The organism is Catenuloplanes indicus, assembly GCF_030813715.1.
Lineage (GTDB): Bacteria > Actinomycetota > Actinomycetes > Mycobacteriales > Micromonosporaceae > Catenuloplanes > Catenuloplanes indicus.
On record NZ_JAUSUZ010000001.1, the window covers coordinates 2,505,899 to 2,736,584 of the forward strand.

Sequence of the window (230,686 nt, forward strand, 5' to 3'; positions counted from 1 at the left end):
AGTTCGTGGACGTGACCGCCGGTCCGCTGGAGCGCTCGTTCGACCTGGCCACGGTGCAGCTGCACACGGCCGCGGCGGCCAGCGACGCGAAGGTGCCGGGTCTGCGGCCGGCCGAGGCGTCCCGGCTGCGCGACCGGCTGACCGCGCTGGGCGCGGACCGCGCCGAAGGCCTGTAGAGATGAGGGAGACGGACCGCACGCCTCCGTGGGACCGGCCGGCGGAGGACCAGCCCGAGACGGACCGCACGTCACTCGCCGAAGACGGGTCCGCCGAAGAACCGGAACGGCCCGCGGAGGAGCCGGCGACGCCGCCGCGCAAGCGTCTGCACCCGCTGAGCCCGCTGCTGAACGGCGCCCGTACGTTCGTGGTGATCGTCGGCGCGATCTCGCTGTCCCAGGCGTCCGAGTTCGGCTGGCAGCGGTTCGGCATCATGCTGGCGGTGATCTCGGTCGGCGCCGTGGTCTTCTCGCTGATCAACTGGGCGAACACCGGCTATCACGTGGTCGGCCGCGAGCTGCGCATCCACGAGGGCCTGTTCTGGCGGCGCACCCGGGCGATCCCGCTGGAGCGGCTGCAGACCGTGGAGGTGCGGCGCCCGCTGCTGGCCCAGCTGACCGGCCTGGCCGAGCTGCGGCTGGAGGTGGTCGGCGGCGGCAAGACCGAGGCGCCGCTGGCGTTCCTCACGGTCGCGGACGCGGAGGCGCTGCGCGAACGCCTGGTGCGCCTGTCCGGCCACGCCCACGATCAAGATCTCTTCCCGGGTACGGGTACCGGCGCGGCTCTTGAGGCGGAGCACCCGGGGTCGCCGTCACCCGATGCGCCTCCCGCCGCGTACCCCCGGACGGATCTTGATTTTCCGCTGCACGCGGTGCGGAACGCGGATCTCGTGCTGAGCCAGGTGCTCACGCCACAGACGTTCTTCCTGCCGCTCGGCGTGGCGTCGGTGCTGGTCCAGTTCAGCTTCGCCGGTGACTTCAACCCGGTGGCGATCTTCTCCACGCTCGCGGCGGTCGGCGGTGTCATGCTGGCCCCGGCACGCCGGGTGCTCAACGACTGGAGCTTCCGGCTGTGGGACACCCCGCTGCACGGTGAGGGCCGCGGCCTGCGAATGGCGTACGGCCTGCTGGAGACGCGCAACCAGACCGTACCGCTGCACCGGCTTCAGGCCGTGACCGTCACCTGGCCGCTGCTCTGGCGGGCCAAGTCGTGGCTGCGCGTGCGCTTCTCGGTGGCCGGTGTCGCGGGCCCGAGCGACGGCAACGAGCAGCAGTCCGACCGGCTGCTCCCGGTCGGCGACCCGGAGACCGGGCGGCGGCTGGTCGCGCTGGCCATGCCCGGGCTCGACCTGGCCACGGTACGGGTGCAACCGCCGCCGGACCGGGTGCGCTGGCTGCACCCGTTCGCCTGGTCACGGATGGGCGTCGGGCTGAACGCGCGGGTGTTCACGGTGACCAGGGGCGTGGTCACGCGCGAGCTGGTAGCCGTGCCGTACACCCGGATCCAGAGCGTCCGGGTGGTGCAGGGCCCGGTGCAGCGGCGCCTGCGGCTGGCCACCGTGCACGTCGACACCGCGGGCGGCGCCGGTGCGGAGGCGCCGGACCGGGACATCCACGAGGCGTGGGCACTGGCCGCCGCGCTGACCGCCCGCGCACACGCGGCCCAGGCTGCGACGATGAGACCTTGACGGATCCTGCACGGTACATCGGTGTGCGTTGCGCATAGGCTGTGGCCATGGAAGAGCAGCCGGCCCTCACCCCCGGCCTGACCGCGCGCGTCGAGCTGACGGTCAGTGACTCCGACACCGCCCAGGCGGTCGGCTCCGGCGACGTGCCGGTGCTGGCCACGCCCCGGGTGCTGGCGCTGGCCGAGACCGCCACGGTGGCCGCGACCGCCCGGCAGATGCCGAGCGGCACGACCACGGTCGGCGTCCGGGTGGAGCTGACGCACCTGGCGCCCACGCCGATCGGCCGGGCGGTGGCCGCGCAGGCCACGCTGGCCTCGGTCGACGGCCGCCGGCTGATGTTCGACGTGCACGTCACCGAGGTCGCCGACGTGCCGTACGAGGAGCGCCGGGTGATCGCCGAGGGCCGCGTCGAGCGGATGCTGGTCGACCGGCAGCGCTTCCTGTCCAGAGCGTTCGACTGAAGGGTCATCCGTGAGGTTCGTCGAGGTCGCCGATCGTGTCTACGTGCTCCGCTACCCCGTGCTGGACGTCAACTCGACGCTGATCGTCGGGGACGGCGAGGCGCTGCTCGTCGACACGCTCGCCACCGGCCGGCAGGCCGCCGACCTGGGCGAGGCGGCGCGCGCGATCACCAGCTTCCCGTGGGCGGTGGTGAACACGCACCACCACTTCGACCACGCGTTCGGCAACGCCGCGCTGGCCGACGCGATCCGACCGGTGTGGGCGCACGAGGAGGCGAACCGGCTGCTCCTGGCGACCGCGGAGGAGCAACGCGCCACCTGGATCGCGCGCTGGTCCGAGTCCGACCCGGTGCACGCGGCGGACCTGGCCCGGGTGGAGGTGCGCGGCGCGACCGACACGTTCGCCCAGGAGATCCCGCTCGACCTCGGCGGCCGGCTGGTGCACCTCAAGCACCTCGGCCACGGGCACACCGCCGGCGACATCGTGGTGTACGTGCCGGACGCGGGCGTGGTGGTCGCGGGCGACCTGGTCGAGGAGTCGGCGCCGCCGTCCTACGGCGACGACTCCTACCCGTTGCAGTGGCCGGAGACGGTCGCGGCGCTGCTCCGGCTGGAGCCGCTGACCACGATCGTGCCCGGCCACGGCGCCCCGGTCACGCCGGACTTCGTCAAGGCGCAGCACGAGGAGCTGGCCACGGTCGAGTGGACGCTCCGCGAGGCGTACGGCGACGGCGCCCCGGTCGAGGACGCGGCGCACGCGGTCCTGGCGAAGACCACGCTCGGCCTTACCGAGGAGTCCGCGCTGGCGGCGGCCCGGCGGGCGTACGCGGCGCTGTCCTGACCGTCACTCCGGCAGCGTGATGCAGGCCAGGCGGGTGCCGGCGGTGCCCGCCTTGCCCGGCGCGGTCTTGGTGTGCTCCGCGTGGATGACCAGCGAACGCGGCGGTTTCACCTGGTCGAAGCGCCAGGCGACGGTGGTGGAGACGGACGCGGTGCCGGCCACGTCCGTGGTGAAGTCGAGCCAGACCTCGTTGCTGGGGTTGGCGAACGACGGGTCCACGGACGGCGGCGACGCGGCGGCCTTCGGGTCCGGGTGGTGCTGGTAGTGCGGGCCGGCGTCGTCGCCCTTCGCGCCGCAGACGTCGGTGTGCAGGTGCGCGCCGTACGCGCGGGACGGCAGCAGGCCCTCCACGTCAAGCTGCACCATGGTGTCGACCACCGCGGGTGAGACCGTGACCAGCGCGCTGGCGCCGATCGGCACGAGCGCGGGGTCGTACGTGATCGCGGTCTGATCCGCCGCCCAGGCCGCGAACGTGCCACCCTCGGCGTAGGCGCGCAGCACCGACGCGGTGGACGGCGCCGACGGAAGCGCGGTGTCCCGGTCCTCCGACCCGCAGCCGGTGGCCGCCGTGAGCAGCCCCGCCAGCCCGAGCCCGGCCATCAGTGCTCGTCGCATCCCGCCCACTCCCTCTGAATCCGACAACCTCGAATCCGACAAATCATGATATTTCAGTGCCCATTGTTCCAGGGTTCCACTCGCCGATGGTGCGGATGGCCTGGGAGGATCGGGAGAAAATTGATCCGGGAGGCACTTGATGACCTATGCGGTGGTACTGGGCGAGGCACTGATCGACCTGCTGGAGACCGAGCACGAGGGCTTGCCCGTCTACCGTCAGGTGATCGGCGGCGCACCGCTCAACGTGGCGACCGGCATCGCCCGGCTGGCCGGCCCGGGCCGGTCCGAGTTCGGCGGCGCGCTCGGCGACGACGTGCTCGCCACGCGCATCGAGGCGTTCCTCACCGGCGCGGGCGTCGGCACCCGCGCGGTCGCCCGGGTGGCCGCGCCGACCGCGCTCGCGGTGGCCACGTTCGACGGCGCCGACCCGGACTTCCGGTTCTACGGCGAGCCACCGTCGTACGCGCTCTACACGCCCGCCGACGTTCCCGCCGAGCTGACCGCGCGCGCGGCCGTGCTCTACTGCGGCTCGATCAGCCTGCTGCGCGAGCCGTTCGCGGACGCGGCGCGCGCGGCCTGGGCCACGGACGGCCCGCTGCGGATCTTCGACCCGAACGTACGGCCGCGGCTGCTGCCGGACGACGCCGCCTGGAACCGCCAGCGCGCGCTGGTCACCGAGTTCGCCGCGCGCGCCGGCCTGGTCAAGCTCAGCTCGGTGGACGCCGAAGGGCTCTACGGCGCCACCCCGGCCGAGGCCGCGCGCCGGCTGCACGCGCTCGGCGCACCGGTCGTGGTGGTGACCGCGGGCGCCCGCGGCGCGCTCGTCTCCACCGGGGACGAGGAGTCGTTCGTACCCGCGCCGGCCGTCCAGGCGGTGGACGCGACCGGCGCCGGCGACTCCGTGATGGCCGCGCTCGCGTACCGGCTGCTGAACGACGGCCGGCCCACCGGCCACGCCGTCTGGCAGCAGCACGTCGAGTTCGCACTCTCGGTCGCCGCGCTGGTCTGCGAACGGGTCGGCGGCGCCGTCGCGATGCCCACGCCGGAGGACCTGCGCCGCCGCTGGGAGCCCACCACAAAGATCAATTAGCCCCGGGCGGTACGCCAGGGGGCGTGACGACGCGGTAACGTCGGGAGGATAATCCTCGGCGCGGCAGAACACCCCCTCCTGCGCGCCGTCGCCGGCACTCATCCCCCGGGAGGCAGGTCCCATGGCCGAGAAAGAGGCCCCGAAGACGGAGTCGCACGACCCCGACTTCCCCGAGACGCTGCTGCAGTTCATGCGCTCCGGCTGGCGGGACGACTCGCTCACGGTCGCGACCCGGCCGGAGGCCGAGCGCTACGCGGCCCGCCGCGCCCGGCTGTCCGCCGCGTTCCCGGGCGAGACGCTGGTCATCCCGACCGGGCCGGAGAAGGTCCGGGCGAACGACACCGACCACCCGTTCCGGCCGGGCAGCGACTTCGCGTACCTGACCGGCGACCACGACCCGGACGGCGTCCTCGTCATGACGCCGTCCGGCGACGGTCACGACGCCGTGCTCTACACCCGGCCGCGCTCGTCCCGGGAGACCGACGAGTTCTTCCGCAGCCGCGACGGCGAGCTGTGGGTCGGCCGTCGGCACACGCTCGCGGAGAAGTCCACGCTGCTCGGCATCGAGACCGCCGCGCTGCGCGACTCCGAGGCCGCGCTGGCCGGCTGCGCGCCCGCCCGCGCCCGGGTGCTGCGCCGCCTCGACCCGCGCGTGGACGCCGCGATCCGGCCGTTCGACACGGAGAAGGCAGGTGCCCGCGACCGCGAGCTCGCCTGGACGATCTCCGAGCTGAAGCTCCGCAAGGACGAGTGGGAGGTCGCGCAGCTCCAGGCCGCGATCGACGCCACCGTGCGCGGCTTCGAGGACGCGGTCCGGGTCATCCCGGCCGACCGCGGCGTCTCCGAGCGCCTGATCGAGGGCGTCTTCGGCCTGCGCGCCCGGCACGACGGCAACGACGTCGGCTACGGCTCCATCGTGGGCGCCGGCTCGCACGCCACGATCCTGCACTGGGTCCGCAACAACGGCGTCACCACGCCCGGCGAGCTGCTGCTGATGGACATGGGCGTCGAGGGCGAACACCTCTACACCGCGGACGTCACCCGCACCATCCCGGTGAACGGCACGTTCTCCCCGCTGCAGCGCCAGGTCTACGACATCGTGTACGCGTCCCAGCAGGCCGGCATCGACCTGATCAAGCCGGGCGTCAAGTTCAAGGACGTGCACGAGACCTGCATGCGCGTGCTCGCCGAGGGCCTCTCCGACCTCGGCGTGCTCCCGGTCAGCGCGGACGAGGCGATGGACCCGAAGTCCACCGTCTACCGCCGCTGGACGCTGCACGGCTTCGGCCACATGCTCGGCATCGACGTCCACGACTGCGCCCACGCCCGCAAGGAGCACTACCGCGACGGCGAACTCGGCGAGAACTTCGTCCTCACCGTCGAGCCCGGCCTCTACTTCCAGCCCGAGGACGACCTGGTCCCGGCCGAGCTGCGCGGCATCGGCATCCGCATCGAGGACGACGTCCTGGTCACCGCGGAGGGCGCGGTCAACCTCTCGGCCGGCCTGCCCCGCACGTCCGCCGAGGTCGAGACGTGGCTCGCCGCCCAGCGCGCGGAAGGTCCCCGCTTCCCGGGCGCCTGACGTCCCCCGGAACGGGCGGCCGGCCTCACGGACGCCCGTTCCGGCCCGGTCGTGTCACCGCTGCGCTGGTGCCACTCGCTCCGGTAACACGGCCATCGCGCGCCCGATATTTCAGTATTCAGCGGGCCGCGAGCTCGCGGTGGCAGCTCAAGCGGTGGCCGCGACGCGGGCGGTGGGTGCTCAGCGGGAAGCGGTGGCGAGCAGGGCATGGGCCAGAGGCGTCGGGGCGTGATGAGCGGCATTGCCATGGCGGGCGGTGACGAGCAGTCCGGCCGCGCGCAGGACGGACAGGTGCTGGGAGGCCGAGGGGAGACTGATGCCGACCCGGCGGGCCAGGTCGGACGTGGTACCACCGGGCAGGCCGTTGACGGCACGCAGCAGGGCGGCGCGCGAGCGTCCGAGAAGCGCGGCCAGCGGGTCCTCCAGGGCGGCCCGGGAAGCCGGCCCGGCCGGTGAGGCGCGGGCACCCGGCAACAGCGGCTCCGGCGGGAAAGCCGGAGGGGCCGGGGCCGCCGGGGACTCCGGTCCCGCCGGACAGGTCAGGGCCGCCGGGGGCCCCGATCCCGCCGGGCAAGCCGAGGACCCCGGCGCCGCCGGGAAAGCCGGGGCGGGCCGGGACGCGGCAGACGCCGGGCCGCGGGAGGGCCGGCGAGCCGCGGAGGCGGTGGGTGCGCCGGGGCGGCCGGCCGGGGTGATCGGGTAGGCGATGAAGACGGCGCGGGGGTCGGTGCCGACCCAGGGGCGGGTGGCGGCGACCGACGGGATGAAGGTGACGCCCGCGCCGTTGGGACGTAGGTCGAGGTCGTGGGCGGTGTCGACGATCAGGACCGGGTTGTGCCAGCGGACCCGGGGGTGGATGGTGGCGAACAGGCCCTCGACGCCGGTTGCGGCCAGGTCGCGTGTCTTGGCCCGGATGTCGCGGTGGATCTCGACGGCGGCGCCGGCGGTGGCCGGCGCGGTGTGCCGGTCGTGGTGGCGGCGGACGGCGTCGGCCAAGCGGTCGAACGCGGGCCGGTCGCCGGTGGCGAGGCGATGGTGCCAGGCGTTGAGTACGCCGCCGGTGAATCCGAGGAGTTCGCGGCGGACGCGCGGGCGACCGGTGCTGATCATGCGGTGCAGGGAGTCGTCCAGTGTCTCCGGTGCGGGCGTGTCCGGCAGTGGCGCGAGGAAGTCCGGGAACGCGGCCGGGTGGGCCAGGTCGCGCAGCTCCCGGCCGGGGTGGGCGGTGCGGGCCGCGACGGCGATGAAGACCTCGTGCAGCGGGAGCGGCGCCGGGAGGAGCCGGGTGCGCGCGAGGTCGTCGGGGCCGAGCCAGATGCGGATCATCGGCGTGCCGAGGTCGCCATGCCGACCAGACGCGGCGGCGGGCCGGAAACGTTGTCATGCCTGGCGAGCGCGCGCGACATATAGCATTCTCGATGCGCATTGCCGGGATCGTATTGCGGTCGACGCGCGGCCCGGACGGCGCAGTACGATCAGCGGCGCCGCGGGACAAGGGAGAACTCAAGCCGATGCCGAGTCGCGATTCGGGCCGGGACACCGAGCCCGACATACCTGGTGGACGGCGTACGAACGGTGACGCATCCGAGCCGGTGCGCACCCCTCGTCCCCCGGCTGCGGGCCGGATCGATCACGATTCCACGATAGTGATGCCTCTGATCAAGCCGCGCACCGCCGCACCGGAGGCCGGCACCACCGGGCAGGCCAGCACCACCGGGCAGGCCGGAGCGAACAGCGACGCCGCGCAACAGGCCGATGCATCGGGCGACGCGGCGCAGAAGGGCGACAGCGCGGCCACGCAAGCGCTCCCGGCGATCACACCGAAACCCGGTAACCCGGCGGCGAGCGGAACGGACGCGGCGACGCAGGCGCTTCCGGCGATCACATCGACACCCGGTAACCCCGCAGCGGTGGCCGCCAGCGGAAGTGAGGCGGCGACGCGGACGCTTCCGACGATCACGCGGGGACAGGGCACCGAGGCAGCCACCGCATCGGCACCGAGCGCGGCTCCGAACCCGGAGACCGGGCGAGCGCGGGAGAACCAGCCGGCGCGGGAGGCCGGCGCGGCGGCGCCGGGCAGTGATGACACCGTCATCCTGCCCGCGTTGCGGGGGCGCACCACCGAGCAGGAGCGAGAACGCCCACCCACCGGCCTCCCCCGGCCGGCCGCGGCCCGGCCCGCCGCGGACGCCGCGCCCGGTTCCCCCGCGTCCGACGAGTCACACGCGGCGAACGCGACGGACACCACGAGAGCGCCGAGAACGCCGGCGGTCGCGAGCGTGACGGAGACGCCGCGGCGGCGCGGGCCGTCGCGGGCGATGATCGGGGTCGGGCTCGCCGTGGTGCTGATCGTCGCGGCCGCCTGGTTGCTGGTCAGCCTGCCCGGCGTGCCCGGTGGCGCGGACTGGGCCGGCGGCGGTGACCGCAACTGGCCGCCGGGCGCGCCCGGCGGTACACCGACCAGTGAGCAGCCGCTCAGCGCGCCACCGGCCAGCGCGCCGTTCGCATCCCCGGAGCCCGGCCGGCCCACCGACAACGGCCTGGTGGCGACGCCCCGAAGCCCGGCCGCGGCCGCGGCGGCCAAGCCGGCCGGGACCACACCGGCCGCCGGTACGTCGCCGAGCGACGCGGCCCCGACCACCGGTGCGCCGGTCGCGCCGACGCCGACCGGAAGCCCGCTGAACGGCGGTAACGGCATCGCTCCCGGCCAGGTCGAGGCGGAGTCGTTCGCCTGGCAGTGGGGCGTGACCGCGGCCGCGCTGGACGGCGCCTCCGGCGGCCGCGGCGTCTCCGCGGTGAGCAACGGCGACTGGCTGCGGTTCGACGCGCTGGATCTGGGCGGAGCGCGGACCTTCAAGGTACGCATCGCGAACGGGTCGGGCAGCAGCGGGCGCATCGAGATCCGGTACGACAGCCCGTGGTCGGCGCCGATGGCGTCCGTCTCGGTGGACAACACCGGTGGTTGGTCGCAGTGGCGTACCCGGAGCGTGTCCTGCACGTCCGCCACCGGCAGCCGCACGGTGTACGTCTCGTTCGTCAGCCGCTCCCCCGGCGACTTCGTCTACCTGGACTGGATCTCGTTCTCGTAGCCGGTGGACCGCTGGTGACCGGCGACGGAACCGGCAGGGAGGAGCGCCGGCGACGACCGGGGCCCGCGGGAGCATGCGGCACTCAGCCACGCCGGATGTGGGAATATCTAGGTCTGAAGGGTTTCGAGAAATAGGCCCCAGAAGCTCATAAACGCCCCGCACCGGCCGATGGGACACCGCAGACCCATTCGAGCGGATCGGACCCAGGCGGCGGCGATGGCAGCGCGTGAGGCGAAGGACAGGCACACGGGCACCCGGCGACGGGACGCGGCGCCGGGTGAGGGGCGCTCGGCGGGGCGGCAGCTGACGTTCTACTTCTCGGTGCTGGTGCTGCTGCTGGCGCTGACCGCGGTGGCGCGGGCCGTGGTGATGGAGTACGCGACGCGGCAGATGACCGAGGTCGCGAACCGGTGGGCGCCGGCCGGGGTGACGAATGCGCGGGTGTTGCAGTCGCTGACCGACGTGCAGTCCGGGATCCGCGGCTACCAGCTGACCGGCGACGCCGCGTTCATGGACACCTACTCGTCCGGCACGGCCGGGTTCCTCGCCGCCGTGGACGAGCTGCGCGGCCTGCGCACGTCCGACCCGGATCTCGGCACGCTGCTGGACCGGCAGGAGACGCTCGGCAAGCGGTGGTGGCAGACGTACGCGGAGCCGGTCGCGAACGGCCAGCGGGTCGACCCGGAGGAGGCGGCCACGGCGTTCGCCGCGATCCCGGCCGCGAACGGGGAGACCGGGGCGCGGATCGACATGAACATGACCGCGTCGATGGCGGCCGCGAAGGACCTGATCCAGCTGGTGAACGCGGTCTCCGCGCTGATCACGCTGGTCACCGTCGCGGTCACGGTGTACCTGGCCTATCGCGCGGTCGGCGACATCATCCGGCCGCTGCGCGCGCTCAGCATCACGCTGCGCCGGCTGGAGCGCGGCGACCATCACGAGCGCGCGCCGGTGTTCGGCCCGGCCGAGGTGCAGAACGCGGCGAACGGCGTGAACAAGCTCGCGGTCGAGAACCAGCGGCTGCGGGTACGCCAGGAGCACGAGGGCCACATGCGCGAGGTGGCCCGGACGATCGGCGTGGCGGTCCGTGCGCACCTGGACATCGACACCGTGCTTCAGGAACTGGTCGACAAGCTCGGCCCGGTGATCGGCGCCGACCGGGTGTACGTACAGCTCAGCGGCCTGGCCGGTGGCCTGCGCCTGAAGCAGTGGCACGCGCCCGGCCTGGTGCCGCTGCCGCCGAGCCTGCTCACCCAGGCGCCGGGCCGGATCGACGCGGCCATGTCGGAGCAGGATCCGGACGCGCCGCCCGGCATCCACTTCCGCCAGGGCCGGATCCTGATGGAGATCGGCGGCGACGACGGCGCGAACGGCACGGTCACCATCGCGTTCCCGCGGGAGTACGAGGTACCGGACGGCGAACTGGGCCTGCTCGCGCTGGTCCGCGAGGACATCGACCGGGCGCTGCACCACTCGTCGGTCTACGCGGAGCAGAACCGGCTGCTGGCCGAGGTGAAGGCGCTGGACGAGCACAAGGAGCGGTTCCTGGCCGACGTGACCCGGGAGATCCGCAACCCGCTGAGCAGCATCCAGGGCTACCTGGAACTGATCGACGAGTCACCGGTGGCGCTGCCCGCACCGGCGCAGAAGATGATCGGCGTGATCGACCGCAACGCGCACCGGTTGCGTGCGCTCGTCGACGACATGGTCACGCTCTCCTCGATCCGCCCGCGGATGGCGAAGGCGAACGGCCGCCCGGTCCCGATCGCGGACGTGGTGAACGCGGTCGCGGACGAGTTCCGCCCCCGGTTCGAGTCGCAGGAGGTCACGTTCACGGTCGACTGCCGCGCGGACGAGGCCGAGGTCGGCGGCGACGCGGAACTGCTCGCCCACGCGCTGCGCAACCTGCTCGACAACGCCGCGAAGTTCACCGCCAAGTCCGGCACCGCCACGCTCCGCTGCACGATCCCGCCCCGCAAGGTCGGCGACGCCGGCACGTCCGTACTCACGGTCAGCGACACCGGCATCGGCATCCCGCCGGAGGAGGTCGACCGCGTCTTCGGCGAGTTCTACCGCGCCTCGAACGCGGTCCGCGCGGCCGTCGAGGGCCCCGGCCTGGGCCTGAGCCTGGTCAAGGAGATCATCGAAGCACACACCGGCCGCATCAAGATCACCTCCGACCTCAGCCGGGGCACCCAGGTCACCGCCGAACTCCCCTTGCTCAAAGCCGCGCCGATGACTGCCTGAGGGCAGTCGGTCATCGCTTGAGAACCAACGATTCGGTGGCGATATCGATCGGGAACGGCTCAGCGGACACTAGTGCGTGGATCGGTGACGCTCGGGCGAATGATTCGGCCGGCGCCGATCCGTGACCGGCGCCGGCCCTGTCTGACATCAGGATCCGACGAAGACCGTCACGCTGCGGGGTGGGACCGTGAAGGTACCGGTGGTGGTGTCGAAAGCGGCGGTGCGCACGGACTCGTCGGCGGAGTTCCGCAGCACGGGGTGCAGCGCGGTGGACGTGCCGGCCAGCGTCGCGACCGTCTGGGTGGCCGCGGCCGGGGTGGCGTTGAAGATGACCGTGACGGACTCGCCGGCCGAGGCCAGCAGCATGGTGAGCACGCCGGGGGTCTCGGCCGGGCCGGAGAGCGGGAAGGACAGGTGTTCCTGCACCGCCTCCGCCGTGCCGAGCGAGAACAGCTCGGACGACCGGCGGATCTCCAGCAGCTCGCGGTAGCGCGCGCCGGCCAGGTCGATCGCGTCGCAGCCGGGCACCAGCGCCGGGTCGGCCAGCAACGGGCGCGCATAATCCCACTTGTCCCGGTTGTCCGGCGCGGGTGGCAGGCCGCGGCCGAAGCCGTTGCCGGCCGTGCAGTCCCAGGAGATCGCGTTGAACCAGTCGCCGGAGTTGAACGAGTTCCGGTCCAGCGACTTCGACCGCAACCGTTCCGAACCGGCGGTCACGAAGCCGGCGCCCTGGCCGAGCACCACCGTGGCCAGCCCGAGCGTCTGCATCCGGGCGCGGTCGAGCGCGGACGTGGACTGCGGCAGCTTGAACGCGAGCGCGTCGTAGAGGATCTCGTTGTCGTGCGCGTCCACGTACGTGATCGCCTCGCCCGGCGCCGCGGTATAGCCGGTCGGCGAACCGTTGTACGGGATCTCCGCGCCGGTCTGCGACGCACCGGTCGACGACGCGACGAACCGGTACGACGCCAGATTCCCGGACAGACCGACCTTGATCTGGTCCTGGCGCAACAGCAGCGCGGCCCGCTGCTCGTCCGGCGTTCCGTTCACCGGGTCGCCGTTGGGGTCGGTGAACAGGCCGGACGCGAAGCCCTGCACCCGCGGGTTCGCGTCGAACGGACCGCCGCCGCGCACCGCGTCGCGCAACCGGTCGTTGAACGTGCCGACCCCGGTCCCGGCCATGTTCGCCTGGGTGGCCTGCACGAACCGCGCGTCGCCGGCCACCTCGCCGAAGTTCCAGCCCTCGCCGTACAGATGGATCCCGGATCCGTCGACGCCGTCGCGCTCGAGCGTCAACGCGTCCAGCGCCGACCGTACCGCCATGATGTTGGCCTTGGGGTGGTGGCCCATCAGGTCGAAGCGGAAACCGTCCACCTTGTACTGCCGGGCCCAGGTGACCATGGAGTCGACGACCAGCTTGCCCATCATCGCGTGCTCCGGCGCGGTGTTCGCGCAGCAGGTCGAGTCGGCCACGGTGCCGTCCGCGTGCAGCCGGTGGTAGTAGCCGGGCACGATCTGGTCGAGCACCGAGTGCGGGTGCACACCGTACGCGGCCGTGTGGTTGTAGACCACGTCCAGCACCACGCGCAGCCCGTCCCGGTTCAGCGCGGCCACCATCGACCGGAACTCACGCGTCCGCGCCGCGCCCTCCGGCTCGACCGCGTAGCCGCCCTCCGGCACCGTGTAGTGCAGCGGGTCGTACCCCCAGTTGTAGCCATCGGTGTCCGCCACCTCCGCGACGCAGGCCTGCTGCCGGTCCGAGTCCGGCGGCAGCGACGCCAGGTCGCACGCGGGCTGCGCCTGGTCGGCACGCCGCTCCGGGATCGTGGCGAAATCAAAGGCCGGCAACAGGTGTACGTGCGTCACGCCGGCCGCGGCCAGCTCCCGCAGATGCGTCGCGCCCGCGGAGTCGCGCACGCCGAACGCCCGGTACGTCCCGCGCTCCACGGCCGGCACGGTCCGGTCCGCGATGCTGAAGTCCCGTACCGACAGCTCCTGGATCTGGATCTTCGTCGCGGGCACCGCGGCGGGTTTCGCCAGTTCCGCCCACCCTGCGGGGGCGAGCGCCGGATCGTCGAGGTCGGCGAGCTGGCTGTGCGTGGAGTCGGCCGCGAGCGCGACCGAGTACGGATCCGTCACGGACGCGGTCACCACCTTCCCCGCGGCCGGCTGCCACGCGGTCACCTCGAACCGGTAATACTTCCCGGCCCACTCCCGGCCGGGCGACGCCGACCACACGCCGGTCGCGTCGTCCCGCCGCATGTCCACCGTGGACGCCGGTGCGCCGGACGGCGAGGAGAAGAGCTGCAGCCGCACGGTACGGGCGGTCGGCGCCCAGACCGACACGGACGGCCCGGCCGGCCCGAACACCGGGCCCAGCACGGCCTTGACCGCTTCCGGGTAGACGTCGTCGAGCACGCCCGGGATCTGCACCGCGGTGGCCGCCAGGAGCCGGCCGGTGTGGTCGCGTTCGGTGACGACGACCTGCCCGCGCAGGACGTCCGCGATCCGCGCGCCGCCCGGCACCTCCAGCGCGCCGTACGCCCACAGGTGCGGGAACCGCTGCCGCTGCGCCTCGCTGAGCCCGTTGCGCCGCGCGGTCAGCGGCACGCTGTCGTAGTCGCCGGTCAGCTCGCCGTCCGCCACGCCGATGCCGCCGTCCGGCGACCAGGCCAGCGCGTACGCCTTGCCGTCGGCCGGCCGGCCCTCGCCGGAGGCAGGTGTGGCGAGCCGCTGCCAGGCGACCGTGGACCGGTCCAGCCACTGCGCCTCGGCCGTGCTGAGGTCCACGTCCGGGCTGAGCGTGGTGGTGCCGCCGGGCAGCAGCCGGCCCGGCACACCGGCCTGGAGCCACACCTCCCGCCCGGCCGCGGCGAACTCCAGGCGCTGGTCCTCCGGCAGATCCTTCACGTCCCCACGATGCAGGATGTAGTGGAGCGCGGTGGCGTTTTCGGCCAGCGGCACCTCGAACACCACCCCGTAGGCGTCCCGCCGCACCGGCGTCAGCGGCGCGTCCCAGGCGGTCGGCGTGGCCGCGCCGTCCCAGACGTGCAGCCCCCAGCCGTCGTAATCACCGGCCGGCCGTCGATAGTGGATGATCGCGGTGCCCGGGTCCGGCACCGGGTCGGGTTCCCCGGTCGCGGCCTGCCTGGTCGGATACAGCGTGGCGTCGCCGGATCTCACCCACACCTCGCCGGTCGCGGTCACGTCCACGGTCCGGTCCACGGCCGGGTCCTTGGTCCCGGACGCGTCCACGACCAGGAATCCGGCGCTCTGCGCGCCCGGCTTGAGCTTCACCCAGGCGAACCGGCCGTACGAGTCCTCGCCCGCGAACGGCTGCCCGGCCGGGAACGTGGTGGCCCACGCCGGATCGATGTCCCCCCAGGGGTACAGATGCCAGCCGTCGTAGTCGCCGGCCGGGCGTTGATAGTGCACGACGAGCCAGTCCCGGCCCGGCGTCTGCGGCGGTGTCTCGACGGTCGCGGTCGCGGTGGCGGAGGCGGTACGCCCGTTGCTGTCTTCCACCACTGCCTTGTATGTGATCGGTGCACCTGCGGGCAACCCCTGCGGGTCGTGATGCACCCGGTACGGCGCCCGCGTCGCGGTGCCGAGCAACTCCCACCGCCCGCCCGGCCGCTTCGCCGCGACCGTGACCGTCGCGGCCGGGTCACCGCCGGCCACGGTCGCCTCCACGACCCGGTCGGTGGCGGTCAGGCTGATCCTGGGCTTGGCCGACGGCCCCGGCACCGCCGCCACCGCGCGCCACGCGACCGCGGACATCGGCGGCACCGTGATCGTCACCCGCCGGTCCGCGCCGGACCGGACCGCCGCTCCCCCGCCGTAGACCGGCGCGAACCGGGTGGACGGCGAGAACGTGTCGATCGTGACGGTCTGCGCGGTGGCCGCGTTGTTGACCGCGATCAGGTGCTCGACCCGCTCGTCCGCGAGCAGCCGGGACGCGGCGAACACGCCGGCCGTGCCGGGCGCGTGCCGGGTGGTCTGGGTGCCGTCGGCCAGCGCGGGGTAGCGCTCGCGCAGCGCGCCGAGCGCCGCGATGGTCCGGTAGACCGGGTGCCGGGTGTCGTAGTTGTCGGTCGCGTGCGTGCGGGGGGTGCCGATCAGGTCGTCGTCCAGGTAGTCCGGCGTGCGGCTGGCGAACATGTCCTGCCGCGCGTCCTTGTCCCCGCCCGGGCCGGTGAAGCCCTGCTCGTCCCCGGAGTAGATCACCGGCTGGCCGCGGGTGAGGAACATCAGTTCGTGCGCGAGCTGCGCCTTCCGCAGCTTCTCCTGTTCGGTACCACCGGCCGTCGCGATGAACGACCCGATCCGGCCCATGTCGTGGTTGCCGAGGAACGTCGGCATGCGGCCCGCGTCCGTGTCCCGCGCGGTGTAGAGGTCGTCGGCCGCGTAGACGTCCGCGAGCGCGGCCGGCGTTCCGGTGCCGGTGACGAAGCCCTGCGCCGCGGCCTGGAACGGGAAGTCGAGCGCGGCCGGCAGGCCGCCGCGTCGCACGTACCCGGAGGTGATCTCCGGATCCGCGCTGTAGACCTCGCCGAACATGAAGAAGTCCGGTTTTCCGGACTTCTCGGCCGCGGCGGCGATCCCCCGGCTGAAGCGCGGCCAGAAGTCCATGTTGACGTGCTTGACCGTGTCCATCCGGTAGCCGTCGATGCCCAGCTCGCGGATCCAGTCCGCGTAGATCCTGGTCATGCCGTCGACCACCTCGGGCCGCTCGGTCCACAGGTCGTCCAGCCCGAAGAAGTCTCCGTACTCGCTGTTCTCGCCGGTGAACGTGGAGTCGCCGCGGTGGTGGTACATCGCCGGGTCGTTCAGCCAGCCCGGCACCTTCACGGTCGCGTCGGACGGCTTGCGGAACACCGGCGTGTACGGCCCGGCGTCCCTGGTGACCGTCGGGAACGGCCGCGTCCCGTCCGCGTAGTTGCGGTCCTCGAACGGCCGCCCGGCCGCATCGATGTACGGCGAGGTCTCCTTCGGGACGTAGCCGTACCGGTTCTCCGCATACGCGATCACGTCCGCCGTATGGTTCGTGATGATGTCCAGGTAGATCTTGATGCCCCGCTTGTGCGCGGCCCTGACCAGCCGCTTCAGGTCGTCGTTCGAGCCGAAGTGCGGGTCCAGCCGGGTGAAGTCGGTGATCCAGTAGCCGTGGTAGCCGGCGCTGACGTCCGCACCCGCACCCTGCACCGGCTGGTTCTTGAACACCGGCGCCAGCCAGATCGCGGTCGTCCCCAGCCCTTCGATGTAGTCCAGCCGGTCGATCACGCCCTGCACGTCACCGCCGTGGTAGAACCCCTTGTCCGCCGGGTCGTGCCCGGTGCTCAGCCGGTCCCCGCCGAGCCCGCCCCGGTCGTTGCGCCGATCCCCGTTCGCGAACCGGTCGGGCAGCACGAAGTAGAACTGCTCCGCCTCACGCTCCGGTGCCCGTTGCCCGGCCAGCACCGCGGCCGACGGCTCCGCACCCCACGTCATGGCGCCGGTGGCCGTGCGTTCCGGCGGCGGCGCGGACGGACCGGGCGCACCGGCGACCGCGCCGATCGGCAGCACCACGGTCGCGGCCAGCGCCGTGACCAGCTTTCTCCAGACGGCGTCCATCGACAACCTTCCTCGCCAGCGGTGTCGTCGCACGCTATCCCGTGATGAAAGTCGATGCAAGGTCTTGCAAAAGATCCGCAACTCTTGCGCAAGCCGGTACGCGGTTGCGCGCGGCTGTCACGATCGAGTCACCCTCGGCACAGGAGTTGGTGCATGCCCCGGAGCACGACCGCGCGGCGGATCTCGTTGACCGCCGCGTTTCTCGGCCTCGCGGCGGGTGGCACGGCCGCCTGCGACGCCGACCCACCCCCACGCCGCCCGGCGGTCCCGTACCTCCCCGCGCCGGCCCCGACCGGTCCGCCCCTGGGCGATCCGACCGCCGCGGCGCCGCTCGGCACCAGGAACGCGACGGTGCCGGACGGCGTGGTGCGGACCGGCATCGTCGGCCAGGGCGGCAGGGACGCCGGGTCGAGTGGCGGCTGAGTGCGGCGCGAGAACATGCCGCCCCGCCCGGGCTGGCGGGCGGAGAACACGCGGCTCGGCCTGGTCTACGACGACAGCACGTACTGGCGCGAAGGTGCCCGGTACGTCTTCACCGCGGCCGAGATCGCCGAGCTGGAACACGCGGCCGCGACGCTGCACGAGATGTGCGTGGCGGCCGGCGACCACATCGTCGCCACCTGCCCGCGGCGGGACCGCACGGTGCGCTCGCGGGCCTACCTCGACCCGGTCTGCACGCCGGACGTGTGCCTGCTGGCCCGGTTCGGCGTGCCGGAGTTCGCGCACGCGCAGGTGATCCGCACCTGGCAGGACGGCAGCGCGGAGACCTGGACGCACGCGGACAAGGACCTGGACGGCGGGTACCCGCCGCAGGCCCCGGACTTCTCGCCCAGCGTGTACGGCCGCTTCGACCTGCGCTACGACGGGCAGAGCCCGCCCACGCTGCTGGAGTTCAACGCGCAGACGCCGACCAGCCTGCTGGAGGCCGCGGTGGTGCAGTGGCGCTGGCTCGAACAGACCGGCGGGCCGGACCAGTGGAACGGCATGCACGAGATGCTGGTCGGCGCGTGGCGGCGGAATCTCGCCGCGCTGCGCGAGGCCCGCCCGTGGCTGCCCGAGAAACTGACCGTGCATTTCGCGTACGAGACCGGCGAGACGTCCGGCGAGGACCGGATGAACACCGCGTACCTCCAGGAGACCTGCCGGCAGGCCGGCTACGACACCGAGCTGATCGCGATGTCCCAGATCGGCTGGGACACCCGGGCGGACCGGATGGTGTTCGGCGACCGGCAGCTCGACGTGGTGTTCGCGCTCTATCCGTGGGAGTGGATGTGGCACGAGGAGGGCGGCCGGCCGATCCTGCGCGACCTGGCCGACCCGGCGAAGCGCGGCACGGTCTGGATCGAGCCGCCGTGGCGGGCCGCGCTGTGGGGCAACAAGGGACTGCTGCCGGTGCTCTGGCGACTCTTCGGCGACGACCCGGAGCGCGGCCGGTACCTGCTGCCCGCGTGGTTCGCGGAGGAACGGCCGGCACACGTCACGTCGTACGCGCTGAAGCCGCTGTGGGGTCGCGAGGGCGCGTCCACCAGCCTGGTCCGCGACGGTGTGCCGCTGGCGGAGACCCCGGGGCCGTACGGCGCGGAGGGCTACGTGGTGCAGGCGCTCGCGCCGCTGCCCGCGTTCGGCTCGCCGGACGGCGCGATGCACCCGGTGCTGGGCGTCTGGATGGTCGACGGCGAGCCGGCCGGGATGGGCATCCGCGAGTCCGCCGGGCTGATCACCCGCAACGACGCACACTTCATCCCGCACGTGATCAACGATGGGTGATCGGTGTGTCGGCGCGGTTTGCGGACCTTGCTGGCAGGAAACTCTGCAGAGGTGAGCGCCACGACTGATCTGGACACGCTGAGTGACTTCTTCGACCGCTATGGCGCCGCGCTGACCGCCGGTGACCTCACCGGGATCGCCGGATGCTACGCCCTGCCGGGCATGGTGGTCTCCGGCTCGTACAGCTTCACGTTCACCTCGCCGACCGCGGTCGCGCTGAGCTTCCTCGGCGCCGCGCCGGAGTACCTGGAGCGCGAATTGGTTGCCGCGCACGCGCAGATCCGCGACGTGCAGCGCCTCGCCGAAGGGCTGTCGATGGTGGCGGTGGACTGGGAGTTCCTGGACAGCCACGGCGCGGCCGTGCCGGGTCAGAGTTTTCGCTATCTGCTCCGGGCGACCGCGCACGGCCCGGAGATCTGCACCGTCATCTCGACCGGCTGAGGCCCGCCCCGCCGCTTGCGGCATCCCCCTGTATGCTTCTAGCAAGACGGACGTACGGTTTGGTGGCTAGGACTTAGGCGGGCCTAACCGACACGAACGGGTAACACGTAGGAAAGACTGTTTGAGGACTACTCACGGTCAGCCCGTTTTCCGGGAGCCAGCACGCCGAGCGGCGAGGGCCCCGGGGGCCGAGGGACCGCAGGGACAGCGGGAAGGAGTACGACGTGGCGAGCCTCGACACCTTCGGTGCGAAGAGCGAGCTGCGCGTCGGTGACGCGAGCTACGAGATTTTCAAGATCAACAAGGTGGAAGGTCACGACCGCCTGCCGTACAGCCTGAAGATCCTGCTGGAGAACCTGCTCCGCACGGAGGACGGCGCGAACATCACCGCCGACCACATCCGCGCGCTGGGCGGGTGGGACCAGAACGCCGATCCGAGCGTGGAGATCCAGTTCACGCCGGCCCGCGTGCTGATGCAGGACTTCACCGGCGTGCCCTGCGTCGTCGACCTGGCCACCATGCGCGAGGCGGTCCGCGACCTGGGCGGCGACCCGACCAAGGTCAACCCGCTCGCACCGGCCGAGATGGTCATCGACCACTCGGTCATCGCCGACCTGTTCGGCCGCGAGGACGCGTTCCAGCGCAACGTCGACCTGGAGTACCAGCGCAACCGCGAGCGCTACCAGTTCCTGCGCTGGGGCCAGACCGCGTTCAACGAGTTCAAGGTCGTCCCGCCGGGCACCGGCATCGTGCACCAGGTCAACATCGAATACCTGGCCCGCACGATCATGGAGCGCAACGGCCAGGCGTACCCGGACACGGTCGTCGGCACCGACTCGCACACCACCATGGTCAACGGCCTGGGCGTGCTGGGCTGGGGCGTCGGCGGCATCGAGGCCGAGGCCGCGATGCTGGGCCAGCCGGTCTCCATGCTCATCCCGCGCGTGGTCGGCTTCAAGCTCTCCGGTGAGCTGCCGGCCGGCACCACCGCGACCGACCTGGTGCTGACCATCACCGAGATGCTGCGCAAGCACGGCGTGGTCGGCAAGTTCGTCGAGTTCTACGGCCCGGGCGTCTCCACCGTGCCACTGGCGAACCGCGCCACGATCGGCAACATGTCGCCGGAGTACGGCTCGACCGTGGCGATCTTCCCGATCGACGAGCAGACGATCGACTACCTGCGGCTGACCGGCCGCACCGACGCGCAGGTCGCGCTGGTCGAGGCGTACGCCAAGGAGCAGGGCCTCTGGCTCGACGTGAACGCGGAGCCGGACTACAGCGAGAAGCTGGAGCTGGACCTCTCCACGATCGTCCCGTCGCTGGCCGGCCCGAAGCGCCCGCAGGACCGCGTCGTGCTGAACGCGGCGAAGTCCTCGTTCCGCGAGGCGCTGGGCAACTACGTGCAGGCCGAGGGCCACGCGGACGAAGCCAGCATCGAGTCGTTCCCGGCCAGCGACCCGCCGGCCAACGGCGTGCAGGACGAGGCCGACAAGCCGCACGTGTTCAGCGCGGCCAACGGCTCCACCGGCCGGGTCTCCAAGCCGACCCGGGTGGTCGGCGAGGACGGCACCGAGTTCGAGCTGGACCACGGCGCGGTCGTGATCGCCGCGATCACGTCCTGCACGAACACCTCGAACCCGCAGGTCATGATCGGTGCGGCGCTGCTGGCCAAGAAGGCGGTCGAGCGCGGCCTGACCCGTAAGCCGTGGGTCAAGACCACGCTGGCGCCGGGCTCCAAGGTGGTCATGGACTACTACGAGCGGTCCGGGCTCACGCCGTACCTGGAGAAGGTCGGCTTCCACCTGGTCGGCTACGGCTGCACCACCTGCATCGGCAACTCCGGCCCGCTGCCCGAGGCGATCTCCGCCGCGATCAACGAGGCGGACCTGACCGCGGTCAGCGTGCTCTCCGGCAACCGCAACTTCGAGGGCCGGATCAACCCGGACGTCAAGATGAACTACCTGGCGTCCCCGCCGCTGGTCGTGGCGTACGCCCTCGCGGGCTCGATGGACATCGACATCACCACCGAGCCGCTCGGCACCGGCTCGGACGGCAGCCCGGTCTACCTGAACGACATCTGGCCGTCCGCGCAGGAGATCGACGACGTCATCGCGCAGGCGATCGGCGCGGAGGGCTTCTCCGCCGCGTACTCCGACGTCTTCGCGGGCGACGAGCAGTGGCAGTCGCTGCCCACACCGACCGGCAAGACGTTCGAGTGGTCCGAGGACTCCACGTACGTGCGGAAGCCCCCGTACTTCGAGGGCATGGCCGCGGAGCCGGCCCCGGTCGGCGACATCTCCGGCGCGCGCGTGCTGGCCAAGCTGGGCGACTCGGTCACCACCGACCACATCTCCCCGGCCAGCTCGATCAAGCCGGACTCCCCCGCGGGCAAGTACCTGGCGGAGCACGGCGTGGCCCGGCACGAGTTCAACTCGTACGGCTCCCGGCGCGGCAACCACGAGGTCATGATCCGCGGCACGTTCGCCAACATCCGCCTTCGCAACCAGCTGGTGCCGGGCGTCGAAGGCGGCTTCACGGTCAACCACCTGACCGGCGAGCAGACCACGATCTACGACGCCTCCGTGGCCTACGCCGCCGAGAACGTCCCGCTGGTCATCCTGGCCGGCAAGGAGTACGGTTCCGGCTCCTCCCGGGACTGGGCCGCCAAGGGCACCATGCTCCTCGGCGTCCGCGCCGTCATCGCCGAGTCCTACGAGCGCATCCACCGCTCGAACCTGATCGGCATGGGCGTGCTCCCGCTCCAGTTCCCGCAGGGCGAGAACGCGGAGTCGCTCAAGCTCACCGGCACCGAGACGTTCACCGTCACCGGCGTCACCGAGCTCAACAACGGCACCACGCCCCGCACGGTCAAGGTCACCACCGACACCGGCATCGAGTTCGACGCGGTCGTCCGCATCGACACCCCCGGCGAGGCCGACTACTACCGCCACGGCGGCATCCTGCAGTACGTCCTCCGCAAGATGATCGCCGGTTAACCCTCACTTCACCGCCATCGGGCGGCCGCCCCACCCCGGGACGGCCGCCCGACGCCATTCCGAGAACCCCACAACCTCCTCCCCCGCTTGCGTCACCCATCCCTGCCGCGCCACCCATCCCTGCCGCGCCACCCGACGCAGCTGCACCACCCGACGCAGTGCGGCAACCGACGCCGCTGCGGCAACCGCGCGCTTGGCGCCCGAAATATCGCGATATCTCACCCCGCAAGCTGGCGCCGCCCGCCAGCGAACGACGCCACTCAGCCCTGTGTGATCAATCAGTGGAGCAAAAGCGATATCAACTTCGCTAAATGACCTCCGTTTCGCTCCACTGATTGATCACACAGGCTTCAGACCCACGGCGGACGCGGTCACCAGGCGCAGCGACCGAGGCTTTATCCGGAAATATCGGGCGGCCAGCGCACCTGACCGTGACGCAGGCCGATCCGGCACCGGTGACGTGCGAACCACGGCCCACGCTGGCGGCCATACGCGACCAGCGCCCCGGCGGAAACGGGCAACAGAATCGGCCACGCAAGCGAAAATCAAACCCGGAAGCAGATTTTCCCGCTTCCGGCGTGGTGGCGTTCCCAGTGCTCCCGCGGGCACCGGTCCCGTCGTGGCCAGGACAACCCACGCGGCTCATGCCGCCGCGCCCGTGCGACGGAGACCCCGGCCTACCGCGACCGACCAAGAGCGCACGACGCGCGGCGCTGCGGGTTCTCGGTCGCGTCCCGGCCTCATGCCGCGCTGCGCACAGCGATGCAACGCGGATCCTCCGCCGCACCGCGGACCTGGCGTTGCGAACTTCGCGCTACCCCCGCGCGGATCCTCCGCCGCACCGCCATTTCGACTGGGGAGCAGTGTCCGCACCGCAGACCCACCGATGCGCTGCGGAGCCTGGTCTATGGATCTCGTGTTGATCTTCTGAATTCGCGAAGCGTGAGGTCACGCGCTGCGGGCGGGCGAGGCAAATTCCGTGGATATCCGGCCGGGCATCGGTCGTCGCCGGCGATTTTCGCTGGTCAACCGCCCGGCTGCGCTGCCCAAGGCACGGGGGTGGTGATCCGGTGCCACCACCAGCCGGTGCCGAACGTGGCCGGGCGGGCCCAGGCGAGGCTGGTGATCGGCGAATTCGTGAGGCGGGACCGCAGTGCCGCGCCGCCGTCGTCGACGGTCAGGGATCGGAAGCGGGCGTCCAGCGCCGCCAGCGCGTCGCGGGTCGTGGTGTCGAGCGCGGCGGGGGTGATCGTGTCGCGGGAGGCGAGGAAGGAGGCGTAGAACTCGGCCGGGTACCAGCCGTCGGGGGGCCAGCCGGATTCGATGCGGAGCAGCAGGTGGTCCCAGCTCGTCAGCTCCGGGATGTCGCAGCGGGACGGCAGCGGGTGGGCGTGGATCACCTCGGGCTGGGGCCGGACCGGTACGTGCGGCAGCGCCGGGATCGGGTGTTCGGTGGCGTCGACGGTCAGGTGCGGGGGCTCGTCGTCGGGGCGGAGGTCGTCCGGTTCGGACAGGCGGATCCGGGTGTGGCGGCCGTCCGGCAGCGCCATCCAGTATGCGTCCGGGACGTGTTCGACGGCCGAGTAGGCGACCGGGACGTTGAGTGCCCGGGCCAGCGTCGCGGCGGTGTCCGGCTCGGTGGGCAGGCGGGTGGACGCGGCGAACCAGGCCTCCACGCGCAGCCGCAGGTCGCCGGTGACCGGAGCGAGCGTGCCGAGCACGGGGGCCTGCCAGTTCCGCTCGATGACGCCGTCGTCGGCGAGGTCGACCGCGCGCGCCGGGACGCCGCCCGCATCGGCGAGCGCGGCCGCGATCCGGTCGCGCGGCGGAACGGCCGGCAGATAGAGGTAGTACGGCAGCACGCCGTCATTGTGCGGGCGGGAGGCCACCGGCGAATCGGTGGCCTCCCGGGCACGTCACTGCAGGTAGTTCTCGACCTCCTGCTTGGAGTGGGCCTCCTGCGAGTCCGGGTCCTGCCCGAACTCGCGGGCGGCCCGGCGGCGGCGCAGCAGGTCCCAGCACTGGTCCAGGGACTCCTCGACCGCGCGCAGGCGGTCGTGCTCCTCGCCGGCGGTGATCTCACCGGCGGCGAGCTGCTGGCGGAGCTTGTGCTCCTCGTCGACCAGGCTGTTGATCTGGCTCAGGATCGTCGTGTCTTCCATGTGTCGTTTCTACCGCAGGTTCGCCTCGGCGAGCAGCGTGGTGATCAACGGCTCCGGATCGGCCAGCTCGGCGGGCAGGCCGCGGGACGCGAACCAGGCCGCGACCACCCGGACGTCGCGGGCGAGGAAGTCACGGCCCTGCGGGTTCGCGATCACGTCCACGATCTGCGGCAGGTCGATCAGGACGAGCCGGCCGTCGTGCACCAGGATGTTGTAGGGCGACAGGTCGCCGTGCGCGAGCCCGCACCGGGCCAGCACGGTCAGCGCCTCGACCGCCTGCCGCCACAGGTCCAGCAGCTGGTCCGGGTCCGGGCGGGCCTGGGCCAGGCGCGGTGCGGCCCGGCCGTCGTCGTCGCCGAGGAACTCCAGCATCAGCTCGGTGCCGTACAGCTGCACCGGGTACGGCACGTGGATACCGCCCATGGTCCGGCCGATGTGCCAGAGCCGGGACAGCGCGGCGAACTCCGCGGCCGCCCACTGCCCGGCGATCACCTGCCGGCCGAACGAGGTGCGGTTCTCCATCGCGCGCATCTCGCGGGACCGGCGCACCCGGCGTCCCTCCAGGTAGCCGGCGTCGCGGTGGAACAGGCGGTGGTCGGCGTCCCGGTACCGCTTGACGGCGAGCAGCACCGAGCGGTCCGTGCCGGGTACGCCGCGGCGGACCAGATGGACGTCGGCTTCTTTTCCGGTTTTCAGAATGCCGAGCTCGTCGTCGACGGCCGCGTGCTCGGTGACCACCCACTCGGGGATCGGGTCGGGGCCGTGCTCGGCCGCCTCCCAGGTGGACCAGCGGTCGCCGGTGTCGGGGGTGTCGGCCTCGGCGACCGCTTTCCGGCGGGCGCCGCGGAACTTCAGATCGCGGGGCTCGTCGTCGTCGAACGTGCGACGGCCGCGCGGACGGGAACTATCGAACACTTCAGCGTCTCCTCGGACGAGAAAAGGAAGAAAGGCATGGCGAAGCTCGTGACCATGACAGCCATCACTCGCACCTCCTCCTTCTCTCGCCGAGCGCTGATGTGCGCCCGCTGGACGCCATCGGCGTCCGCGCGACCACTATCGCGGAGCCGGCCGGCCCGCGCAACCTGTTTACGGATGCACCATCCGCCCGCCCGCGAGGACCGCGGACAGGCCCTGGATCAATGACCCGGCCGAGGTGGTCGGCTCGAACCGCGACTCCATCCACCGCCGCCCGCGGTGCAGCCACACGCTGGGCAGGCCCATCGCCGCGGCGGCGCCGATGTCCGCCTCCGGGCTGTCGCCGACGATCCAGGCGCCGTGCAGGTGCATGCGCACCCGCTCGGCCGCGAGCGTGAAGATCCGGGGGTTCGGCTTGCTGACCCCGGCGGCCTCGGAGATCACCCAGTCCGCCACGTAGTGGTCCAGGCCGGTGCGGCGGATGATGCTCTCCTGCCGGTACGCCGGCCCGTTGCTCACCACCACCGGCATCCAGCCCGCGTCGTCCGCGATCCGCAGCGCGCACGCCACCAGCGGGTCAAGCCGGGTGTGTTCCACCAGTCCGAGGTCCAGCTCGTCGACCAGGTCCACGGCGGAGGCCCGCAGGTGGTAGCGCGCCTTGATCGCGTCGGCCAGGTCCCACCGGGAGGTCAGCCCGTCCGCGTCGATGGAGACCAGCCACTCCAGATCGTCCCCGGGTGCGCCGATCTCGGCGAGGAACTTCGCACCCCAGGCACGGAACGCCGCCTCCCGGTCCAGGAGGGTGTTGTCGAGCGCCAGCAACATGAGGGGCACTCGCGCACACTAGTTGAGCAGCCCGGGAACCGACCAGTCCCACCATGTAAACAAGACGTTTAAAGCTACCGGCGACGGCTGAAGGTCCGCCCACCGACCTGGACGAACACCATCCCGGGGGTACGCCGGACCGTCGGGATCCGGCGCGGCCGGGGCTCGTGCACGCCGTCGTAGCGCCACGCCGCCTCACGCCGGGCCAGTTCCTCCTCGGCCGCGGCGCCGCGCACGCCGCGGTCCCGGGCGAAGTCCCAGCCGTCCCGCAGCGCGCCGGTGGTCGGCCGGCCGTCCGCCCACTCCGCGAACGCGGTGGTCCACCCGGGGCCGTAGCCGGCGGCCAGCATCGGCCACGCCCGGGCGACCACACCGGCGCGCTTGCGCAGCAGCGCCGCGCGCGCCACGCCGACCAGCCGGGCGTCGAAGCCGGCCGGGACCGGTGCGCCGGCGGTCAGCGCGGCCACCAGCGCCTCCTGGCCGGCCGCGAGGTCTGGCCGGTCGCTCATCGGGTCGGGTCCGGGTATCCGGCAGCGGCCGCGATCGCGGACAGTTCCGCGGTCAGCTCGGCCGCCGGTGGGTAGTGGCCGTCCCGTTCCAGCATCAGTGCCGGTGGGCGGCAGCGCGCGGTCAGCTCGGTGATCAGGTCCAGCACCGGCTGCGGTGTCGCGGCCGTGTGCGTGTCGTGGTAGATGCCGTCCACGTCGTCGCCGCCGGCCACGTGGCAGTACGCGATCCGCTCCAGTGGCAGCCCGTCCAGCACCGCGACCGGGTCGGTGCCGCGGTTGCGCGCGTTCGCGTAGACGTTCGCGACGTCCAGCAGCAGCATCGCGTCCGACCGCTCGACGATCTCGGTGATGAACTGCGCCTCGGTCAGCTCCTCGTCCGGCCAGTCGAAGATCGCCGCGATCGGTTCCAGCGCGATCGGCACGGCGACGGCCGCGCGCACCCGCCGCACGTTCGCCACCACAGCGTCCACCGCCTCCCGGGTACGCGGCAGCGGCAGCAGGTGACCGGCCTCCACGCCACCGGCCCGGACGAACGCGATGTGCTCGCTGACCAGCGGCGCGTCCAGCGCCTCGGCCGCGGCCGCGAACTGCGCCACCCGCTCCGGTTCGACCGGCGTGGCACCGCCCAGCGACAGCCGCACGCCGTGCGGGATAACGGTCACGCCGCGCTCGCGCAGCGTGGCGAGGCCCGGCGGGAGCGGGCCGGTGGCCGGCACGGTCTCCGCGATCACCTCGGTGAAGCGGAGACCGGGCAGCTCACCGACGAATCCGGAGATCTCCGGGCGCCACCCGATACCCACGCCGTAGAACGTCATCCGCCGCAGCCTCCGCCGCCGCAGCCGCCACCGCCGCAGGAGCTGCCGCCGCCGTCCGAGCCGCCGCCGCTGTCCGAGCCGGACCAGGACGAGCCGGAGTCGCCGGACCAGCCGCTGCTGCCGGCCCCGGAGGCGGCGGCCTGCCGCTGGATCTCCGCCTCGGCGGCGAACGCGGCGTCGTACGTGTAGAGCGACGCGGTGCCCCAGAGCGCCACACCCATCGCGAGGCCGCTCATGCCGTACGTGCCCCAGGCCGGCGACTGCGCCGGCGACAGGTACTGGTACCGCGTGCGCATCCCGGCCAGCGCGTTCTTGCCGGCCCGGCTCATCCACGGCGTGCGCGAGCGGAGCATCAGCGTCGTGATGCCGAGCGCCAGCACGATGATCATGAGGTACCAGACCGCGGCGCCGTTGATCAGGCCGGCCACGAGGCGCACCACGCCCAGCGCGACCAGCGCGGCGAGCAGCAGCGTGGTGTTGCGGTACGCCCGGCGGTCCTCCTCGGCGAGCGCGAGCCCGTACCGTTCCAGGTCGTCGCGCAGCCGGTCCAGCTCGCTCTTGACCTCCGATTTGTTCCGCACGCCGTACACCGTCGACGGGCCGCGCTGCAGCACCCGGTGGATCGCCGCGTCGAGCGGCGGCGCACCGTCCGGGAGCGGGGCGACCGGCACGAGCGTCTTGCCCGGCGCGGTGGCGATCAGGCCACCGGCGCGCAGCGCCGCGATCGAGGAGTAGACGGCGAGGTCCGACCCCCCGGTCAGGTACGCCGCCTGCGCGGCCGTCAGGTGATCCGTGCCGGGCACCTGCTTGCCGGCCGCGATGGTGTGCCGGCGGACCAGAACTGTCACGAGGGCGACGGCGATGGCACCCAGATACAGCGCGAGGAAGGTCGGGCCGGGGATTCCCCAGGTGTAGCCCGATGCCGCAAGCGTGTCCATGCGGTCATTGTGCGCCACGCCCGCCAATGTCGATCTCCCCGGAACGGGCCAGGATTCAGCTGCGCCGGACCGCTTCCTCCACCACGTCCAGCACGCGGCTCAGCGACCCGGCCGGGCGGCCCATCGCCAGGTGCAGCACCAGCCCGTCGTACGCCAGCTCCAGGAACTCGGCCAGCACGTCCAGCGGCACGTCGTCGCGCAGCTTGCCGGCGTCGCGCAGCCGGCCGAGCCGGGTGCGGGTGGCCTCCTCGATCGCGGCCTGCCGCTGCGCCCACCGGGACGCGAAGTCGGGGTCGGTGCGCAGCCGGCGGGAGACCTCCAGCTGGCTGCCCAGCCAGCCGGCCGTGTCCGGCGAGCCCGCGCGGGCCAGCAGATCACGCATCACCTGGACCAGGCCGTTCTCCGCGACCGTGGTGACCATGGCGGCCGCGTCGTCCTCCGCCACCGCGAGGAACAGCGAGTCCTTGTCCCGGAAGTGGTGGAAGATCGCGCCCCGGGACAGCCCGGTGGCCTCCTCCAGGCGACGCACGGTGGCGCCCTCGTAACCGTGCCGGGCGAAGCAGGCCCGCGCGGCCGAGAGAATCTCCTGGCGGCGCGCGTCGAGCTGATCCTGGCTTACCCTTGGCACGCCGTCGATCGTGTCACGCTGCGCAGTAATTCTGCAATCCGTACGTACGGCTTGTAACTCGCCCGGGCGTAGGATCCTCCGCATGGATCTGGGTCTGGACGGACGCGTGTACGTGCTCACCGGTGCCTCCCGCGGTCTCGGCTTCGCCACCGCCGAGGCACTCGTCGCGGACGGCGCACACGTGGTGATCTCCGCCCGTTCCGCGGACGCGGTCACGGACGCGGTGTCCCGGTTGGGCGACCGCGCGCACGGCGTGGTCGCCGACCTCGGCGACCCGGCCGCCGCGCGCCGCCTGGCCGACGCCGCGCGGGACCGGTTCGGCCGGATCGACGGGGCGCTGATCTCGGTCGGCGGCCCACCGCCCGGCTCCTCGCTCGAGGTCATGGACGAGCAGTGGCGGTCCGCGTTCGAGACCGTGTTCCTGGGCGCGGTGCGCACGGCGCGCACGATCGCCGGTGAGCTCGGCGACGGCGGCGCGATCGCGTTCGTGGCGTCCAACTCGGCGAAGTCGCCGATCAGCGGCCTGGGCATCTCCAACGGGCTGCGGCCCGGCCTGGCCATGGTCGCCAAGGAGCTGGCCGACGAGCTGGGCCCGCGCGGCATCCGGGTGCTGAGCCTGCTGCCCGGCCGCTTCCTCACCGACCGGCTGCGCGAGCTGATGGAGGACACCGGCGACGCCGAGGCGGCCGCCGCGGGTTACCGGAAGGCCATTCCGCTGCGCCGCATCGGCGACCCGGCGGAGTTCGGGCGGGTCGCCGCGTTCGCGCTGTCGCCGGCCGCGAGCTTCCTGAGCGGCGTCGCGCTGCCGGTCGACGGCGGCGCGATCCGTACCCTCTGATGGGCTTCACCAGGGCCGAGCTGGCGGCCGCAGCCGACCGGGTGATCCCGGACGTGATCGCGCCCGGCCTGCGCGTGCTGTTCTGCGGCATCAACCCCGGGCTGTACTCGGCCGCGACCGGCCACCATTTCGCGCGGCCCGGCAACCGTTTCTGGCCCGCGCTGCACGGCGCCGGCTTCACGCCCCGGCTGCTCGCCCCCGCGGAGCAGGACGAGCTTCCCGGGTACGGCCTGGGGATCACGAACATCGTGCCGCGCGCGTCGGCCCGCGCCGACGAGCTGTCCCCGGCCGAGCTGACCGCCGGCGGCGCGGCGCTGACCGCGAAGGTCGCCGAGTTCCGCCCCGCCTGGCTGGCCGTGCTCGGCATCGGCGCCTACCGCGCCGCGTTCGCCCGCCCCGGGGCCACCGTCGGCCCCCAGCCCGACCGCCTCGGCGGCACCGGCATCTGGATCCTCCCCAACCCCAGCGGCCTCAACGCCTCCTACCAACTCCCCCGCCTGACCGCCGAGTTCACCCGCCTCCGCACCGAGGCGCCGCCCACGCCCGGCGCCTGACGTCCGGGGCGCCCCCGAGCCGCAGGCGGACCGCCGGCGGAGACGTGCCGGGCGGGGCCGGCCCGCGGGAGCATGCGGGCCGCACCGCGCCGGAAGCGGGGAGATGAACCTATCGAGCGGTAGTGAATTGGGTCTTGTAGAGGTCCGCGTAGAGGCCGCCGGCCGCGAGCAGTGACTCGTGGGTGCCGCGTTCGGTGATACGGCCGTGGTTCATGACCAGGATCTGGTCGGCCGCGCGGATGGTGGAGAGCCGGTGCGCGATGACCAGCGCGGTGCGGCCGGTCAGCGCGGCCGTGAGCGCGGACTGCACCGCGGCCTCGCTCTCCGAGTCCAGGTGGGCGGTGGCCTCGTCCAGGATCACCACGGACGGGGCCTTGAGCAGCAAGCGGGCGATCGCGATCCGCTGCTTCTCGCCGCCGGAGAAGCGGTAGCCGCGCTCGCCGACGACCGTCTCCAGGCCGTCGGGCAGTTCCCGGACCACGTCGGCGACCTGGGCGGCGGTCAGCGCGGCCCACAGCTCGTCGTCGGTGGCGCCGGGCCGTGCGTAGCGGAGGTTCTCCGCGATCGTCTCGTGGAACAGGTGGGCGTCCTGGGTGACCACGCCGACCGTGTCGCGCAGCGAGGCCAGGCGGGCGTCGCGGACGTCGGTGCCGCCGATCGTGATCGCGCCGGACGTGACGTCGTAGACCCGGGAGAGCAGCATCGCGGTGGTGGACTTGCCGGCGCCGGACGGGCCGACCAGCGCGACCATGGTGCCCGGTTCGACGGTGAACGAGAGCCCGTGCAGGACCGGTTCGGTGGCGGCCCGGTCGAGCACCGCGACGTCCTCCAGCGAGGCCAGCGACGTCTCGGCCGCGGTCGGGTAGCGGAACGTGACGTCGTCGAAGACCACCCGGGCGCCGGTGACGTCGGCCGCGCCGGGGCGTTCCTCGATCGCCGGGCGCAGGTCGAGCACCTCGAAGACGCGTTCGAACGAGACCAGCGCGCTCATCACGTCGACGCGCACGTTGGAGAGCGCGGTCAGCGGGCCGTAGAGGCGGGTGAGCAGCAGCGCGAGCGTGACGACCGTGCCCGCGCTGACCGCGCCGGTGACCGCGAGCCAGCCGCCGAGGCCGTAGGTGAGCGCCTGGGCCAGCGACGCGACCAGCAGCATCGCGACGAAGAACGTGCGCGAGTAGATCGCCTGGCGGACGCCGATGTCGCGCACCCGGCGGGCCCGGACCTCGAACTTGCGCGCCTCCTCGGCCGGCGAGCCGAACAGCTTGACCAGCAGCGCACCGGCGACGCCGAACCGTTCGACCATGGTCGCCTGCATGGACGCGCTCAGCTCGTACGACTCCCGGGTGATCTCGGCGAGCCGGCGGCCGACCCGGCGGGCGGGCAGGATGAACAGCGGCAGCATGACCAGCGACAGCAGCGTGATCTGCCAGGAGAGCGTGAACATCACGCCCGCGGTGAGCGCGAGCTGGATCGCGTTGCTGACCACGCCGGAGAGCGTGGACGTGAACGCCTGCTGCGCGCCGATCACGTCGTTGTTGAGCCGGCTGACCAGCGCACCGGTCTGGGTGCGGGTGAAGAACGCCAGCGGCTGCCGCTGCACGTGGTCGAAGACGCGGGTGCGCAGGTCGAGGATGATGCTCTCGCCGACACGCGCGGAGTACCACCGCTGGCCGAGCGAGAGCAGCGCGTCCGCGAGCGCGATGCCGGCGATCGCCACCGCGATCCAGACGATGGTCCGGGCCGCCTCCGGACCGCCCCGGGTGATCTCGTTGACCACGTCGCCGGCCAGCACCGGCGTGGCCACGCCGAGTACCGCGGAGATCACCACGGCGACAAGAAAGATCAAGATATCCCGGCGGTACGGGTACGCGAAGCGCACCACCCGGCCGGTGATCCTCCAGTCGACCTTGCGGCCTTCGAGCTTCTTCTCGTTGTTCAGCGCCCGCAGCGTGGACCAGCCGCCCATGCTCCCGGGCCCGCCCGGCATTCCCCGCATGTTGTTCATCTCGGAGGCAAATCTAGACCGCGGGGCGGGCAACCGCTCGGTCAGCCGCCGGTGCCTCCGAACAGGTCCTTGGCGCGGCGGACCTGGGCCTCGCGTTCGGCACGGTCGGCGTCGGCGTCGGAACGGTCCGCGGCGGCGGAGAGCAACGCCTTGATCTCGATGACCGCGTCCCGGTTGCCCGCCAGCACGGCGGCGGTCAGATCCCGGGTGGCCCGCTCCAGCTCGGCGACCGGCACGACGAGGTTGCCGAGGCCCATCGCGGCGGCCTCGTCCGCGGCGACGCGGCGGCCGGTCACGCAGACCTCCAGCGCGCGGGCGTAACCGATCAGCTCGACCAGGCGCTTCGTGCCGCCCAGGTCGGGGACCAGGCCGAGCGTCACCTCGGCCATCGACAGCTTCGCGTCGTCGGCGAGCAGCCGGAGGTCGCAGGCGAGCGCGAGCTGGAACCCGGCGCCGATCGCGTGGCCCTGCACGGCCGCGATCGTCACCAAATCGGGCCGGCGCAGCCAGGTGAACGCCTCCTGGAACCCGGCGATCCGCTCCGCGGCCTCGTCGTCCGGCAGCGCGGCCAGCTCGGTGAAGTCGCCACCGCCGAACACCGCGCGGTCCAGGCCCGCGGAAAACGCGCGCCCCTCGCCGCGCACCACAACGACCCGGACGTCACCGGTCAGTTCTCGGGAGAAATTGCGCAGAGCGCGCCACATATCCGGCGTCTGCGCATTGAGGACGTCGGGCCGGCACAACGTCACCGTCGCGACCGGCCCGTCGCATTCAAGCCGCACGCCACTATCTGAATTCATCGGGGGGATCCCGGACGCGCGTACTGTTTGCCGGCGATTACCGGGCTCACGCCTTCTTGCGACGGCGGGCGCCGCCGCGCTGGCGCAGTTGAACGCCGCTTTCGGTCAGAACTCGGTGCACGAAACCGTAGGAACGGCCTGTCGAGGCGGCCAAGGCGCGGATACTTTCCCCAGAGGTATACCGCTTTACGAGGTCCTTGGCGAGCGTCTGACGCTCCTGCCCGACAATTCGGCGACCTTTCTCAGTGCTGGTGGCTGTGCCAGTGGCTGCCATGTTGAATCCTCACGTCCCAGACTGTGCGGTTCGATGCGGTCCCACCTATTAGACCGCCTCGAACGATCATGCGCCAGATACCATTCGTTCGCCAACCGACACGCATGCCACTGTCGGGCCACGCGCACGGCGGCCGAGTCGCTTCGCCGGCTGGCTCGTTACCCGCCTATCGGCTCGTACCTGCGCATTCTTGGCGCCGCCCGCACGGTGCGGCATCGTCGGCCGTACATCGGGGGCGGTACGGAGTGTGCCAAGATTTTCACACTCCCGTGTCGCCGCCGACAGGAGAAGCCGTCAATACCTACCGTCACTGAAATTTTCGGCGCCAATTCCACTCACGGGAACTGCAAAACATGGGATTAGCTGCGGCTCAGGCGAGTTCGACGAGCTCGAGCAGGTCGTCGCTCCACGCGTCCTCGTCACCGTCCGGAAGAAGGATGGCGCGGTCCGGCTTCAGCGCCAGCACGCAGCCCGGGTCGTGGGTGACGAGCACGATCGCGCCGGGGTAGTTCGCGATCGCGTCCAGCACCTGCTCGCGGCTGGCCGGGTCGAGGTTGTTCGTCGGCTCGTCGAGGAGCAGCACGTTCGCCCCGGAACAGACCAGCGTGGCGAGCGCGAGCCGGGTCTTCTCCCCGCCGGAGAGCACACCGGCCGGCTTGTTCACGTCGTCGCCGCTGAACAGGAACGCGCCCAGGATCTTCCGCAGGTCGGTGTCCGACTGGTCCGGCGCGGCGCTGCGCATGTGCTCCAGGATCGTGCGGTCCACGTCCAGCGTCTCGTGCTCCTGCGCGTAGTAGCCGAGGCGCAGCCCGTGCCCGGGGTTCACCGACCCGGTGTCCGACTCCAGCAGCCCGCCCAGCATGCGCAGCAGCGTGGTCTTTCCGGCGCCGTTCAGGCCCAGGATCGCCACCCGGGAGCCACGGTCCACCGCCACGCTCACGTCCGTGAAGATCTCCAGCGAGCCGTACGACTTGGAGAGGTTCGACGCGGTCAGCGGCGTCTTGCCGCACGGCGCCGGTGCGGGGAAGCGCACCTTCGCCACCCGGTCCGCGGTGCGCTCCTCCTCCAGGCCGGAGAGCAGCTTCTCGGCGCGCTTCGCCATGTTCTGCGCGGCGACGGTCTTGGTGGCCTTGGCGCGCATCTTGTCGGCCTGCGCCATCAGCGCACCGGCCTTCTTCTCCGCGTTGGCCCGCTCGCGCCGGCGGCGGCGCTCGTCCGTCTCGCGCTGCTCGAGGTACGCCTTCCAGCCCAGGTTGTACTGGTCGACCACGGACCGGGTGGCGTCCAGGTACCACACCTTGTTGACCACGGCCTCCAGCATCGCGCCGTCGTGGGAGATCACCACGAGCCCGCCCTTGTGCGCGGCGAGAAAGCTCTTCAGCCAGTTGATCGAGTCTGCGTCCAAGTGGTTCGTGGGCTCGTCGAGCAACAGGATGCCGCTGTCACCGGCGTCCCGGAACAGGATCCGGGCCAGCTCGATCCGGCGGCGCTGACCACCGGAGAGCGTGCCGATCGTCTGCGCCAGGATGCGGTCCTCGAGACCGAGGTTCGCGCAGATCCGGGCGGCCTCGGCCTCGGCCGCGTAACCGCCGAGCGCGGCGAACCGGTCCTCCAGCGCGCCGTACTTGCGGACCAGGCGGTCGTCCGCGTCGTTCGCCAGTTTGTCCTGCAACTCGTTCATCTCGCGGAGGATCGCGTCCAGCCCGCGGGCGGAGAGCACCCGGTCGCGCGCGGTGACGCCCAGGTCGCCGGTGCGCGGGTCCTGCGGGAGATAACCGGCCTCGCCGCGGCGTTCGACCTTCCCCGCGTACGGCTGGCCCTCGCCGGCGAGCACCTTCAGCGTCGTGGTCTTGCCCGCGCCGTTGCGGCCGACCAGGCCGATCCGGTCGCCCGGCTGGATCCGCAGGTTGGCCTCGGACAGCAGGATGCGGGCTCCGGCGCGAAGCTCCAGGCCGGTGACGGTGATCATTGGGTGACTCGCTCTCAAGAGATCCCGGGCCGGAATCGTCCCGGCACAGAGAAGCTCCGCGCGAGGCGGAGCACCAACCTTCAGTGTACCGATGCGCCAACACGCCTTCTTCCGGATTGATTTCCAAGATCAACGGGTACGTCGGTGGCACCCTTCGTGAACGACTGGAGCCGGACGATGGAGCTCAACGAGAACGCACGGATCGACACCGACCAGATCACCGACCGGCGCGGCAGCGGTGGCGGCGGCGGGCTGTCCGGCATCCCGATCCCGATCGGCGGCGGCAAGGGCGCCTGGATCGGCCTCGCGATCTTCCTGCTGGTCTCGCTGGTCGGCGGCGGCCTCGGGCTGAACGCGATGGGCGGCGACGGGTCCGGCACCGGGTCCGGCTCCGGCGAGTCGCTGGCCCAGGAGTGCGCCGCGGACGACCGGCTGCAGCAGCTGGAGTGCCGGAACGCGCTCTACGTGAACTCGATCCAGGACTACTGGAAGGACGCGCTGCCGCAGCACTTCGGCGAGCAGTACGCCGAGTCCGACACGGTCTTCTTCCAACAGGCGGTCAGCACCGGGTGCGGCAACGCGGACTCCGGCGTAGGCCCGTTCTACTGCCCGGCCGACGACCTGGTGTACATCGACCTCACGTTCTACCGCCAGCTCGCCGACCAGCTCGGCGCGCCCGGCGAGTTCGCCCAGCCGTACGTGCTGGCCCACGAGTACGGCCACCACGTGCAGGACCTGCTCGGCACGGAGGCGGAGATGCGCCGCGCCCAGCAGCGTGACCCGAACGGCGCAAACCAGCTCTCCGTGATGCTGGAGCTGCAGGCCGACTGCTACGCCGGCGCCTGGGCGAAGAACGCGACCGGCACCGACGACGCGAGCGGCCAGAAGATCTTCAAGAGCATCACCGACCGGGACATCCAGGAGGGCCTGGACACCGCGGCCGCGATCGGCGACGACACGCTCCAGCAGAAGTCCGGCAACCCGGTCGACGAGGAGGCGTTCACCCACGGCTCGTCCGCGGACCGGCAGAAGTGGTTCCGCACCGGCTACGACAGCGGCGACCCGAAGTCCTGCGACACGTTCGGCAGCGCGATCTAGAACTGGTCGGGTTGCCGACAGAACGAGATCATCAAAGCTCGCATCACACAGCAGGACGAACCTCCTGTGAAAGGAAGACCGTGATGCGAGCTCTCCCTCTGGTGACCACCGCACTGACCCTCGCGCTCCTGACCGGCTGCGCCGCCTCCCCGGAGGAGGTGGCGGGTCAGGCGGCCCCGGCCGGCGCCCCCAGCGCGGTGCCGGTCACCACTGCACCGGCCACCCCGTCCCGGCCGGCCGCGTCGGTCACTCCGCCGGCCACCGCCTCGGCCGTCCCGCCACCCGCCGCCGCGAAGCCTCCGTCGTCGATCCCCGCTCCGGCCAAGAACACCCCGGCGCCGGTGGCCAGCCCGTTCTTCCCCCAGCCGATCGAATACACCGACTGGCGGAACGCGACGATCCACGGCATGCGGGACGCCGGGGACGCGACCTTCCGCAACGGCACGGCGACGTCCGGCTCGACCACCTGCACCATCAATCCCGGCGGGGTACAGCCCGGCTACGGTCACTTCATCGTCGAGGAGCCGGCCAGCGCCGCGGCAACCGGTGACGCGGCCGTCCTCGTCGAGTGCGGCAGCGACCGGCGGCAGGCGATCGTCCCGGTACAGTTCGGCTACGACCAGACGACGCTGCACGCGCGGGGGTTCATCCAGGCCGACGCGCCCGCCGGATCGAGCCGGATGACCTTCACCCGCCTGCTGATCGACGGCGTCGACATCGTGGCCACGGTCGCACTGCCCGGCGGCGGCACGGAGGAGCGCCGGTACCACCACTGGGGCATGGGCAGCGAATGGCGGCAGGTCTAGGCGGCGGGTGCGAGCGAGTCGCTGGTGCGTACCCCGCGCAGGATTCTCTCGGTGTGGTCGGCGGCGTCGACCTGGCGGATCTGGACGTAGACGCCGTAGTCGCCGGCCGCCGGCGTGATCAGTGCCTCGGTGAAGGAGATCGTGGTGCCACCGCAGCCGGTCCAGCGCTTCACGGTGACGGATCCGTCGCCCAGGCGGCGGATCCGGGCCGGTTCCGCCGCGCAGCCGGAGTGGTCCGGCAGCGCCGGGCGGCCCTCGCGCAACGCCCGGCTCGCACCGGCGAACACGCCGGGGACCGCACTCGCCGGGTCGGACCACGCGGTCAGGTCCGCGCCGACGACCAGGCCGGGCGCGCGGCCGGGCGGCAGGTTGATCGTGGCCGGGTTCCAGCCGGTGGTGCGCACCTGCGTGGCCCAGGCGGCCGGCACCGTGACCGAGACGCCGCCGGAGGCGTCGGTGACCGTGACCCACCGGGGCCGCGGCGGCGACCCGGTGTCCGCGACGGCACCGGTGGCCAGCGCCGCAGCGGCCAGCACGAACCCGGTCGCGACCCGCAGCGCCCGCACCACGGGCCGCACCGGGCGTGGCGCCGCGGCCGTGACCAGCGCGTCGGCGAACGCGGCCGCGGACGGCCACCGCCGCGCCGGATCGGTCTGCACCGCCCGCAGCACCACACCGTCCACCGCGGACGGAACACCCGGCCGGAGCTTCGACGGCCGCACCACCGGCGTCGCGGCAGCGGCCGCGACCGCCTGGACCGACTCGGGAAGACTCGGAGGACGCCCGGTGAGCATGTGGTAGGCCAGCGCGCCGAGCGCGTAGACGTCCGCGCGCGCGTCCAGCCCGGCACCGAGCCGGGCCTGCTCCGGAGCCATGTAGCCGGGCGACCCGGCGATCACGGTGAACGCGGAGCCGTGCGCCAGCGCCTTCGCCAGGCCCAGGTCGCCGACCACCACCCGCTCCGCGCCGGGCTCGCCGGTGAAGAGCACGTTGGACGGTTTCAGGTCCCGGTGCAGGACGCCCAGGTCGTGCAGCACGGCCACCCCCCGGGCGAGGTCGGACGCGACGCGCAGCGCGTCGCGCACCGGCATCGGGCCGCGCTCGAGCCGTTCCGCGAGCGTGCCGCCGGTCGCGTAGGTCATCACCAGGTAAGGGCGGCCGTCGTCCAACTCGCCCACGTCCAGCACGCGGATCAGCCGGTCCGACTCGGCACGGCGCATGATCCGCGCTTCCTCGGTGAACCGGGCCCGCACGTCCGCGTGGTGGGTCCAGTTCTCCGCCAGCACCTTCACCGCGACCGACGACCGCAGGCTCTCGTCGTCGGCGAGCCACACCGTGGCGAACGCACCCGATCCGAGTAAGCGGCGAACGTGGTAACGACCTATCCGGTCGGGCACTGGCACAGCCGTACTATAAGCCTCCTTTCGAGAAATGGATCTCCCCCACATGACACCCGGCCCGGACCTCGACACCCTCGCCCGGAACGCGTCGGCCGGCGACGCCGCGGCGCTGCATGAACTGCTGACCCGCATCCGGCCCGACGTGATCCGCCACTGTGCACGGTTCCTGCCGTGCGCGCAGGACGCGGAGGAGGCGGCGCAGGACGCGCTGCTGCAGGTGACCCGGCACATCAACCGGTTCGAGGGCCGGGCGAAGTTCTCCACCTGGCTGCACACGGTGGTGGCGAACTGCGCGCGGCAGACGTACCGCACGCTGAAACGGCGGGCGGCCGAGCGCGCGGACGCGGACCTGCCGGTGCACCTGCCGGACCCGCGCACCACCAGCGTGATCGCCGGTTCCCGGCTGGACCTGCTGGACGCGCTGGAACGGCTGGAGGCGGACCGGCCGAACCTGGTGGCGGCGCTGGTGCTCCGCGATCTGTCCCAGCTGGACTACGAGGAGATCGCGGAGCAGCTGGCGCTCCCGGTCGGCACCGTCAAGTCCCAGGTGCACCGCGCCCGGCAGCACGTCCGCGCCTCACTGGCCGGAGAGCGTTGAGAGACACTGGCCGGGGCGGCAGCGGGGCGCCCGGTCAGCCGGGTGGGTGGCCACCTTCCAGAATCAGGATCGAGACCGCGCGGGCCTCGGGAAGCGCGGCCTCCAGGACGGCCTGACGGGGCTCGGGCACGTCCAGGAAGCGCTCGGCCCGCAGCTCCAGCAGCGGGGCCAGGCGGCGGTCGGCGAGGATCGCGTCGACCGCGGCCCGGTCGCCGCCCGTCACCAGCGTGGTCAGCTCCGTCGCGCGGGGCAGCAGCAGGCGGACCGCGATGTCGGCGGCGCCACCGGCCGCGGCCTTGGCCTGGTTGTCCCGGCGCCGGGCGAAGCGCTGCTGGGACCAGCCACCGGCCGCGGTCCGGGACTGCACGTAGCTGCGGTCCACCTTCGACTCGCGCAACTCGGCGCCGGCCGCCCAGCCGACCGCGACCGCGGACTTGCGTGCCAGCAGCAGCCCGAGTGGGCGGGGCGCGACCGCGGCGGCCAGGAACGACTCCGGGTCGCCGGTCAACGGCGCACCGGGCGGCGCGTGCAGTTCCGCGATCGCGCCGTCCGGTGCCTCCAGGCGCATCGCGTACCCCCGCATGGTGGTCCGGGGTTGTCCGTGCCGGGCCGTGAAGTTGTCGAGCCAGCGGGTCAGGCGGCCGGGGACGACCTCGACCCGGCGGCCGCCGCCCGCGGCCGGTCGCGCGCGCATGCCCACAGCGTAATGGGCTAGTCGGCCTCCTCCAGCAGCAGCGCGCGGTGGTCGCCGAGGAGCCGGCGCAGGCGTTGCAGGCAGCGCTTGCTCTGCGACTTCACGACCGTGGTGGAGACGCCCATCACCTCGGCGACGGTCTCCACGCTGTGGTCCTCCCAGTAGCGGAGCACGACGATCGCGCGGTCCCGCTCCGGCAGCGTGCCGAGCGCCTCCAGCAGCGTCATCCGCAGCTCCGGGCCGGCGTCCGGGGCCGGTGAGTCGAGGTGGTCGCCGGTCGCGATGCCGACGAACTCGCGGCCGCCCCTGCGCCGGTGGTCGAAGAGCGCGTTCATCAGCACCTTGTGGCTGTACGCCTCGACGTTGACGGTGCCGTGTATCCGGTTCCACGACACGTACATCTTGGTGAGCGTGATCTGCGTCAGGTCCTGGGCGAGGTGCCAGTCGCGGCACATCAGGAACGCGGTACGCCGCAGCCGCTCCGCCATCGCCTGGGCGAACTCGACGTACTCGTCCTCCTGGTCCTGGCGCGCGGCCCGGGCTCGCCCGGTGCGCAGCAGACGCCGCGTGCCGGACTCGGACGACGGCTGGGGCGGAGCGGAGGGGGCCACGGCCGGCGCCGCCAGGGCGTAGTTGCCGGGAACGCTGGTCACTCAGCCTCCAACAATCGTGTCGAGCTTGTTCAGATCGACTTTGCTCGACTTGACCAGTTCGATCGGCATCTCCGGTCCCCACTGCGGGTTCAGCACCACGGTGACCGCCTCCTGCAACGTCAGCGCGACCTGGCCGGGCGGGTTCTGCCGGCCGTCCCACATCAGGCAGTCGCCGAGCATCAGGGACACCACCACGCCGTCCGCGCGGTACAGCGAGACGGTCTGGTAGAGCGTGCACTCGTCCGGGTTGTTCTCCACCACCAGCAGCCCGGTGCCGGGGATGTTGACGCAGGACCGCATGGCCACGCACATCCGCGACGCCAGCCCGGACGTCGTCTTCTCCGGCCCGGCGACGTAGAGACGGATCATGCCGAAGCCGTCGCCGCGGTCCAGGTACATCTGCACGTAGGTGGACCCGGCCGGATCGTCGGGGGTCTCCCGGTAGGCCAGCCCGCCGATCGCGCCCTTCGGGATCAGCGAGGCGAGCAGTTCCAGCGCGGCCGTCGGCGTGGTGCGGACGAGCCCCTGCTCGGTGACGGGCACCCCGGCCGGCGCGGTCAGGTCGATGCCGCGCAGCGCGCCGGTGCAGTCGACCATCCAGAGGCCGCCGCTGCCCCACCCGTCGTCCGCCTGCCCCTGGCCGGTGCCGCCGGTCTGGGCGACGCCGGTGCCGGGGAGCGGGCCGGGGTCGCCGTCCGGCGTGACGGCGCTCGCGGTCGGTGTGGTGCACCGCGCCGGTGCCGCCTGCTCGGGCTCGGCCGCCGGAATCGCCTGCGCCGACGCGGCGGCCCCGGTCAGCGCCGGCGAGGACCCCGCGGAGGGTGGCCGGGTGGAGCCGGTCGGTGTGCCCAGCGCGACGAGTCCCGCGACGGCGAGCACGGCGGCCGCGGTACCGCCGCCGGCACCGGCGAACCACCGGCGCCGGCGGCGGACGCGTCGCCCCGAGTCGACGGACACCCGCACCACGTCGCCGAGCGGTGGTGGCGTCTCGCCGGCGAGCTCCTCCTCGAGGAGCCGGCGTAGTTCATGAGTCACAGCGGTGTTTCCCTCTTCCGGCCGACGCCATGAAGACTCCGCGGACGCCGGTTCGGTGACACAATGCCGCATGGACGTCGTCGATCGGTTGACGATCACCTACCGTGCGGCCGCGGACCCGGTGCGTGCGGAGGCGATGAGCGCGTACATGCGCGGCCGCTTCCCGTTCCTCGGCATTTCCACGCCGCGCCGGCGGGCGCTGGACCGTTCGGTGCTGCCCTCGGTCTCCGCGGCCGACGCGCCGCTGGTCGCCGAGCGGGTCTGGGAGCTGCCGGAGCGGGAGTACCAGCACTTCGGGGCGGACCTGCTGCGCCGGCACGCGCCGCGGTCACCGGTCACGCTGCTGCCGGTGGTGCGGCACCTGATCACCACGAAGTCCTGGTGGGACACGGTCGACACGCTGGCCACCCGGGTCGTCGGCCCGCTCGGCGCCACGCACGCGACGGTCCGCGACGAGATGGACGAGTGGATCACCGACCCGGACGTGTGGGTGATCCGGACCGCGCTGCTGCACCAGCTGCACTACGGCGCGGACACGGTGACCGAGCGGCTGTTCGCGTACTGCCTGCGCCAGGCCGGGCACCCGGACTTCTTCGTCCGCAAGGCGATCGGCTGGGCGCTGCGGCACTACGCCCGGACCGCGCCGGAGGAGGTGCGTGCGTTCGTCACCGCTCACGCGGACGTGCTGTCGCCGCTCTCCGCCCGGGAGGCGCTCAAGAACCTGTGACCCGCCCGCAGGATCAGACGATCAGGACGCACCACGAGGGTACGTCCGGGGCGTACCCATGCGGTCAAGGTCTTCGTCTCGTCCGTGACGTCGGTCGTCAGGTCGATCACCGGCGCGTCCAGCGCCGCCCCGAGCTCCGCCGTGCGCCGCCCCGGTGCCGTGGTGAGGATCGCGAAGCCCGGGCCGAGCACGTCGTCGAGCAGCACGTCGCGGCCCCGGTGACGGACCCGCGGCTGCGGCAGGACACGGCCGGTCGGCGGGCGGCTCCACCACGGGCGCAGCTCGCTCGGCCCGACCAGCGGCGCGATGCCGCGCAGACCGGCCGCGGTGAACCCGGGCACCCGCACGGCCGCGGCCAGCACGGCCCGGCGTACCGCCGCGGCGCCGTCCTGTCCCCCGGTCATCGCGGCGCCGAGCAGCCGGGCCACCTGGATCAGGCGCAGCGCGGGCCGGCGGCGCTCCCGCTGGTACGTGTCGAGCAGCGCCTCACCGGCCCGCCCGGACAAGACCATCTCCAGCTTCCACGCCAGGTTCGCCGCGTCGCGCAGTCCCGCGCCCAGCCCCTGCCCGATGAACGGCGGCGTCTCGTGCGCGGCGTCGCCGAGCAGGAAGACACGGCCGTGCCGCCATCGATCCGCGATCCGCGCCCGGAACGTGTACCCGGTCCGCCGCCGGATCTCCACGGCCGCGCCACCGGTCCACGGCGCGAGCAGCGCGCCGAGATCCGGCCCGTCCGCCGTCTCGCCCGGCAGCAGCCGGAACTCCCATCGGTAGCGGTCCGCGCCGATCTGCATGAACGTGGCCGCGCGACGCGGGTCGCTGACCTGGTGCACGCCGGCCCAATGCCCGAGATCGCGCTCGCTGACCGCGTCCACGACCAGCCAGTCCTCGCTGTAACCGAGATCGGTGCTGCGGGTGCCGAGCAGCGTGCGGACCGTGGAGTTCGCGCCGTCGCAGGCGAGGATGGCGTCCGTTTCGAGGCGGTAAGTGCCTGTGGGCGTGCGGAGGGTGGCGTGCCGGCCCGCCGGGTCGAGCGCGATCAGCTCGGTTCCGGTGCGCAGCTCCGCGTGCGGCAGCGCGGACAGGCGGTCCCGCAGCAGGGCGTCCAGCGCGGGCTGGTCGAACATGTTGGCCTGCGGCCAGCCGTGCAGACCGACCGGCCTGTCCCGCCGGAACTCGGCCAGCGTACGCAGCCGCCCGTCCACGATCCGCAGGCCGAGCGCGGGGCGGCTGATCCCACTGAAGGCGTCGGCGACGCCCGCCCACTGCAGGATCCGGTGCCCCTCGTCGTCGAGGTGGACCGCGCGGGGCAGTGGGTACGGCTCGCGGTGCCGCTCGGCGACGATCACCGGCACGCCGCGCTGGGCGAGCAGAATCGCCGCCGTCAGCCCGGTGGGGCCCGCGCCTACTACCAGCACCGTCACGCTCATATCCAACCGCAGACTCGCCGGGTGCGCTCGCCGCGCGACCTGCGGAACAGTTCGCGGGTCGCGCGGGCGACGATGACGCGGCCGGGAAGCCGGGAGCCGGCGGGAAGCCGCGCCCCGGAGGCAAGCGCGACCCGCCAGCAAGCGCGGCCCTGCGGCAAGCCGCGACCCGCCAGCGAGCCGCGACCCGCCAGCGAGCCGGGAGCCGGCGCGCAACCAAGCGCCGCCGCGGTGCGGCAGTGCGGCGGTGGTCAGGAGGTGACGGTATGGGCGGCCAAGGCCATGATCAGGACGGCGGAGGTCAGCGCGGTCAGCAGGCGGCCACGGCGGCCGGTCAGCACGCGGCCGACCATGGAGCCGCCGGCCGCGATCAGCAGTTGCCAGCTCGCCGACGCCAGGAACGCACCGACCACGAACGCGGCCGCCGCGGCCGGCGGCAGGTCGCCGGAGGCCTGCCGGGCCAGGACGAGCGCGCCGAAGTAGACGACGGTCATCGGGTTCAGCAGGGTCAGCGCGAGAATCCCGCCGTACGCACGGATTGGTGTGGTCATCCCGGTGCCGGCCGCCGCGCGGGCCGGACGGCGGTACCGGCGGATCGCGGCGAACGCGGTTTGCCCGGCGAGCGCGATCAGAACGGTCGCGGCGATCCAGCGCATCGGCGCGGCGACCGGTGCGATGACTCCCGCCAGCGCGGCTCCGCCGGTGACCGCGACCGCCGCGTAGAGACCGTCCGCGGTGGCGACGCCGAGCGCGGCTCCGGCGCCGACCCGCAACGACGTGCGGGCGGTCAGGCCGGCGATGAGGATCGCGATCGCCCCGACCGGTACGGCTACGCCGTAACCGGCGACCACCCCGGCCAGGAAGGCCGCCCTCACGATCGGAGGCGGTACGCCGGGGCGGCCGGGGAGCCGCGCCGCTGTCGCACGGCCCGGTCGGCCGTCGGGACAGTGTGCCGGCTCCGCTTCGCCTCGGTCATGCGCTCCATCGTGGCCGTCGGTACCGTCACCGGGCCACCGGTTTTCCGGCCGCGTGGCCGGCGACATCAATCGTGATCAGGGCTTCCCTCGTGCCGCCGGAACAGCAGAAAGCCCTCATCACCAGAACGCCGGCACGGCCCCGGACGATGACCGTCCACCGCCGCGAAGCCACGCCGGGCGCCTGCCACCGCCCAGCAGCCGCGCCCGCGCCCAGCAGCCGCGCAGGTGAGCCAGATCTGGAACCGTCAGGTCAGGTACGCCTGGAGCAGGGTACGGAGGGCCTCCGCGTCCGCGACGTTCGTGTGGGGCGTGATGGACGGGTGCGGGATCGGCTCCGGGGACATCAGGATGGTGGCACCGACGCCCGCGCGCCGGCCGCAGAGAACGTCGCGGTCCAGTTTGTCGCCGGCGAACCAGGCGTGGGCCAGGTCGACGCCGAGCCGGTCGGCCGCGTGCTTGAGGATGGCCGGGTTGGGTTTACGGACGCCGACCTCGTCGCTGTAGATCTCCGCACCGAACGCCCCGTCCAGCGGGGATGCCGCGATGATCTCGCGGAAGGCGGCGCCGCACAGCGTGTTGCTGACCACCGCCACCGGCAGGCCCGCGTCGACCGCGGTCCGGACCAGGTCGACGACGCCGGGCAGCAGCGTCCAGTCGTTATTGTCGATCAGCCAGAGGCGGCTGAGCACCTCGGCGCTGTCCCGGACCGCGGTGCGCGCGGCGGACGGCCAGTCCGCGGCCACGTACTCGCCCCAGAACTCCTGCTGGGACAGCTCCGGCGGCGCGGACGGGCGGGACATGGCGTCGCGCCACGCGCGGTACGCCGCGCGCGCGGCCGTGTGGTCGGCGCGGACCCGCTCGACGGGCACGGACGGCCCGGCGATGCGCGCGAGGACCTCGATGAACGCGTCCTCGCGGCCGGGGCGGGCCTCCGCGTGGCCGATCACCCCGTGAAAGTCGAGCAGCAGCGCCCGTGGCCTGATCAACACGGCATTGATCCTGACATGTTCGCACCGGGCGGCCGTATCGGGGGATCCCCCGATACGGCCGGTGTCCTGAGCGGCCGGTGGGTCAGACGTTGAAGCCGAGCGAGCGGAGCTGGTCCCGGCCCTCGTCGGTGATCTTGTCGGGGCCCCACGGCGGCAGCCAGACCCAGTTGATCCGCACGTCGTTGACCAGGCCGCCGTCCGGGCCGCTGAGCAGCGCGGTACGCGTCTGGTCCTCGATCACGTCGGTCAGCGGGCAGGCCGCGGACGTCAGCGTCATGTCGAGCGTGGCGACCTTCTCCGCATCCACGTAGACGCCGTAGATCAGGCCGAGGTCGACGACGTTGATGCCGAGTTCGGGGTCGACGACGTCCTTCATCGCCTCCTCGATGTCCGCGACCAGCTTCGGGTCGACGGCCGCCGGGGCGACCGCGACCTCCGAGGCCGGCACGTCCGACGTGGTGGACGCGGGAACGGTCGCGTCGTAGATCGACGCGGGGGTGTCAGGAGAGGTCATTGCAGTGAACCTTTCAGGCAGCGGGTGTGGTCACGGCCACGCCGGCACGCGCCGCCGCGTCCTTGAACGCCATCCAGGGCAGCAGCGCGCACTTCACGCGCGCCGGGTACTTCGCGACGCCGGCGAACGCGACGCCGTCACCGAGCAGTTCCTCGTCCGGCTCGACCGTGCCGCGCCCGCCCATCAGGTGCGCGAACGCCGCGTGCACGCGCGCGGCCTCGTCCGGCCGGCGGCCCTGCAGCAGCTCGTGCAGCACGCTGGCGGACGCCTGGCTGATCGAGCAACCCTGCCCGTCGTACGAGATGTCGGTGAGCACGCCGTCCGGGTCCACCGCGACGCGCATGGTGACCTCGTCGCCGCACGTGGGATTCACGTGGTGCGCCTCCCCGGCGAAGGGGTCACGCAGCCCGCGCCCGTGCGGGTGCTTGTAGTGGTCCAGGATGATCTCCTGGTAGAGCCCGTCAAGCATCGCTCGCGCCCCTCAGCCGAATATCTTCCGCACCTGATCGAGGCCGCGCACGAGCGCATCGACCTCCTCGGTGGTCGTGTACAGGTAGAACGACGCTCGGGTCATCGCCGGAACGCCGTACCGGGCGCAGACCGGGCGCGCACAGTGGTGGCCGACGCGCACCTCCACGCCGAGCGAGTCGAGCACCTGGCCGACGTCGTGCGGGTGCACGCCGTCGAGCGCGAAGGAGAGCGTGCCGCCGCGGCCGACCGGCGTCTCCGGCCCGAAGATCCGAAGACCCGGAACGGCCAGAAGAGCGTCCAGCGCGTACGCGGTCAGCTCCTTCTCGTGCCAGGCGATGGCCTCCATGCCGATGCCGGTGAGGTAGTCCACGGCCGCGCCGAGGCCTACCACCTCCACGATCGGCGGCGTGCCGGCCTCGAACCGCGCCGGCGGTGCCGCGAACGTGGACCCGCCCATGGACACGGTCTCGATCATCGAGCCGCCACCGAGGAACGGCGGCATCGCGCTGAGCAGCTCGTACCTGCCCCACAGCACGCCCACGCCGGTCGGGCCGCACATCTTGTGCCCGGTGAACGCGATGAAGTCCACGTTCAGGTCCTGCACGTCGACCGGGATGTGCGGCGCGGCCTGGGATGCGTCCAGCATCACCAGCGCGCCGACCTCGCGGGCCCGCGCGGTGATCGCGGACGTCGGGTTGATCGTGCCGAGCGTGTTGGAGACCAGCGCGTACGACACGATCTTGGTGCGCTCGTTGACCAGCTCATCGAGCGTGTCCAGCTGCAGCCGGCCCTGGTCGGTGATGGAGAACCAGCGCAGCGTCGCGCCGGTGCGCTCGCAGAGCAGCTGCCACGGCACGATGTTGCTGTGGTGCTCCATCTCGGAGATGACGATCTCGTCGCCCGGACCGATCCGGAAGCGCGGGTCGTCGGCGCGCTCGGAGAACGAGTACGCCACCAGGTTGATCGACTCGGTGGCGTTCTTGGTGAACACCACCTCGTCGACGCTCGGCGCGTTGATGAAGCCCGCGACCTTCGCGCGGGCCCCCTCGTACGCCTCGGTCGCCTCGGTGCCGACCGTGTGGACGGAACGGGACACGTTGCCGTTGTGCCGCTCCAGGTGCGCCTGCATGACCTCGAGCACCTGGCGGGGTTTCTGCGACGTGTTGCCGCTGTCCAGGTAGACCATGCGGTGACCGTTGACCTCACGGTCGAGGATCGGGAAGTCGGCGCGGACCTTCTCCACGTCGAACCGGGGCTTGTCCTCGTACTGGGGCATGCCCTGCGGAATCGCGGCGGTCGACATCAGGCTCCTCCGGCGATCAGATCGCGGCCGCGCCGGCGCCGGCGACGTACCGCTCGTAGCCCTCGGACTCCAGCTTCTCGGCCAGCTCCGGGCCGCCCTCCTCAACGATCTTGCCGTTGACGAAGACGTGCACGAAGTCCGGCTTGATGTAGCGCAGGATCCGGGTGTAGTGCGTGATCAGCAGCAGGCCGGTGTCGCCGTTCTCGCGGACCCGGTTGACGCCCTCGGAGACCACCCGCAGCGCGTCCACGTCGAGGCCGGAGTCGGTCTCGTCGAGGATGGCGATCTTCGGCTTGAGCAGCTCCAGCTGGACGATCTCGTGGCGCTTCTTCTCACCGCCGGAGAAGCCCTCGTTCACGTTGCGCTGGGCGAACGCCGGGTCCATCTGCAGCCGCTCCATCGCGCCGCGCAGCTCGCCGGCCCAGGTGCGCAGCTTCGGCGCCTCGCCGTCGATCGCGGTCTTCGCGGTGCGCAGGAAGTTCGCCACGGACACGCCGGGGACCTCGACCGGGTACTGCATGGCGAGGAACAGGCCGGCGCGAGCCCGCTCGTCCACGGTCATCTCCAGCACGTCGACGCCGTCCAGCGTGACCGTGCCACCGGTGATCTCGTACCGCGGGTGGCCGGCCAGCGAGTAGGCCAGCGTGGACTTGCCGGAGCCGTTGGGGCCCATGATGGCGTGCGTCTCGCCCGACTTCACGGTCAGGTCGACGCCGCGCAGGATCGGCTTGAGCTCGCCCTCGGGCAGCTTGACCGACACCTGGAGGTCGCGGATCTCGAGGGTGCTCACGGCTTCTTTACTCCATTGCTCGGATTCAGGTCGACGTAGATGTCCCCGTCCCGGATCTCGACGGGGAAGACGGCCACCGGCTCGGTGGCGGGCAGGCCGGTGGGCTCGCCGGTCCGCAGGTCGAAGCGCGAGCCGTGCAGCCAGCACTCGAGCGTGCAGCCGTCGACCTCGCCCTCGGAGAGCGGGATGGTGGCGTGCGAGCACTCGTCGTGGACGGCGTGGAACTCGTCGTCGTCGGTGTGCACGACCGCGAGCGGGACGCCGTCCACCTCCACCGAGATCGCCGTTCCCTTGGCGACCTCGGTGGCGGCTGCCACCCGTACCGTTGCAGGCATTTATGCCCCTGTCTTGGCGAGCCGGGCCTCGATGGCGTCGCCGAGCCGCTCCCGCAGGTCCTCCACCGGGATCTTGTGCAGGATCTCGGCGAAGAAGCCGCGGACCACCAGACGGCGGGCCTCGGCCTCGGGGATGCCCCGGGCCATCAGGTAGAACAGCTGCTCGTCGTCGAAGCGGCCGGTGGTGCTGGCGTGCCCGGCGCCGGCGATCTCACCCGTCTCGATCTCCAGGTTCGGCACCGAGTCGGCGCGGGCGCCGTCCGTGAGCACCAGGTTCCGGTTGATCTCGTACGTGTCGGTGCCGGTCGCCTCGGTCTGGATCAGCACGTCGCCGACCCAGACCGTGTGCGACTCCGCACCCTGCAGCGCGCCGCGGTAGCCGACGTAGCTGCGGCAGTCCGGCACGCTGTGGTCGACGAGCTGGCGGTGCTCCTGGTGCTGGCCGTTGTCCGCGAAGTACAGGCCGTACAGCTCGGCGTCGCCGCCCCGGTCGGTGTACTCCACGCTGGTGAACTGCCGGACCAGGTCGCCGCCGAGCGTGACCTGGGTGTGCACGACGCGCGCGTCCCGGCCGAGGCGGATCTTGAGATGCTGCGCCTGGACCGCGTCGGACGCCCAGTCGGCGACCGTGACGAGGTTGAGCCGGGCGCCGTCCGCGATCACGACCTCGACGTTGTCGGTCAGCGTGACCGAACCCGCCTGCCAGACCACCAGCGAGGCCTCGGCGAACCGGCCGACCGTGATCTGGGTACGTGCCGCGTGCAGCCCCTCGGCGCCGGTGCCGGTGATCGTCACGACGGCCGGCTCCTTGATCACCGCGTCCTTGGCGATCTCGATGAGCGTGACCTCGGTGGCGGCGCCGTAGCCGAGCGCGCTGATCCGGTCGAACGGGGTCAGCACCTTCTCGGCGTCGGTCACCGTCGACAGCGTCACGCCCTCGACCGGGGCCGCCAGCTCGACGGTCACCCCGCCGCTGACCGCCGACGTCGCACCGGCCAGCCCGCGGAGGCGCTTGAGCGGCGTGAACCGCCAGTCCTCCTCCAGGCCGGTCAGCGCCGGGAAGTCGGCAACATCGTAGGAGCGCAGCGCCTGCGACTTGGTCTTCGGCGGCGCTATGGCTTCAGCAGTCATCTCGTCCTAGCTCTTGATCCGGGGAATGTCGGAACTTAACCGACAGCGCCTTCCATCTGCAGCTCGATCAGGCGGTTGAGCTCCAGCGCGTACTCCATCGGAAGCTCCTTGGCGATCGGCTCGATGAACCCGCGCACGATCATCGCCATCGCCTCGTCCTCGCTCAGGCCGCGGCTCATCAGGTAGAAGAGCTGGTCGTCGCTGATCTTCGACACCGTGGCCTCGTGCCCCATCGCCACGTCGTCCTCGCGGATGTCGACGTACGGGTACGTGTCCGACCGGGAGATCGTGTCCACCAGCAGCGCGTCGCACTTCACGGTCGACTTGCTCTGGTTCGAGCCCTCCAGGACCTGGATCAGGCCACGGTACGACGTGCGGCCGCCACCGCGGGCGATCGACTTCGAGATGATGCTGGACGACGTGTTCGGCGCCGCGTGCACCATCTTCGCGCCCGCGTCCTGGTGCTGGCCCTCGCCGGCCATGGCCACGGAGAGCACCTCGCCCTTGGCGTGCGGGCCGGTCATGTAGACCGCCGGGTACTTCATCGTGACCTTGGAGCCGAGGTTGCCGTCGATCCACTCCATGGTCGCGCCCTCGTGGCACACCGCGCGCTTGGTGACCAGGTTGTAGACGTTGTTCGACCAGTTCTGGATCGTCGTGTACCGCACCCGGGCGTTCTTCTTCACGATGATCTCGACGACCGCGGAGTGCAGCGAGTCGGACGAGTAGATCGGCGCGGTGCAGCCCTCGACGTAGTGCACGTACGAGCCCTCGTCCGCGATGATCAGCGTCCGCTCGAACTGGCCCATGTTCTCCGTGTTGATCCGGAAGTAGGCCTGCAGCGGGATCTCCACGTGCACGCCCTTCGGCACGTAGATGAACGAGCCGCCGGACCACACGGACGTGTTCAGCGCCGCGAACTTGTTGTCGCCGACCGGGATGACCGTCCCGAAGTACTCCTTGAACAGCTCCTCGTGCTCCTTGAGCGCGGAGTCGGTGTCGACGAAGATGACACCCTGCTCCTCGAGGTCCTCACGGATCGCGTGGTAGACGACCTCGGACTCGTACTGCGCGGCGACGCCCGCGACGAGGCGCTGCTTCTCCGCCTCCGGGATGCCGAGCTTGTCGTACGTGTTCTTGATGTCCTCGGGCAGGTCCTCCCAGCTGGCGGCCTGCTTCTCGGTGGACCGGACGAAGTACTTGATGTTGTCGAAGTCGATGCCGGTCAGGTCGGCACCCCAGTTCGGCATCGGCTTGCGGCCGAACAGGCGCAGGCCCTTCAGCCGCAGGTCGAGCATCCACTGCGGCTCGCTCTTCTTCGCGGAGATGTCCCGGACGACGGCCTCGGACAAGCCCCGCTGCGCCGCGGCGCCGGCCGCGTCCGAGTCAGCCCAGCCGTACTCGTACTTACCGAGCGCGGCGAGGTGCTCCTCCTGGCTGATCGGCTGCGCGATCTGGTCCGTCATCGATCTGTCCTCACGGTGGAGTTCTTCTTCGTGGTGGTGTTACCTGCGTGCCCGGCCGGAGCCGGGATATGCGTGGTGCAGACCCCGTCGCCGTGCGCGATCGTGGCCAGACGCTGCACGTGGGTGCCGATCAGGCGGGAGATGACCGCCGTCTCCGCCTCGCAGAGCTGGGGGAACTCGGCGGCCACGTGCGCCACCGGGCAGTGGTGCTGACACAGCTGCCCGCCGGTCGCGATCGTGGTCGCGTTGGCAGCGTAGCCCTCCGCGGTCAGCACGGCCGCGAGTGCCTCCGCCCGCGCGAACGGGTCCTCGCCGGCGCCCTCCATGGCCGCCCGGCAGCGCTGCTCCAGTGCGGAGACCTGCGCCTCGGCGAACTCGGTGACCGCGGCCGCGCCGCTGTGCACCGCGATGAAGCGCAGTGCCGCGGAGGCGATGTTGTCGTAGGCGTGCGTGCCGCAGCGCAGCCGGGCCGCGTCGGTGAGCAGGAAGACCTTGGCCGGCCGCCCGCGCCCGCGCGGCGTGCCGGAGGTGTGGTCACGGGTGGTCACGTCGCCGTCGGCGAGCAGCGCGTCCAGATGGCGGCGGATGCCGGCGGCGCTCAGCCCGAGCGCCCGGCCCAGCTCGGCCGCGGTCGCGCCGCCGCGCTCCAGCAGCAGTTGCGTGATCTTGTCCCGGGTGCGGCCGTCCTGCGCGCCGGTGGCCGTGTCGGCCTCCGTCGCGCTCGCGGAGAGCAGCTCCAGGTTTTTCACTACGCCAGTGTTACGTATTTCGGTTCGCACCTGCAAACCACCCCTCCGGTGACCCGCGCCACCGGGGTGAACACGCGTCTACGACGCTGCGTAGGATTGGCGTCCGTGAGCCAATCGTCCGTGATCACGCCCGCGCCGCCCACGTCCGATTCCGGAGCAGCCCGGAACATGGATCGGTGGTTGCGCGGGTTCGGCCTGGCGTCCCTCGTCGCGAACGTCGGCATCGTGGTCACCGGCGGCGCGGTCCGGCTCACCAAGTCCGGCCTCGGCTGCCCCACCTGGCCCCGGTGCACGGACGAGTCCTACACCACCACGCCCGAGATGGGCATCCACGGCATCATCGAGTTCGGCAACCGGCTGCTCACGTTCGTGGTCATCGCGATCGCGATCGCCGCGCTGCTCGCCGCCGTCCTGGAACGCCCCCGCCGTCGCCGCCTGGTCACGCTCGGCCTGGTCACGCTGCTCGGCATCCCGCTGCAGGGCGTGATCGGCGGCATCACCGTGCTGACCAATCTCAACCCGTGGGTGGTCGGCCTGCACTTCCTCGGCTCGATCTTCGTCATCACCACCGCGTACCTCTTCTGGCGCCGCACCGTCGACCGCCCGGTCAGCAGCGCCCCGCCACGCCCGCTGCGCCACCTGGCCTGGATCACCACGCTGGTCAGCCTGGCCGTCGTCATCGTCGGCGTGATCGTCACCGGCGCCGGCCCGCACTCCGGCGACGGCGGCGCCAAGCGCAACCACCTCGACCCCGAGCTGATCTCGCAGCTGCACGTCGACCTGGTCATGCTGCTGATCGGCCTGTCCGTCGCGCTCTATTTCGCCGCCCGGATCGCCGGCGCACCCACCCGCCCGGCGATCATCCTGATCGTGGTGGAGCTCTCCCAGAGCGTCATCGGCTTCGTCCAGTACTTCACGCACCTCCCGGTCCTCCTGGTCGGCGCCCACATGCTCGGCGCCTGCCTCGTCTGGATCGCCACCCTCCACGCCCTGCACGCGACCCGCAGCCCCGACAACGCCTAAGGCCGGATTCCCCGCTTGCGGCGCGGTGCGGCCCGCATGCTCGGAGCGGGCGAACCGCGCGGAGGCCTCCGACTCCGCCGGCGCTCCGCTCCGGCCGCCGCGACGCAGCCGGTCCCGCCGCCGGTCACCGGAAAAACGTCACGCGGGAATCGCCTGCCCTAACGGGTGATGTGCGCGGCCACGGCCGCCGCGAACCGGCCGGCGGCGTCCTGATCGAAACCGAAGAAAAGGGACGGTTCGGTGAGTTCGAGCTCGACCACCACCGGGTCGCCGCCCGGCCCGGGGAGCAGGTCGACGCGGGCATAGAGGAGCCGGCCGGTGCCGCCGGGAATCGCGGCCAGCGCACGCTCCGCGACCGCCCGCTGGGCCTCGGTGGCCACCCGCGGGTCGATCTGCTCCTGCTTGTAGAGCCCCTCGACGCCGGTGTCCGGCCCGGCCAGCATCGGTCCCTTGCGGATCGCGTGGCTGTACGCGAGCGCGCCGGTCGCCGGATCCGTGAAGAAGAGCAGCGCGGTCTCGCCGTCCGTGTCCACCGCGGTCAGGTAGGGCTGCACCATCACCAGCCGGGCCGCCGCGAGCAGCCGCTCCACGTGCAGCTCGGCCAGCTCACGGTGCTCCGGGTCGCTCAGGTCGTAGCGGCCCGCGTCCACGCTGCCGGCGCCGACCGCGGGCTTGACCACCCACTCACCGGCCGCCGGCGGCGTCCACACGTCACCGCCGCCGATCCACTGCGTCTCGGTGACCGGCACGCCGGCCGCCGCCAGGTCGCGCAGGTAGGTCTTCTCGGTGTTCCAGACGACCACGTCGGCCGGGTTGAGCAGGCCCGGGACGGAGGAGACCCAGGCCAGGAAGTCGGCCCGGCGCTCGGTGTAGTCCCACGGCGAGCGGAGCAGGACCCGGTCGTACGCCGTCCAGTCCACGGTGGGGTCGGTCCAGACGACCGGCTCCGCGGTGATCCCGGCGGCGGCCAGCGGCGCGAGGATCAGGCGGTCGTCCGGCTCCAGGTCGGGAAGGGAGGCTGCGGTGACGACAGCGACCCGGGCCGGGGCCCGGGTCGCGGTGTCGTCGAAGGGTCGGGTTGTCACATCAAAGATGGTGCTAGAGGTTGCGGTGCTGCCGCGCGCCGGGGTCAGCGCGCCATCACGCTGCCGGGATCAGCGCGCCATCATGCGACGGCCCATGGACCGCCAGAGGTCGTTGCTGGGCCGCATCTGCTCCATCAGCTCGCGCTCCCACTCGTTCTCCACCGCGACGCCGGCCTTCTCGCAGGCCTGCCGCGCCGTCTTGGTGTCGGAGGCGAACTGGTCCGCCCACTCACCGTCCTCGCCCACGAGAACGATGCGGGCGCCGCGCTTGCCGACGTACTCGACGACCGCTTTCGCACCGCCGTGCCCTGCGGCGAAAGAGCGGATGCTGCCGACCAGAGCGGTCGGCTGCGACTTCTCGTCGATCGTCAGCGTCGTATCGGAACCTTCTGCCATGAGGGGAAGAGTAGGCAGACAGCAGGTGAAACGCAGGCGTTACGTGGAGTTTTTGTGATGCCTCTAACGAGGGGTTTCAACGTCATTTCTGCCTGCTTCGTCCGGCTTTATCCCAGAAAAACCGGACAAAAAATAAGGACGAAACGGGCGTTCGCCACCACACCACCGAGGTAGCACTAAACGATGCCTATTTCAGGGCGTTTCACCGGTAGATCGACCCGTAAGGCACGCCACGCATCAGCCGTTCGGCCGAAGCGACCGAGGTGACAACCGTTACCGGATGGTGATCAGACCAGCGCGTCGATCGCGACCGCGAGGAACACGATCGTGAGGTACGTCGTGGACCAGTGGAACAGCCGCATCGGCTTCACCGGCTCCCCCTTGGACGCCCGCCGCGCCAGCAGGTGCGCCTCCAGCACGAACAGCGCGCCCACGATCGTCGCCGGCACGCCGTAGATCCAGCTCAGACCGAACGGCCAGGCGGCCAGCGAGGAGATCAGCGTGAGCCAGGCGAAGCCGACGATCTCCACGTTGACCCGCTTGACCGACGCCACCACCGGCAGCATCGGGATGCCGGCCCGCGCGTAGTCGTCCTTGTACTTGATGGCGAGCGCGTAGAAGTGCGGCATTTGCCAGAAGAAGACCACGCCGAACAGCGCCCAGGCCGCGGGCGACAGCGAGCCGGTGACCGCGGCCCAGCCGATCAGCACCGGCGCGGAGCCGCAGATGCCGCCCCAGAACGTGTTCCACGCGGTGACGCGCTTCAGCCAGAGTGTGTAGACCACGTCGTAGTAGACGATCGAGCCGAGCGTCATGGCCGTGGCCAGCCAGTTCGTGGCCAGTGCCATGATCGCGACGCTGAGCGCGGAGAGCGTGAGGCCGAAGATCAGCGCGTTGCGCGGCGAGACTGAGTGGGCCGGCAGCGGGCGGCGCTTGGTGCGCCGCATCACCTGGTCGATGTCCCGGTCGATGTAGCAGTTCAGCGCGCTGGCGCCACCGGCGGCGAACGAACCGCCGACCAGAACCGCCGCCATCAGCCACAGCGACGGCAGTCCGTTTGCGGCCAGCATCATCGCGGGTACGGTCGTGACCAGTAGCAGTTCGACGATACGCGGCTTGGTGAGCGCGACGTACGCCTTGATCACATCGCTGGCGCGCGGCGTGGAGCCCGTAGGACGCTTCACCGACCGGGTCTTCCGCCCCTTGACCGAGGGCAGAACCGGGCGTTCGGTGAGTGTGCTCACGGATTGTCACCTTCCGGCTGGGGCGATGGAGTGACCAGGCGACGACGGACCGCGGAACCAAGGTCACGCGCCATGGGCGACAGCCTATCGGCACCGGATTCGCCGCCCCGCCAGACCCGGCGAGGATGCACGGCGTCACACCGGCACACGCGGATGATCAAGGCGTGTGTCCGCTCACAGCTTAGGTTGTTCCCGCGTTCCGCGGGCGCGTGTTCAACAGCGCTCGCTAGGGTCGGACACTGGAGTAGTCGAAAATCTCATTTGCCGGTCACACCCGAGGAGCACACAGATCGTGGCTGCCACCCCATCCGAGGACAGCGCTCTGAGCTGGTCCGATCTCGACCGTAAGGCGGTCGACACCGTCCGCGTCCTGGCCATGGACGCCGTGGAGAAGTCCGGCAACGGTCACCCCGGCACCGCCATGAGCCTGGCACCCGCGGCCTACCTGCTCTTCAACAAGGTCATGACGCACAGCCCGGCGAACTCGGCCTGGCCGGGCCGGGACCGCTTCGTGCTGTCCGCCGGGCACTCCAGCCTCACCCTCTACATCCAGCTCTACCTGTCCGGGTACGGGCTGGGCCTGGACGACCTGAAGTCGCTGCGCCAATGGGGCTCGCTCACCCCGGGCCACCCGGAGCAGGGGCACACCGACGGCGTCGAGACCACCACCGGCCCGCTGGGCCAGGGCATCGGCAACGCGGTCGGCTTCGCGATCGCGGCCCGCCGGGAGCGCGGCCTGTTCGACCCGGAGACGCCGGACGGTGAGTCGATCTTCGACCACAACGTCTGGGCGATCGCCTCGGACGGCGACATCGAGGAGGGCATCAGCCACGAGGCCAGCGCGATCGCCGGCCACCAGAAGCTGGGCAACCTCACGCTGATCTGGGACGACAACGAGATCTCGATCGAGGACGATACGAAGATCGCGAAGTCCGAGGACGTCGCGGCGCGCTACGCGGCGTACGGCTGGCACGTGCAGGTCGTCGACTGGCGCAAGTCCTTCGACGAGGGCGGCGACTACGCCGAGGACGTCGAGGCGCTGTACGCGGCGCTGGTCGCGGCGAAGGCCACCACGGACAAGCCGTCGTTCATCGCGCTGCGTACGGTCATCGGCTACCCGGCGCCGAAGAAGCAGAACACCGGCAAGATCCACGGCTCCGCGCTGGGCAAGGACGAGGTCGCCGCCACCAAGCAGGTGCTCGGCTTCGACCCGGCGCAGGACTTCCAGGTGGACGACAAGGTCCTGCAGCACGCCCGCGAGGTCGTCGAGCGCGGCAAGGCCGCCGAGGCCGCCTGGCGGGAGAAGTTCGACGCGTGGGCCGCGGCGAACCCGGAGCGCAAGGCGCTGTGGGACCGGATGTCCAAGCGTGAGCTGCCGGCCGGCTGGGACGCCGCGCTGCCGGTCTGGGAGGCCGACCCGAAGGGCGTCGCCACCCGCGCCGCCTCCGGCAAGGTGCTCAACGCGCTGGCCCCGGTGCTGCCGGAGCTGTGGGGCGGCTCGGCCGACCTGGCCGAGTCGAACAACACGACGATGGAGGGCGAGCCGTCCTTCATCCCGGAGGAGTACGCCACCAAGGCGTTCCCGGGCCACAAGTACGGCCGCACGCTGCACTTCGGCATCCGCGAGCACGGCATGGGCGCGATCATGAACGGCATCGCGCTGCACGGCGGCACCCGCGTCTACGGCGGCACGTTCGCGGTGTTCTCCGACTACATGCGCCCGTCGGTGCGGCTCGCCGCGCTGATGAAGCTGCCGGTCGTCTACGTGTGGACGCACGACTCGATCGGTCTCGGCGAGGACGGCCCGACGCACCAGCCGATCGAGCACCTGACCGCGCTGCGCGCCATCCCCGGCCTCGACGTGGTCCGCCCGGCGGACGCGAACGAGACCGCCCAGGCGTGGAAGGCGGCGCTGGAGCACACCGACCGGCCGACCGCGCTGATCCTGTCCCGGCAGAACCTGCCGACCATCGACCGGTCCACGCACGCCTCCGCGGAGAACACCGCGAAGGGCGCTTACGTGCTGGTCGACGCGTCGAACTCGCAGCCGTCGGTGATCCTGCTGGCGTCCGGCTCCGAGGTGCAGATCGCGCTGACCGCGCGGGAGCGGCTGGAGGCCGAGGGCACGCCGACGCGCGTCGTCTCCGTGCCGTGCCAGGAGTGGTTCGACGCGCAGGACCAGGCGTACCGCGAGTCGGTGCTGCCGTCGTCGGTCAAGGCGCGGGTCAGCGTCGAGGCCGCCATCGGGATGTCCTGGCGGCACCTGATCGGCGACGCCGGCGAGTCGGTCAGCATTGAACACTACGGAGCCTCCGCGCCGTACACGGTGCTGTTCGAGCAGTTCGGTTTCACGGCCGACAACGTGGTGGCGAAGGCGCACGCCTCGCTCACCAAGGTCGGCGTCATCACCGGCAACAAGACCGGCAACTGACTTCTGATAGGGGTGTGATTCCGATGACCGATCGGCTCAAGGAACTCTCCGACGCCGGCGTGGCGGTGTGGCTGGACGACCTGTCCCGCGTGCGCCTCGCGTCCGGCACGCTGGACAAGCTCCGCACGGAGAAGCACGTTGTGGGCGTGACCACCAACCCGACCATCTTCGCCAAGGCGCTCTCCGACGCGGACGCGTACGACGAGCAGCTGCGCGAGCTGGCCGACCGCGACGTCACCGTGGAGGAGGCGACGCGCGCGCTGACCACGTACGACGTGCGCTGGGCCGCCGACGTGATGAAGCCGGAGTACGACCGCTCGCAGGGTCAGGACGGCCGCGTCTCGATCGAGGTCGACCCGCGCCTGGCGCACGAGACCTCGAAGACGGTCGCCGAGGCCAAGGCACTGTGGTGGCTGGTCGACCGGGACAACGTGCTCATCAAGATCCCGGCGACGCTGGCCGGCCTGCCGGCGATCACCGCCACGCTGGCCGCGGGCATCAGCGTGAACGTGACGCTGATCTTCTCGCTGGACCGGTACGGCAAGGTGATCGACGCGTTCCTGGACGGTCTGGAGCAGGCGAAGGCGAACGGCCACGACCTGTCGAAGATCGCCTCGGTCGCGTCGTTCTTCGTCTCCCGGGTGGACACCGAGATCGACAAGCGGCTCGACAAGATCGGCTCCGACGAGGCGAAGGCGCTGAAGGGCAAGGCCGCGGTGGCCAACGCCCAGCTGGCGTACAAGCTCTACGAGGAGAAGTTCGGCGGCGAGCGGTGGGCCGCGCTCAAGGCGGCCGGCGCGCACCCGCAGCGTCCGCTGTGGGCGTCCACCGGCACGAAGAGCGCGGAGTACAAGGACACGATCTACGTCGAGGAGCTGATCGCGCCCGGCGTCGTCAACACGATGCCGGAGTCGGTCATCGACGCGTACGCCGACCACGGTGACACCCGCGGCGACACCGTCACCGGGTCGTACGCGGCGGCGCAGGAGGTGTTCGACAAGCTCACCGCGGTCGGCATCGACTTCGACGACGTGGTGAAGGTGCTCGAGGAAGAGGGCGTCCAGAAGTTCGAGGCCTCCTGGGGCGAGCTGCTGGAGGGCCTGGCCAAGTCGCTGGACGCGGCCAAGAAGGGCGCGGCCAACCCGAGCGACGCGGCCTGAGATGAGTGATCTGCTCAGCGGTGGCGCCGAGGCAGCCGCCGGACTTGCCGTCCACGGCGCTCGTGCCATCGATGAGCAGTCACCGGCGTCCGTCCGGCGGGCGCTGGTCGCCGACGGTGTGCCCGGCCTGCTGGCCCGCAAGGACCCCACGCTGTGGGGTCCGGAGGCGGAACCGGCGGCCGCGGCACACCTCGGCTGGCTCGACACGTTCCACCGGTCCCGCGAGCTGCTCCCCCAGCTCGCGGAGCTGTGCGCGGAGCTCGGCGACCTGGACCACGTGGTGCTGTGCGGCATGGGCGGCTCCTCGCTGGCACCGGCCGCGATGGCCGCGACGCTCGGCCGGCCGCTGACCGTGCTGGACACCACCGACCCGGGGCAGATCCGGGCCGCGCTCGGCGACCGGCTGGACACGACCGTGGTGGTCGTGTCCAGCAAGTCCGGCAGCACGATCGAGACGGACGCGCAGCGCCGGGCGTACCACCGGGCATTTCTTGATCTTGGCCGGACTCCGGAGGAGGCCGGCCGGCACTTCGTGGTCGTCACCGATCCGGGCTCGCCGCTGGTCGAGACCGGGCTGGAGATGGGTGCGTTCGTCATCGTGGCGGACCCCACGGTCGGCGGGCGGTTCGGCGCACTGACCGCGTTCGGGCTGGTCCCGGCCGCGCTGGCCGGTGTCGACGTGGCCGAGCTGCTGGACCAGGCGGAGGAGTTCGCGGCCTCGCTCGGCGGCGAGGACGGCAATCCGGCGCTGGCTCTCGGCGCCGCGATCGGCGCGGCCGCCACCGCCGGATACTCCGCGGTGGCGCTGGTCCCGGACGGCAGCGGGCTGGACGGGCTCGGCGACTGGGCCGAGCAGCTGCTCGCGGAGTCGCTGGGCAAGGACGGCCTCGGGCTGCTGCCGGTCGTGGTGGACTCGCCGGACGAGCCGGGCGCGACCGGGCTGGGCGTGCTGACCGTGGCGTACGGCGGGTCGCTCGGCGCCGGCGCGGTGCCCGGCGGCGGGATCGGCGCGCAGCTGGCGGTCAACGGTCCGCTCGGCGCGCAGTTCCTGGCCTGGGAGTTCGCGACCGCGCTGGCGGCCCGGGTGCTCGGCGTGGACCCGTTCAGCCAGCCGGACGTGGCGTCCACCAAGGCGCACACGACGCGGCTGCTGGAGGCGTTGCCCGCGGAGCAGCCCGCGTTCACCGACCGCGCGCTCCAGGTCTTCCCCGGCCGCGCGATCCAGGTCGTCCCCGGCGGCACGATCCAGGACGGTGGCCTCGCCGACGTACTGCGGACCGTCCTGGACGCCGGCGACTATCTTGCCGTCATGGCCTATCTGGACCGTCATGACGATGCGGAGATCGCACGTTTGAGGTCCATTCTGGCCGACAAATCCGGTAAGCCGGTTACCTTCGGCTGGGGGCCGCGCCTGCTGCACACCGCCGGACAGTTCCACAAGGGTGGACCGCCATCCGGCGCGTTCCTGCAACTCACCGGCGTGGTCTCGGACGATCTGGCGATTCCCGGCCGGCCGTACACGTTCGGGCGCCTGCAGGCCGCGCAGGCCGCCGGTGACCGGGCCGCGCTGGACGGCCGCCCGCTGCTTCGTCTGCACCTCACCGACCGCACGGCCGGAATCAATCAACTCGTAACGGCCGCGCAGGCACTGTAAACCTGCTCTGCCTGGCAAAAACTGGGAGGATGGCGGCGTGAGAAATCCGCTGCGCGACCCACAGGATCGCCGGCTGCCGAGAATCCCGGAGCCCTGCGCTCTGGTGATCTTCGGCGTCACCGGCGACCTGTCCCGTAAGAAGCTGATCCCCGCGGTCTACGACCTGGCCAACCGTGGCCTGCTCCCGCCCGGTTTCGTGGTGCTCGGCTTCGCCCGGCGCGACTGGGGCGACGGCGACTTCGAGTCGCTGGCGTACGAGGCGGCCAAGAAGGGCGCCCGCACCCCGTGGCGGGAGGACGTCTGGGCCCGGCTGGCGGAGAACATCAAGTTCGTGGCCGGCTCGTTCGACGACGACGCCGCGTTCGACACGCTGGCCTCCTCGCTGGACGAGCTGCGCGCCACGCACGGTATCGCCGGCAACGCCGCGTTCTACTTCTCGATCCCGCCGGTCGCTTTTCCCATCGTGCTCAAGCAGCTGGCCCGCACCGGCATGGCCGACAACGGCAAGTCCGGCGGCTGGCGGCGCGTGGTGGTGGAGAAGCCGTTCGGCTACGACCTGGAGACGGCCAAGGAGCTCAACCGGCTGGTCGACTCCGTCTTCACCGCGGACGACGTGTTCCGCATCGACCACTACCTCGGCAAGGAGACCGTCCAGAACATCCTGGCGCTCCGCTTCGCGAACTCGCTGTTCGAGCCGGTGTGGAACTCGAAGTACGTCGACCACGTGCAGATCACCATGGCCGAGGACGTCGGCATCGGCACCCGTGCCGGGTTCTACGACGGTGCCGGCGCCGCCCGTGACGTGCTGCAGAACCACCTGCTCCAGCTCATGGCGATGTTCGCGATGGAGGAGCCGACCAGCTTCGACCCGTCCGAGATCCGGGCCGAGAAGCTGAAGGTACTCAAGGCGATCACCGTGCCGAAGGACATCCAGGCCGACACGGTACGAGGTCAGTACCTCCAGGGCTGGGTCGCGGGCGAGCGCGCGGTCGGCTACCTGGAGGAGAAGAACATCCCGGCCGAGTCGAGGACCGAGACGTACGTCGCGGTCAAACTCGCCATCCAGAACCGCCGCTGGGCCGGTGTCCCGTTCTACGTGCGCTGCGGCAAGCGGCTCCCGCGCCGGGTCACCGAGATCGCGATCGTCTTCAAGAAGGCGCCGCACCTGCCGTTCGACCCGGCCGACGTGGAGATGCTCGGCCACAACCAGCTGGTCGTGCGCGTCCAGCCGGACGAGGGCATGGTGCTCAAGTTCGGCTCCAAGGTGCCGGGCACCACGATGGAGGTCCGCGACATCGCGATGGACTTCCAGTACGGCGAGGCGTTCACCGAGTCCAGCCCGGAGGCGTACGAGCGGCTGGTCCTGGACGTGCTGGTCGGCGACCGGACGCTGTTCCCGGACGCGGCCGAGGTGGAGCAGAGCTGGCAGGTGATCGACCCGCTCGAGGAGGCGTGGGCGGGCACCACGCCCGAGCCGTACCGGGCCGGCGAGTGGGGACCGCGCGCCGCCGACGAACTGCTGGCCCGTGAGGGCCGGAGCTGGAGGCGAGCATGATCGGCCTGTGGGACACGACCGGCAACGAGGTCGTGAAGGCGCTCGCCGCGGAACGGCGCAGCGCCGGCGGCGTGGCCAGCGGCCTCGCGCTCACCCTGATCGCGGTGGTGGACGAGAAGCGGGTCCGGGAGGCGGAGGCCGCGGCCACGATCGCGGCCTCCGCGCACCCGTGCCGCCTGCTGATCGTGGTCCGCTCCGACGTGGAGAGCCAGCGCAGCCGGCTGGACGCGGAGATCGTGGTGGGCGGCCGGCTCGGCCCGGCCGAGGCCGCGGTGCTGCGCATGTACGGCCGGCTCGCGCTGCACGCCGAGTCCGTGGTGATGCCGCTGCTGGCGCCGGACGTGCCGGTGGTCTCCTGGTGGCACAGCGAGCCGCCGGAGCAGATCGCGAACGACTTCCTCGGCGTGGTAGCGGACCGGCGGATCACCGACTCCGCGCAGGCCCCCGACCCGGTTGCCGCGCTCAAGCAGCGGGCCAAGGACTACGCGCCCGGTGACACCGACCTCACCTGGACCCGGATCACGCTCTGGCGCACGCTCGTGGCCAGCGCGTTCGACACCACGTCCGAGCAGGTCGTCGGCGCCACCATCGTGGCGCCGGAGAAGGACCCGACCGCCGCGCTGATGGGCGGCTGGCTCGCCGCCCGCCTGGGCATCGTGCCGGTCCTGGAGCCGACCACCGAGCACCCGCGCATGCGCTCGGTCGAGCTGCAGTGCGCCAACGGCGACTGCATCAAGGTCACCCGCGACGAGAACACCGCGCTGTTCAGCCGCACCGGCCAGGCCGACCGCGAGATGCCGCTGGTCCGCCGCCCGGTCGGCGACGAACTGGCCGAGGAACTGCGCCGCCTCGACCCGGACCAGGTCTACTCCGAGGCACTCGGCGCGCTCGCCGGCCTGCCGCACCTGGAGAGCCGCCCCGCGCACCGCGTGCACGTCTGGAAGGACCCGGCGCTCGCGCACTGACCGTGTCCCCGTGGTCCGCTCGCGATTCGCCTCGCGGGCGGACCCTTCCATCTCTTCGTGAAGGTGCCCTACCGATGACAGAACCGACCGTGATCGTCCACGCGGACGCGGACATCCAGACCCAGGCCGTCGCGGCCCGTCTGATCGTCAAGATCATTGACACGCAGGCCGCCCGCGGCACCGCCGGCATCGTCCTCACCGGCGGCCGTGGCGCCGCCAAGATCTACCGGGCGATCGCGTCCTCCCCCGCCGCCACCGCCATCGACTGGTCCCGCGTCGACCTGTGGTGGGGCGACGAGCGTTTCCTGCCGCTCGGCCACGCCGACCGCAACGAGACCCAGGCCCGCGAGGCACTGCTCGACGCGCTGCCGCTCGACCCGAAGCGCATCCACCCGATGCCCCCGTCCGACGGCCCGGACGGCGACGACGCCACGGCCGCGGCCGCCCGCTACGCCGCCGAGTGGACCGCCGCCACCCCGCACATCGACGTCATCCTGCTCGGCGTCGGCGAGGACGGCCACGTCGCCTCCCTCTTCCCCGGCCACCCCGGCCTGACCGAGACCGGCATCGCCGCCGGCATCCAGAACAGCCCGAAGCCGCCACCCACCCGCATCACGCTCACGCTCCCCACGATCAACGCCGCCGACGAGGTCTGGCTCATCGTCACCGGCGCCGACAAGGCCGACCCGGTCGCGGCCGCGATCCGCGGCGGCTCTGACCTGCCGTGTGCCCAGGTCCACGGCACCTCCCGCACCCTCTGGCTGATCGACAAGGCAGCCGCCGCGGGCCGATAGCGACCCGGTCCGCGAACGTCTCCCTCACAGACGGTCGCGGACCACGACCCTTTCTTCCCACTTCCGGCGTGGTGCTGCCCGCATGCTCCCGCGGGCCACGGTCGTCGCTGGCGCTCCTCCCTGCCGGTCCCGCGTCGCCCCACACCGCTTCCGTGGGGCTTTCCCAACGAGTTCGTCAGTGCGGCGGGTGTGGCCGGTCGATCGGGTAGGCCCGTGACGTACCGGTGGGCAGTGTGGTGTCCGAGTAGCGCACGAGACGCACATCAGCCGTGGTCAGGGAGATCCGGGTCGGCGGGGAAGCGGCCAGCTCGTTCCTGATCGCGGTCTCGGCGACGGTGACGTGCGCGGGGGCGCTGCCGCCGGGTGTCCGGCCGACGACGAGATAGCAGTCCGGGTCGGTGTCGCCAGGGCATAGGTGGTAGCGGTGCCGGAAGCCGAACGCCTGGCAGGAGCGCCGCAGGTCGTCGAGCGCAGGTGTCGGCTCTCCGCTGCGGCCGTCGACCGGCCAGCCGATCAGCACCACGTTCGCGTCACTGACCAGGAAGGATCGTTCGTGAAGGCCACGGTCGCGGCTGCTGATCGGATACTCACGGTCAGCGAAGCCACCGAACTGGACGCTCATTCCGGGCCGGTGCAGCGCGGCGGTCAGGTGGCGTAGGAGCAGCGGAAGATCCGCGGCGCGGGCCGGGTCTTCCAGGCCGAGGAGCGTGGCGTGGACCTCGGGCATCGGCCGGGGACGGAAACCCGGGAGGTGCGACGCGGCCAGCCCCTGCACTCGGGCGATCAGCGTCTCCAAGGGTTTCGGCTTCGGCCCGTAGAACGCCACGATCGTCGAATTCTGCACGCTGATCAGCGTATTTCGAGGCGACAGCCGGAATCGGTCGATAGATCAGCGGATATCCCGGCCCGGGGCCGCCCCCATACGCTGCGCGCATGACCAGCGCCGAACCTTCCCTGCTGCTGGCCGTCGGCTCGCTCATCCTCGGCCTGGCGGCCTCGGTCCTCTGGACGCTCACGCGCTATCTGATCATTGCTGCGCACGAGGGTGGGCATGCGCTCTTCGGGTCGGTCACCGGCGGCGAAGTGGAAAGCATGCGATTGAATCCGGACAGCTCCGGACTCACCGTCACCATCAACGGGAATGCCTTCCTGACCTCGGTATCCGGCTATCTGGGGCCATCCTTGTTCGGGCTTGTCGGGGCCACGATGCTGGCGCACGGGCTGAGCCCGGACGCGGTGCTGTGGACGTGCGTCGTCCTACTGATCATCACCTTCGTGCAGATGCGCAACTTCTTCGGATTCTTCATCGTCGGGCTCTACGGCACGCTGTTCTTTCTCCTCGCACGCCATGGCTCCCCCGGCGTGCGAGCGCTCTCCGCGTACACCCTGGTGTGGTTCTTGCTTCTCGGCGGCGTGATCCACACGGCGCTCAGCAATCTGAAGGCCGGGGACTCCACCAACCTACGGAAGATGACCATGATCCCGGCCGGCTTCTGGGGCGCCTTCTGGTGGCTGGCCACGCTGGCCGCGCTGGTCTACGGTGCCGGCGTGCTGCTCGGGTTCATCGATCCGGTGTTCCAGCGCGCGCCCGGGTGACCACCTCCTCGGTGGAGAGTGGGCTGGCCGGGTGGTGGGTGAGGCAGAGCGGGGTGCGGAGCTTGCGGGGAGCGGAGCCCTCCGCGGCCAGGTAGAACTCGCCGCTGGTGAGGCGGGCGATGTCCGGGACGTCGCCGCCCTTGGCCTTGGCCATCTCGCGGGCCGTGTCCATCTGGATGGGGCTGTTCAGGCGGCCGTAGAGCTGCGTCGCGGAGTTGCCGGGGATCTGGTTGTGCAGCCCTTTCGGGGACTGGGTGGCGAAGATCAGGCCGAGGCCGTACTTGCGGGCCTGGGACACCAGCGCGAGCGTGCTGCGGGTGCACGGCGTCATGGCGGTGGACGGTGCGAGGTTCTGCGCCTCGTCCATGATGAGCAGGCCGCCGAGCGGGCGGTCGCCGGCCGGGTTGCGCTTGATCCAGGCGAACAGCGCCATCTGCAGCTGGTTGACGAAGCTCTGCCGCATCTCGTCGCTGCCCAGGCCGACCATGCTGATCACCGACACCCGCGCGCGCTTGCCCGGCGGCGGTGTGAGCAGCATGCCCGGGTCCATCGCGGTGCCGGCGCCGCCGAACAGCGGATCGTTGTACTTCGCCGCGGTCAGGGACTGCGCCAGGCCGTTCGCGATCTTCGCGGAGTCGTCCAGCTCGATGATGTCCTCGGGGAAGTCGGTGAGCGTGTCGATCAGCCCCTGCAGCCGGTTGCCGCCCTGCCGCCCGTAGTGCTCGACCGCCTTGCGCAGCACGGCCAGCTGCAGGTTCGACTTCGCGCCGCGCCCGCTCAGCGCGCGCGGCGCCAGCGACGCGACCGCGGACTCGACCGCCTCGTTGAACTCGTCGCGATCGTCGCGGACACCCGCGAAGTCCGGCAGCGCCTGGAACACCAGCGGCCGGCCGCCGTCCCGGCGCGGGGTCCAGATCACCACATCGGTGTACGCGAGGTAGTCGGCCGCCTTGGCTGCGTCGCCGGGCTCCCACGCGGCCGGTTCTTCCGGCCAGGCGTCCCCGAGGCGGGCCAGGTCGTTGTTGACGTCCAGCACGATCGAGGACACGCCGTGCAGCGCGCACTCCTCCACGATCCGCCGGATCAGCACGGTCTTGCCCGACCCCGAACCCGCGAAGATCGACATGTGCTTCCGGAGCGCCTCCAGCCGCAGCGGCACCGCGGCGCCGGTGACGTGGTCGTGCCCGATCACGAACTCGGACACCGCGGCCCGGGTGTCCGGCGGGCCACCGGTCTCCTCGACCGACTGGCGCGGGATCCGGCCGACGACCGGTGTCCGGCGCCGCTCCGCGCCGCCGGAACTGGCATGACCGGGGCGGCCAGCCGGTGGCACGGTGGCGGACGTCTCGGCCGCTCGCACCACGGTCACCCGGCCGCCGTCGCCCACCGGCGCCTCGGACCGGGCGGCCGGCCCGGCATATGCCGCCGGCCCCACCTCGGCGCGGCCCGCCGGCCCGGCCTCGGCCACAGCTCCGGCCAGCGTGGCCGCGGTCCGCGACGCGGCCGTGGCCGGTGCTCCGGAGACGGCGGTCTGGTCCGCCGGGAGCCAGGCGTCCACGTCCGCGAGCGCCTCCTTGAAGACGGCGATGCTGCGGGTCGGGCGGCGGGCGGCCAGCCACGCGCGCAGGTCGGCGGACGGGTCCTGGAGCAGCATGCGCAGCGCGAAGAGGATGCGCAGGTCCTCGTCGTCCAGCGGCAGCCGGGTGCCGTTGTCGCTCTCGAACGCGGCCACCGCCTCCCGCATCTTCGGCCCGCCGGTCAGCCCGGTGTTCCGCAGCACGAACAACTTCCGCTTCGGCACCCGGTGGTCCAGCCCGGCGGCCATGCACGCCTTGCGCAGCCGGGACAGCGCCGCGTTGCCGTGGTGGCCGTCGCTGATCGCCCGGAACGACCAGTGCACCTGGTCCTCCCGGTCCTCGTCGACGATCAGGCGGAGCCGCGCGTGCAGCGACGGGCGTGAGCTGGGCGGCGGGTCCAGCCGGAACCGCTCGCCCGCGGCGCCCCGCTCCGAGATCCAGGCGGTCAGCCCGGCCGTGAGCAGCGACGGGATCTCCGCGTCCTCACGTGCGCCGGTCAGTGGCCCGACCACGTCCGCAACCCGCTTGAACTCGACGAAACGCGCGTCGAACCGATCCAGATCGCCGGTCGCGACCGCCGGCACCGGCACCTCGACGCGGGACGTCGTGCCCTCGCCGAGCCGGGTCAGCTCGCGGACCTCACCGGACAGCAAACACGCCCGTACGTGCGCGTCGATCTCGATCAGCAGCTGCCGCGGCGTGAAGTCGCCGACCTCGGCGAACGCGGTCTCGCTGACCGGCCAGGTCGGGTACGGCGGGCGGAAGCCGATCTCCTCGAACCGCACCGCGAACCGCTTCTCAACGATCTGCCGGCCCAGGTTGTTGTCCTTGATCGTGCTGAGGATCGGGGAGAGCCGGAACCGGTCGTGCACCGACGCCGTCGCGCGCTTCTCGATCAGCGTCCAGGTCGCCGGGATGCACGAGATCACGGTCAGCGTACGGCTGGTGATCTCGCGCAGCGTCATCAGCCCGCCCGCGACCTCCTCCAGCGCGACCAGCTCGGCCGGATCGGACGACTCCCCGCCGGCGGTCCGCCCGGCGTACTGCGCGATCAGGGTGTCGATCTGGTCGACCGCGATCACCGTGGGGCCGGTCAGCGCCAGCAGCCGGGACAGCTCCCGGACGATCTCCTGCGACGTCTTCGGCAGCCGGCGCATGCCCCAGGCGGTCCGCTCCCCGGGCGCACCCTCGTCGAGCAGCGCGAAGTAGCTGTCCGCCAGGTCCTGGTGCGCCACGTCGCCGGAGGCGCTGAGCGCGAGCGCCCGCGCGGTGTCCTGGCTGTACCGCCCGACGTAGGGGTCGTAGGCGGTGAGCCCCTGGATGAACGCGTCCAGCGTCTCGCGGGTCAGCTCGGTGTCGCCCATGAACGCGCGACGGGCCAGCCGGGGTGCGCCGACCTTCGACGAGATCCGGCGCAGCAGCAGGTGCAGCTGGGTCTCGCTGCCCGGGATCGGCCGGGCGAGACCGTCCAGCATGGAGGTCAGCACGCTGTCCCAGAAACCCTTGGAGTCGAGCAGGCTGACCAGGAAGAAGTATCCGCCGATCTGCTGCGTGTGCTGCCGGACGAAGCCGAGCAGGTGGGTCTTGCCGGAGCCGGGCGGCCCTTGCAGCGCCACCCCGATCGGGCTGCGGTCCGTGCTCCGGTCCGCGTCGGCGATGCCCTCCACCACGGTCTGTACGACCGCCGGATGCAACCCGTCGACGTGGAAACGCGACGGGCGCCAGACGTCGTCCGGCACCCGCGCCCAGTCGAAACTGAGCGCCTGCAGGGCGGCCCGCTCCTCCTCGGTCATCACACTCCGATCGCCAGCAGGTGCTTGTCCTGGCCACCGGTCCGGATCGCCGCGTCGACCTCCGCCGCGGTCAGCGACTTCTGGTTGTCCTCCGGTGCCAGGTGGACGTCGTCCTCGCGGCTGAGTTGCCTGAGCGCCGCGTCGAGATCCGCGCGCGGCACGTCGGCGAAGTGCGGCCGCAGGCTGGCCAGGCTCACCCAGGCACCGGCCCGGCTCGCCAGCGACCCGTAGACACCGCGGATCCGCTCCCCGAGATCGTCCTTCACCACCGGCTCCACCTCGGCCTCGACCCGCTGCGCGGGGACGATCGAGCTCTGCGAGAGCGCCTCGCCGAACGTGGTGAACTGGGTCTTCGGCAGCACCCGGTCGCGCATGGCCGCGTGGAACGCGGACAGCGCCGCACCCAGCACCCGTGGCGTGGACCGGGGGAAGTGCAGGTCCTCCTCCATGAGCGCCCAGCCCTTGTCGCCGAGCGCGTGCACGAACGTGCGGCCCTCCTTGCGGCTCTCCAGATAGCCGAGCCGGTTGAGCTTGTCCCGGCTCGGCTTCTTCAGCTCGCCGTACTTCTCGGTCAGCTCGGTATTGGAGATCTCCCGCATCTCGGACATGAGGAGAAGCAGCAGCGCGTTCTCGCTCGCGGTGAGACTGTCGGCCATGATCATCGCCCTCTCGAATGTTCGTGTCGCCGTTGGTGGATCAGGATGCCGATCTGGCGGACGACCGCCTCGACGTCGTGACGTACCCGCGCGTTGGTGAACCTCAGAACGGCGAAGCCGTCGAGCTGGAGACGCACGTCGCGCTGCCGGTCCTCCTCGAAGCGGTCCGCCCGGCAGTGTTCCGGCCCGTCGATCTCCACGACGCAGCGCTCGTCCCGCCACAGCAGATCGAGCCGCACCGGGCTGTCCAGCACACGCGACCGGTAGGTCTGGTTCCACGCCCGCCCGGTCGCCCACGGCTGCCGGGCCAGCGCCGCCTCCAGCGCGACCTCGCACGAGCTGCGCGGATGCGGCCGTCCCGCGGCCGGCTGTGTGCCCGCGAGCGGCGTCTCCGGCACGGCCGGCGGCGCGGCGACGCTCAGGCGGTCGATCGTGGTCAGTGGTGCGCCGCACAGCCAGACGCCGGTGCCGGCCCGGTCCGCGAGCCATTCCGCCCCGGCCGCGACCGTGCGTTCGCCGTCCGCGCTCAGCCCGTCCGGCACCCGGACGAGCAGCACCAGCCGTGTCCGCCCGAGACCGTCCGCCACCGCGCGGGCCAGGCCCCGGGCCCGGATCTCAGGGGCAAAACGACGCCGCGACGGTACGCCGGAGAGCGCGCTCGCGGCCAGGTCGGCGAGAAACGGTCCGAAGTGGGCGGTACGGGTCGCCCGCTCGGCAGCGAGCGCCCGGACCGCGGCCAGCCCGGCGCCGCCCGGGGCGTCGATGTGTTCCGCCTCCGGCAGCCAGGCCGGGAAGAGCTCGATCGCGGCCGTCTCCAGGTCGTCGAGGACCGCCCGCACGAAGTCGGCCACCCGACCGGCCGTGCGGACCCGGTGGCTGAGCACGGCGGGTGACTCCGGGCCACCGCGCGCGGTGAGCAGCGCTATCCGGTCCGGGTCGCCGCGGTGCAGCTGGACGACCCGGTCGGCCGGCGGCATCACGGCGTACCCGCCGCGGGGGTGCCGTCCGCGTTGATGCCGAACGCGCGAAGCAGGTGCAGCGTCTCCGGCGAGGTCTCCTCGCGCGCCGTGAGCAGCGCGAGGTAGCGGTCCACCGCACCGGGCGTGCCCGCGTTGACCTCGTCCAGCAGGGCGTCCGCGACGCCGAGGTCGAAGAGCAGCGTGGTGAGCGTGCGCGCCGCGCTCTCGTCGCCCGCGTCGACCCTGGCCCGCAGCTCCTCGATCTGGCGGGCGGCCGCGTCCCGGCCGGGGGTTCCACCGGCCGTCATCCCGCCGTAGCGCCGGATCGCGGCCGCGTCGCCACGCTCGGCGCGCGCCTTCAGCTCGTCGATCCGGCCGTGCAGTGCGAGAAGGTCGGCCAGCTGCTCCCCGGCGTAGTCGTCGCCACGGTCGGCGCGCTGTCGGAGCCCGTCCAGCTGCCCGCGCTCGGCGAGCAGGTCGACGAGTGCCTCGGCCGCCGTGCGGTCACCGGCGTCCGCGCATTCGCGCAGCATGTCGGCGTCGCCCCAGTCGGCTAGCAGTTCGTCGAGCGCGGTGGCCGCGGTGGGCTGCACCGGAATCCTCGGGCGGATCGCGTCGGCACGGCGGGTGAGGTTCAGCAGCTTCTCGTACCGGTCGCGAAGGTCCTGGGTGGGGTTCTCCGCGAGCCGCGGGAAGAGTGCCATCCGCGCGTCGTGCAGGCGGTCCTGCCGCACCAGCAGGTCGGCGAGGTCGAGGGCGGCCAGGTCGTTGCGCTCGGGCAGCCGGAGCAGCGCGGCCTCGGCGTACCGGTAGCGCATGCGCACCTGCGCACTGACCGAGAGCCGGCGCAGATCGTCCGGGTTGGTGACGTGCGTCAGCAGCGCGTCCCAGAGGCTGGCCGGTGGGCAGGCCGTACGGTGCACGCCGGCGATGTGCTGGGCGAGGAAGTCCGCGATCACGTACCCGTCGAGGGATCCGGCCTTCCGGGCGTGCGGGGCGAGCACGGTGACGCCGCCGCCGAGTTCGTCGGTGAGGTACGGCAGCGCGCGGTCCAGCCACTGCTCGGGCGGGGTGGCCCGGTCCACGGGGCTGAGGTACCCCTCCATCGCCTCGCGTAACAGGATCTCCGGCAGTGGTGAGCCGACGCCGAGGCGGCGGGCGTCCGCGGCCGCGCTGATCACCGCGCGGACGAACGGGCTCGGCGCGTGCACCCAGCTCTCCAGCAGGGCGGACGCGCCGACCAGGGCGCGCGGCAGGCCGGCCGCGCCACCGGTCGCGAGCGCGACGCGAAGCCGCTCGTCCTGCTCGGCCAGGGCCGCCGCCGCTGCCCGCTCACCCGCGGTGAACTCCGCGTCCACCGGGATCCGGCACGCCCGTTTGAGCAGCTCCCGGTCGGCAGCGTACTTGTCGAACCCGTCCGGGCGGCGCAGCGGTGAGCGTGCGTTGTAGTGCTCCGACCACATCGTGCCGACCACGATCATGCCGGTTCGGGTCAGGCCGTCCAGGATCGCCCGGTTGAGCGGCGGGTCGGCCCCGAGAAAGTTCTGCAGCTCGTCGAGCCAGACCACGGTGCGCTCGGTGGGTTCCCGGTACGCGCGGATCACGTCCCGGGTGTCGGCCGGATGCAGCAGCCACCAGTCCGGCACAACATTGAGAATGGCTTCGTAGAGCGATCGCGTCTTCCCGGTCGACGAGTCACCGACCAGCAGTACGAAACAGCCCTCGTCCGCGCCCTTGGCGATCATCTCGCGGAGATCGTCGTCAAAGTGCCGGCTCACATAGGCCGGGAGATCGTCCTTGGAATCGCCGGCCCGAATCGACGCGTGGATGCCGAGCGCATGCGGCGACGCGTCCCGGCATCGCCCGGCGCCCGCGGGGCCGGCACCGGCCCGCACGTCCAGCCGGCGCCACACCTCGCGCACCTGGCTGCGCTGGCCGTCCGGCAGGGACCAGGCACGGAGCAGGCCCTCCAGCAGCGCTTTCCGGATCGGACGGCGCCCGATCAGCGCGTCGCTGACGGCGCCGCGGTCGAGCTCGTGGCCGTCCGTACCGGACTCGGCCGCCTCCAGGTCGGACAGGCTCATGCCGGTCGCCTGGTGGATCAGACTCAGGTACAGCGCGAAATCGGCCCAGTTCCCGATCTCGAACGGATCGTCGGCGAAGGCGGCGGACGTCAGCGTGCTCAACCCCTCCGTCGCGGGCTGCCAATATTCCGGCACAGCCTAAGAGAACGCATGCGGCGGACACCATAGGCGACGCGGGGTGCAACCGATCGGGTGTGGAGACCGCGCCGATCGGCCAATGCGTTCCGGGTGAACGTCGACCGTCCACGTCGCACTCCAGTGGGAGTTCCGTTTCCGGCGAATCGCATTCCGTGCCGGATACGGCAAATATCGGCGCGACCGCGGCGGCACCGGCGCGACTCGCGTTGGCACGGCGGGAACGGTGCGGGATCCGGCCGGTGCTCGGGGGCCAAAGGGCCCTCGATCGAGACCCTCCGGCCCTGATCCACGGCCCGCCCGACGAGACATGCTGATCATGCAGCCGCGGCCGGAGCCACCGGCCGGGAGCCCGAGGGAGAAGCGCGATGTACGTCAGCAGCCAGTCCACCGTTCTCGCACCGGCCCGCCTGCGCGGCGGCTTCGGCGCCTACCGGGGCACGACCAGCGGCACCCGCCGCCACCAGCTGCCCCGGCCCCCGCGCCAGCGCACGTCTCCCGGTAGCGCGATCACCGAGAGCGCGGCCACCGGCGCCCCGGCCACCCGGGTCGAGGACGCGGACCGGGGAGCCGCCACCATCGCGACCGGCGCCACGGCCCCGGCGAGGACGCGGACCGGCACCGCGGCGGTCACCGGCGATGACCCGATTCCCGGCACGCCGGCCCGGGCCGAGGCCGACACCGGCTGGTTCGTCCACCCCTTCGTCGACTGACCCCACAGACCTGTCTCAGCACCCCGGAACCTGAGTGGTCAGCCGGATCCCACCGGCCGGTCCGGAGCCGCAGCCGACCCGCCCCCTCCCGCGAAACGGCTGATCACTCAGGCTTCCCACCGCCCGTACAATGTACGGTATGACGTACACACCCACGAACGACGACGTCGACGGTCTGCTCGCCTGGTTCGCCCGGTACGACGCGCACACGCGCGACAACGACACCGAGGCCATGGCCGACATGGCGCTCTTCCCGCTGATGGTGATGACCGACGATTCGGCCGGTGAGTGCGTCGGCCAGGTCTGGGACCGGCCGACGTTCATCGCGGCGATGAGCATGGCCGGTGCGGACTCCGCCACGGTCGAGTTCGACAACCACCGCAGCCCGACGTTCCTCGACGCCGACCTGGCCGTCGTCACCACGGACTCCACGATGACCATCGACGGCGAGACCACACGCACCCGCTACGTCGACGTCATGGCCAAGCAGAACGGCGAGTGGCGCTTCAAGAGCATGATCCAGTCCGGCTGGGGCGACATGCTGAAGCAGCATCTGGGTGCATAGCGATGCGGGGGTGCTCACCGCACGTGGTGAGCACCCCCGCAGCTACGACGAAACCGACGCCAGACCCGGCTGCCGCCCCCGAAGGTCTCTAACGCTCGCCGCGTCGCGCCCGCACCGCCGCCAGCGCCTCCGCCAGGATCGCCTCGCCGTCCTCAGGGGAGCGGCGCTCCTTCACGTAGGCGAGATGCGTCTTGTACGGCTCCGGCCGGGCCGGGCCGGGCGGGTTGTCGCGGTCGCGGCCGGCGGGCTGACCGCAGCGGGGGCAGTCCCAGGCCTCCGGCGCCGGGGCGTCGGCCGCGAGCCGCAGCTCGGTCGTGTGGCCGTTGCCGCACCAGTAGGTGACGGGGACGCGCGGGGCCGGTTCGCTTCTCTCGGTAGGGCGCATGGGGCTGGAGCCCACGCGGGTGCCCCGGATAGCGCTGCCGTTCGGCACGATTCGCTCCTGTCCGTTGGGGGTTCGGTGGAAGCGGGGGAAGCAAACAAAAACTCTGCGCCCGGCCCCGAGGACGGGGACCAAGCGCAGAGTGTACGACTACGGGTGCCGCTCAGGCACCGTCGACGGCGAGTTTCAGCCAGAAGCCGAGCCCGACGATGCAGGCGAACCACACGATTCCGACCAGAACGGTGTAGCGGTCGAGATTCTTCTCCGCCACGGACGATCCGGCCAGGCTGGAGGTGACGCCGCCGCCGAACATGCTCGACATGCCGCCGCCCTTGCCCCGGTGAAGCAGGATGAGCATGGTCAGGATGGCACTCGTGATGATCAGCAACACGATCAACGTGTAGGCGAACCACATCGGCATGATCGGGTCGTTCCTCTCTTGGGCAGGGCCGTCGCCAAGGATAGCGGGCGGTCGAAGTCACAGTCACGCGGGGCACGCGGAAGGGGGCCCGGTAAAGAGCCCCCTTCGTGCGGAACGCGTCAGCGAGCGACGTGCTCCGGGAAACGCACGATCTGCACGAACTGCTCGGCGTCGATGCTCGCACCGCCAACCAGCGCGCCGTCCACGTCCGGCTGGGCCATGATCTGGGCGACGTTGTTGCCCTTGACCGAGCCGCCGTAGAGCACGCGAACCTTGTCCGCGGTCTCCTGGCCGTACTTCTTGGCGAGGCGGGCGCGGATGTCGCCGCACACCTCCTGCGCGTCCTCCGGCGTCGCGGTCTTGCCGGTGCCGATCGCCCAGACCGGCTCGTACGCGATCACGATCTTCTCGACCTCGGCGGCGGTGAACCCGTCGAGACCGGCCTCGAGCTGGTCGGCGCAGTGGGCGATGTGCCCACCGGCCTCGCGGACGTCCAGGCCCTCGCCGATGCACAGGATCGGCGTGAGCTCGTTCGCCAGCGCGGCCTTGGCCTTCGCGTTGACCAGCGCGTCCGACTCGTTGTGGTACTCGCGGCGCTCGGAGTGCCCGACCACCACGTAGGAGCAGCCGAGCTTCGCGAGCATCGCGCCCGAGATCTCGCCGGTGTAGGCACCCGACTTGTGCGCCGAGATGTCCTGCGCGCCGTAGCCGATCAGCAGCTTGTCACCGTCGACCGCGGTCTGCACCGTGCGGATGTCGGTGAACGGCGGGAGGACCACGGTCTCCACGTCGGTCAGCTGCTTCTCGGTGAGACCCGCGGCCAGCTTCTGGACGAGAAGGTTCGCCTCGAAGTGGTTGAGGTTCATCTTCCAGTTGCCGGCCATCAGCGGCCGGCGCGACGAGGTCGCCATCACTTCTCCAAAGCCTCGATACCGGGGAGGGTCTTGCCCTCGAGGTACTCCAGCGAGGCACCGCCACCGGTGGAGATGTGGCCGAACGCGGACTCGTCCAGGCCGAGCGTACGCACGGCCGCGGCCGAGTCGCCGCCGCCGACCACGGTGAAGCCGTCGACCTTGGTGATGGCCTCCGCGACGCCCCGGGTGCCGGCCGCGAACGGCGCCAGCTCGAAGACGCCCATCGGGCCGTTCCAGAACACGGTCTTGGCACTGCTCACCGCGTCCGCGAAGAGCTTCACCGACTCCGGGCCGATGTCGAGGCCCAGGCGGTCGGCGGGAATCCCGTCCGCGGGAACGACGTCGTGCGGGGCGTCAGCCGAGAACTCGGTCGCCGCCACCACGTCGACCGGCAGGACGATCCGGTCGCCGCCGCGCGCCAGGAGATCGGCGCACGTGGAGATCATCTCTTCCTGGAGCAGCGACTTCCCGACCTCGTGGCCCTGGGCCTTGAGGAACGTGAAGCACATGCCGCCGCCGATGAGCAGCTTGTCCACCTTGGGCAGCAGCGCCTCGATCACGGCCAGCTTGTCGCTGACCTTCGAACCGCCGAGCACCACGACGTACGGCTTCTCCGGCGCGGAGACCTTCTTCAGCACCTCGACCTCGCGGCCGACCAGGCCACCGGCGTAATGCGGGAGCAGGGCCGGCACGTCGTAGACGCTGGCGTGCTTGCGGTGCACCGCACCGAAGCCGTCGCCCACGTAGACATCCGCGAACGCGGCGAGCTTGGCCGCGAAGGCCTCCCGCTCCGCCGCGTCCTTGCTGGTCTCGCCCGCGTTGAAGCGCAGGTTCTCGAGCAGCAGGACGTGACCGTCCTCCAGCGCGGCGACCGCGGTCTCGGCGCCGGGGCCGACCGTGTCCTCCGCGTAGACCACGGCGGATCCGAGCAGCTCACGGAGCCGGTCGGCGACCGGCGCGAGCGTGAACGCCGGGTCCGGCGCACCCTTCGGGCGGCCGAGGTGAGACATGACGATGACGCGGGCACCCGCGTCACGGAGCGCCACGATCGTCGGCAGCACCGCGCGGATGCGGCCGTCGTCGGTGATGACGCGCGGGTCGGAGCCCTTCTCGAACGGGACGTTCAGGTCGGCGCGCACGAGCACGCGCCGACCCGAGACACCCTCGCCGAGCAGGTCGTCGAGAGTCTTCACAGATTGAGTCCCTTACAGGGAGGCGCCGACGTACTTGACCAGGTCGACGAGGCGGTTGGAGTAGCCCCACTCGTTGTCGTACCAGCCGACGACCTTGACCTGCGTGCCACCGATGACCTTGGTCAGCGGCGCGTCGAAGATGCAGGACGACGGGTCGGTGACGATGTCGGCCGACACGATCGGGTCCTCGGAGTAGGTGAGGTAGCCCTTGAGCGCACCCTCGGCGGCGGCCTTGACCGCGGCGTTGATCTCCTCGACCGAGGTCTCGCGGGACGCGACGAACGACAGGTCGGTGGCGGAGCCGGTCGGGATCGGCACGCGGATCGCGAAGCCGTCCAGCTTGCCCTTCAGCTCCGGCAGGACCAGGCCGATCGCCTTGGCGGCACCGGTCGAGGTCGGGACCATGTTCAGCGCGGCGGCGCGGGCACGGCGGAGGTCGCTGTGCGGACCGTCCTGCAGGTTCTGGTCCTGGGTGTACGCGTGGATCGTGGTCATCAGACCGTGCTCGATGCCGATCGCGTCGTTGATCGCCTTGGCCATCGGGGCGAGGCAGTTCGTGGTGCAGGACGCGTTCGAGATCACGGTGTGCGACGCCGGGTCGTACTTGTCGTGGTTCACGCCCATGACGACCGTGACGTCCTCGTTCTTCGCCGGAGCGGAGATGATGACCTTCTTGGCGCCGGCCTCGACGTGCGCCTTGGCCTTGGTGGCGTCGGTGAAGAAGCCGGTCGACTCGATCACGATGTCGGCGCCGACGGCGTCCCACGCGAGCTTGCTCGGGTCGCGCTCGGCGGACGCGCGGAACGTGTTGCCACCGACGGTGATCTCGGTGTCGGTCGCCTTGACCTCCTGGCCGATGCGGCCCAGGATGCTGTCGTACTTCAGCAGGTGGGCAAGCGTCTTGTTGTCGGTCAGGTCGTTGACCCCGACGATCTGCACGTCGGCACCGGACGCGAGCACCGCCCGGAAGAAGTTACGGCCGATCCGGCCGAAGCCGTTGATACCAACCCGGATGGTCACAGGTCCGTCTCCTCGCGATCTGGCCCGCCGTGGGTTTACTCGGCGGACTCACATGCCGACCGTTTTCCGCAGCCGGCCGCCAATTGGTCGTACCGGATTAGCCCCGCCGCGGTTGCGCAAGAGACCCGAACCACGACGAGGGGTGAACCGGTTGCCGGCCCCGTCGCCGTACGCTGCGAACACTATCTGAGTTGTTGCAGCGCCGTTGCGGCGGGGCTAAGGATCCCATCCTGTCCGGTTGCACCGCGGCTCACCAGGGCACTTCGGCCCCCTCCGGCGGATTTCAAAGATCACGAAAACCATCAGAGGGTACGGCCGGCGGCCGTACCCTCTGTGTTCTCCGAGCTAACAGGCGAGCATCTCCGGAGTGACCGCGGCTTCCGTGTCCGGTATTCCCAGATCGCGTGCCCGCTTGTCGGCGAGCGCGAGCAGGCGGCGGATGCGGCCGGCGATCGCGTCCTTGGTCAGCGGCGGATCGGCGAGCGCTCCGAGCTCCTCCAGCGACGCCTGCCGGTGCTGCAACCGCAGGTGACCGGCGGAGGTCAGGTGGTTCGGCGCGTCCTCGGAGAGGATCTCCAGTGCACGGGTGACCCGGGCGGCGGCCGCGACCGCGGCCCGCGCGGACCGGCGCAGGTTCGCGTCGTCGAAGTTCGCCAGCCGGTTCGCGGTGGCCCGGACCTCGCGGCGGACCCGGCGCTCCTCCCAGGACAGCACGCTGGAGTGCGCGCCGATCCGGGTGAGCAGCGCGGCGATCGCGTCGCCGTCCTTGACCACCACCCGGTCCACGCCGCGCACCTCGCGCTGCTTGGCCGTTATCCCGATCCGCCGGGCCGCGCCGACCAGCGCCAGCGCCGACTCCGGGCCGGGGCAGGTGATCTCCAGCGCGCAGGAGCGGCCGGGCTCGGTCAGCGAGCCGTGCGCCATGAACGCGCCGCGCCAGGCCGCGACCGCGCAGCACGCGTTGCCGGAGATCACGTGGTGCGGCAGCCCGCGCACCGGCCAGCCGCGCACGTCGAGCAGGCCGGTCTGCCGGGCCAGCGCCTCGCCGTCCTTGACCACCCGGACTATGAAGTGGCTGCCCTTGCGCAGGCCACCGGAGGCGAGCACGTGCGTCTCGCTGGAGTAGCCGTACACCTCGGCGATCTCCCGCCGGAGGCGGCGGGCCGCGACGCCGGTGTCGAGCTCGGCCTCCACGACCACCCGGCCGGACACGATGTGCAACCCGCCCGAGAAGCGCAGGAGCGCGGTCATCTCGGCCCGCCGGCAGCACGGCTTCGCCACTTCCACGCGGCTCAGCTCGTCCTTGACGGCCGCAGTCATCGCCATATCGTCGTCACCTCGTGCACGCAATCCTTGAGTTGAATGTCTCGGCTCGCCTCGCCCATGGCTTAACGATCGACTTCCAGCACCGGCACCAGCGCGGTGCCGAGTGTGACCGGATCATGCCGCGGGCTGCCGTCCGGCACCGCGACGGGTGCCAGCACCAGCCGGGCACCCAGCGATTCTGCCGCACCCGCGACCGGTTCGGGGTCACCGACCGCCGCGGGATCCGCGAGAACCACGTCCGCGGTCAGGCCCGGCAGGTACCAGGCGAGCGCGGCCAGGTGATCGGCGACGGAGAGCCCGAACGTCTCCTTCTCCGCCGCAAGGTTGAGCAGCACCAGCCGCCGGGCCGGGCTGGCCAGGATCGCGGCGGCCAGCTCCGGCACCAGCAGGTGCGGGATGACACTGGTGTACCAGCTGCCGGGCCCGAAGATCAGCCAGTCCGCCTCGGCCACGGCGGCGAGCGCCTCCGGGCAGGCGGGCGGATCCTTGGGCAGCAGCCGGACCTGCTGCACGGTGCCGCGGGTCACCGCAACCTCGTGCTGGCCGTGCACGGTGCTGATCTCCTCGGGCCGGTCCGGGTCGGCGCCGCGCACGTCCGCCTCCAGCTGCACGCCCTGCTTCGACATCGGCAGCACCCGGCCCTGCGCGCGGACCAGGCCGGCCGCGTGGTCGAGCGCGGCTATCGGGTCGCCGAGCAGCTCCATCAGGCCGCAGAGCAGCAGGTTGCCGACCGCGTGGCCGGTGAGCGGGTCCTCGGCGCCGAAGCCGGCCGCGGTGAACCGGTGCTGGAGCAGCGCGGCGGTACGGGCCGACGTCTCGTCCTCCGCGGACAGCGCGGCGAGCGCCTGGCGCAGGTCGCCGGGCGGGAGGATGCCCCGCTCCGCGCGCAGCCGGCCGCTCGACCCGCCGTTGTCACCCACGGTGACCACCGCGGTCAGCTCGAGGTCCAGCTGGGGGCGGATCCCCCGCAGCGCGCGCAGCGACGCCCCCAGACCGTGTCCCCCGCCGAATGCGACGACCTTCAAGCTCATTCCCGTCCCAGGTCGCGGTGGTGGGCGGTGGCGGAGAGGCGGGCCTCGCGGAGGCGGCTGGCGAGCTCCTCGGTGATCGCGACGCTGCGGTGTTTGCCGCCGGTGCAGCCGATCGCCACGGTCAGGTAGCGCTTGCCCTCGCGCTCGAAGCCGGACGCGGTCGCGGCGATCAGCGACGCGTACGACCCGACGAAGTCGAGCGCGCCGTCCTGACCCAGCACGTACGAGCTGACCGACTCGTCGCGGCCGGTGAACTCGCGCAGCTCCGGCACCCAGTACGGGTTGGGCAGGAACCGGGCGTCGAGCACGAAGTCCGCGTCCGGCGGCAGCCCGTACTTGAAGCCGAACGACAGCACGGTCACCCGCAGCCGGCGCGCGTCCTCGCCGCCGAACAGCTCCTCGACCCGGCGGCGCAGCTGGTTGACGTTCAGGTGGCTGGTGTCGATGATGACGTCGGCCTGGTCGCGGGCCTCCTCGAGCAGCTTCCGCTCGGCCGCGATGCCCTCCTCCAGCCGGCCCTCGCCCTGCAGCGGGTGCGAGCGGCGGACGCTCTCGAAGCGGCGGATCAGCACCTCGTCGTCCGCGTCCACGAACACCACGCGCGGGTGGAAGCCCTTGTCGCGCAGCGCCTGGATCGCACCGGCCAGGTCGGTGGAGAACGCGCGACTGCGCACGTCCAGCACCATCGCGGTCTGCCGGGTCGCACCGCCACCGGCCGCGAACGCCAGCTCGGCCATCTCGACCATGAGGGCCTGTGGCAGGTTGTCCACGACGTAGAAGCCGACGTTCTCCAGTGCCCGGGCCACGGTGCTGCGGCCGCCGCCGGAGACACCGGTGACCACGACGAGGCTGATCTCCTCGCGGGACGACGAGTCGCCCTCCGGTCGCTGCTCGCCGTGCCGGTCGAACCGGTCGGTCACTGTCTCCTCCGGTCGCTCGTCGTCGCGCCGCTCGGTCACGACGGCCCCCTCAAGGTCGAAAGTCTGTCGGCCGCCAATCCTAGAGTTCGGGTGTGGCGGGCCGTGCGCCTGCGTCGGACTCAACATCCCCGGTGGATGCGCTGTTCCCCGGCATATCGGCCGTCTCCGGGGCGGCGGAGCCGGCCGGCTTTTCACCCGTCAGGGCGGTCAGGATGGCCTCGGCCGTGCGCGGCCCGATGCCGGGGACCTCGGCGATCTCCGCGGGTGTGGCCGCGGCCAGCTTCTTCACCGAGCCGAACCGGCGCAGCAACGCCTTGCGGCGCACCTCGCCGAGGCCGGGCACGTCGTCCAGCGCGGAGACCGTCATCCGCTTGGAACGACGCTGCCGGTGGAATGTGATGGCGAACCGGTGCGCCTCGTCGCGGACGCGCTGCAGCAGGTAGAGCGCCTCGGAGTTGCGCGGCAGGATGACCGGGAACTCGTCGTCCGGCAGCCACACCTCCTCCAGCCGCTTGGCCAGGCCGCACAGCGCGACGTCGGTGACGCCCATCTCGGCCATCACCGCGGCCACGGCCGCGACCTGCGGGGCACCGCCGTCCACCACGATCAGGTTCGGCGGGTACGCGAAGCGCCGTGGCCGGCCGGTGGTCGGGTCGATGCCGGGCAGCTCAGCCGGGACCGGTTCGCCGCGCGCGGTCAGCTCCTCGCTCAGCGCCGCGCCGCGGCCCGAGTCCGGCTCACCGCCCGAGGTGAGCGCGCCGTCCGCGCCGACCTCCTCGTTCGCGACCGGCTCGCCGCCCGCCACCTCGTCGCCCGCCTCAAGCCAGCCGCCGGACCGTACCGTGTCGGCCTGGTCCTTGGCCTGCGCGTTCTCCGACTTGAGCCGGGCGAAGCGGCGGCGCATCACCTCGGACATCGCGGACAGGTCGTCCATGCCGCCGCCGTGCCGGTCGCCGCGCACGATGAACCGCCGGTACTCCCCCTTGCGGGGCAGCCCGTCCTCGAAGACGACCATGCTGGCGACCACGTCGGTGCCCTGGATCTGGGAGACGTCGAAGCACTCGATGCGCAGCGGCGCGGTGTCCATGCCGAGCGCGTCCGCGATCTCCTCCAGCGCCTTGCTGCGCGTGGTCAGGTCGCCGGAGCGCTTCAGCTTGTGCCGGGTCAGCGACTCGGCCGCGTTGCGCGCGACCGTCTCCATCAGCGCCTTCTTGTCGCCGCGCTGCGGGATGCGGATCTGCACGCGGCTGCCGCGGTGGTCGGAGAGCCAGTCGGCGAGCGCGTCCGCGTCGTCCGGCAGCGCCGGGACCAGCAGCTCGCGCGGCACGTCGGTCTCGCCGTGCTCGGTGCCGTAGACCTGGGTGCAGAAGTGGTGCACGAGGTCGCCGAGGGACAGCTCCTCGTTCTTCTCCACCACCCAGCCGCGCTGGCCCCGGATCCGCCCGTCGCGCACGTGGAAGACCTGGACCGCGGCTTCGAGCGGGTCGTCGGCGAACGCCACCACGTCCGCGTCGGTGCCGTCGCCGAGCACCACGGCCTGCTTCTCCAGCGCGCGGCGCAGCGCCGCTATGTCGTCCCGCAGGCGCGCGGCGAGCTCGAAGTTGAGCTCGTCGGACGCGGCCATCATCTCCCGCTCCAGCTTCTTGACCATGGTGTCGGTCTTGCCGGCCATGAAGTCGCAGAAGTCGAGCACGATGTCGCGATGCTGCTCCATGCTGACCTGGCCGGTGCACGGCGCGGAGCACTTGCCGATGTAGCCCAGCAGGCACGGGCGGCCGACCTGGGCCGCGCGCTTGAACACGCCGGCCGAGCAGGTGCGTGCCGGGAAGACGCGAAGCAGCAGGTCGAGCGTCTCGCGGATGGCCCACGCGTGCGAGTACGGCCCGAAGTAGCGCACGCCCTTGCGCTTGGCGCCGCGCATCACCTGGAGGCGCGGATAGTCCTCGTCCAGCGTGACGGCGAGGAAAGGGTATGACTTGTCGTCCCGGTACTTCACGTTGAAGCGTGGGTCGAACTGCTTGATCCAGGTGAACTCCAGCTGGAGCGCCTCGACCTCGCTGCCGACGGTCACCCAGTCGACCGAGCCGGCCGTGGTGACCATCTGCTGGGTGCGCGGGTGCAGCGTGAACGTGTCGGCGAAATACGAATTCAGCCGGCTGCGCAGGCTCTTCGCCTTGCCGACGTAGATCACCCGGCCGGTCGGGTCACGGAACCGGTAGACGCCGGGGGACTCGGGGATGGTCCCGGGCGCGGGGCGATAGGTCGACGGATCGGGCACTCACCCAGCCTAATCCGGGGGTGTGACAACCCTCCTCCGGTGGCCGGGCGTGCGGGCGCCCGGCCACCGGGAGGCGGGACTCAGGCGAGCGTGATCGACTCGCCGTCGACGGTGATCTGCTTCTCCTCCAGCGGCTGACGCGCCGGGCCCGAGGTCGGCGAGCCGTCCTCGATGGAGAACAGGCTGTTGTGGCACTTGCAGACGATCGAGCCACCGTCCACGCTGCTCACCGGGCAGCCCTGGTGCGTACAGATGTTGCTGAAGCACTTGAACGTGCCCGCGGCCGGCTGCGTGACGACGACCTGCTGCTCCGCGAGGATCACGCCGCTGCCGACCGGGACGTCCGCGGTCTTGGCGATCGCGTTCGCCGCGGCGTCGCCACCGCCGGCCGACGGCGCGCTGCTCTCCGCGCCGGTCGTCGAGGGGGCACCCGTGGTCGGGCCGGTCCCCGCCCCCGAGCTCGTGCTCGGCGAGTCGGTCTCGGTGCCGCACGCCGCGAGCGCGGCGACCGCACCCACGGAACCGGCGCCGACCAGCAGCATCCGGCGCGACGCGGTCCCGGCCTCGAGCACCTGCTCGTTCTTCATGCTGTAACCCCTCCTGTTAGCCCGCGGTGCGCCGGCCGCTGTGCCGCCGTGCGCGTCCACGTCCATAGACACGGGTGGCGGGCCCGGCCGGTTCGACGAGAACCGGCCGGACCTCCCCACGTCCGTTACTCACGGTAGAGAACACACCTGTGCGTAACAGATGAACCCGGGCACAGTTCGCTGACAGAGGGTTGACCGCTATCGGCTGGCCGTGACCTTGGCTCGACTGGAACGAGCCTTCGTGGCCGCGGCCGGTTTCACCGAGTTGACCTTTTCTCCGTTCGCCTTCGCGGCCCGCGCAACCGCGTCCTTCGCGCCGGCCGGCTCGCCCTCGAGGCCCAGCATCGGGCGCAGGAACCGGCCGGTGTGGCTCTCCGGCACCTCGGCCAGCTCCTCCGGCGTGCCCATGGCGAGCACGGTGCCGCCACGGTGACCGCCCTCCGGGCCCATGTCGATCAGCCAGTCGGACGACTTGATCACGTCGAGGTTGTGCTCGATCACGATCACCGTGTTGCCCTTGTCGACCAGGCCCTGGAGGACCAGCAGCAGCTTGCGGATGTCCTCGAAGTGCAGGCCGGTGGTCGGCTCGTCCAGCACGTACACGCTGCGGCCGTTGGAGCGTTTCTGCAGCTCGGAGGCGAGCTTGACGCGCTGCGCCTCGCCACCGGAGAGCGTCGGCGCGGGCTGGCCCAGCCGGACGTAGCCGAGCCCCACCTCGACCAGCGTCTTCATGTGCCGGTGGATGGAGGTGATCGGCTCGAAGAAGGTCGCGGCCTCCTCGATCGGCATCTCCAGCACCTCGGAGATCGTCTTGCCCTTGTAGTGCACCTCGAGCGTCTCGCGGTTGTACCGCGCGCCCTTGCACACCTCGCACGGGACGTAGACGTCCGGCAGGAAGTTCATCTCGATCTTGATGGTGCCGTCGCCCGCGCAGTTCTCGCAGCGGCCACCCTTGACGTTGAACGAGAACCGGCCCGGGCCGTAGCCGCGCACCTTCGCCTCGGTGGTCTCCGCGAACAGCTTGCGGATGTTGTCGAAGACCCCGGTGTACGTCGCCGGGTTCGACCGCGGGGTGCGGCCGATCGGCGACTGGTCGACGCCGACCACCTTGTCGATCTGGTCGAGCCCGGTCACCCGGGAGTGCCGGCCGGGCACCATCTTCGCGCCGTTGATCTGGTTGGCCAGCACCTTGTAGAGAATGTCGTTGACCAGGCTGGACTTGCCGGAGCCGGACACGCCGGTGACCGAGATCAACTGCCCGAGCGGGAACGGCACGGTCACGCCGCGCAGATTGTTCTCCCGGGCACCCTGGACGACCAGTTCCCGATCGGGGGTACGCGGCCGGCGCACCATCGGCGCCGGGATCGACTTGCGGCCGGAGAGATATGCCCCGGTCGCGGACTCCTTGTTCTTCAGCAGCCCGGCGTACGGCCCGGAGTGCACCACCCGGCCGCCGTGCTCACCGGCGCCCGGGCCGATGTCGACCACCCAGTCGGCCTGGCGGATCGTGTCCTCGTCGTGCTCGACCACGATCAGCGTGTTGCCCAGGTTCTTCAGCCGGACCAGCGTCTCGATCAGCCGGTGGTTGTCCCGCTGGTGCAGGCCGATGGACGGCTCGTCCAGCACGTAGAGCACGCCGACCAGACCGGAGCCGATCTGGGTGGCCAGCCGGATGCGCTGCGCCTCGCCGCCGGACAGCGTGCCGGCCGGCCGGTCCAGCGACAGGTAGTCCAGGCCCACGTCGACCAGGAACCGCAGCCGGGCGTTGATCTCCTTGAGGACCCGCTCGGCGATCATCTTCTGCCGGTCGTTGAGCTCCATCTCGCCGAGGAAGTCCGCGCACTCGCCGATCGAGAGGTTGCAGACCTCCGCGATCGACTTGTCGTTCAGCGTGACGGCCAGCACCTCGGGCTTGAGGCGGGCACCCTTGCACGTGCCGCACGGCACGTCCCGCATGTAGCCCTCGTACTTCTCCCGGGACCAGTCCGACTCGGTGTCCGCGTGGCGCCGCTCGATCCACTGCATGACGCCCTCGAAACCGGTGTAGTACGACCGGTCCCGGCCGTACCGGTTCCGGTACTTGACGTGCACCTGGTCCTCGGAGCCGAACAGGATCGTCTTCTGCGCGCGGGACGACAGCTTGCGCCACGGCGTGTCCAGCGTGAAGTGCTCCTGCTCGCCCAGCGCCTCCAGCAGACGCAGGAAATACTCCTGGGTCTGGCCGCCGGCCCACGGCTGCACCGCGCCGTCACGCAGCGTGCGCTCGGTGTCCGGGATGACCAGCTCGGGGTCGATCTCCTTCTTGGTGCCGAGGCCGGTGCACTCCGGGCAGGCACCGTACGGCGCGTTGAACGAGAAGACCCGGGGCTCCAGGTCCTCGATCGCCAGGGGGTGCTCGTTCGGGCAGGCCAGGTGCTCGGAGAAGAGGCGCTCGCGGTCCGGGTCGTCCTCCGGCTGGTCGACGAACTCGAAGATGACCAGGCCGCCGGAGAGGCCGAGCGCGGCCTCGACCGAGTCGGTGAGCCGCTGCTTGCCGCTCGCCTTCACGCTGAGACGGTCGATGACTACCTCGATCGTGTGCTTCTCCTGCTTCTTCAGCTTCGGCGGGTCGGTCAGCGGGTGGACCACGCCGTCGACCCGGGCGCGCGCGTAACCCTTGGTCTGCAGCTCGGCGAAAAGGTCGACGTACTCGCCCTTGCGGCCGCGGATCACCGGGGAGAGCACCATGAACCGGGTGCCCTCGGGCATCGCGAGGATCCGGTCGACGATCTGCTGCGGGGACTGCTTGGAGATCAGCTCGCCGCAGACCGGACAGTGCGGCACACCGGCGCGGGCGAAGAGCAGGCGCAGGTAGTCGTACACCTCGGTGATCGTGCCGACGGTCGAGCGCGGGTTGCGCGACGTCGACTTCTGGTCGATCGACACCGCGGGCGAGAGGCCCTCGATGAAGTCGACGTCCGGCTTGTCCATCTGGCCGAGGAACTGCCGCGCGTACGAGGAGAGGGACTCCACGTACCGCCGCTGGCCCTCGGCGAAGATCGTGTCGAACGCGAGGCTGGACTTGCCCGACCCGGAGAGGCCGGTGAAGACGATCATCGCGTCGCGTGGCAGATCAAGGGAGACGTCGCGGAGGTTGTGCTCACGCGCGCCACGAATGATCAGTCGGTCGGTCACTGCCCGCCCACTTCCCAGCTCAAAAAATGCCATACCTGTGGTCTGTGTCACATTGGGCCGCTCGACGGCCCGGGATGTTCCAACGCCTCTTACCCCGGTTGAACTCCCGCTTCCCCGATCGGGGTACTAACAGCAGGTCAGACCGCAGAAGAGCGCCGCAGGCGACTCTAATCGGGGGGTACGACATTTTCCGTTCGCGGCGTTCAGACCGGGAGGTCCGACACCGCCCACACCCACGCGCCCCCGACCAGCACAGGCTCCCGGCCGAGCAGGTCGGTCACCGTGGTCCTCAGGATCTCCGCCTGCGCGTGCCGCTCCCCCAGCACGAGCGCACCGGCCTTCCAGTATTTCAGGTCCTCCCGCGCGGCGGCCCGATCGGCCGCGGTGATCACCGGCGCCGTGCCGGACCGGACGATCTCGAACAGGATGTCCGACGTGCGGCGGGCCGGCGCGTTCCAGGTGCCGGTGGTGTCGATCTCACCGTTCGTCGGGCCCATGAAGTAGCCGCGCGGCACCGGCGCGTCCAGCGCGGCGAACGCGGCCATCCGCATACCCTCGCGGCCCACCGTCACCTCGGGCAGCGGGACCGGGACCAGCGAACGGCCGTCCGGCACGAACTCGCGCCACTCGCCGGACGTGATCAACTCGGGCATCGGCGTGGCCGGGACGGTGATCAGCGGCTTCGGCGCGACCGGGAGCAGCGCGACCGCGACCGTCACCCACCAGAGGACCGCGCGCCGGCGTACCGTGGCCGGTGCTTGCTCCTGGTGTGCGTTTTCGATCACCCGATCGGTGGCGAAGGCCAGCAGGAACGCGCACGCCCACACCACGACCATGGTGAAGCGCGTGGTGGTGATCAGGTTGATCAGCGGCAGGTGGCTGACGAAGAACAGCGGCATCGGCACCTCGGTGTCCTTGCCGCCGACCACCAGCGTCGGCCCGGACGCGATGACCACGAAGACCAGCCCGGTGATCACGACCGCGCGCATCGCCTTCGACCGCCAGGTCAGCACCGCGCAGACCACCAGCACCACGACCAGCGGCAGCCCGAAGAAGCTGTTGTCCTCGGTCGCGCTGACGCTCAGCGACTCGGCCAGCCCGGTGTGGCCGGCGATCGACTGGCGGGCGTAGAACACGTACGACGCGAGGTCGGTGACGTAGACGTCCGGCGTGAACGGCAGGCCGCGGTAGTGCTGGCGGCCGAGGAACTGCTGGAACAGCGGGTACGCGAGCAGCACGCCGGAGGTGCCGGCCGCGACCGCGAGGCTGATCAACCCGGGCTTCCAGACCGTCTTGATCCGGTCGCGGTGCATCAGCAGCCACGACACCGTGAAGATCGCGCAGGCCAGCGCCACGAAGAGCAGGATCTCCTCGTTGACGAAGACCTGAGCGGTGATCAGCAGGCCGAGGAGGACGCCGTTGCGCACCGGCCTCCCCGGTTCGCGGATCTTGGCAACCCGCCAGAACAGGAACGGCACCAGGATCAGCACGGTGAAGTTGATGTGCCCGTTCGCGTGCGAGATCATCGTCGGCGCGAAGCCGCCCCACAGCCCGGCGACGAACGCGGCGCTCCGGTGACCGACGAAGTGCCGGCCGAGCACCCAGTACCAGGCCGCGGCCGTACCGGCCAGCCCGACCGTGATCAACAGCGCCATCGAGACACCCGGGCCGAACCAGTGCGTGATGGGCGAGACCGGGACGCCCAGCGCCAGGATCGACGTGTTCGCCATCATGTTGATGCCGTCCGGGAAGTTCAGCCGGTCCGTGAAGAACAGCGCCTCCCCGTGGAAGACCGCCCGCTCCGCGTGTGCGAGCACGAACAGGAAGAACCCGTGGTCGTCCTCGTTCGCCGCCAGCACCCGGCCGTTCGGGCCCGCCCAGAGGCGCGAGGTGACCAGCACCGCCAGCGCCGTATAGACCACGCCGGCTATCACGTCCCAGCGGCGGTGGGATCCGGGCCGGCCGTCGGGCTTCGGCGTCGCCTCCTCGGGCGCGCTGTCCAGGACTCGCACCCGCGCATCATGCCAGAACCCGCGCCTGGCGTCCCGGTCGCTACGCTGGGACCTGAATCGATCATCGATGTATGGGGGCGCTCGTGTCGTACACCGGTCATGTCTCTCCGGGCTCCGGCCCGGCCGTGCGCGAGCTGCCCGCGCTGACCATCACGAAGCAGTCCGTCGGCGGCGCCTCCGACAACAACGCCTACCTGCTGCGCTGCACCGCCACCGGCGCCCAGCTGCTGATCGACGCCGCGAACGACGCGTCCGCGCTGCTGTCCCTGGCCGGCTCCGAACTCTCCACCGTCGTCACCACGCACGCGCACGGCGACCACTGGGGTGCCCTGGCCGAGGTGGTCGCCGCCACCGGCGCCGCGTCCGTGGCACACCGCGACGACGCGCCGGAGCTGCCGGTCGTCACCCGAACGGTGGAGGACGGCGACACGATCACGGTCGGCGAGGTCACGCTGGAGGTCATCCACCTCGTCGGCCACACACCCGGCTCGATCGCGCTGCTCTACCGGGACCCCGCCGGCACGCCGCACCTCTGGACCGGCGACTCGCTCTTCCCCGGCGGGGTCGGCAACACCCGCGGCGACCGGACCGCCTTCGAGTCCCTGATCACCGACGTCGAGACCAAGCTCTTCGCCCGACTCCCCGACTCCACCTGGTTCTACCCCGGCCACGGCGACGACTCCACGCTCGGCACCGAACGCCCCGCCCTCCCGGACTGGCACGAACGCGGCTGGTAGGAAGCCTGTACATATTGGGATTACGCTCCGGACATATGGAGATCGGCATGGCCAAGGTTCTCATCGACGTCGATTAAGCGGGACTCGCCGAAGCCGCGAAGCTGCTCAGCAGGCGGACCGAGACGGACCGTCTCGGATACCTTTCGCCGGACGGCTCGGACGCGCCTGGCCGTTCACCGGGCCCGGCGGAAGGGACCGCCGGCAGTCATTAGTCGCCACCGACCTCAGAAGACCGTGCCGGCGTCGGCGGGGATTAGTCGGTCGAGGCAGCGTTCGACCAGGGCGGCGACGGTGAGGGTGGGGTTGCAGGCGGCGCGAGCCGGGGGCTGGCGTACCCGCGACCAGGGTTTGCAGGGTGTCACGGATCGCGGTTCGTGCGGCGGCGTCGGCGGCGGCGGCGGCGGCTGAAGACGTCGCCGTCCGGCTGCAGCATGACGCCGTCGACCAGCGGCAACCCGCCCACACCGGCGCCGGTGATCACATCCATGCCGTCGCCGCGGACACGTTCGAAGAGACCGGCGTACGGGCGGTAGACCACCGGCGGCATGCCGGGGTAGACCGGCGTGGGCGTGAACCAGGACGAGCGGCGGTCGGGCGCGAGGAACGGCGGGAACGTGTCACCGCCCGGCAGCACCGGCCAGCGCCGCCCCCGCTCCAGCACCACGCTCCGCACGCCGGCCTCGGCCAGCCGGTACGCCGCGATCGCGCCGCCGTACCCGGACCCGACGATGACCACCCGGTGGTGTTCCCGCCGCGGGGCGCCCCTTCCCCGCGCGCCGGGCAGGGACGGCAGCATCGCGGCGGCACCCAGCGCCAGCACGTTCCGGCGGGTCAGTTCCACGGCCACGGCAGCTCCTCACCGGATCGGCTGCACGCATTCTGAACCCACCCGGACCTCGACGCATGTCGATCACCACGGCTCGGCCCGTCATCCGGCGAGCCGGCCGGGTCACCGAGGTGAACGACGCCGCCGGGGCACGGGCGGGCAACGAACTCACCGGACTTCCGCAACTGAGGTCCACGGCCTCCGTGATCGACGGCGCGGCCGGCCGCCGCCGGGCCGGTGCGGTACCGCGGGCGTGTGAGCGGTGGCTGGCCGGGAGCGCATAGAGTGGCGCGCGATGGACCCGCGGAAGATCCTTGTGGCGCTGGCGGACCTGGCGCCGGCCAGGTCGGAGCTGGTGCTGGACGTGACCCGGGCCGGGCAGCCGTTCGCGTGGCTGGAGGAACCGGAGCGGGCGCCGGTGGGGCGGGTCGGTGACCGGTTCGCCGGGCTGGACGCGCTGCACCGGGAGGAGCGGGTGCTGCGACGCGGGCTGGGCTGGGTGCTGGGCAGCGCGGAGATCGGCGGGGTGCGGCGGCGGGTGCGGGTGCCGTTGGTGTCGCAGCCGGTGCGGATGGAGCGCGGGCTGCGCGGGCGGCTGCTGCCGGCCGGGGATCTGGAGATCACGCCGCTGCTGGCGGACCGCGGGCTGGCGGCGCGGTTCGAGGAGGCGTCGGGGCTGGGCGGCCCGGGGTGGCTGACCGCGCCCGGCACGAAGGCGTGGATCTCGTCGCTGGCCTGGGCGGCCGAGCTGCCGGTGCGCGACGTGCTGGAGCCGCCGGTCCGGAAGGCGCCGGCGGAACACCTGGTGGCGTACGCGGTGGCGGCGCTCTACGTGGCCCGCGACGTGGCCTCGACCGGCCCGCGCGACACGCTGCTGACCTGGTCCAACCGCACCGGCCTGGAACACACCGCGCTCGACGCCGTCTACCGCGGGACGGACGGCGGCGCGGACCCGCAGGCGGGCGAGGAGACCGGCGAGCGCGTCCGCTCGCCGCTTCCGCTGAACGCGGCGCAGCGGACGGTGGTCGCGCGCAGCCGCCGGGAGCGGCTGGTGGTGGTGTCCGGGCCGCCGGGCAACGGCAAGTCGCACGCGGTCGTCGCGGCCGCGCTGGACACCGTGGACCGCGGCGGCTCGGTGCTGATCGCCACCCAGTCGCGGCACGCGGCCGAGGTGCTCGGCGGCCTGCTGGACCGCTATCCGGGCCCGGTGCCGGTGCTGTTCGGCGACGCGGAGCGGCGCGAGGAGATCGCCACGAAGCTGACCGCCGGTCTCGGCGAGGGCGTACCGCGGAGCCGCCTGGCCGAGGACGCGCGCCGCGCCGACGAGGCCGCCGCGACCGTGGCGCGCACCGAGCGGGAGATCACCGCGGCACTGGACCGGGAGGCGCTGGCCGAGCGGCTGGAGGAGTGGCTCCCGCTGCTGCCCGCGCTGCGTACCGACGTACCCGCGGTCTTCGCCCCTGATTTTGATCTTGATCGGGCCCGGCGGCTGCACGGCGAGGCGACCGCGGAGGCGCACGGCTGGTGGCGGGCCTGGCGGCGGCGCCGCGCCGCGGCGCGACTGCGGGCACTGCACGAGGACCACGACCGCGTGGGTACGGCGTTGCGCGCCGCCGCGAGCGTGCGCGCCGCCGCCGAGCTGGCCGCGTCCGGCGGCACCGACCTGGCCGCGCACTGGGACGCGCTGGCCCGCGCGGACGACGCGCTCGCGGCCGCGACCGGCACCCGGATGCGCCACGACGCGACCAGCGCGGCCCGCTGGGACGCCGCCGCCCGCCGGAGCGCGTCCGCGCTGGCCGCCGCGCTGCGGGCCGGACGCGCGCGGCGCCGCGAGGCCCTGGCCGCGCTGGACGCGCAGGCGCTGGTCCGCGCGCTGCCGCTGTGGGTCGGCACGGTCACCGACGCGGAGGATCTGCTGCCGGCCGTACCGGCGCTGTTCGATCTGGTGATTCTGGACGAGGCCGCGCACATCGACCAGCTCCGGGCCGCGCCGGTGCTGGCCCGGGCCCGGGCCGCGCTGATCGTCGGCGACCCGCGTCAGCTGCGGTTCGTCTCGTTCGTCGGAGACGCGGACGTGGCCGTGACGCTGGCCGCGCACGGCCTCGGCGAGTACGCGGACCGCCTGGACCTGCGCCGGATCAGCGCGTTCGACCTGGCCGCCGGCGCCACCGCGGTGACCGTGCTGGACGAGCACTACCGGTCCGTGCCGCACCTGATCGAGTTCTCCGCGCGGCGCTTCTACGACGACCGGATCGCGCTGGTCACCCGCCATCCGCGGACCGAGGCCACGGACGCTGTCGAGGTGCGCACGGTCACGCCGGAGACCGAGATGGAGGCCGTGGTCGCGGAGGTCCGCGCGCTCGCCGCGGAGACCAGCATCGGGGTGATCACGCCGTTCCGCGCGCACGCGGACGCGCTGGAGGCCGCGCTGCTGGCCGCGTTCGGCGTCGACGAGATCGAGGCGATGGGGCTGCGGGTCGGCACGGTACACGCGTTCCAGGGCGCGGAGGCGGACGTGGTGGTGGCGTCGCTCGGGCTCACCGACGCGGACCCGGCGTCCCGGCACCGGTTCGCCGCGGACCCGAACCTGTTCAACGTGCTGATCACCCGGGCACGCCGCCGGCTGGTCGTGGTGACCGCGCAGCGGGACGCGTCCGGGCTGATCGGCGACTTCCTCCGGTACGCCGCGGAGCCGCCCCGCCCGGCCTGCGCACCGCCGGACGCGGCCAAGGGCTGGGCCGCGCGACTGGGCCGCGAACTGGCCGAGTCCGGCGTGCCGGTCCGGGCCGGCTATCCGGTCGGCCGGTGGAGCGTGGACCTGTGCGCCGGCGAGACCGGCCTGATCTGCCGTGTGCACCCGGACGGCCCGGCCGCGCACATCGAGCGGCAGCGCACGCTGCGGCGCGCGGGCTGGCGGCTGCACGACGCGTTCCCCACCCGCTGGGACGGCGACGCCACCCGCGCCGCCCTGGAGCTGGCCGGCCCGACCGGCGAGTCAGCCGGTGATGTCCCGCGCCCGAGGCATAGCGACATCCAGGCCTAACGATGACTAAGTCAACCCGGGACGAACCGTCCTAGATCTGATAAAGATAGGTCCGGAGGTGGGAACAATGGCGTTCTATCGTTCCGTCGGCGAGGTTCCGCCGAAACGGCACACCCAGCACCGGCGCCCGGACGGTGGCCTCTACTACGAGGAGCTGATGGGCGAGGAGGGCTTCTCCGCCGACTCGTCACTGCTCTACCACCGCGAGATCCCGACCGCGATCGTGGACGCGTCGCCGTGGCAGCCACCCGGCCTCGGCACCACCGCGAACCATCCGCTGCTCCCCCGGCACTTCAAGCTGCACGACCTGTTCAAGGACGCGGACGAGGCCGACGTGGTCACCGGGCGGCGCCTGGTCCTCGGCAACGGCGACGTGCGCATCTCCTACGCGGTGGCCAGCACGCCGTCGCCGCTCTACCGCAACGCAATCGGCGACGAGTGCGTCTACGTCGAGTCCGGCAATGCGATCGTGGAGACCGTGTTCGGCACGCTGACCGCGACCGCCGGCGACTACGTGCTCCTGCCGCGCGCCACCACGCACCGGTGGGTGCCGCAGAGCCGGGAACCACTGCGTGCGTACGTGATCGAGGCGAACAGCCACATCGCGCCGGCCAAGCGCTACCTCTCCCGGTACGGCCAGTTCCTCGAGCACGCGCCGTTCTGCGAGCGGGACCTGCACGGACCGGGCGCACCGCTGCTCGCCGACGGCACCGATGTCCCGGTGCTGGTCAAGCACCGCGGCGGCGCCGGGGGCGTGACCGGCACCCGCTACGTCTACCCGAGGCACCCGTTCGACGTGGTCGGCTGGGACGGCTGCCTCTACCCGTACACGTTCAGCGTCCACGACTTCGAGCCGATCACCGGGCGGGTGCACCAGCCGCCGCCGGTGCACCAAGTGTTCGAGGGCGCCGGGTTCGTGATCTGCAACTTCGTGCCCCGCAAGGTCGACTATCACCCGCTGGCCATCCCGGTGCCGTACTACCACTCCAACGTGGACAGCGACGAGGTCATGTTCTACTGCGGCGGGAACTACGAGGCGCGCAAGGGCTCGGGCATCGGCCAGGGCTCGATCTCCCTGCACCCGGGTGGCCACCCGCACGGCCCGCAACCCGGCGCCTACGAACGCTCGATCGGCGTGACCGAGGTCGACGAGCTGGCCGTCATGGTCGACACGTTCCGCCCGCTGGAGCTGGGCGAGGGCGCCACCGCCTGCGAGGACCCGGCCTACCCGTGGAGCTGGGCCCGGTGAGCCTGGGTGCCGCCGCCTACGGCGTGTTCAGCGTCGGGGACGGGCCACGGCGGCTCGGTGCGCTGGCCGGGGATCGCGTGCTCGACCTGTCCGCGGCCGGGATCTTCGCGGCCACCTCGCTCAACCCGCTGCTGGCCGCCGGACCGGCCGTGTGGCGCGAGGTGCACGACCGGCTCGCCGACGTCGCCCTGGAAGAACACACACACCCCGCCGGCACGGTACGGATGCACCGCCCGTTCGACGTGGCCGACTACGCGGACTTCTACGCGTCCGAGCACCACGCCACCAACGTGGGCCGGATCTTCCGCCCGGACGCGCCGCCGCTGCACCCGAACTGGAAACACCTGCCGATCGGCTACCACGGCCGGGCCGGCACGGTCGTGGTGTCCGGCACGGACATCCGCCGCCCGGCCGGCCCGCTCGGCCCCGGCGAGTTCGGGCCGACGCGCAAGCTCGACTTCGAGGCGGAGGTCGGGTTCGTGGTCGGCGTGCCGTCCCGCGGGCCGGTGCGCTGCGACGACTTCGCGGCGCACGTGTTCGGCGTCTGCCTGGTCAACGACTGGTCGGCCCGGGACGTGCAGCGCTGGGAGGCAACGCCGCTCGGCCCGTTCCTCGGCAAGTCGTTCGCCACGTCGATCGGCGCCTGGGTCGTACCGTTGCATGCTCTGGCTCCGGCCCGGACCGCAGCGCCGCGGCAGGAACCGCTGCCGCTGCCGTATCTCCGGGGTGACCGGCCATGGGCGCTGGACCTGGAGATCGAGATTCGGATCAACGGGTACGTGGTGTCCCGGCCCCGGTTCGCGGACATGTACTGGACGCCGGACCAGATGCTCGCGCACCTGACCGTGAACGGCGCAACGCTGCGCACCGGCGACCTGTTCGCGTCCGGCACGATCAGCGGGCCGGCCCGGGACCGGCGCGGCTGCCTGCTGGAACTCTCCTGGGACGGACGTGACCCACTGCCGCTCCCGGACGGCGGCTCGCGCACCTACCTGGAGGACGGCGACACGGTCTCGATCTCCGCGACCGGTCCGGCCGGCGTCTCGCTCGGCACCGTCACCGGCACCGTCCGCCCTCACTCCTGACGGCGGCCCACGTAGTAGACGGTGGCGGCGGCCGCGGCGACCATCAGCACGGAGACCGCGCCGAGGCCGGAGAGCGGCGTCAGCATGGTCTCCGGCGCGGCCTCGCTGCCGAGCAGCACCATCATCGGGCCGACCGGCGGCACCACGCGCAGCAGCACCATCGCGCCGACCGCGCCGACCGCGGCCAGCACGGCCACGCCGGTACGCCGGATCAGCAGCCGCGAGCAGAGCAGGCCGACCGCGATACCGGCGAACGCCGCGGTCAGCTGCGCCAGCACGCCGACCGCGAGGCCGGGGCCGGTGATCGGGTGCCGGCCCGCGTAGAGCGGATAGATCAGCCCGGTCAGCGTCAGCAGCGCCGCGACGAACGTGGCGGCCAGCACGTTCCCGGCCAGCACGCGGGTCTCGCCACCGGCCGCGGTCGCGGTCATCGCGCGCTGGGTGCGGTCCTCCGTGTTGACCAGCACGACGGTCAGCCAGGTCATGCAGAGGAACAGCACGAGCGCGCAGGCCGAGTACGTCTCGGCCAGCGGTCCGGCGTCGCCGGTGGTGAGCACCATGATCGCGGCGCCGAAGAGCAGGATCGGCGCGATGTACGCCTGGCTGCGCACCAGCATGGAGAGCGAGTAGCGGGCCAGCGCGATCATCGGGCCTCCTCCGCGACGTCGGTGTCCTTCACCAGCGTGAGCTTGGGCCGCGGCCGGGGCTGCGGCTTCCGCGGCGCGGGGGCCGTGCGGGCGGGCGGCGGCTCGTCGGCGGCCGCGCTGTCGGCCCCCGCCGCGCTGTCGGCCCCCGCCGCGCTGTCGGCCGGGGCATGGCGGGAATCGTCGTCCGGCCGGTCACCACCGGAGACACCGTGGCCCTCCGAGTCGCGGCCACCGACACCTGCGACACCCCGATCGCCGCCGGAATCGCGGTCACCGCCACGCTCCCGGTCATCGACAGCACCGCGCTCGTCGCCGCCCCGGGAAGGCGCGACGGCCTCGGCGTCCGGCCTTCCGTCCGCCGCACGCCACGCGTCGCCGGGCCGGACGCCGCCCGACCGGCCGTCGTCCCACCCCGCATCGTCGTCGGGCCGCTGGTCACGCTCGTCCCCGTCCCGATCGCCCCGGGCCCCGGCCGCACGATCGTCGTCGGAGCGAACCCCCGCGCCGAACGCGTCGACCTCGTCCAGGCCCGCGCGTGCCCGCTCACCGGTCACCACCGGCACCGGGGCTGAACGGCGGACCGACTGCACCGACCAGCCGTTGCCGAGCGCCTGGAAGATCAGCTCGTCCGCGTACTTCGCGACGATCTCCAGCGTCACCACCGCGTCGTCGCGGCGCGCATCGAGCACGCCGGGCAGCCGCCACCAGTCCGGCTCGGGCGCGTCCAGCGCCGCGTCGACCAGCTCCACGAACGCGAGCGTCTCGCCGGGCGGTGCGGTGGAGAGCCGGCCGCTCGCGATCCGGTAGATCACCGACGCGCTGGCCGAGACGACTGCCTCGCGGTGGTCGGTGAACACCACGGCGCCGCCCTCGCGCGCGGTCTCCGCGATCAGCTCGGCCAGTACCTCGTGCGCGGCCGCGTCCAGCCCGGACCACGGCTCGTCCAGCACCAGCAGCTGCGGCGGGACCATCAGCGCCTGCGCGACCGCGACCTTCTGCGCGTTGCCCTTGGACAGCCGGCGCAGCTCCGCGTTCGCGCCGCCGACCAGCGCGAGCCGGGTGAGCAGCTCGTCCGCCCGGGCCACCGCGGCGCGCGTGCTCAGGCCCCGGATCCGGCCGATGTGCTTCAGGTAGGAGCGCGCCGAGATGCGCGCCTGGGTGGGGAACCGCTCGGGCACGTAGCCGACCACCCGTGGCCGGGCGATCACCGCGCCGGACGAGACCGGCGAGAGCCCGGCGACGATGCGCAGCAGCGTCGACTTGCCGGAACCGTTGCCGCCGACCACACCGACGACCTCGCCCGGATAGATCACCAGGTCGATGTCGTCCAGCACGGTGCGTGATCGATCGTATCGCTTGCCGACGCCGCGCAGCTCGACGAGGCCAGCCATGACACCTCCATATTCGCAGGCATCCGCCCGTCGCCCGGCCCAGCATACAAACCGAGGAGCATTCGCGGGGGTACGGGAAAGCGCCGTCACCCACCCGAAGACGATTACTCGCAGTGATCATCTCGTCGCGATCAGATCCACCACGATGAGCAGCGCGACCACGTCCCACCCTCGCCAGAGCTGCCGCAGCAGGTCGATCGGGAGCAGCCCGAACGGCGTCTCCACGACCGGCCCGTCGTAGACCAGCGACGGCCGGGTGCCCGAGCGGTACACCGCGCCGCCCACGCCGAGCAGCAGCACCACGGCCAGCCACGGCGGCCGCTCCCCCGCGACCGGCGCGGTGACCATGAAGAACAGTGCGGCGGCGAGCACCGGCACGGCCAGGTGCGCCACCTTCAGCTCGGTGTCGCCGCCGCCGAGCGCGCGCCGCAGCCCGGGCGACCGGGTGATCGCGCGCAGCCCGCCGGCCAGCCGGTCCCCGGCCAGGAACGCGGTGAGCACCAGCGCCGGGCCGGCCAGCCCCGGGACCGCGAGCGCGACCGCGTACTGCACCAGCACCAGCGCGGCCCAGCCGAGCAGCGCGGCCCGCCGCCGGACGGCCCGGCGCAGCTCCGCCTGGGTCAGCGCCCACCAGCGCGGACCGGCCCGGAACCGGCGGCTGCGCACCCGGCCGAGCGCACGCCAGCGGCGCACCTCCAGCAGGTCCGCGATCAGCGTCGGGTCCAGCATCACCGCGGCCGCGGCGGCGCTGCTCGCGAACTGCGCGCCGGTCGTGGTGGTGGACCGGTCCAGCCTCCGCAGCGCCCGGATCGCGAGAACCACGGCTGTTCCGGCCACCACGAACACGGGCGGCGAGACGAGCGGGTGCATCGCGCCGGACGGGCGTGGCAGCGCCGTGCTCAGAAAGTGCAGCGCCACCACCGTGGCCGCGACCAGCGCACCGGCGGCGAGCAACACCCGGCCCGGCAGCTCCGCCACCCACCGCGCCCGCCGCGCGCCCTGCGCCACCACCGCACCGGCGCCGGCCAGCAGCCCGGTCGCGGCGCCGAGCAGCGGCACATGCACGGTGCTCTCGCCGGACAGCGCGCCGAACAGGAACCCGAGCAGCGCCACCGTCGCGGTCGCACCGGCCAGCAGGCCGGCGAACCGGGGCAGCAGCAGCGCCCGCCGGTCGACCGGCGCGCTCGCCACCCAGGACTGCAGCGCCGGCCCGACGAAGACCGGGCCGAGCGCACGCAGCCCGGCCCAGCCGAACCCGGCCGCGGTCAGCACCGCCGCGATCACCAGCCACCGCTGCTCGGCCGGGTCACCCGCGTCGACCAGCGTGGACCCGAGGAAGTCGCGGCCCATGTCGACGAACGCCCAGCCGTAGAGCGCCGCCAGCAGCGCCAGCAGGTAGAGGTCGGTGAGGAAGTCGCCGAACGACGTGCTGTGGTGCCGCCGTCGCAGCCGCCGCATCCGCGCCCGCACCTCGCGGGCACCGGCCGGACCGCTCACGCGCCGATCTCGATCCGCACGTCCGCGACCGCCGCGATCAGCTCCTCGTCGTGCGAGGCCAGCAGCACCGCCACCCCGGCCGCCTTCTCGCGCAGCAGCCGCTCGGCCAGCCACGCCCGCCCGCACACGTCCAGCCGCTGCTCCGGCTCGTCCAGGATCAGCAGCCGCCGCGGTCGCACGAAGCAGGAGGCCAGCGCGAGGCGCCGCCGCTGTCCACTGGAGAGCGTGGCCGGCAGCTGGTCACGCGCCCGGTCCAGCCCCAACTCGGCCAGCACCCCGTCGACCGGGTCACCGCCGCCGTGCGCGGCCGCGAGCAGCTCCAGATGCTCCACCACGGACAGGTCCGCGAAGAAGTCGATGTCGTCCAGCGCCGCCGCCATGATCGACCGCGTCCACGGATCGGCCTCGTCCAGCCGCCGCCCCTCGGACCGCACCTCGCCGTCGTCCGGCCGCTCCGCCCCCACCACGCAGCGCAGCAGCGTCGTCTTCCCCGACCCGTTGGGCCCGGTCACCACCCCGGCCTGCCCCGCCGCCACCTCGAAACTCACGTCGTCGAGCACCAGCAGTTCCCCGAAGCTCCGCCGCAGCCCCCGCACCTCCAGCGCCACCATGGCGCCAACTCTGTCAGATCTGCCGACGACGCCGCGATCGCCCCACCGGCCGCAACGGCCCACCGAAGATAGACAACCTGCAATAAAAATAGATCAAAAAATGAGTGAATGCGATGTTCATCTGATCAATATTGAGAACCACTGGAAGTGTTCGGCGGACCTCCGAACCGGCTACTTGCCTCACCATTAACGACCATGCGAAACTCTTGCCCTGGAGGCGAGGGTCAATTCTCCACGGCGCCATGCATACGATCCGCCAGGGCGAACACACGTTCCATAAATCCCGGCCGCCGAACGTCATATCACTCTCACAGTGTCACGTTCGCGACACCGACACCTGTCGCACAATGCCCGCACCCAGGGGGAACAATGAGCATTGTCGCCGTCATGAATTACAAAGGTGGCGTCGGCAAGACCACCTTGACCGCGAACCTCGGCGGCGAGGTCGCCAAGCGCGGGCATCGAGTTCTTCTGATCGACCTCGATCCACAGGCAAACCTGACCTTCTCGTTCTACAGCCTTCCGCAGTGGCACGAAGGACTCGACCAACGCACGATCAAGCAGTGGTACGAGGGCGACATCCCCGGCCGGGAGGTGCCGCTCTCCGAACTCATCGTCACGCCCGAACAGGCCAATGACGCCATCAGTGACAACGGCGGCCGGCTGGATCTGATCTCTTCCCACCTCGGCCTGATTGACATAGACCTTCATCTGGCCTCGAAGCTCGGCGGCACGACGCTACAGGAGTCGAAGAGGCGTTACCTCACACTCCACGGCTGCCTGAGGCGCGCACTGCAGGACAAGTCGTTCGATGACTACGACCTGGTCCTCATCGACTGCGCCCCCAATTTCGGCCTGGTCACCAAGACCGCAATCGTCGCGAGCGACCACGTTCTCGTACCGGCCAAAGCCGACTACCTTTCCACCCTGGGAATCAGCTATCTGGCGGGCAGCTGCGACAAACTGGTCGAGGAATACAACGACTACGTCGGGCACGGCCCCAATGACGGCACCTCGAAAATCAATCCACGGTTCTTGGGCATCGTCTTCACGATGGTCAAGATCTACGCAGCGCGCCCCATCGGCACCCAGCAGAACTACATCGAAGAGGTTCGCGCGAACGCCGGGCTCCCCGTCCTCTCCACCGTCATGCGCGACAGCCCCCGGCATTACGGGGACGCCGGCGCACGCGGCATTCCGGCGATGCTGACCGCACCGATGAGCGACGACGTGGCGACCGAGTTCCGGCACCTCGCCGAGGAAATCATGCAGCAGATCTCCCTTGAAAAGGGCGGGCAACGATGACCGACCTCGCATCGCTGGTCGTCCAAGTGCAGCGTCGCTTCGCCGACTTCCTGGCGACGCTGTCGAATGACGACATGCTCGCTCTCGCCGAAGGCCGCGCAGGTCTGTCACTCACCGATCCGGCCGGGATCGCCAGAACCGCCACGCCGGTCGACGCGCCCGCCGCGCCGGCCACCAAGCCGAGAGCCGCCCGAAAAGCCACGGGAAGATCCGCGCCCAAGACGACCGGCCCCAAGCGAGGCACGCCCTCCCCGCACATCGACCATGCGGACGTAGCGAACCGGCTTCGGCAGATGGACAGCATCGACGACGGCTCGGCGCTGCTCACCGAGCTGAAACCGAAAGTCGACGACTTGAAGCTCATCGCCGAGCACCTGAGCACGCGAACGACCGGCACCAAGACTGAACTGACCAATCGGATTCTGACGCAGGCCATCGGCGCCCGGCTCAAGTTCGCCGGGCTTCGGACGTGGGATTGAGCCAGGGAGCGGGCGTGGTCGACATCGGGGAACCCACCAGAGTCATGCACCTCCACGGCGGGCGCCGGGTGACGGTCCGGGACCTGGTCGACGCACACTTGCTGACACCGGGTACCGCACTTCGTTTCGTACGTCGTCGCGTCGGCACGCAGCACGACGCCACGGTCACCGAGGACGGGCGCATCAAACTCGCCGACGGCGGTCATGAGGTGCCGTCGCCGTCACAGGCCGCACGTCTCGCCTCCGGCGCACGGGCGGTCGACGGGTGGCGGGTGTGGACGATTCTCGAGACCGGGAGGCCACTCGACGCGTTGCGTCAGGAGTTTCTGGACAACGCCGTTCGCACCGCGGGTGCCCTGGAGACGAAACAACTGGAACAGCGGGTGCACGAGCGTCTCCGGCAGGCGAGGGAACGGGCCGACGCCGATCAACCGGTCGAGTTCTCCGTCCGCGAACTGCTCGCGCTCTGGGGCGCCAAAGACCGAGGCGATCAGATCAGCCGGATCGAGGCCGACCTGGCGAACCATGGTCTGGTCACCTCTCCCAGCTTCCGTGCGGTCACACTCGACGCCTCGGTGCGTCTCGTCACGGCCCCCGCCGAGCCGGAAGAACCCGCACCCGAGGTCCGGGGTGACGACCCGGACCCTACCGACGACGAGCTCTCACCCACGAATGTCGGACTGACGGTGGGCAACCTCCCGTCCGCCCTCGGCGGAGTCGCCTTCGTGGCCCCGGACGCCGGTTTCGACTCGGCGATCACACTGATGCTGCTCAACGACTTCTCGCAACTCGCGGTCTTCAGCAATCCACACAAACTCAGAGGCGCCGTGACCTGGGAGTCCATCGCCAGAGCCCGGCATGCGAACTCTGCTGCCCACTTCACCAGCGGGATCGTGGAGGAAGCTCCAGTGGTCCGGTACGACAAGGAACTGATCGACGTACTGCCGATGCTGCAGCAGTTGGGCTTCGTGTTCGTGAAGAACGAGAAGAACGCCGTGGCGGGGATCGTCACCACCGCGGACGTCGTTTCGGCCTACGGCCAGATGGCCGGGCCGTTCTTCGAGATCGGGGAACTGGATCAGACGCTGCGCCGCATCATCGCACGCAATCTGGAGGTCGACGAGGTCTCCTCGCTCTGCGGCAAGACGTTCCGCTCCTTCGACGAGATGTCCATGGGTGATTACCAACGGGTTCTCAGCAACAACGACGTCTGGTCCCGCCTCGGCTGGCCGCTCGACCGGGTGATGATCACCAGACACCTCGATGCGACTCGCCGCATCCGCAATGCGGTGATGCACTTCAACCCGGACCCGCTACCGGCAGACGCGATGGCCAAGCTGCGAAAACTCAGTGCCCTTCTGAAGCAGTACAGCGACTGAGAGCCCGAATCGGTCATGGCCGACGACGCTCAGAGCGGGAGCACGAAGTCCAGAATGGTGGTCTGGCCGGCTTCGACGGTCGCCTCCGAAGGCTCGCCGACCAGGCTGGCCCCGTACCGGACGCGGAACTCGTAGCGGCCCGGGCTGAGGCCGGGCCAGCGGTATGCCCCAGTGCCGTCGGTGGCGATCACCTCCTCGCGGATGTCCGCGCCGCCGGGGACGTCCAGCGCGCGCGGCAGCAGGGCGGCGCCGGCCAGTGGGGTGCCGTCGGCGGTGGTGACCGTCCCGGCCACGACGCCGGTGTCGCCGGCGTTCGCGGGCGGCGGCGTCATCGAGCTGTCCACCGGCGTGTCCGGCCCGGAGCCGGGTGCGGCATCGCCGCCGCACCCGGCCGTGAGCAGTGCCGTCATCAGGATGATCACTATTCCGTGGCGCATCGTCCCTCCATGATGGAACCCGCGGTCCAGGACGCCACGGTCGCCGGTCCCTACAGACCGTTCCAGTACTGGAAGTTGGTGAACACGGCCTCGGTGATGCGGGTGCCGCGGTTGTGGTTGGAGAACGGCGGCGAGCCGCCGGTCCGCAGCCCGTACGCGTGGACGGCCAGCCCGCACGGGCCGCAGTCGTCACGATACGTGTAGATCGGGCTGCCGCTCTGCCCGCCCACGGTGTCGTTGTGGTAGAACAGCTCCCGGTCCTGGCTCACCCGGATCTGGTCGTAGCTGGCCCACTGCTCACCGTCCGGCTTGTCCCCGGGGTATCCGCGGGTCGACGTGCCGGTGCCGTTCAGGCTCGCGCTCTGCCAGCGGAACCCATACGTGCCCACCGTGTTGCCGACCGTGCAGTCCAGCTTGATCGCGCCGTAGTCGTACTGCGAGTTCCGGTCGTTGATCCAGCCGTTGACCGAGTGCATGCTGATCGACGCGCACGAGCCGTACGGCGCGGCGGTGCCGTTGCGGCCCGGCCAGGCGCGGACGCCCTGCCCGGTCCGCCAGCCACCGTTGTCGTGGCTGAAGACGCAGTGGCCCGCGGTGATCACCGTGTTCGGGCCGATCAGCCAGCCGGTGCAGTAGAAGATCGTCGCGCCGTTCGCGACCCGGGTGAGCTGGACCGTGGCGCTCGCCGGCCACCAGGTGGTGTCCGTCTCGCGGATGCGGTCGTCCGTGCCGATGACGCTCTGCGCGCCCATCAGGTTCTCCGGCCGGCCGGAGAGGTCCGCGGTGTGCGATGCGCCGTCCGAGCCGGTCACGCCGGTGCCTCGGGTCGCCGGGACCATCGTCACGTCCGGCATCGCGTCGAGCGCGGCCGCGCTCACGGTGGTGCCGTCGCTGGAGACCGGTGTGCTGGGATCCTTCTCGGCTGCGGTGACGGGCGCGGCCGTGACCAGCAGCATCCCGCCGATCGCGGCGCCGGTCAGCGCCAGCCGTGCGCGGTGAGTGAGGTTCATGGTGCGACTTCCTCCTCCGTAACGGTGGGAGGGCAGGACGAAGCGCCCGGAGGCCCCCGTCAGCGGCCGTGTGCCGGCCGCTCACCCCGCAGCGAAACGTATCGGAGAAGTTCGATAAAGAGTAGCCGATCAACGACACTGCGTCAGGCGGGCACCTTGGTGGCCGCGACCATGCGAGCCGACCAGCGCCAGCCGTTTACGTAGGCGCGGACCAGGTCGGTGCCGTGGGCGGAGGGGGCGACCGCGTCCAGGTCGCCGCGGGAGAACGCGTCGACGGTGCGGAGGACGTCGCCGAGGGCGCCGGTGCCGTCGATGAGCGCGTTGGCCACGTCGTCGGCGAGCGGGAGGCGATCGGCGAGCATGGCGGGGGTGAGGCTGAGGACCTCGGCGACGCCGCTGATCAGGCCGGCGGTGAACGCGGCGTCCGGTGCGGCACGCATGCCCTCGGCCAGGCTCTCGCAGAATCGGGCACGCAGCAGCGCGGTGGTGAGCTGCTCGTCGGTGGCCTCGACCGCGTCGCCGAGCGCCATGATCATCGCCCACTGGCGGATCTGGGTGAGGCCGAGCAGCACCACGGCCTGGCGGACCGAGGAGACCTTGTACGCCGCACCGGCGGCCGCGGAGTTGCTGGCCCGCAGCACGCGCAGCGCCAGCGCCGGGTCGCTGACGATCGTGCTGATCACCCGGTCCATGTCCGCCGCCCCGATCGCGGGCACCAGCTGCAGCCGGACCAGCCGGGACGGGGACAGACTGGTCGCGGTCATCACCCGGGGGCGGCTCAGCGCGTAGCCCTGGCGCAGCTCGAAGCCGTACCGGTCGGCCAGCGCGATGTGCTCCGCGGTCTCCAGGCGCTCGGCCACGATCTGGATGCCCGGGTACTCCCGGCAGACCTCGGCCACCTCGTCGAACCGGACGACATCGCTGTCCAGCATGTCGAGCTTCAGGTAGGACGCGAGCGGCAGCAGGCGCTCGTGCCCGGAGCCGTGCACGTAGTCGTCCAGCGCGATCTTGTAGCCGGCCTCGACCAGCGCGGTCACGCCGGCCACCACCTCGTCGTCCGGGTCGACCGTCTCCAGGATCTCCAGCACCACGTTCTCCGGCCCGAACGGCAGCGGCACCCGGCCGACGATGAACTCGCGGGTCAGGTTGATGAAGCAGAGCCGGTCGCCGGCCACCTCCGCGATGCCGAACTCGGTGAACACGTTGAGAATCACCTGACTGGTGGCGTATGCGTCCCGGGCGGACGCGTGCACCGCCTCCATGCTGCCGCGGAACAGCAGCTCATACGCCACGACCGTGCCGCGCGAATCGAAGATCGGCTGACGGCCGACGTGCACGCGCTGGGTGATCGACGGCATAGGGTTCACGCGCCGACGATCGGTGCCGCCGGGTTGCTCCTGAGGAATATTCCGGAGTGAGCAGCGGCACAGGCGCTAGACCAGTTCCGCGGCCGAGAGCGGCGGGGCCGACGGGTGGTAGCGGGCGGTGTGCCGCTGCCAGTCGTAGTTGCCGCGGATCAGCGTGTGCAGCGCAAGCCGGACGTAGCGGTCGACCGTGGCGCGCTCGGCCGCGGTCAGCCCGATCGCGGCCGCCGCGTCCGGCAGCAGCCGCTCCAGGCCGTCCAGCTCCGCGATCATGGCGTGGACCAGCGCGACCGTCTCGCCGACCGCGGCGGACCGGTGCAGGCCCGCGGTGTCCTCGAGCACCAGCACCGCGTTGCGCCGGGTGCCGCGGCGTGCCTCCTTCTCCACCGAGGCGACGTCGTTGCAGAGGCCGGCGACGTCCGCGGCGATCGTGCGCAGCCGGTGCAGCAGCGGCGTGTGGAACACGACGTCCGGCAGTTCGCAGCCCTGCACCCGCTCGGCCAGGTCGAGCACCGGGTACGCGCCCACGGTGGGCCGCCGCAGGCTCAGGTGCTCCGCGACCGTGGTGGGCGGCGCGAGCACCGGCGGCTGCGCCTCGACCAGCACCCCGGCCAGGTATCCGGCCCAGTCCTGCGCGGCCCGGGCCCGCCACGCCGCGGTCATCCCGGCGCAGCCGCGCGCCCACACGTCCACCCAGGCCCGGGTGGCCGGCACGTCGTGCCGCGGCCGGGTGCCGGGCGGTTCGTGCAGCAGCCGCAGCAGTTCCCGGGCGGCGGCGACCGCGGCCGCGCGCGGCCCGCCGGGCGCGTCGTCGAACTGGTCGTCGAAGAGGAACAGGAAGCACTGCAGGTTCGCGGCGAGCAGCAGGTCGTCGCCGCGCGCGGCCGGGTTGAAGCGGGCGGCCAGCTCGGTCAGCCGCCAGCCGGTGAGCCGCTCCGCGGCCGCGGCGCTACGGACCAGGCCGAGGTCGCACGCCCAGTCGAGGGTGGCGTCGGCGGCCTTGTCGATCTCCGCGGCCGTGAGCACGGCTGCCGGGTACGGAATGTCGAAGGCGACGCCCTGTGGCACGGAAACTCCCGGAAACATCGATTTCCTTCGTCCTATCACAGCGCGGTCGAGTTCACCTTACTCAGCGTTGAGCCGGGTGCGCCGGATCAACCCGGCGACCAGCAGGAGAAGCAACAACACGCCGAAGACGACTGTGAGCGGAAGCACACCGAGCCGCTCCACGCCGGACACCAGCGTCTCCTGCACGCCGAGCGCGGCCTCCACCACCGGGTCCGCGCCGGCCCACCGGGCGTCGTACTGGACGCGCAGCTCATACCAGCCGTAGTAGGTGACGTAGAGCCCGGCGGCCGCGAGCAGCACGCCCCCGGCCCGCGGCGCGATCGCGCTCACCCGGCGCACCCGGGACAGCAGCGACGTGCGGACCAGCGCCACCGCGAGCGCGGTCACGCCGACGACCAGGCCCATCCCGGCCGCGTACGCGCCGAACAGCGCGAGCGGGTCACCGTTCGCGGACGCCCCCACGATCGCCAGGAACGGCGCGATCGTGCAGCTCACCGACGCGAGCGCGTACGCGACGCCGAACAGCGCCATGGACGGCACCGACCGGGTGAGCGCGGGCGCGCGCCGGACCGGCGGCAGCGCGGGCAGCCGGCGGCCGGTCGCGAGCAGCACGCCGAGCGCGGCCAGCACGATCCCGGACGCGAGCGTGAGCCACGGCAGCCGGGGTTGCAGCCAGGTCATCACGGGCGCGAGCACGAACCCGAGCGTGCCGAAGACGGCCACGAAGCCGGCGGTCATCGCGAGCGCGGAGGTGAGCGCGCGCCCCACCGGGGCCCAGCGCCCGCCGGGTGCGTCCGCGGCGACCAGCACGGACAGGTACGCGGGCAGCATCGCGAAGCCGCACGGGTTGAGCGCGGCCAGCATGCCCGCGGTGAGCGCGTAGAGCAGCACGGGTTCAGGCCGCCAGCCGGTCGAGCCAGCTGACCAGGTCCTGATCGTCGAGCCAGCCCTTGTGCACGACCGTGCCGCTCGCGTCCAGCATCACGTAGTAGGACTGCCGGGTGACCTCGAACCGGGTCCACAGCTCACCGGCGCCGTCGTTGATCTGCGGCACGCCGCCGACCTCGTAGTCCGCGACGAACTTGTTCATCGCCGCGGTGTCCGTGCTGAGCCCGGCCACGCCGATGATCGGCACCCGGCCCGCGTACCGCGGCGCCTCCTTGGCGACGGTCCAGCCCTGGCTGGCGCAGGTGGCGCACCACGGCGCCCAGAACCACAGCACGGCCGGCCGGTGCGCCAGCGTCGTACCGTCGAAGGACTTCCCGTCCAGCGTGGTGCCGGTGAACTTGAGCAGATCCGGCACCGGGCCGGAGGGCTCGGGACTCTCCGAGGTCGCCACCACCGGGGGCGCGGCCGGCGGAGGGGCCGACGGCGCGGCGGCCTCGACCCAGGACTCCGGTGGTGACACGCACGCGCTCAGCGCCAGCAGCGCGGCTCCCATGACCAACGCCGTCAACCGCCGTGCCCGCATGCCGCCCCCAGATGGTCGTCCGTGAAGAACCCCGTTCGACCTGAGGTACGGCACGCACCGGCACAACGGTTCAGAGGCCGGCGCGCGTACGCACGCCGGCCTCCGAGGGGAGACACCCGTTACCGGGTCGCCATCGCCCGGCCGTGGCCGAGCCGGGCCGCGAGGACCTGCTCGATCAGCGACACCAGGATGCTCTTGACCGACTCGCGGTTCCGGGCGTCGCACTCGACGACCGGCACGTAGTCCGCGACGCCGAGCGCCTCCCGGACCTCCTGGAGGTCGAACCGGTTGATCGAGTCGAACACGTTCACCCCGAGCAGGAACGGGATGTTGTGTTCCTCGAAGTAGTCCAGCGCGGGGAAGCAGTCCTCGATCCGGCGCGTGTCGACCAGCACCACGGCGCCGAGCGCGCCGTCGACCAGGTCGTCCCAGAGGAACGCGAACCGGTCCTGTCCGGGCGTGCCGAACAGGTACAGGACCAGGGACTCGTCGAGGGTGATGCGGCCGAAGTCCAGCGCCACCGTGGTGGTGGTCTTGGCGGCTACCTGCGACGTGTCGTCGATGCCGATGGACCGTTCGGTCATCTCGGCTTCGGTGACCAGAGGCTCGATCTCGGAAATCGCACTCACGAAAGTGGTCTTTCCGACGCCGAACCCACCGCTCACCACGATTTTCACCGAAATCGGTGCTGGGCGGCTAGAGGGCGCGTACACGATCCCGAATCCTCTCGATCAGTTCGATGGAAAGCTCGTTCGTCTGTTCGGACACCTGTAGGTACTTCTCGGCTATCAGGTCCCCGACCAGCACCCGCGTCACGCCGAGGGGCGTGCGCAGCGCGGCGGCGAGGTCCGCGAGGGACATCGGCGCCTGGCAGAGCTGCACGATCCGCTCCGCTTCGAAGCGCAGCGGCGCGGAGAGCGCGGCCGGCTGTGCGAAGAACAGCGTCTCGATGCGGATGTTGTCGGCCAGCGGCCGGGTCCGGCCACCGGTGACCAGGAACGGCCGGACGACCGGGTCCTCCCCCTCGGAGGAGGACCCGCTCGGGGCACGGTGTCCGCCGACGTGCTCGTCCGTCCGCTCCCGGTCCGGCCGCGTCTCCGGCTGCCATTTCGGGAACATCCGCGGATCCGGCATCCGCAGACCGGACTCGGGGTCGGTGCTCACAGGCCCAGGTGACGTCGGGACTCCGCGATCAGCGCCGGCGTGAGCAGCGATCCGAACCGCTCGGTCAGCGTGGAGATCTCGTACCCGATCAGGCCGAGATCGCTGTCGCCGGTGGCGACCACGCCGAGCACGCTGCCGCCGGTGATGACGGAGACCAGCAGGAAGCCCCGCTTCATCTCGATCATGATCAGCTTCAGGCCCTCGAACTCGTACTTCTTCGAGGCGCTGCGGGCCAGGCTGGCCATGCTGGAGACGATCGCCGCCAGGTGGTCGGCCTCGGTCCGGTTCAGTCCGTCCGAGGCGGCGATGAGCAGGCCGTCGGAGGAGACCGCCACGGCGTCCTTGACCCCGTCGGTCTGGTGCACGAAGTTGCCGAGCAGCCAGTTGAACTGGTGCCGATCCGTCTGAGTGTCGACGCTCATGCGCTGGTACCTCCGTCTTCGGTGCCGTACGGGTTGGATCGAACATCGGTGTTGGCGCGCTGCATGCCCGCGCGCAGCGCCGTGAGCCGGTTGCGCACCTCGGCCGGCGAGGAGTCGACCATCGCGGCCCGGGTCTCCGGCGCGCTCGGCGCCGGTGCGGCCTCGGCCTCCGGCCGGCTGGTCCGCGGGGCCCGCTTGCGCAGCCCGTTGCGGGTGCGCTCGACCTCCCCGGTCTCGATCGTCCGGGGACGCGGCGAGACCTGCTCCGCGACCGCCTCGGCGGCGGCCTCCGCGGCCACCACCTCGGGCGACGGCGGCACCGTCAGGTACTCGACCACCCCCGGCTTGACCCGGCCACCGATCGCCAGGTACGGCGCGTCCGGTGCCTGGGTCGGCGCGCCGGAGCTGACCAGAGGCCGGGCGACCTCCGGAGCCGGGGGCGCGGGCGGGGCCGGCGGAGCCGGGGGCGCCGCCATCACCGGGGTGAACGGCGCGGGCGGGATGACCGGCATGGCCGGACGCTCGTCGACGATCTCGCCGTCCCGGATCACGGCCGGCGACGACGAGTTCGCCATCACCGACGCGGGCAGCAGCACGCGGGCGGTGACGCCGGTGACCGGCGAGGACGCCAGCTTCACCTCCGCGCCCATGTCCCGCGCCAGCTGACCGACCACGTAGTGGCCGAGGTAGCGAGCCGGCGCCGTGATGAAGTCGCCCTCACCGCGCAGACGCGCGTTCGCGGCCTCGATCTCGACGTCGTTCATGCCGACGCCCTGGTCCACGATCGCGATCAGGTACTGGTCGCCGACGCGGCGGCCCTGGATCTCCACGTCCGAGTCCGGCGGGGAGAACGTCAGGCCGTTCTCGATCAGTTCGGCGAGCAGGTGCGCCACGCCGCTGACCACGGCACCGGTGATGTTCGCCTCGTCGATCCGGCGGAACGACACCCGGCGGTACTCCTCGACCTCGGAGACCGCGGCCCGGATCACGTCCGCGATCGGGAGCGGTGCCGACCACTGCCGCTGGCTCTGCGAGCCGACGAGCACCAGGAGGCTCTCCGCGTTCCGTCGCATACGGGTGGCCAGGTGGTCCAGCTCGAACAGGTTGGCGAGCGCGGACGGGTCCGTCTCCTCCCGCTCCAGCGTGGTGATGAAGCCCAGCTGGCGGCGGAGCAGGTTCTGGTTGCGGCGGCCGAGGTTGGCCAGCGACTCGGTGGTCGACTTCCGTAGCAGCGCCTGCTCGGTGGCGAGCGCGTACGCGGTGGCCTGGATGTGGTCGAACGCGTCGGCCACGGCCTGCATCTCGGCGGACGCGCCGCGAGCCAGGCGGATCGGGGTCAGCTTCGGCCGCTCCTCGTCCGGCGACAGCTCCTGGGCGAGCGCCACCGCCTGCGGCAGCCGCACCTCGGCGATGTGGTCGGCCTCGGCGGACAGCGCCGCCAGCGGCCGGGTGATCGACCGGGACGCGTAGAAGAGCAGCACGACCGCGGCCGCGATGGAGGCGGCCACGATGACGACCAGGATCAGGATCGCGTTGAGCGCGTCCGTCTGGAGCTGGGAGGCCCGATCCTTGATCTGGTCGGCGACGGTCTCCTGGAGACCCGTGACGCCGTTCAGGTACTGGATCATCGCGTTCGAGTAGAGCCCGGTGTCCGCGAAGATCTCCCGGCCGTCCGCGGACTCGTCCGCGATCTCCCGGAAGCGATCCACGGTACGGGCCGAGCCGGTGTCCAGCACGCGGGCGAACTCGTCGCGCTGCGCCTGGGTCGCGGCGCCGGCGAACGCGGTGAACGCCGCGTCCTGCGTCGCGATGAAACCGGCGTAGTCGACGTACTGGTTCACGCCGTCCACCTCGAACGTGCCGCGCAGGAACACCTCGTTCAGGCGGACGCTCTCCAGCGAGGCGCCCTCCTTGACGGTGTTCAGCGACTCCAGCACGGTCACCATCCGGCGCAGCGCCTGGTCGTCGAGCCGGTCCAGCTCGAAGTCGATGGTGTTGAACGCGGTGATCCGGTCCGTGAAGAACACGACCGAGCTGTTCAGGCTGACGGCACGCTGGTCGACCTGACCGCGGAAGTTCGCCAGCGCGTCCAGCGAGTTCAGCGTGGACTGGGTCCGCGCGTCGAGCTCGTGGCCCGCGTCGTCGTCCCCGGTGATCAGGCCGGCGACGGCCTGCCGCTGCTGGTCGACGGCCTGGCGGGACTCGTCCAGCCGGGCGGCGACCAGCTCGTTACCGGTGAGCAGACCGGCGGTGGCGCCGCGCTCGTCCTGCAGCGCCTGGACCAGGCGTTGCACGCTGAGCGCGAGCGTGATGTCGTGGGTGGTGGCCCGGGCGTTGTTGAACGCCACGACCAGGACCAGCACGACGAGACTCAGAAGAGCAAGAACAGCGGCGAGCGGGACCGCCAGTAGAGCGGCCAGGCGCTGGCGGATCGGGCGGCCCTGCCGGGGCTTCCGCCCCGACGTGGTAGCGCCCGATCCGCGCCCAAGCCTCAGGATCCCGCTCAGCCGCGACTTGCGGTGCACGGCTGCACTCAACACCGACCTCCAAATAGCAGATGCGGACATCGGCCCCTCCCGGTCAGTGACCGGGCCGCATCAGCTGTGGCGGTCTAGGTGGCCTGGGTTGCAGTTCGACCGGAATCGCGCATCTCTTAGGCGATTACGTCAGTGCGCCCCGGAACCACCGGTGAGCCGGCGCTCCACCCACTCGTGGAACTCCGTGATGTGGTGCTCGCTCGGCACGAGCACGCCGCCCCGGGCGTACGCGCGGGACGACATGGCCGGCTGGCACCGCTCGCACGCGTCGAAGTCCTGCCGGTTGACCCGGTCGAACAGCTCCACCGAGCGGCTCACGTCCCGGCCCTCCGCCACCACCCGCGGCAGGTAGAGCCAGTCGCACTCGACGATCGTCCGGTCCACGGCGAGCGGGAACATCCGGTGCAGGATTACATGATCCGGCACCAGGTTGATGAACACCTGCGGTTTGACGGTAATCGCGAAATACCGCCGGTCCTGGTCCTCGTCCACCGTCGGGATCCGGTCCAGCCCGGCGCTGCCGTCGACCGTGAAGCCCTCGATCCGCGGGCCGAACTCGGCGCCGTGCCCGACCGAGGACTGCGCGGCGTACCCCCGGGAGAACTCCGGCAGCACGTCGACCAGCTCCGGGTGGATGGTCGCGCAGTGGTAGCACTCCATGAAGTTCTCGATGATCAACTTCCAGTTCGCGCGTACGTCGTAGCGGATCCGGCGGCCGACCGCGAGGTCCGCGATCTGGTAGTTGCCGATCTTCTCTGCGTCGCCGAGCCGCTCGGTGCACGCGCCGACCACGTCCTCCTCGAACGACGGCGGCTCGCCGGCCAGGCACACCCAGACGTACCCGAGCCACTCCCGGACCGCGACCGGGACCAGCCCGTACTCCGTGCGGTCCACGTCCGGCATCCGCGCCAGGTTGGGCGCGGCCGCGAGGCGGCCGTCAAGATCATAGGACCAGGCGTGGTACGGGCACCGGAACGTCCGTTTCACCTCGCCGGACTCGTCCGTGCACAGCGTCGCGCCGCGGTGCCGGCACACGTTCAGGAACGCGCGCGCCACACCGTCCCGGTCCCGGGTGACCAGCACGCTCTCCCGGCCCACGGTCACCGTCCGGAACCGGCCGGGCCGGTCGACGTCGGCGGACCGCACCGCGCAGAACCACATCGCCTCGAAGACGTCCCGCTGCTCCCGGGCGAAGATCTCCGGATCCGCGTAGAGCCGCCCGGGCAGCGTCGGCCGAAGGCTGGCCGGCCCGCTCATCAGAAGCTCCGCTTCGGGTCGAACAGCGCGATCGGGTGCGCGGTGCCGCCGGTGGTGGCCAGGTCGGCCAGGATCTCGCCGACCACCGGCACGAACTTGAAGCCGTGGCCGGAGAACCCGCACGCCACCGTGACGGTCGCGTGTTCCGGGTGCGCCGCGATCACGAAGTGCTCGTCCGGCGTGTTCGTGTACATACAGGTCTTCGCGCGCAGGAACGACCCGGCCGCGCCGGGCAGCACCCGGCCGAGGTGCGCGCCGATCGCCTCGATCTCGGCCGGGTGCACGTCCCGGTCGATCGTCTCCGGCGTGCAGACCACGCCGCGGCGGAAGAACGCGACCTTCACGCCGCCGTCCGGCCCGTCCAGCGCCGGGAAGCCGTAGATCTGGGTGCCGTCCGGGTCCTCCCAGATCCAGATCGGGTGCCGGTCCGGCGCGAAGTCCGCGATCGGTGCGCGCGGCGCGAACCAGTACTGCACCTGCCGTTCCACCACCAGCGGCACGCCCAGATCGGCGAGCATGCGCGGCGCCCACGCGCCGGGCGCCACCACCAGGTGCCCGGCCGAGTGGACGCCGGACTCCGTGGTCACCTCGACGCCGCTCGCGGTGGCCTTCCACTCGACCGCGGGCTCGCCGAAGCGCAGCTCCGCGCCGGCCGCCGCGGCGAGCCGAAGGTGAGCGGCGACCGTCGCCTCCGGCCGGACCAGCCCGGCCTTGGCCTCGAACAGCGCCACGTCGTCCGGCCGCGGGTGCAGCGTCGGGAAGCGGCGGCGCAGCTCGGCCGCGTCCAGCATCTCGTGCGGCAGGCCCCACTGCTCCGCGCTGCGCCGCGACCCGGCCACGGTGCGGCTGCCCGCCGGGCCGATCATCAGGCCACCGCACAGCGTCATCACGTCCGCACCGGAGTCCGCCGCCAGCCGGTCCCACAGTTCATAGGCCCTGAGCAGCAACGGTACGTACGCCGGGTCCTCGAAGTACGACTGCCGGGTGATCCGGGAGCCACCGTGGCTGGCCCCCTGGTCGTGCGCCGGGCCGAACCGTTCCAGCCCGAGTACCCGCTGGCCGCGCGCGGCCAGGTGGTACGCCGCGGCACTCCCCATTCCACCGAGGCCAAGCACGATCACGTCATAGGCCGGCATGGCACGTCCTCCCATCGATCAGTCCCGGAGACGGGAACCCTTCGGGTCGAAGAGTGGTTCGGCCGTGACCGTGGCCGGCACCCGGGTGCCGAAGTAGCCGATCTCCACGGGCGTGCCGGGCGCGGCCAGTGCGGTGGGCAGCCAGGCGTAGGCGATCGACCGGCCGATCGTGTAGCCCCAGGCCGCGCTGGTCACGTAGCCGGCGACGGCACCGCCCGCGAGCACCGGCTCCTTGCCCATCACGACCTGGTCGCCGTCGATCAGCAGGCAGGTCAGCCGCCGTACCGGCGCCTTCTTGCCGCTTATCGCGGCATGGCCGACATAGTCGCCGGGTTTGACCGCGAAACCGAGCCCGGCCTCGTACGGATCGTGCTCGGTGGTCATGTCCACGCCCCACGCCCGGTAGCCCTTCTCCAGGCGCAGGCTGGTGAACGCGCTGCGCCCGGCCGCGACCAGCCCGTACCGCACGCCGGCCCGCCACAGCACGTCCCACAGCCGCAGCCCGAGGTCCGCGCCGGTGTAGAGCTCCCAGCCCGGCTCGCCGACGTAGGAGACGCGCAGCATCGTGACCGGCACCCCGCCCAGGTGCGCACGCCGCGCCCGGAAGTAGCCGAAGCCCAGGTCGTCGCCGGTGATCGAGGCGGCCAGCTCGCGCGCCCGCGGTCCCCACAGGCCCAGGCAGCAGGTGCCGGGCGTGAGGTCGGCCACCTGCACGCCCGGCGGCGCGTGCCGGGCCAGGTGGTCGAGGTCCAGGTTGCCGTTCGCGCCGACCTGGAACCGGTCCTCGGCCAGCCGCGCCACGGTCAGGTCGCTGCGGATGCCACCGGCCGTGTCCAGCAGCAGCGTGTACGTGACCGTGCCGACCGGCCGGTCCACGTCGTTGCTGGTCATCGCGTTGAGGTAGGCGGCGGCGCCGGGGCCGGTGACCGCGAGCCGCTTCAGCGAGGTCATGTCGAACAGCGCCACGCCCTCCCGGGCCGCGCGCGCCTCACCGGCCGCGATCGGCGACCAGAACCGCGCGGACCACTCGTCGCGCGCCGGCAGCTCCGGGCGAGGCAGGCCGGCGTTCGCCTCGTACCAGAGCGGGCGCTCCCAGCCGGACGCCTCGCCGAACACCGCGCCCAGCTCGCGTTGCCGCTGGTGGAACGGGCTGACCCGGAGCGGGCGGGCGACCGCGGGCGGGTCGAGCGGGTGGATGACGTCGTACACCTCGACGAAGCTGCGGGCGCTGCGCTCGGCCACGAAGTCCGGCGCGAGCTGCGGCTCCTCGAAGCGTTGCAGGTCTGCCTCGTGCAGGTCCACACCGGGCCGGCCGTCGACCAGCCACTCCGCGACCGCGCGGGCCGCACCGGCCGAGTGGGTCACCCAGATCGCCTCGGCCAGCCAGAACCCGCGCAGCTCCCGGGACTCGCCGAGCAGCGGGAAGCCGTCCGCGGTGAACGAGAAGACGCCGTTGAAGCCGTGCGCGATGCCGGGCAGTCCCGGCAGCAGCGCCCGGGCGTCGGCGAACGCGGGTGCGAAGTCGTCCGGCGTGAACGGCAGCATCGACGGCATCGGCCCGGTCGTGGTCTCGGTCTGCGCGAGCGTGACCGGCATCGGGCGATGGCTGTACGAGCCGATCCCGAGGTGGTCGTCGTACCCGCGGACGTAAAGGTCCCGATCCTGATGCCGGAGAATCGGCAGGCGGCCCTCCAGGTGGAGCGGCCCGGTCCGCGCGTACTGGTGGGCCATCGGCAGCAGCGGGACCGGCTGACCAGCCAGCGCTCCGATCGCCGGTCCCCAGAAACCGGCGCAGGAGACCACGACGTCGGCCGGCCACGCGGTGCCGTCCTCGGTGCGCACCCCGGTCACCCGGCCACCCGCCTGATCAATGGCGACAACCCGCTGCCGGGGTACGAACCGGGCGCCGCGGTCGACGGCCAGCCGGGCCTGCGCCTCGCCGGCCGCGACCGCGTGCACCAGGCCGTCGCCGGGCGTGTGCAGCGCACCCAGCACCGTCTCCCGGTCGAGCGGCGGGAACAGGTCCGCCGCACGCTCGCCCGTGACCAGCTGCGCCTCGATGCCGCACGCGGTGGCGAAGCCGTGCCGGCGCCGGATCTCCCCCAGGCGTTCCGGCGTGGTGGCCACCTCCAGCCCGCCGACGCGGTCGAAAACCCCCAGATCCGAATATTTGCGGACCGTGTACGCCGCCAGCGCGGCCATCGTCCGCGACGGGTTCGTCTGGAAGACCAGACCGGGCGCGTGCGAGCTGGAGCCACCGGCCGCGAACAGCGGGCCGCGCTCCAGCACGGTCACGTCCGTCCAGCCGCGCCGGGTCAGCTCCTCGGCCAGCGCGCAGCCGACGATCCCGGCCCCGATGATCACCACCCGCGGCGTGCTCATGCGGCCGGGATCCACGGCTTCCAGACCGACTCGTGCTCGGCGACCCACTTCGCGGCCGCGTCGTCCGCGCTCATCCCCTGGTTCGTGATGTAGTCCGCGACCAGGTTCTGGTCCTCGTTCGTCCAGGAGAAGTTCTTGACCAGCGTGTACGCGTCGCCGCCGGTGTCCTGGAACTTCTTCGACGCGATCTTGTCGAGCACGTAGTCCGGGTAGTCGCAGGCGACCTTGGCCGGGTCCGCGTCGCAGCCCTCGGTCCAGGCCGGCAGCTTCACCCGCACGTACGACTCCTGGGAGAACAGCCACTGCGGCTCGTAGAAGTAGAACAGCAGCGGCTTCCGTTGCGCCGTGGCCGCCTGCGCCGCCTTGATCAGCGCGGCCTCGCTGCCGGAGTAGACCACCTTGTAGTCCAGCTTGAGGTTCGTGACCAGCGCCTCGTCGTTCGTGACGAACGACGGGTCGCCGTCCAGCAGCTGGCCCTTGTCGCCGGACTCGGACGTCTTGAACAGGTCCGCGTACTTGTTCAGGTTGTTCCAGTCCGTGATGTCCGGGTACTGCTCGGCCATCCACTGCGGGACGTACCAGCCGATCACGCCCTGGTTGCCGGTCGGCCCGACCTCGACCGCGACCTTCTTCTCCTCGATGTAGGTCTTCTTCAGGTCCTCGTGGCCCCAGTTCTCCACGATCACGTCCACCTCGCCGGTCTCGAAACCCTGCCAGGCGACCTCCTCCTTGAGGGTCTTCTCCTCGACCTGGTAGCCCATCTCCTCCTCGAGCAGGTGCTTGATCACCGCGGCGTTCGCCTCGTAACCGACCCAGGCGTTGATCGCGATGTTCACCGGCCCCTTGTCCGGATCGTCACCGGCGCCCGATGTGACGCCGCCACATCCAGCGAGCGTGAGCGTGAGCAGTGCCGCCGTATACCTCTTCATGCGGATTTCCTCTCTGTGCCGGCCCCTTGGGTGAGGCGGTCGAGGAGCACGCCGAGCAGCACGATCGCCAGCCCGGCCGCGAAACCCCGGCCGAAGTCGGAGCGCTGTGCGAAGCCCGCGACCACGTCGTATCCGAGCGCGCCGGCGCCGACCAGGCCGCCGACCACCACCATGGCGAGGACCATCACGATCCCCTGGTTCGCGGCCAGCAGGAGGGCCGGGCGGGCCACCGGCAACCGCACCTTCCACAACAGCTGGGTACGGGTGGAGCCGGCCGACAGCGCGGCCTCGACCACGGTGCCCGGCACGTCCCGGAGCCCGCGCTCGACCAGCCGGGCCACCGGCGGCACCGCGTAGATCACCGAGGCCGCGATCGCGGTGAACCGGCTCGCGCCGAACAGCGCGACCGCGGGCAGCAGGTAGACGAACGACGGCATGGTCTGCGCCGCGTCCAGCACCGGCCGCAGGCCTCGGCTGGCCAGATCCGATCCCGCGGTGAGGACGCCGAGTGCGACGCCGGCCAGCAGCGTCAGCACGGTGGCCAGCAGGACCGTCGCGAGCGTCTCCATCGCGTGCTGCCAGAGCCCGAGCGCCGCGATCCCGGCCAGCGCGCCGGCACCGGCCAGCGCGGCGCGCACGCCGCTGACCACGACGCCGAGCCCGAGGACGGCTGCCAGGACGAGCCAGAACGGCGACGTGGTCAGCACGGCCTGGAGCGGGTTCAGCACACCGGCGGTGAGCACGTTCTTGACCGCGTCGGTCACCGGGTACAGCGTCAGCTCGATCCAGCGCACCACGTCGTTCACCACCGGCGCGAACGACCACCGCACCGCCTCGGGAAACTCCGGCCCACCGTTGACCAGCGCACCCACCACCACGGCCAGCACCGCACCGGCCCACGACAGCCGGCGCCGCACGCCCGCCGGCCACGGCCGCCGCCACAGCCGCGGCCACCGCGTGCCGGCACCCGCGTCACCGGGCACCTGGCCGGTCGCCTCCGCGCCGGACGGTGGGCGGCGCGCGGCATCCGCGCCGGACGGTGGGTGGTGGGTGGTGCGGTCGGCGCGGTCGGCCGCGCGGGAGGTGAGGCGGTCCAGCACGATCGCCATCACCACGATCGCGACGCCCGCGTCGAACGCCAGGCCGACGTTGACCCGCTCCAGCGCGCGGATGATCACCTGGCCCAGGCCCGGCGCGTCGATCAGCGCGGTGATCACCACCATGGAGAGCGCCATCATGATCGTCTGGTTGACCGCGAGCACGATCGCTCGCCGGGCCATCGGCAGCCGCACGCCGCACAGCAGCTGCCGGCGCGTCGCGCCGGCGGACGTGGCCGCCTCGACCGTGGTCGCGGAGACGCCGCGGATGCCGAGCGCGCTGATCCGGATCGCGGGCGGGATCGCGTAGATCAGCGTGGCCAGCACGGACGCCGGCTCGCCGATCAGGAACAGCAGCGTCATCGGCGCCAGATAGGCGAACGCCGGCATGATCTGCATGACGTCCAGCACCGGGTCGAGCACGGCCCGGACCCGGTCGCTGCGCGCGGCCAGCACGCCGAGCGGCAGCCCGATCGCCACCGCCAGCAGCACGGCCGAGACGGTCAGCGCCAGCGTGTCGACGCTGGCCGCCCACAGCCCGAGCACGCCGAACGAGAGGAACCCGGCCACGGTCAGCACCGCGATCCGCCACCCCGCCAGCACCGCGGCGAGCGCACCGGCGGTCACCGTCAGCCCGGCCCAGCCGAGCCCGGAGAGCAGCGCCTGCACGCTGCCGACCAGCAGCGCCACGCCCAGCCGCAGGTAGTTGACCACGAACAGGAAGACCGGGTTGACGTCCCGGTTCGCGTCCACCCAGTCGCGCAGATCGGTGAACATCCGGAATGCGGCCGCGTCGTTGTCGTGCGGCAGCGTCGCCCGGCCGCGCAGCAGCAGATATCCGCCGGCCACCACGACGACCAGCACGGCCACCAGCGTCCCCCGCCCGGGCCGCCACCCGCCCCGCAGCGCGGCCGTCGCCGCGGTCACGCCCGCACCTCCGCCGGAGCATCCCCGGCCCGCGCACCGCCGGCCCCGATGGCTCCGGCGCCGGTGGACCGCGGCGTGCCGGTCCCGGCGGTGGATGCGCCGCGACCGGCCGGGCCGGCGCCGGTCAGGACCGGCAGCACGGCGTCGCGGTCGATCACGCCGAGGAGTGTGTCGCCGTCCATCACCCGGATCGGCCGGTCTGCGCGCAGCACGGTCTCCACCGCGTTCCTGATCACGGTCGTGGCGCTGACCGGTGGGCCGTCCAGCGGGTCGGACGCGGTGGGCAGGCGGGTGATCCAGCGGCAGGTGAGTACGTCCGCGCGGGGCACGTCGCGGACGAAGTCGGTCACGTAGTCGTCCGCGGGCGCCCCGACCAGTTCCTCCGGCGTGCCGACCTGCACCAGCGCGCCGTCGCGGAGAACCGCGATCCGGTCGCCGAGCTTCAGCGCCTCGGAGAGGTCGTGCGTGATGAAGAGCATGGTCTTGCCGACCTCGGCGTGCAGGCGGGTCACCTCGGCCTGCATGTCCCGCCGGATCAGCGGGTCGAGCGCGCTGAACGGCTCGTCGAACAGCAGCACGCCGGGGTCGGCCGCGAGCGCGCGGGCCAGGCCCACGCGCTGCTGCATGCCGCCGGAGAGCTGGTCGGGGTAGCTGTCCGCGTAGCCGTCCAGCCCGACCAGGCTCAGCATCTCGCCGGCCCGGCGGTGCCGCTCGGCCCGGCCGACGCCCTGGATCTCCAGGCCGTACCCGATGTTGTCGATCACGCGCCGGTGCGGCAGCAGCCCGAAGTGCTGGAACACCATGGCGACCCGGTGCCGGCGCAGGTCGAGCAGCGCGCGGCGGCCCATTCCGGTGACCGACTCGCCGTCGATGCGCACCTCGCCGCGGGTCGGCTCGATCAGCCGGGTGAGGCAACGGACCAGCGTGGACTTGCCGCTGCCGGATAGCCCCATGACCACGAAGACCTCACCGGGCGCGACCGTGAAGCCGACGTCGCGCACCGCCACCAGGCAGCCGTAGCGTGCGCGGATCTCGGCCCGGGACAGCGCGCTGCCGACGTGCCGGCCGGCCTTCGGGCCGAAGATCTTCCACAGATGCTGTACGGATATCGCCGCGTCGCCGGTCATCCAAGCTCCTCTACGAGCGGATCAGGTCGGCCGCGCGCTCGCCGGCCAGCAGCACCATGACCATCGGGTTGACGCTGGTCATGGCCGGGAAGATCGAGGCGTCCGCGACGCGTACGTTGCCGGTGCCGCGCAGCCGCAGGTCCGGGCCGACCACCGCGAGCGGGTCGTCCGGGGCGCCCATCCGGCAGGTGCCGGCCGGGTGGTAGACGGTGTGGTGCACGGCCCGGCCGTACGCGGACAGCTCCTCGTCCGTGGTCAGCGCCGGGCCCGGTGCGATCTCCCGGGCGATCCACTCCTTGAGCGGGCCGGTCGCGGCGACCTCGCGGGCCAGCCGCAGCCCGTCCACGATCGTCCGCTCGTCATGGCCGTCCGGGTCGGTGAAGTAGCGGAAGTCCAGCGCGGGTGCGGTGGCCGGGTCCGCGTCGCGCAGCCACAGCCGCCCCGCCGAGCGCGGGCGCGGCACGTTCGGCGTCATCCCGAAGCCGTGCGCGGGCACGTCGTACCCGAGGCGCTCGGTGTGCAGCGTGAACGGGATCTGGTAGAGGTGGAACATCAGGTCGGGCCGGTCCTCGGCGGGGTCGCGGCGGATGAACAGGCCCGCGTCCGCGTCCATCGCGCTGTTCGGCGGCACCGGACGGGACGCCTCCCAGAGGATCAGCGACTCCGGGTGGTCGAGCAGGTGCTCGCCGACGCCGGGCAGGTCGATCGTCACGTCGATGCCCAGCCTTCGCAGGTCGGCCGCGGGACCGACGCCGGAGAGCAGCAGCAGCCGGGGCGTGTCGATCGCGCCGGCGGCCAGCACGTACTCACGCGTCGCCCGGATCAGGCCGGTCGTGCCGTCGGCGTGGCGTACCCGTACCCCGGTGGCGTTGTGATCGTGAATTTCGATCTTGTAAGCCCACGTGGAGGTGCGGATCGTGAGATTGGGACGGTCCAGATACGGGTGCAGGTAGGCGACGGAGGCGGAGCTGCGCAGCCCGGTGGCCGGGTGGTAGCCGACCGGGAAGAAGCCGGCGCCGTCCGCGAACGGCGCCGCGTTGAGGTCGTCGTGCACCGGTACGCCGGTCGCGATCGCGGCCGACTCGACGAACGCGCGGCTGAGGTCGTTGCGGTCGGCCTCGGCGACCGGCTCCACGTGGATCGCCAGGCGCCGCCAGTAGGGCAGCATCTCCGGGTAGCCCCAGCCGGCCGCACCGGCCGCGACCCAGTCGGCGAAGTCGGCCGGTGGCGGCAGCAGGCTGATCATGGTGTTGTGCGAGGAGCAACCGCCGAGCACCTTCGCGCGCGCGTGCCGGATGTGCGAGTTGCCGCGCGGCTGCGGGACCGTGCGGTAGTCGTAGTCGAACTCGGACTCGAGCAGGTTGATCCAGTTCCGCAGGCGCAGGATGCGCGCGTCGCCGACGTCGCTGGGGCCGCCCTCGATCAGGCACACCCGCAGGTCCGGGTCCTCGCTGAGCCGCCCGGCGAGCACGGACCCGGCCGTGCCACCGCCCACGATGACGATGTCGTATATGTCGGATGAGTCGTCGGAACCGGCCACAAAACACCTCGATCCGAGAGGGTGTCTGTTGCTGATCGCACAACGTCATGCTTCTGTCGCAACAGCTTCGAGGCGCACGGCCGGGAACGTCAACACATATCGACGACTTTTACCGCCTTGAAACGAGGCGACCCCGCGACCGGACGGTCGCGGGGTCGCACACGCGGCAGGTCCTAGCTGTTGACTTTGACGGCCTCGGCCGCCGCGGGCACCTCGAGCTTCTCGCCCAGGTCGAGGCTGGAGCGGAGCTTGGTGGGCCGGAGGAAGATCGCGGCCAGGATGCCGACCACGCCGATCCCGGCCGAGATCAGGAAGATGTGACCGGTCGCGTCGCCGTACGCGGCACGCACGATGTTCTGCACCGCCTCGGGCAGCGCGGCCAGGTTCAGCGCGCTGGTGCCGGAGTCGCCGCCACCGGCCGGGATGCCGGCCGCGGTCAGGTCCCGGGTGATCGAGTCGTTGACCCGGCGGGCCAGCACCGCGCCGAGCACCGAGACGCCGATCGTGCCGCCGAGCGAGCGGAAGAACGTGACCGTGGCGCTGGCCGCGCCGATGTCCTTCAGCGGCACGTCGTTCTGCACGGCCAGGATCAGGTTCTGCATGGAGAGGCCGACACCGGCGCCGACCAGCAGCATCGCGCCACCGACCAGGTAGAGCGACGTCTCGTGGTCGATCGTGGAGAGCACCAGGAAACCGAGGACCAGCACGACCGTACCGGTGAGGATGTAGGGCTTGACGTTGCCGCTCTTCGTGATCATCCGGCCCGCGACGATCGAGGAGATCAGCACGCCGGCCATCATCGGGATGGTCAGCAGGCCGGCCTCGGTCGGGCTGTAGCCGCGGCCGATCTGGAAGTACTGGCCGAGGAAGACCGCGCCGCCGAACATCGCCATGCCGACCGCGAGGCTGGCCAGGATGGAGAGCGCCGGGGTCCGCTGCCGCACGATGTTCAGCGGGACGATCGGCTCCTTCACCCGCGACTCGACCCAGACCGCGATCGCGAGCAGCAGCACGCCGCCGCCGACCATCGCACCGGTCTGCCAGGAGAGCCAGGCGAACGAGTCGTCGACGAACGAGATCCAGATCAGGATGACGCTCACCCCGGCCGCGATCAGCGACGCACCCAGGTAGTCGATCTTCACGTCGTCCCGCTTGACCACCGGCAGCTTCAGCGTCGCCTGCAACAGGAACAGCGAGATCAGCGCGAACGGGATGCCGATGAAGAAGCACCAGCGCCAGCCGAGCCAGTCGGTGTCCACGATCACGCCGCCGATCAGCGGGCCGGCCACCGTGGCCAGTGCCATCACGCCACCGAGGTAGCCGTTGTACCGGCCGCGCTCCCGCGGCGGGATCATCGCGGCGATCGCCACCTGGACCAGCGCCTGGAGGCCGCCGACGCCGATGCCCATGAACGCGCGGGCCGCGATCAGCTGCGGCGTGTCCTGCGCGAAGCCGCTCACCAGCGAGCCGAGCAGGAAGATCACGATGGAGACCTGGATCAGCGTCTTCTTGCTGACCAGGTCGGCGAGCTTGCCCCAGATCGGGGTGGTCACGGTGGAGGTCAGCAGCGTGGCGGTGACGACCCAGGTGTACTGGGTCTGCGACCCGTTCAGCGAGCCGATGATCTGCGGCAGCGCGTTCGAGACGATCGTCGCGCTGAGCATCGACACGAAGAGCGCCAGCAGCAGCCCGCTGAGCGCTTCCAGGATCTGGCGGTGACTCATCGTTTCCGCCGATGGTGCGGTGGTGGCACTCATCGTGCTTCCTCCTTGGACAGGTACGTGGTCATGTCCCGCGAGAAGCGGGCGAGCATGCGGGTGAAGTCGTCGAGTTCCATGGGGGTCCAGCTCTCCAGCGCCTCGGCGGCGACGGTGCCGTACCAGTCGTGCATCTCCGCGATGGCCGCGCGCCCCTTCGGCGTCACGCTGAGCACGCTGGCACGCCGGTCCTCCGGGTCCGGCGTGCGCGCGACGAACCCGAGCGTGACCAGGTGCGCGACCGCGCGGCTGACCGTGGACGGGTCTAGGTAGGTGTGCGCCGCGAGTTCCTTCACGTGGCACTCCTGGCCGCTGAGCCGATCAAGCTCCGCGAGCAGACCCACCAGTCCCGGCGGTACGCCGTCGGCCCGCCGGGCCTGCTTGGCCAGGCGCAGCGCCCGCTGCTGTTCCTGTAGCCGGTGGATCAGTTCGGTCTCCATCTCAGATGCCCCTCATGTGGTTGGCACATGCAAGCATCCTCTCAACTTGCCCACTGTGCAAGTTTGCTCATTGGGAAGCGGGTCACACAGGCCGTACCCTTCAGCCCATGGATTCGCGGGCGATCGGACTCCGGGAGCGCAAGAAGGCCGCCACCCGGCTCGCGCTGCACGAGGCCGCACTACGACTGGTGCTCCGCGACGGCCTGGCCGGCGTGACGGTCGAGGCGATCGCGGACGCGGCCGACGTCTCCCGGCGTACGTTCTCGAACTACTTCTCCGGCAAGGAGGAGGCGCTGCTCTACGGCGACCAGGTGCGGATAGGCACGTTCCTGGACACGATCCGGGCCCGGCCGGCCGGGGAGACGCCGTGGACCGCGCTGCGCGAGACCATCGCGTCACTGCGCGACACGTTCGGGTCGCGCGGCCCCGGCGTCGCCGCCCAGCTGCGCCTGCTCCGCAAACAACCCGCGCTGGTCACCCGTCAGGCCGCGATCTACGCCGAGGTGGAGCAGGAACTCGCCGCCGAGTTCACCGCGCGCGGCGCCGCACCCGGCCTCCCGGCCCGCCTGCTCGCCGCGACCAGCATGGCCGCGGTCCGCGTCGCCACCAGCCAGTGGATCGAGGAGGACGGCGCGACCCCGCTGACCGACCTGGTCGACGCGGCACTGCTCGTGGTCCGCCCCGCGTTCCCCGACTAAGATCTCCCGCTGTGGCGCGGATGACCCGGGCGGAGATGCAGGAGCACAACCGCCGCAAAGTGATCGCCGCCGCGCGCGCCGAATTCCTCACCCGCGGCTTCCGCGAGGCCAAGATCGACGACATCGCGGAACGGGCCGAACTGACCCGCGGCGCGGTCTACTCAAACTTCCCCAGCAAGCGTGCGCTCTACTTCACGGTGCTCGCCCAGGACGCGGCCTCGGCCACGCTCCCGCCGGCCACCGACATGCCCGCCACGGCCGCCGACGCGCTCGCCGCCTTCGCCCGCGCCTGGACCGGGCGGCTCCCGCTGAGCACCGACACCCCCCGGCTGGACGCCGAACTGCTGCCGGAGATCGTCGTCGCCAGATCACTGCACGAGCCGTTCGCCCAGCTCACCAGCCTGGCCGCGATCACACTCGGGATGACCCTGGAACTGCTGGAGGACGCCCGCGACCGCATGGTTCGCACCGCGGAGGTCGCGCTCACCACGCTGTACGGCGCCACCCAGCTGAGCACCGCGGCCCCGCTCTTCACCGACCCGTTCGCGATCGCGGCCTCGGTCGCCCACCTCAGCCGGCTCGACCTCGGCGACGGCTGGCCACCGCCGCACCTGCCGTTCACCACACCGGCGGTCGCCGCGGACGAGCCGTGGGCAGCTCCCCCGGCGACCGACGCGCTCCGCGGCGAGGCGGTGCCGTGGCAGGAGGACGGGATCGTGGCGATCCTGGGACTGCACCGACTCGCCGCGGTCGAGGAGGCACTGCGGGCGGCCGGTGGGCGCCCGGTCACGCTGGCGCTGGTCACCGGCGACCCCGCGGAACTCGGGCCGCTGGCCCGGCTCTGCGTCGCCGACCTGGCCGTGTGCCTGCGGGCCGCGGTTCCGCCGGCGGGCCTGCCCGGGTTGCGAGTGGTTCACGACGAGGACGGGGTGGTCGCGGAGGCGGCGCGGGTCTCGGCGGTCAGCGACGGCACGGAGGTCGCGCTCCGCCTGACGGCCGGACGTGTCACGGCACGCGCGACGGGCTACGGGGCGTGCCATGCGGCAGCTTCACTCGCGGGGCCGGGCTGACGCGGCCCGGCTCGGCCGACCGGCGAGACCCAGCCGACCAGGACCGGCTGGCCCGCGAGGCAAGGCTGACCACGGGGCCCAGCCGACCAGCGGAACCCGGCCGACCGGCGGCACCTGTCGGCGCACGGCTTCCGGTGCACACTCAGGTCTGCCAGATCCGTAGAGGCCAACACGGGTAGCACTCGGGACCGCTGCGACGCCGGCTGCTCCGAAGACACACGTCCGCCACTCACGATGAGTAATCGGCGGCGCCGGCTGCCGCCCGGACCGCGGCAGATCAGCGCACGCGGTACGTCGGCGACCTCATTAACTCTGCGACGTGGCCGGTGATTGTCGTACCCTGTGGCGGTCCTCGCCCAAGGTGTGCTGGCTCCGGATGACCGCACCCGCAGTTGGAGAGGGTGGCAGCCCGTTCAGGCCGGGCCGAGTCCGGGGGTCGCTCTACGGAGCGACCCCAAGCCTGCATCGCGGCTACCATGAGAGCGCGTCGGCGAGCGGGTGAATCATGCGAGTTCGTACGTGAAGCGCTCCTTCAGCTTCCAGGCGGCGTCCTGCTCGACGGTCTCCTGAAGGATCCGTTCGACGCGCTCGAACGACTGGGGGCCCATCGCGGCCCGGCTGGTCCCGGATTCCGTCCACAGAAGATGCACCGGCCGCTCGACGTCGGTACTCAGCCGATCCCACAAAGCATCCAGGTTCGCACTGTAGAAGGGGCCGAAGTCCAGCAGCCTCGCGAGCTCCCGATGCAGATCGGCTTCCGAGCTCACCCGACGACCATCAAGGACTACCCGCACCCCGCGATGCTATCGGGCACACGTCAATGACTCACTACGCCCACCATGTTCGCGGCAGAATAGTACGTCGCCCGTCGCGATGTGCTCTACTCTCCAGAATGACGGGACAGTCCGCAGACCAAGTTCACTGGCAGGGCGAGGTGTACGACGTGACTGCCGTCGACGGAAACGGCCTGTTCGCGGCGGTAGGGGCCAAAGCGATCAGTACGGCGTGCTACCGGGGCTATGTAGCCTCGTACAGGGTTGACGACGACCATCTGGTTCTCGCCGAACTAGTACTCCAGCAGGAGATCCGTTTTACGGTTCTGTGAGTGCTTGTCTGGCGTAGTGGCTGATTTTGGCTGAGTCCTGGTGGCGGCGTCTGAAGATGGACCAAGCGATGACGTCGGTGTTGCGTCGTGCGGGGTCGAGGATCAGGGCGTGGAACAGTCGGCGGAGTTCGTTGACGGTGATGTCGATCAGCCCGTCCGGGCTCGCTGTGCTGACTGCTGCGGCTGCGGCGAGGAAGGCGTGGGCGGCGATGACCAGGGTGGTCCAGCGGTGCCATGCTTTCCAGCGGCGGTGCTGGTGTTGGTCGAGTCCGAGGCCGGTTTTGGTGGCCTGGAACGATTCCTCGATGCTCCAGCGGCGGCCGGCGACGGTGACAAGTTGGCGCAGGGCAACACGTTCAGGGCTCCAACAGCGGTAGAAGGCCAGCTCACCGGTAGTGCGGTTGCGGCGGATCAGCAGCCAGTGGTGACCTGCGTGCTGGTCAGCGGCAAGGGGCAGCGTGATGAACGCCCAGTCGTAGTAGCGCTGTCCTTTCGCGCCCGAGCCGCCGGAGATCCGCTGCCAAGCGTGTCTCGGCAGGCCGGTGGCGATCTGATCGGTGCGGTAGGTGCCGAGGCCGGTGGGGACCCGGTGCGAGCAGGCAACGGCGAGGACATAGCCGATCCGCAGGCCGCGTAACGCCGTGGCGAGGTTCGGGTCGCTGCCGTAGGCTTCGTCGCCGGCAACCCACCGGCAGGGCAGTCCACCAGCCACCGCCGAGGCGACCAGCCGACGCGCCAACTGCGGCTTCGTGGCGAAGCCGACGGTGTCCGGCACGCCCGCTTCGAGGCGCCGCGCGGGGTCTTCGGTCCAGGACCTCGGCAAGTAGAGAGCGACATCGACCAACGTGTGCCCGAACGGTGAGGCGTAGGACAGGTGCACCGCGAGCTGACAGTTCTCGATCTTCCCCGCGGTGCCGGAATACTGCCGCTGGACACCGACGGTGTGGGTGCCCTTCTTCAGATCCCCGGTCTCGTCGATCACCAGGATCCCGTCGGGATGCCCGAGCCGGGCCGCGACGAAATCACGGACGTCGGCACGCACCAGAGCGTCGTCCCAGCTGGCTCGACCGATCAAATCCTGCATACCGCCCGGCCCGGCGTCCCCGGCGTGTTCCGCGATCGTCCAGCAGTTCTTAACCGGCAACGGCGCGAGTAGCCCGGCCACGAAGTCGCGGACCCGGCGTCGCGGTTCCGGCCGGACGAAGCGGGTCTCGATCGTGTCCATCAACGTCTCGAACAGCTCCGACCAACGCCGGGCGTCTACTCTGTAGGCGGCAGCCACCGCCGTGTTCTCAGTAGTCCACACAACCGCTGAGCCTCGACGGTGGCTGCTTGCCGTACACGGACAAAACCACACCAGTCACCCAGCTCAGAACGGATCTCCTGCTGGAGTACTAGAGACTGATCCTGGCTATGACGGCACGCATGTGGGGGTATCGCCGGTGCGCAGCCGCGGTGTGAAAGTGTATCGAGGGCTGGGCGTGCCGGTCCCGTTCAGCGGCAGGCTACTGATCGGCGCCGGCTACGCAGACATCGACTACCTTCATATGGGTTTTCGTCCCGCTTACGGCTTTCAGCGAGTCTGGGAGTTGGTTTTCGACGTCGGTCGGTTGACGGACGTCAGCGAACGCTCCGCCGAACTTGCCGCGGTGCGCGAACGCTTCGCAGGTGTCCGGCCCGGGCCCGTTGGCGGTGAGACGACCAGCGACTGGATCGACAGAACCTTCTCACTGTCATTCTCCTACAGCTGGCCGCAGTTTCCGGGAACCGGATGATCGCGTCAGCGCCAGAGCCTCTGCGACACACTCAACTCGGCACGAGCGCGCGCCAGCCCATCCCCGGTCGCGTCACGCGGCGTGACTGCTCGCCGCTCCTGCCGCGCACGCTTGGCGGCAGAAGCGGACATGCGATCAGGGTGCATGATCATGGTCGGCAACCGGGTAAGCCACTCTGGGTGATGCTGCCCTACTGGGCACGAGCGGCGCGAAGTTGCGTTTCGGTGGATACGGTGTCGGGGTGGTCGTCGCCGAGCACCCGCCGGGAGTCGGTGAGGACCTGCTCGTACAGGGTGATGGCCTCGGCCACCCGCCCCGCCGCCTGGTAGGCGTAGGCGAGGTTGTGGCGGGAGGTCAGGGTGTTGGGGTGCTCGTCGCCGAGCACCCGCCGGTAGTCGGTGAGGACCTGCTCGAACAGGGTGATGGCCTCGGCCACCCGCCCCGCCGCTCGGTAGGCGCCGGCGAGATCGTTGCGGGAGGTCAGGGTGTTGGGGTGCTCGTCGCCGAGCACCCGCCGGTAGTCGGTGAGGACCTGCTCGAACAGGGTGATGGCCTCGGCCACCCGCCCCGCCGCCTGGTAGGCGCCGGCGAGGTTGTGGCGGGAGCTCAGGGTGTTGGGGTGCTCGTCGCCGAGCACCCGTCGCCGGTCGGCGAGGACCTGCTCAAACAGGCTGATCGCCGGTGCGAGCTGGCCCTGGAACTGGCGATAGGTGGCCGCACGATCACCGAGGTAGAGCAAGTCGGGGTTGTCGTGGCCGGGACCGATGTGCGCGGTGACCGCGTCGATATGCGGCAACAGCGCGTTCCAGCGGGGCCAGCCCGCGACGTTAGCAATCGGGTCGTCCGGAATCGCGTCCATCAGAAGCGCGACCGCTTGGTCAGCGGCATGCGTATCACCGTCTGCCGCCCGCGCTAAGGTGTTCTCGCGGGTGACCGCCTGGACCAGCCGATGCACACTCACCGCCCCGCCCTCACGGGCGACCATGTGGTAGGAGCCCAGCAGCGCCAGCGCTTCCCCGAGTTCCAGGTCATCGTCGGCCAGCGGCGTCAGCAGGTCCTCGGGGAGCCGGTCCGGGGCCAGCCACGCCAGTACGCCCAGTACCCGCTCCGCCAACAGCGACCGCCTGGTGATCGCGTCCATCGTGACCTGCCAGATCCCGGCGACCGCCTGGCCCGCCGCACCGCCCTCACCCACATGGCCCGCGACCCGGGCGAAGCTGTCCCGCAGCAGCCGCAGGTAGGCGTCGAAGCTCATACCGGCGTGCTGGCTGACGTACGCTGCTGCCTGCTCCAACGCTAGAGGGAGATCACCCAGCTCGGCCGCCAGCCGGCCCGCACCCTCCCGATCGGCGGAACCGGTCAGCCGCACCAGCAGGTCCACACTCGCCTCCCGCTCCAGTACCTCCAGCCGCAACGGCGCCAAACCCAGCCGCGCCCACCGCGCACTACCGAGATTCCGGCGGGTCGTGACCACCACCGCACCACGACCGGTCACCTGCCCCAGCAGCGGCGCGATATCGGCGACGTCCTCCACGTTGTCCAAGACCAGCAGCCACCGATCATGTGACTGCAACCAGCCCAGCGCCCACTCGGTTGCATCCGCCAGCCCCGCCGCCGGATGCAACCGGCGTGTCAACCCCACCAAACCAAGAGCGATAGCCTCCGGCGAGTCCGCGGTGATCCACCACACCACCCGGAACTGATCCCGGTACTCCCGCGCGAAATGCAGCGCCAGCTCGGTCTTACCGATACCACCCAGACCGTGCACCGCCGCCTGCCCGATCACCACACCACGCGCTGTCACCTCGGCCTGAAGTACATCCGCCAGCAACGCCACATCCTGTCCCGCCCCGGGTTTGATGGAGACATCCAAACCTGGGAGATCATTTAGTTATGCCGGCACCGAAGAAGTACAACGATGAGCTGCGTGAGCGGGCGACCCGATTGGCGGTCGAGGCCCGCCGGGACCCGGCGTCCGCGGTCGGTGCGATCCGGCGGATCGCTGGATCGCTCGGGGTTCATCCGGAGGCGTTGCGGACCTGGGTGAAGAAGGCCGAGACCGACGCCGGTGACCGGCCGGGCACCACCAGCAGCGACGCCGACCGTATCGCCGCTCTCGAACGGGAGAATCGTGAGTTGCGGCGGGCGAACCAGATCTTGAAGTCCGCGGCGAGTTTCTTCGCGGCGGAGCTGGACCGTCCGTCGCGATGAAGGTCGACTTCGTCGACTCCCACCAGGCCGAATACGGTGTCCAGCCGGTCCTGCAGGCTCTTGAAGATACGCCGGCACAGATCGCATCGTCGACCTACTACGCTGCCAAGGCCCGTCCCGCCAGCGCCCGATCACGCCGCGACGCCGAACTGACCGCGATGATCAAGAAGATCCACGCGGAGAACTACGGTGTCTACGGCGCCCGCAAGATCTGGCACGAACTGCTGCGCCGTGGTGTGCGGGTGGCCCGGTGCACGGTCGAGCGGCTGATGCGTGAGGCTGGGTTACGCGGGCTGCTGCGCGACAAGTCACCACGGACCACCAAGCCCGCGGCTGAGACCGACCGGCCTCGCGACCTGGTCAAACGTGATTTCACCGCGGCCGGACCGAACCAGTTGTGGGTCGCCGATCTGACCTACGTGCGCACCGCCGTGGGCTGGGTGTACGCCGCGTTCGTCCTGGACGTGTACTCCCGGATGATCGTCGGCTGGCAGGTGGCCACGAGCCTCTACACCGACCTCGCCCTCGACGCGCTGAAGATGGCGATCTGGCGGCGTCAGAATCAAGGCGCTGACCTGGGCGGACTCGTCCATCACTCGGACCGCGGAGTCCAATATCGAGCCATTCGTTACAGCCAGCGGCTCGCCGAAGCCGGCGCCGTCGCGTCGGTCGGATCTAAGGGCGACTCGTTCGACAACGCGATGGCCGAGGCGTTCAACTCCCTCTACAAGGCCGAACTCGTCCGCAACAAGAACCCGTGGCGAGGCTTGGACGACCTGGAGATGGCCACCGTCGAGTACATCGACTGGTACAACAACCGACGCCTGCACGGCGAACTCGGATACGTCCCACCCGCCGAACACGAGGCACTACACGCGATGACCCGAGCGGTCACCGTACCCCTGAAAACCAGCTAACCAGCTCTCCATCAAACCCGGGGCTTGACATCCCGGCCCACGAACACTCGCGATGCGGTAGGCAGGTTGTCCACCGCCGCCGCATCCACCACGCCTGGCGGCGGCATCACCGGGAGGGCCACCGTGGTGTTGTTGATCTGCACGTTGTGGTCACCGGCCTGCACCCCAGGCGACGCCGACACCGATGTGTGATGGACGCTTCCACCCACTCCCGCCACGGCCCCAGCGCCGCTGGTCTCGCGCTGGCGCCACCGATCAACCAGCGACGGAACAAACGCACCGACCACCGCCGCAACCGACGCGGCCACCACCGTCCACCCCTGCTTGTCATCCGCGACCGCTGCCCACGCCCCAGCACCAGCCACAATCGCGGCACCCACCGCCCACACCAGAGCGGGCCAGACAACGTGCCAAGACCGCGACATCACGCCCACACCGTACTCACCGTGATCGACCCCACACACCGACGATCATCCACAGCAGCATCCGCAATTCGGCAGATCCGGACGCCGACAAGGAGAGGGCACCCATCACGGCGTATAGCCGATGAACTTCTGCCTGCCGGCCGCCTGCTCAGCGGGCGCACCGACGATGAGCATGTGGAACTCGATGGCCGTCGTGTACTCGGTGGCGTACGTGGCTCTGCACTACAAGGGCCGTACGCCGACAGCACCCAGCCGGCCGGAGCGAGCCAGCCGATCTGGACGCACTTCGCCGATCAGCGAGCGCCGACCAATCGGCGGCACCGGGCCGGCCCGGGAGCATTCAGCTGTTCAGCAAATACCAATGAGCCGATGAGCCCTTACCGACCAGCAGCATCCGGCTGGTGAGGCGCCGCTGACCTGCGGGTGCCCGGCTCGGCAGGATCTACCCGACGATCCAAACGGTCGGCGGGTCCAGGGGTGGGCATTCCGCTGGCAGTTCAGCGATCGGGCACTGCGCGCCCGATATTCGGCTTATTGGCGGCGGTAGCATGGTGGGTTGCGTTGCAGGGCGCCGCCTCCGGCGGGTCTCGGGACTCCGGTGCATGGCGGGGCTTCCAGCGGGTGCGGGGTCCGTGGGGCCGGCTGTTTTCTCGTGGGTGGCATGGGTTGCGCCTGCGGGCGCCGCTCTCGTGCTGGCGCACGAAAGCGAAAAACGAAAACCGACACCGCCGCAATTTCGGCGAGATGTGTGCTGTTCGGTAGTCGCATCCAAGTGGTGAGCTGGCACCGCTGGAAATTCCTGCCGAGGCGGGAGGATATCGTATCGCACATTGTGCACAACAGCGTACAGGCCTGCTAGAACGCATGGAAAGGCGGCAATTCCGGCCCTATGGGTAATCTTTCGCCTCGGCTGATCGGCGGTGAATCGTGACCGTATTCGAAGGCATCGAGCACCAACGTGCCCGTCTTCTGCCATCAGCGAAACCGGGACCTGAATAGCGACACGGCGTTCCTCGCGCATCGGTGATGATGACGTCAGCCGAGGTGACCGAGGCGGGTGCTGATCTCGCGGGCGGTGGTGAGGACGTGGCTGGCTATGGAGGGGAAGTCGGCGGTGGTCAGGCGGTAGGAGGGGCCGGAGGTGCTGATCGCGGCGACGACCGTGCCCTCGTGGTCGCGGACGGGGGCGGCGACGGCATTGAGGCCGAGTTCGAGTTCCTCGGCGGTGGCGGCCCAGCCGGTGCGGCGGATGTCGGCCAGGGCCGAGGCCAGTTCGGCGGCGGTGGTGAGCGTGTACGGGGTGAAGCGTTCCAGCGGGGTGGCGAGTGCGCGGTCGCGGGCCTCGGGCGGCTGGAATGCGAGAAGCACCTTGCCGCTGGACGTGGCGTGGGCGGGGGTGCGCTGCCCGACCCAGTTGTAGCTGGAGACGGCCGCGCGGCCGCGGACCTGGCTGATGTTGATCGCGTAGCCGTCGGTGAGGACGGCGACGTTGACCGTCTCGCCGAGGTGGTCGGCGAGCTTCTCGCAGGCGGCGCGGCTGGAGACGGTCAGGTCGAGGCGGGCGGCCGCGGCGCCGGCCAGGCGGACCATGCCGAGGCCGAGCCGGTACTTGCCGCGATCGCTGAGCTGGTCGACGAGACCGCGCTGTTCCAGCGCGCCGACCAGGCGGAACGCGGTGGACTTGTGCACGCCCAGTTCACCGGCGATCTCCGTGACGCCGGCCTCGCCGCGCCGGGCGAGGATCTCCAGCACCGTCACGGCACGGTCGACGGACTGGACGAGCGCCGGACCGCTGTTGCTCATCGCGCAACTGTAGCGAAGGACGCAACGCCTAGTGCAGCGTCAACACATGGGCGTTTATCCTCCGCACCTCGTCGGCGAGGTCGTCCAGATGGACCACCTGGACGCCGCAGGCGGACAGCAGCGCGGCGCCGTCGCCCTCCACGAAGACCGGCGGCTCGCGCAGCGCGTAGACCACCCGGGGAATGCCGGCCTCCAGGATCAACTCGGCGCAGGTCCGCGGGTGGGACGCCCGGCGGCTGCACGGTTCCAGCGAACTGTAGATGGTCGCGCCGGTCAGGTCGGCGCCGCGGAGTTTGCGCAGCGCGGTCTCCTCCGCGTGATCGCGCGGGCCGGTCTCCCGGGAGTAGCCGGTCGCCAGTTCGCGGCCGTCCGCGCCGACCACGACCGCGCCCACGGCGAACGCGGTCTCCGAGACCGGGCACAGCCGGGACAGCTCCACCGCGCGGCGCAGCCACAGCAGGTCCGGCGTCACACCGGCACCTCGAAGCGGTCGGTGAGCAGGTAGCGAAGCAGCACCACGTCGTCGATCTTGCGGACCTCGGCGACGGTCATCCGCCGGTCGGACGGCCAGGGCAGCGCGCCGCCACCGGCGAACCGGGGGGCGGCCGGGTCGCCGACCAGGAACGGCGCGACGACCAGTTGCAGCTCGTCGACGAGCCCGGCGGTGAGGAACTCCGCGTGCACGGCCGCGCCACCCTCGACCATCAGCCGGTGGACGCCGCGGGCGGACAGGTCGGTGAGCACCCAGTCGAGCGCCACGTCGGGGCCGGCGTCGATCACGGTGGCCAGGCCGTCCAGCGACACGGACAGGGCGGCGAACGCGGGCGAGGCGGTGTAGACCAGCTTCGCCGCGTCACCTGCGGTGAAGAAGTGCGAGGCCGGGTCGAGCACGCCGGAGCGGGTCAGCGTGACCTTGACCGGGGACGGCGGCTGGCTGCGCGCCACCCGGTCGCCGCGGCGGGCCTGGGAGCGAACCACGAGCCGCGGGTTGTCCCGCCGGACCGTGCTGGCGCCGACCAGGATCGCGTCGCAGGTGGCGCGGATCGTGTCGACACGGTCCAGGTCGGCGTCGTTGGAGAGGATCAGGCGCTCGGCGGACGCGTCGTCGATGTAGCCGTCGACCGACATCGCGCAGCTGAGCAACGTGTAGGGACGCTGCGACCCCATGGCACAACCCCCCGGCGCCGGACGAACTCGACAGCGCAAGCGTAGTGGCCCGGCCGGGGCGAAAAAGCGCTTATGCCCACGTGACGCGCGTCAAAAAGCTCGCCGGAGGGCTCAGAACGCGTCGACGGCGAACCGGTCCGCCGCCAGCAGGCGCTCCACCGCGTCCGCGGTGATCGGCCGGGAGAAGTGGTAGCCCTGGCCGAGCTGGCAGCCGAGGGTCCGCAGCAGCCGCGCCTGCTCCGCGGTCTCCACGCCCTCGACCACGGTGCCGAGCGCGAGGCTGCGGGCCAGGTCGATGATCGCCCGGATCAGCGAGACCTGCTGCAGGCCCTCGGGCCCGGCCACCGGCACGAACGCCTTGTCGATCTTGATGCTGTCGATCGGCAGGTGCTGCAGATACGCCAGCGAGGAGTAGCCGGTGCCGAAGTCGTCGACCGCCACCTTCACGCCCATCTTGCGCAGCGACGTGAGGTGCGCGATCGCCGCACCGCCGCCGTCCGCGACCAGCACGCTCTCGGTGATCTCCAGGGTGAGCGCGTGCGCGGGCAGCCCGGAGTCCGTCAGCGCCTCGCGGACCACCTGCTCGAAGTCCGGTTCGCGGAGCTGCCGCACGGAGACGTTGACGGAGAGCCGCACGCCGTACCGGTGATGCCAGGCGACCGCGTCCAGGCAGGCGCGGCGCAGCACCCACGCGCCGAGCGGCACGATCAGCCCGGAGTCCTCCGCGACCGAGATGAACTGGTCCGGCGGGATCGGCTTGCCGTCGCTCGGCGTCCAGCGGACCAGCGCCTCGACCGACACGGTGTGCTCGTCGCCCAGGTCGACCAGCGGCTGGTAGTGCACGGCGAAGTCGGCGCGGTCGATCGCGGCGCGCAGGCCGTCGACCGTGCGGGTCCGGTGCAGCTGGTCGGCGCGCAGCCGCTCGTCGAAGCTGACCACCCGGTCCTTGCCGGCCGCCTTCGCCGCGTAGAGCGCGAGGTCCACGTCGCGGAGCATCTCCGACGTGCTGAGCCGGGAATCGAGCGTGCGCAGGCCGACGCTGGCCGTGGTGTGCAGCCGGTGGTCGCCGACCTCGACCGGCTGCCGGACCAGCTGGACCAGCTTCTCGCCGATGGTGACCGCGTCCAGGTCGACCACGTCCTCCAGCAGCACCGCGAACTCGTCACCGCCCAGCCGGGCGAGCGTGTCGCCGGAGCGCAGGCCGGCCTGCAACCGCTCCGCGATCACGGTCAGCAGCGCGTCGCCGGTCGGGTGCCCGAACCGGTCGTTGATGTCCTTGAACCCGTCCAGGTCCAGCATGATCAGCGTGGCCGGCGCCGGTCCGCTCAGCGCGGCCTCGACGCGCTGGCGCAGCAGCAGCCGGTTCGGCAGGGCGGTCAGCGGGTCGTGCAGCGCCTGGTGGCTCAGCTCGTCCTGCAGCGACTCCTGCCGGGCGAGCGCGCGCTCCAGCGCGGCACCGCGGCGGTCCAGCGCACGGGCCCGTGACTCGGCCAGGCTGGCGATCTGCGTCAGCCGCGTCACCAGCAGCAGCAGCGTCACGGCGGTGGCGGCCATCGGCACCACCACGTCGTGGCCGTCGATCGAGCGGGAACGCAGCTCGGTCAGCAGCGAGACCGTGGTGGCGGCCGGCACGATCAGCACCAGCGCGAGGTAACTGGCGAACATCCAGTGCGGGTGGGTGCGGCGCACGTCGGAGAGCCGGCCGCCCGCGGCCATCGCCGGGTGCAGCGCGGCCGCGCCGACCAGCACGGCCGCGGCCAGCCAGCACAGCGACGCGGGCAGCAGGTCGAGCCACCCGTCGCCGCCGTCCACGACGTGGATGAGGACCATGGTGTCGCCGAGCGTCTGCGCGACCGCGGCGCCGACCGCGAGCAGGCTCCAGCCCGGGCGCCCGCTGCCGACGACCGCGAGCCGCGCCGCGCCGCAGAGGATCAGAAGATCCATCAGCGGGTACGACAGGGAGAACAGCCCGGCCGGGGTCAGCCGCGCGTCGTGGCTGTTCAGCAGCGGGTCGACCAGCAGCGTCCAGTAGAGCACCGCGCCCGCGCAGGCGAAGATGCCGGTCTCCAGCATCCCGGTCCGCCAGACGCCACGGCCGCCGCGCTCCGGCAGCGCCACCATGCCCAGGAACAGCAGCGGGTACATCAGGAAGTAGAACCAGTCGAGCGGGCCCGGGTACGCCGGCTGCATCCCGGCCGCGACCAGGGCGAGCCAGCCGAGGTTCGCGATCAGCGGCACCGAGACGCCGGCCAGGATGCACCACCAGGGCAGCATCCGGCGCGGCCGGTGCAGCCGGATCCCGGCCGCGACCGCCAGCACCGCGACGACCTCGCCGCCGAGCAGCGCGAACGGCCGCGCCGCCGGCAGGGCCACGGCCACGGCGGCGAGGGCGCTGCTGCCGAACACGAACCACAGCCACAGATACGGCCGGGTCCGCGCCGGGCGCTCCGCAATCGTCACACCGTCCTCCGGTCCATCAGGTCTGCGCTTCCGGCAGCCACCATCGGTCATTGCGCGGGCGACATATGCGGTTTTCCGGAAAGGGTCGTGGGGTCCGTCACGCTTGGTCACCATGGCCGGGCCCGCTATAGTCGGAGGTCGCGAAGGGGAGTAGCTCCCAATGTCGTGGTCGACATACTGACGTCGTCTCTCGCAGACGGTGTCCGGCCACGCGGCCTCGGTCCTCACCGGCCGGGGCGGGCGAGACCTTCGACTCTGGCTGTCGCACGCCTGTGCGCAGGACACACAGCCGGGTCGAGGTCGCCCGTGCCCTCCGATCCGGCTTGGAAAGACCGGAAGGGCTTCATGGAAGGCTTCGTAGTCGCATTCCTCGTCAGCTTCGGCGTCATCTTCGTCGCGGAACTGGGCGACAAGTCGCAGCTGATGGCGATGACGTTCGCGCTGCGCTACCGTGCGTGGCCGGTGCTGCTCGGCATCACGATCGCCACCGCGGTGGTGCACCTGGCCTCCGTCGGCATCGGCTACGGCCTCGGCGCCGCGCTGCCGACCGGCTGGATCGCGCTGATCTCCGGCATCGCGTTCATCTTCTTCGGTGCCTGGACGCTGCGCGGCGACGCGCTCACCGAGGACGAGAAGACGAAGGCGGAGCGCTCGACCGGTTCCGCGGTGCTGGCGGTCGGCGTCGCGTTCTTCGTCGCGGAGCTGGGCGACAAGACCATGCTGGCCACGATCACGCTGGCCACCCAGTACGGCTGGTTCGGCACCTGGCTCGGCTCCACGCTGGGTATGGTGGCCGCGGACGCGCTGGCGATCGTGGTCGGCCGCCTGCTCGGCCGGCACCTGCCGGAGAAGGCCATCAAGATCGGCGCGGCCGTGCTGTTCGCGCTGTTCGGCGTCTGGATGATCGCGGAGGCGATCGCCGAACTCACCTGACCCATGGCGACCTGGCCGTTTTTCTACCGGAACCGGCTGTAGAACGCGGCCAGGTCGTCGCGCAGCCCGTCGAGCGAGTAGCGGTCCCGGATGTGGTGGTACGCCAGGCGCCCCATCGCCCGTACCCCCGCGGGATCCTGTTCGTAGGTCTGCAACGCCTGCTCGGCGCGCTTGGCGAAGGCGAGCACGTCGTCCTCCGGTACCGGCACGCTGAACATCTCGTCGAAGAACTCGCGCCCGGCCAGCCCGGTGAAGCCGACCACGTACGCGCCGCTGGCCATCGCCTCGGCCGGCGGCAGCCCGAAGCCCTCGCGCTCGCTGAAGCTCAGGAAGACCGGGCAGCCGCGCAGCAGCTCCGCGACCCGTGCCTCCGGCGCACCGTCGATCGGCACCAGTTCCCAGCCGGTGAGCGCGCCGCGCGCCCGCAGCAGGTGCAGGACCTGTTCAGCGTCGGCCCGGCGGCGGCGCGGCAGGTACGCCAGGCGCCGCGGCGGGATCTCGTCGCGGTCGCCGGGGAAGAACAGCTCGGTGTCCACCACCACGCGCGCCCGCCCGACCGGCAGGTGCGGGAACGCGTACCGGAGGAACTCCTCGTTGTCCTCGGAGACCGCGAGCAGCGCCAGCACGTTCGCCACGTCGGCCAGCGGCGCACCCGCCGGCGTGCTCTCGAACGGCTGCTGGTCGAACGTCCGGTACGCGTTCTGGTTGAAGATCACCTTGCGCAGCTCCGCGGGCAGCCGGCCCAGCGCCGGCCCGTACCACTCGGCCACCACCAGCAGGTCGTCCGGTGTGAGCACGGTGTCCGCCGCGGACTCCACGCGCGTGCGGTGCGGGAACCAGTCGCACCGGAACCCGCGCTCGTGGTGCAGCACCGCGGCCGGCGTACCGGATGCGTTGAGCAGGTCCACGTGCCGGTAGATCTGCCGTAGCCCGCCGCTCGGCCGCGGGTTGTCCGGCGTCAGGTAGTAGACGGTCGGTGGCCGGTCACCGGCGGCCGGGGCGGTGCGCAGCGCGGGCGGCTGCCGCACCTTCAGGTCGGACGCGCGCTGCACCGCGTGCGCCACCCGCCGAGCCGCGCCCATCACCATGCCGCCACCCCGTTATCGAAGGTCGAACCGGGTGAGATCGTAGCGGCGCATGATGCCGATGAGGTTGTCCGCGTACGTCGGTGAGGTGGCGTACCCGGCCTTGTGGATCGCCCGGGCGAACCGTTCCGGCGCGTAGTCCCACTGGAACGCCGGCGCGTACCGCGGGTTCACGGTCAGGAAGCGGCCGTGGTCGACCATAGAGCCGGATGCGTTGCGGTACGCCCGGAACGACGCCCGCGTCCGGAAACAGCCCTTCTTGTTGCACTCGCTGGTCTCGTACGACCGGCAACCGACCGCGATCCCGGCGGGCGAGCCGAAGCACTTGATCCCGAAGTAGTTGTGATCGCGCCTGGTCAGTCCGCTGCCGCCCCACCCGGACTCCAGGATCGCCTGCGCGATCGTCACCGACGCGGGCACGTTGTACCGCCGCATGCCCTCCTGCGCCGGGCCGGCGACGCGCGTGATGAATGCCTCCGGCGTGGCCGGTGGCACGGTCGGCGGCGCCTGCCCGCACCACGGCAGCGTCGGCGAGGACGGCCAGACCACGTTCGCGTCCGCCACGTACCCGCCCTCGGCCAGCTTGTTCCAGGCCGCGCTCCGGCGCTGGGTGCCGGACACCGACTCGCCCCAGTCCTGGCAGACCACGTGCAGCGGCTCGCCGTTCTTGATCTTCCGGAGTTCGCGGCCGCCGGTGTTCGAGACGGACCGGACGTTCAGCCCGGGCGCGTCGCCGGGCCGTGCGATCGGCACGGTCGCGGCGGTCGGGCCGCACCAGGCGACGTGCGGCCGCTCCGGTCTCCACCGCACGTAGGCGTCGGAGACGTAGCCGCCGCCGGCCAGGCGCAGCCAGTACGGGCTGTTCCGGACGCCGCCCGCGACCTGCTGGCCGAAGACCTGGCAGCTGACGGTGATCGCGGCGCCGTCGGCGAGTTCGCCGACCTTCTTGTGCACGCTCGACCCGCCGGAGCGGACGTTGAGCGGCGTGCCCGGACTCTGCACGGTGCTGCTGACCGTGGCGCCCAGCGCCTCGACCGGCGCGCCGCCGAGCGCGGCCACCGTACCGGCCACGGCCAGTGCGACCGGGCCGAACGTGCGTATGCTCGCCGCGTTCCGGGCCCGCGCCTTCCTCCGATGCCGCCCGCCACCCGTTCGCAGGTGGCGTGCCGCGGAACCGTTGCGCATGCCGGTTCCCCCCTTCCCGACATAGACGAATCCGCCACCGAGCGTAAGCGCCTATTCGGGTGACATGAGAGGAAATTCCGGAAATCAGCTCTGGATCTCGACGGGCAGATACACCGCGGACCGGCGTGCCGCATCGTGGAAGATCTCGCGCTCCGTGGCCCGCAGCGTGACCGCGGCGCCCAACGGCTCGCCGGTGCCCGGATTACGTGACCAGCGCGGATGCGCACCGCCGCTGACCTGCACACGCAGCCGGTGCCCGGCGCGGAACACGTGCCCGATCGGCCACAGCGGCACGGTCACCCGGGTCACCCCGTCCGCGTCCTCGTCGAAGCGGCCCGGCGCGACCCGGACCAGCCCGTCGCAGACGTTCCGGGACACGCCCGCGCCGTCGACCTCACAGACCCTGACGAACACATCACGGTACGGACCGGAGCTGCGTTCCCAGATCTCCGCGTACACCGGCCCGATCGCGGTCAGGTCGTGCTCCAGCGGCGCACTGGTGTACGTGAGCACGTCCGGGCGTGCCTCCAGCGGCGCGTTGTCCACCGGACCGGACCGGTGCGCCACCAGCACCGGCCCGCCGATCGACGGCGTCGGGGCGGCCGGATCGTAGGTGAACGTGTCCGGCGCACTCTCCCCCACCGGCGCCGCGCCCAGCCCTTGATCCGGCCGCAGGTACCAGGCGGTGGCACGGCCGGCCGGCGGCCAGCTGTCCCGGTGCCCGCCGCGGCCGGTCAGCGTGACGTCGACGGTCCCGGCGGCCGGCGGCGTGCCGGTGCCGGTCAGGTGCCCGGTCAGGAACGACACGCCGACCCGCACCGTGGCCGCGAACAGGCCCGGGCTGCCGTGCGTCCACGGCCCGATCGTGAGGCTCGGCCGGTGCCCGGCCTCGTGCAGCACCGCGAAGTCGTCCAGCTGGGCCGGCAGGAAGATGTCGTGCCAGCCGGCCACCATCATCACCGGCGCGTCGACCTCGGCCAGCCGCTCGCCGAACACCCGGTCCCGCCAGTACTCCGCGCCGGTCGCGTGCTCGGCCAGCCACTGCTGGAAGAACGGCACCGTGCCGCCGGTCGCCACCCGGTCCGCCTCGGCCAGCGGCAGGTGCGCGAACCCGGCGGTCAGACGCGGTTGGCCCCGGCGCAACTCGATCAGCCGGGTCAGCCACGGCTCGGTCTGCGACTCCAGCAGCTCGGTCCAGGTCAGCACCGTGTCCAGCGAGAACGCCTCGCCGGCGTAGGTCAGGTCGCGCATCGCGGCCGTGGTCACCACCGCGACCACGGCGGCCAGGTCCGGCGCCGCGTCGGCCGCGATCGCCCAGTGCGCCGCGCCCTGGTAGCTGACGCCGATCAGGCCGAGGCGGCCCGCGTACCACGGCTGGCGGCGCAGCCAGGCGAGCGTGTCCAGGCCGTCGTCGCGTTCGTGGATCAGCGGCTCGAACCGGCCGCCCGATCCGTACGTGCCGCGGCAGGACTGGACCACCGCGTGCACGCCACGTTCGGCCAGCAGCCGGCCCAGCAGCGCCACCACGGTGCCCCGGCCGTACGGCGAGCGGATCAGCACGGCGGGCCCGTCGTGACCGGGCGAGTAGTGGTCGGTGCGCAGGATGACTCCGTCCCGGGCCCGTACCGACAGATCGCGTTTGACAGTAATTCTGGTTTTTGTCGCTTTCGGCAGGCCCAGTCCCGCCCCCAGCACCGCCGTCGCCACCGACCCGATCACACCGAACCTCCGCTCGTCCCTCAGCGGTCGTTTACCCCGCCAGGTCGGTTTTCCCCACCCGGGCACGCCGACGCGGCGTCCGCACGATCAGCACCAGCGCCACCGCGATCCCGATCAGGACCAGCACCGCGCCGGTCGCACCGCCGAGGACCACGGACATCCGGCGGTACGACTCCCCCGCCAGATAGCCGGCCACGATCGAGACGCCGACCCAGCTGGCCACGCCCGCGAGATTCCAGGGCAGGAAGCGGCGGTACGGCACGCCGCTGCTGCCGGCCAGCCGCGGCGCGAGCGTGCGCACGAACGCCACCCAGCGCACCGGCAGCATCGCCCGCGCGCCGTACCGGGTCATCAGCGCGTCCGCGCGTGCCCACCGCGCCGCGCCGACCCGCCGGCCCAGCGCGCTCGCCCGCAGCCGCGGCCCGTACCGGCGCCCGGACCGAAACGCCAGCGAGTCACCGGTCGCGGCCGCCGTGATCATCACCACCAGCGCGACGCCGAGGTGCAGCCGGCCCTGGAACGCCAGAAACCCGACGAGCAGCAGCGTCGCCTCGGCCGGCACGGTCAGGCCGATCAACGACGCGGTCTCCAGCAGCACCAGCCCGGCGGCGACCAGGTAGATCAGCGTGGACGGCAGCCCGGTCAGCTGCTCTACCAGGCCTTCCATGACACCCCCGAGGTCATCCGGACAGCATCGCAAGGCTCACCCGTCACACTCGCATCGGGATGGACCCCCGATTAGGCAAATAGATCGCAGGTTCGGGACACTAAAGGTATGCAGACCCGCTCCGACCTCCGTAACGTCGCGATCATCGCCCACGTCGACCACGGCAAGACCACGCTGGTCGACGCCATGCTCCGGCAGGGCGGCGCATTCTCCGCAAGGGCCGAGGTCGCCGACCGGGTCATGGACTCCATGGACCTGGAGCGCGAAAAGGGCATCACCATCCTGGCGAAGAACACCGCCGTGCGGTACGTGCCCGAGACCGGCGACCCGATCACCATCAACATCATCGACACCCCCGGCCACGCCGACTTCGGCGGCGAGGTCGAGCGCGGCCTGACCATGGTCGACGGTGTCGTCCTGCTGGTCGACGCGTCCGAGGGGCCGCTGCCGCAGACCCGCTTCGTGCTCCGCAAGGCGCTCAAGGCCCGCATGCCGATCATCCTCGTGATCAACAAGGTGGACCGGCCGGACGCGCGGATCAAGGAGGTCGTGGACGACACCTACGAGCTCTTCCTCGACCTGGACGCGGACGAGGAGCAGATCGACTTCCCGATCGTCTACGCCTGCGCGCGCGACGGCATCGCGTCGCTGACCCAGCCGGCCGACGGCACCGTGCCGGACGACTCCGACTCGCTGCAGCCGCTGTTCACCACGCTGCTGAACACCATCCCGGCCCCGTCGTACACCGAGGGCGCGCCGCTCCAGGCGCACGTGACGAACCTGGACGCGTCGCCGTTCCTCGGCCGTCTCGCGCTGTGCCGCGTGCACGAGGGCACGATCGCCAAGGGCCAGACCGTCACCTGGTGCAAGACCGACGGCACCACCTCCAAGGTGCGCATCTCCGAGCTGCTGATGACCGAGGGCCTGGAGCGCAAGCCGGCCACCTCGGCGGGCCCGGGCGACATCATCGCGGTCGCCGGCATCCCGGAGATCATGATCGGCGAGACGCTGGCGGACGCGGAGAACCCGATCCCGCTGCCGCTGATCACGGTCGACGAGCCGGCCATCTCGATGACCATCGGCACCAACACCTCGCCGCTGGTCGGCAAGGTCAAGGGCGCCAAGGTCACCGCCCGCATGGTGAAGGACCGGCTGGACGCCGAGCTGATCGGTAACGTGTCGCTGCGCGTGCTGCCGACCGAGCGGCCGGACGCGTGGGAGGTGCAGGGCCGTGGCGAGCTGGCGCTGGCCATCCTGGTCGAGCAGATGCGCCGGGAGAACTACGAGCTCACCGTCGGCAAGCCCCAGGTGGTCACGAAGGAGATCGACGGCAAGACCTGCGAGCCGGTCGAGCGCCTCACCATCGACGCGCCGGACGAGTACCTCGGCGCGATCACTCAGCTGCTGGCCACCCGCAAGGGCCGGATGGAGCAGATGGTCAACCACGGCACCGGCTGGATCCGGATGGAGTGGCTGGTCCCGGCGCGCGGCCTGATCGGCTTCCGGACCGAGTTCCTGACCGACACCCGCGGCACCGGCATCCTGCACCACGTCTTCGAGAAGTACGAGCCGTGGTTCGGCGAGCTGCGCACCCGCAACAACGGCTCGCTGGTGGCGGACCGCTCCGGCCCGGTCACCGCGTTCGCGATGACGAACCTCCAGGAGCGCGGCAGCCTCTTCGTGGAGCCGTCGACCGAGGTGTACGAGGGCATGATCGTCGGTGAGAACTCCCGCTCCGACGACATGGACGTCAACATCACCAAGGAGAAGAAGCTCACCAACATGCGGGCTTCCACCTCCGACGAGACCGAGAAGCTGATCCCGCCGCGCAAGCTCTCCCTGGAGCAGGCGCTGGAGTTCTGCCGCGAGGACGAATGCGTCGAGGTCACCCCGGCCGCGGTCCGCATCCGCAAGGTGATCCTCAACCAGCAGGAGCGCGCCCGCGCCGCCGCCCGGCGCAAGCACTCCAACTGATCCAGCACGTCAAAAGCCCCGCTCGCCGGAACGGCGAGCGGGGCTTTTCGCTCTGCGGTGACCACCTCGGGACGTGCAGGGAGGCCCCTCGGGCCGACCGGTGCCCACGGGAGCATGCCGGCCGGACCACGCCGGAAGCGGGTATATATCCGCCTCTTAGGGCTTTCGGCCCGGTTGCCTTCAGGCCTTGAGGACCGGCTCCTCGGTGCCCTCGGCGGCCTTGCGACGGGCCTCCTTGCGGTCGTCGGCCGCGGTCTTGATCAGGCTGGCGACGGTGGCGATGACCAGCGTGCCGAGGATGACCACCAGCGACAGCCAGATCGGGATCGTCGGGGCCCACTCGATGTGCTCGCCGCCGTTGAGGAACGGCAGGTTGTTCTCGTGCAGCGCCTCGAGGATCAGCTTGACGCCGATGAACCCGAGGATGATCGCCAGGCCCTTGGAGAGGTAGACCAGGCGCTCGATCAGGTTGCCGAGCAGGAAGTACAGCTGGACCAGGCCCATCAGCGCGAACACGTTCGCGGTGAAGACCAGGTAGGGCTCCTGCGTGATGCCGAAGATCGCCGGGATCGAGTCGAGCGCGAAGATCAGGTCGGTGGTGCCGATCGCGATCATGACGATCAGCATCGGCGTGAACATCCGCCGGCCGGCGTGCACCGTGGTCAGCCGCGCGCCGTCGAAGCTCGGCGAGATCGGCAGCGCACGGCGGCTCCACCGGATCAGCACGTTCTCCTTGAAGTCCTCGGCCTCCTCCTCGAGCCCCTCCCGCGCGAAGTTGATCGCGGTGTAGATGAGGAACGCGCCGAAGATGTAGAACACCCAGGAGAACTGCGTGATCAGCGCGGCGCCGGCGGCGATGAACGCGCCGCGCATCACCAGCGCCAGGATGATGCCGACGAGCAGCACGGTCTGCTGGTACTGCCGGGGCACCGCGAAGCGGCCCATGATGACCACGAAGACGAACAGGTTGTCCGCGGACAGGCTGTATTCGGTCAGCCAGCCGGTGTAGAACTGCCCGGCGTAGGTGGGACCGGCGAAGAGCCAGACGCCGACGCCGAAGAGCAGCGCGAGGCCGACGTAGATGCTGACCCAGATCCCGGACTCGCGGGGGGAGGGTTCGTGCGGGCGGCGCCCGATGATGACGAGGTCGACGATCAGCACGACGGCCATCGCGGCCAGCGTGACGGCCCAGACCCAGGCGGGTACGTTCAACGGAATCCTCCGGCAGACACAGCACTTCGCCGCAGCGGCCTACCCTTACGCGAAGTAAGAAGGTACCCACTCACGGCTACGTGCACTCGTATGTGACTGTCCGGAGGTCTCTTCCGCCACGGCATGACACGATCCGTGACCGACGGCGCCGGGAGTCCACCCGTGTCCGGGTTTTCGCCGTGCTGACGACACCGCCGTAAGGGGAATACTCCCCTCCTTCGCGCGCAATTGTGCCTCATTCCGGCGACGCCCGGAACGGGACCCCGCAGTGCCGCTCGACACGCTCCTTGCCCGCGGCGCCTAGTTCTTCCTAGGAGGCTAGGTGAATTCCCTCCGTGCGAGACTGCCGGACATGGTTCTTGAGGTTGCGTTGATCGACGTGGTGCCGGGTCACGAGGACGAGTTCGCGGCGGCGTACGCGAAAGGGCACCCGATCCTGGCCGGCACGCCCGGCTGCCGCTCGGTGCGGATGACCCGCGGCATCGAGACGCCGGACCGGTTCGTCCTGCTCGTCGAGTGGGACTCGGTGGCCGCACACGAGGAGAACTTCCGGGCCACCGAGCGCTTCGCCCAGTGGCGCGCGCTGATCGGCCCGTTCTTCGCCGGCCCGCCGCGGGTCGAGCACTTCACCGACGTCCCCGCCTGACCCGCCGGCCGTCTCGCGGGCGGCCGGGCCGGATGCGGAGAGAGCCGGTCCCCCTGCCAGGGGCCCGGCTCTCCGCTGTGCTGGTCAGCCCTTGACACGCTGCACGAACGCCCGCCAGGCCGCTCCCGCGAACCGGAGCCGGGGCCCGGGGTCCTTGGAGTCCCGGACCGCGATCGTCCCCGCGTCCGCCGCGACCTCGACACAGTTGCCGTTCGCGTGGCTACGGCTGCTCTTCACCCAGCCAGTTCGACGTGCTCCCATCGCCCTCCGTATCAGCCACCACCGTTGACCCCGCGCTGAGCGGGGATCGCCCGCGCCTGCTCCGACCGGACGTCGGCCGCCCGGGCCAGGTAGGCGCGCGTCTCCTCCTCCGGCAGCGCCGCCGCCCGCAGCCAGTCCGCGACCAGCAGGTAGCGCGCCACCTCCTCGTCGTCCGTGAGGTGCACGTCCTCGCTCATCGTCTCCAGCACCACCGTGCGCGGGTCGGCCGGATCCGGGAACGAGTAGACGGAGAACGCGGTGTGCGGCACGTACGCGTCCTGCAGCGGCGCGCGGAACGGCAGCATCCGGATCGCCACGTTCGGCAGGTCCGCCATGGCGAGCAGGTGCCGCAGCTGGCCGCGCATCACCTCGGGCGGCGCGACCTGCCGGTGGAACGCGGACTCGTCGATGATCGCCTCGTACCGCGGTGGCTGCTCACGGCGCAGGACCACGTGCCGGGCCGCGCGGGCGCGACTGTCCGCGTCCATGTCCAGGCCCGGGTAGAGCGCGCGACCGGAGCGGACCCGGACCCGGGCGTACTCCGGCGTCTGCAGCAGGCCGGGCACGACGTACTGGTGGAACTCGAAAATGTCAGCGGCGCCGGTTTCCAGCTCCGCATATCTCCGCTGGCGCGGTCCCATGTCACCGAGCGCCTTCCACCAGCCGCGCGCCGCGGCCGCGTCCCGGGCGATGACGATGAGTTTGTCCCGGTTCGGACCGTCCACCTGATAGATGTCCAACAGGTCCATGATGTCGGCCAGATCGGGACGGCTCTGCCCCAGCTCGATCCGGGACAGCTTCGAGGTCGAGGCCCAGCCGAGCCGGTCACAGACCTGCTCCAAGGTGAGGGTCGCGCTGCGCCGCAGCTGTCGCAACTCGGTGCCCAGCCGCAACCGGCGGACCGTAGGACTTTTGGGGGGTGGCATTGGTTCTCCCGGTGCCGACGTTCGTGGCGACAAGGAGATTACAGGCAGCAACGTTGCGGTAGCCATCCGCAATTGGACAGTGCAATTCGCATGTTTACCGTTGCGCACATCCCGGCGCGGCACTTCGCGGGCCCGTGCGATCACCACTGCGCGCGACGCCCACCCCGCGCCCGACCTGCGACGTTAAGCATCGATGAACGCCGCGGACGGGCCGCGCGGGTACGTCACGGAGCGACTCCGCACCCGGCCGGACCGGGCACGGAAAGTTGTTGATCCACATAGTCCGCGCGAAACGGCGAATCGGCGTTAATGACCGTAAACCTAACCACTATCACCCCGCGGGGTGACCTGCGCAAACAAAGTGTCCATCAAGGAATCTGCATTGTCACCTGCGCATGCAGACCCTCCTGCACGTGCAGGAACAGATCCCCGCAAAAAGGACCGGCACCACTGCGCTGAGTGACGCCGGTCCGCTACCCTCGGTTACTTCACGCCTGCGGCGTCCATGCCCCGCAGCTCCTTCTTCAACTCGTTGATCTCGTCGCGGATCCGCGCGGCCAGCTCGAACTGCAACTCGCGCGCGGCGCCGAGCATCTGCTCGTTCAGGTTCTGGATCAGCTCGGCCAGCTCGGCCCGGGCCATCCCGGCGCGGGCCGGCGTGCTCGTGCCCTTGCCGCCCTTCGACCGGGTCTCCGGGACCGGGGCCTTGCCGCGCGACATCTGCCGCCCGGCACCGCCGACGATCGCCTCGGTGTCCTCCGCCTCACGGTAGATGTCGTCCAGAATGTCGTGGATCTTCTTGCGCAGCGGCTGCGGCGAGAGCCCGTGCTCGGTGTTGTACGCCACCTGCTTCGCCCGGCGACGGTCGGTCTCGTCGATCGCCTGCCGCATCGACGGGGTGATCTTGTCCGCGTACATGTGGACCTGGCCGGAGACGTTACGCGCGGCACGGCCGATCGTCTGGATCAACGAGGTGCCGCTGCGCAGGAAGCCCTCCTTGTCCGCGTCAAGGATCGCGACCAGCGACACCTCGGGCAGGTCGAGGCCCTCGCGCAGCAGATTGATGCCGACCAGCACGTCGTAGTCGCCCTTGCGCAGCTCGCTCAGCAGCTCCACCCGGCGCAGCGTGTCCACCTCGGAGTGCAGGTACCGCACCCGGATGCCGTGCTCCAGCAGGTAGTCGGTCAGGTCCTCGGCCATCTTCTTGGTCAGCGTGGTGACCAGGACCCGCTCGTCCCGCTCGGTGCGCAGCTTGATCTCGTGCATCAGGTCGTCGATCTGGCCCTTGGTCGGCTTGATCACGACCTCCGGGTCGACCAGACCGGTCGGGCGGATCACCTGCTCGACGAACTCCCCGCCGGTCTGCTCCAGCTCCCAGTTGCCCGGGGTGGCGGAGAGGAACACCATCTGGCCGACCCGCTCCAGGAACTCGTCGAAGCGCAGCGGCCGGTTGTCCGCCGCGGACGGCAGCCGGAAGCCGTGGTCGATCAGCATGCGCTTGCGCGACGCGTCACCCTCGAACATGCCGCCGATCTGCGGGATCGTCTGGTGCGACTCGTCGATGACGGTGACGAAGTCGTCCGGGAAGTAGTCGAGCAGGCAGTGCGGCGGACTGCCGGGCAGCCGGCCGTCGATGTGCATCGAGTAGTTCTCGATGCCGTTGCAGAAGCCGACCTGTTTCATCATCTCCAGGTCGTACGTGGTGCGCATGCGCAACCGCTGCGCCTCGAGCAGCTTGTTCTGCCGCTCCAGCTCGTCGAGCCGCTCGGCCAGCTCCACCTCGATGTCGCCGATCGCCCGCTCCATCCGCTCCTGGCCGGTGGCGTAGTGGCTGGCCGGGAAGATCAGTGCGGTCGGCACCTCACGCACCACGTCGCCGGTGAGCGGGTGCAGATAGGAGATCTTCTCCACCTCGTCACCGAACAGCTCGATCCGCAGCGCGAGCTCCTCGTACGCCGGGATGATCTCCAGCGTGTCGCCGCGCACCCGGAACGTGCCGCGCTGGAACGCCATGTCGTTCCGGGTGTACTGAATCTCGACCAGGCGGCGCAGCAGCTTGTCGCGGTCGATCTCCTGGCCGACCGTCACCCGGGCGGCGCGTTCGAGGTACTCCTGCGGCGTGCCGAGGCCGTAGATGGCGGAGACGGTCGCCACCACGATCACGTCGCGGCGGGTGAGCAGCGACATGGTTGCGGAGTGCCGCAGCCGCTCCACCTCCTCGTTGACCGAGGAGTCCTTCTCGATGTAGGTGTCCGTCTGCGGGATGTACGCCTCGGGCTGGTAGTAGTCGTAGTACGACACGAAGTATTCGACCGCGTTGTTCGGCAGCAGCTCGCGGAACTCCTTGGCGAGCTGCGCGCAGAGCGTCTTGTTGTGCGCGAGCACCAGCGTGGGCCGCTGCAGGCGCTCCACCAGCCACGCCGTGGTCGCGCTCTTGCCGGTGCCGGTCGCGCCGAGCAGCACGCTGTGGCGCTCACCGTCACGGACGCGGCGCTCCAGCGCGTCGATCGCCGCCGGCTGGTCACCGGAGGGCTTGAAGTCGCTGATGACCTGGAACCGGTTGTCGATCCGGGGAATGTCGAGCGCCATGTCCCCCACGGTACGCCCGGGGTCCGACAAGTTTCCCGGTCACGGGCAGTGCATGATCGCCTTCGATATTACGATTGTGCGGCCGGGCCCCCCGCCGTACCGTTGACGGGTAGGCCGCTCGCGGCGGCCGTCCGGCACCGACGCGGCCCCCACACCGGCCGCTCGACCGGCGCACGGCGGGTTGCAGCCCCGGGCTCATCACCCGGTGAGCGCGCCCCGTGCGGTGGCGCCAACGGCGCAGACCGGTCGCCGCGAGCGCGCCCAGAGCCTGCGTCGCTCGTTTCAACCTCCGTGACTTCCAGCAAACGGCGTGCGATCGCGCTCGCGTCCCTGATCGGCCTGCTCGGCAGCGCCGCGGCCGGGCTCCTCGGTGGCCTCGGCTCGTGCGCGCCCACCGGCGACGGCCCGGCCGCGCGGCCGCTGTCCGCGGCGGAGGCGGATCGGCTGGCCGGCATGCGGGTACGCAACCACACGGACGGCGCGTCCGCGGTGACCGCCACGATCGGCGGCGACCAGCTGCGCGCCGAGGGCTGGGTCGACTGGCGCCGGCAGCTGGCCTACCTGCGGGTCACCCGCCCGGGCGCCGCGTCCGCGCTGGTCCAGGGTGTACCCGGGCTGGTCGCCACGATGACCGAGCCGGGTAGCACCAGCGCGGCCGCGGACCCGGGCGGGGCCTCCGCCGGGCCGCCGCCGACCGACCCGCCGTCCGGTGACTGGCGGGTCCGCGCCGCGGCCGCCGGCACGACCGGCAACTCGGCCGCCACGTCCGTGGACGCGCTGCTCACGCTCCTGTTCGGAGCGTCCGCGACCCGGCCCGACTCGGCGGACACGCTGCGCGACAGCGACTCGCGCTGGCTCAGCACCGACACCGTCGGCGGCGACGTGGTCGACGTGTTCCTCGGCCCCGCGGTCCCGCCCCCGCCACCGTCCACCGCCCCCGCCTCCACCCGCCTCGCCGACATGGGCGGCGCCGTCCGCTACTGGCTCGGCCGCGACGGTGACCTGCGCCGAATGGCGGCCACGCTGCCCGGCAACCTGCCCCTGGAGATCGACCTGCGACGTGGCGGGACGCCCGCGTTCGGTGCCGTGGCCGCGTTCGGCGGCGCGCCGATCGCCCCGCGCGAGGTGACCGCGGACGAGGCACGCCTACTCGCCGGCCTGCGCGTGGCCGACCTGCGCGCCGTCGGCGGCCGGATCTCGGTCACGCTCCCGTCCCTGGACGGTGCGCTCCGCCGCGGCGAGGGCTGGCTCGACTGGACCCGCACCCGTGCCTACCTGCTGCTCCGCACACCCGGCGGCGAGGTACCGGACGAACTGATGATCGCCACCTCGGACGCGGTCGCCACCCGCCCGGTCCCCACCGAGGCCGCCGGCTGGCAGCTGCCGCCGCTGCGGGCACCGCGCGGCGAGTGGACGTCGACGCCCTGGTCCGAACGCTCCGACGAAATGGGCGGCTTCGACCTCGACCTGCTGCTCACCGAGGCGATGGCACTCGGCGGCCCCGGCCGCGGCAAACCCGCCGCGATCCGTGACTCCGCCCGGCACCTGCGCGACGACACCGTGAACGGCGAGGCCGTCGGCGTCTTCGAGATTCCCAAGGCGGCCGAGGGTGACGTGGCCCCGGGCTACGCGCGCATGCGCTACTGGATCGGCACCGACGGCGTCCTGCGCCGCGTCGAACTGCTGACCCGCGCGGCCGGCTACGCCCAACTCGACCTCACCCCGGACGAGAACATCCCCGCTCTGCCGCGCGTGCCGAGATCCGGGTAGCCGTCTCCGAGGTCTCGATCTTCGGTGTTTTCGGCGTGGTGCGGTCCGCATGCTCGGAGTGGGGAAAGCCCGCCGGGTGCTCGGACCTCGCCGGCGCTCCGTTCCGCACGCGGCGCACCATCCGATCGGGTGGATGGACGCATCGCGGGGTGAGGTGCCGCGGGGGTTGTGGTGACCGGCGGCGGGACGTGCAGGGAGGAGCGCCAGCGACGACCGGTGCCCGCGGGAGCATGCGGAACGCCACCGCGCCGGGAGCGGGAAGAAGAACTCCAAGCTTTTGATCTTTGCCTGGCGAAGCCGGGCAGGACGTCAGCCGCGCTGCCGCAGAAGGCGTTCCCACAGCGCGTCGACCGCGGAGATCAGTTCCGCGTGGGTGCCGGCGTTGCTGAGTACGACGTCGGCGACCTCGCGGCGCTGGGCGTCGGTGGCCTGGGCGGCGATGCGGGCACGGGCTGCGTCCTCGGTCATGCCGCGGTCGCGGGTGAGGCGGGCGATCCGGATCGGCTCGGGCGTCTCGACCACGACGACCAGCTGGTAGAGCGGCGCGAGGCCGGACTCGACCAGCAACGGGACGTCGTGCACCACGATCGCGTCGTCCGGGGCTGCCTCGGCCAGTTCGGTGCTGCGGGCGCGGACCCGGGGATGGATGATCGACTCGAGGCGGCGGCGGGCGGTGTCGTCGCCGAAGACCAGGGCGCCGAGGGCGGGGCGGTCGAGCGTGCCGTCCGCGGTCAGGATGCCGTCGCCGAACGTGGCGACCAGCTCGGCCAGTCCGTCGGTGCCGGGTGCGACGACCTCGCGGGCCAGCACGTCGGAGTCGATGACGATCGCGCCGAGTTCGGCGAGGCGGGCGGAGACGGCGGACTTGCCCGCCCCGATGCCGCCGGTCAGACCCACGGAGAGCATGGCCGCGATCTTAGCCGGGAATGCGGGAAGCCCCGGTCACGCGTCCGCGACCGGGGCTTCCTACTGCCTTACCTGCGGCTTACTTGCCGCCGGCGAGCTTCTCGCGCAGAGCGGCGAGCGCCTCGTCGGTGGCCAGCGTGCCGGCCGGCTCCTCGGCCTGACGCGGCGAGGACGAGGAGGACGACGACGAGCTGGTCGCGCCGCCGGCCGCCGGGGTGGAGGTGCTGACGCCGGCAGCCGCGTTCGCGGCGGCCTCGGTGTCGGCGGTGCGGGCGGCCACGACCTGCTTGGTGTGGGCCTCCCAGCGCTGCCGCGCCTCGGCGTACTGCGTCTCCCAGGTCTCGCGCTGCTTGTCGAAACCCTCCATCCACTCGCCGGTCTCCGGGTCGAAGCCCTCCGGGTAGATGTAGTTGCCCTCGTTGTCGTACGTGGCAGCCATGCCGTAGAGGGTCGGGTCGAAGTGCTCCTCGCCCTCGACGAAGCCCTCGTTGGCCTGCTTCAGCGACAGCGAGATGCGGCGACGCTCGAGGTCGATGTCGATGACCTTGACCATGACGTCCGAGCCGACCTGCACGACCTGCTCCGGGATCTCCACGTGGCGCTCGGCCAGCTCGGAGATGTGGACCAGGCCCTCGATGCCGTCGTCGACGCGCACGAACGCACCGAACGGCACGAGCTTGGTGACCTTACCCGGCACGATCTGCTGGATCGCGTGGGTGCGGGCGAACTGACGCCACGGGTCCTCCTGCGTCGCCTTCAGCGACAGGGAGACACGCTCGCGGTCCAGATCGACGTCCAGGACCTCGACCTCGACCTCCTGGCCGACCTCGACGACCTCGGACGGGTGGTCGATGTGCTTCCAGGACAGCTCCGAGACGTGCACCAGGCCGTCGACGCCACCCAGGTCCACGAAGGCACCGAAGTTGACGATCGAGGAGACGACGCCCTTGCGGACCTGTCCCTTCTGCAGCTTGTTGAGGAACTCGGTGCGCACCTCGGACTGGGTCTGCTCGAGCCAGGCGCGGCGGGAAAGAACCACGTTGTTGCGGTTCTTGTCCAGCTCTATGATCTTCGCTTCCAGCTCGCGGCCCACGTAGGGCTGGAGGTCACGGACGCGCCGCATCTCGACGAGCGAGGCCGGGAGGAAGCCCCGGAGCCCGATGTCGAGGATCAGGCCGCCCTTGACCACCTCGATGACGGAGCCGCGAACGACACCGTCCTCGTCCTTGATCTTCTCGATGGTGCCCCAGGCGCGCTCGTACTGCGCCCGCTTCTTCGAGAGGATCAGACGACCCTCCTTGTCCTCCTTCTGGAGAACGAGGGCCTCGATGTGGTCACCGACCGACACCACTTCCGCGGGGTCCACGTCGTGCTTGATCGACAGCTCGCGCGAGGGGATGACGCCCTCGGTCTTGTAGCCGATGTCGAGCAGGACTTCATCCCGGTCGACCTTAACGACGGTGCCTTCGACAATGTCGCCGTCGTTGAAGTACTTGATGGTCTCATCGATCGCGGCGAGGAATGCCTCCTCGCTGCCGAGGTCGTCGATGGTGACCTTGTTGGCGCTCGAGGTGGCCTCGATGCTGCTCGTCATGTGGACAGTTGCTCCGAACGGATGGTGTCGCGACTGGTGCTTGCGCCCACGGCCTGTCGGCGGGCACAGTCTCAACACCCGAGGAGTCATGGTCATGCCGAGTAGTCATGGACATGCTGCAGCGGGGCGACTGAATCAAGCCGACCGCGGACCTGCTCCCTGCCGAGGCACACGATCCGCGAGCGCATCGACTAGCTTACCCTGTGCATTACCACAGCGTGCAAGGCCTCCCGGCAGGTCAACCGAGATGGGCCGGGATTTGGTCGTCAAACGCCCTAGTTGGTCCCGGATGTCACCCCCGTCACAGTCCCCCGGTAGCCTCCCGCAGGTGAGCGAACCCATGGACGGCGTCGAGATCGGCACCGAGGTCACCCGCCGGGACGTGACCGACGACGAGAGCCGCCGGGCCAGCCGCCACTGGTGGGACATCGATGCCGACGACTACCAGGCCGAACACGGGGAGTTCCTGGGCGACGCCGACTTCGTCTGGTGCCCGGAGGGTCTGCGCGAGGCCGACGCCCGGCTGCTCGGTGACGTGACCGGCCGCCGCGTTCTGGAACTCGGCGCCGGTGCCGCCGCCGGTGCGCGGTGGCTCGCCGCGCAGGGCGCGTCCGCGGTCGCGCTCGACCTCTCCGCCGGCATGCTGCGGCACGCCGCCGCCGGGAACGCGCGCACCGGGATCGACGTGCCGCTGGTCCAGGCGGACGCGCTCGCGCTGCCGTTCGCGGACGCCACGTTCGACGTGGTGTGCACCGCGTTCGGCGCGATCCCGTTCGTCGCCGACTCCGCGGCCGCGCACCGCGAGGTGTTCCGGGTGCTCCGCCCCGGCGGCCGCTGGGTCTTCAGCGTCACCCATCCGATGCGCTGGATCTTCCTCGACGATCCGGGCGAGGGCGGTCTGCGCGCGGTCCACTCGTACTTCGACCGCCGCCCGTACGTGGAGGAGAACGTCGACGGCGAGCCCACCTACGTCGAGCAGCACCGTACGCTCGGCGACCGGATCCGCGAGCTGGTCGCGGCCGGCTTCGTCCTCCGCGACCTGATCGAGCCGGAGTGGCCGGACGGGCACGAGGGCATCTGGGGCCAGTGGTCCCCGCTGCGCGGCCGGCTCTTCCCCGGCACCGCCATCTTCGTGACCGGCAAACCGGGGACCACATGATCTAGCCGGTACGCCGTAGGCTTTCCGGGTGAGCGCTGAGCCGATCGGACCCGAGGCCGCCGTGTGGCAGCCGGACCCCGTGCGTCAGGCACTTGCCAACTACACGCTCCAAGACCTGCTCAACCTCCCCCCGGACGCACCGCGCGTGGAGCTCGTTGACGGAGTCATCCACGTGGTCCCCTCAGCCAACACCGGACACCAGACCATCGCCACGATGCTGTGCAACTGGTTCTACGCCCACGCGCCGGAGGAGTTCTTCGCTTATCAGGACGTCGGCGTGGCCCTGGGCCCCGGCCACACCCGGCAGCCGGACGTCCTCGTCTGCTACGACGACGTCGTCGGCGACAACGAGCACTACGTGTTGCCGGCCGACGTGGTCCTCGCCGTGGAGGTGGTGTCGCCGAGCACCAAGACCACGGACCGGTTCGCCAAGCCCGGTGAGTACGCGGCGGCCGGCATCCCCTGCTACTGGCGCATCGAGCGGGACCCGCTGCACGTCTTCGCCTACCAGCTCCGCGAGCCGACGCGCCCGTCCGGCCTGCGGGAGTACGAACTCGTGGCGGACAGCGACACGCTGATCAAGGTCGAGCAGCCCTTCCCGATCGAGTTCCCGCTCTCGGAGATCGTGCGCCGCCCCCGCCCCCGCCCTCGGCGTTAGGCACCGCCCCGGCCGGGTAATGCCTGGTCATGGCTGGGAAGAGTTTGCGCAAGGGCCGGAAGGTCAGCTGGAAGAGCCACGGTGAGACCGTGCACGGCACCGTCCGGGAGAAGATCACCTCCCGGACGACGACCGCGGGCCGCACGGTGGCCGCGTCGAAGGACGAGCCGCAGTACCGGGTGACCAGTGACAAGACCGGTAAGGACGCCGTGCACAAGCCCGGCGCCCTGCACCCCGAATAAGGGCTAGTGGTCGGCGGTGTGCCAGTCTCGGCCGGCGCCGACCGAGACCTCCAGCGGCACCGAGAGCGCGTGGGCGTTGCCCATCTCGCGGCGGACCAGCGCCTCCAGCTGCTCCCGCTCCCCCTCGGCCGCCTCCAGGACCAGTTCGTCGTGCACCTGGAGCAGCATGCGGGAGCGCAGCCCGGCCTCGCGCAGCGCGGTGTCGACGTGCAGCATCGCGACCTTGATGATGTCCGCGGCGGAACCCTGGATGGGGGCGTTGAGCGCCATTCGCTCGGCCATCTCGCGGCGTTGCCGGTTGTCGCTGACCAGGTCGGGCAGGTAGCGGCGGCGGCCCAGGATGGTCTCGGTGTAGCCCTGCTGGCGTGCCTCGGCGACCACCGAATTGAGGTAGTCGCGGACGCCGCCGAACCGGGAGAAGTACTCGTCCATCAGCCCGCGCGCCTCCTCGGTGGAGATGCTGAGCTGGTTGGACAGGCCGAACGCGCTCAGCCCGTACGCCAGGCCGTAGTTCATCGCCTTGATCTTGCGACGCTGGTCGGCGGTGACCTCGGTTATCGGGACGCCGAAGACGTTCGACGCGGTGGCCGCGTGGAAGTCGGCGCCGGAGTTGAACGCGTCGATCAGCGCCTGGTCGCCGGAGAGATGCGCCATGATGCGCATCTCGATCTGGCTGTAGTCCGCGGTCAGCAGCGTGTCGAAGCCGGCGCCGACCACGAACGCGCGCCGGATCCGGCGGCCCTCCTCGGTGCGGATCGGGATGTTCTGCAGGTTCGGGTCGGTGGACGACAGGCGGCCGGTCGCGGCCACGGTCTGGAAGTACGTCGTGTGGATGCGCCCGTCGTCGGAGACGGACTTGAGCAGGCCGTCCACGGTCGTCTTCAGCTTCGCCACGTCCCGGTGCCGCAGCAGGTGGGCCAGCAGCGGGTGCTCGGTCTGCGCGTACAGGCTCTGCAGCGCGTCCGCGTCCGTGGTGTAGCCGGTCTTGATCTTCTTGGTCTTCGGCAGGTTCAGCTCGCCGAACAGGATCTCCTGGAGCTGCTTGGGCGAGCCCAGGTTGAACTCCCGGCCGATCACCTCGTACGCCGCCTGAGCCGCGCCCTTCACCCCGGCCGCGAACTCCGACTCCAGCTCCGACAGGTAGTCGGTGTCGGCCGCGATGCCGGTGCGCTCCATCGTCGCCAGCACCTCGGCCAGCGGCAGCTCCACCTCGGCCAGCAGCCGGCGGGACGGGCCCTCGCCGGACGCGGCGTCCCGGTCGAGCTCGGAGTCGAGCGCGGCGGCCAGATCGAGCGTGGCCCGGGCGCGGAGCATCAGGTTCTGCTCGATCGCGGGCTCCTCCGCGCCGAGCCCGTCCAGCGTCAGCTGACCGGACTCCGGCGCGTCCACCCGCAGCTCCCGCTGGAGGTAGCGCACGGCCAGGTCGGCCAGGTCGTAGGAGCGCTGGTCCGGCCGGGCCAGGTAGGCGGCGAGCGCGGTGTCGTGCGACACGCCGGCCAGCGTCCAGCCGTGCTGGGCGAACGCGAGCCGGGCCGGCTTGCTGTCGTGCAGCACCTTGCGCCGCGCCGGGTCGGCCAGCCACGCCGCGACCGCGGTCTCGTCCGCCGCGTCGAGCCCGGCCGGGTCGAACCAGGCGGCCGGCCCGTCCGCGGTGGCCAGCGCGACGCCGGTCAGCGCGCCGGTGCCGCGGCCGAACGTGCCGGCGACCGCCACGCCCACCTCGGCGCCGTTGGTGTGCGCGGCCAGCCAGGGCGCGACCGCGCCGGTGCCGAGCACCGCGCCGTCCAGGTCGAACCCGGCCTCGGCCTCCGGCTCGACCGCGTCCAGGTACTGGTAGAGCCGGTCGCGGAGCACCCGGAACTGGAGCGCGTCGAAGACCTGGTGAACCGCCTCCCGGTCCCACCCGTGCCAGCGGGCACCCTCCGGCGTGAGCTCGATCTCCAGGTCGCAGACCAGCTTGTTGACGTCATAGTTGCGGATCACGTCGGAGAGGCGCTCGCGCAGGCTGTCGCCGGCCTTGCCCTTGATCGCGTCGGCGTGCGCGATCACGCCGTCCAGCCCGCCGTACTGCGTGATCCACTTGGCGGCCGTCTTCGGGCCGACGCCGGGGATGCCGGGCAGGTTGTCGCTGCTGTCCCCGACCAGCGCGGCCAGGTGCCGGTACTGCTCCGGGCCGACACCGTACTTCTCGGTCACCGCGGCCGAGTCCATCCGTGCCAGGTCGGAGACGCCCTTGCGCGGGTAGAGCACGGTCACGCCGTCGCCGACCAGCTGGAACGAGTCGCGATCGCCGGTGCAGATCAGCACCTCCATGCCCGCGGCGCGGGCCTGGGTGGTGAGCGTGGCGATCAGGTCGTCGGCCTCGTAGTTGACCAGCTCGACGAACGGGATGCGCAGCGCCGACAGCACCTCCTTGACCAGGCTGACCTGGCCGCCGAACTCCTTCGGGCTCTCCGAGCGGCCGCCCTTGTACTCCGGGTAGATGTCGGTGCGGAACGAGCGGCGGGCCACGTCGAACGCGACCGCGATGTGCGTCGGCTTCTCGTCACGCAGCACGTTGATCAGCATCGAGGTGAAGCCGTAGACCGCGTTGGTCGCCTGCCCGGTCGAGGTCGAGAAGTTCTCCACCGGGAGGGCGAAGAACGCGCGATAGGCCAGCGAGTGACCGTCGAGCAGCAACAACCGGGACTTCTCAGCAACCGCAGCATTCACGTCTCAGGACTCTAGTCGCCCCCTCCGACAAGTTTCGGGCGCGCCACATCCTCCGACCCGCGCGAATACGCGATCATGGGGGTTCGTCACCGTCGGCAATCGATCTCGGATTGTCACGACTGCACAACAGCCTTGTACCAGCGTGTTACAAGGCCTGGTGAAGTGGCGGTGTGGTCATTAATTTGTGGCTGCAACAGCGTTCATGCAAGGGCGCTCACCCGCACCCTTACGCTGGACCTAAGGAGACTGGATGATCCGCCCGAACCTCGCATGGCGAAGCGTCGCTGTGCTGAGCGCCGCGTGCCTTGCGCTCACCGCGTGCGCCGACGACGCGGAGGAAACGCCGAACGCCGGCACCTCGTCCGCCGCCACCGCGGTCGGTGACGGCACGCTGAAGCTGGGCACCCTGCTGCCGCAGACCGGCTCGCTGGCCATCCTCGGCCCGCCGGAGATCGCGGGCGTGAATGCCGCCGTCACCGAGATCAACGCCGCCGGTGGCGTGCTCGGCAAGCCGGTCACCGTCAGCCACACCGACTCCGGCGACACCTCGACCGACATCGCGACCCAGTCGGTCAACAAGCTGCTCGCCGAGGGCGTCGACACCATCATCGGTGCCGCTTCCTCGTCCGTCTCGCTCTCCGTCATCGACAAGATCACGGGTGCGGGCGTGGTGCACTTCTCGCCGGCCAACACGTCCGACGAGTTCACCACGTACGCGGACAAGGGCCTCTACTTCCGTACCGCCCCGCCGGACACGCTCCAGGGCCGCGTCCTCGGTGACCTGATCATCCAGGACGGCAACGCCAAGGTCGGCCTGCTGGTCATGCAGGACTCCTACGGCGTCGGCCTCGCCCGCAGCACCCGCGCTGCCGTCGAGGGCGCCGGTGGCCAGATCGTCGCCGAGGCCGTCTACGACCCGAAGGCGCCGGACTTCTCGGCCGAGGTCGACCAGATCAAGACCGCGAACCCGGACGCCATCGTGCTGATCGGCTTCGACGAGGTCCAGAAGATCATCCCCAAGCTCGTCGAGGCCGGGATGACCACGGACAAGAAGAAGTGGTACTTCGTCGACGGCAACCTGTCGAACAAGTACAACTTCCCGGCCGGCACGCTCAAGGGCGCCAAGGGCACGCTGCCGGGTGCGGCCGCGAACCAGGCCTTCAAGGACAAGGTCCTCAAGGAGGACCCGCAGCTGGCCGACTTCTCGTACGCTCCGGAGTCCTACGACGCCGCGATCCTGACCGCGCTCGCCGCCGAGGCCGCCGGTTCGGACGCCCCCGCCGCGATCGCCGCGAACCTCAAGGCGGTCTCCGAGGGTGGCACCAAGTGCACCGACTACGCCGCCTGCCTCGCCCTGATCAAGGCCGGCACGGACCTCGACTACGACGGCATCTCCGGCCCGATCGCGTTCAACGACGCCGGCGACCCGTCCGAGGCCACCATCGGCATCTACCAGTACGGCGACGACAACAAGTACACCAACGTCGACTACAAGTCCGGCAAGATCTGATCTCGCCGCTCACGTAGCGTCTGAAAGGGCCCGGCCTTCTGGCCGGGCCCTTTTCCATGCACCCTCGATATGCTGAAACACCCCCGAAACACATTCACGACAATCTCCAGGCTCCAGAACCGATATTCCCGCTTCCGGCGACACCGGTTCCGCATGCTCCCGCGGGCCCCGGTCGTCGCTGGCGCTCCTCCCTTCCGGATCCGTGGCCACAAGCCCCCACTCCATCTCCCACATCCTGGAATTCGTCCCCCCATTTACGCCGCTCAACCCGCCGCCCCACACACCGGAAATGCCGCCGGCCCAGCCGCGCGCACTTTCTCACCGGAGATGCCGGCCGGTTGCCGGCGCAGCCGTCACAGGAATACCGGTTGCAGGACGCCCGCGCCCAGGGGATTCACGACCGAGGCAACCGCGTCCCGTGGCGAAGCCGCGGTGCTCCGCCCCTCCTCGACCCTCACCTGTCATGCGGCGGCGGTGCGGCCACCGGACGCACGCGAGCCGCTACCGGCCGCGCGCCGCAGGCCGGACCCCTCGGAGCACGGCGCGCACGCGTCCGGCCGTGACGCGAGCACCTACCCGCCGGCCACCGCGTCACGGCCGTTTCTCAACGGGTAGGTGTGCCCCGCCGCAACCCTGCGGCCGGCAACCGCCCCGCCGCAGGACACTCGGCGGAGCGGCCGAACAGCCGTCGTAGGGGACGCAAGCGGCCGCCCACGGCCGCGCGGCGATCCGGCGGCCGCGGCGCCAGCCGCCACGCGCACGGAAGTTGCCGGAAGCCGCGCCACACGCACCGAAGCAGCGGAAAGCCGCCAGGCGCAACAAGATCAGCCGGAAGCCGCCCACGCACGGCAGCAGCGAGAAACGGCGAGCCGCGCCAAGACCAGCCGGAAGCCGCCACCACACACGCAACCAGCGGAAACCGCCACTCGCGACAAGACCAGCCGGAAGCAGCCACCACATACGGAAGCAGCGGGAAACGGCGATCCGTGCCAAGACCAGCCGGAATCGCCATCGGTAACAAGAGCGGAGCCGGAAGCCGCGCCACGGTGGGCAAGCAGCCGTAGACCGCCACGCCGATGGACGAGCGGCAGCCGCCGGCGCGCTCGGGGGATCTCAGCCGCCACGGCAACGTCGCCGAGGCGACAAGCGAGCCGGGCACTTCGCGCCCGAAATCTCGTGATGTATCGGCTCCCGCTCACGTGGGTTCCCTGCCTGACCTCATGTGGTCGCTACCGCTGCCCCACACGCAAGCGCGCCGAACAGAGCCGGCAAGGCCAGGTGCGCTACCCTCCCGACATTTCCGGACAAAGTCCTCGGCCGCGTGATCCCATCCGCCATGGATCCGACGCCTGTGTGATCAATCGGTGGAGCGAAACGGAGGTCATCTAGCGAAGTTGATATCCCTAACGCTCCACTGATTGATCACTCAGGGTCGAGTAGCGTCGATCGTCGGCGGCAGCGCCAACCAGACGAGGCGAGATAATGCGATATTTCGCGCACAGAGTGCGGGACCTCCGGAGCGGCATCAGTTTGCCGCAGCACGGCAGGACCACCGCAGCAGGCCGGGCCACCGCAGCACGGCAGGGCTGCCGCAGCGTGGCGGGGGTGCGGCGGGGAACGGGCAGCAGAGTCGGAGCGTTCGGAGATCGGGCACGCCGGGAGCGGGTATATGAAAGGCCCGGTCGCGAATGAACGCGACCGGGCCCTCGGTGGGTGTTGCTACGCCGTGGCGAGCGTGCCCAGGTAGAGCTCGATGACCTTCGGGTCGTGCATCAGGTCCTGGCCGGAGGCGGTGTAGGCGTTGCGGCCCTGGTCCAGGACGTAGCCGCGGTCGCAGATCTGGAGGCAGCGGCGGGCGTTCTGTTCGACCATGATGACCGTGACGCCGGTGCCGTTGATCTGCTTGGTGCGGCGGAAGACCTCGTCCTGCATGGCCGGGGAGAGACCCGCGGAGGGCTCGTCGAGCAGCAGGACGCTGGGCTCCATCATCAAGGCGCGGCCCATCGCCACCATCTGGCGCTCGCCGCCGGAGAGCGAGCCCGCGCGCTGCTTGCGGCGGGTGCCCAGGGTCGGGAAGAGGCCGGTGACGAAGTCGAACCGCTCCTTGAACTTCTTCGGGCGCAGGAACGTGCCCATCTCGAGGTTCTCCTCGATGGTGAGCGTCCCGAACACGTTGTTCGTCTGCGGCACGAAACCGATGCCGCGGGCGACCAGGTCGTGCGCCTTCAGGTTGGTGATGTTCTGGCCGTCCAGCGTGACCGTGCCGGACCGGATGTTGACCAGGCCGAACAGGGCCTTCAGCAGCGTCGACTTGCCGGCGCCGTTCGGGCCGATGATGCCGACCAGCTCGCCGCGTTTGGCGTACAGGTCGGCGCCGTTGAGGATGTTGACGCCCGGCAGGTAGCCGGCCAGCAGCTCGTCGCAGCGGACGAGCGCGCCCTCGGCGGCGGAGACGTGCTCGGTACGGTCGACGACGTGCACACCGGCGGTGTCGTCGGCGAGCGCCTCGGCCTGGGTGACCTTGTCCGTCATGCCTTCTCCTCCCCGGCCGGCTTGTCGGCGGCGGGTGTGCCGTCGGCCGTGTCCGCAACGGTAGCCGCCGGCGCCTCGGTGGCCGGAGCCGTTGCGACCCCGGGCTCGTCGTGCTGGCTGCCGAGGTACGCGTCGATGACCCGCGGGTCCGCCATGACCTCGTCCGGCGTGCCCTCGGCGATCACCGCGCCCTGGCCCATCACGATCACCCAGTCGCTGATGTCGCGGACCATGTCCATGTCGTGCTCGACGAACAGCACGGTCATGCCGTCCTCGCGCAGCGCCTTGACGTGGCCGAGCAGCGACTGCGTCAGCGCCGGGTTCACGCCGGCCATCGGCTCGTCGAGCATCACCATGTCCGGCCGGACCATGAGCGCCCGGGCCATCTCCAGCAGCTTGCGCTGACCGCCGGAGAGGCTGCCCGCGAAGTCGTTGCGCTTCGCGTCCAGCTTGAAGCGGACCAGCAGCTCCTCGGCCCGCTCGGTGATCTCCTTCTCCTGGGCACGCCAGAGTCCGGGGATCAGCGCGCGGAAGAAGTTCTCACCCTTCTGACCGGTCGCGCCGAGCAGCATGTTGTCCATCACCGTGAGGCGGTTGAGCGCCTTGGTGAGCTGGAACGTGCGAACCATGCCGAGCCGGGCCACCCGGTGCGCGGCGACGCCGCCCAGGTTCTTCCCGTTGAACGTCCACGTGCCCTCGTCGGGCTTGTCGAAGCCGGTCAGCAGGTTGAAGAAGGTGGTCTTGCCGGCGCCGTTCGGGCCGATCAGTGCCGTGATCCGGCCGCGCGGGATCTCGACGTGCTGCACGTTGACCGCGGTCAGGCCGCCGAAGCGGCGCACGACGCCGTCCGCGACCAGGATCGGGTCCGGCTTCTTGGCCCCCGGCTCGCGGGGGACGTCGGCCAGCGACGGGAGCGTCTCAGCGGGCATCGAGCATGACCTCCTTCTTGTCGCCGAAGATTCCCTGCGGACGGAAGATCAGCAGGGCCATCAGGCCGAGGCCGACCAGGATGTACCGGACGGAGCCGGCCTGGGTCGTGTCCATGATCGAGGACGAGATCGCGCCGACGTTGATCAGCTCGATCAGCATCGCGTCGACGAAGACGATCAGGAACCAGAAGATCATCGAGCCGACCACCGGGCCGAAGACCCGTGCCGCGCCACCCAGGATCAGGATGGTGTACGCGAAGAACGTGAACTCGGTGCCGTACGTGTCCGGCTGCACGGCCGCGCGGCTGACCGCGAACATGAAGCCGCCGAGCGAGCCCAGCACGCCACCCAGGATCAGCGACTGGATCTTGTAGGAGAAGACGTTCTTGCCGAGGCTGCGGACCGCGTCCTCGTCCTCCCGGATCGCCTTCAGCACCCGGCCCCACGGGCTGCGCATCAGCAGCCAGACGATGAGGCAGGAGAGCGCCACCAGGATCCAGCCGACCGTCAGCACCCACATCTCGCGCGAGTCGAACGTGATCAGGCCGCCGAGGTTGATGCCCGCGCTGTACGGGTTCATGTCGTAGAAGCCGTCGGAGAAGGCCTGCAGGCCGTCCGAACCGCCGGTCCACTCGCTCAGGCTGACCGAGCGGAACAGCAGGCGAATGATCTCCGCGGCCGCGATCGTGACGATCGCCAGGTAGTCGGCGCGCAACCGCAGCGTCGGGACGCCCAGCAGCAGCGCCAGCAGCACGGCGCCGACCAGGCCGACCGCGATGCCGACCCAGAACGGCAGGCCGTACGTGGCCACCGACATCGCGAGACCGTACGCCGCGACGCCGAGGAACGCGGACTGGCCGAAGTTCAGCAGACCGGTGTAGCCGAAGTGCACGTTCAGGCCGATGGCGGCCAGTGCGTAGATGATCGCGGTGGAGCCGATGATCGACTCGACGGAGACCTGGAAGATCAGTTCCCAGTTCATGGCGCGGCCCCCTTAACCGATCCGCTCTCGGCGGCCCAGGATGCCCTGCGGCCGGAAGAGCAGGATGATGATCAGCGCAGCCAGCGCACCGACGTTCTTCAGCTCGGTCGGCACCCACAGCGTCGAGACCTGCGTGACGATGCCGACCACCATGCTGCCGAGCAGCGCGCCGAACGCCGTGCCCAGACCGCCGAGCGTGACCGCCGCGAACACCAGCAGCAGGATCTGGAAGCCCATCTGGAAGTTCAGGCCCTGGAACATACCGAGCATCACGCCGGCCAGCGCGGCGAGCGCGCCACCGATCGTCCAGATCAGTCGAATGATCTTGTCGACGTCGATGCCGGAAGCGGCCGCCAGCGCCGGGTTCGTCGACACCGCGCGCGTCGCCTTGCCCAGACGCGTCCTCAGCAGCGCGAACGACACCGCGACCAGCACCAGGATGGCCACCGCGTCCATGATCAGGTTCTTCGGCGCGATCAGCAGCGGGCCGATCTCGATACCCGGCTGCGCCGCGTACTCCCGGTACTGCTGCGTGCCACCGCGGAACTGGAACAGGAAGACGTACCGCAGCACCATCGCCAGACCGATCGACACGATCATCATGCCGATCAGGCCGGTGCGGCGCCGGCGCAGCCAGCCCCAGAAGAACTTGTCCTGCAACCAGCCGAACGCACCACCGACCACCACCGCGAGGATCAGCGACAGCCACAGCGGCAGGCCGATCGTCACGTTGAAGAGGAAGCCCATCAGCGCACCGAACGTGATCAGCTCACCGTGAGCGAAGTTCGTCAGGCCCATCGTGCCGAAGATCAGCGAGACGCCCAGCGCGCCCAGCGCCAGGATCAGGCCGATGTGCACGCCGGTGTACACCAGGTTCGGCAGGCGGTCCCAGATGGTCGGCGCGGCCTCCGCCGGCGGCGCGTTCGCGCCCACCGGGCCGAGCGGGTAGAGGACGTTCCGCATCTGGCCCTCGTACACCTCGAGGGTGCGGTTCGGGCCGAGCGTCCCCTGGAGGCCGACCCCCTCGGGGAGCGAGCTCTCGTCGAGGACCACCTCATATGTCCCCGGCGGCACGGAAAGCGTCCACTTCCCGTCCGCTCCCGACACGGCCGATCCGGCCGGCTGGCCATCCTGAGTGACGTTGATCCTGACACCAGCCAGCGGCTGGTTCTGATTGCTCAACGACCCCTGCAGACCCTCACCCTCGGCGGCGTAAGCGCTTGTGGCGTTCACACCGAGAGCGAAGAACAGGGAACCCAGGAGGGCCGTGAACATGATCACGGCTCTACGCAACGGTGCTCCTCGAAAGTCTCTGACGCGGGTCCTGACGGTGTGTCACCTCAGGACTGGCGGATCATAGCCCGCGTCACAGCCCCTCAACGCCGTGTTATCAATCAGTTATCGGCGTTTAACAAAAAGCAACGAGAGACGGCCTCGTCAGGCGCTCGGAGTCTCCGCGAGGATGCGCTCCGCGACCTCTTTCATCGTCATCCGGTGATCCATCGCGGTCCGCTGAATCCACTTGAACGCCTGCGGCTCGGTCATCCCGTACGTGGCCATCAGCGTGCCCTTGGCGCGCTCGACCACCTTCCGCGTCTCCAGCCGGTCCGACAGGCCGGCGACCTCGGACTCCAGCGCGGCGATCTCCGAGTAGCGGGACAGAGCGATCTCGATCGCCGGCACCAGATCGGACTTCTGGAACGGCTTGACCAGATATGCCATCGCGCCGGCCGCGCGGGCGCGCTCGACCAGATCGCGCTGGCTGAACGCGGTCAGGATGATGATCGGCGCGATCCGGTCGCCGGCGATCCGCTCCGCCGCGGCCAGCCCGTCCATGATCGGCATCTTGATGTCCAGGATCACCAGGTCGGGCTTCAGCTCCCCGGCCAGGCGCACGGCCGTCTCGCCGTCGCCGGCCTCACCGACGACCTCGTAACCCTCCTCGACCAGCATCTCGGCGAGATCGAGCCGGATGAGCGCCTCGTCCTCGGCGATCAGCACCCGACGACGCTCCGAACCCGCCTGCATGTCGGCCACGCGAACAACCCCCAACGTTCCTGGATCCCGACACCCGGCCGGTCGGGTGCCGTCGCCCTCAGCGTAGTGGGTAGGCTAGATTCCCTCAGCGCGGCGTAACGAGGTTTTACATGCCGCGTGACGCCGGGGTGGTGGAACGGTATACACAGGGCACTCAAAATGCTCCGCCTGAAAGGGTATGCGGGTTCGAATCCCGCCCTCGGCACTCTCACACAGTCATACGCCGGGACGGCGATGCCCGCCTGCGGCGCTCGCTCGGTGCACCACCGGGCGAGCGCCGGGTGGTGCGCCACGGTCGGCGCGCGGTGGAGCCACTGGGACCCGCCCACCCCCGCAGCACGGCCCCGGGCCGGAGCACGAGCGGCCGATCGCCGGCGCGCACGCCGAGGCGTTCGCGCCCGGACGGATTCACTCCGACGGGTGCCGGTTCGGCAATCGGGCTACCGTGAGGGCGCACACATTCGTACCCGCGATACATGTTCACCAATGAGTCCGCTCACATAATGGACCTGTGCCGACGGTCACTCGAGCGACTCGGCGCCGAGTGGTGGACAAGTCGGCGGAATAGACTTTCGGTGGCCGAACGGGCGCCTGGGCTGCGGCTTGTCGCGTTCGTGGGGCCGAAGTCGGGAAATAGGGTGAGATCGGGATCACTCGGACGAAGCGCTTGGAAACATGATCTTCATCCCTGCGTCACCCGCGACCCCGGAACGAGCGCGTAAGGTTCTTCATGTCGCCGCACGCAGCGCCTGCGGCCAGAGACTTTCCCCCGCTCGGCACGACCGCCACGGGTCGCGCCAGGCGGCGCTCCGGTGCTTCGACGCACCGACGGAGCCGGTGGAGGCAGGTGCCCGCCTCCACCGGCTCCGATGCGCCCCTCATTGGGCGCAAATTCGCATTCCGCGCTCATTTCCGCACGCCGGGTAACCATCGGTGGAATCGCGTCGCGCATATCGATGATTGACGCTCGCCTTATCCGCGGCCACAGTGCGTGAATGGATCTTCACACGGATCACTCCGCGGCACGGGAGTGGGAACACGCGATGATCTCCGGGAACGGCCGTCAGGGGCTGCTGTTCTGGGGTGGGCCCGATGCGATCCAGCTGACGCTGTCGCACGAGCGCCTGTTCCTGCCGGTCTCCGCGCCGCTGCCGCCACCGGACACCGCCGCGATCCTGCCGGAGCTGCGCCGGCTGCTCGCCGAGGGCCGGTTCGCGGCGGCCGCGGACCGGGTCTGCGCGCACGCGGCCGCGGCCGAGCCCGGCTACGCGGACGTGCGCTGGGTCGACCCGCTGATCGGCGCCGCCACGATCACCTTCACCCCCGCACCGAATCCCGCACCGAACCTCACGCCGGACCCCGCGGCCGGCCCGGCCGCGACCCGGACTACGGCGGACGACTACGCCCGCAGCACCGACTTCGCCACCGGCGTGGTCACCCAGACCTGGGGCGGTGTGCGGTGCGAGGCGTTCGTCTCCCGCGCCGATGACGTGGTGGCGCTGCGTGTGATCGGCACGGACGGCACGCTCGCGATCGCCCCGGTCGGCGGCGTGCCGGAATCCCCGGTGCGCACCACCGTCGACGGCCTGTCGCTGGGCGTGCGCTTCCCGGAGGCGGACTGGCCGGGCGCGCTCGCCGGTTACCGGGTGGAGTGCCGGGTGTCCCGCGACGACGGCGGCCTCCTGCTGCTCGCGCGCACGGTCGTGGACGGTTCCGCCGTACCCTCGTGGCCCGGTGGTGGTTTCGAGGAGTTGCTGGCCGCGCACGTCGCGGTGCACGGTGAGCTGTATCGGCGGTTTCGTCTGGAACTGCCCGACGACCGGACCGGGACGCTGGTGAACGCGTGCCGGTATGCGGCGATCTCCGCGTCGGGCGAACTGCCGCCGACGTTGCAGGGCGTGTGGAGCGGTGGTTACCGGCCGCCGTGGCGCAGCGCGTACACGCTGGACGGAAATCTGCCGGCCGCGGTCGCCGGATTCGCGCCGACCGGCACGCCGGAGCTGCTGGAGCCGCTGCTGCGGATGGCCGAGGACCGGCGGCCGGACATGCGGATGAACGCGCGCCGGCTGTACGGCGTAAACGGCCTGCTGGCGCCGGTGCACCAGAGCACGCATGCGCTGGTGAACCATTTCGGGCCGCGCTGGTGCCAGACGTTCTGGACCGCGGGTGCGGCGTGGCTGGCGCGGCTGTTCACCGAGTTCTACGAGCACACCGGCGACGAGACGTTCCTGCGGGAGCGGGCGGTACCGTTCCTGGCCGAGGTCGCGGATTTCCACCTGGGTTTCGTCACGGTGACGGACGGCCGGGCGCGGTTCGCCCCGTCCTACTCGCCGGAGAACGCGCCGTCGAACACCGGCTCGCAGGCGTGCGTGGACGCGACGATGGACGTCGCCGCGACGGCCGGCCTGCTCCGGGACCTGCTGCGATTCGTGCCGGACGATCCGCGGGCGGCGCGCTGGCGGTCGCTGCTGGCCGCGCTGCCGCCGTACCGGATCGGCCCGGACGGCCTGCTGGCCGAGTGGGTGGACGCCGGCCTGGCGGACGCGCCCGCTCACCGGCACGCGAGTCATCTGTATCCGCTCTGGTACGGCGGCGATCCGGCGTTCGGCGATCCGGCGCTGCGGGTCGCGGCCGCGCGGGCGATCCGCGCGCGGCTGGCGTGGTGGGACGGGCAGGAGGCGGACGAGATGGCCTACGGCCTGGCGCAGCTGGGCATCGCGGCGGCCCGTCTGGGGCTGGCGGAGGTGGCGTACGGCGCGCTGACCCGGCTGGCCGGCCGCTATTTCCGGCCGTCGCTGGTGCCGACGCACAACCGCGACGCGATCCTCAACGTGGACATCGCGGGTGCGTTGCCGGCGCTGGTCGCGTCGATGCTGGTCCGGTCCGGCGAGGGACGGGTGGATCTGCTGCCCGCGCTGCCGGCGGCCTGGCCGCATGGTGCGGTGTCCGGCCTGCTGGCCCGCGGGCCGGTCCGGATCGTCCGGATGTCCTGGTCGCCCACCGGCCTGGAGGCGGCGCTGACCGCGCCACGCCGCCTGGCGGCGACCGTCGGGCTGCCGGACGGCACATCCGTACAGGTCGATTTAGTTCCCGACGTCGAAACACTCTTGAAGTGTTGACACTTAGTTTGGACACACGGAAAAATTAGCCGGGCGTGGCGCGCCATGGTGGGGGCGTCCACGCGGGATCGGGGCGTCGGGCAACCGGCGCCCCGATCGCTCTGAATTCTCGGGAGCCGATATTCCCGCTTCTGGCGTGGCCGCTGTCCGCATGCCCCCGCGGGGACCGGCCGCCGCATGAGGAAAGCGTTACTCCGCTCAGGGGTGCCGGTCCGGCCCTTGTGACACGAACGCGGCGAGAACCGTCAGGCGTCGAGGCCGGCCGAGAGGGAGAGGGCCGGACGGGCGGGGGCGGTGCTGGCGCGGGCGGTCAGGCGCGGGTCGAGCAGCGTGGCCTCCGGGACCGACTCCCCCTCCACCTTGCTGATCAGCAGCGACACCGCCTGCCGGCCGACCTCCTCCGCCGGTATCAGCACCGACGACAGCGCCGGGTCGGAACGTTCCGCCAGCTCGTCGGGGCAGATCGCGACCACGGACATGTCGGCGGGCACGTTCCGGCCGAGCGTCGGCAGCGCGGCCAGCACGTGCGCGACCGCGGCCTCGTTGTGCACCACCAGGCCGGTCAGGTCGGGGCGTTCGGCGAGCAGCCGGGCGAGCCCGTCGCGGACCGCCGGATAGGTCTCCTCGCACGGCTGCGCGGTCGCGGCCGCGCCGTGGCGCCGTGCGGCCTCCAGAAAGCCGGAGCGGGTGCGCCGGGCGTACCCGGTGTCGCGTTCGTAGACCACCGCGGGCGCGCCGAGCAGCGCCAGCGACCGGTGACCGAGCGCGACCAGGTGTTCCACGCACGCGGCGCCGGCCCGGTAGAAGTCCAGGTCGACGCAGGTGAGCCCGCCCGCGTCGGCCGGGAAGCCGATCAGCACGCTGGGGCGTTCCAGCTCGTGCAGCAGCGGCACGCGCGGGTCGCGCATCTCCACGTCCATCAGCACGATGCCGTCGACCATGGCGGACGCGGCGATCCGGCGCAGCCCGTGCGCCCCCTCGTCCGCGGTGACCAGAAGGACGTCGTGGTCGTACTGCCGGGCCGTGGTGACGACCGCGGTGGCGAACTGCATCAGCACCGGCAGGTGCATGCCGGTGCGCAGCGGCAGGACCAGCGCGATCACGTTGGAGCGGCGGCTGGCGAGCGCGCGGGCGCCGGCGTGCGGGTGGTACCCGAGCGTGCGGATGCTGGCCAGGACGCGTTCCCGGGTGACCGCGGAGATCGCGCGCTTGCCGCTGAGCACGTAGGACACGGTGCTGACCGCGACGCCCGCGTGCTTGGCCACGTCGGTGATGGTGACCATGTCCGGTCGTTTGCCGCCGCGGGGGCTCATGGTCCGCCGCCCGGGCGCCGGCCGGTCCTCGTCGGACGGTCCGCCCTGCACCGGTACGGGGATCTCAGCCACCGACGCCCCTCTCGGCCACCGTGAACGTCATATCGCTCACCGTAATGCCCGCGCCGTCGTAGACGAGGAAGAGGTCGCGTACACCACTCGCCGGTGACACCGGCGCGGTCACCTCGCCGGAGGACGCGGGCAGGTCGACGGTCGCGAGCACCGGCCCGGCCGGATCGTCGAGCCGCAGCGTGACCGTGCCCGGGCCGGTGCCCCGGACCCGCACCCGCGCATGGTCCTGGAACCTGACGTGCTCGAACGCGGCCCACGCGTCCGCGCGGGTGGACGTCAGCATGTCGTGGTGGCTGGGCAGCACGCCGTCGTAGTCGTCGTTGTCCACGGCGCGCAGCGGCGCGGACGGGTCGCGGGCCGGTATCCGTTCGCCGCGCACGGTGAGCGTGGTCGTCAGCGTGAGGTCGGTACTGGACCGTCCGATCGCGACGGTGTGCCGGGCCGCCTCGATCACCGGCCGGCCGCGGGTGACGTCCCAGAACGCCAGGTCGGCCACGCGCAGCGGGATCGTGACGCGGGTGCTCTCGCCGGGTGCGAGGCGGACCCGGGCGAAGCCGCGCAGTGCCCGCAGCGGCTGCTTGACCCGCGAGCGCTGCTGGTGGGTGTAGAGCTGCACGACGTCCGCACCGGCGCGATCACCGGCGTTGGTCACCTCGGCGGACACCTCGACGGTGCCGTCCGGGCCGGTCGTGGCCGCGCTGAGCCGCAGGTCACGGTAGGCGAACCGGGTGTAGCTGAGCCCGTGCCCGAACGGGAACAGCGGCGTGCCGCGGTAGTAGAGGTAGGTGGCGTCGGTGGCGACGATGTCGTAGTCGAGCAGGTCCGGCAGTTCCGCCTCGGACCGGTACCAGGTCTGGGTGAGGCGGCCCGCCGGGTCCACCGGGTGCCCGTCCGGGTCCGCGCCGAACAGCACGTCCGCGAGCGCGGCGCCGTGTTCCTGCCCGCCGTGCGCGGACCAGAGCACCGCGGGGACGGCGGCCGTGCCGATCGCGTACGGGTAGCTGCTGGTCAGCACGAGGACGGTGCGCGGGTTGGCGGCATGCACCGCGCGCAGCATCGATTCCCCGGGCAGTCCGAGGCCGGGCCGGTCCTCGGTCTCCCGGCCGTTGACCATCGGGTGATTGCCGAGCACGACCACGGCCACGTCCGCGTCCGCGGCGGCGGCCACCGCGACCTCGGTGCCGTCGATGATCAGGTCGACGGTGAGCGGTGCCGCGTCCGCGATGGTCTCCGCGGACGCGCGCAGCAGGCCGTCGCCGCCCAGTGCGATCCACCGGCCGGTCTGCCGGTGCCGCAGGTGCAGCCGTCCGTCGCCCGCGTCCGCGGTCTCGAACGTCTCGTGGACCTCCCAGCCGTTCGGGCCGGGCTGGTCGGCGACGAGCGGCCCGCCGGGCTCGCGCACGGCGGCGAACCGCGCGGTCGCGACGGCGCGGAGCCCGATCACGCCGTACCCGTAGTCGAGCACGTCGAAGTGGCCGGGCGTGTCCGCGTCGCCGCGCAGCGGGCCGCCGTCCGGGCCGGACACGTACCCGGCCGGGGTGCGCAGCGCGATCCGGTCGGCGCCCTCGGTGAACGTGGCCGGCCCGCGGCCCGCGATCGCACGGTACGGCGTGACCTGGTACGGCAGGCTGCCGGCGTACCAGTCCTCGTGCACGGTGTCGCCGAGCGGCCCGATCACCGCGACCCGGGTGCCGGCGCGCAGCGGCAGCAGCGGCCCGCACTCGTTGCGCAGCAGTACCACGGACGCGCGTGCGGCCTCACGGGCGAGCGCCTGGTGCGCGACGCAGTTGACCGAGTCGGCGGTGATCGCCGCGTACGGGTTGCGCTCCGGCGGGTCGAACTCGCCGAGCCGGAACCGCACGGTCAGGATGCGCCGGGCCGCCGCGTCCACGTGCGACTCGTCGATCAGTCCGCGGTCCAGCGCCTCGGTCAGGTGGCGCAGCGTCGGCCCGGGGTCGTCGCCGTCCTCGGTCATGCAGTCCACACCGGCCCGCAGCGCGGCCGCGAAGCCCGCGACGTGGTCCGGCAGCACGCGCTGGTCGCGGGCGAGGTTGGAGACCGCAGCCGCGTCGCCGACCACCAGCACGTCCGCCAGTTCCTGCGCGATCAGCGGGCTGAGATGCGCGGGCACGCCGTTGACCAGGTTGTAGGAGGCCATCACCGCGACCGCGGCACCGGCGTCCAGCGGCGCACGGAACGCGGGCAGCTCGTAGTCGTACAGCACGCGGGGCGGCAGGTTACTGGAGGTGAGCGCGCGGCCGGTCTCGTTGTTGTAGCCGAGGAAGTGCTTCAGCGTAGGGGCGGTGCGCAGGTAGACCGGGTGGTCGCCGCGCAGCCCGCGGGCGTAGGCGGTGCCGATCACGCCGGTCAGCCACGGGTCCTCGGCGTAGCCCTCCTCGTTGCGGCCCCAGCGCGGGTCGCGCAGCGGGTTGACGACCGGCGCCCACACGTTGAGGCCGGCGCGTTCCGGGTCCTTGTGGTGGTAGCCGCGCACCTCGTCGCCGACCGCGGCGCCGACCCGGCGGACCAGGTCCGGGTCCCAACTGCTGGCCAGGCCGACGGCCTGCGGGAACACCGTGGCCGGCCCGAGCCAGGCGACGCCGTGCAGCGCCTCCTGGCCGGTCCGGAACCGTTCCACGCCGAGGCGCGGCACCGGCGCCTGGTACTGGTGCAGCAGCGCGACCTTCTCCGCGAGGGTGAGTCGGCCGAGCAGATCCGCGACGCGGGAGGAAAGCGCTTGCTCGGGGTCGCGGAAGTCGGTGCGCTGAAGTTCGCTCACGGGGCTCATCCTTTGACTGCGCCGTACAGCTCTGGTGGGAGCGCGAGGAGGTTTCTCGAAGCGCTTCGACGAACGTTCGAGAAAAGCTCCGAGGTCACACGGTTTCCAGCGTGTTACACCCGGAGCAAACAGAGGTTTGCACTCCCGGCCAGGCCCGGTCAAGGGGTGAGGAGCATCGATTCGATGTCGTCCCATGCATCGATGGAACCGCTCCCACCGCAGCCTGCGGCTACGCCCAAGATCAATGAAACACACCGCATCAAAAAAAGCCGGTCAGGCGGCGAGCGTGGGCAGCACGCCGGCGTCCAGCGCGTCCAGCACACGGGCCGCGCCACCGGTCGCGGCCGCGCCCGGCCCGATCGCGGAGCCGGTGATCGTCACGCCACCGGGGCCCGCGCCGATCTCCGCGCGCGCCGCCGGGATCAGCCACTCGGCCAGCGGTATGAAGTAGCCGCCGAGCACGATCACCTCCGGGTCGAGCACGTCGGTCAGCAGCGACAGGCCGTGCCCGAGGTGGCGGCCCACGTCGCGCAGCGCCTCCAGCGCGCGGGCGTCACCGGCCCGGGCCGCGGCCGCGACGCGCTCCACCTCCGGCGCGAAGTCGGCGATCGGGCCCTCCGCGTCCGCGTCCGGCAGTGCGCGCTGGATCAGCGACTCGATGCCGGCCAGCTCCTGCAGCGTGCCGCCGTGCAGCTGGAGCCGGCCGATCTCGCCGCTGAAGCCGCGCCCGCCGCGCAGCAGCCGGCCGTCGACGATCAGGCCGGCGCCGAGACCGGTCTCACCGGCCACGTAGATCAGGTTCCGCGCGCCGGTGTGGCCGCCGTAGCGCTGCTCGGCGAGCGCGGCGAGGTTCGCGTCGTTGTCCACCGCGACCTCGTACCCCGGCTTGCGCAGCGCCTTGATCAGGTCACCGCGCAGGTCCACACCGGACCAGCCGAGCGCGTCCGCACGGCGTACCGCGCCGGCCTCGTCGACCAGGCCGGGCACGCCCACGGTCAGCCCGAGCACCCGCCGGCCCTGCGCGACCGCGCGGGAAGCGGCCCGCCCGGCGAGCGCCGCGATCGCGGAGACACCGCGGGCCGCCCCGGCGCGGCCGGTGAACGCGCGCCGCCAGGAGAGCAGCTGCTCGCCGGACAGGTCGACCGCGACCGCGGTCAGATGGTCGCCGGTGACCTCGATGCCGATCGCCGCGTACGCCGAGCCGTCCAGCACCAGCATGGTGGCCGGGCGGCCGATCCGGTTCTCCGCCAGGCCGGTCTCGCGCAGCAGGCGGCGCTCGATCAGGTCAGCGACCAGGCTGGACACCGTGGCCTTGTTCAGCCCGGTGGCGGCGGCGATGCCGGCGCGCGAGACCGGGCCGTGCGCGCGCACGTGACGCAGCACGACGGCCAGGTTCGTCGCCCGCACGTCGGCGAAATCGGCCGGCTGCGGGCCGCTCTGCATGGTGATCAACGTTTAGCCCCGCTCCCCGGTGTCCCGCCCACATCATGCCCCATCCACCGCCCGGCGCCTCCCTTGTGGGCCCCTGCACCGTCGGCTACTTTGTTTAGTCACCAGACGAACTAACTCTAGCCCCTCGGACGTACATCGAGAGGAGCCCGCGGTGACGAACCGCCGGACATTTCTAGGCATGGTCGGCCTGAGCGCCGCGTCCGTGGCCGGCGGCGGCCTGCTCGGTGGTTGCAGCCGGGAGCCCGGCTCGGCCGGCAGCGCCACCAACGCGGAGGCGGCCAGTGCGGTGGTGCCGGACTACCAGCCGGTGCAGCTGGTGCAGCCGGACATCAAGGGCACGCCGCCGGTCGCGGACGGCTACGTGAAGTACCCGGCGCAGACCGTCGCCGCGATCACCGAGAAGCCCGGCACCAGCGGTACGCCGATCTCCGCGACCACGCCGTGGTGGGGCCCGCCGCCGCCCGCGACCGGGCAGAACGCCTACGTGGACGCGGTCAACGCCGCGCTCGGCGTGCCGGTGCGGTTCAGCGTGCAGGACGGCAACACGTACAGCGAGAAGGTCAACGCCATGGTCGGCGCGCGGGACGTGCCGGAGCTGCTGGTGATCCCGGGCTGGGACATCGGGCGCATCGCCCGGTTCTCCGAGGGCGCGCACGTGCTGTTCGAGGACCTCACGCCGTACCTGGCGAAGGAGAAGGGCGCGAACTACCCGATGCTGGCCGGGCTGCCCACCGCGGCGTGGAAGGACTCGGTCTGGGGCGGGAAGCTGATGGGCGTGCCGTTCCCGACGGACAGCCCGTTCCCGTGGGCGCTGTTCCACCGCAAGGACCTGGCGGAGGCGGCCGGGCTGGCCGACCCGACGAACCTGGACGAGCTGTACGCGTACGGCAAGAAGCTCACCGACCCGGGCAAGGGCGTCTGGGCGTTCGGCGACATCGCGGCCGAGGTGCAGCAGGCGCTCGGCGTGCCCGGCTCGCAACAGGGCTGGCGGAAGAACCCGGACGGCACGCTGGTGCACAAGTACGAGACCCCGGAGTACAAGCAGGCGGTCGAGTTCATGATCCGGATCCACCGGGACGGGCTGATGCACCCGGACCTGGCCGGCAGCAGGGGCGGCGACGCGAACGCGCTGCTCCGCGCCGGCAAGGTGGTCTGCTGGCAGGGCGGTCTGGGCGTCTGGCGCGGACTGCAGCGCGACGAGGCCCGGGTGAACCCGGCGTTCAACCTCCAGCCGGTCAAGGTGTTCGGCGCCGCGCCCGGGCAGAAACCGGTCCGCTGGCAGGGCACGCCCGGCATCATCTGGACGTTCGTCAAGAAGGGCCTGGGCCAGGCCCGCGTCGAGGAACTGCTGCGCGTGCTCAACTGGACCGCCGCGCCGTTCGGCACCAAGGAGTACGAGCTGCGCGAGTACGGCGTGGAGGGCACCCACTTCACCCGCGCGGCCGACGGCACCCCGGTCACCAACGACCTCTACACCAAGGAGTTCGCGAACCAGTTCGGCTTCCTCGGCGGGCGGCCGGCGGTCATCGTCGGCGGCGCGGACGTGCCGAACTACGCGCAGGACTTCCTCGCCTGGGCCAACGACGCGATCCAGTACGCCGAGCCGGACCCGTGGACCGGGATCAAGGTGGAGACGCCCACCAAGATCGCCACGATCGCGCAGCCGACCGAGGACAAACTGACCGACATCATGCGCGGCCGCCGCCCGATCTCCGACCTGGAGTCGATCGTCACCGAGTGGCGCAACACCGGCGGCGACGAGGCCCGCGAGTTCTACGCCAAAGTCCTGGCCGACAACGGCCGATGAGCGCACCCACGTTGACGAAGAAGGCCGCCGAGCCGGTCACCCGGCCGGCTCGGCACCCGCGGCGCCTGCGCGACCGGCTGCGCCGCGACTGGCCGCTGCTGCTCATGGTCGTACCGGCGTTCCTGCTGGTCCTGGTTTTTCACTACGTGCCGACGCTGGGCAACGTGGTCGCGTTCCAGGACTACAACCCGTTCGCCGGCGACAGCCCGCTGGAGGCGTTCGTCTACAGCGAATGGATCGGCTTCGGGAACTTCGAGGCGCTGTTCGAGGACCCGTCGTTCTGGGACTCGCTGCGCAACACGCTCGCCATCCTGCTCTTCCAGCTGGTCTTCTACTTCCCGCTGCCGATCGTCCTGGCGCTGCTGCTGCACAGCGTGCTCTCGCCGAGGCTGCGCTCGTTCATCCAGAGCGTCGTCTACCTGCCGCACTTCTTCAGCTGGGTGCTGGTCGTGTCGTTCTTCCAGCTGATGCTGGGCGGCGCCGGCCTGCTCGCCCAGGTCGTCCGGGACGCCGGCTACACGCCGCCGGACATCATGACGAACCCGGACACGTTCCTCATGCTGGTCACGTCGCAGGCGGTCTGGAAGGACGCCGGCTGGGGCATGATCATCTTTCTGGCCGCGCTGGCCGCGATCGACCCGACGCTCTACGAGGCCGCCGCGGCCGACGGCGCCGGACGGTGGCGCCGGCTCTGGCACATCACGCTGCCCGGCCTGCGCTCGGTCATCATCCTGCTGCTCATCCTGCGGCTCGGCGACGCGCTCAACGTGGGCTTCGAACAGTTCATCCTGCAACGCGACGCGGTCGGCCGGCAGGCCGCCGAGGTCCTCGACACCTACGTCTACTACCGAGGCGTGGTCGTCCAGCAGTACGGCATCGGCGCCGCCGCCGGGCTGTTCAAGGCCGCGGTCGGGCTGGTCCTGATCCTGGCCGCCAACAAGATCGCACACCGGTTCGGCGAGCAGGGGATCTACCAGAAATCATGACTACCGCTGTTCCGCGCCGCTCGTCCCGCTCCTCCCGCCGGCCGGTCTGGGAGGAGAGACCCAGCGTCCTCGGCCAGCTCGGCAAGGGCACGATCCTCACGCTGGTCACCGCGGCCGTGCTGGTCCCGCTTTGGGTCGTGCTGGTCACCAGCCTCTCCTCCGCCGAAACCATCAACCAGGCCGGCGGGTACGTGATCGTTCCACGCGAGTTCGACCCGTCCGCGTACGTCGTGATCTTCTCCGGCGGGCTGATCGGCCGCGCGGTCTGGATCAGCACGCTGATCACGTTCATCGGCACCTCGGTCAGCCTCACGCTCACCGTGCTCGCCGCGTACGGCCTGTCCCGCAGCGACTCGGTCGCGCACCGGCCGCTGCTGTTCTACTTCCTGCTCACGTTCCTGATCTACCCCGGCATGATCCCGTCGTACCTGGTGGTCACCGGCCTCGGCCTGAAGAACAACCTGCTCGCGCTCACGCTGCCGACCGCGATCCAGGCGTTCAACCTGGTCGTGCTGCGCGCCTTCTTCATGAACATCCCGTCCGAGCTGATCGACAGCGCCCGGATCGACGGGGCCGGCGAGTTCCGCATCCTCACCCGGATCGTGCTGCCACTGTCCAAGGCGGTGGTCGCCGTGATCGGCCTGTTCTACGCGGTCGGCTACTGGAACGCGTTCTTCAATGCCATCCTGTACATCGACCGCAACGACCTCCAGCCCTTGCAACGCCTGCTCCAGGGCTACATCCTGCTCGGCCAGGCCCCACCCAACGTCGGCGGCGGCGCGGTCGTCCACATCCCCGGCATCGGCTACTCCGCCCCACCGAGCCTCGCCATCAAAATGGCCGTGGTCATCGTGACGGTCGTTCCGGCTCTGATCGTCTACCCGTTCATCCAGCGCCACTTCACCAAGGGCGTCATCATCGGCGCCGTCAAGGGCTGACCCGGCCCCGATCCACTCCGCGGCGCAGGCGCGGTTGCCGGCGCGGGACCCAGCGCAGGCGCGCGCCCGAAATCTCGGCAGATAGCGCCGGACGGCAGCGAGCCGAGGCGGGGTGGGGCGGTGATGCGGCCGCCTTCTTGCGGGCGGGTGTGGGTGGGGGCGCTTCGAGGGCTGGGGTTGCGGATGCGGTGGCGGCGTGGGTTGTGGGAAGTGAGGGGGTGCGGCACCGGGGCCCGCGGGAGCACTGGGACCTGCGGGTCCCGGAAGCGGAAAAATCCGCTTTAGAGGTTTTTGCGTAGTTGTTGGAGGAGAGGGATCGCGGCGATCTTCTCCTCGGTGAGGTGCGGCCAGTGGATGTGGCCGGGAGTGCGTGCGGGGCGGTGCGGGCGGCAGTCGATGACCCGGTCGGGCGTGACGATCAGGTCGAGGGGGACGTCGTGACTTGTGGTGGGAATGTCGCCGATGGGACGCACCTGGGTCTGGTGGACGGTGGTGACGACGAGGGTGTGCGGGGCGATCAGGCCGGCGGCGGAGGCGACCGCGTATTCCAGGTCGGCGAAGCCGCCACCCTTGCCGAGGCGGGCGCCGTCCTCGCCGGCGGCCACGCAGCCGGTGACCACCAGGTCGACCGGGTGCAACTCGGCGACCGGGACGCGGCGGGCGGAGCGGGTCGCGCCGGCGATCGAGGCGGCGCGGCGCGGGGTGTCGGCCAGGTGTTCCGGGTCGAGGAGGAAGAAGGGCTCGGGCTCGGCCAGGCGGGGTACGGCCATGAAGACGGTCTTGCCGTCCTGCAGCGCGCGCTGGCGGACCGGGAGTTGCGCGGAGTCCGGGTTCGCCTTGATCGTGCGGGCGGCGGTCCACTCCGGCAGCGTGCGCAGGCGTTCGGCGGCGGCCTCGGCGCCGATGAAGTTGGAGATGCGGTGCCGGGCGCCGGGGAAGCGGGCGGCCTTCGCCGCGATCAGCGCGTCCCAGACCTGGTCGCGGAGCGCGGCCTTCGCGGCGAGCAGCTCGGCCGGGCCGCCGGCGTCGTGGTCGTGGCGCTTCGGCGGGCGGGGCATCCGCCGATCATCCCAAAAGCATGCGCCGGGTGGCCATCGGCCCGGCTCCAGCAGGACTTAAGAGCCGTTCAGCCAGGTCGTGTCGTCCGGGGGTGGGCACCACACGGGTACCGGCACAGGGCTAGCCTGAGGTATGTGACACGCCGCGCGAAAATCGTCTGCACTCTCGGCCCCGCGACCTCGTCCCCGGAACGTATCCGGGGCCTCGTGGAGGCCGGCATGGATGTGGCCCGGCTGAACTTCAGCCACGGTGACCACTCCGATCACGAGCAGGTCTACCAGCTGGTGCGGGAGGCCGCGAAGGCCTCGGGCCGCGCCGTCGCCGTCCTGGCGGACCTGCAGGGCCCGAAGATCCGGCTCGGCCGGTTCGAGAACGGCCCACACGAGTGGCGCACCGGGGACTCCGTGGTCATCACCGGCGATGACATCATCGGCTCGGCCACCCGCGTCTCGTGCACCTACCGCAAGCTTCCGCAGGAGGTCAAGGTCGGCGACCGCCTCCTGATCGACGACGGCAGGGTCGCCGTCGAGGTCACCAACGTCGAGGACAACGACATCCACGTCCTCGTGGTCGAGGGCGGCAAGGTCTCGAACAACAAGGGCGTCTCGCTGCCCAACGTCGCGGTCAGCGTGCCGGCGCTCTCCGAGAAGGACGCCGAGGACCTGCGATTCGCGCTCCGGATCGGCGCCGACCTGATCGCGCTCTCCTTCGTGCGTACGCCGGAGGACATCAAGCTGGTGCACAGCATCATGGACGAGGAGGGCATCCGCCGCCCCGTCCTGGCCAAGGTGGAGAAGCCGGAAGCGGTCACCCACCTGGAGGCGATCGTCGAGTCGTTCGACGGCGTCATGGTCGCCCGCGGTGATCTCGGCGTGGAGATGCCGCTCGACCAGGTGCCGCTGGTGCAGAAGAAGCTGGTGCAGCTCTGCCGGGAGAACGCGAAGCCGGTCATCGTGGCCACCCAGATGCTCGACTCCATGATCGAGAACTCGCGCCCCACCCGCGCGGAGACCTCCGACGTGGCGAACGCGGTGCTCGACGGCGCGGACGCGGTGATGCTGTCCGGCGAGACCAGCGTGGGCAAGTTCCCGGTGCTGACCGTGAGCACGATGGCCAAAATCATCGAGACCACCGAGTCCGGCGAGTTCGGCGTGCCGCGGCTGCAGCACGACCCGCGTACGCACGGTGGCGCGCTCACCGTGGCCGCGTCCCAGATCGCGCGGAACATCGGGGCGAAGGCGCTGGTCGCGTTCTCGCAGACCGGTGACACCGTGCGCCGCCTGGCCCGGCTGCACTGCGAGCTGCCGCTGCTGGCGTTCACGCCGATCTCGGAGGTCCGCGACCAGCTGGCGCTCAGCTGGGGTGTGCAGACGTTCCAGACCGCGTTCGTGGAGCACACCGACGACATGTTCCGGCAGGTCGACGGCGCGCTGCTGGGCCTCGGCCAGTTCAAGCCCGGCGACTACGTGGTCGTCGTGGCCGGCACCCCGGCCGGCACGCCCGGCTCGACGAACACGCTGCGCGTGCACCAGCTCGGCACGCTGTCCGCGTGAGTGACGTCCCTGCCTCCGGGCAGGCCGCGGTGAACCAGCTGCTGGAGATCCTCGACCTTCAGCAGCTGGGCCCGTCGGTGTTCCGGGGCCACACGCCGCAGGTCTCCCGGCAGCGCATCTTCGGCGGCCAGGTCGCGGCGCAGGCGCTGGTCGCGGCCGGGCGCACCGCGGAACCGGATCGGACCGTGCACTCGCTGCACGGCTACTTCGTGCGGCCGGGCGATCCGGCCGTGCCGATCGAGTTCCGGGTGGAGAACATCCGGGACGGGCGGTCGTTCTCGGTACGGCGTTCCGTGGCGTACCAGCACGACACGGTCATCTTCTTCATGTCCGCCTCGTTCCACGTGGCCGAGGAAGGGCTGGACCACCACGAGCCGTTCCCGGCCGGTATCCCGGCGCCGGAGGACGTGCCGACCGTGTCCGAGCGGATGGCACGCTACCCGGAGCGGCTGGCCGTGCTGGCCGCGAGCGGGCCGCACGCGATCGACGTGCGCTACCTCGGCGAGCCCGGCTGGGTGCCGCCGGGCGACCGGCCGGTCAACGCGGAGCCGCGCGCCTGGATGCGCATCGACGGCAAGCTCCCGGACGACCCACTGGTCCACGCGGCCGCGCTGACGTACGCGTCCGACCTGACCCTGCTGGACGCGGTGCTGGCCACGCACGGCGAGGTGTGGGGCCCGGGCGGCGTGGTCGGCGCGAGCCTGGACCACGCGCTGTGGTTCCACCGGCCGTTCCGGGCCGACGAGTGGTTCCTGTACGACTGCTCCAGCCCGTCCGCGTCCGGGGCGCGCGGGCTGGCGGACGGGCGGATGTTCTCGGCCGACGGGCGCCTGATCGCCAGCGCGGTGCAGGAGGGTCTGCTGCGACGGGTGGGCGGCTAGAGCCCGGTTTGCACCAGGTTGGGAAAAGGCTCATTCCCGATGCGGATACTCTTCTTTTATGCGTCTGTCCGCACGGGTCGACTATGCGCTGCGCGCGGTCGCCGAACTCGCTCAAGCTGCCGCCGACGCGGTGCCGGACCCTGCCTCGCGGTCGCCGCGCCCGGGTAACCCGCTCACCGCCGAGCGCATCGCGCGGGCGCAGGAGATCCCGCCGAAGTTCCTGGAGAGCATCCTGCTGCAGCTGCGCCGCGGCGGCATCGTGCACGCGCAGCGCGGCCCCGAGGGCGGTTACTGGCTGGCCCGGCCGGCCGGCGAGATCTCGCTGGCGGACGTGATCCGGGTGATCGACGGCCCGCTGGCGAACGTGCGCGGCCAGCGCCCCGAGGACCTGGGCTACTCGGGTGCGGCGGTGGCGCTCCAGGAGGTCTGGATCGCGCTGCGGGCCAGCGAGCGGGAGATCCTGGAGCTGGTCACGCTGGCCGACATCGCCGCCGGCAAGCTGCCCGACCGGGTGCAGGAACTGGCCGCGGACCCGCGCGCCTGGGTCTAGACCTCTCTCACCAGCTGGACGGTGCTCGACCGCGCGGCCAATCTCCACTAATCTGATCGACATTGTCTGACAGATGGGTGGTGTGGGATGCGCAAGCTGGTCGTGCTGGCACTGGTCGGATTCGCAGCGCAGCTCGTCGACGGTGCGCTCGGCATGGGTTACGGCGTCACCTCCACCACGCTGCTGCTGGTGGCGGGCCTGTCCCCGGCGTCGGCGTCCGCGTCCGTGCACCTCGCGGAGATCGGCACCACGCTCGCCGCCGGCACCGCGCACTGGCGCTTCGGCAACGTCGACTGGCGCGTGGTCCGGCGGATCGCGCTGCCCGGCGCGCTCGGCGCGTTCCTCGGCGCCACCGTGCTCAGCAGGCTCTCCACCGAGGCCGCCGAGCCGTGGATGGCCGGCATCCTGCTCGCGCTCGGCATCTACCTCCTGGTCCGCTTCGCCCGCCCGATCGGCCGCGTGATCAACCGTTCCCCGCTGCGCAGCCGCTTCCTGGCCCCGCTCGGGCTGGTCGCCGGCTTCGTCGACGCCACCGGAGGCGGCGGCTGGGGCCCGGTCGCCACGCCGTCCCTGCTGGTCAGCGGCCGGATGGAGCCGCGCAAGGTGATCGGCTCGGTGGACACGTCCGAGTTCGTGGTCGCGATGGCCGCTAGCATCGGTTTCCTGCTCGGTCTCGGTACCTCCGGTTTCGTCTGGGGCACGGTGCTGGCACTGCTGGCCGGCGGCCTGATCGCCGCGCCGATCGCGGCCTGGCTGGTCCGGATCGTGCCGGCGCAGCTGCTCGGCGCGGTGGTCGGCGGCATGATCGTGCTGACCAATGCCCGCACGCTGCTGAAGTCTTTCGACATCACCGGCGGTGCGACCACCGCGGTTTATGCGGTGATCGTCACCGGCTGGCTGGTGGCGGCCGCGCTGGCGGTCCGCGCGCTGCGCCGCTCCCGGCGCACCGAGGCGGCCCCGGCCGAGGACCGGGAACTCATCCCGGCCTGAGCCCGACCGCACCGAGGACCTGCGGCAGCACCGGAGCCGTCGCGCCGAAGATCGGCCGCGACGGTTCTGCGTCGCTGGGCGGGTTCCGCGCCGCTGGGCAGGCCCCACGGCCGCCGGGCAGGTCCCACGGCCGCCGGGCCGGTCCCACGGCCGCCGGGCCGGTCCCACGGCCGCCGGGCGGGTCTCGCCCCGCTGAGCAGGTCCCGCGCCGCCGGGCAGGTCCCGCCCCCGCTGGGCGGGTTCCCCGGCGAGCGGGTTCCGCGCCGCCGGGCAGGTTCCGCGCCGCCGAGAGGATTCCGCGCCGCCGGAAGGGTTCGCCGCCGGGAAGACTGCGCGCCGCCGGGCAGATTCCTCCACCGCCGGGCAGATTCCCCGACCGCCGGCCAGATTCCCCAACCGCCGGGCGGGTTCCCCGCCGGACAGATTCCGCGCGCCGGGCGGGCTAGCGCCCGCGGTGGGGAGTCAAGCCGTCCAGTGCGCGCTTCAGCAGGTCGGTGAGGGCGACCCGGTCGGCAGGGGGCAGTGCGGCGAGCAGGGCGTCCTGAGCGGCGGCGAGGCGGATGTCGAGGCGGGCGAGATGCTCGTAGCCGTCCTCGGTCAGCGTGATGACGTTGCGGCGGCGGTCGGCCGGATCGAGGTCGCGGCGGATGTGGCCGCGGTCGGCCAGCGTGTTGAGCGTGGCGACCAGGTCGCTGAGGTGGATGCCGCTGCGGCGGCCGAGCGTGGCCTGGCTCGCGGGCCCGCCGTCGGCGAGTGAGGCGAGCACCCGGTACTCGTACGGCTTCGTGCCCTCGGCCGCGAACTGCTCGGTGAGCAGCCGATAGCCGTGAATCGAGAGCTGACCGATCATCCAGCTCGGCGTGCGGCGGAACCGCTCGCCGCCCCAGGTCTGCTCGTGCGCGGACATCTCCTCGGCCATGGAGATCAGGATATTTCATTTGCCCTCCCAACGATCCGCCACTATCGTTCGTGCCACTAACGTTAGACCGGCAAACGATTGGCGGCAAGATGCCTCACATCGCCTCGATGCACTACACCGACGCCGGCGAGGGCGGCCGGCCGGTGGTGCTGCTGCACGGCAACCCCACCTCGTCACACATCTGGCGCCACGTGATCCCGCATCTCACCGGCCACGGCCGCGTGCTCGCGCCCGACCTGATCGGCATGGGCCGGTCGGCGAAACCGGCCCTGGCCTACCGGTTCGACGATCACGCCCGCCACCTGGAGGCGTGGTGCGACGCGCTGGGGCTGGACGACGTGACGTTCGTCGGCCACGACTGGGGTGGCGCGCTCGCACTCGACCTCGCCGCGCGACATCCCGGGCGGGTCGCGGGCGTCGCGCTGGTCGAGACGTTCCTGCGGCCGATGAGCTGGGACATCTACGCACCGGCCGCGGTCGAGCTGTTCCAGCGGCTGCGCACACCCGGGACCGGCGAGACCATGGCGCTCGACGACAACTGGTTCATCGAGACGTCGTTGCGGCTGACCGTCCCGGACCTGAGCGACGAGGACCTGGGCGTCTACCGCATGCCGTATCCGGATCGCGAGTCGCGCCGTCCGCTGTTGCAGTGGCCGCGGGAGATCCCGATCGACGGCGAGCCGGCCGACGTGCACGCGCGCATGGTGGCGTACGGGGAGTGGATGGCGACCACGCCGGACGTGCCGAAGCTGTTGATGCTGATCGAGCCGTCGACCGGCCTGGTGCAGCCGGCCACCGAGCGGTGGGCGCGGGAGACGATCGCCGCGCTCGAGGTGGAGAGCATCGGCAAGGCCGGTCACCAGGCCCCGGAGCAGCAGCCCGACGCGATCGGCCGCGCGGTCGCGGCCTGGCTGGAGCGCCATGGGCTCTAATCCGCGACGACCTCGGAGGCAAGTGCGACCAGCGCGGGTACGGACGGGTGCGTCACCGGCTCGGGCCAGGCCAGCACCACCGTGACCGGCGGCGCGTCGGTCAGCGGGACGTAGGCGACGTCCGGGTTCGGGTAGACGGCGACCGTCGCCTCGGTGCTCACGCCGACGGCGCGGCCGGCCGCGATCGCGATCAGCCAGTCGTCGGTGTTGCCCACGTCGATCACCCGGGCCGGTCCGGCGCCGGGCGGCCACAGTCCGCGGGTGGTGCTGCCGGTGATCGGGTTCATCGCGACCGGTTCCGCGGCCAGGTCCGCCAGGCTCAGCTCCGGGCGGGCGGCGAGTGGGCCGTCCGACGGCACCACCGCGAACCGGTGCTCGGTCAGCAGCGTCGCGGTCCGCAACGACGTCAACGTATCCGGCGCGGGGTCGCGCAGGATCGCCACGTCGCTCCGGCCGCGCAGCACACCGGCGGCCCGGTCGTCGTCGATGCGGAGCAGTTCCAGCGGTACGTCCGGGTGGGCGCGGGCCCAGCGGCGCAGCAGCGTGGTGGTGTGCACGCCGAGCGCGGACCAGGCGTGGCCGAGCCGCAGCGGCCAGGTGCCGGCCCGAGCCGGGTCGAGTGCGGCGTCGACGGCCGCGACCGCCGCCTCGGCACGCTGGCGGTACGCCTCCCCCGCCGCGGTCAGCCGCAGATGGTGGGTGGAGCGGTCGACCAGCCGCACGCCGAGGTGCTGCTCCAACTGCCGCAGGGTGCGGGAGAGCGCGGGCTGGGTGACGTGCAACCGCGCCGCGGCCCGAGTGACGGTGCCCTCGGCCGCGATCGCCAGGAACGCACGCAGGTGCCGCAGGTCCGCGGTCATGACCTCAGAGCATAACCATCGCCCGTTCGGCATTTCCGCGGCGTTCCAGCACCGCATAGCGTGATGTCACGTGACGACGAACGTCCTCGCACCCGAGACTCCCACCGCACCCTCCTCGCCCGCCCGCCAAAGACGCGGTGGCCGGCGCGGCGAGCTGGGCGCGGTGGGTCTCGTGCTCGGCGCGGCCGTCTCCGTCCAGTTCGGCTCCGGTCTCGCCACACTGCTGTTCCCGCAGGCCGGCGCGGCCGGCATGGTGGCGCTCCGGCTCGGCGTCGCGGCCGTGCTGATGCTCGCGCTCTGCCGTCCCCGGCTGCGTGGTCACTCGCGGGCCGACTGGCTTGCCGTGGTCGGGCTCGGCGTCGTCTTCGCGGCCATGAACTCGGTGTTCTACCAGGCGATCGCGCGCATCCCGCTGGGTCCCGCGGTCACGCTCGAGGTGCTCGGCCCGCTCGCGCTGTCGATCGTCACCGCGCGCCGCCGCGGCACCTGGCTCTGGGCGTTGCTCGCGCTGGCCGGGGTGGCCCTGCTCGGCACCGGCGGCTACGACCGCCTCAACACCCCCGGCGTGCTGCTGGCGCTCGCCGCGGGCGCGCTGTGGGCAGCGTACATCCTGCTCAGCGCGTCCGTCGGCAACCGGTTCCCGGGCGCGGACGGTCTCGCGCTGGCGCTGGGCGTCGCCGCGCTGCTGACGCTGCCGGTCGGCGTGGTCACCGCCGGACCCGCGCTGCTCCACCCGGTGGTGCTCGGCCTCGGCTTCGCGGTCGCGCTGCTCAGCTCGGTACTCCCCTACACGTTCGAGATGTCCGCGCTGCGCCGCCTGCCGTCGTCGACGTTCGCGGTCATGATGAGTCTCGGCCCGGCACTCGCCTGCCTGGCCGGTTTCACGGTCCTCGGCCAGTCGCTGAACTGGGTCGAGGCGCTGGCGGTGCTGCTGGTGATCGCGGCCAGCGCGGGCGCGGTACGCAGCGGCCGTGACCGCCGAGCGAACATGAAATTGGACGGCAAGGCGTGAATCCGAGCCCGGAGTCAGCTTCTGCCGCCTTTCGAGGGTGATCTCGAGCGGAGCCTCACTTCGCCGTTCGGGCGACGACCGCTTCGATTGCTGCCCTGGTCACCGCCGATATGACAACGATGGCGGATTCGGCGAAGTAGCCGGGGCCGGTCATGGCGTTGCGGCGGCCCGTCGTCCTGTTCGCACGATGGATCAGTCTGCCGTATGCGGCAGTATCCGCCTCCCGCCTTCCCTGATGGTGTCGGTCGGCTCGTGTCGTCGCGTCGCTCAACGAGCTGGGCCGGGCGCGGGCGACCGCGGGCGAGAGCGCGTATTCCGGGGTATCCGCCCCGCGGGGCGATGCAGCACGCCGGGGAGATCGGTGGCGGCCGGGTGGCCGGCATTCGGGACTGGGTCTCCCGTCGAGATCCTTGTGCCGCTAATGGCTGCCTCACGCGGCCGGATGGCGACCCCACCGGAAGCGGGAATCCGCTTCGGGAAGGGCTCAGCCCGCCTTCGGCGTCTTGACCGCGCGCAGTTTGCGGCCGACCTGGCCCTCGCCCAGATCCGGCACCGCGCCGAAGCGGCCCGCCAGGTACGACGTGGGGAGGTCCTCGTGGCGGCCGGGCTGGGCGGCAGTGAGGGGGAAGATGTCGCTGCAGCCGATTTTGTCCTTCTCGACCAGCCAGACCTGGCCGGGTTCGAGGAGACGTTTGCCGCTCGGGGTGCTGAGCACGCTGACGTCGTGGGCGGTGAAGAGGAGCTGCGCGTCGTTCGTGTTGACCTGGGGGTCCTGGAAGAGGCGGACGACCTCGGCGGCGAAGCGGGGGTGGAGGCTGGAGTCGAGTTCGTCGACGAGCAGCACGGCGCCCTCGTCGAGCGCGAGCAGCATCGGGCCGAGCATGGCGAACCAGCTGCGGGTGCCGAAGGACTCGGATTCCCAGGGCATCGGGTACGCGGTGCCGTCCGCGCCGGTGTGGATGAGCTGGACGTCGGTGACGGTGCGGCCGGCGACGCGGGTCTCGACCGGCTCGACGCCCTCGATGCCGAGGTCGGCGGCGCGCAGCAGCGCCTCGATCCGGTCGCGCTGCGGGCCGAGCACGGCCTGGCGGGTGAACTCCTCGCGCTGGTAGCGCTCGTCCTCCGGGGTGAGGAACCAGAGGTTGCGCTCGAACCAGTAGAAGACCGGCGCCAGGTCCGGGTGGTTGTTGGTGGCGGCGACGGTGAGGAACAGCGCGTTCGGCCGGGTCATCTTGACCATCGCGGCGCGGTCCTTGAGCCGGTCGCCGGGGAATTCGAAAGGCTGCCGGCGGGAGGCGTCGCGGTCGAACCAGACCTGGCGGCGGCCGCGTGGATAGGCGTGCAGCCATTCGGCGACGACGCGGTCCGGGCCGAGTTCGAATCCGTACGTGTACCGAATGCCGTCGTTGACGAAATCCAGCTCGTAGAGCGACGTCTCGCGTTCGGCGGCCGGGTCGAGCGCGAACAGCTCGCGGGGCACGCCGCGCTGGGTGGCCCACTGGTAGTACGAGTCGAGCACGGCGGTGCGCATCTCGACCAGGCCTTTGAGGAGGTTGGACTTGCCTGACGCGTTCGGCCCGAAGATGCCGATCAGCGGGTAGACGTCCATGCTGCGGCCACCGGCCACCGGGACCTGGCGTGCGGCATGGGCGGTCTTGCCGGTCGGGACGGCGAATGCCAGCTCCCGCTCTTCGCGGAAGGACCGGACATTGGCGACCCGGAACTTCAGCAGCATCTGATCTCCTCAGCCGCGATCAGCGTTGCCCGCCCTCTGATGTCTGATTCGCTGTCGAAGGCAGCCTCACACCAGGCGTGCTCGTGGCAGCACCCAAAGATGATGCCAGTACGGAAAGAAATCAACAAGATCGTTCGCGTTTTGGTGACGGATAGCCGCATAAAGGTAACGGAATGCTGAAGCCGCACCCCGAAATGAGTAACGGGGTGCGGCTTCCGGCAAAACCGAACGTGATCTGTCAGACGGACAGCGATTGCGCCGCGGAGCCGACCGGCGCGGGCAGTTCGCCCGGTGCGCCGAGGTAGCTGTGCACGGCCGCGGCGGCCGCGCGGCCCTCCGCGATCGCCCACACGATCAGCGACGCGCCGCGGTGCATGTCACCGGCGACGAAGACGCCCTCGCTCGCGGTCTGCCAGCCGGCGTTCGCGTCGATCGCGCCGCGCGCGTTGCGCTCGATGCCGAACTGTTCCAGCAGCGGCTGCCGCTCGGTGCCCTCGAAACCGATCGCCAGCAGCACCAGGTCGGCCGGGAGCTCGCGCTCCGAGCCGGGCTTGACGGTCATCACGCGCCGGCCGTCCACCTTGGTCACCTCGACCTCGGCGATCCGGACGCCCTTGACCTGACCGGTACCGTCGTCGACGAACTCCTGGACCGCGACCGCGAACTCGCGGACGCCGCCCTCCTCGTGCGCCGGGTAGTTGCGCAGCACGTACGGCCAGGTCGGCCACGGGTCGCGGATGCCGGCGCGCTTGGCCGGCGGCTCCGGGTAGATGTCCAGCTGGTAGACCGCGGTGGCGCCCTGCCGGTGTGCGACGCCGAGGCAGTCCGCCGCGGTGTCGCCACCGCCGATGATCACCACGGACTTCCCGGCCGCGTCGATCGGCGTGCTGTCCTGGAGGCCGGCGACCACCCGGTTGGCCGGGACCAGGTGGTCCATGGCCAGGTGGACGCCCTTGAGCGTCCGGCCCGGCGTCTCCGGGGTGTCGCGGCCGGTGAGCGCGCCGGCCGCGAGGACGACCGCGTCGTAATCGGCCTTGATGTCGGCCGCGGACAGATCGACACCCACGTTCACCCCGGTGCGGAACACGACGCCCTCTGCCTCCATCTGGGCCATCCGGCGGTCGATGTGTTCCTTCTCCAGCTTGAAGTCCGGGATGCCGTAGCGCAGCAGGCCACCGATCCGGTCGTCGCGCTCCAGCACGGTCACGTCGTGCCCGGCGCGAGCCAGCTGCTGCGCCGCGGCCAGACCGGCCGGGCCGGACCCGACCACCGCGACGCGCTTGCCGGACTTCGTGGCCGGGACCTGCGGCGTCACGTAGCCCTTCTCGAACGCCCGGTTGATGATCTCGACCTCGACCTGCTTGATCGTGACCGGGTCGTCCGCGATGCCGAGCACGCACGCGCCCTCGCACGGTGCCGGGCACAGCCGCCCGGTGAACTCCGGGAAGTTGTTCGTGGCGTGCAGCGACTCGATCGCCGAGGCCCAGTTGCCGGTCCGGACCAGGTCGTTCCAGTCCGGGATCCGGTTGCCGAGCGGGCAGCCCTCGTGGCAGAACGGGATGCCGCAGTCCATGCAGCGGGTGGCCTGCTGCTGGATGAGCTGGTCGCTCGCCTCCGGGTAGACCTCCCGGTAGTCCATCAGCCGCACCGGCACCGGGCGGCGGGCCGGCAGCTGCCGGCCGTAGCGCAGGAAACCGTTCGGATCAGGCACGTGCGACCTCCATGACCGCTTCGTCGACGTCTCGGCCGGCGGCTTCGGCGGCACGGATCGTTTCGATCACTCGCTTGTAGTCGCGCGGCACCACCGCGACGAACTCCTCGACCGCGTCGGACCAGCGCTTCAGCAGATCCTCCGCGACGGCGGAGCCGGTCTCGGTGAAGTGCCGCTGGACGAGGCCGTGCAGGGTGGCCTGTTCCTCGTCGGAGAGCGTGGACAGCTCGACCAGCTCCGGATTGATCCGGCGCTTGTCCGGGCGCCACAGGAACGCGGTACCGCCGGACATGCCGGCCGCGAAGTTGCGGCCGTGCTTGCCGAGCACCACCACGGTGCCGCCGGTCATGTACTCGCAGCCGTGGTCGCCGATGCCCTCGACGATCGCGGTCGCGCCGGAGTTGCGGACCGCGAACCGCTCGCCGGCCCGGCCGCGGATGAACAGCTCGCCCTGGGTCGCGCCGTAGAGGATGGTGTTGCCCGCGATGATCTGCTCCTCGGCCGCGAACGGCGCGGACGCGTCCGGGCGGATGATCACCCGGCCACCGGCGAGGCCCTTGGCGACGTAGTCGTTCGCGTCGCCGAGGATCCGCAGCGTCACGCCGCGGGGCACGAACGCGGCGAACGACTGACCGGCGGTGCCGCGCAGCGTGACGTCGATCGTGTCGTCCGGCAGACCCGCGCCGCCGTAGCGCCGCGCCACCTCACCGCCGAGCATCGCGCCGACGCTGCGGTGGTCGTTGCGGATGTGCACGTCGAGGGTGACCGGCGTCTTGTCGTCCAGCGCCGGCCGGGCGAGCGCGATCAGCTCGTTGTCCAGCGCGTGCTCCAGGCCGTGGTCCTGGTCGCGGACCTTCACCCGGGCCGCGCCGTCCTCCAGCTTCGGGACGGCGAGCACGGCGCGCAGGTCCAGCCCGCGGGCCTTCCAGTGGTCGATCGCCGGCACCAGGTCGAGCGACTCCGCGTGCCCGATCGCCTCCTGGAGCGTACGGAAGCCCAGCTCGGCCAGGTATTCGCGCACCTCCTCAGCGATGAACATGAAGAAGTTCTCGACGAACTCCGGCTTGCCGTTGAAGCGCTCGCGCAGCACCGGGTTCTGCGTGGCGATGCCGACCGGGCAGGTGTCCAGGTGGCAGACGCGCATCATGATGCAGCCGGACACGATCAGCGGCGCGGTGGCGAAGCCGAACTCCTCCGCGCCGAGCAGCGCGGCCACGATCACGTCCCGGCCGGTCTTCAGCTGGCCGTCGACCTGCACCGTGATCCGGTCGCGGAGCTTGTTGAGCAGCAGCGTCTGCTGCGTCTCGGCCAGGCCCAGCTCCCACGGCGTACCCGCGTGCTTGAGGCTGTTCAGCGGCGAGGCGCCGGTGCCGCCGTCGTGACCGGAGATCAGCACCACGTCGGCCTTCAGCTTCGCCACACCGGCCGCGACCGTGCCGACGCCTGACTCGGAGACCAGCTTCACGTGCACGCGGGACGCCGGGTTGACGTTCTTCAGGTCGTGGACCAGCTGCGCCAGGTCCTCGATCGAGTAGATGTCGTGGTGCGGCGGCGGCGAGATGAGGCCGACGCCGGGCGTGGCGTGCCGGGTCTTGGCCACCCACGGGTAGACCTTGTAGCCGGGCAGCTGGCCGCCCTCGCCGGGCTTCGCGCCCTGCGCCATCTTGATCTGGATGTCGTCCGCGTTGACCAGGTATTCCGTGGTCACGCCGAACCGGCCGGACGCGACCTGCTTCACCGACGAGCGGCGGGCCGGGTCGTAGAGGCGCTCGACGTCCTCGCCGCCCTCGCCGGTGTTCGACTTGCCGCCGAGGTTGTTCATCGCGATCGCGAGCGTCTCGTGCGACTCCGCGGAGATCGAGCCGTACGACATCGCACCGGTGGCGAACCGCTTGACGATCTCGCTGGCCGGCTCGACCTCGTCCAGCGGGATCGGCGTGCCCTTCCGGAGCGCGAACAGGCCGCGCAGGTGACCGCCCTCGGCGGCCAGCGCGTCGACCTTCGCCGTGTAGCGGCGGAACACGTCGTACTGCTTGGAGCGGGTGGCGTGCTGGAGCAGGAACACCGTCTCCGGGTTGAAGAGGTGGATCTCGCCCTCGCGGCGCCACTGGTACTCGCCGCCGACCTCAAGCGCGCGGTGCGTGCGTTCGGCCGGATTCACCGGGTACGCCTTCGCGTGCCGGGCCGCGATCTCCGCGTGGATCTCGCCGAGGCCCGCACCGCCGATCTTGCCGGGCGTGCCCGCGAAGTAGCGCTCGATCAGCCGCCGGTCCAGGCCGACCGCCTCGAAGACCTGCGCGCCGCAGTACGACGAGACCGTCGAGATGCCCATCTTCGACATGATCTTCTGGACGCCCTTGCCGAGCGCCTTCACGTAGTTGCGGACCGCCTTGCCCGGCTCGACACCGGTCAGTGCGCCCGTGGAGATCAGGTCCTCGACCGACTCGAACGCCAGGTACGGGTTGATCGCCGCGGCGCCGTAGCCGATCAGCGCGGCCGCGTGGTGCACCTCGCGCGCGTCGCCGGTCTCCACCACCAGCGCCACCCGGGTACGCGTCTGCTCGCGCACCAGGTGCTGGTGCACCGCGGCGGTGAGCAGCAGCGACGGGATCGGCGCCAGATCGGCGTTGGAATCCCGGTCGGAGAGCACCAGGATCCGCACGCCGTCCTCGATCGCCTCGGACACGTGCCGGCAGATCTGGATCAGGCGGGCCCGGATGCCGGCCGCGCCGTCACGCAGCGGGTAGAGGCCGGAGACCCGGACCGCCTTGAAGCCGGGCAGGTCACCGTCCTCGTCGATCGAGAGGATCTTGGCGAGCTCGTCGTTGTCGATGATCGGGTACGGCAGCACGATCTGCCGGCAGGACGCCGGGCCCGGGTCGAGCAGGTTGCCCTCCGGCCCGATCGTCATCTGCAGGCTGGTGACCAGTTCCTCCCGGATCGCGTCCAGTGGCGGGTTCGTCACCTGCGCGAACAGCTGGTGGAAGTAGTCGTAGAGCAGCCGCGGCCGCTTCGACAGCGGGGAGATCGGCGTGTCCGTGCCCATCGAGCCGAGCGGCTCCGCGCCGCCCTTCGCCATCGGGCCGATGAGGATCTTCAGCTCCTCCTCGGTGTAGCCGAACGTCTGCTGACGCCGCTGCACCGAGTCGTGCGTGTAGACGGTGTGCTCGCGGGCCGGCAGGTCCTCCAGGTTGATCAGCCCGGCGTGCAGCCACTCGTCGTACGGCTGCGCCGCGGCCAGCTCCGCCTTGATCTCGTCGTCCTCGACGATCTTCCCGGCCACCGTGTCGACCAGGAACATCCGTCCGGGCTGCAACCGGCCCTTCGCCACCACGGACGCCGGGTCCAGGTCCAGCACACCGGCCTCGGAGCCGGCCACGACCAGTCCGTCCTCGGTCCGCCACCAGCGGCCCGGGCGCAGGCCGTTGCGGTCCAGCACCGCGCCGACCACGGAACCGTCGGTGAACGCGACCGCGGCCGGGCCGTCCCACGGCTCCATCAGGCTGGCGTGGAAGCGGTAGAAGCTCCGCTTCGCCGGATCCATGTCCGGGTCGTTCTCCCACGCCTCCGGGATCATCATCAGCACCGCGTGCGGGATGCTGCGGCCGGACAGGTGCAGCAGCTCCAGCACCGCGTCGAAGTTCGCGGAGTCGGACGCGTCCGGCGGGCAGACCGGGAACAGCCGCTTGATGTTGCCGGGCAGGTTCTTCGACTGCAGCGCCGCCTCGCGGGCCGCCATCCAGTTCTTGTTGCCCCGGATCGTGTTGATCTCGCCGTTGTGGGCGATCAGCCGGTACGGGTGGGCCAGCGGCCACGACGGGAACGTGTTCGTCGAGAACCTGGAGTGCACCAGCGAGATCGCGCTGGTCATCCGCTCGTCCTCGAGGTCGGGGAAGAACACCGGCAGCTGGTCCGGCGTGAGCATGCCCTTGTACACGAACGTGCGCGAGGACAGCGACGGGAAGTAGGCCGGGATGCCCCGCTCGGCCGTCTCCCGCTCCGCCTGCTTGCGCACGCAGAACGCGACCCGCTCCAGGTCCAGCCCGGTCAGCGGCGTGCCGGCCGGCACGCCGTCGCGCGCGGCGAGCTGCTCGGCCGCGATGAACACCTGGCGGATCTGCGGCCGGGCGGCCTCCGCGGACGCACCGAGGTCGTCGTTGACCACCGGAACGTCGCGCCAGCCCAGCACGTCCGCGCCCTCGACGAGCGCGTACTTCTCGAAGATCTGCACGGCGCGGGCCGCGTCGGCCTCGTCGCGCGGCAGGAAGACCAGACCGGTCGCGTACTGCCCCGCGGGCGGCAGCGCGAAGCCGGCGACCGCGCGGAAGAACTCGTCCGGGACCTGGATCATGATCCCGGCACCGTCGCCGGTGTTGGTCTCGGCGCCGCGTGCGCCGCGGTGGTCAAGGCGGATCAGTGCCGAGACACCCTTGGCGACCACGTCGTGTGAACGACGGCCGTGCAGATCCGCGACGAACGCGAACCCGCAGGCGTCATGCTCGAACGACGGGTCGTACATCAGGCCGGCCGTTGCGGGGAAATCGCCCGTGTGGGCGGCTCCGGCAACGGGGAGATGAACTCCCTGAGGGTGCGAAAAAGCCACCGGGCCTCCTGTCGTCGCTCGCTGGTTGAAGATGTGGGACGACGTCGGCCCTGTGCAGAGTCTCTAGAGTCTACGTGAGTGAACGCCGATTCCCACCAATACAGATAGATCACACGTCCACGATCTGAGACGTGTACGATCCCTCGATGCCTCAGGTCGACGCCGCCCTCTTCGCCCGCCTGGAACGCTTCTACGACGGGGTGCCGCGATTCGCCGCGCGGGTCGAAGACTTTGACACATTGGTGCTCTTCATTGGCAGTAGCGACGCGTACCCGCTTTATGCGCGGCCCGCATTGCGATCGGAAAAAACGCCGTCCGCCGCAGACATTACCGCCGTACGGCAGCGCCAGCGCGACATCGGCGCGCCGGAGGCGTTCGAGTGGGTGCACGAAACCAGCCCGGATCTGCTGGCCGTGGCCCGGTCCGCCGGGCTGAGCGTGCTGGAGGCACCGCTGATGGTGCTCGACCCGGAAGCGCTGCCGTCCATCACCGATGACGAATTCGTTTCGGTGCGGTTAATGGCGCCGGAGGACCCGTCGTTCGCACACGACGTCTCGATCCGCGGCGCGGTCGCGGCGGTCTCCTTCACGCACGCCGGCACCGCGACCGGCCCGGTCGGTGCCTCCGCGCGGGACGCCGCGCTGACCCCGCTGTCCGCCGGATCACTGGCGCTGCACCGCCGCCGGGCCGCGCAGGGACGCGCCGCCTCCGCGCTCGCCGAGGTGAAGAATCCCACTGACCCGGAAGTCAGCGGTGTGGTCGGCAGCGGCATGTTCCAGCGGGAGGGCGACGTCGCCGAGATCGTCGGCGTCGCCACGCTCCCGGCCGCCCGCCACCGCGGCGTGGCCCGCGCGATCACGGCCACGCTGGCCCGGCACGCCCTCGACTCCGGCGCCGGCCTGGTCTTCCTGTCCGCCGCGTCGGACGACGTCGCGCGCATGTACGCCCGCCTCGGCTTCCGCCGGGCCGGCACCGCGTGCATCGCCGAACCGGCGGTCCCGGCACCGCAGGCGCCCTGAGGGCGCCGGGCGCATCAAGATCTTGGAACTTCTTCTCCCGCTTCCGGCGTGGTCGCGTTCCGCACGCTCCCGCGGGCACCGGTCGTCGCCGGCGCTCCTCCCTGCACGTCAGGGGGCGGTTGAGAAAGACCTCGGGCCCGGAGCGGGGAGAGCACCGCGGTGATCTCGATCTTCAGTTCGGCGGTGTCCACTCGCCCGCGGTGGTGGCGAGGCTGCCGAGGAGCCGGGGGGTGATGGTGCCGAGGGCGGCGTCGCGGGCGCGGAGGGCGAGGCGGCCGCGGGCCTGGATGACCGCGGACATCCGGCGGGTCTGGCGGACGATCGTGGCGGTGCGGGGGCGGCGGGCGCGGCTGTACTGCTCGATGGCGGTGGTGAGCGTGCGGCCCGGCACCGCGTCGGCCAGCACGGAGCGGAGCGTGGCCGCGTCCTCGAACGCTAGGCAGGCACCCTGGCCGAGGTGGTGCGGCATCGCGTGTGCGGCGTCGCCGAGGAGGACCACGCCGCCGGGGCCGGAGCCGAAACCGTACTGCCGGGGCAGAGGGCGCAGCTCGCGCACCTCCTGCTGGATCAGGTCCTCGGGCTCGGTGGCGGCGAGCAGCTCGCCGATCGGCGCGTGCCAGTCGGCCAGCCAGCGGCGCAGCAGCTGCAGCTGGACCGCGGGTGACTCCGGGCGGGGTGCGCCGGCCGCGGTGGCGACCCAGTAGATGCCGCCGCGGCTGGAGCCACCGGCCGAGCCGCGTTCGCCGAGCGAGACCGCCACGAACCGGTAGCCGGCGCCGAGCGTCTCGCCGTTCGGTGACATGTCGTCGGGCAGGCGGGGTGCGCGGTACCACGGGATGACCGCGCGCCAGGCGGCGCAGCCGGAGCTGACCACGGTCGCCTCCGGCGCCAGGTGCTTGCGGAGCACGCTGTCGATGCCGTCGGCGGCCACGATCAGGTCGGCCTCGTAGCGCTGCCGGCCATGGCCGACCGACGGCCGGTCGCCGGTGTGCAGCCGGACCGTCTCGACCGGTACGCCGGTGCGGATCTCCACGCCGTCGCCGAGCCCGGCGATCAGCGCGTCGTGCAGGTCCTCGCGGTGCACCACGACCGGCGGCTGCGTGTCCGGCCCGGGCTGGCGCGGCTGGACGAGCCACTGCCCGTCCGGCCGGCGCACCCCGCGGTCACGCAGCGGCGTGGCGATCGCGTGCAGGCCGTCGCCCAGGCCGAGCGAGCGCAGCGCACGCACGCCGTTCGGCCAGAGGATCAGCGCGGCCCGGTCCACCGGGACGCGATCACCCCGTTCCAGGACGGTGACCTGCCAGCCGGACCTCGCGAGGGCGCCCGCCGCGGCGAGACCGCCGATCCCCGCACCCACCACGATCGCCGTGCGCATCACAGGCACCTCCGCAGCACTGCCTTACTTCTTGTCGTCGCCGCCGGGCGCGGCCGGTGCCGCGTCGGCGTCGCTGGCCTGCTCCGCTTCCGGTGCCGGCGTGGTGGCCTCGGGGACGGCACCGGTCTCCCGGTACGCCGTGAACTGCTCCTCGGTCACCACGTGGTAGCTGGACGGCATGACCTGCTTGGCCGGCTTGCCGTCGGCGGGCTCGTCACCGGCGGGCGTCGCGGTCTCCGGCAGCACCGGGATCAGGAACTCGCGCGGGCCGCGGGCCCGGAGGAAGTAGATCAGCGCGCCGGCGAACACGACCACCGAGGTGAACACGTTGAGCCGGATGCCGAAGAACGCGTTCGCCGGGTCGGTGCGCATGATCTCGATCCAGAAGCGGCCGAGCGTGTAGCCCATCGCGTACAGCGCGAACGCCCGGCCGCGGCCGAACTTGAACTTCCGGTCCAGCGCGAGCACCACGCCCGCGACGCCGAGGTTCCAGATCAGCTCGTACAGGAACGTCGGGTGGTAGAGGCCGGGCTCCAGGATCGGGTTGCCGTCGCCGTCGAGCAGCGCGCGGCCGGGGTTCTCGTCGTCCATCTTGTGGATCTCAAGCCCCCAGGGCAGCGTGGTCAGGCCGCCGTAGAGCTCGTTGTTCCACCAGTTGCCGAGCCGGCCGACCGCCTGTGCCACCGGCAGGCCGGGTGCGAGCGCGTCCGCCAGGACGGTCAGCGGGATGCCGTACTGCCGGCAGGCGAACCAGGCGCCGAACGCACCGCCGAGGATGGCGCCCCAGATGCCGAGGCCGCCCTCCCACACGTAGAGCGCCCGGATCGGTTCGCCGCCCTCGCCGAAATACGCCTGCGGGGACGTGATGACGTGGTAGATGCGGGCACCGATGATGCCGGCCGGCACCGCCCAGACCGCGATGTCCAGCGTCACCCACGGCGCGGCGCCACGGCGGCGCAGACGGTACTCCGTGATGAGCACGGCGGCGACGATGCCGGCGACGATGCAGAGAGCGTATGCCCGGACGGGAAAGCCCGCGACGTGCCAGACCGCGACGCTGGGGCTCGGGATAGCGGAAATCACGGTTCCACACGCTACCGGTGACCGATCGCTCCGCGTAGCCCCGGGCTATGCCAAGAGCAAGATCAAAGTCACCGGTGGGTACGCGTACCCACCGGTGACTTTGATCTTCAGCGTTTGACGGACCGGGCGCCCTTCGCCAGGTCGGCACCCAGCTCGCGCAGCGCGGCCAGGCCGGTCTCGCGGTCCGGCGCCTCCAGCACGCGGCGGATGAGCGCGCTGCCCACGATGACCGCGTCCGCGTACTCGCCGACCTCGGCCGCCTGGGCGCCGTCTCGCACGCCGAGGCCGACGCCGACCGGGATCTCCGGGTCGATCGCCCGGATGCGCGCGACCAGGTCCGGTGCCTCCGAGGAGACCGTGTCGCGGGCGCCGGTGACGCCCATCAGCGCGGTCGCGTAGACCCAGCCGCGGCAGGCCTTCAGCGTCATCGCGATCCGTGCGTCGGTCGACGACGGCGAGACCAGGAACGTGCGGTCCAGCCGGTGCGCGTCGGAGGCGGCCAGCCACTCGTCCGCCTCGTCCGGGATCAGGTCCGGCGTGATCATGCCGGTCGCACCGGCCGCGGACAGGTCGCGGGCGAACGCGTCCACGCCGTACCGCTCGACCGGGTTCCAGTAGGTCATCAGGACCACCGTGGCACCGGTCCGCGCGACTGCCTCAATGATCTTGAAGGTGTCCTTGCTCCGAACGCCGTTCGCCAGCGCGATGTCGCTGGCCCGCTGAATGACCGGGCCGTCCATCACCGGATCGGAGTAGGGCAGCTCGACCTCGATCACGTCGATGCCGGACTCGACCATCGCGACCATCGACGCGATGCTCTCGTCCACCGTGGGGAACCCGGCCGGCATGCAGCCGACGATCAGCGGCCGGCCCTCGGCCCGCGCCTTGTCGAACGCGCCGCTGAGGCTCACAGGTTCTCCTCCGGGACGATCGTCTCGTGCTGGTCCAGGATGCCGAAGTACGCCCCCGCGGTGTGCACGTCCTTGTCGCCGCGCCCGGACAGGTTGACGATCACGACCGGCTCGCGGCCGAGCTCCTCGCGCAACGCCGGGATCACCTTCGCGGCACCGGCCAGCGCGTGCGCGCTCTCGATCGCCGGGATGATCCCCTCGGTACGGCAGAGCAGCTGGAACGCGTCCATCGCCTCCCGGTCGGTGACCGGCGTGTAGGACGCGCGCCCGGTGTCGTGCAGCCAGGAGTGCTCCGGGCCGACGCCCGGGTAGTCCAGGCCGGCCGAGATCGAGTGCGACTCGACGGTCTGCCCGTCCTCGTCCTGCAGGATGTAGGTGCGCGCGCCGTGCAGCACACCGGCGGTGCCACCGGTGATCGACGCCGCATGCCGCCCGGTCTCCACGCCGTCGCCGCCGGCCTCGAAGCCGTACAGCCGGACAGAGGAGTCCGGCACGAACGCGTGGAAGATGCCGATCGCGTTCGACCCACCGCCGACGCACGCGGCGACCGCGTCCGGCAGCGCGCCGGTCAGCTCCAGGCACTGCGCGCGCGCCTCGACGCCGATCCCGCCGACGAAGTCGCGGACCAGCTCCGGGAACGGCGCCGGGCCGGCCGCGGTGCCGAGCAGGTAGTGCGTGGTCTGCACGCTGGCGACCCAGTCGCGCAGCGCCTCGTTGAGCGCGTCCTTGAGCGTGCGCGAGCCGTTCGTGACCGGCACGACGGTGGCGCCGAGCATGCGCATGCGGGCCACGTTCAGCGCCTGCCGCTCGGTGTCGACCTCGCCCATGTAGACCACGCACTCGAGGTCGAGCAGCGCGGCCGCGGTGGCCGAGGCGACGCCGTGCTGGCCGGCCCCGGTCTCCGCGATGACCCGCCGCTTGCCCATCCGCTTCGCGAGCAGCGCCTGGCCGAGCACGTTGCGCACCTTGTGCGCGCCGGTGTGGTTCAGGTCCTCGCGCTTGAGCAGGATGCGCGCGCCGAGCCGTTCGGACAGCCGCCGCGCGGAGTAGAGCAGTGACGGCGTGCCCGCGTAGTCGCGCAGCAAGCCGCCGAACTCCGCCTGGAACGCCGGGTCGGTCCTCGCGGACCGGTACGCCGCGTCCAGCTCGTCCAGGGCCGCGATCAGCGCCTCCGGCACGAACCGGCCGCCGAAGCGACCGAAGTGGCCGGCGAGGTCGGGCAGGGCCGGGGCGGTCATCGGGCCGGCCTCGGCGTCGCCGGGTGGTTGCCGGCGTTGACCAGCGCGGCCACCGCGTCCCGCGGGCTGCTCTGGGTCACCAGACCCTCGCCGACCAGCACCGCGTCGGCACCGGCGGACGCGTACCGGATCAGGTCGTGCGGGCCGCGCACGCCCGACTCGGCGATCTTGACCACCTCGTTCGGCAGGCCGGGCGCGATCCGCTCGAACACGGTCCGGTCGACCTCGAGCGTGCGCAGATTGCGCGCGTTCACGCCGATCACCTTCGCGCCGGCTTCCAGCGCGCGGTCCGTCTCGTCCTCGTCGTGCACCTCGACCAGCGCGGTCATGCCCAGCGACTCGATCCGCTCCAGCAGACCGACCAGTGCGTTCTGCTCCAGCGCCGCGACGATCAGCAGCACCAGGTCGGCACCGTGCGCGCGCGCCTCGTGCACCTGGTAGCTGGAGACCACGAAGTCCTTGCGCAGGATCGGCACGTCCACGGCCGCGCGCACGGAGTCGAGATCGGCCAGCGAGCCGCCGAACCAGCGGCCCTCGGTCAGCACGCTGATCACCCGCGCGCCGCCCGCCGCGTAGTCGCTCGCCAGCACCGCCGGGTCGGGGATCTCCGCGAGCGGTCCCTTCGACGGGGACGCGCGCTTGACCTCGGCGATCACGCCGACGCCGGGCTTGCGCAGCGCGGCGTACGCGTCGATCGGCGGCGCCGCCTCGGCGCACATCTCTCTCAGACGCTCCAGCGGTACCTGCTGCTGACGGGTCTCGACGTCCTCGCGCACACCGGCCAGGATCTCGTCGAGCACGCTGCCGCCGCTGTTGTTCGCATTACCATGCTCAGCTGTCACCAAGGACTCCCCTCTCCGGGTGTCATGGGCCGATGCTAGGTCTCCCCGCACCGCAGGCCATGTCCGGGGTATGGCGCGCCTCACCGTATGGGCTCCGGCATAATGCCGGACCGGTCGTGAGTGCCGGGTGACCGTCGGTGTCCGGTTTCCGCCCCGGCACCGGATTCACCAGCATCGTCGTCGCCTCGCGCGCAGCCGATGATCACTTTGCGTGAGGTGGACCGTTAGCCCTACGGTCATTGACCGGAAACACACCTCGGGCAGCATGGGAGCCGGGCACACTTGTCCCGGGCGTCCGGGCGCCCGCCAGCCGAGACCGCACCGTGTGGGGTGACCGATGACTTCCGAACGCGCCAACGGACTCGTCCACATGACGCGCACCGTCTGCTCCGTCGCCGCCGACCTCGCACAGAACGTGGAGCGGGCGGTCGTCGGGCCGGCCCGGGTGCGCACCGCGAGCGGTAACGCCTGGGAGGCGGTCTGCGCCGACCGTGACCGGGCCCGCCAGCGCGACGAGATGCGCCGCCGGCTCGCCGCGCTCACCGCGTCCCGCGGTTGACCGGCCTTTCCAGAATCAGCGCGAGTACGCCAATCAGCGCGGGTACGCCGTACCCGCGCTGATCCTCAGTCCGTCGGGTCCTCGCCCCGGTCCAGCGCATCCCACGCCTGGCGGGTGCCACGCGGGGCGTTGACCGCCGGCGCCCGCTCCGCCGCGGCGACGGCCGGGCGCTCGTAGCGTGCGCCGAGCGACGGCCAGTCCGCGCCGCGGGCCGCGGCCCAGGCACCGGCCACCGCCACCGCGGCGCCGCCGAGCAGCGTCAGCGCCGGCCAGAGACCCGCGCCCAGCTCGGTCGCCGCACCGGCCCCGATCGCCACGCCCATTGCGGCCAGCAGGCCGCCGATCGCGCGCCGGACCAGCGCGCGCGTGGCGATCAGCGCGCCCGCGCCGGCCAGCGACACCACCGCCAGCGGCGACAGCCAGACCAGCAGGTCCGAGCCGGTACGTTCGGTGCGCAGCGGCGGCAGCGGGGCCGCCCGGCCGGTCACCTCGACCAGCCACACGCGCGACACCGCGTAGAGCGCCAGACCCGCACCGGCCGCGCAGAGCAGCAGCGCGAGCGTGAACGCGCGCCGGCCGGTGGTGCCGGGCGCGGTCACCTCGGGCGCGGTCGCCTCGGGCACGTCGGCCTCGGCGTCGCCCGTCACCGGGCCGGCCGGAGCGTCTCGGCGGCGGCGATCGCGGCGAGCACGGCCGCGGCCTTGTTGCGCGTCTCCTGCTCCTCCGCGGCCGGGTCCGAGTCGGCCACGATGCCCGCGCCCGCGCCCACGTACGCATGCCCGTCGCGGAGCAGCGCGGTCCGGATCGCGATCGCCATGTCCATGTCGCCGCCGAAGCCGAAGTAGCCCACCGTGCCGCCGTACAGGCCGCGCCGGGTCGGCTCCAGACCCTCGATGATCTCCATGGCCCGGACCTTCGGCGCGCCGGAGAGCGTACCGGCCGGGAACGTGGCGGCCAGCGCGTCGAACGCGGTCCGGTCCTCGCTCAGCTCGCCGGTCACCGTGCTGACGATGTGCATCACGTGGCTGTACCGCTCGATGGTGGCGAACTCCGGCACCTGCACCGTGCCCGGCCGGCACACCCGGCCCAGGTCGTTGCGTCCCAGGTCGACCAGCATGACGTGCTCGGCCCGTTCCTTCGGGTCGGCCAGCAGCTCCGCGGCCAGCGCCGCGTCCTCGGCCGGGGTGGCGCCGCGCGGACGCGTGCCCGCGATCGGGTGCAGCATCGCCCGGCGCCCGTCGACCTTCAGGTGCGCCTCCGGCGACGAACCCACGATGTCGAAGCCGTCGAACCGCAGCAGGTACATGTACGGGCTCGGGTTCGTGGTCCGCAACACCCGGTAGACGTCCAGCGGGTCCGCGGAGGTCGGGCGCTCGAACCGCTGCGCGACCACGATCTGGAAGCACTCGCCGTCCCGGATCGCCTCCTTCGCGATCTCCACGGCCTTCGGGTAACCGCCGTCCGGCGTACGGCTGTGCGGTTGTGGCCTTTCCGCCCGCTCCACGGTCGACACCGTCGGCGGCGTCGGGCGGGACAGCGCGGTCGTCATCGAGTCGAGCCGGCCGATCGCGTGGTGGTACGCGGCGGTGACCTCGGCGTCGTCCGCGTCCGCGGCCACGATCGCGTTCGCCACCAGCGTCGCCGAACCCTCGTAGTGGTCCAGCACCACCAGGTCGGTCGCCAGCATCATGCCGATCTCCGGCAGCCGCAGGTCGTTCTCCGCGATCTCGGGCAGCCGCTCGATCCGGCGGATCACGTCGTACGCGAGGTAGCCGACCATGCCGCCGGTGAGCGGGGGGCCGTCGTCGTTGCCACCGCGCAGCGCCTCGACCGTGGCGCGCAGCACCTCGATCGGCTCGCCGGTCACCGGCACCCCGGCCGGCGGCGTGCCGAGCCATTCCGCGCGGCCGTCCCGCTCGGTCAGCGTGGCGGCGCTGCGCACGCCGATGAACGAGTAGCGCGACCAGGCCGTACCCGCCGAGGCCGCGCCCTGCTCCGCGGACTCCAGCAGGAACGTGCCGGGGCCACCGGCCAGCTTCCGGTAGACGCCGACCGGCGTCTCCGCGTCCGCGAGCAGTTTCCTGGTCACGGGTACGACGCGGTGCTCGCGGACGCGCGCGCGGAACGTGGCCTCGTCGGGCTGGACGGCACCGGTGGTCATGCGTGGGCCCCCTCGTGCACGGGCAGGTCGTCGCTGAAGCAGCTGTGGGTGCCGGTGTGGCAGGCCGGGCCGACCTGCTCGACCGTGAGCAGCAGCGCGTCGCCGTCGCAGTCCAGCGCGGCCGCCCGCACGTACTGCCGGTGGCCGGACGTCTCGCCCTTCACCCAGTACTCGTTCCGGCTGCGCGACCAGTAGGTGGCGTGCCCGGTGGCCAGCGTCCGCCGCAGCGCCTCGTCGTCCATCCAGGCCAGCATCAGCACCTCGCCGGTGCCGTGCTCGCGCACCACGGCGGCGATCAGCCCGTCATCGGTACGGCGCAGCCGCGCGGCGATGGTCGGGTCCAGCATGGGGGGTGCGGAATCAGTGGTGTCGGGCACAGCTCTCGATTCTCTCGCATCGCCCCGCGGGCGCGATGACCCGCCCTGCGGTCGCGACATCGGCTCATGTCGGCGCTTCATCGGAGCGTGATCGCCCGGGCGGGGTGAATCGCCCGGCCGCGCATTAAGTCAGACATTTTACCGGGCGAAAGCACTCCTGGGGTGCTGTGCCGGTGACGCGTGACGGGTACCGTTCGGCTCACCTCACGAGCGGACGGAGATAACGCCATGCCCCCGACGCCCCCTTCCGCGGCCGGCGACGACGGTCCTCCCGGCTGGCAGGCGCACGGGCGGCCGGTCCCGCATCCCCGGCAGGCGGCGGACAGCGCGGCGTTCTTCTCGGACACCGGCGAACAGCCTGAGGTCACCCAGCCGTCCGACGCGCCGCTCCCGCCGTACATGGCGCAGCTGATCGACCACCCGGGTGCCGGGCAGCAGACCGGCGCCGCCAACCCGTGGGCGCCACCCGCCGCCGGCCCGCCACCGGCCGGGCGCGGGGACGGGTTCTACGACTACGACGACGAGTACGGGACGGAGCGCCTCGGCGACCCCCGCGAGCAGCGCGCCGCCCTGGCCGGCTGGTCCGGCCTCGATCCGGCCGACGTGCACCCGAACGTCTCCGGGGCGACGCCGGTGCACCGGCCGGACCCGGAGGACGACCAGCCCAGCCTCGACTTCGGCACCGGCCAGGCGGAGGCGACGCAGGCAATCGATCCGGGCGACGTGCCGCGCGGGACCGGGGTGCCGGGTGGTCCGCCGCCGGTTCCAGAGGTGGCGGGAGACCGGGCGGCATCGCCGATGGCCGAGTTCTCGCCGCTGAGCGCGTGGGAGCAGTCGGTGGACGAGACGCCGCCGGGCGGTGGGCGGCACGTCGGTGGCCTTCAGCCGATCACGCCGGGCGTCCGCCCGGCCGTCCGGCCGTTCGCGCCGAGGCCGGCGGGCCCGGTGCCGGCGGAGGGCGGGCCCGCGGTGCCGGCCGGTGAGACCGGAGGACCGCAGGTCCCGGCGCAGGGCGGTCCGCGTCAGGGCTTCGCGCCCGGCGCCGTGGGTGCACCGGCCGAGCCGGAAGCCGAGCAGGGCGGCACGTTCGCTCCGCTGGCGCCGGCGGGCGACGGCGCTCCACAGCCGCCGCGGACCGGGCAGAACCCGTGGAGCGGGCGGCCGTTCGTGCCCGAGGTGCCGCCGATCCCGGAGACCGCGCGCAGCCCGTGGGTGCCCTTCGGCGGCTCGGCACCGGTGACAGAACCGGCGCCGGAACCCACGCCCGGTGGTCCGGGGAGTGCCACGGGCCCTGCCGATCCGGCCGCGGCCGCCGAGGTCATCAGCTGGCCGTTCGCACCGCGAACCGCACCGGACGACGATCCAGGCGCTGTGACAGCACATCGGCTCGACACAGTCCGTCCGGATGTACCAGGACAGATCGCCGGTGCTGGAACGGCCGGCCGTGCTGACACAGCAGGTCGTGACATCGCGGATGACGACGCGAAGGTCGCTCAGGACCTGAGCGGCGGTCACGTCGCCGGCGGTGCGCGAGCCACCGGCCTGCCGCATGCCGGCGCCGCCGCCGAGGGTGGCGCGACCCCTGACGTGACGGAGACCGAGCCGTCGCCGGCTCGCACGCGACAGCGTTCGTGGCAGCCCATTCCGCCGCAGGTCACGCCCGTCGGCACGACCGCATCCGCCGAAGCCACGGGAGCGGTGGACTCCCGGGGCCACGCGATGCCCTCCGCGGGGCCATCGACGAGCGAGCCGCCCACCGCGCCGCTCCGGACGACCGCGCCGCCCCGGTCCACCGGGCCACTGACCGGGCCACTCCGGCCGACCGCGCCGCCCCCGGCCGATCCGGAGCGGGCCGATCCGGGGGAGGCAGACGCGTCGCGCGCCGCAGAGGCTTCCGCCGATACGGCGGCCGACGAAAGGGTCGATCCGCCTTACTCCGCGGTGGAGGCTCCCACCACGGATGCGGGTGTGCACCCGGCGCCGGTATGGGTCGCGACGACTCGGTTGCGGCCGATGAGTCTTCCGGCCGGCCGGGACGACGACCCGGTGGCCGCACCGGATCCGCGCAACGCCGCGACCGGCTGGAACGCGCGCACCGACGAGCAGCCGATCGTCGACGGCCCGTCCAGCGGCCGGATCGGGACCACGGCCGGCCCGGCACCGGGCGCCATCGATCAGGGCTCGTCCGCGCCGGAGTCCGACGACGACCCGATCACCCACGAGGACTCGGACCGGCCGCGGCACGCCGGCGACGGCCCGGCGGCCACGGACGAGCAGGACGAGACCCCGGCCGGGGTGATCGAGGCCGTCATGGCAGCGCTGCGGGAGCGCACCGGCGAGCAGGTACCGGTGTCCGACGCCGCCCGAGGCTTGACCGGAACGTCGCTGTCCGCCGAGGTCACGGCCGACGCGCTGCGGGCGGCGGCCGGCACGCCACCGGCGGCCGAACAGCTGTCGACAGCCCCGGCCGGCGCCACGGCGCTCGAAGACCTGCCGGTGGCCCGCACCGGTGCACACGAAGACCGGCCGATCACCGCCGTCTCGCTGGAACCGGACACCGCCACGCTGCCGAACGACGCCAGCACCGGTGATCCGAAAGGCGCGGAACCGGCGGCCGATTCCGGCGACGCCCGGGTGGGTCCCGCCGCCACCGGCGCCATCGAAGCCGTCTCCGCGGACGTGCCCGGTACCGGAGTGCCGGCGGCTCCATCCGGCGGCGGCAGGGGCGAGCCCGCGGCGCCGAGCGACAACGACCAGGAGAATCTGGTCCCTTCCGTCCCAGCCTCCCCCGTCGGCGAGGACGGCATGGCGCGGGAAGGCGGCACGACACTCGCCGACGCCGACGCCGGGGAGCTCACCGGCCAAGCGCCGGAACAGGGACCGGGGCAGCCGAGAGATACATCCGACGCGCCGGTGCCGGACGCGCCCGACCCGAGCGCGCCCGATCTCGGCGACGGTCCGCAGCCCGATGTTCGCGCTGCGGACCGCACGGACCCGGCTCCCGGGCAGCCGACACCGGGCGTTCCTGCGGTGAAGAGCGAACCGGGTCTCTCCTTCGAGCGGAGTGCCGAGATCGGTGCGGCGGTCGCCGCCCTGCGATCGGGTGCCCGGAAGGCGGGCAGCATCGTCTACACCCCGGCGGTGGGCGGGCGTCGCCGCGCTCCCGTTCCGCAGCACATGGCCGAGGACCAGCTCACACCGGCCACTGAGGCCGGCACACCCGCCGCCCACCAGCCGTCCGACGTAGAAGAGTCCGCCGCTCCGCCGGCGGACGACCCCACGGTGACCCACCTCCACGCGGCAACCGCCGCGCCAGTCGCAGCGGCAGCCGACACCGCAGAACCCGCTGTCCCCGCCGACGACGACGCGGAATCGACCGGTCGCGCGGAGATCGCGGCACCCGCCGCCCAGGCCGCAACCGGCACGGCAGAGGCCGACGCCGATGCTGATGCTGATGCTGGAACCGGCACCGCGGAGCCTGATCCCGGTCCCACGACCGCCTCCGCGGCCCCCACAGTCCTTGAGCCGGGCGATGCCGTCGACACCGGCATCGCGACGGAGGCGGAGGCGCAGCCATCCGCTGATCAGGCGCCGGACGACCCCGCCGAGGCGGGCGCCGCACGTAAGAGCTGGGCGCGAACGCCCGCCGAGGAAACCGAGTGGATCACACCCTCTGCCGCGGCGGCGCCGCCGGGCACCACCGGATCCGGCGAGCCCGAGGACCGGGCGGACCGGACGAACGCACCCGAGCGTGATGACGAGGATGACGACGTGACTGTGCTGAGCACGAATCTGCAGCCCGACCCCGACCACGACCACGACGACGCGCCGCAGTTGCGGCCCGGTGACGTGGTGGAGACGCCGATCGCGGTGTGGACGGATGAGGCCGCCGCGCCGTTCCGGCAGCAGTGGCACGAGATCAAGGCACAGTTCGTGGACGACCCGGTGGGTGCGCTGGCGCAGGCGCAGACCGTGTGCGCGAACGCCGTGCACGACCTGGCGGACGCGCTGCTGGCGGAGCAGGCGGGCCTGGACCCGCACAAGACGAACGCCACGCCGGACACCGAGAGCATGCGGATCGCGATGCGCCGCTACCGCGAGTTCCTGGACCGAGTTCTCGCGCTCTGACCGGCTTACGACAGGCGCTCTCCCCCACGGGAGGGCGCCTTTCGTTTATCGTTGATTTCATCAACCGGTGAATTCTAGAGGGGGTACGCCCCATGGACCACGCGATCGAGATCAACGGCCTCGTCGTCGAGCGCGGACGACGACGAGTGCTGCACGAGCTGAGCTGCACGGTTCCGCGCGGCCTGGTGACCGGCCTGCTGGGGCCGTCCGGCAGTGGCAAGACCACGCTGCTGCGCGCCGTCGTCGGCGTTCAGGTGGTCACCGGCGGCACGGTCTCCGTGCTCGGGGCACCGGCCGGCAGCGCGCCGCTGCGGCGCCGGATCGGGTACATGACGCAGGCGCCGAGCGTCTACGCCGACCTGACCGTCCGGGAGAACGCGCGCTACTTCGCCGCGCTGCACGGGCTGCCCGCGACCGCGGCCGACGACGCGGTCGGCGCGGTCGGTCTCACGGACGCGCGTGGGCAACTGGTCGGCACGCTCTCCGGCGGTCAGCGCAACCGGGCGTCGCTGGCCTGCGCGATCGTCGGCCGGCCGGACCTGCTGGTGCTGGACGAGCCGACCGTGGGCCTGGACCCGGTGCTGCGCACCGAACTCTGGGCGACATTTCATGACATGGCCAGCAGGGGCACGACGCTGCTGGTCTCCAGCCACGTGATGGACGAGGCCGGACGCTGCGACCGGCTGCTACTGATCCGCGAGGGCCGGCTGATCGCGGACGACACGCCGGACGGGATCCGCGCCGCCACCGCGCAGCACGACCTGGAGGCGGCGTTCCTGGAGCTGATCAGGGAAGGGGCACACGCATGAACCCGCGGATCACACTCGCCACGGCCGGGCGCATCCTGCGTCAGCTGCGGCACGACCGCCGTACCGTGGCATTGCTCGTGGTCGTGCCGACCGCGCTGCTGGCGCTGCTGCACTTCATGTACGAGGACCAACCGCGCGCGTTCGACCGGGTCGCGCTGACCATGTTGGGGATCTTCCCGTTCGTGGTGATGTTCCTGGTGACCAGCATCGCGATGCTGCGCGAGCGCACGTCCGGCACGCTGGAGCGCCTGTTGACCACGCCGCTCGGCCGGCTCGACCTGCTGTTCGGCTACGGTCTCGCGTTCGGCCTGGCCGCGGCCGTGCAGGCCGCGGTGGCCGCCGGCGCGGCGTACCTGTTGCTGGGTCTGGAGACGGCCGGGAGCGCCGCACTGGTCGCGCTGATCGCGGTGGCCGACGCGGTGCTGGGCGTGGCGCTCGGGCTGTTCTGCAGCGCGTTCGCCCGCACCGAGTTCCAGGCGGTGCAGTTCATGCCGGTGGTGGTGGCGCCGCAGCTGCTGCTCTGCGGGCTGTTCGTGGCCCGCGACGACATGGCCGGCTGGCTGGGCGCGGTCAGTGACGCGCTTCCGCTAACCTACGCGGTCGAGGCGCTGCTGGAGGTGGGCGCACACCCGGACGCGACCGGCACGATGTGGCGCGACGTGACCGTGGTGCTGGCCGCGACGCTGCTGGCGCTGGTCCTGGCCGCGACGACGCTACGCCGCCGCACCGCGTGAGACGCCGCCGCACCGCGTGAGACACCGCCGCACCGCGTGAGCGACCCGGACCGCGTGCACGGCCCGGCACCGCATGAACCGGCCCCTGGCACGATGGGTGCGAACCACATCGGCGGAGGGGGCACAGCACATGGCGGGACGGACCGGGCGCAGGCCGGGCAACCCGGACACCCGGGAGGCAATCCTCGGCGCGGCGCGGTCCGTCTTCGCCGACCGCGGCTACGACAAGGCCTCGATCCGCGCGATCGCGTCCGCGGCCGAGGTCGATCCGGCGCTGGTGCACCACTACTTCGGCACCAAGGACCAGCTGTTCCTGGCCGCCATGCAGTCGCCGATCGACCCGGGCCGGCTGCTGCCGGAGGTTCTCGCGGCCGGACCGGACGGCGCCGGCGAGCGCATGATCCGCATGATCGTCCGGGTGTGGGACGGCCCGGCCGGCAAGGCGGGTGTGGCGCTGATCCGGTCCGCGATGACGAACGACTGGACCGCGCGCCTGTTCCGGGAGTTCATCGCCACGCAGGTGCTGCGCCGCGCGATGACCGAGCTGGCGATCGACCCGGCGGAGGCGCCGATCCGGTCGGGCCTGATCGCCAGCCAGATCGGCGGCCTGATCATGATGCGGTACGTGATCAGGCTGGAGCCGATCGCCTCGGCCACACCGGAGACGCTGGTCGCCACGGTGGGGCCGACCCTGCAGCGCTATCTGACGGGTGACCTGCAGACGCTAAGCGGCGTGTGAGGAGTCGGCGGAGCAGCGCGGGCAGAGCACCGGGTGCAGCAGCCGGGAGAGGTCCGCGCGGTCCGCGACCGGGTGTGCGTAGGCGAGCCGGACGGTCTTGGCCGCACCGATGTCGACCAGCATGCCGTACCGGTCCATCCGCACCACCCGGGGCTCGCGCGCGCCGTACGGCATGCCGGCCTTGTCCAGCTGCGCCTTCAGGAACGTGGTGATCTCCGGCTCGTGGTGGTCCGCGAGGTCGCTGAGCAGGTCCCACTCGATCGCGTGCAGCGGGTCCGGCTCGGCCTCGGCGTACTCGTCCGGGTCCACGTCGAGCGTGACGCCGCCGCGCTCCAGCCGCACCTCGGCCACGTCCAGCCGGTGCAGCACGAACTCGCCGTCCACATCGAGCAGGTCACCGGTCGGGTCGACCGCGGCGAACTCGATCGCGGCCTCGCGCGCCTCGTCACCCGAAAGAGCGACGGCCCAGCCGGCGATCCAGGCGCGGCCGAGCGACGGCGCACCCGCGACCGGCGGCACGTCCGTGACGTCCAGGACCATCGCGGTGTCGTCCGCGCCGTCCGTCGGGACCAGCGATTCCGCGAGCGTGCCGTCGCGGCGGCTGAGCATCAGCACCCGTCCGGCGCCGTCGGTGACGTGGCGGACCGGGTGCGGGCCGGGACGGCAGGCGATCGTCGCGCTGCCGGGGAGCCGACCGGCGGCCAGCGTACGGGCGACCTCGGCGGGGCTGGGGTGCATGTTCTGGTCCCTCCGACTTACGTTAGGCTTGCCTTAGTAAGGGAAGGCTAACTTACTCGGCTCGGGAAGCCAATCAAGCCCCCGGGTCCGCGGACAACCACCTCTGGAGCGCTACGACGTGAACCAAACCAGGCCCAAGGTCCGCATTTCCCGTGCCCTCGGCATGCCGCTCACTCGCAAGTGCGTCAAGTACTTCGAGAAGCGGCCGTACCCGCCGGGCGTGCACGGGCGGTCCCGCAAGAAGCCGTCGGACTACCAGGTCCGGCTGCTGGAGAAGCAGCGGCTGCGGCATCAGTACAACATCTCCGAGACCCAGCTCCGGCGCGCGTTCGACGACGCGGTCCGCAAGCAGGGTCGCACCGGCGAGAACCTGCTGCAGATCCTGGAGAGCCGTCTGGACGCCACCGTGCACCGCGCGGGGCTGGCCCGGACCATCTACCAGGCCCGCCAGCTGGTCGCCCACGGTCACTTCACCGTGGACGGCAAGAAGGTCGACCGGCCCTCGTACCGGCTCAAGGAGGGTCAGGTCGTGGAGGTCCGCGAGCGCAGCCGCGTGAAGCCGCCGTTCCAGGTGGCCGCGAGCGGCGCGCACGTGGACGGCCCGACCGCGCCCTACCTGTCGACCGCGCTGGGCGAGCTCAAGACCACCGTCCTGCGCACGCCGGCCCGTACCGAGATCCCGGTGCTCTGCGACGAGCAGCTCGTGGTCGAGTTCTACGCCCGCTGATCCAGCACGGGACACACTTCGCCGGCCGCGGCTTCAGGCCCCGCGGCCGGCGAAGTGCTTCCGAACCCGCACATCAAAGATCCAAAAGCGGATTTTCCCGCTTCCGGCGTGGTCACCTACCCCGTGCTCCCGCGGGCTCCAGTCCCGCCGTGGTCCGGAGAACCCCGGGTCAGCGCGTCTGCTCGAGCCAGCTCGCGTACAGCCGGCCGTACACCGAATCGGGGTCGGAGACCAGCTCGTCGTGTGGGCCGCGTTGCACGATCCGGCCCGCGTCGAAGACCAGCACCTCGTCCGCGGCCTGCGCGGTGGACAGCCGGTGCGCGATCGCGATCGTGGTCCGGCCGCGGGTCACCGTGTCCAGCGCGGCCTGCAACCGGACCTCGGTGGCCGGGTCGACCGCGGACGTCGCCTCGTCCAGCACCAGCAGGTCCGGGTCCGCGACGTACGCCCGGGCCAGCGCCACCAGCTGCCGCTCCCCCACGCTCAGCGCCTCGCCGCGCTCGCCCACCCGGGTCTCGATCCCGGCCGGCAGCGAGCCGAGCCAGTCCGCCAGCCCCAGCTCCGCGAACGCGGCCACCAGTTCGGCGTCGGTCAGCCCTGGCCGGGCGAACCGCACGTTCTCCGCGATCGTGGCGTCGAACAGGAACCCGTCCTGCGGCACCATCACCACCCGGGACCGCAGCGAGTCGAAGCGGACCGTGGTCAGCGGCGTGCCGGACAGCAGCACCCGCCCCGCGGTCGGGTCCATCAGCCGGGTGAGCAGCTTCGCGAACGTGGTCTTGCCGCTCCCGGTCTCGCCGACCACCGCCACCTTGGTCTTCGCCACGATCTCCACGCGCACGTCGGTGAGCACCCGCGGCCCGTCCGGGTAGTGGAAGTTGACCGCGTCGAAGCCCACGTCCAGCGGCCCGGCCGGCAGTTCGACGCCGTGCTCGCCCGGGTCGGCCACGTCCGGCGCGATGTCCAGCACGTCCAGCACGCGGCGCCAGCCCGCGATCGCGTTCTGTGCCTCGTTGAGCATCTCGGTCGCCATCTGCACCGGCTGGATGAACAGCGTGACCAGGAACAGATATGCGGTGAGCTGCCCGATCGTCACGTCGCCGCCGACGCCGAGCGCCACGCCCGCGCACACCACACCGGCCAGCGCCAGCCCGGTCGCGACCTCGCCGGTGGAGAAGCTGGTGACGCTGGTCCGCATCGCGTACTGCTGGCGGGTCCGCACGTCGCCGATCGCCCTGTCCAGCCGGGCCTCGGTACGCCCGGAGATGCCGTACGCCCGGATCACCGCGGCGCCGACCACGCTCTCCGACACCACCGCCAGCATCGCGGCCATCCGCGCGCGGACCTCGCCGTACGCGACCGCGAGCCGCTTCTGGTAGGCCCGGATCACGATCGCGGCCGGCACGAACGCGGCGAACACCACGAGCGTGAGCTGCCACGAGTAGACCGTCATCACCACGGTGGTGACCAGCAGCTGGCCGCCGCTGACGATCAGCTGCACGCCGCCCATCTGCAGGAACGTGGTGATCTGGTCGACGTCGCTGGTCACCCGGGAGACCAGCGACCCACGCCGCTCGGACTGCTGGTGCAGCATGGACAGGTCGTGCACGTGCCGGAACGTGCGCACCCGCAGCCCGGCCAGCGCGGTCTCGCTGACCGTGAACAGCCGGCGCATCATCCAGTAACCGCTGGCCGTGGTCACCACCAGCACCGCGAGCGTGGTGCCCGCGATGATCGCGACGGTGCCGACGTGCGGGCCGCCGGGCGCGGTGATGCCCCGGTCGATGCCCTGCTGGATCGCGATCGGCGCGGCGACCCGGCCGATCATCGACACCAGCGCGAGCGCGAGCGTGCCGGCCAGCCCGCCACGCAGCTCCGGGGACAGCGCCAGCCCGCGTTTGAACGTCGCGAACGCGCCCACCTTGTCAGTCATCGAGCGCTTCCGCCTTCTCGTACGCGGTGACCAGGTCCTTGTAGCCGGGCACGGTGGCCAGCAGTTCGGTGTGCGTGCCGCGCGCCAGGATCCGGCCGCTCTCCAGGTAGACGACCTCGTCGGCGAGCGCGATCGTGGCCCGCCGGTACGCGACGACCAGGATGCTCGCGCCCTCACCCGCGGCGGAGCGCAGCGCGCCCAGGATGGCCGCCTCCACCCGCGGGTCGACCGCGCTGGTGGCGTCGTCCAGGATCAGCAGCCGGGGATAGCCGGCCAGCGCGCGGGCCAGCGTGAGCCGCTGCCGTTGCCCGCCGGACAGCGACGTGCCGCGCTCGCCGACCTCGGTGTCCAGCGAGGCCGGCAGCCCGGCGACGAACGAGTCGATCTGGGCCAGCCGCAGCGCGGCCCACACCTCCGCGTCGTCCGCGGCCGGCCGGTCCAGCGCGATGTTCGCCCGGATCGTGTCGTCGAACACGAACGGCAGCTGCGGGACCAGCGCGATGTTGGCGGCCAGCGCCTCCGCGGTGAGCGTGCGCAGGTCGGCGCCGTCCAGCCGGACCGTGCCGGCGTCCGGGTCGACGAGCCGGACGGCCAGCGACGCGATCGTGGACTTGCCGGACCCGGTCGGCCCGACCAGCGCGACCGTCTTGCCCGCGGGGACGCTCAGCGTCACGTCGCGCAGCACCGGCTCGCCGTCGGCGTAGGAGAACCCGACGTTCTCGAAGTCCAGCCTGGCCGGGGTCGCACTGTTGACATCATCGTTCCCGTACCGGGTGGAGCCCTCGGCCGCGAGCACCGCGTGCACCCGGTCGTACCCGGCGACTCCGCGCGGCATGTCGCCGACCAGCCACGCGATCGCGCGCAGCGGGAACGCCAGCACGGTGAACAGGAACGCGACGCTGACCAGCTGGGACACGGTGATCGCGCCGGTGCTCAGCCGCCACGTGCCGAGCAGCAGCACCGCGACCGTGCCCACGCTCGGCAGCGCGTCCATCACCGGATCGAAGAGCCCGCGCAGCCGGCCGACCCGGATCAGCCCGTCGCGCAGCTCGCCGACCTTCGCGGCGAAGCGCGCGGTCTCCGCGGCCTCCTTGCCCATGGTCTTGATGACCAGTGCGCCGTCGAAGCTCTCGTGCGCGATCTCGGCGACGCCGGCCCGCAGTCGCTGGGCGCGCATCTGCAGCGGCGACATCCGCCGGGAGTAGAAGATGTTCAGCGCGAACAGTGACGGGACCAGCACCAGGCCGACCAGCCCGAGCACCCAGTCGGTCCAGAGCACGCTGCCCAGCGCGCCGACCAGCATCACCACCGTGCCGACCGCGAGCGGCAGCGGCGCGAACGGCTGGACCGCGGCCTCCACGTCGGAGGTGGCGGTGGACAGCAGCGAGCCGGCCGAGTTGCGCTGGTGCCAGGCCAGCGGCAGCTCCAGGTAGCGACGGGTGATCCGTTCCCGGTACCCGGCCTGGAGCCGGAACATCATGGCACCGGCCGCGAGCCGGCGGGCGAACATGGCGGCGACCCGCAGCCCGCTGATGCCGAGCAGCACGGCCGCGGCCAGCGCGAGCGCGCCGGTGTCGATCCGGTTCTCGGCGAACGCGGGCGTGACGACGCGGCCGACGATCTCGCCGACCACGTACGCGTTGCCGACCAGCAGCGCGCCGTGCAGCACGCTGCCGGCCACCGAGATCGAGAACAGTCTCGGCTGCGCCGCGATGCCCTGCCCGAGAATGCCCAGGCCGCGCCGCAGCACCTCACCGCCGGTCCTGGTCATGTCCGCCGTGCTGGTGACACTCACCCCGTATATCCCCCGCCCCGGCCGCACACCCGGCCGGTAAGTGTTACAACCGTTTCAATCCCTTACCAATGTTTACTCCTGCACTCCCTGTGCCCATTGACCGCCCCTCTGTAATGCGGTTCACAGGCACCCGGCTCTAGGATCGTCCACATGACGCGTCATTCGCTGACCGAACGAGCGGCGCTCGCCGATCTTCTGCTCGACGTCGGCCCGGACGCCCCCACGCTCTGCGAGGGCTGGACGGCCCGCGACCTGGCCGCCCACCTGGTGGTCCGGGACCGCGCACCGATCGCCTCACTCGGCAGCTTCCTCAAGCCCCTGCACGGGTACGGCGAACGCACCCGGCTGCGCACCGCGGCGCTCCCCTACCCGGAGCTGATCGCCCGGCTGCGCACAGCGCCCTGGTGGAGCCCGACGGGCAACGTGGTGGCCGACCCGGGCGCGAACACCGGCGAGTTCTTCATCCACCACGAGGACGTGCGGCGCGGCGTGCCGGGCTGGCAGCCCCGCACGCTGGACCCGGACCTGGACGCGAAGCTGTGGGGTAACGCCCGGCTCTTCGGCCGGCTGACGCTGCGGCGGTTCCCGGCCGCGCTGACCATGGTCGCGCCCGGCCACGGCGAGTTCACCGGCGGCGCGGGCGGCGAGCCGGTGCGGCTGATCGGCGCACCCGGCGAACTGGTGCTGTTCATCTCCGGCCGGCAGCGGGCCGCCCGGGTGCAGATCGACGGCCCGCCCGCGCTGGCCGGCCGGCTGCGTACCACCGGATTGAAGCTCTGAGGCCCGCGGCGCAGGTGCGCCGCGGGCCCGCCGAGCAGGACCGGGTCAGTTGACCACGTAGAGCAGGCGGTTCGGGGAGCCGGTGCCGGGGCTGGTCACCACGTTCGGCGTGGCGTTGTTGACCAGGTAGTCGCGCACCTGCGCCGGGGTGTAGGAGGTGTTCGCGGACAACACCAGCGCGGCCGCGCCGGCCACGTGCGGCGCCGCCATCGACGTACCGCTGATGGTGTTGGTGGCCGAGGTGCTGGTGTACCAGGCCGACGTGATCGACGAGCCCGGCGCGAAGATGTCCAGGCAGGTGCCGTAGTTGGAGTAGGACGCGCGGGCGTCCGTGCTCGTGGTGGCGCCGACCGTGATGGCGGCGGCGACCCGGGCCGGCGAGGAGTTGCATGCGTTCGCGTTGCTGTTGCCGGCCGCGAGGCTGAACGTGATGCCGGCCGAGATCGCCGAGTTGACCGCGTTGTCCAGCGTGGTGCTGGCGCCGCCGCCGAGGCTCATGTTCGCCACCGCGGGCTTGACCGCGTTGGTCCGCACCCAGTTGATGCCGTTGACCACGCCGGTGGTGGAGCCGCTGCCGGCGCAGTCCAGCACGCGCACCGCGACCAGCTGCACGCCCTTGGCCACGCCATAGGTCGAGCCGCCGATCGTGCCGGCGACGTGCGTGCCGTGGCCGTTGCAGTCGGTGGCGTTGCTGTCGTTGCTGACGAAGTCGTAGCCGCTGACCGCGCGCCCGCCGAACTGCGAGTGCGTGGTCAGGATGCCGGTGTCCAGGACGTACGCGCGCACGTTGCCGGCCGTGTTCGGGTAGGTGTACGTGGTCGACAGCGGCCGCGCGCGCTGGTCGATCCGGTCGATGCCCCAGGTGGCGTTGGTCTGCGTGGCGTCGATCGAGAGCCGCTGGTCCTGCTCGACGTAGGCGACCGCCGGGTTCGCCGCGAGCCGCTGCGCCTCGACCGCGGACATGCCGGCGTGGAAGCCGCTGACCGCACCGGACCAGGTCTGCCTGACGTCCGCGCCGTACGCCGCGGCCAGGCTCTTCGCGGTGCCGGGCACGCCGGCCCGGGCCTTCGCGGTGCCGGGCGCGCCGGCCGCGGCGTCCTTGAACACCACCAGGTAGCTGCCGTCGATCGCGGCTTCGGCACCGGCGTACCGGACCTCGCCCTTCGGGGCCGCGCTGGCCGGGCTGCCCGCGGTCAGCGAGACGGCCGCGACCGCGGCGAACAGACCCAGAGCCGCGAGGGTACGGCCGGGGGTGCGGGGGGTCGTCATGTAGTCCTCCCAGAGATCCGCACCGATCGGTGATCGGAGTCGGTGCGCAGATCGTAGGGAGCGAATCGGGCACTCCTCCCATCTCGCTCCGGTCATATCGTTTGAACTGGGAGTTACCTCGGAGGGTGTCGATGCAGCTCGGCCGTCGCCCCGCACACGGCTTCCAAGCTGTGGCGATTCGGGTCTCGACGAAACAGCGCCTCGGCAATACCCTTCGGTAACACAGAATTTACGAGACGCCGGTCACATTCGTATACCCACCTGAGGCGGCCCATATGACCCTTGACATTCCTTACCGGTCAATTGCGGACATGTTGCTCCAGCGGGTGGCGAAGACGCCCGACCGGCACGCGTTCGCGTACCCGAGCCCGGACGACTCCGGCCCGGTCTGGCTGAACTGGGCCCAGGTCGGCGAGCGCGCCTCCGCGATCGCGGCCGGCGTGCGGGAGCTCGGCGTCGGCGGCGAGGACCGGGTCGCGATCCTCTCCACCACGCGCCTGGAGTGGGTGCTCGCCGACCTCGGCGTGATGCTCGCCGGCGGCGCCACCACCACGGTCTACCCCACCACCGAGCCGGCCGACGCCACGTTCATCATCGGCGACTCCGGCTCCAAGGTGCTGATCGCGGAGAACCCGGACCAGGCCGACAAGATCGTCGGTGCCGACCTGCCCGCGCTCACCCACGTCGTGCTGATCGACGGCAAGCCCGACCCGGACGCGGCCGTCCCGCAGCTCACGCTCGCCGACCTGGAGGCGAACGGCCGGGCCCTGCTGGCCGCGGACCCGTCGCTGATCGAGCGGGTGGTGGCGGACATCGCGCCGGAGCACCTGGCCACGCTGATCTACACGTCCGGCACCACCGGCCGGCCGAAGGGCGTGGAGCTGCTGCACCGCGGCTGGACCTGGGAGGGGGTGGCACAGGGTCAGCTCGGCCTGCTGCTCGAGACCGACCTGCAGTACCTCTGGCTGCCGCTGTCCCACTCGTTCGGCAAGTCGCTGATCTGCGGCATCATCCACGTCGGCGTACCCACCTACGTGGACGGGCGGGTGGACAAGCTGATCGACATGCTCGCGGTGATCCGCCCGACGCTGATGTGCTCCGCGCCGCGCGTCTACGAGAAGGTCTACAACAAGGCGGTCACCAACGGCACCGGCGCCGGCGGCCTGAAGGCGAAGATCTTCACCTGGGCCGTGTCGGTCGGCAAGGAGAAGGTGGCGCACGAGCAGACCGGCATGCCGGTGCCGGCCGCGCTGCGCGCCAAGTACGCGGTCGCGGAACGGCTGGTCTTCAGCAAGCTCCAGGCCCGGCTCGGCGGCCGCATGCGCGCGCTGGTCTCCGGCTCCGCCGCGCTCAGCCCGCAGATCGCCGAGTTCTTCGCGGCCGCGAACTTGCCGATCCTGGAGGGCTACGGCCTGACCGAGTCCAGCGCCGCGAACTTCGTCAACCGGCCGGACAAGGTCAAGATCGGCACGGTCGGCAAGGCGCTCGGCGACCTGGAGTGCCGCATCGACGCCGACGGCGAGGTGCTGCTGCGCGGCCAGCCGGTGATGCGCGGTTACCACAACCTGCCGGAGGAGACCGCCGCCGCGTTCACCGACGACGGCTTCTTCCGTACCGGCGACATCGGCGAACTGGACAGCGACGGCTTCCTGAAGATCACCGACCGCAAGAAGGACCTGGTCAAGACGTCCGGCGGCAAGTACGTCGCGCCGTCCCACATCGAGGGCCTGTTCAAGGCGATCTGCCCGTACACGTCCCAGGTCGTGGTCATCGGCCAGTCCCGCAACTTCTGCACCATGCTGATCGCGCTCGACCCCGACGCGCTCACCGCCTGGGCCGCCGGCGGCCCGCACGCCGGCAAGCCGTACGCCGACATCGCCGCCTCCCCCGAGGTCAAGGCCATGGTCGACGACTACGTCCGGCAGCTGAACGACCAGCTCAACCGCTGGGAGACGATCAAGAAGTACACCATCCTGCACCGCGACCTGACCATCGAGGACGGCGAGATGACCCCGTCCCTGAAGATCAAGCGCCGCGTCGTCGAGGCCAACTTCTCCGACGAGATCGAAACAATGTACGAGGGCTCCCTGGCCCACCTCTGACGGCCTTTCCGGGGGCCGGCCCACGGCCCGCCCCCGGACTCCCCAGCCCACCCCTCACGCCGGCACCCGCCCACCCGGCTTCCGCGCCCGGTCACCAACACACAGGCCGGCACCAGCGGCCGGCCACGTCTGCGACCGCGCCCATCGTCACCCACCCGGATGACCGGCCCACCGGCGAGCCAGCGGACTCTCTCGACCTCACCGCCCCGCGTGGCCTACCGCGATCGGGCGCTGCGCGCCCGATATTTCGGCATATGACCGCTGAGGTGCAATCGCTCGCGACCACTGACCTCGAAGGCGCGGAGCGGGCGGCGATGGCGGCCGCGCGGGCCGACGTGCGGGAATCCCGGGACCGGTGAATCAGCGACTGTCATCGAGCAGACGGCGGGACCGACCGCCGGCGACGCCGGCCAGGCACCCCCGGGCGACACTGCCGGCCAGAGCCGCTGATCGCTTGACCTATCGGCCGGACCGGAACCGCGACAGCGGCGGCCAGCCGAGGACCGGTGAACTTCCGGCGACCGGAGGAACTGCCTACGACCGGGTGACCGGCGGGCCGGACCAGACGGCGGGCCGGCGCCCAGCGGGGACGGGGCGGCCGGAGGGGCCGGGGTCGGTCAGCCGGGAAGCGGGTGGAATCGGGCTTCGGGCCGGTCGTCGTCGGGAGGGGTGGCTGGGTGTGGGGTCTGTAAGCCCGCGATGACGGTGTCGATGAGGAAGTGGAAGCTGCGGTCGATGTCGCCCGGGAGGCCGAAGCCGCCGGCGGCCTCGAGGGCGGTGAAGCCGTGCAGGGCGGAGCGGAACGCGCGCGCTGCGTCGACCGCGTGGGTGCCGTGCAGGTCGAAGCCGGCCAGGACGTCGTAGAGGAGTTGCAGGAGGTCGTTGGTGACGCGGACGTGTTCCTCGTCGCCGGGGGCGGGGACGCGGTCGCCGGCGGCGTACCGGCCGGGGTGGTCGAGGGCCCAGCGGCGCCAGGCGTCGGCGAGCGCGCGGCCCGCGTCGGCGCCGGAGCGGCCGGCGGTCGCGCGGGCCAGTGCCTGCGTGAGGTCGGCCTTGGCCTGCACGGAGATGCCGCGGTGCAGCGACTCCAGGTTCTCGACGTGCTTGTAGAGCGAGGGGGTACGGACGCCGAGCCGCTCGGCCAGCAGACCCATGGTGAGGCCGGCCAGGCCGACCTCGTCGGCGAGGGCGGCGCCGGCCGCGATGACCGTGGCGCGGTCCAGGCCGGCCCTAGGCACGGGCGGCGCTCAGGAACGACAGCATCGTGGTGACCACCTCTGCGGGGTACTGGACATGCGGGTAGTGGCCCGCGCCCTCGATCATCTCAAGCCGGCCGAGACCGGCGGGGAGCGCGGCCACGATCGCCTCCCCCTCGGCGCGCGGCGACGCCCAGTCGGGGTCGAGCGTGCCCTGGACGATCAGCACCGGGCAGCGGACGCTGGCCAGCTGGGCGCCGGCGTCCGCAGGCATGGTCCGGCCCATCTTCTGCAGCGCCGTCATCCGGCCGGGCTCGCACAGCATGGCCTCGATCTCGGTCAGGCGCGCGTCCCAGTCGGCCGGGCGGCGGCCCGGGTAGGCGATCTCCAGGTACTTCCGCCACTGCCCGACGCTGCCGAGCAGGGCGGTGCCGAGCAGCGCGGTCATGCCGCGGCGGACGCGGGACACGCCCAGGTCGCGGAGCGCGATCGACTGCGGGCGGGTGAACGGCGTCAGCTCCACCACGGCGGTGACCAGCGATGGGGCGGTGGCGGCCGCGATCGTGGCGGCGCCGCCGGAGATCGAGTGGCCGACCAGCACGGCCGGGCCGCCCAGGTGGGTCATCAGCGCGATCAGGTCACCGGCGATGTCGGTGCGCGAGTAGGACGGCCACTGCGCGCTGGACTCGCCGCTGCCGCGCAAGTCGACGGCGGCGACCCGGTAACCGGCGTCGACCAGGGCCGGCGTGAGAAAACGGTACGCCGCGCGGCTGTCACCCATGCCGTGCGCCAGCACGATCAGCGGGCCGGCCGTGCCGCTCACCTCGTAGGCCAGCGTGCCGCCGTCGACGGTCAGGAATTCGGTCATCTCGACCTCCGGATGGAAAGCTAGCTAATCACTTTAGCTATAAGTTAACGCGATTAGCCGGCCGCGTCCAGCGTCGATCGGCCGGGGTCACGAAAGCCCCAAAATGGACAGTGCGAGCGGGTTTTGTGGTGACCCACGGCGGGTCAGACAGGGAGGAGCGCCAGCGACGACCGGTGCCCGCGGGAGCGTGCGGACAGCGACCACGCCGGAAGCGGGAACATCGGCTGTGGCAAGCGGCTTCGCCGCGGGTTCCAGAACGGAAAGGTCAGCGGCCGCGGGCGGAGAACTCGCGGACCGCGATCGCGTAGTCGCGCGGCTCGAGCGTCCAGGCGTCCGCGGCGCCGGGCGCGCTGTTGCGGTTGAGCTGGGCCTGGAGCGTGTCGACGGCGGCGGAGAGGCCGCTGAACGGCCGCGTCCGCCAGAGATGTTCCCCCGCGGGCGCCACCTGGAAGAGGTCGTCCTCGATCAGGACCAGGCCGGCGCCGGAGAGCCGCTGCAACGCGGTCTCGACCTCGGCGCGCTGCGGGAGGCTGCGGTGCAGGAAGTCGGCGGCGGACAGGACGTCGGCGAGCGTAGCACCGGCCGCGGGCAGGCCGATGGCCGAGGCGCGGTCACGTTCGGTGCGGTCGGCGATGACCACCGCAACGAAGATCCACGCGTCGGTCCAGCTCCAGCCAACGTCCCCCATGACGACATGATGCCTTGATCAACCGAGACTCGTGAAGGAAGTGTGACTCGGCGATCATCCACATGACGATCCCTTGACGAACCGGTGAAGCGCTTCCGGCTGCCTGACCACTCAGGCAGCCGGAAGCGGCATCGAGACGACTGGATCATTCCGAATTGATCACTGCACGGCGGGCGTGTCCCGCACCATCAGCCGCGGCAGGAACCACTGGGTGAGCGGGCCGATCGCGAGCGCGTAGGCGACCGTGCCGAGACCGACCGCGCCGCCGAGCAGCCAGCCGAGCGCGAGGACCGTCACTTCCACCACGGTACGGACGAGCCGGATCGAGCGGTGCGGGTGGCGTGCCACGTAGCCGGTCATCAGGCCGTCGCGCGGGCCGGGGCCGAGCCGCGCGCCGATGTAGAGGCCGGTGGCGAACGCGTTCAGCACGATGCCGCCGCCGAGGAACGCGATCCGCGCCCAGAGCGGCGCCGGCGTGGGCAGCAGCGCCAGCGCGAGGTCGACGACCAGGCCGATCACGATCACGTTGCTGACCGTGCCGATGCCCGGGCGCTGCCGCAGCGGGATCCAGAGCAGCAGCACGATCACGCCGACCACGATCGTGACGGTCCCGAACGACAGACCGGTGCGCAGCGCCAGGCCCTGGTGGAACACGTCCCACGGGTCCAGTCCGAGGTGGGACTCGATCATCAGGGCCATGCTCACGCCGTACGCGATCAGGCCGGCCTGGAGCTGGGTGAAACGGCGGCCGAATCGGTCACGGAGCGCGAGGGACGTGCCGAGCGAGTTGCTCACGGTGGTCATGAGTGCCACTCTGGTGGCCAATACGTCGCGATCAAAGGTCCAATTTCCCGGAGGTGGCTCATGTCGGTGGTGATCCGGGGAAGCCAATTGGCCCGAATGCTCGGCCAATGGCACCCGTTGCCCGGCACCCGGCGCAGCCCGGAGTACGCCGCGCTGGCCCAGGCCGTCCGCGGCCTGCTCTCCGACGGGCGGCTCGCGCTCGGTGTCCGGCTGCCGGCCGAGCGCGAGCTGGCCGAGGCGCTGTCGATCAGCCGCACCACGGTCACCGCGGCCTACCGCGAGCTGCGCGAGACCGGCCATCTGGCCAGCCGCCGCGGCGCCGGCAGCTGGACCACGCTGCCGTCCGGTCACCGGGTCAGCACCACCGGCCTGTGGACACCGACCGACACCATGGGCATGATCGACCTCGGCTGCGCCGCGCTGCCGCCGCCACCGCAACTGGTCCCGGCCGCGCGGGCCGCCGCCGAGGCGCTGCCGTGCTACCTGGGCGACGCCGGCTACCACCCGACCGGCATCATCGAGCTGCGCGAGGCCGTCGCGGAGCGCTTCCGGGCCCGCGGGCTACCCACCAGCCCGGAACAAATCATGATCACCAGCGGTACGCAGCAGGCGCTGGACCTCGTGCTCCGGCACCACCTCGCGGTCGGTGCCGGCGTGCTGGTGGAGTCGCCCACCTACCCGAACGCGCTGGCCGCGCTGGCCGCCCGCCGCGCCCGGATCGGCACGCACGGCCTCGACCCCGCCGCCGGCTGGGACTCCGAGCTGCTGTTCAGCACGCTCCGGCAAACCCGGCCCAAGCTCGCCTACCTGATTCCCGAGTTCCAGAACCCGACCGGCCGGCTGATGCCCCTGGAGCTGCGTGAACGCCTCGCCTCCGTGGCACACGCGACCGGCACGGACGTGGTCTCGGACGAGTCCTTCGTGGAACTCCCGCTGGACGGCACGCCGATGCCGCCGCCGGTCGCCGCGTTCGACCGGCACTCCCGGGTGCTGACCATCGGCGGGATGAGCAAGCCGTACTGGGGCGGCCTGCGGATCGGCTGGGTGCGCGCCTCCGCCCCGGTGGTCCAGCGGCTGGCCGCGGCCCGGGTGGGCGTGGACATGGGCAGTCCGGTGATCGACCAGCTGGTCGCGGTGCAGTTGCTCCGGCAGAGCGACGAGATCGTCGGCGCCCGCCGCCGCCAGCTCGCGGAGCAGCGTGACGCGCTGGTCGCCGCGGTCCGCGCGACGTTCCCGGAGTGGCGCGTGGTGGTGCCGTCCGGCGGGGTGTCACTGTGGGCGGAGCTGGACGGGCCGGTGTCGAGCGCGCTGTCGCACGCGGCCGAGGACGTCGGCGTGCGGCTGGCCCCGGGGCCCCGGTTCGGGCTGGACGGGACGCTGGAGCGGTATCTGCGGCTGCCGTTCGCGCTGCCGGCCGAGGACCTGGTCGAGGCGGTCCGCCGGATAGCGGAGATCCGCTACGACCTGGACCGCATCCGCACCGGGTCCCGCTGGCGCACACCGGAGGTCATCACCTGACCGACCGTGTCGCTGGTTCCCCCGGACGGTCCTCATTGGGCACCATGAGCGGATGGACGTTTCCGGGTCGCAGGGGTTCCAGATCGGCTCGGGCAACAACCAGACCAACAACCACTATTACGGCACCGGCGGCCCACCGCACTCCGCCTACCTCGACCTGGTCAGGCACATCGCGCCGCGGCAACTGCTGAACCGGGACGCCGAGCTCGCGCAGATGGCGAGCTTCTGCCTCGATCCGGAGCGTGAGCCGTACCTGTGGTGGCGTGCTCGCGCCTGGTCGGGCAAGACCGCTCTCCTCGCCTGGTTCGTGCTGCACCCGCCACCCGGTGTGCAAGTGGTCTCGTTCTTCATCGCGGGCCGGGTGGCGCACCAAGCGACCCAGGCGGCC

General features: G+C 71.5%; 188 protein-coding genes, 1 tRNA gene and 5 pseudogenes (2 of these 194 cut by a window edge). 70 read left to right on the plus strand and 124 right to left on the minus strand.

Annotated elements, in window-relative coordinates; all coding sequences use genetic code 11:
• The 4 genes in view from J2S42_RS11290 to J2S42_RS11305 are tightly spaced (at most 47 nt apart) and all read left to right on the plus strand, a layout consistent with a single transcriptional unit that may run on beyond the window.
• On the plus strand, nucleotides 1–176 hold the 3' end of the coding sequence (locus J2S42_RS11290; RefSeq protein WP_307248699.1) for a PH domain-containing protein. It extends 334 nt beyond the left edge of the window; only the last 176 of its 510 coding nucleotides appear in the window; its start codon lies beyond the left edge, outside the window; the stop codon is at nucleotides 174–176.
• 2 nt (nucleotides 177–178) lie between these two features.
• On the plus strand, nucleotides 179–1,684 hold the full coding sequence (locus J2S42_RS11295; protein ID WP_307238316.1) for a PH domain-containing protein: 1,506 nt from the start codon (nucleotides 179–181) through the stop codon (nucleotides 1,682–1,684).
• A gap of 47 nt (nucleotides 1,685–1,731) precedes the next feature.
• Nucleotides 1,732–2,145 carry a thioesterase family protein gene (locus J2S42_RS11300; RefSeq protein WP_307238318.1) on the plus strand — a complete coding sequence of 138 codons (414 nt, stop codon included), beginning with the start codon at nucleotides 1,732–1,734 and terminating at the stop codon, nucleotides 2,143–2,145.
• A 10-nt stretch (nucleotides 2,146–2,155) separates the two neighbouring features.
• The gene (locus J2S42_RS11305) at nucleotides 2,156–2,986 is read left to right on the plus strand and encodes an MBL fold metallo-hydrolase (RefSeq protein ID WP_307238319.1); all 831 of its coding nucleotides are present in this window, start codon (nucleotides 2,156–2,158) and stop codon (nucleotides 2,984–2,986) included.
• Between the two features lie 3 nt (nucleotides 2,987–2,989).
• Here J2S42_RS11305 and J2S42_RS11310 read toward each other — a convergent pair whose 3' ends face one another.
• Entirely contained in the window at nucleotides 2,990–3,601 is a 612-nt protein-coding gene (locus J2S42_RS11310; protein ID WP_307238321.1) for a superoxide dismutase family protein, read from the minus strand.
• A 139-nt stretch (nucleotides 3,602–3,740) separates the two neighbouring features.
• Between J2S42_RS11310 and J2S42_RS11315 the strand changes: the two genes are divergently transcribed.
• Complete coding sequence (locus J2S42_RS11315) at nucleotides 3,741–4,691, plus strand: carbohydrate kinase family protein (RefSeq protein WP_307238323.1); 951 nt, start codon at nucleotides 3,741–3,743, stop codon at nucleotides 4,689–4,691.
• 121 nt (nucleotides 4,692–4,812) lie between these two features.
• A complete protein-coding gene (locus J2S42_RS11320) occupies nucleotides 4,813–6,273 on the plus strand; it encodes an aminopeptidase P family protein (protein ID WP_307238325.1) in 1,461 nt (486 codons plus the stop codon).
• A 180-nt stretch (nucleotides 6,274–6,453) separates the two neighbouring features.
• On the opposite strand, the gene J2S42_RS11325 is transcribed toward J2S42_RS11320, so the two are convergent.
• Both J2S42_RS11325 and J2S42_RS11330 read right to left on the minus strand, forming a co-directional pair.
• Complete coding sequence (locus tag J2S42_RS11325; protein WP_307238327.1) at nucleotides 6,454–7,599, minus strand: winged helix-turn-helix domain-containing protein; 1,146 nt, start codon at nucleotides 7,597–7,599, stop codon at nucleotides 6,454–6,456.
• Nucleotides 7,600–7,903: 304 nt separating this feature from the next.
• The gene (locus J2S42_RS11330) at nucleotides 7,904–8,362 is read right to left on the minus strand and encodes a hypothetical protein (protein WP_307238329.1); all 459 of its coding nucleotides are present in this window, start codon (nucleotides 8,360–8,362) and stop codon (nucleotides 7,904–7,906) included.
• Nucleotides 8,363–8,378: 16 nt separating this feature from the next.
• Here J2S42_RS11330 and J2S42_RS11335 point away from each other — a divergent pair, with 16 nt between their 5' ends.
• Both J2S42_RS11335 and J2S42_RS11340 read left to right on the plus strand, forming a co-directional pair.
• Nucleotides 8,379–9,362 carry a carbohydrate-binding protein gene (locus J2S42_RS11335; protein ID WP_307238331.1) on the plus strand — a complete coding sequence of 328 codons (984 nt, stop codon included), beginning with the start codon at nucleotides 8,379–8,381 and terminating at the stop codon, nucleotides 9,360–9,362.
• A 216-nt stretch (nucleotides 9,363–9,578) separates the two neighbouring features.
• Nucleotides 9,579–11,609 (plus strand): ATP-binding protein, encoded by a 2,031-nt coding sequence (locus J2S42_RS11340; RefSeq protein WP_307238333.1) that lies wholly within the window; start codon nucleotides 9,579–9,581, stop codon nucleotides 11,607–11,609.
• A 147-nt stretch (nucleotides 11,610–11,756) separates the two neighbouring features.
• On the opposite strand, the gene pulA is transcribed toward J2S42_RS11340, so the two are convergent.
• On the minus strand, nucleotides 11,757–17,219 hold the full coding sequence (gene pulA, locus J2S42_RS11345; RefSeq protein ID WP_307238335.1) for a pullulanase-type alpha-1,6-glucosidase: 5,463 nt from the start codon (nucleotides 17,217–17,219) through the stop codon (nucleotides 11,757–11,759).
• Nucleotides 17,220–17,372: 153 nt separating this feature from the next.
• Here pulA and J2S42_RS11350 point away from each other — a divergent pair, with 153 nt between their 5' ends.
• The 4 genes from J2S42_RS11350 to acnA all read left to right on the plus strand — a co-directional run bounded on the left by J2S42_RS11350 (nucleotide 17,373) and on the right by acnA (nucleotide 22,423).
• Nucleotides 17,373–17,642, plus strand: coding sequence for a hypothetical protein (locus tag J2S42_RS11350; RefSeq protein ID WP_307238336.1), 270 nt, complete (start codon nucleotides 17,373–17,375; stop codon nucleotides 17,640–17,642).
• A 15-nt stretch (nucleotides 17,643–17,657) separates the two neighbouring features.
• The gene (locus J2S42_RS11355) at nucleotides 17,658–18,986 is read left to right on the plus strand and encodes a glutathionylspermidine synthase family protein (protein WP_307238338.1); all 1,329 of its coding nucleotides are present in this window, start codon (nucleotides 17,658–17,660) and stop codon (nucleotides 18,984–18,986) included.
• A 51-nt stretch (nucleotides 18,987–19,037) separates the two neighbouring features.
• A complete protein-coding gene (locus tag J2S42_RS11360; protein WP_307238340.1) occupies nucleotides 19,038–19,427 on the plus strand; it encodes a DUF6841 family protein in 390 nt (129 codons plus the stop codon).
• A gap of 224 nt (nucleotides 19,428–19,651) precedes the next feature.
• Nucleotides 19,652–22,423 (plus strand): aconitate hydratase AcnA, encoded by a 2,772-nt coding sequence (acnA, locus tag J2S42_RS11365; RefSeq protein ID WP_307238343.1) that lies wholly within the window; start codon nucleotides 19,652–19,654, stop codon nucleotides 22,421–22,423.
• Nucleotides 22,424–23,448: 1,025 nt separating this feature from the next.
• Here acnA and J2S42_RS11370 read toward each other — a convergent pair.
• From J2S42_RS11370 to J2S42_RS11405, 8 genes are all read right to left on the minus strand, one after another.
• Entirely contained in the window at nucleotides 23,449–24,285 is an 837-nt protein-coding gene (locus tag J2S42_RS11370) for a hypothetical protein (RefSeq protein WP_307238345.1), read from the minus strand.
• A 54-nt stretch (nucleotides 24,286–24,339) separates the two neighbouring features.
• A complete protein-coding gene (locus tag J2S42_RS11375; RefSeq protein ID WP_307238346.1) occupies nucleotides 24,340–24,585 on the minus strand; it encodes a DUF2630 family protein in 246 nt (81 codons plus the stop codon).
• Nucleotides 24,586–24,594: 9 nt separating this feature from the next.
• Nucleotides 24,595–25,500: a serine protein kinase RIO gene (locus J2S42_RS11380; RefSeq protein WP_307238348.1), complete on the minus strand. Its 906-nt coding sequence runs from the start codon at nucleotides 25,498–25,500 to the stop codon at nucleotides 24,595–24,597.
• Nucleotides 25,501–25,671: 171 nt separating this feature from the next.
• Nucleotides 25,672–26,334, minus strand: a complete 663-nt coding sequence (locus J2S42_RS11385; RefSeq protein ID WP_307238350.1) for an HAD family hydrolase — start codon at nucleotides 26,332–26,334, stop codon at nucleotides 25,672–25,674.
• A gap of 65 nt (nucleotides 26,335–26,399) precedes the next feature.
• Nucleotides 26,400–26,834 carry an SCO6045 C-terminal-like domain-containing protein gene (locus J2S42_RS11390; protein WP_307238352.1) on the minus strand — a complete coding sequence of 145 codons (435 nt, stop codon included), beginning with the start codon at nucleotides 26,832–26,834 and terminating at the stop codon, nucleotides 26,400–26,402.
• Nucleotides 26,831–27,649 (minus strand): MbnB/TglH/ChrH family RiPP precursor modification enzyme, encoded by an 819-nt coding sequence (locus tag J2S42_RS11395; protein WP_307238353.1) that lies wholly within the window; start codon nucleotides 27,647–27,649, stop codon nucleotides 26,831–26,833. The genes J2S42_RS11390 and J2S42_RS11395 overlap by 4 nt, the downstream gene beginning before the upstream one ends.
• Complete coding sequence (locus J2S42_RS11400; protein WP_307238355.1) at nucleotides 27,646–28,587, minus strand: TIGR04222 domain-containing membrane protein; 942 nt, start codon at nucleotides 28,585–28,587, stop codon at nucleotides 27,646–27,648. The genes J2S42_RS11395 and J2S42_RS11400 overlap by 4 nt, the downstream gene beginning before the upstream one ends.
• Nucleotides 28,588–28,642: 55 nt before the next feature.
• The gene (locus J2S42_RS11405) at nucleotides 28,643–29,215 is read right to left on the minus strand and encodes a TetR/AcrR family transcriptional regulator (protein WP_307238357.1); all 573 of its coding nucleotides are present in this window, start codon (nucleotides 29,213–29,215) and stop codon (nucleotides 28,643–28,645) included.
• Nucleotides 29,216–29,297: 82 nt separating this feature from the next.
• On the opposite strand from J2S42_RS11405, the gene J2S42_RS11410 reads away from it, so the two are divergent.
• Nucleotides 29,298–30,053, plus strand: coding sequence for an SDR family oxidoreductase (locus J2S42_RS11410; RefSeq protein ID WP_307238359.1), 756 nt, complete (start codon nucleotides 29,298–29,300; stop codon nucleotides 30,051–30,053).
• Entirely contained in the window at nucleotides 30,053–30,607 is a 555-nt protein-coding gene (gene mug, locus J2S42_RS11415) for a G/U mismatch-specific DNA glycosylase (protein WP_307238361.1), read from the plus strand. Before J2S42_RS11410 ends, mug begins: the two co-directional genes overlap by 1 nt.
• Before the next feature lie 115 nt (nucleotides 30,608–30,722).
• On the opposite strand, the pseudogene J2S42_RS11420 reads toward mug, so the two are convergent.
• The 4 genes and pseudogenes from J2S42_RS11420 to J2S42_RS11435 all read right to left on the minus strand — a co-directional run.
• Nucleotides 30,723–32,603, minus strand: a pseudogene (locus J2S42_RS11420) (ABC transporter ATP-binding protein); the annotation flags it as partial.
• Between the two features lie 50 nt (nucleotides 32,604–32,653).
• Nucleotides 32,654–33,412 carry an enoyl-CoA hydratase/isomerase family protein gene (locus tag J2S42_RS11425; RefSeq protein ID WP_307238363.1) on the minus strand — a complete coding sequence of 253 codons (759 nt, stop codon included), beginning with the start codon at nucleotides 33,410–33,412 and terminating at the stop codon, nucleotides 32,654–32,656.
• 46 nt (nucleotides 33,413–33,458) lie between these two features.
• Nucleotides 33,459–33,686, minus strand: a complete 228-nt coding sequence (locus J2S42_RS11430; RefSeq protein WP_306827061.1) for a helix-turn-helix domain-containing protein — start codon at nucleotides 33,684–33,686, stop codon at nucleotides 33,459–33,461.
• Between the two features lie 370 nt (nucleotides 33,687–34,056).
• A complete protein-coding gene (locus J2S42_RS11435) occupies nucleotides 34,057–35,655 on the minus strand; it encodes an ABC-F family ATP-binding cassette domain-containing protein (protein ID WP_307238365.1) in 1,599 nt (532 codons plus the stop codon).
• Between the two features lie 177 nt (nucleotides 35,656–35,832).
• Between J2S42_RS11435 and ypfJ the strand changes: the two genes are divergently transcribed.
• Both ypfJ and J2S42_RS11445 read left to right on the plus strand, forming a co-directional pair.
• Entirely contained in the window at nucleotides 35,833–36,753 is a 921-nt protein-coding gene (ypfJ, locus tag J2S42_RS11440; protein WP_307238367.1) for a KPN_02809 family neutral zinc metallopeptidase, read from the plus strand.
• 83 nt (nucleotides 36,754–36,836) lie between these two features.
• Nucleotides 36,837–37,559, plus strand: coding sequence for a hypothetical protein (locus J2S42_RS11445; RefSeq protein WP_307238369.1), 723 nt, complete (start codon nucleotides 36,837–36,839; stop codon nucleotides 37,557–37,559).
• On the opposite strand, the gene J2S42_RS11450 is transcribed toward J2S42_RS11445, so the two are convergent.
• Nucleotides 37,556–38,962, minus strand: a complete 1,407-nt coding sequence (locus J2S42_RS11450) for a serine/threonine-protein kinase (RefSeq protein ID WP_307238371.1) — start codon at nucleotides 38,960–38,962, stop codon at nucleotides 37,556–37,558. The genes J2S42_RS11445 and J2S42_RS11450 overlap by 4 nt on opposite strands.
• A gap of 28 nt (nucleotides 38,963–38,990) precedes the next feature.
• On the opposite strand from J2S42_RS11450, the gene J2S42_RS11455 reads away from it, so the two are divergent.
• Nucleotides 38,991–39,557 carry an RNA polymerase sigma factor gene (locus J2S42_RS11455; RefSeq protein ID WP_307238373.1) on the plus strand — a complete coding sequence of 189 codons (567 nt, stop codon included), beginning with the start codon at nucleotides 38,991–38,993 and terminating at the stop codon, nucleotides 39,555–39,557.
• A gap of 34 nt (nucleotides 39,558–39,591) precedes the next feature.
• Here J2S42_RS11455 and J2S42_RS11460 read toward each other — a convergent pair whose 3' ends face one another.
• From J2S42_RS11460 to J2S42_RS11470, 3 genes are read right to left on the minus strand one after another with little or no spacing between them, the layout of a single operon-like run.
• The gene (locus J2S42_RS11460; protein ID WP_307238375.1) at nucleotides 39,592–40,251 is read right to left on the minus strand and encodes an acVLRF1 family peptidyl-tRNA hydrolase; all 660 of its coding nucleotides are present in this window, start codon (nucleotides 40,249–40,251) and stop codon (nucleotides 39,592–39,594) included.
• A 17-nt stretch (nucleotides 40,252–40,268) separates the two neighbouring features.
• Nucleotides 40,269–40,904: a SigE family RNA polymerase sigma factor gene (locus tag J2S42_RS11465; protein WP_307238377.1), complete on the minus strand. Its 636-nt coding sequence runs from the start codon at nucleotides 40,902–40,904 to the stop codon at nucleotides 40,269–40,271.
• Nucleotides 40,905–41,939 carry a hypothetical protein gene (locus J2S42_RS11470; RefSeq protein WP_307238380.1) on the minus strand — a complete coding sequence of 345 codons (1,035 nt, stop codon included), beginning with the start codon at nucleotides 41,937–41,939 and terminating at the stop codon, nucleotides 40,905–40,907. It lies immediately after the preceding gene.
• Nucleotides 41,940–42,009: 70 nt separating this feature from the next.
• On the opposite strand from J2S42_RS11470, the gene J2S42_RS11475 reads away from it, so the two are divergent.
• Nucleotides 42,010–42,666 carry a DNA alkylation repair protein gene (locus J2S42_RS11475; protein ID WP_307238382.1) on the plus strand — a complete coding sequence of 219 codons (657 nt, stop codon included), beginning with the start codon at nucleotides 42,010–42,012 and terminating at the stop codon, nucleotides 42,664–42,666.
• On the opposite strand, the gene J2S42_RS11480 is transcribed toward J2S42_RS11475, so the two are convergent.
• The 11 genes from J2S42_RS11480 to J2S42_RS11530 all read right to left on the minus strand — a co-directional run bounded on the left by J2S42_RS11480 (nucleotide 42,612) and on the right by J2S42_RS11530 (nucleotide 52,809).
• Entirely contained in the window at nucleotides 42,612–44,090 is a 1,479-nt protein-coding gene (locus tag J2S42_RS11480; RefSeq protein ID WP_307238384.1) for a bifunctional 3-(3-hydroxy-phenyl)propionate/3-hydroxycinnamic acid hydroxylase, read from the minus strand. The two genes, J2S42_RS11475 and J2S42_RS11480, sit on opposite strands and share 55 nt — an antisense overlap.
• 254 nt (nucleotides 44,091–44,344) lie before the next feature.
• On the minus strand, nucleotides 44,345–44,968 hold the full coding sequence (locus J2S42_RS11485; RefSeq protein ID WP_307238386.1) for a LysE family transporter: 624 nt from the start codon (nucleotides 44,966–44,968) through the stop codon (nucleotides 44,345–44,347).
• Between the two features lie 347 nt (nucleotides 44,969–45,315).
• A complete protein-coding gene (locus tag J2S42_RS11490; RefSeq protein ID WP_307238388.1) occupies nucleotides 45,316–46,059 on the minus strand; it encodes an HAD family hydrolase in 744 nt (247 codons plus the stop codon).
• An 82-nt stretch (nucleotides 46,060–46,141) separates the two neighbouring features.
• Nucleotides 46,142–46,573 (minus strand): metal-sulfur cluster assembly factor, encoded by a 432-nt coding sequence (locus J2S42_RS11495; RefSeq protein ID WP_307238390.1) that lies wholly within the window; start codon nucleotides 46,571–46,573, stop codon nucleotides 46,142–46,144.
• 13 nt (nucleotides 46,574–46,586) lie between these two features.
• Entirely contained in the window at nucleotides 46,587–47,042 is a 456-nt protein-coding gene (gene sufU / locus J2S42_RS11500; RefSeq protein WP_307238392.1) for a Fe-S cluster assembly sulfur transfer protein SufU, read from the minus strand.
• A 12-nt stretch (nucleotides 47,043–47,054) separates the two neighbouring features.
• Nucleotides 47,055–48,347 carry a cysteine desulfurase gene (locus J2S42_RS11505; protein ID WP_307238394.1) on the minus strand — a complete coding sequence of 431 codons (1,293 nt, stop codon included), beginning with the start codon at nucleotides 48,345–48,347 and terminating at the stop codon, nucleotides 47,055–47,057.
• 16 nt (nucleotides 48,348–48,363) lie between these two features.
• The gene (sufC, locus tag J2S42_RS11510) at nucleotides 48,364–49,137 is read right to left on the minus strand and encodes a Fe-S cluster assembly ATPase SufC (protein ID WP_307238397.1); all 774 of its coding nucleotides are present in this window, start codon (nucleotides 49,135–49,137) and stop codon (nucleotides 48,364–48,366) included.
• Complete coding sequence (locus J2S42_RS11515; protein WP_307238400.1) at nucleotides 49,134–49,472, minus strand: non-heme iron oxygenase ferredoxin subunit; 339 nt, start codon at nucleotides 49,470–49,472, stop codon at nucleotides 49,134–49,136. Before J2S42_RS11515 ends, sufC begins: the two co-directional genes overlap by 4 nt.
• Complete coding sequence (gene sufD, locus J2S42_RS11520; RefSeq protein WP_307238402.1) at nucleotides 49,473–50,603, minus strand: Fe-S cluster assembly protein SufD; 1,131 nt, start codon at nucleotides 50,601–50,603, stop codon at nucleotides 49,473–49,475.
• Nucleotides 50,604–50,638: 35 nt separating this feature from the next.
• A complete protein-coding gene (gene sufB / locus J2S42_RS11525) occupies nucleotides 50,639–52,069 on the minus strand; it encodes a Fe-S cluster assembly protein SufB (RefSeq protein ID WP_307238403.1) in 1,431 nt (476 codons plus the stop codon).
• Entirely contained in the window at nucleotides 52,066–52,809 is a 744-nt protein-coding gene (locus J2S42_RS11530; RefSeq protein ID WP_370879378.1) for a helix-turn-helix transcriptional regulator, read from the minus strand. Before J2S42_RS11530 ends, sufB begins: the two co-directional genes overlap by 4 nt.
• Before the next feature lie 177 nt (nucleotides 52,810–52,986).
• Between J2S42_RS11530 and J2S42_RS11535 the strand changes: the two genes are divergently transcribed.
• The gene (locus tag J2S42_RS11535) at nucleotides 52,987–53,841 is read left to right on the plus strand and encodes a COX15/CtaA family protein (protein WP_307238405.1); all 855 of its coding nucleotides are present in this window, start codon (nucleotides 52,987–52,989) and stop codon (nucleotides 53,839–53,841) included.
• Between the two features lie 158 nt (nucleotides 53,842–53,999).
• On the opposite strand, the gene J2S42_RS11540 is transcribed toward J2S42_RS11535, so the two are convergent.
• The 3 genes and pseudogenes from J2S42_RS11540 to J2S42_RS11550 all read right to left on the minus strand — a co-directional run.
• Nucleotides 54,000–54,926 carry an ATP-grasp domain-containing protein gene (locus tag J2S42_RS11540; RefSeq protein WP_307238408.1) on the minus strand — a complete coding sequence of 309 codons (927 nt, stop codon included), beginning with the start codon at nucleotides 54,924–54,926 and terminating at the stop codon, nucleotides 54,000–54,002.
• 69 nt (nucleotides 54,927–54,995) lie between these two features.
• Entirely contained in the window at nucleotides 54,996–55,322 is a 327-nt protein-coding gene (locus tag J2S42_RS11545) for a hypothetical protein (protein WP_307238410.1), read from the minus strand.
• Nucleotides 55,323–55,609: 287 nt separating this feature from the next.
• Nucleotides 55,610–56,572 (minus strand): annotated as a pseudogene (locus J2S42_RS11550) (heme o synthase); the annotation flags it as partial.
• Between the two features lie 286 nt (nucleotides 56,573–56,858).
• Between J2S42_RS11550 and tkt the strand changes: the two are divergent.
• From tkt to pgl, 6 genes are all read left to right on the plus strand, one after another.
• Nucleotides 56,859–58,997, plus strand: coding sequence for a transketolase (gene tkt, locus J2S42_RS11555; protein ID WP_307238412.1), 2,139 nt, complete (start codon nucleotides 56,859–56,861; stop codon nucleotides 58,995–58,997).
• 23 nt (nucleotides 58,998–59,020) lie between these two features.
• The gene (gene tal, locus J2S42_RS11560) at nucleotides 59,021–60,157 is read left to right on the plus strand and encodes a transaldolase (protein WP_307238414.1); all 1,137 of its coding nucleotides are present in this window, start codon (nucleotides 59,021–59,023) and stop codon (nucleotides 60,155–60,157) included.
• A 1-nt stretch (nucleotide 60,158) separates the two neighbouring features.
• The gene (locus J2S42_RS11565; RefSeq protein ID WP_307238416.1) at nucleotides 60,159–61,811 is read left to right on the plus strand and encodes a phosphoglucose isomerase-related protein; all 1,653 of its coding nucleotides are present in this window, start codon (nucleotides 60,159–60,161) and stop codon (nucleotides 61,809–61,811) included.
• Nucleotides 61,812–61,848: 37 nt separating this feature from the next.
• Nucleotides 61,849–63,366 (plus strand): glucose-6-phosphate dehydrogenase, encoded by a 1,518-nt coding sequence (gene zwf, locus J2S42_RS11570; RefSeq protein WP_307238418.1) that lies wholly within the window; start codon nucleotides 61,849–61,851, stop codon nucleotides 63,364–63,366.
• Complete coding sequence (locus tag J2S42_RS11575) at nucleotides 63,363–64,331, plus strand: glucose-6-phosphate dehydrogenase assembly protein OpcA (protein ID WP_307238420.1); 969 nt, start codon at nucleotides 63,363–63,365, stop codon at nucleotides 64,329–64,331. Before zwf ends, J2S42_RS11575 begins: the two co-directional genes overlap by 4 nt.
• 74 nt (nucleotides 64,332–64,405) lie before the next feature.
• A complete protein-coding gene (pgl, locus tag J2S42_RS11580; protein ID WP_307238421.1) occupies nucleotides 64,406–65,125 on the plus strand; it encodes a 6-phosphogluconolactonase in 720 nt (239 codons plus the stop codon).
• A 175-nt stretch (nucleotides 65,126–65,300) separates the two neighbouring features.
• Here pgl and J2S42_RS11585 read toward each other — a convergent pair whose 3' ends face one another.
• On the minus strand, nucleotides 65,301–65,969 hold the full coding sequence (locus J2S42_RS11585; protein ID WP_307238423.1) for a hypothetical protein: 669 nt from the start codon (nucleotides 65,967–65,969) through the stop codon (nucleotides 65,301–65,303).
• An 89-nt stretch (nucleotides 65,970–66,058) separates the two neighbouring features.
• On the opposite strand from J2S42_RS11585, the gene J2S42_RS11590 reads away from it, so the two are divergent.
• Nucleotides 66,059–66,721 (plus strand): M50 family metallopeptidase, encoded by a 663-nt coding sequence (locus J2S42_RS11590; RefSeq protein WP_307238425.1) that lies wholly within the window; start codon nucleotides 66,059–66,061, stop codon nucleotides 66,719–66,721.
• Here J2S42_RS11590 and J2S42_RS11595 read toward each other — a convergent pair.
• The 4 genes from J2S42_RS11595 to J2S42_RS11610 are packed head-to-tail and all read right to left on the minus strand — an operon-like array spanning nucleotide 66,687 to nucleotide 73,892.
• Nucleotides 66,687–70,091 (minus strand): helicase HerA domain-containing protein, encoded by a 3,405-nt coding sequence (locus J2S42_RS11595; RefSeq protein ID WP_307238427.1) that lies wholly within the window; start codon nucleotides 70,089–70,091, stop codon nucleotides 66,687–66,689. The genes J2S42_RS11590 and J2S42_RS11595 overlap by 35 nt on opposite strands.
• On the minus strand, nucleotides 70,091–70,747 hold the full coding sequence (locus J2S42_RS11600; RefSeq protein WP_307238429.1) for a hypothetical protein: 657 nt from the start codon (nucleotides 70,745–70,747) through the stop codon (nucleotides 70,091–70,093). Before J2S42_RS11600 ends, J2S42_RS11595 begins: the two co-directional genes overlap by 1 nt.
• Nucleotides 70,748–70,749: 2 nt before the next feature.
• Nucleotides 70,750–71,724: a DUF559 domain-containing protein gene (locus J2S42_RS11605; protein WP_307238431.1), complete on the minus strand. Its 975-nt coding sequence runs from the start codon at nucleotides 71,722–71,724 to the stop codon at nucleotides 70,750–70,752.
• Nucleotides 71,724–73,892 (minus strand): hypothetical protein, encoded by a 2,169-nt coding sequence (locus J2S42_RS11610; RefSeq protein ID WP_307238433.1) that lies wholly within the window; start codon nucleotides 73,890–73,892, stop codon nucleotides 71,724–71,726. Before J2S42_RS11610 ends, J2S42_RS11605 begins: the two co-directional genes overlap by 1 nt.
• Nucleotides 73,893–74,293: 401 nt before the next feature.
• On the opposite strand from J2S42_RS11610, the gene J2S42_RS11615 reads away from it, so the two are divergent.
• Nucleotides 74,294–74,638 (plus strand): hypothetical protein, encoded by a 345-nt coding sequence (locus J2S42_RS11615; RefSeq protein ID WP_307238435.1) that lies wholly within the window; start codon nucleotides 74,294–74,296, stop codon nucleotides 74,636–74,638.
• A 139-nt stretch (nucleotides 74,639–74,777) separates the two neighbouring features.
• Nucleotides 74,778–75,203: a nuclear transport factor 2 family protein gene (locus tag J2S42_RS11620; RefSeq protein ID WP_307238437.1), complete on the plus strand. Its 426-nt coding sequence runs from the start codon at nucleotides 74,778–74,780 to the stop codon at nucleotides 75,201–75,203.
• Nucleotides 75,204–75,291: 88 nt separating this feature from the next.
• Here the strand turns inward: J2S42_RS11620 and J2S42_RS11625 are convergent, their stop codons facing one another.
• The 12 genes from J2S42_RS11625 to J2S42_RS11680 form a co-directional block, all read right to left on the minus strand.
• Nucleotides 75,292–75,636: an RNA polymerase-binding protein RbpA gene (locus J2S42_RS11625; RefSeq protein ID WP_307238439.1), complete on the minus strand. Its 345-nt coding sequence runs from the start codon at nucleotides 75,634–75,636 to the stop codon at nucleotides 75,292–75,294.
• Between the two features lie 112 nt (nucleotides 75,637–75,748).
• Entirely contained in the window at nucleotides 75,749–76,006 is a 258-nt protein-coding gene (gene secG / locus J2S42_RS11630) for a preprotein translocase subunit SecG (RefSeq protein ID WP_306839178.1), read from the minus strand.
• A gap of 119 nt (nucleotides 76,007–76,125) precedes the next feature.
• The gene (gene tpiA / locus J2S42_RS11635) at nucleotides 76,126–76,917 is read right to left on the minus strand and encodes a triose-phosphate isomerase (RefSeq protein WP_307238441.1); all 792 of its coding nucleotides are present in this window, start codon (nucleotides 76,915–76,917) and stop codon (nucleotides 76,126–76,128) included.
• Nucleotides 76,917–78,113 carry a phosphoglycerate kinase gene (locus J2S42_RS11640; protein WP_307238443.1) on the minus strand — a complete coding sequence of 399 codons (1,197 nt, stop codon included), beginning with the start codon at nucleotides 78,111–78,113 and terminating at the stop codon, nucleotides 76,917–76,919. Before J2S42_RS11640 ends, tpiA begins: the two co-directional genes overlap by 1 nt.
• A gap of 12 nt (nucleotides 78,114–78,125) precedes the next feature.
• Nucleotides 78,126–79,133 carry a type I glyceraldehyde-3-phosphate dehydrogenase gene (gene gap, locus J2S42_RS11645; protein ID WP_307238445.1) on the minus strand — a complete coding sequence of 336 codons (1,008 nt, stop codon included), beginning with the start codon at nucleotides 79,131–79,133 and terminating at the stop codon, nucleotides 78,126–78,128.
• Nucleotides 79,134–79,478: 345 nt separating this feature from the next.
• The gene (gene whiA / locus J2S42_RS11650; protein ID WP_306827023.1) at nucleotides 79,479–80,459 is read right to left on the minus strand and encodes a DNA-binding protein WhiA; all 981 of its coding nucleotides are present in this window, start codon (nucleotides 80,457–80,459) and stop codon (nucleotides 79,479–79,481) included.
• Nucleotides 80,460–80,521: 62 nt separating this feature from the next.
• Nucleotides 80,522–81,490, minus strand: coding sequence for a gluconeogenesis factor YvcK family protein (locus J2S42_RS11655; protein ID WP_307238447.1), 969 nt, complete (start codon nucleotides 81,488–81,490; stop codon nucleotides 80,522–80,524).
• Nucleotides 81,487–82,344: an RNase adapter RapZ gene (gene rapZ / locus J2S42_RS11660; RefSeq protein WP_307248705.1), complete on the minus strand. Its 858-nt coding sequence runs from the start codon at nucleotides 82,342–82,344 to the stop codon at nucleotides 81,487–81,489. Before rapZ ends, J2S42_RS11655 begins: the two co-directional genes overlap by 4 nt.
• Before the next feature lie 145 nt (nucleotides 82,345–82,489).
• Nucleotides 82,490–84,688: an excinuclease ABC subunit UvrC gene (gene uvrC, locus J2S42_RS11665; RefSeq protein ID WP_307238449.1), complete on the minus strand. Its 2,199-nt coding sequence runs from the start codon at nucleotides 84,686–84,688 to the stop codon at nucleotides 82,490–82,492.
• 80 nt (nucleotides 84,689–84,768) lie between these two features.
• The gene (locus tag J2S42_RS11670) at nucleotides 84,769–85,275 is read right to left on the minus strand and encodes a Rieske (2Fe-2S) protein (protein ID WP_307238451.1); all 507 of its coding nucleotides are present in this window, start codon (nucleotides 85,273–85,275) and stop codon (nucleotides 84,769–84,771) included.
• 198 nt (nucleotides 85,276–85,473) lie between these two features.
• Nucleotides 85,474–88,449: an excinuclease ABC subunit UvrA gene (uvrA, locus tag J2S42_RS11675; RefSeq protein WP_307238453.1), complete on the minus strand. Its 2,976-nt coding sequence runs from the start codon at nucleotides 88,447–88,449 to the stop codon at nucleotides 85,474–85,476.
• Between the two features lie 203 nt (nucleotides 88,450–88,652).
• Nucleotides 88,653–90,461 carry a glycosyltransferase family protein gene (locus J2S42_RS11680; RefSeq protein WP_307238456.1) on the minus strand — a complete coding sequence of 603 codons (1,809 nt, stop codon included), beginning with the start codon at nucleotides 90,459–90,461 and terminating at the stop codon, nucleotides 88,653–88,655.
• Nucleotides 90,462–90,544: 83 nt separating this feature from the next.
• Here J2S42_RS11680 and J2S42_RS11685 point away from each other — a divergent pair, with 83 nt between their 5' ends.
• A complete protein-coding gene (locus J2S42_RS11685) occupies nucleotides 90,545–91,198 on the plus strand; it encodes an MBL fold metallo-hydrolase (protein WP_307248708.1) in 654 nt (217 codons plus the stop codon).
• A 358-nt stretch (nucleotides 91,199–91,556) separates the two neighbouring features.
• Here J2S42_RS11685 and J2S42_RS11690 read toward each other — a convergent pair whose 3' ends face one another.
• Nucleotides 91,557–92,045 (minus strand): NAD(P)-binding protein, encoded by a 489-nt coding sequence (locus J2S42_RS11690; RefSeq protein WP_307238458.1) that lies wholly within the window; start codon nucleotides 92,043–92,045, stop codon nucleotides 91,557–91,559.
• A 274-nt stretch (nucleotides 92,046–92,319) separates the two neighbouring features.
• On the opposite strand from J2S42_RS11690, the gene J2S42_RS11695 reads away from it, so the two are divergent.
• The 3 genes from J2S42_RS11695 to J2S42_RS11705 all read left to right on the plus strand — a co-directional run bounded on the left by J2S42_RS11695 (nucleotide 92,320) and on the right by J2S42_RS11705 (nucleotide 97,401).
• Nucleotides 92,320–95,067 (plus strand): AAA domain-containing protein, encoded by a 2,748-nt coding sequence (locus J2S42_RS11695; protein ID WP_307238460.1) that lies wholly within the window; start codon nucleotides 92,320–92,322, stop codon nucleotides 95,065–95,067.
• 67 nt (nucleotides 95,068–95,134) lie between these two features.
• Nucleotides 95,135–96,316, plus strand: a complete 1,182-nt coding sequence (locus J2S42_RS11700) for a homogentisate 1,2-dioxygenase (RefSeq protein WP_307238462.1) — start codon at nucleotides 95,135–95,137, stop codon at nucleotides 96,314–96,316.
• Complete coding sequence (locus J2S42_RS11705) at nucleotides 96,313–97,401, plus strand: fumarylacetoacetate hydrolase family protein (protein WP_307238464.1); 1,089 nt, start codon at nucleotides 96,313–96,315, stop codon at nucleotides 97,399–97,401. Before J2S42_RS11700 ends, J2S42_RS11705 begins: the two co-directional genes overlap by 4 nt.
• On the opposite strand, the gene J2S42_RS11710 is transcribed toward J2S42_RS11705, so the two are convergent.
• The 4 genes from J2S42_RS11710 to J2S42_RS11725 form a co-directional block, all read right to left on the minus strand.
• Nucleotides 97,392–98,048: a hypothetical protein gene (locus J2S42_RS11710; RefSeq protein WP_307238465.1), complete on the minus strand. Its 657-nt coding sequence runs from the start codon at nucleotides 98,046–98,048 to the stop codon at nucleotides 97,392–97,394. The genes J2S42_RS11705 and J2S42_RS11710 overlap by 10 nt on opposite strands.
• Nucleotides 98,045–99,439: an ATP-binding cassette domain-containing protein gene (locus J2S42_RS11715; RefSeq protein ID WP_307238467.1), complete on the minus strand. Its 1,395-nt coding sequence runs from the start codon at nucleotides 99,437–99,439 to the stop codon at nucleotides 98,045–98,047. The genes J2S42_RS11710 and J2S42_RS11715 overlap by 4 nt, the downstream gene beginning before the upstream one ends.
• 117 nt (nucleotides 99,440–99,556) lie before the next feature.
• Nucleotides 99,557–100,936: a DUF6297 family protein gene (locus J2S42_RS11720; protein WP_307238469.1), complete on the minus strand. Its 1,380-nt coding sequence runs from the start codon at nucleotides 100,934–100,936 to the stop codon at nucleotides 99,557–99,559.
• Nucleotides 100,933–101,547 (minus strand): ABC transporter ATP-binding protein, encoded by a 615-nt coding sequence (locus J2S42_RS11725; protein ID WP_307238471.1) that lies wholly within the window; start codon nucleotides 101,545–101,547, stop codon nucleotides 100,933–100,935. The genes J2S42_RS11720 and J2S42_RS11725 overlap by 4 nt, the downstream gene beginning before the upstream one ends.
• Nucleotides 101,548–101,916: 369 nt before the next feature.
• Between J2S42_RS11725 and J2S42_RS11730 the strand changes: the two genes are divergently transcribed.
• Genes J2S42_RS11730 through J2S42_RS11740 form a run of 3 tightly spaced genes read left to right on the plus strand, consistent with a single transcriptional unit; the run spans nucleotide 101,917 to nucleotide 104,710 of the window.
• Nucleotides 101,917–102,852, plus strand: coding sequence for a ParA family protein (locus J2S42_RS11730; RefSeq protein WP_307238473.1), 936 nt, complete (start codon nucleotides 101,917–101,919; stop codon nucleotides 102,850–102,852).
• Nucleotides 102,849–103,331 carry an NADH-quinone oxidoreductase subunit E gene (locus tag J2S42_RS11735; RefSeq protein WP_307238474.1) on the plus strand — a complete coding sequence of 161 codons (483 nt, stop codon included), beginning with the start codon at nucleotides 102,849–102,851 and terminating at the stop codon, nucleotides 103,329–103,331. Before J2S42_RS11730 ends, J2S42_RS11735 begins: the two co-directional genes overlap by 4 nt.
• A gap of 14 nt (nucleotides 103,332–103,345) precedes the next feature.
• Entirely contained in the window at nucleotides 103,346–104,710 is a 1,365-nt protein-coding gene (locus J2S42_RS11740) for a restriction system modified-DNA reader domain-containing protein (RefSeq protein WP_307238476.1), read from the plus strand.
• Nucleotides 104,711–104,739: 29 nt separating this feature from the next.
• On the opposite strand, the gene J2S42_RS11745 is transcribed toward J2S42_RS11740, so the two are convergent.
• From J2S42_RS11745 to J2S42_RS11835, 19 genes and pseudogenes are all read right to left on the minus strand, one after another.
• A complete protein-coding gene (locus J2S42_RS11745) occupies nucleotides 104,740–105,147 on the minus strand; it encodes a carboxypeptidase-like regulatory domain-containing protein (protein ID WP_307238478.1) in 408 nt (135 codons plus the stop codon).
• 50 nt (nucleotides 105,148–105,197) lie between these two features.
• Complete coding sequence (locus J2S42_RS11750) at nucleotides 105,198–106,157, minus strand: trypsin-like serine peptidase (protein ID WP_307238480.1); 960 nt, start codon at nucleotides 106,155–106,157, stop codon at nucleotides 105,198–105,200.
• A 143-nt stretch (nucleotides 106,158–106,300) separates the two neighbouring features.
• Nucleotides 106,301–107,515 carry an EAL and HDOD domain-containing protein gene (locus J2S42_RS11755; protein WP_307248709.1) on the minus strand — a complete coding sequence of 405 codons (1,215 nt, stop codon included), beginning with the start codon at nucleotides 107,513–107,515 and terminating at the stop codon, nucleotides 106,301–106,303.
• A gap of 75 nt (nucleotides 107,516–107,590) precedes the next feature.
• Nucleotides 107,591–108,589, minus strand: a complete 999-nt coding sequence (locus J2S42_RS11760) for a terpene synthase family protein (protein WP_307238482.1) — start codon at nucleotides 108,587–108,589, stop codon at nucleotides 107,591–107,593.
• A 57-nt stretch (nucleotides 108,590–108,646) separates the two neighbouring features.
• A complete protein-coding gene (locus J2S42_RS11765) occupies nucleotides 108,647–109,480 on the minus strand; it encodes a cytochrome c biogenesis CcdA family protein (RefSeq protein WP_307238484.1) in 834 nt (277 codons plus the stop codon).
• Nucleotides 109,481–109,484: 4 nt separating this feature from the next.
• Complete coding sequence (locus J2S42_RS11770) at nucleotides 109,485–110,030, minus strand: redoxin family protein (protein ID WP_307238486.1); 546 nt, start codon at nucleotides 110,028–110,030, stop codon at nucleotides 109,485–109,487.
• A gap of 149 nt (nucleotides 110,031–110,179) precedes the next feature.
• Nucleotides 110,180–110,776, minus strand: a complete 597-nt coding sequence (locus tag J2S42_RS11775; RefSeq protein WP_370879379.1) for a GTP-binding protein — start codon at nucleotides 110,774–110,776, stop codon at nucleotides 110,180–110,182.
• Nucleotides 110,757–111,224: a DUF742 domain-containing protein gene (locus J2S42_RS11780; RefSeq protein WP_307238489.1), complete on the minus strand. Its 468-nt coding sequence runs from the start codon at nucleotides 111,222–111,224 to the stop codon at nucleotides 110,757–110,759. Before J2S42_RS11780 ends, J2S42_RS11775 begins: the two co-directional genes overlap by 20 nt.
• Nucleotides 111,221–111,646 carry a roadblock/LC7 domain-containing protein gene (locus J2S42_RS11785; protein ID WP_307238491.1) on the minus strand — a complete coding sequence of 142 codons (426 nt, stop codon included), beginning with the start codon at nucleotides 111,644–111,646 and terminating at the stop codon, nucleotides 111,221–111,223. The genes J2S42_RS11780 and J2S42_RS11785 overlap by 4 nt, the downstream gene beginning before the upstream one ends.
• Nucleotides 111,643–114,009 (minus strand): sensor histidine kinase, encoded by a 2,367-nt coding sequence (locus J2S42_RS11790; RefSeq protein WP_307238493.1) that lies wholly within the window; start codon nucleotides 114,007–114,009, stop codon nucleotides 111,643–111,645. Before J2S42_RS11790 ends, J2S42_RS11785 begins: the two co-directional genes overlap by 4 nt.
• Before the next feature lie 303 nt (nucleotides 114,010–114,312).
• Nucleotides 114,313–115,440: an aromatic ring-hydroxylating oxygenase subunit alpha gene (locus tag J2S42_RS11795; RefSeq protein WP_307238495.1), complete on the minus strand. Its 1,128-nt coding sequence runs from the start codon at nucleotides 115,438–115,440 to the stop codon at nucleotides 114,313–114,315.
• Complete coding sequence (gene solA, locus J2S42_RS11800; protein ID WP_307238496.1) at nucleotides 115,440–116,576, minus strand: N-methyl-L-tryptophan oxidase; 1,137 nt, start codon at nucleotides 116,574–116,576, stop codon at nucleotides 115,440–115,442. The genes J2S42_RS11795 and solA overlap by 1 nt, the downstream gene beginning before the upstream one ends.
• Before the next feature lie 18 nt (nucleotides 116,577–116,594).
• Complete coding sequence (locus J2S42_RS11805) at nucleotides 116,595–118,958, minus strand: GcvT family protein (RefSeq protein WP_307238498.1); 2,364 nt, start codon at nucleotides 118,956–118,958, stop codon at nucleotides 116,595–116,597.
• Nucleotides 118,955–119,887 carry an ABC transporter substrate-binding protein gene (locus tag J2S42_RS11810; RefSeq protein WP_307238500.1) on the minus strand — a complete coding sequence of 311 codons (933 nt, stop codon included), beginning with the start codon at nucleotides 119,885–119,887 and terminating at the stop codon, nucleotides 118,955–118,957. The genes J2S42_RS11805 and J2S42_RS11810 overlap by 4 nt, the downstream gene beginning before the upstream one ends.
• A complete protein-coding gene (locus J2S42_RS11815; protein WP_307238502.1) occupies nucleotides 119,884–121,911 on the minus strand; it encodes an ABC transporter permease in 2,028 nt (675 codons plus the stop codon). The genes J2S42_RS11810 and J2S42_RS11815 overlap by 4 nt, the downstream gene beginning before the upstream one ends.
• Before the next feature lie 119 nt (nucleotides 121,912–122,030).
• A pseudogene (locus J2S42_RS11820) lies at nucleotides 122,031–123,038 on the minus strand (quaternary amine ABC transporter ATP-binding protein); the annotation flags it as partial.
• A 10-nt stretch (nucleotides 123,039–123,048) separates the two neighbouring features.
• A complete protein-coding gene (locus J2S42_RS11825) occupies nucleotides 123,049–124,578 on the minus strand; it encodes a GMC family oxidoreductase (protein ID WP_307238504.1) in 1,530 nt (509 codons plus the stop codon).
• 173 nt (nucleotides 124,579–124,751) lie between these two features.
• A complete protein-coding gene (locus J2S42_RS11830) occupies nucleotides 124,752–126,335 on the minus strand; it encodes an MDR family MFS transporter (protein ID WP_307238506.1) in 1,584 nt (527 codons plus the stop codon).
• The gene (locus J2S42_RS11835; RefSeq protein WP_307238508.1) at nucleotides 126,332–126,775 is read right to left on the minus strand and encodes a MarR family winged helix-turn-helix transcriptional regulator; all 444 of its coding nucleotides are present in this window, start codon (nucleotides 126,773–126,775) and stop codon (nucleotides 126,332–126,334) included. Before J2S42_RS11835 ends, J2S42_RS11830 begins: the two co-directional genes overlap by 4 nt.
• Nucleotides 126,776–126,882: 107 nt before the next feature.
• On the opposite strand from J2S42_RS11835, the gene J2S42_RS11840 reads away from it, so the two are divergent.
• Together J2S42_RS11840 and J2S42_RS11845 are read left to right on the plus strand one after the other, a co-directional pair.
• Entirely contained in the window at nucleotides 126,883–127,473 is a 591-nt protein-coding gene (locus tag J2S42_RS11840) for a TetR/AcrR family transcriptional regulator (protein ID WP_307238510.1), read from the plus strand.
• A 20-nt stretch (nucleotides 127,474–127,493) separates the two neighbouring features.
• Nucleotides 127,494–128,543 carry a TetR/AcrR family transcriptional regulator gene (locus J2S42_RS11845; RefSeq protein WP_307248711.1) on the plus strand — a complete coding sequence of 350 codons (1,050 nt, stop codon included), beginning with the start codon at nucleotides 127,494–127,496 and terminating at the stop codon, nucleotides 128,541–128,543.
• Nucleotides 128,544–129,046: 503 nt separating this feature from the next.
• On the opposite strand, the gene J2S42_RS11850 is transcribed toward J2S42_RS11845, so the two are convergent.
• On the minus strand, nucleotides 129,047–129,337 hold the full coding sequence (locus J2S42_RS11850) for a barstar family protein (protein WP_307238512.1): 291 nt from the start codon (nucleotides 129,335–129,337) through the stop codon (nucleotides 129,047–129,049).
• Nucleotides 129,338–129,486: 149 nt separating this feature from the next.
• Between J2S42_RS11850 and J2S42_RS11855 the strand changes: the two genes are divergently transcribed.
• Complete coding sequence (locus tag J2S42_RS11855) at nucleotides 129,487–129,648, plus strand: hypothetical protein (RefSeq protein ID WP_307238514.1); 162 nt, start codon at nucleotides 129,487–129,489, stop codon at nucleotides 129,646–129,648.
• Here the strand turns inward: J2S42_RS11855 and J2S42_RS11860 are convergent.
• The gene (locus J2S42_RS11860; RefSeq protein ID WP_307248643.1) at nucleotides 129,635–130,873 is read right to left on the minus strand and encodes an IS701 family transposase; all 1,239 of its coding nucleotides are present in this window, start codon (nucleotides 130,871–130,873) and stop codon (nucleotides 129,635–129,637) included. The two genes, J2S42_RS11855 and J2S42_RS11860, sit on opposite strands and share 14 nt — an antisense overlap.
• Nucleotides 130,874–131,090: 217 nt before the next feature.
• Between J2S42_RS11860 and J2S42_RS11865 the strand changes: the two genes are divergently transcribed.
• Nucleotides 131,091–131,423, plus strand: a complete 333-nt coding sequence (locus tag J2S42_RS11865; protein ID WP_307238516.1) for a hypothetical protein — start codon at nucleotides 131,091–131,093, stop codon at nucleotides 131,421–131,423.
• 190 nt (nucleotides 131,424–131,613) lie between these two features.
• Here the strand turns inward: J2S42_RS11865 and J2S42_RS11870 are convergent, their stop codons facing one another.
• Nucleotides 131,614–133,296: a tetratricopeptide repeat protein gene (locus tag J2S42_RS11870; RefSeq protein WP_307238518.1), complete on the minus strand. Its 1,683-nt coding sequence runs from the start codon at nucleotides 133,294–133,296 to the stop codon at nucleotides 131,614–131,616.
• 20 nt (nucleotides 133,297–133,316) lie between these two features.
• Here J2S42_RS11870 and J2S42_RS11875 point away from each other — a divergent pair.
• A protein-coding gene (locus J2S42_RS11875) for an IS3 family transposase (RefSeq protein ID WP_370879163.1) occupies nucleotides 133,317–134,551 on the plus strand; the annotation gives its coding sequence in 2 pieces (ribosomal slippage) (nucleotides 133,317–133,596 and nucleotides 133,596–134,551; 1,236 coding nt in all).
• Between the two features lie 11 nt (nucleotides 134,552–134,562).
• Here J2S42_RS11875 and J2S42_RS11880 read toward each other — a convergent pair.
• The 5 genes from J2S42_RS11880 to J2S42_RS11900 all read right to left on the minus strand — a co-directional run bounded on the left by J2S42_RS11880 (nucleotide 134,563) and on the right by J2S42_RS11900 (nucleotide 140,406).
• Nucleotides 134,563–134,931, minus strand: coding sequence for a hypothetical protein (locus J2S42_RS11880; RefSeq protein ID WP_307238521.1), 369 nt, complete (start codon nucleotides 134,929–134,931; stop codon nucleotides 134,563–134,565).
• Between the two features lie 1,080 nt (nucleotides 134,932–136,011).
• Entirely contained in the window at nucleotides 136,012–136,779 is a 768-nt protein-coding gene (locus J2S42_RS11885) for an IclR family transcriptional regulator (protein WP_307238523.1), read from the minus strand.
• A 28-nt stretch (nucleotides 136,780–136,807) separates the two neighbouring features.
• On the minus strand, nucleotides 136,808–137,251 hold the full coding sequence (locus J2S42_RS11890; RefSeq protein WP_307238525.1) for a deaminase: 444 nt from the start codon (nucleotides 137,249–137,251) through the stop codon (nucleotides 136,808–136,810).
• Nucleotides 137,248–137,946, minus strand: coding sequence for a RibD family protein (locus tag J2S42_RS11895; RefSeq protein WP_307238527.1), 699 nt, complete (start codon nucleotides 137,944–137,946; stop codon nucleotides 137,248–137,250). The genes J2S42_RS11890 and J2S42_RS11895 overlap by 4 nt, the downstream gene beginning before the upstream one ends.
• 111 nt (nucleotides 137,947–138,057) lie before the next feature.
• Entirely contained in the window at nucleotides 138,058–140,406 is a 2,349-nt protein-coding gene (locus J2S42_RS11900; protein WP_307238529.1) for a putative bifunctional diguanylate cyclase/phosphodiesterase, read from the minus strand.
• Between the two features lie 345 nt (nucleotides 140,407–140,751).
• Between J2S42_RS11900 and J2S42_RS11905 the strand changes: the two genes are divergently transcribed.
• The gene (locus J2S42_RS11905; protein WP_307238531.1) at nucleotides 140,752–141,339 is read left to right on the plus strand and encodes a TMEM165/GDT1 family protein; all 588 of its coding nucleotides are present in this window, start codon (nucleotides 140,752–140,754) and stop codon (nucleotides 141,337–141,339) included.
• A gap of 23 nt (nucleotides 141,340–141,362) precedes the next feature.
• Here the strand turns inward: J2S42_RS11905 and J2S42_RS11910 are convergent, their stop codons facing one another.
• The 4 genes and pseudogenes from J2S42_RS11910 to J2S42_RS11925 all read right to left on the minus strand — a co-directional run.
• Nucleotides 141,363–142,427: a glycosyltransferase gene (locus J2S42_RS11910; RefSeq protein ID WP_307238533.1), complete on the minus strand. Its 1,065-nt coding sequence runs from the start codon at nucleotides 142,425–142,427 to the stop codon at nucleotides 141,363–141,365.
• Between the two features lie 12 nt (nucleotides 142,428–142,439).
• Nucleotides 142,440–143,609: a sporangiospore maturation cell wall hydrolase GsmA gene (gene gsmA / locus J2S42_RS11915; protein WP_307238534.1), complete on the minus strand. Its 1,170-nt coding sequence runs from the start codon at nucleotides 143,607–143,609 to the stop codon at nucleotides 142,440–142,442.
• Between the two features lie 84 nt (nucleotides 143,610–143,693).
• The gene (locus J2S42_RS11920; RefSeq protein ID WP_307238536.1) at nucleotides 143,694–145,328 is read right to left on the minus strand and encodes a CocE/NonD family hydrolase; all 1,635 of its coding nucleotides are present in this window, start codon (nucleotides 145,326–145,328) and stop codon (nucleotides 143,694–143,696) included.
• 79 nt (nucleotides 145,329–145,407) lie between these two features.
• Nucleotides 145,408–145,995 (minus strand): annotated as a pseudogene (locus J2S42_RS11925) (DedA family protein); the annotation flags it as partial.
• A 108-nt stretch (nucleotides 145,996–146,103) separates the two neighbouring features.
• Here J2S42_RS11925 and typA point away from each other — a divergent pair.
• Nucleotides 146,104–147,969 carry a translational GTPase TypA gene (typA, locus tag J2S42_RS11930; RefSeq protein ID WP_307238538.1) on the plus strand — a complete coding sequence of 622 codons (1,866 nt, stop codon included), beginning with the start codon at nucleotides 146,104–146,106 and terminating at the stop codon, nucleotides 147,967–147,969.
• 180 nt (nucleotides 147,970–148,149) lie between these two features.
• Here typA and J2S42_RS11935 read toward each other — a convergent pair whose 3' ends face one another.
• The gene (locus J2S42_RS11935) at nucleotides 148,150–149,139 is read right to left on the minus strand and encodes a TerC family protein (RefSeq protein WP_370879380.1); all 990 of its coding nucleotides are present in this window, start codon (nucleotides 149,137–149,139) and stop codon (nucleotides 148,150–148,152) included.
• 394 nt (nucleotides 149,140–149,533) lie between these two features.
• Between J2S42_RS11935 and J2S42_RS11940 the strand changes: the two genes are divergently transcribed.
• Nucleotides 149,534–149,827 carry an antibiotic biosynthesis monooxygenase family protein gene (locus J2S42_RS11940; protein ID WP_307238542.1) on the plus strand — a complete coding sequence of 98 codons (294 nt, stop codon included), beginning with the start codon at nucleotides 149,534–149,536 and terminating at the stop codon, nucleotides 149,825–149,827.
• Nucleotides 149,828–149,911: 84 nt separating this feature from the next.
• Here J2S42_RS11940 and J2S42_RS11945 read toward each other — a convergent pair whose 3' ends face one another.
• The 3 genes from J2S42_RS11945 to uvrB all read right to left on the minus strand — a co-directional run bounded on the left by J2S42_RS11945 (nucleotide 149,912) and on the right by uvrB (nucleotide 153,603).
• On the minus strand, nucleotides 149,912–150,088 hold the full coding sequence (locus J2S42_RS11945) for a DUF397 domain-containing protein (RefSeq protein ID WP_307238544.1): 177 nt from the start codon (nucleotides 150,086–150,088) through the stop codon (nucleotides 149,912–149,914).
• 11 nt (nucleotides 150,089–150,099) lie between these two features.
• A complete protein-coding gene (locus J2S42_RS11950) occupies nucleotides 150,100–151,014 on the minus strand; it encodes a helix-turn-helix domain-containing protein (protein ID WP_307238546.1) in 915 nt (304 codons plus the stop codon).
• A 483-nt stretch (nucleotides 151,015–151,497) separates the two neighbouring features.
• Nucleotides 151,498–153,603 carry an excinuclease ABC subunit UvrB gene (uvrB, locus tag J2S42_RS11955; protein WP_307238548.1) on the minus strand — a complete coding sequence of 702 codons (2,106 nt, stop codon included), beginning with the start codon at nucleotides 153,601–153,603 and terminating at the stop codon, nucleotides 151,498–151,500.
• A 291-nt stretch (nucleotides 153,604–153,894) separates the two neighbouring features.
• Here uvrB and J2S42_RS11960 point away from each other — a divergent pair, with 291 nt between their 5' ends.
• A complete protein-coding gene (locus J2S42_RS11960; protein ID WP_307238550.1) occupies nucleotides 153,895–155,373 on the plus strand; it encodes a hypothetical protein in 1,479 nt (492 codons plus the stop codon).
• 324 nt (nucleotides 155,374–155,697) lie between these two features.
• On the opposite strand, the pseudogene coaE reads toward J2S42_RS11960, so the two are convergent.
• Nucleotides 155,698–156,279: pseudogene (coaE, locus tag J2S42_RS11965) on the minus strand (dephospho-CoA kinase); the annotation flags it as partial.
• Nucleotides 156,280–156,358: 79 nt separating this feature from the next.
• On the minus strand, nucleotides 156,359–157,873 hold the full coding sequence (rpsA, locus tag J2S42_RS11970) for a 30S ribosomal protein S1 (protein WP_307238552.1): 1,515 nt from the start codon (nucleotides 157,871–157,873) through the stop codon (nucleotides 156,359–156,361).
• A 340-nt stretch (nucleotides 157,874–158,213) separates the two neighbouring features.
• On the opposite strand from rpsA, the gene J2S42_RS11975 reads away from it, so the two are divergent.
• From J2S42_RS11975 to J2S42_RS11985, 3 genes are read left to right on the plus strand one after another with little or no spacing between them, the layout of a single operon-like run.
• On the plus strand, nucleotides 158,214–159,032 hold the full coding sequence (locus tag J2S42_RS11975; RefSeq protein WP_307248712.1) for a class I SAM-dependent methyltransferase: 819 nt from the start codon (nucleotides 158,214–158,216) through the stop codon (nucleotides 159,030–159,032).
• Nucleotides 159,033–159,060: 28 nt separating this feature from the next.
• Nucleotides 159,061–159,690 (plus strand): Uma2 family endonuclease, encoded by a 630-nt coding sequence (locus J2S42_RS11980; protein WP_307238555.1) that lies wholly within the window; start codon nucleotides 159,061–159,063, stop codon nucleotides 159,688–159,690.
• A gap of 29 nt (nucleotides 159,691–159,719) precedes the next feature.
• Nucleotides 159,720–159,932, plus strand: a complete 213-nt coding sequence (locus J2S42_RS11985) for a hypervirulence associated TUDOR domain-containing protein (protein ID WP_307238557.1) — start codon at nucleotides 159,720–159,722, stop codon at nucleotides 159,930–159,932.
• A gap of 3 nt (nucleotides 159,933–159,935) precedes the next feature.
• Here the strand turns inward: J2S42_RS11985 and polA are convergent, their stop codons facing one another.
• A complete protein-coding gene (polA, locus tag J2S42_RS11990; RefSeq protein WP_307238558.1) occupies nucleotides 159,936–162,644 on the minus strand; it encodes a DNA polymerase I in 2,709 nt (902 codons plus the stop codon).
• A 250-nt stretch (nucleotides 162,645–162,894) separates the two neighbouring features.
• Here polA and J2S42_RS11995 point away from each other — a divergent pair, with 250 nt between their 5' ends.
• Entirely contained in the window at nucleotides 162,895–164,154 is a 1,260-nt protein-coding gene (locus J2S42_RS11995) for an ABC transporter substrate-binding protein (RefSeq protein ID WP_307238560.1), read from the plus strand.
• 1,719 nt (nucleotides 164,155–165,873) lie between these two features.
• Here J2S42_RS11995 and J2S42_RS12000 read toward each other — a convergent pair.
• The 5 genes from J2S42_RS12000 to J2S42_RS12020 form a co-directional block, all read right to left on the minus strand.
• Entirely contained in the window at nucleotides 165,874–166,686 is an 813-nt protein-coding gene (locus J2S42_RS12000; protein ID WP_307238562.1) for an ABC transporter ATP-binding protein, read from the minus strand.
• A complete protein-coding gene (locus J2S42_RS12005; RefSeq protein WP_307238564.1) occupies nucleotides 166,683–167,615 on the minus strand; it encodes an ABC transporter ATP-binding protein in 933 nt (310 codons plus the stop codon). Before J2S42_RS12005 ends, J2S42_RS12000 begins: the two co-directional genes overlap by 4 nt.
• Nucleotides 167,605–168,597, minus strand: a complete 993-nt coding sequence (locus J2S42_RS12010; RefSeq protein WP_307238566.1) for a branched-chain amino acid ABC transporter permease — start codon at nucleotides 168,595–168,597, stop codon at nucleotides 167,605–167,607. Before J2S42_RS12010 ends, J2S42_RS12005 begins: the two co-directional genes overlap by 11 nt.
• Before the next feature lie 12 nt (nucleotides 168,598–168,609).
• Nucleotides 168,610–169,650, minus strand: coding sequence for a branched-chain amino acid ABC transporter permease (locus J2S42_RS12015; protein ID WP_307238568.1), 1,041 nt, complete (start codon nucleotides 169,648–169,650; stop codon nucleotides 168,610–168,612).
• 384 nt (nucleotides 169,651–170,034) lie between these two features.
• A complete protein-coding gene (locus J2S42_RS12020; protein ID WP_370879381.1) occupies nucleotides 170,035–170,625 on the minus strand; it encodes an ANTAR domain-containing response regulator in 591 nt (196 codons plus the stop codon).
• 131 nt (nucleotides 170,626–170,756) lie between these two features.
• On the opposite strand from J2S42_RS12020, the gene J2S42_RS12025 reads away from it, so the two are divergent.
• Nucleotides 170,757–170,839, plus strand: a tRNA-Leu gene (locus J2S42_RS12025).
• Between the two features lie 790 nt (nucleotides 170,840–171,629).
• Entirely contained in the window at nucleotides 171,630–173,753 is a 2,124-nt protein-coding gene (locus J2S42_RS12030) for a glycosyl hydrolase family 95 catalytic domain-containing protein (protein ID WP_307238571.1), read from the plus strand.
• Between the two features lie 245 nt (nucleotides 173,754–173,998).
• On the opposite strand, the gene J2S42_RS12035 is transcribed toward J2S42_RS12030, so the two are convergent.
• The 3 genes from J2S42_RS12035 to J2S42_RS12045 all read right to left on the minus strand — a co-directional run bounded on the left by J2S42_RS12035 (nucleotide 173,999) and on the right by J2S42_RS12045 (nucleotide 179,360).
• Nucleotides 173,999–175,138: a LacI family DNA-binding transcriptional regulator gene (locus J2S42_RS12035; RefSeq protein WP_307238573.1), complete on the minus strand. Its 1,140-nt coding sequence runs from the start codon at nucleotides 175,136–175,138 to the stop codon at nucleotides 173,999–174,001.
• Complete coding sequence (locus J2S42_RS12040; RefSeq protein WP_307238574.1) at nucleotides 175,131–177,917, minus strand: glycoside hydrolase family 3 protein; 2,787 nt, start codon at nucleotides 177,915–177,917, stop codon at nucleotides 175,131–175,133. The genes J2S42_RS12035 and J2S42_RS12040 overlap by 8 nt, the downstream gene beginning before the upstream one ends.
• A 273-nt stretch (nucleotides 177,918–178,190) precedes the next feature.
• The gene (locus J2S42_RS12045; protein ID WP_307238576.1) at nucleotides 178,191–179,360 is read right to left on the minus strand and encodes an ROK family transcriptional regulator; all 1,170 of its coding nucleotides are present in this window, start codon (nucleotides 179,358–179,360) and stop codon (nucleotides 178,191–178,193) included.
• Nucleotides 179,361–179,520: 160 nt separating this feature from the next.
• Here J2S42_RS12045 and J2S42_RS12050 point away from each other — a divergent pair, with 160 nt between their 5' ends.
• From J2S42_RS12050 to J2S42_RS12060, 3 genes are read left to right on the plus strand one after another with little or no spacing between them, the layout of a single operon-like run.
• Nucleotides 179,521–181,176, plus strand: coding sequence for an extracellular solute-binding protein (locus J2S42_RS12050; RefSeq protein WP_307238578.1), 1,656 nt, complete (start codon nucleotides 179,521–179,523; stop codon nucleotides 181,174–181,176).
• Nucleotides 181,173–182,162, plus strand: coding sequence for an ABC transporter permease (locus J2S42_RS12055; protein ID WP_307238581.1), 990 nt, complete (start codon nucleotides 181,173–181,175; stop codon nucleotides 182,160–182,162). The genes J2S42_RS12050 and J2S42_RS12055 overlap by 4 nt, the downstream gene beginning before the upstream one ends.
• Entirely contained in the window at nucleotides 182,159–183,100 is a 942-nt protein-coding gene (locus J2S42_RS12060; RefSeq protein ID WP_307238583.1) for a carbohydrate ABC transporter permease, read from the plus strand. Before J2S42_RS12055 ends, J2S42_RS12060 begins: the two co-directional genes overlap by 4 nt.
• 281 nt (nucleotides 183,101–183,381) lie before the next feature.
• Here the strand turns inward: J2S42_RS12060 and J2S42_RS12065 are convergent, their stop codons facing one another.
• Nucleotides 183,382–184,158: a 5-formyltetrahydrofolate cyclo-ligase gene (locus J2S42_RS12065; protein WP_307238584.1), complete on the minus strand. Its 777-nt coding sequence runs from the start codon at nucleotides 184,156–184,158 to the stop codon at nucleotides 183,382–183,384.
• A gap of 135 nt (nucleotides 184,159–184,293) precedes the next feature.
• On the opposite strand from J2S42_RS12065, the gene pyk reads away from it, so the two are divergent.
• The 4 genes from pyk to J2S42_RS12085 all read left to right on the plus strand — a co-directional run bounded on the left by pyk (nucleotide 184,294) and on the right by J2S42_RS12085 (nucleotide 188,133).
• The gene (pyk, locus tag J2S42_RS12070; RefSeq protein ID WP_307238586.1) at nucleotides 184,294–185,712 is read left to right on the plus strand and encodes a pyruvate kinase; all 1,419 of its coding nucleotides are present in this window, start codon (nucleotides 184,294–184,296) and stop codon (nucleotides 185,710–185,712) included.
• Nucleotides 185,709–186,593 (plus strand): acyl-CoA thioesterase, encoded by an 885-nt coding sequence (locus J2S42_RS12075; protein WP_307238588.1) that lies wholly within the window; start codon nucleotides 185,709–185,711, stop codon nucleotides 186,591–186,593. The genes pyk and J2S42_RS12075 overlap by 4 nt, the downstream gene beginning before the upstream one ends.
• 58 nt (nucleotides 186,594–186,651) lie before the next feature.
• Nucleotides 186,652–187,143: an RrF2 family transcriptional regulator gene (locus tag J2S42_RS12080; RefSeq protein WP_307238590.1), complete on the plus strand. Its 492-nt coding sequence runs from the start codon at nucleotides 186,652–186,654 to the stop codon at nucleotides 187,141–187,143.
• Nucleotides 187,144–187,230: 87 nt separating this feature from the next.
• Complete coding sequence (locus J2S42_RS12085) at nucleotides 187,231–188,133, plus strand: sulfite exporter TauE/SafE family protein (RefSeq protein ID WP_307238592.1); 903 nt, start codon at nucleotides 187,231–187,233, stop codon at nucleotides 188,131–188,133.
• A gap of 442 nt (nucleotides 188,134–188,575) precedes the next feature.
• Here J2S42_RS12085 and J2S42_RS12090 read toward each other — a convergent pair whose 3' ends face one another.
• Nucleotides 188,576–189,052: a MarR family winged helix-turn-helix transcriptional regulator gene (locus tag J2S42_RS12090; RefSeq protein ID WP_307238594.1), complete on the minus strand. Its 477-nt coding sequence runs from the start codon at nucleotides 189,050–189,052 to the stop codon at nucleotides 188,576–188,578.
• A 107-nt stretch (nucleotides 189,053–189,159) separates the two neighbouring features.
• Here J2S42_RS12090 and J2S42_RS12095 point away from each other — a divergent pair, with 107 nt between their 5' ends.
• A complete protein-coding gene (locus J2S42_RS12095) occupies nucleotides 189,160–189,984 on the plus strand; it encodes a haloalkane dehalogenase (RefSeq protein WP_307238596.1) in 825 nt (274 codons plus the stop codon).
• Here the strand turns inward: J2S42_RS12095 and J2S42_RS12100 are convergent.
• Nucleotides 189,981–190,844: a LysR family transcriptional regulator gene (locus J2S42_RS12100; protein ID WP_307238598.1), complete on the minus strand. Its 864-nt coding sequence runs from the start codon at nucleotides 190,842–190,844 to the stop codon at nucleotides 189,981–189,983. The two genes, J2S42_RS12095 and J2S42_RS12100, sit on opposite strands and share 4 nt — an antisense overlap.
• Before the next feature lie 70 nt (nucleotides 190,845–190,914).
• Here J2S42_RS12100 and J2S42_RS12105 point away from each other — a divergent pair, with 70 nt between their 5' ends.
• The gene (locus J2S42_RS12105) at nucleotides 190,915–191,856 is read left to right on the plus strand and encodes an EamA family transporter (RefSeq protein ID WP_307238600.1); all 942 of its coding nucleotides are present in this window, start codon (nucleotides 190,915–190,917) and stop codon (nucleotides 191,854–191,856) included.
• A gap of 484 nt (nucleotides 191,857–192,340) precedes the next feature.
• Here the strand turns inward: J2S42_RS12105 and J2S42_RS12110 are convergent, their stop codons facing one another.
• The 3 genes from J2S42_RS12110 to gltB all read right to left on the minus strand — a co-directional run bounded on the left by J2S42_RS12110 (nucleotide 192,341) and on the right by gltB (nucleotide 199,821).
• Nucleotides 192,341–193,591 (minus strand): AAA family ATPase, encoded by a 1,251-nt coding sequence (locus J2S42_RS12110; protein ID WP_307238602.1) that lies wholly within the window; start codon nucleotides 193,589–193,591, stop codon nucleotides 192,341–192,343.
• Nucleotides 193,592–193,829: 238 nt separating this feature from the next.
• On the minus strand, nucleotides 193,830–195,302 hold the full coding sequence (locus J2S42_RS12115; RefSeq protein WP_307238604.1) for a glutamate synthase subunit beta: 1,473 nt from the start codon (nucleotides 195,300–195,302) through the stop codon (nucleotides 193,830–193,832).
• Nucleotides 195,295–199,821 (minus strand): glutamate synthase large subunit, encoded by a 4,527-nt coding sequence (gene gltB, locus J2S42_RS12120; protein ID WP_307238606.1) that lies wholly within the window; start codon nucleotides 199,819–199,821, stop codon nucleotides 195,295–195,297. Before gltB ends, J2S42_RS12115 begins: the two co-directional genes overlap by 8 nt.
• A gap of 230 nt (nucleotides 199,822–200,051) precedes the next feature.
• Between gltB and J2S42_RS12125 the strand changes: the two genes are divergently transcribed.
• A complete protein-coding gene (locus J2S42_RS12125) occupies nucleotides 200,052–200,924 on the plus strand; it encodes a GNAT family N-acetyltransferase (protein WP_307238608.1) in 873 nt (290 codons plus the stop codon).
• Nucleotides 200,925–201,096: 172 nt separating this feature from the next.
• Here J2S42_RS12125 and J2S42_RS12130 read toward each other — a convergent pair whose 3' ends face one another.
• From J2S42_RS12130 to trpC, 5 genes are all read right to left on the minus strand, one after another.
• Nucleotides 201,097–202,299, minus strand: a complete 1,203-nt coding sequence (locus J2S42_RS12130) for an FAD-dependent oxidoreductase (protein ID WP_307238610.1) — start codon at nucleotides 202,297–202,299, stop codon at nucleotides 201,097–201,099.
• Between the two features lie 24 nt (nucleotides 202,300–202,323).
• Nucleotides 202,324–203,382: a prolipoprotein diacylglyceryl transferase gene (gene lgt / locus J2S42_RS12135; RefSeq protein ID WP_307238612.1), complete on the minus strand. Its 1,059-nt coding sequence runs from the start codon at nucleotides 203,380–203,382 to the stop codon at nucleotides 202,324–202,326.
• Between the two features lie 107 nt (nucleotides 203,383–203,489).
• On the minus strand, nucleotides 203,490–204,293 hold the full coding sequence (gene trpA, locus J2S42_RS12140) for a tryptophan synthase subunit alpha (protein ID WP_307238614.1): 804 nt from the start codon (nucleotides 204,291–204,293) through the stop codon (nucleotides 203,490–203,492).
• A complete protein-coding gene (gene trpB, locus J2S42_RS12145; RefSeq protein WP_307238615.1) occupies nucleotides 204,290–205,531 on the minus strand; it encodes a tryptophan synthase subunit beta in 1,242 nt (413 codons plus the stop codon). The genes trpA and trpB overlap by 4 nt, the downstream gene beginning before the upstream one ends.
• Nucleotides 205,528–206,331, minus strand: a complete 804-nt coding sequence (gene trpC, locus J2S42_RS12150) for an indole-3-glycerol phosphate synthase TrpC (RefSeq protein ID WP_307248714.1) — start codon at nucleotides 206,329–206,331, stop codon at nucleotides 205,528–205,530. The genes trpB and trpC overlap by 4 nt, the downstream gene beginning before the upstream one ends.
• Before the next feature lie 379 nt (nucleotides 206,332–206,710).
• Here trpC and J2S42_RS12155 point away from each other — a divergent pair, with 379 nt between their 5' ends.
• On the plus strand, nucleotides 206,711–206,932 hold the full coding sequence (locus tag J2S42_RS12155) for a hypothetical protein (protein WP_307238617.1): 222 nt from the start codon (nucleotides 206,711–206,713) through the stop codon (nucleotides 206,930–206,932).
• A 65-nt stretch (nucleotides 206,933–206,997) separates the two neighbouring features.
• Here the strand turns inward: J2S42_RS12155 and J2S42_RS12160 are convergent, their stop codons facing one another.
• Genes J2S42_RS12160 through hisI form a run of 3 tightly spaced genes read right to left on the minus strand, consistent with a single transcriptional unit; the run spans nucleotide 206,998 to nucleotide 209,530 of the window.
• Complete coding sequence (locus tag J2S42_RS12160; RefSeq protein WP_370879383.1) at nucleotides 206,998–207,555, minus strand: Trp biosynthesis-associated membrane protein; 558 nt, start codon at nucleotides 207,553–207,555, stop codon at nucleotides 206,998–207,000.
• Nucleotides 207,556–207,575: 20 nt separating this feature from the next.
• Entirely contained in the window at nucleotides 207,576–209,093 is a 1,518-nt protein-coding gene (locus J2S42_RS12165; RefSeq protein ID WP_307238623.1) for an anthranilate synthase component I, read from the minus strand.
• Nucleotides 209,090–209,530, minus strand: a complete 441-nt coding sequence (hisI, locus tag J2S42_RS12170; protein WP_370879384.1) for a phosphoribosyl-AMP cyclohydrolase — start codon at nucleotides 209,528–209,530, stop codon at nucleotides 209,090–209,092. Before hisI ends, J2S42_RS12165 begins: the two co-directional genes overlap by 4 nt.
• 168 nt (nucleotides 209,531–209,698) lie before the next feature.
• Between hisI and J2S42_RS12175 the strand changes: the two genes are divergently transcribed.
• From J2S42_RS12175 to J2S42_RS12190, 4 genes are all read left to right on the plus strand, one after another.
• Entirely contained in the window at nucleotides 209,699–213,598 is a 3,900-nt protein-coding gene (locus J2S42_RS12175; RefSeq protein ID WP_307238626.1) for a hypothetical protein, read from the plus strand.
• Nucleotides 213,599–213,690: 92 nt separating this feature from the next.
• A complete protein-coding gene (locus tag J2S42_RS12180) occupies nucleotides 213,691–214,407 on the plus strand; it encodes an ABC transporter ATP-binding protein (RefSeq protein WP_307238628.1) in 717 nt (238 codons plus the stop codon).
• Nucleotides 214,404–215,141 (plus strand): ABC transporter permease, encoded by a 738-nt coding sequence (locus J2S42_RS12185; protein ID WP_307238631.1) that lies wholly within the window; start codon nucleotides 214,404–214,406, stop codon nucleotides 215,139–215,141. The genes J2S42_RS12180 and J2S42_RS12185 overlap by 4 nt, the downstream gene beginning before the upstream one ends.
• 130 nt (nucleotides 215,142–215,271) lie before the next feature.
• Nucleotides 215,272–215,880 (plus strand): TetR/AcrR family transcriptional regulator, encoded by a 609-nt coding sequence (locus J2S42_RS12190; RefSeq protein ID WP_307238633.1) that lies wholly within the window; start codon nucleotides 215,272–215,274, stop codon nucleotides 215,878–215,880.
• Here J2S42_RS12190 and J2S42_RS12195 read toward each other — a convergent pair.
• Nucleotides 215,866–216,618, minus strand: a complete 753-nt coding sequence (locus J2S42_RS12195) for a DUF2470 domain-containing protein (RefSeq protein WP_307238636.1) — start codon at nucleotides 216,616–216,618, stop codon at nucleotides 215,866–215,868. The genes J2S42_RS12190 and J2S42_RS12195 overlap by 15 nt on opposite strands.
• Before the next feature lie 118 nt (nucleotides 216,619–216,736).
• Between J2S42_RS12195 and rpsD the strand changes: the two genes are divergently transcribed.
• Complete coding sequence (rpsD, locus tag J2S42_RS12200; RefSeq protein WP_307238638.1) at nucleotides 216,737–217,345, plus strand: 30S ribosomal protein S4; 609 nt, start codon at nucleotides 216,737–216,739, stop codon at nucleotides 217,343–217,345.
• A gap of 169 nt (nucleotides 217,346–217,514) precedes the next feature.
• Here rpsD and J2S42_RS12205 read toward each other — a convergent pair whose 3' ends face one another.
• A complete protein-coding gene (locus J2S42_RS12205; protein WP_307238640.1) occupies nucleotides 217,515–219,278 on the minus strand; it encodes an ABC transporter ATP-binding protein in 1,764 nt (587 codons plus the stop codon).
• Nucleotides 219,271–221,049: an ABC transporter ATP-binding protein gene (locus tag J2S42_RS12210; protein ID WP_307248716.1), complete on the minus strand. Its 1,779-nt coding sequence runs from the start codon at nucleotides 221,047–221,049 to the stop codon at nucleotides 219,271–219,273. Before J2S42_RS12210 ends, J2S42_RS12205 begins: the two co-directional genes overlap by 8 nt.
• 174 nt (nucleotides 221,050–221,223) lie before the next feature.
• On the opposite strand from J2S42_RS12210, the gene J2S42_RS12215 reads away from it, so the two are divergent.
• A complete protein-coding gene (locus J2S42_RS12215) occupies nucleotides 221,224–221,853 on the plus strand; it encodes a TIGR03085 family metal-binding protein (protein WP_307238642.1) in 630 nt (209 codons plus the stop codon).
• Nucleotides 221,854–221,898: 45 nt separating this feature from the next.
• Here J2S42_RS12215 and J2S42_RS12220 read toward each other — a convergent pair whose 3' ends face one another.
• Nucleotides 221,899–223,122: a S8 family peptidase gene (locus J2S42_RS12220; protein ID WP_307238643.1), complete on the minus strand. Its 1,224-nt coding sequence runs from the start codon at nucleotides 223,120–223,122 to the stop codon at nucleotides 221,899–221,901.
• A gap of 275 nt (nucleotides 223,123–223,397) precedes the next feature.
• Between J2S42_RS12220 and J2S42_RS12225 the strand changes: the two genes are divergently transcribed.
• The gene (locus tag J2S42_RS12225; protein WP_307238645.1) at nucleotides 223,398–225,224 is read left to right on the plus strand and encodes an AMP-dependent synthetase/ligase; all 1,827 of its coding nucleotides are present in this window, start codon (nucleotides 223,398–223,400) and stop codon (nucleotides 225,222–225,224) included.
• A 617-nt stretch (nucleotides 225,225–225,841) separates the two neighbouring features.
• On the opposite strand, the gene J2S42_RS12230 is transcribed toward J2S42_RS12225, so the two are convergent.
• From J2S42_RS12230 to yczE, 4 genes are all read right to left on the minus strand, one after another.
• Nucleotides 225,842–226,462 carry a TetR/AcrR family transcriptional regulator gene (locus J2S42_RS12230; protein ID WP_307238647.1) on the minus strand — a complete coding sequence of 207 codons (621 nt, stop codon included), beginning with the start codon at nucleotides 226,460–226,462 and terminating at the stop codon, nucleotides 225,842–225,844.
• On the minus strand, nucleotides 226,455–227,288 hold the full coding sequence (locus tag J2S42_RS12235) for an alpha/beta fold hydrolase (RefSeq protein ID WP_307238649.1): 834 nt from the start codon (nucleotides 227,286–227,288) through the stop codon (nucleotides 226,455–226,457). Before J2S42_RS12235 ends, J2S42_RS12230 begins: the two co-directional genes overlap by 8 nt.
• A gap of 265 nt (nucleotides 227,289–227,553) precedes the next feature.
• The gene (locus tag J2S42_RS12240; RefSeq protein ID WP_307238651.1) at nucleotides 227,554–227,976 is read right to left on the minus strand and encodes a hypothetical protein; all 423 of its coding nucleotides are present in this window, start codon (nucleotides 227,974–227,976) and stop codon (nucleotides 227,554–227,556) included.
• Between the two features lie 159 nt (nucleotides 227,977–228,135).
• On the minus strand, nucleotides 228,136–228,780 hold the full coding sequence (gene yczE, locus J2S42_RS12245; RefSeq protein ID WP_307238654.1) for a membrane protein YczE: 645 nt from the start codon (nucleotides 228,778–228,780) through the stop codon (nucleotides 228,136–228,138).
• A gap of 60 nt (nucleotides 228,781–228,840) precedes the next feature.
• On the opposite strand from yczE, the gene yczR reads away from it, so the two are divergent.
• Both yczR and J2S42_RS12255 read left to right on the plus strand, forming a co-directional pair.
• Nucleotides 228,841–230,298 carry a MocR-like transcription factor YczR gene (yczR, locus tag J2S42_RS12250; RefSeq protein WP_307238656.1) on the plus strand — a complete coding sequence of 486 codons (1,458 nt, stop codon included), beginning with the start codon at nucleotides 228,841–228,843 and terminating at the stop codon, nucleotides 230,296–230,298.
• A gap of 52 nt (nucleotides 230,299–230,350) precedes the next feature.
• Nucleotides 230,351–230,686, plus strand: partial view of a hypothetical protein gene (locus tag J2S42_RS12255; RefSeq protein WP_307238658.1) — the 5' end (the start) only. Its footprint extends 4,077 nt past the window's final position; 336 of the gene's 4,413 nt are visible here — the first part of the coding sequence; its start codon is at nucleotides 230,351–230,353; its stop codon lies beyond the right edge, outside the window.

Excerpts from the sequence above, each read along its gene's own strand:
- J2S42_RS11295 (WP_307238316.1), top strand. The coding sequence starts at position 179 with ATGAGGGAGACGGACCGCACGCCTCCGTGGGACCGGCCGGCGGAGGAC.
- J2S42_RS11300 (WP_307238318.1), top strand. The coding sequence starts at position 1,732 with ATGGAAGAGCAGCCGGCCCTCACCCCCGGCCTGACCGCGCGCGTCGAG.
- J2S42_RS11310 (WP_307238321.1), bottom strand. The coding sequence starts at position 3,601 with ATGCGACGAGCACTGATGGCCGGGCTCGGGCTGGCGGGGCTGCTCACG.
- J2S42_RS11315 (WP_307238323.1), top strand. The coding sequence starts at position 3,741 with ATGACCTATGCGGTGGTACTGGGCGAGGCACTGATCGACCTGCTGGAG.
- J2S42_RS11320 (WP_307238325.1), top strand. The coding sequence starts at position 4,813 with ATGGCCGAGAAAGAGGCCCCGAAGACGGAGTCGCACGACCCCGACTTC.
- J2S42_RS11325 (WP_307238327.1), bottom strand. The coding sequence starts at position 7,599 with ATGATCCGCATCTGGCTCGGCCCCGACGACCTCGCGCGCACCCGGCTC.
- J2S42_RS11340 (WP_307238333.1), top strand. The coding sequence starts at position 9,579 with ATGGCAGCGCGTGAGGCGAAGGACAGGCACACGGGCACCCGGCGACGG.
- pulA (WP_307238335.1), bottom strand. The coding sequence starts at position 17,219 with ATGGACGCCGTCTGGAGAAAGCTGGTCACGGCGCTGGCCGCGACCGTG.
- J2S42_RS11350 (WP_307238336.1), top strand. The coding sequence starts at position 17,373 with ATGCCCCGGAGCACGACCGCGCGGCGGATCTCGTTGACCGCCGCGTTT.
- J2S42_RS11355 (WP_307238338.1), top strand. The coding sequence starts at position 17,658 with ATGCCGCCCCGCCCGGGCTGGCGGGCGGAGAACACGCGGCTCGGCCTG.
- J2S42_RS11375 (WP_307238346.1), bottom strand. The coding sequence starts at position 24,585 with ATGGAAGACACGACGATCCTGAGCCAGATCAACAGCCTGGTCGACGAG.
- J2S42_RS11390 (WP_307238352.1), bottom strand. The coding sequence starts at position 26,834 with ATGAGCGACCGGCCAGACCTCGCGGCCGGCCAGGAGGCGCTGGTGGCC.
- J2S42_RS11395 (WP_307238353.1), bottom strand. The coding sequence starts at position 27,649 with ATGACGTTCTACGGCGTGGGTATCGGGTGGCGCCCGGAGATCTCCGGA.
- J2S42_RS11400 (WP_307238355.1), bottom strand. The coding sequence starts at position 28,587 with ATGGACACGCTTGCGGCATCGGGCTACACCTGGGGAATCCCCGGCCCG.
- J2S42_RS11410 (WP_307238359.1), top strand. The coding sequence starts at position 29,298 with ATGGATCTGGGTCTGGACGGACGCGTGTACGTGCTCACCGGTGCCTCC.
- mug (WP_307238361.1), top strand. The coding sequence starts at position 30,053 with ATGGGCTTCACCAGGGCCGAGCTGGCGGCCGCAGCCGACCGGGTGATC.
- J2S42_RS11425 (WP_307238363.1), bottom strand. The coding sequence starts at position 33,412 with ATGAATTCAGATAGTGGCGTGCGGCTTGAATGCGACGGGCCGGTCGCG.
- J2S42_RS11430 (WP_306827061.1), bottom strand. The coding sequence starts at position 33,686 with ATGGCAGCCACTGGCACAGCCACCAGCACTGAGAAAGGTCGCCGAATT.
- J2S42_RS11435 (WP_307238365.1), bottom strand. The coding sequence starts at position 35,655 with ATGATCACCGTCACCGGCCTGGAGCTTCGCGCCGGAGCCCGCATCCTG.
- ypfJ (WP_307238367.1), top strand. The coding sequence starts at position 35,833 with ATGGAGCTCAACGAGAACGCACGGATCGACACCGACCAGATCACCGAC.
- J2S42_RS11445 (WP_307238369.1), top strand. The coding sequence starts at position 36,837 with ATGCGAGCTCTCCCTCTGGTGACCACCGCACTGACCCTCGCGCTCCTG.
- J2S42_RS11455 (WP_307238373.1), top strand. The coding sequence starts at position 38,991 with ATGGATCTCCCCCACATGACACCCGGCCCGGACCTCGACACCCTCGCC.
- J2S42_RS11460 (WP_307238375.1), bottom strand. The coding sequence starts at position 40,251 with ATGCGCGCGCGACCGGCCGCGGGCGGCGGCCGCCGGGTCGAGGTCGTC.
- J2S42_RS11475 (WP_307238382.1), top strand. The coding sequence starts at position 42,010 with ATGGACGTCGTCGATCGGTTGACGATCACCTACCGTGCGGCCGCGGAC.
- J2S42_RS11495 (WP_307238390.1), bottom strand. The coding sequence starts at position 46,573 with ATGACCTCTCCTGACACCCCCGCGTCGATCTACGACGCGACCGTTCCC.
- sufU (WP_307238392.1), bottom strand. The coding sequence starts at position 47,042 with ATGCTTGACGGGCTCTACCAGGAGATCATCCTGGACCACTACAAGCAC.
- J2S42_RS11505 (WP_307238394.1), bottom strand. The coding sequence starts at position 48,347 with ATGTCGACCGCCGCGATTCCGCAGGGCATGCCCCAGTACGAGGACAAG.
- J2S42_RS11515 (WP_307238400.1), bottom strand. The coding sequence starts at position 49,472 with ATGCCTGCAACGGTACGGGTGGCAGCCGCCACCGAGGTCGCCAAGGGA.
- sufD (WP_307238402.1), bottom strand. The coding sequence starts at position 50,603 with ATGACTGCTGAAGCCATAGCGCCGCCGAAGACCAAGTCGCAGGCGCTG.
- sufB (WP_307238403.1), bottom strand. The coding sequence starts at position 52,069 with ATGACGGACCAGATCGCGCAGCCGATCAGCCAGGAGGAGCACCTCGCC.
- J2S42_RS11535 (WP_307238405.1), top strand. The coding sequence starts at position 52,987 with ATGGATCGGTGGTTGCGCGGGTTCGGCCTGGCGTCCCTCGTCGCGAAC.
- J2S42_RS11545 (WP_307238410.1), bottom strand. The coding sequence starts at position 55,322 with ATGGCAGAAGGTTCCGATACGACGCTGACGATCGACGAGAAGTCGCAG.
- tal (WP_307238414.1), top strand. The coding sequence starts at position 59,021 with ATGACCGATCGGCTCAAGGAACTCTCCGACGCCGGCGTGGCGGTGTGG.
- J2S42_RS11565 (WP_307238416.1), top strand. The coding sequence starts at position 60,159 with ATGAGTGATCTGCTCAGCGGTGGCGCCGAGGCAGCCGCCGGACTTGCC.
- J2S42_RS11575 (WP_307238420.1), top strand. The coding sequence starts at position 63,363 with ATGATCGGCCTGTGGGACACGACCGGCAACGAGGTCGTGAAGGCGCTC.
- pgl (WP_307238421.1), top strand. The coding sequence starts at position 64,406 with ATGACAGAACCGACCGTGATCGTCCACGCGGACGCGGACATCCAGACC.
- J2S42_RS11590 (WP_307238425.1), top strand. The coding sequence starts at position 66,059 with ATGACCAGCGCCGAACCTTCCCTGCTGCTGGCCGTCGGCTCGCTCATC.
- J2S42_RS11595 (WP_307238427.1), bottom strand. The coding sequence starts at position 70,091 with ATGACCGAGGAGGAGCGGGCCGCCCTGCAGGCGCTCAGTTTCGACTGG.
- J2S42_RS11600 (WP_307238429.1), bottom strand. The coding sequence starts at position 70,747 with ATGGCCGACAGTCTCACCGCGAGCGAGAACGCGCTGCTGCTTCTCCTC.
- J2S42_RS11605 (WP_307238431.1), bottom strand. The coding sequence starts at position 71,724 with ATGCCGCCGGCCGACCGGGTCGTCCAGCTGCACCGCGGCGACCCGGAC.
- J2S42_RS11615 (WP_307238435.1), top strand. The coding sequence starts at position 74,294 with ATGTACGTCAGCAGCCAGTCCACCGTTCTCGCACCGGCCCGCCTGCGC.
- J2S42_RS11620 (WP_307238437.1), top strand. The coding sequence starts at position 74,778 with ATGACGTACACACCCACGAACGACGACGTCGACGGTCTGCTCGCCTGG.
- secG (WP_306839178.1), bottom strand. The coding sequence starts at position 76,006 with ATGCCGATGTGGTTCGCCTACACGTTGATCGTGTTGCTGATCATCACG.
- tpiA (WP_307238441.1), bottom strand. The coding sequence starts at position 76,917 with ATGGCGACCTCGTCGCGCCGGCCGCTGATGGCCGGCAACTGGAAGATG.
- whiA (WP_306827023.1), bottom strand. The coding sequence starts at position 80,459 with ATGGCGATGACTGCGGCCGTCAAGGACGAGCTGAGCCGCGTGGAAGTG.
- J2S42_RS11655 (WP_307238447.1), bottom strand. The coding sequence starts at position 81,490 with ATGAGCTTGAAGGTCGTCGCATTCGGCGGGGGACACGGTCTGGGGGCG.
- J2S42_RS11670 (WP_307238451.1), bottom strand. The coding sequence starts at position 85,275 with ATGAAGAACGAGCAGGTGCTCGAGGCCGGGACCGCGTCGCGCCGGATG.
- J2S42_RS11695 (WP_307238460.1), top strand. The coding sequence starts at position 92,320 with ATGGACCCGCGGAAGATCCTTGTGGCGCTGGCGGACCTGGCGCCGGCC.
- J2S42_RS11700 (WP_307238462.1), top strand. The coding sequence starts at position 95,135 with ATGGCGTTCTATCGTTCCGTCGGCGAGGTTCCGCCGAAACGGCACACC.
- J2S42_RS11710 (WP_307238465.1), bottom strand. The coding sequence starts at position 98,048 with ATGATCGCGCTGGCCCGCTACTCGCTCTCCATGCTGGTGCGCAGCCAG.
- J2S42_RS11715 (WP_307238467.1), bottom strand. The coding sequence starts at position 99,439 with ATGGCTGGCCTCGTCGAGCTGCGCGGCGTCGGCAAGCGATACGATCGA.
- J2S42_RS11725 (WP_307238471.1), bottom strand. The coding sequence starts at position 101,547 with ATGGTGGCGCTGGAGGTGCGGGGGCTGCGGCGGAGCTTCGGGGAACTG.
- J2S42_RS11730 (WP_307238473.1), top strand. The coding sequence starts at position 101,917 with ATGAGCATTGTCGCCGTCATGAATTACAAAGGTGGCGTCGGCAAGACC.
- J2S42_RS11735 (WP_307238474.1), top strand. The coding sequence starts at position 102,849 with ATGACCGACCTCGCATCGCTGGTCGTCCAAGTGCAGCGTCGCTTCGCC.
- J2S42_RS11745 (WP_307238478.1), bottom strand. The coding sequence starts at position 105,147 with ATGCGCCACGGAATAGTGATCATCCTGATGACGGCACTGCTCACGGCC.
- J2S42_RS11750 (WP_307238480.1), bottom strand. The coding sequence starts at position 106,157 with ATGAACCTCACTCACCGCGCACGGCTGGCGCTGACCGGCGCCGCGATC.
- J2S42_RS11755 (WP_307248709.1), bottom strand. The coding sequence starts at position 107,515 with ATGCCGTCGATCACCCAGCGCGTGCACGTCGGCCGTCAGCCGATCTTC.
- J2S42_RS11770 (WP_307238486.1), bottom strand. The coding sequence starts at position 110,030 with ATGGGAGCCGCGCTGCTGGCGCTGAGCGCGTGCGTGTCACCACCGGAG.
- J2S42_RS11785 (WP_307238491.1), bottom strand. The coding sequence starts at position 111,646 with ATGAGCGTCGACACTCAGACGGATCGGCACCAGTTCAACTGGCTGCTC.
- J2S42_RS11795 (WP_307238495.1), bottom strand. The coding sequence starts at position 115,440 with ATGAGCGGGCCGGCCAGCCTTCGGCCGACGCTGCCCGGGCGGCTCTAC.
- solA (WP_307238496.1), bottom strand. The coding sequence starts at position 116,576 with ATGCCGGCCTATGACGTGATCGTGCTTGGCCTCGGTGGAATGGGGAGT.
- J2S42_RS11805 (WP_307238498.1), bottom strand. The coding sequence starts at position 118,958 with ATGAGCACGCCGCGGGTGGTGATCATCGGGGCCGGGATCGTCGGCTGC.
- J2S42_RS11810 (WP_307238500.1), bottom strand. The coding sequence starts at position 119,887 with ATGAAGAGGTATACGGCGGCACTGCTCACGCTCACGCTCGCTGGATGT.
- J2S42_RS11830 (WP_307238506.1), bottom strand. The coding sequence starts at position 126,335 with ATGAGTGCCACCACCGCACCATCGGCGGAAACGATGAGTCACCGCCAG.
- J2S42_RS11835 (WP_307238508.1), bottom strand. The coding sequence starts at position 126,775 with ATGGAGACCGAACTGATCCACCGGCTACAGGAACAGCAGCGGGCGCTG.
- J2S42_RS11840 (WP_307238510.1), top strand. The coding sequence starts at position 126,883 with ATGGATTCGCGGGCGATCGGACTCCGGGAGCGCAAGAAGGCCGCCACC.
- J2S42_RS11845 (WP_307248711.1), top strand. The coding sequence starts at position 127,494 with ATGACCCGGGCGGAGATGCAGGAGCACAACCGCCGCAAAGTGATCGCC.
- J2S42_RS11860 (WP_307248643.1), bottom strand. The coding sequence starts at position 130,873 with ATGGACACGATCGAGACCCGCTTCGTCCGGCCGGAACCGCGACGCCGG.
- J2S42_RS11885 (WP_307238523.1), bottom strand. The coding sequence starts at position 136,779 with ATGAGCAACAGCGGTCCGGCGCTCGTCCAGTCCGTCGACCGTGCCGTG.
- J2S42_RS11895 (WP_307238527.1), bottom strand. The coding sequence starts at position 137,946 with ATGGGGTCGCAGCGTCCCTACACGTTGCTCAGCTGCGCGATGTCGGTC.
- J2S42_RS11905 (WP_307238531.1), top strand. The coding sequence starts at position 140,752 with ATGGAAGGCTTCGTAGTCGCATTCCTCGTCAGCTTCGGCGTCATCTTC.
- J2S42_RS11910 (WP_307238533.1), bottom strand. The coding sequence starts at position 142,427 with ATGGTGATGGGCGCGGCTCGGCGGGTGGCGCACGCGGTGCAGCGCGCG.
- gsmA (WP_307238534.1), bottom strand. The coding sequence starts at position 143,609 with ATGCGCAACGGTTCCGCGGCACGCCACCTGCGAACGGGTGGCGGGCGG.
- typA (WP_307238538.1), top strand. The coding sequence starts at position 146,104 with ATGCAGACCCGCTCCGACCTCCGTAACGTCGCGATCATCGCCCACGTC.
- J2S42_RS11935 (WP_370879380.1), bottom strand. The coding sequence starts at position 149,139 with ATGGCCGTCGTGCTGATCGTCGACCTCGTCATCATCGGGCGCCGCCCG.
- J2S42_RS11940 (WP_307238542.1), top strand. The coding sequence starts at position 149,534 with ATGGTTCTTGAGGTTGCGTTGATCGACGTGGTGCCGGGTCACGAGGAC.
- J2S42_RS11945 (WP_307238544.1), bottom strand. The coding sequence starts at position 150,088 with ATGGGAGCACGTCGAACTGGCTGGGTGAAGAGCAGCCGTAGCCACGCG.
- J2S42_RS11950 (WP_307238546.1), bottom strand. The coding sequence starts at position 151,014 with ATGCCACCCCCCAAAAGTCCTACGGTCCGCCGGTTGCGGCTGGGCACC.
- uvrB (WP_307238548.1), bottom strand. The coding sequence starts at position 153,603 with ATGGCGCTCGACATTCCCCGGATCGACAACCGGTTCCAGGTCATCAGC.
- rpsA (WP_307238552.1), bottom strand. The coding sequence starts at position 157,873 with ATGACGAGCAGCATCGAGGCCACCTCGAGCGCCAACAAGGTCACCATC.
- J2S42_RS11975 (WP_307248712.1), top strand. The coding sequence starts at position 158,214 with ATGGACGGCGTCGAGATCGGCACCGAGGTCACCCGCCGGGACGTGACC.
- J2S42_RS11985 (WP_307238557.1), top strand. The coding sequence starts at position 159,720 with ATGGCTGGGAAGAGTTTGCGCAAGGGCCGGAAGGTCAGCTGGAAGAGC.
- J2S42_RS11995 (WP_307238560.1), top strand. The coding sequence starts at position 162,895 with ATGATCCGCCCGAACCTCGCATGGCGAAGCGTCGCTGTGCTGAGCGCC.
- J2S42_RS12000 (WP_307238562.1), bottom strand. The coding sequence starts at position 166,686 with ATGACGGACAAGGTCACCCAGGCCGAGGCGCTCGCCGACGACACCGCC.
- J2S42_RS12005 (WP_307238564.1), bottom strand. The coding sequence starts at position 167,615 with ATGCCCGCTGAGACGCTCCCGTCGCTGGCCGACGTCCCCCGCGAGCCG.
- J2S42_RS12010 (WP_307238566.1), bottom strand. The coding sequence starts at position 168,597 with ATGAACTGGGAACTGATCTTCCAGGTCTCCGTCGAGTCGATCATCGGC.
- J2S42_RS12020 (WP_370879381.1), bottom strand. The coding sequence starts at position 170,625 with ATGCAGGCGGGTTCGGAGCGTCGTCGGGTGCTGATCGCCGAGGACGAG.
- J2S42_RS12030 (WP_307238571.1), top strand. The coding sequence starts at position 171,630 with ATGGATCTTCACACGGATCACTCCGCGGCACGGGAGTGGGAACACGCG.
- J2S42_RS12045 (WP_307238576.1), bottom strand. The coding sequence starts at position 179,360 with ATGCAGAGCGGCCCGCAGCCGGCCGATTTCGCCGACGTGCGGGCGACG.
- J2S42_RS12055 (WP_307238581.1), top strand. The coding sequence starts at position 181,173 with ATGAGCGCACCCACGTTGACGAAGAAGGCCGCCGAGCCGGTCACCCGG.
- J2S42_RS12060 (WP_307238583.1), top strand. The coding sequence starts at position 182,159 with ATGACTACCGCTGTTCCGCGCCGCTCGTCCCGCTCCTCCCGCCGGCCG.
- J2S42_RS12065 (WP_307238584.1), bottom strand. The coding sequence starts at position 184,158 with ATGCCCCGCCCGCCGAAGCGCCACGACCACGACGCCGGCGGCCCGGCC.
- J2S42_RS12080 (WP_307238590.1), top strand. The coding sequence starts at position 186,652 with ATGCGTCTGTCCGCACGGGTCGACTATGCGCTGCGCGCGGTCGCCGAA.
- J2S42_RS12085 (WP_307238592.1), top strand. The coding sequence starts at position 187,231 with ATGCGCAAGCTGGTCGTGCTGGCACTGGTCGGATTCGCAGCGCAGCTC.
- J2S42_RS12090 (WP_307238594.1), bottom strand. The coding sequence starts at position 189,052 with ATGGCCGAGGAGATGTCCGCGCACGAGCAGACCTGGGGCGGCGAGCGG.
- J2S42_RS12095 (WP_307238596.1), top strand. The coding sequence starts at position 189,160 with ATGCACTACACCGACGCCGGCGAGGGCGGCCGGCCGGTGGTGCTGCTG.
- J2S42_RS12100 (WP_307238598.1), bottom strand. The coding sequence starts at position 190,844 with ATGACCGCGGACCTGCGGCACCTGCGTGCGTTCCTGGCGATCGCGGCC.
- J2S42_RS12110 (WP_307238602.1), bottom strand. The coding sequence starts at position 193,591 with ATGCTGCTGAAGTTCCGGGTCGCCAATGTCCGGTCCTTCCGCGAAGAG.
- gltB (WP_307238606.1), bottom strand. The coding sequence starts at position 199,821 with ATGTACGACCCGTCGTTCGAGCATGACGCCTGCGGGTTCGCGTTCGTC.
- J2S42_RS12125 (WP_307238608.1), top strand. The coding sequence starts at position 200,052 with ATGCCTCAGGTCGACGCCGCCCTCTTCGCCCGCCTGGAACGCTTCTAC.
- J2S42_RS12130 (WP_307238610.1), bottom strand. The coding sequence starts at position 202,299 with ATGCGCACGGCGATCGTGGTGGGTGCGGGGATCGGCGGTCTCGCCGCG.
- trpB (WP_307238615.1), bottom strand. The coding sequence starts at position 205,531 with ATGACCGCCCCGGCCCTGCCCGACCTCGCCGGCCACTTCGGTCGCTTC.
- J2S42_RS12155 (WP_307238617.1), top strand. The coding sequence starts at position 206,711 with ATGACTTCCGAACGCGCCAACGGACTCGTCCACATGACGCGCACCGTC.
- J2S42_RS12165 (WP_307238623.1), bottom strand. The coding sequence starts at position 209,093 with ATGACCACCGGTGCCGTCCAGCCCGACGAGGCCACGTTCCGCGCGCGC.
- hisI (WP_370879384.1), bottom strand. The coding sequence starts at position 209,530 with ATGTCGCGACCGCAGGGCGGGTCATCGCGCCCGCGGGGCGATGCGAGA.
- J2S42_RS12175 (WP_307238626.1), top strand. The coding sequence starts at position 209,699 with ATGCCCCCGACGCCCCCTTCCGCGGCCGGCGACGACGGTCCTCCCGGC.
- J2S42_RS12180 (WP_307238628.1), top strand. The coding sequence starts at position 213,691 with ATGGACCACGCGATCGAGATCAACGGCCTCGTCGTCGAGCGCGGACGA.
- J2S42_RS12185 (WP_307238631.1), top strand. The coding sequence starts at position 214,404 with ATGAACCCGCGGATCACACTCGCCACGGCCGGGCGCATCCTGCGTCAG.
- J2S42_RS12190 (WP_307238633.1), top strand. The coding sequence starts at position 215,272 with ATGGCGGGACGGACCGGGCGCAGGCCGGGCAACCCGGACACCCGGGAG.
- J2S42_RS12195 (WP_307238636.1), bottom strand. The coding sequence starts at position 216,618 with ATGCACCCCAGCCCCGCCGAGGTCGCCCGTACGCTGGCCGCCGGTCGG.
- J2S42_RS12205 (WP_307238640.1), bottom strand. The coding sequence starts at position 219,278 with ATGACTGACAAGGTGGGCGCGTTCGCGACGTTCAAACGCGGGCTGGCG.
- J2S42_RS12210 (WP_307248716.1), bottom strand. The coding sequence starts at position 221,049 with ATGACCAGGACCGGCGGTGAGGTGCTGCGGCGCGGCCTGGGCATTCTC.
- J2S42_RS12215 (WP_307238642.1), top strand. The coding sequence starts at position 221,224 with ATGACGCGTCATTCGCTGACCGAACGAGCGGCGCTCGCCGATCTTCTG.
- J2S42_RS12220 (WP_307238643.1), bottom strand. The coding sequence starts at position 223,122 with ATGACGACCCCCCGCACCCCCGGCCGTACCCTCGCGGCTCTGGGTCTG.
- J2S42_RS12225 (WP_307238645.1), top strand. The coding sequence starts at position 223,398 with ATGACCCTTGACATTCCTTACCGGTCAATTGCGGACATGTTGCTCCAG.
- J2S42_RS12235 (WP_307238649.1), bottom strand. The coding sequence starts at position 227,288 with ATGACCGAATTCCTGACCGTCGACGGCGGCACGCTGGCCTACGAGGTG.
- J2S42_RS12240 (WP_307238651.1), bottom strand. The coding sequence starts at position 227,976 with ATGGGGGACGTTGGCTGGAGCTGGACCGACGCGTGGATCTTCGTTGCG.
- yczE (WP_307238654.1), bottom strand. The coding sequence starts at position 228,780 with ATGACCACCGTGAGCAACTCGCTCGGCACGTCCCTCGCGCTCCGTGAC.
- yczR (WP_307238656.1), top strand. The coding sequence starts at position 228,841 with ATGTCGGTGGTGATCCGGGGAAGCCAATTGGCCCGAATGCTCGGCCAA.